Source organism: Sinorhizobium sp. B11 (assembly GCA_039725955.1).
GTDB lineage: Bacteria > Pseudomonadota > Alphaproteobacteria > Rhizobiales > Rhizobiaceae > Rhizobium.
This window is the reverse complement of the sequence record CP091033.1, coordinates 919,419-1,150,104: the sequence shown is the minus strand read 5'-3', so window position 1 is coordinate 1,150,104 and position 230,686 is coordinate 919,419. Positions and strand designations below refer to the sequence as shown.

Here is a 230,686-nt window from a genome sequence, read left to right as displayed (position 1 = left end):
GGGTATTGAAGAAGGCCTCTGCATCCAGCGGCAAGAGCTTCGCGTCGACGAGTCTTTCGCTCAGGACTCTACCAAGCCGCAACTCTATTCGCTCCGATTCAGAATGCCAGCCAAAGTCGGAAACACAACGGATTCAATACGGTGGGTGGTGGCGCAATGGAAAGCCGAGCCAGCAATCACCGAAAAAGGTGAGGACGCGAGTCCATTTCTTGCACAACGTTACGACGACGGCATTTTGAACGTGACCGTCCAGGACCGATCCTGCAGGTGCCTCATCGCCTCGGCATCACGTTCGAACCTCAACTACCCCTGGAACGATGGGAAGGCGCAATATTGTCAGCGGACCGACAGCGAACCGGGGAAAGCGGAGTCCTGTGCGGCGAGCCTGATGCTGGAGTACGGGAAAAAGCCGGTCCTTACGTCTCCCGCAGGCGAGTGGACCGAAATGTCATATCGAGTTCAGGCAGGTCCCGAAAACGATTCCGTCGTGGAAGTTTATCAAGACGGCCGCTTCATCGTCAGGGCCACCGGACACATCGGCTATGACGCCCCCGGAAAGTCGAAACAGAAAACCAAATTCAAGATTGGCCACTACAGGGACTACATCCCATCGACCGACGTTATGGACCTCGATTGGGTTCGGATCAAGCAAGTGAAATAGCTCCACCGTTCGCCCCACGCTGTCGGAGATTTTCTGATGACGACACACGAAGACAACGACTTCGATTTTGCATCCCTTTCGGTGAAAGACCTCATCGAGGCACGTGACCTTTTCCACTTTCATTTGATGAGCAAGGCCAACGTAGTTGGAACCGCGATCGGTCTCTATTTGATCCGCGACAAGGAAGATTGGCCGACGAAACGAGGAGAAGGCGCGAAACCCAAGAACAAGAAAACCTACCCGAGGACCTTCGACAATTCTGAAGTGAGAGACTATTCGTGGCCATGCATAATAGTGTTGGTGAGGGAGTGGCTTGAGCCCGCTGACTTTGGACAGCGGAACCGCCCCGCCGCGACGGATATCTTGCCCAAAAGGGTCTATCTTCCCGATGGAAGGATCGTTCCGATCTGCGTCGTCGTTGCACCTCCAGTTCCCCAGTCGCAGGCTCTGCCTACGAAAGCGGTCTCTTGGCCAAGTTCGGGCCTGGGCGGGGGCTTGCCGCTCCGTGTCACCACTCAAAACGAAGATCATTTCGGAACGATAGGCTGCCTGGTTTCCGACGGTAGCACGACGTATGCACTTACCGCACGGCATGCCTGTGGAGAGCCTGGTACTCCAGTGTATGCGAGGCTTAGAACGGGTGACGTGAAGATAGGTGAGAGCTCAAAACTGCAGATTACGCGTGAGCCGTTTTCCGAGATCTACCCCGCCCTGCCAATGAGACAGACCTGGCTCGGCGTTGATGTTGGGCTGGTGCGTCTCGATGACACGCGGTTGTGGACGTCGAACATTTACTTCCTGCCCAAAATCAAGCCGATCTTCGATGTCTACGAGCAGAACCTTTCGCTCAGGAAGCTTATCGACCAAGGAGTAGTGGCGGTCGGCGGGGCCTCGGGCGTGCTCAAGGGCAAAATCAAGGCGATGTTCTATCGATATAAATCGGTCGGCGGGTTTGACTTTGTCTCCGACTTTCTGATCGCTCCTCATGAGGGCAGCATGGCACACCACGGCGATTCCGGCGCGGTTTGGCATCTTCAGATTTCCGGCAAGAACGGAGACAAAAAACTGCCTCTCGTAGAGCAAGATCTGCGTCCTGTTGCCGTCGAATGGGGTGCGCAGGTCTTCGCCGGATCCGGAACGCGGTCCACCTTTTCGGTTGCGACGAGCCTAAGCAACGTCTGCAAACTGCTCGATGTGGAATTGCAGATTGACGCCAACGAAGGCGTGTCTGGCACTTGGGGTGACACAGGGCACTATACGATCGGGTCGCTTGCGATTGAGCTGGTCCAGGATCCGACGCTCAAAGCTTTCCTACTCGCCAATTCCGACCTTATCAGCGTCCCGCTGGATCGCCTCGCGAACGAGCAGACGCAGGCCGAGATGATCGCCAGCGGGTTTGTGCAGCTCGCCGACGTCCCGGATATCGTTTGGAAGAAATATGCTTCGCCTCACCTGACTGCGAAAGGCAAAGACATTGGCGTGAAAGGTGGCAGGGACGACCGGCCCGGTGCCGGTGGTCGCTCGACCGGCCGGAGCATCCCAATCATCATTTCGATGCAGACATGCCATGGAGGGGACATCAGACCTTTATCGAAGCATGGCGGTCAGATAGCGGCGTCCTAACCGCCGAAAACGTGAAGCAGTACTTCCTGGACAACGGCACTAAGTCGGTTCTCGAAATGGGACTTTTGCCATTTCGCGTCTGGCAGTTCTTTGAGCGGATGAAAGCCTTCGCAGCCGCGGATCCGGCGAGATTTTTGGCGGCCGCAGGCACGTTTGCCCACTTTGTCGGCGATGCTTCCCAACCGCTGCACGGTTCGCATCTGAGCGACGGCGACAAAGCAAAAGCGCCTGATATTCCTCGCCTCAGCGACCATAAAGACAAAAATGGAAACCGCCCTCCCGCCCATCGTGGAGAAGGAGTACATTCCGCGTTCGAAACCGGCATGATTTCTTGGGCAGCAAATCATGGGCTGCTCTTCGACCAAATTCGCGCGAAGCTTGACTCCACGGTTGATTGGCCAGCCATCACCACCGGAAAACAAGCCGCCGAGGCGACCATGGCACTGATCGAGAAAGTCAGATCGCACCTGTCGCCGACGGTGATCATTGACGCGTATGAAGATACCTTTCGTCCAGGATCTCCTCCTCATAGCAAGGCTCTCTGGCAGGCGATCGGGCCGGAAACCGGATTGGTTATGGCAGAGGGCGTAAAGTTGCTGGCAACGTTGTGGGAGCAAGCTTGGCTGGCAGGAGGGGGGAACGCCAACCCGGGCCGCCTCGATACCGGAATCTTGCGGTCGCTCTATGAAAATCAGAACTTCGTGAAGTCGGTGTTCATAGACGAGATCATGCACGAGATCGCCCATCCCTCTGACAACCACTAAAATCATGATCTAGTCCGAGTGAAAGTGCGCGGACGATGGCAAAGTGGAGGGCTACATGAACAGACCCATAGTCTCGGCAACGATGGCCTTTTCATTGCTGTTCGCTGCGCATTTAGCGAATGCTGCCGGCGACGCTTTAAGTCCAGTTGCAATCCTTAGGCCGCAACCGTCCGCATCTACTGAAGCTGACGAAGCGACCAAGGTGAGTGGAGCCGCGTGCACGACGGACCAGGAGACGTGCTTGCTCGTGGGGGACGAGTACCGGTACGCGCTGACGTTCGAGATTGCCGGCGACAACCTCGTGCTCAAGGACCGTGTGTTCCTTGTGACTAAGAAGGACAAGAACGGGAAAAAGATCAAAGAAGCGGATACCGAGGGCATCTCGTTTAGCGACGGCATCTTCTATCTGGTGGGCTCTCACGGCCGCAACAAAGAAGGTAACAAAGGGGATCCCCGATACTTCGCGTACCGTGTTCCCGCAACTGCACTGAAGGGCGGCGATTTGGGGTCGGAAGACGACATCTCCCACTCGGTGGAGGTCAGCAGTCGGCTAGAGGAAATCCTCAAACAAAAGAAGGCGCTGAAGGACGCGAATAAATTGGCTCCAGAAAAGGGCGGCACGAATATAGAAGGCATCGCCGTCTTGGGAGACAAATTCTTCGTCGGATTCCGGGGGCCACTTCTGGACGGCGAGGCGGTCATCGGAGAAGCCTCGGTAAAAGAAATTTTCGACGGTGCTCCCGGCGATTTTGAGTTACATCCAGTCGATCTCGGGAAGGGCCAGGCCGTTCGAGATCTGGCCGCGTACAAAAATGACGTGCTGATTTTGGCGGGTCCGCAAGACAGGGATGGCGGCAAAGCCGCTGTCTACAAATGGACTCCCGGTGGCGAAGCCGTGAAATTGGCAGAACTCGATCCTGCAGGTTCACCAGATCGCCAGCCAGAAACGTTGATGGTTCTCGAAACCTCCGAGGACGCCGTTCGATGCCTGGTGTTCGACGATGGAGACAAATCTGCCAATCCCCGGATTTACGAGATCCCTGTAACCCCCTGATAGCCCGCGGAAGCCACGGATCAAACCTTTCGCCTTGGAGGGATGCGCTTGGATTCCTAGTTTTGGTCGCGCTTTTGCGGATGGCGATTTGGTGTCATCGACAAAGCCTAGCGACGCGTGCGGTTCAATCGCTCCTACATTCCCACTGCGTGGATCGCCGGGAGCCGATTATACAAGAAACTCCTGATGGAAGATGGCAGTCTATTCCCGTCGACCAAAGGATTTCCCCTCTCCGTCCTGGTTGGCCAATAGGCGCTCGAGCCTTCTAAGCGCGAATGGTCCTCCCAAGGCATTCGCCATGCGGCCTCACGTTATCTCCTCCCGCCGAAACGTGGGGCCGCCATTTTTTATCGAGCTATCCCGCGTTCGGTAGAACGACCTAGAACTCTGGCGACCGCGACCCTGTGAGCGACAAGACCGGGTAGGTCACGGAAACTCTCTTAACCTTGGCATTCTAGTCGGCATCTCATTCTCGTGATTTAAGGCAACCAAGCGACCGAGCAAATGCAGATCTGAACTTTGGGCGGGGAAATCATACATACTAAGAGCCGCAAGGTTCAGTTCGCTTCCATACTGAGCTTCGGCTTCGTTCATACGCTCTCCCGGTGAAAGGTCGCGGTAGTCTAGGGTAAGGTCTATGAACCGAAGTGACGAGCAGACTTCTTGGAAGCGCGGCGTCGGATCGGTACAGATCATGGCGTTGCCATCGATTTGCTTGAATCCCGCTGGCCACGGAAAGGCATTCATTGCCCAATCAGTCTTCCTGGTGTTTGAGGGGCTAAAATCGCTGGTGTGTGCCTTCGTCCATGTCTCGAACATTCGCGAAGCGACCATCGCAGCAGCATATTGGTCGCCGTCGAACACGATCCATCCTTCTCCCACGGTAATTTCTTTCGGTAGCCTGCGCAGGCCGATCGGAAATCTGCCGGCTCGAAAGACCCAGCGAAACACTCCCGACGTGACGGGATCGTCCATGAACATCAGCCGGTTGATGCCCATATGTTCAGGGCGTGTTTCTCTGCGTTCTCGAAGGAGCTCAAAGGCCTCACCGCCTTCAAGCAGCGCAGTGTGAACGTCAATGGTTGACAGTGCTACTGCCGGTCGGATTTCCCGGTCTCCTTTTACCCCAGTCGGCATTATGGTTTTTGCTCTCGCGGCCAGCGGATGATCAGGAAATTTTTCGGCCCAGTCATTCCAAGCGCTACGATCAATCACGAGACCAGGAGATTGGACCGCTCTCAGAAAAACGGTACTTTGCTGCCAGCTAAAGCGTTGTGGGACACCTAGCGGCAACATGTCGCTCGGAATCGCCACTTCGGGACGACCGCGTACTGCAGCGAGTATACATCTCTTTATGGTGCCGATATCGGAGTATCGCACGGCTTGAACTCCGGCCTCGGCCATACGCAGTAGTGTTTTCAGGGAAGGTGATTCAGCGGTGACGAGAAGCCGAAGTCCAATTTCTAGGTCTACAAGCGTTTTCAGATGAGGGAATTCCATGGACTCTAGGGCAGCTGGGAAATCGCTATCACCAATAAACCACTGGACTTCCTTCATTTTCAGCTCGCTGAGCGCGCGCGAGACTACTCCCATTGCTAGGTCATCGATACCCTCCTCGCGGAGATGGCTTGCCCAGATTTCGTAGATCCCCGTCGGCGTGGGTTGACGTTTTGTGGAAGGGCTCACGGCCGATCTGATCGATCCGCGTACTGTTAGCTTTGGCTCGTCGGATGCCTCCACCGCTTCGGATGGAACCGTATGTCGATCAGCTCCATTCCCCAAATAAGTGACGGTTAGACAAGATCGTCCCTTTCTGTCTAATTCACGATAAAAACGTTGAAGTGAGTTGGGACCGGACAGCAATAGAAGACAAGCCTGCACGAGTTGAAGAGCAGTGCGTCTTGTGAGTGATGTCGATCGATCGGCTAGATAGAATGGTGAGCGCACGGCTGAAGTATCGAGACAAAGGGCTCTAATTCGTTTCCCGAATATCCCACGTTCATTGCTGAGGCTCAGAAGCGCAGAAGGGGCGTGCTTCGGCAGCGTGGGGGTAATGAGCATTGGTAGGCCAAGACGATCGATCAGGGCGCTTACCTGCTCAAATTCGAACTGATCCCTACCGGTCAAGTCGTCGTCTAGTATTACTACCGCGAGGCTGAAAGAATCTGGCTCGGAGGCTTCGAGGTCGGCTATCGTGGTTCTTACAAAAAGCCTACTCGGCCAATTGGTGTCCAGTATAAAATGTGGCCGACCGGCGTCTTCCATCAACGTTCGGCCAACCTGTTCACTTAGCCTGCCAATGGCGATCACGGCGATTGGCTTGGGCCGATATTGAGCGACCAGGGTTCCGTCCTCGATACGGCCTCTTAGTGCAAGGCGGCCCAGAATTTGTGAAAGTTCGGCTAGTAGGTTGATCGCTTCACGATCATCGCCCAAACGGAGTATAGGAGCAATGTCCTCTGGATTGAACTCTTGCGATCCTGGAAGCGAGACTTCGACAATCGTGTCGCTCTCGGATTTTGCGACCCGAATATAGCGGAGGGCCTCTAGGGCCATCACCGACGCATTGCGCTGTACTAATTTACGCCTGAGATGGGTTTGGATTTGGCCTCGAAAGTAGGTTCCCAGCGCCCAGGACTCAGCTTCGCTGTGAGTGAAGTTTTTGGAGATACGGTCATACGCAGCTTTGACAGCCCGCGGCCGATCTTTTCCGCCGAAGTCCCTCACGAGGTCAACTGCCGTGAAAGGATAGTCGCGCAACAACGCATCAAACGCCCATGCAGCTTCTGCTAGTAAGTGTTGCCGCGTGCCATACAGAATCTGGCCCTCGAGCAACAAGACATCCTTCCAAGGATCGCCGATCGACAGCAATGGCCAGTCTTCATCATCGTTATTGAACCAGAAGGCGTCTCTAGGCGTGACAGACACGAAATCCGCAACCGTTGACGTTCCCCCGCCTTCGACTAGGGAAATTGGTACGAATACTTCATTTGATTTGCCAACCGCAGTATACAGACCGGTACAAAAGCCAGTATTTTCTCCGGTTAGGGGCTCGTAGCCAATCAGTTTCATCGATCGGTAGCTTGAGGTCATGGTTTGCTCTTCTTGAAATGGGCCAGAACCAACGCATTGATCTCGGGTCGAAAATCAGCGGGGGTTCGAGTGCTCTGCCAATCGTATGGCAATACCGTCAGGTCCTGCGCTTTTAATCGATCGATGAGTTTGGTATTCTTGCTACCGTCTTTCCCCTCCAGAAATTGCTGCGGCAATATAACGAGTTGAACAGCTCCCTTGAGGTCGAGGTGGCCTTCCGTCGCAATTTCGATCGCCGATGCCCGATCATCGTATGTCCCGGGATTGTTGACGCCCCGATTTGCTTGGTTTGCTATCGCGACATAGCTGTGCGTCGCCTGATCGAAGGCGGGCACGTCGTCCGACAACCCGGGTTTAAGCCGTCCCTCGAAGTAATCATCCACTGTTTCGAAAGCAAATCCCAGCTGTTTGCGAGCGCTCTCATAGGTGCCTTCAAGCATGTAGTCCCGTATGCCGAGATGCGGATCTGCGCTGGCGTAGAAGCCCGCTTTGGCGGCACCCGTATCAAAGGGATAAACCTGCGTGGGCTTGACGCGGGTCGGATCCACAACGAAAACGCACGGATATCGGGAAACGTAACGTGATGTCTCTCCCTCGTCGTGTATGCGATACGCTGGGCGACCGAGGAAAAAATAGAGAAGATCGCGTCCAAAGACCTTGCACCACCTAGCTTGAAGCTGGCCAGAGACTATTATTGCTTCGCCGATGCCCATTTCGGTGACGTGGACCAGGGGTAGGGCGTCGCCCATCGGGCTGGTGGACACTCGCTCACGCAGATCCGTCTTCGGGTGGCTCGGCCCGTTCATCGCCATTGGCTTTCGTGCCATTGTTAAGAACCCTCCAAAATTTGCTGTGTCTAATGAGCGAGTTTGATTGCGAGAATCAGAGTATCTTTCGCACGCAGAGATAGCACTATTGCGTGCCCGGGCGCGAGCTTCTGGTGGAGGATGCGGCAACTTTTCAATGCTGTGATCACAGTGTGGAGAGAAAAATCGACTAAATACCCAGGGCCTTTTCCAGGGCCATTATGTTAGAGCGCACGCGTATGCGGTATCCGATATCCTTGCTCATCTCGCCCCCGTAAATGGCACTGGAACCTTGCGTCCTCAGTTGGCAACTTATTCGCCCGCTCCGCTAAAAAGCACGGAAAGGGGCTAATGGGATTCCCCGTCGCTGTTTGACGATCGACTGCCTCTTCGGGCGATGCGGTCTTGTACGAAGCTCCCTCCGCAGAGGCAGAAGAGTCCCGAGAATACTCGCGCGTTCGTGCCGCTGCCGGATCGTTCAAGAAACAAATCCAACACCGACGCAAGTTCTCGAATTGAAGTTCAACGATGTCGTCGTCCGAAATCTGAAATTCTGGGTCAGATGGCTGGCATCGGATCGGAGAAGAGAACGATGATCAATAATCTGCATTCGCGTCGAAATTTCTTGAAAGGCACTGTCTTGGCGACGGGAGGGTTGGTGCTCTCGGTCCAATTGCCACGGCTTGGAAGGACGGCCGCAGCCGGACAGGAAAACCAGAAATCGTTCTTTCCGAACGCATTCATCAAAATCGACGATGACGGCATCACTCTGATCATGGCTCATCATGAGGTCGGCCAAGGCATCTTCACGTCCAGCACCATGTTGATTGCCGAGGAACTCGAGGTTGGGTTGGATCAGGTCAAGCTCCAACCAGCGCCTCCGGACCTCTCGAAGTATCTTGATCCACTGCTCTACGATCAGTCGACAGGTGGCTCTACCTCGACGAGGGCTGACTGGGTGCGTTTGCGACAAGCGGGGGCGGCCGCACGAACTATGTTGGTGCAGGCCGCGGCCTCCGAATGGTCGGTCCCAGTATCAGAATGTCGTGTCGAATCCGGGGTAATCCATCATGAAGCGTCACGGCGCTCAATGAGTTACATCGAAGCCGCGCCAAAAGCAGCGCTACTCCCCGTTCCGGAAAATGTGGTGTTGAAGGAGCCCTCTGAATTCAAAGTCATCGGCACCCGCGCCAAACGTCTGGACACGCCGCATAAGGTGAACGGTTAGCGCGATCTACGGCATAGATATCATCGTTCCCGGCATGAAATTCGCGACCTTGGCAATCAGTCCGGTGGTTGGCGGGCATATCTCGAAGATGAACGAAGCGGCAGCGCTCGCCGTGAAGGGCGTCCACGATATCGTAAAGTTGCCATATGCCGTCGCTGTGATTGGAGACCATATGTGGGCCGCCAAGGCAGGTATCGACGCACTCGAGATCGAGTGGGAGGCAGGTCCCAATGGTGCGGTGAGCCTGGATTCGATCGTCGCGAAGCTGGAGCAGGCTTCACAACAGCAAGGCGTGATCATCCGCAACGAGAAGGATGCCGCCTCTGTGATCTCAAATTCGGCGGTGAAACTTTCGGCGGTGTATGAGTCGCCATTCCTCTCGCATTCCCCGCTAGAGCCCCTCAATTGCACTCTCCACATCCAGGACGACAGAGCGGCGATATGGGTCGGCACCCAGGTTCCGGTCAGGGCGCAGAAAGCCGTCGCCGACGCGACCGGGCTGCCGCAAGACAAGGTCTTCGTAAACAACCAGCTTATCGGTGGCGCATTCGGACGCCGTCTCGAAGTGGACTCCATCGAACTCGCAGCCAGACTTCTCAAAGACGTTCGGTATCCAGTGAAGCTCGTGTGGACCCGCGAACAGGACATGACACACGACTACTATCGTCCCTACTATTACGATCGTGTCGCCGCGGGACTGGATAAGGACGGTCGTCTGGTCGGCCGAACGCACCGTGTGACAGGGTCATCGATCTTTGCACGTTACGCGCCTGCAGCCTTCATAAACGGCGTCGATCCGGACGCCGTCGACTGTGCATCGGAGACGCCCTACGACGAAGATGCCGTTTTCGCTGACTACGTCCGCACCGAGCCTGATGGCGTGAACACGAGCTGGTGGCGCGGAGTCGGCCCGACACACAATCTTTTCGTTGTTGAAAGCTTCGTGGATGAAATGGCAACGGCCACGAAGCAGGATCCCGTCGAATTCCGACGCAGGATGCTAACCAGAAATCCGCGCGCGCTGGCGGTGTTGAATCTTGCTGCGGAAAAAGCTGGTTGGGGCGATAAGCTTCCGCCCGGACGCGGGAGGGGTGTTTCGCTTCAGTCGGCGTTCGGAAGTTACCTGGCACATGTATTGGATATCGAGATCACGAAGGATGAGGTGAAGCTTCTTCGATCGGTCATCGCCGTTGATTGTGGCATCGTCATCAACCCGGATACGGTCGAAGCTCAGATGCAAGGTGGCGTCATCTTCGGCCTGAGCAGCGCGATGTACAATCGGGTGACGTTCACCGACGGGGCAGTCGATCAGACCAATTTCGACATGTACCGAGCGCTTCGCATCAACGAAATCCCGAAGATAGAGATCTATCAAATCAAGAGCATGGAGAACCCGGGCGGTGTCGGTGAGGCGGGAACTGCGGCCGTAGCAGGAGCACTTGCCAACGCGATCTTCGCGGCGTCGGGAAAACGCATTCGCTCGCTGCCACTCGCCGACGCGGCGCTGAGCTAGCAGCAGAGATTGAGAGACGGAGAGGGCTTGGCCGGAGCCCGTCTCGTCTCTCAGACTTTGTAAAACCCAACCGGCTCAAGCCGTGCCCGATGCTGGCATTTCTCCTTCAACATCAATCGAGATATCCAAATGAAACTCTACACGCACCCTGGAGCGAGCTCGCTCTCGGTCCATATCTTGTTGCGCGAGACGCGCCTGCCGTTTGACCTAGAGGTCGTCAACGTCACGGCCAAGGTTCGCGCGGACGGTTCCGATTACTGGACGGTTGCCCGACGCGGAATGGTACCGCTTCTCGAGCTGGACAACGGTGACAAGCTTACCGAGAACCTCGTCATTGCCCAGTACCTCTGCGATCGCGCGGGGCGTCACGACCTGATGCCGGAAGCTGGGACCATGCAGCGCTATCACGTCATGGAATGGCAGAGCTATGTCGCTGCCGAACTGCACAAGAGCTTCGTGCCAATGTTTTGGCCGATAGACGACGAAACACGGGCGCTTGTCTTCGAGCGTATCCAGAGCCGTCTGGGGTTCCTGGACGAAGGCATGAAAGGTCCTTTCCTGACCGGCGAGACCTTCACAGCCGCAGACGCATATCTTTTCGTAATTGCCAGCTGGACACGATTTTTTGCGATTCCCACCGATGCGTACCCACGCGTGAACAATTTGCTCAAGCTCGTCTCGCAACGACAGTCGGTCCGGGACGCCCTCCAGGCCGAAGGGCGCGGGCTCGTGGTTATCGACGATCTTGAGCCCACCCCGTAATCGGGAAAAAGAATATCGGCGGCGATGTTGCCATCGCCGCCGAGCGCTCAAGGGTAATGTCCCTGCTTATACCCCTTGGCGTGTGAAGCGCTTGTCGAGAAGCAGTGCGATGATTTCGGCCGCACCGGCTGTCGCTCCGATTAACCAGATCTCGCCGCCACCGATGATGGCTGCTCCGATAGCGCTTCCGATCGAGAAGCCGAGATACATGGTCGATGTATTCAGCGAGAGAGATACCGACGCTTGTGATGGCGACGAGGCATGGATGAGGCGTGCCATCTGCGCAGGGAAAAAGGACCAGACGCTGAAGCCCCAGACGGCGATCGCTACGAGCGCGGGCACCAGTGCGGCTGTTGGTGTGAGATTTGTCACGCCCGCAAGAGCGATGAATGAGGCTGCCAACAGGGCAAGCGAAACCATCGCGACCTTACGGGAGCCAAATCGGTCGTTAAGCGTTCCGCCAGTGGTAACGCCGACCGCGGCCGCGATTCCCCACATCGAGACGGTTGCTGCAACGCCCGTCACCCCGAAGTCGAGCACCGAATTCAGATAGGGCGCGATGTAAGGGTAGGCGGTGTAGGCACCCAGCGACCAGAACAGCGTCACTGCAAGCAATTTCAGGATCGCTGGCTGACGAACGACGTTGACCCTTTCAGCCAGGCTTGCGACCGCCATGCCGTCTCCCACCTGCCGGCGTATGCCCGCCAGGATTCCGACGATAGCAACAACGCCCATGACCGCGACAGCGAGGAACGTGGCGCGCCAACCGAACGCATGACCCACAACAGCGCCAAGAGGGAGGCCAAGGGCAATCGCAATGGTCATCCCGCCACTCACGATCGCAAGCGCGCGACCGCGTCTATGAGGCCCTGCGATGGCACCCGCGAGGGCATTGGCGCTAGGGACGTAAAGGCCCGAAGCGACTGCCATCAGGATGCGTGCGACTAGCAAGGTGCTGAAGGTGGAAGAGAATGCGGCCGCGAGGTTGCCGATCGTGAACAGCGTCATCGCCACAATCAATGTGTCGCGACGGTTCAGGCGTCCAGTGGCAACCGTCGTAATCGGCGAACTGATGGCCAGGACCAGTGTGAATACGACGACCAACATCGCGGTGGTCGAAATGGTCATTCCCAGATCGTCGGCGATGGTCGGTAATAGCGGGGCGATCATGAACCCTTCGGTGCCGATCGCGAAAGTACCGAGGGCGAGGAAGTAGGCAGGAACCAGGGACGGTGCCGGCGCGTCCTCGTCGTGTGGGACGGCGTCACCGGACAACTTGTTGTCTTTGACTTTCAGTCGATTTGACATGACGAATTCCTCGCGAGATCTGCCTCCCGGTTTGTGGCCAGGAGGCAGTGCCGCGATTTTGAGGGCTTAGACTGGGATCGGGTTTGCGGCCAGGGATTCATTGAACCCATGGACGAAAGCATGTTCGTTGGCACCTGGGTTGTCACGAAGAGACGCGATTTCCTCGACGTAGACTTCGGGGGCGTCTGTCTCGAGGCCCTTCATCGTCTTCGCGATGTAGACATCCAGCGGCATGGCACGCGGATCGCCGCTCTTCTTGACCAGATCCGTATCGACCCACGGCGGAGCGATTTCCTGGACCTTTACGTTGGTGTCACGAAGCATGAAGCGCTGGGAAAGCGAGTAGGAATGAAGGGCCGCCTTCGTGGCAGAGTAGACCGCGTTCGACGCTAGCGGCACGAACGCGAGTACCGACGTGTTGTTGATGATGGTGGCATGCGGCTGCGCCTTCAGATGCTCGACGAGAGCCGAGGTCATGCGGATGGGACCGAGCAGATTCGTGTCGATGATGTTTCGCGATACCTTGTCGTCAACGAGGCCAGAGGCGTCGTCAAACGGCATGATGCCTGCGTTGTTAATCAGGACGTTCAGCTTAGGATACTCGGCGATGAGCTTCTTGGCGACGCGATCGATGTCGGCGAAATCGCTGATGTCGAGTTCGACGGTGTCGATGCCCGGGTTCGCGGCGGCTACTTCGTCGAGCAGCGACTTGCGACGGCCGGCGATAATGACCTTGTTCCCGAGTTTGTGGAATGCTTCCGCCAGGCCGCGCCCGATGCCGGAAGTGCCGCCTGTGATGAATATGGTGTTACCTGTCGTTTTCATGGATCGCTCCTTTTCGTTGAGACGCCGCTATCTCTAGGCGTATCGGCTCGGTTCCGATTGGAGGATCATGTCCCAAAATGCGATCGTCTCAAATGTCGAGGAAACGGCGTTTTAGGACATTAACTTGTCATGGAGGTTTGGGGTTAGCTGGGCGACTTTCGTCGGCTTCGCGGTCTCGATCGCAACGCCCCGACTGTCGGAGCGCTTGATCGCTACTTGTTGGGAATACGCCCATTGATGGGGTTCAACGGCACGTCAAAAGGCGAGCGAACGCCACTGCGGCCGTGGCGCAAAAGTTGTCCAACGAGGCGCTGTCGGGGTAGAATTTCGTTTTCAGCATTTTACCGCTACACATTTGAGCAAGCATAGCCACGCTGGAAAGTTGGGCGTCTTTTTTTGACCTCGGAGCAAAGTCGTAGCGCTTGTTATCGATAGTGACGAAGTTGTCCTTTCCGCCGGTTTCAGTAGTGAGGAACTGAATGCTCGGCAGGTTGCCCGGTGAAACGGAAAACCTAAACTCTGTGTCGATTGCACTGTTGCGGATCTTGCACTGCCTTCCATCGTCGGTGCTGCACTGGATTGGCCAGTCAGCGGTGGGGGGCACTCCGAAACCAAAGCCCTTAACGCAGGTCTCGGTGTCGGAATCCATCGGTGGTGAAAGCACAGTAGTGACACCAGAACGGAAGAGATACACCGGGGAGCCTTGTGTAAGGTCAACCCGAAACCCGTTATAGGGGTCGTTGTTTCCTCTGTATTCGCCAAGTTCTAACGATCCACACGTGGCTCGAACGCCAGCTCCGACGACCGGGTTGCTCGGGAATACCGCAAGAAGGCAGTCCGTGTTTGTGACTTCTTTTCCCTCGAGCAGAGCACCGGTACGGAAGCCGCTGATGGAGGAAAGCTTAGCGTCCTTGATGAGCTTAACGTCGTTGTGCTCCCAGTCGCCCGAGTACACATCAGAATACTCAACATCGACGGCCTCAAGATCGCCAACTTTGAAGCTGTAACCTACAGGCCCGAGCGATCTACTCAGGCTTCCCGGCAAATTGATTGTGCCTTCGTAGTGGCTCTGTGCTCCCCCGTAGAGCGTACCGTCGACCTCCACGAATCTGAAAAACAAGTCACACGTCCCCACACCGTTGGATAATTCACACCTGCTGCCGCATTGGTCGCCAACGCAATCGACAGGGTCGGCGTAAAGCGTGCCATTCCAGGTCGGCTGGCTAGCCTTTATTTCGCCGTTGTAGATCCACCGCGCGACCCCAGGGCCATGGTCCTTCCGGTAGTCCGGAGTCTCGTCATAATATTGCAGCGCTTCGTAGATTATGGACCCGTTGTCAGCGTGAATTGTACCATCACATTCCCGCTCTGCGCTGTAGTATGTAATATAGCCTGCCCAATGCGGTTGAGGGCTGTCGACGTAGTAGTCGAGTGGGGTTGCGAAGCAACCCGTGAACGGGAGTGATCGGCGTCCCTTGCGAATTGCGGTAATTTTGTAATCGTACAATTCATTGCTAAGGAGACCATCAATAGTCACTGTACCTAGTTGGCCCTCTGCACGTTTTGTGGTGTGAAAGTTTCCCCCTTCGCGACTGCTCACCTCAACTTCCATGGCAACGTCTTTGAAGACGTTCTTGTCCCAAAGTATTTGACGCTCATACGTCGCGATCGGTGCGATCATGCCCTTGGACCTTCGGTCCCGTATCAGCCCCAATCCGTTGTTTTTGTCTTCGTCCTGCCGAACGCTTGGTCCTTTGCTCTCAGTTAGAACTTCAAACGACCCATCGTCATGGCGGACTACGTTTACGGGGGAGTCTTTGGGTTTGGTGGCCGCCGCAGCGGCGGAGATTGACGCCGTTGTAACTGGGTCGGAATTTTGGGATCCGGCACCAGAGCTGCTGACTTTAACGCCCTTTGGAGCATCAACGGTTATTGGCGGTCCAAACCAAACGTCAAGCCAGACCGGATACCCGGTCCCAATGTAGATCAATATGGTGAGGAAAAGCGCGACGATACCTGCGAGAGCGCTGATTATTAGAACAGCACCCACCCACTGCCACAATTTCTCCTTCCGCTCTGCTATCCAGACCAGACCCAAAACTACTAGACAAAGGACGACAACGACCACGATCGAAATTATCGCCGGGCCCATGCCTCCTCTTGTGATCGTAAGAAAAGCAGAGGCCAGCGTTATAAGGATCAGGACGCCGTATGCGGTCCTCCTAATCGCGGGATGCGCTTTGATCCATGCATCCTCTTCTGGTCGGTTCGTATTCGAAGGAGGTAACTTTGGTTTACCTGATGTCATCTCGCGTTCCACCCCATTCCATAACAACGCCTAATGCGAGCGCGAAAAATCCCGCCAATCTATATGAGCAGAATTCCAAGAAGCCTGCAGTCTGTCGCTGGTCCGATAAGGTCGCGATACTGGGTCGGGTGTGTAGTCGACTTTTCACTTCACTCCGCTATCGCGTGTAAAAAGAAAATCGAGTCCTGCTTCAGTCCACTATCGCTTAAATATGCTGGGTTGTATCCGCATTTAATGCTCTTAAATCTGAAATGTGCAGTAGAAAATGGAGATATCGGAAATCAGGGTATCAAGTGTTTCTGCCAAGCGATCCGCCTGACAGGTGCCGCATGTCGTTATTATTGTATTCGTAAATAAAGCGAACTTGTTCTGTAATATTCCTGCGTACGAAATGTTTTCGGTTGAGTAGCGATACGATTGAGGCAATATGCCACATTTGAGCGTGAGATAAGCGCGGTGTTGCTGGAGGACTTTATTTTATTCCGTTTGTTTTCGAGGTGGCCAACTAAACATAGGCAACGCTTCCACCGAAATTTCGCGCAACGCGGCGGTCGACAATATTGTCGAGCGCACGCATTCCTGGCTCGAACGCAATGAAAGCAGACAACGGCTGTGTGATCCCAAGGACGACGAAGGTTACAGCCCGCGATCCCGACAACCGTGACGGCGCTGTCGGATCTCATCGACATGCCAGAGATGACAACCGTCTACGTCAGTCGTATTCGGCCTCGATTGTCACGTGCCCGCGTCCTCAAGCTCCGAGCCGCCGATCATCTTCAAAGTCCGGCGGATCATCTGCGGCGGCTGGCCGAAAGACCGAAGGAACGCGCGACGCATGCGATCACGATCCGCAAACCCGGTGTCGCGTGCCACGATTTCGACCGGATGGGTTCCATCTTCCAGCATGGCTCTCGCCGCCTCGAGCCGCAGGCGCTCGACGGCCTTCGCCGGGGAATGTCCCGTTTCCTCGCGGAATAGTCGGCTGAACTGACGCGGGCTCAGGTTCGCGCTGTCGGCAAGCTCTTCTACGCTCAACGGATTGCGGAGATGTTCCTTGGCGTACACAAGTGCCTTGCGGATGCGATCCGATCGCGGTTCGAGTTCGAGGAGCGCCGAAAACTGCGACTGTCCTCCGGGTCGTCTGTGATAGACGACGAGCTTGCGAGCGATCGACTTGGACAGCGCCGCCCCGTGGTCGTCCTCGATTAGGGCCAAGGTCAGGTCGATAGCGGCGCTCATTCCTGCCGACGTCCAGATATTCTCGTCGTGGACGAAGATGCGATCCTCGTCCACATGGATCCGCGGGAACTTACGCTGAAGGTCGCGCGCGTGCGCCCAGTGCGTCGTGGCGAGCCTACCGTCGAGTAGACCCGCTTCGGCCAAGAGGAATGCGCCCGTGCAGACCCCGGCAACGCGTCTGCATTCCGTGGCGGCGTTGACGATGTACTCCCGAAGTGCCGGAGAGGGGACATGCGGAACGAGTTCGCCCACGATCATCAATGTGTCGGGATATTCTTCGAGCTTCCCGGTTTGGATGCCGATGTTCAGGGAGGATCGCACGGTGCCCCCGTTCTCGGACATCACAGTAAGCTTGTATGCCTGTTCGCCCAGTTCCTGGTTTGCGAACTCGAACGCGGACAGTGCAGCCAGTCCCATGACCTGGAAACCGTCTTCGAGAATGAAACCGACGCTGCGCATAGCCTCGATGCTCCTGCTATTTCAAATTGACGCTAAATGCGGCACTGCCGGCGCTGCTTCCATTCGGAAGCGCCGGCAGTCTAATTCAATATGGTCCGGCGGAGCCGCTATTTCCATCGCGTGGCGTTCGCCGCGCGATGGCTTCGATTGCAGCAGATCACTCTGCGGCCTGTTTTGTCTCCAGCTCCCACTCATCCTCGTTGTGCGTCCGCGGGACGTAGCGCGATCGCAGAAGAACGTAAAACACAGGGGTCAGGAACAGCCCGAACAGCGTAACGCCGATCATGCCGCTGAACACAGCGGTACCGAGCGATCGCCGCATTTCGGCTCCCGGGCCCTCGGCGATGGCAAGGGGAAGTACGCCGAAGATGAATGCAAGTGCAGTCATCAGGATCGGGCGCAGGCGCAAATGGCAGGCCTCGATGGCGGCTTCGACCGCGGACTTTCCGGCGTCCTGCGCCTGACGTGCGAATTCCACGATCAGGATGGCATTCTTTGCCGCCAAGCCGATTAGAACGACGAAGCCGATCTGGGTCAGGATATTGTTGTCCATTCCCCGGAGGTAGACGCCAAACAGTGCGCCAAGGACGGCCAGTGGCACGATTAGGATGATGGCCGCGGGAAGAATCCAGCTCTCATATTGCGCCGAAAGTGCCAGGAACACGAAGACCACCGACAATGCGAAGATGTAGACGGCGCTGCCTCCGGCGTGGGTTTCCTGATAGGACAGTTCGGTCCATTCGTACGTTGTACCCGGAGGCAGCGTTTTCGCGGCGAGCTGTTGCATCTTTTCGATTGCCTCGCCCGTCGAGACGCCAGGAGCGGCGTTGCCCTGTAGGGGAACAGAGACGTACATATTGTAGCGCTGAACTAGAGTTGGGCCGCTGGTCTCTCTGATATCCGCCAGCGTGCCCAACGGAACGAGGGCACCCGTTGCGGATTTCACCTTGAGATCGAGCATGTCGTCGCGTTCGAGGCGGAACTGCTTATCTGCCTGGGCACGGACCTGATAGACTCTTCCGAAGGCATTGAAGTCGTTGACGTAGGCAACGCCCAAGTTACTCGACAGGGTGTCGAAAATGTTGGGGATTGGAACGTTCAGATACTGTGCCTTGTCTCTGTCGATATCGAGGAAGTACTCCGGGCTTGATTCCGAAAAGGTGGTGAACACCCCTGTGAGGCCCGGCGTGCGGTTCGCCTCGACCATCATCTGCTGCGCGAGTCCCAGAACGCGGGTCATGTTGGAATTGTCCTGGTCCATGATCTGCATCTTGAAGCCACCCGAATTGCCGATGCCCTGAACCGGAGGAGGGGGGATGGCAATAATGAATGCCTCGTCGACACTTTGAAGGTTTTTATAGAGCGTCTGAATGATCTTTTCCGAAGTATCCCCAGTGGCCAGCCGCTCCTCGAAAGGTTTGAACGGCGTGAAAATCACTCCGGCGTTGGAAGCATTGGTGAAGGTCGCTCCGCTGAAACCTGCAAACTGAACAGCATTGGCGACACCGGGAGTGTTCTTCGCGATGTCCCCTGCCTTCCTGATCACCGCGTCCGTCCGGTCGAGAGAAGCACCTTCGGGAAGCTGGACGACCACGATCGCGTAACCTTGGTCCATGATGGGAATGAACCCGCTCGGCACCTTGGTGTTTAGGAACCAGGTCGCTGCGAGGAGAGCGACGAAGACCACAAGCGCCGAGCCCAGCCCTGTTTTCGAACTGACAATGGTCCGGACGATCGAGGAGTAGCCGGAACTGAGCTTGTCGAAACAATGGTTGAAGATGTCGGCGCACCATTTCCCGAACTTCGCCGCAGGGTTGGTCTTCGCCTCCGAGTGATTGTGGGGGCGAAGAACGATCGCGGAGATGGCCGGAGACAGCGTCAGTGAGTTCAGCGCCGAGATCGCAGTCGCGATTGAGATCGTCACCGCGAATTGTCTGTAGAACTGACCGGAAATTCCGGGGATGAAGGCTGTAGGTACGAATACGGCGATGAGGACGAGCGAGATGGCAATGACCGCTGTGCCCACTTCGTCCATCGTCACGTGCGCTGCCCTGCGGGGTGACATGCCGCTTGCGAGATTGCGTTCCACGTTCTCGACAACGACAATCGCATCGTCCACGACGATCCCGATCGCAAGCACAAGCCCGAAGAGCGTCAGCATATTCAGTGACATGCCGAATGCAGCGAGGAAGGCGAACGTACCGACAAGTGAAACCGGGATTGCGATGATCGGGACGATCGCGGTTCTCCAGGACTGCAGGAATATGAGCACGACGACAGCAACGAGTACGATCGCTTCTCCGATAGTCCGGTAGACCTCGCTGATAGAATCCGAGACGAATGCCGTCGTGTCATAGATAATGCGGTACTCCAATCCGGGCGGGAACTGGCCGGAGAGGTCTTTCATGATGGACTTGATCTGCGCGGCTGTCTCCAACGCGTTCGTACCGGGCCGCGCGAAGATGCCCATGCCGACCGCTGGCTGGTTGTTGACGTAGGAGTTTGTCACGTAGTCGCGCGCGCCGAGCTCGATTCTGGCGACGTCTTCGAGTTTGACGAGTCTGCCGTCGGCGGTCGACTTGACGATGACATAGCGGAACTGCCGGGCATCCTGAAAGCGTCCGTCCGTTCGTACGGTATATTGGAACGGGTTCTCTCGGGCTGTGGGAGGAGCTCCGATCGAACCGCCGGAAACCTGGACGTTTTGATCACGCAGTGCACTCACGACGTCGGTGGCGGTCATTCCGTAGGACGACAGCTTCTCGGGATCGAGCCAGATGCGCATCGAATACTGCCGCTCGCCGAAAATCTGGATGTCTCCCACGCCCTGTAGGCGGACGAGCACGTCCCTGACGCGGTTTCGCGCGTAATTGGACGTGTAAAGCTGGTCGTAGCGGCCGTTCGGCGAGAGCAAATGCACGACCATGAGAAGGTCGGGTGAGCTCTTGGTCGTCGTGACGCCGAGGCGCTGCACTTCCTGGGGCAATCGGGGAAGGGCGACTGCCACTCGGTTTTGCACGAGAACCTGGGCTTTGTCGAGATCGGTGCCCAGAGCGAATGTAATCGTCAGCGTCATTGCGCCGTCCGCACTCGAATAGGACGACATGTAGAGCATGTCTTCGACGCCGTTCACCTCTTGCTCGATCGGCGTCGATACGGTGTCAGCGATCGTCTGAGAGTCGGCTCCCGGGTAGGAAGTTCTGACGACGATCGTCGGAGGCGCGATTTCGGGATACTGTGAGACTGGGAGCTCGAAGTAGGCGATCGTTCCCACAATCATCAGCACAAGCGAGATGACGCAGGCGAAAATTGGTCGGGAAATGAAGAAGTGTGCGAATCTCATTGACCTACCTCCGATACCGAGGCGCTCTCCGGTGCGGAGGCGACAGGGTCCTTGTTCTCAGCCGGTAGCGTCGTTTCCTTGGGATCGACCTTCATGCCGGGGCGCACCCGCACAACGCCTCGCACGACAATGGACTCGCTTCCGTCGAGGCCGCTGCGAACGACACGGTAGCCGAATATCCGGGGGCCGGGCCTGATGGCCTTTGTGCTGACCGTGTTGTCCTTTCCGACAACGAAAACGACACGTTCATCCTGGTCAGAACTGATAGCTTCGTCCGGGATGAGAACAGCCTGATAGGAATTCGACCCCTCTAGCTCGACCCTGCCGAACAGTCCTGGCTGAAGCGCGAAGTCAGGGTTTGCGAACCGAGCGCGGGCGCGAAGGGTACCCGTCTGGGGATCGACCCGGTTTTCGGCAAAGTCCAGAGTTCCTTCGAATCTGGTATGGTCTCGGTCACCCAGGGTGACGGAGACCTTCAGTCCACCACCACCACTCTGCAGGACTTCCCCGTTCTTGCGGGCTGTCTCGGCGTAGTTCAGCAGCCGACGCTCGTCGATGTCGAAATAGAAATCGATCGGATCCAGCATGACGATAGAAGTCAGAACCGTCTGGTCGGCCTGGACAAGATTGCCCACCGAAATCTGGTGACGGTCGATACGTCCACCGAGAGGAGCGGTAATACGGCTGTATGTGAGGTCGAGGTTCGCACGGTCGAGCGTCGCCTGCGAGCCTTGGACATTCGCTTGCGCCGAATCCAGCTCGCGGCGACGGTCATCGAGCGTGGATATCGTCTGACTTCCGGATTTCACCAACGAATTGACGCGATCGAACTGCGCTTGGGCGTAGGTGAGGCCCGCAGTGGCAACGGCGAGGTTAGCTCGTGCTTGGTTCAATGCTGTCAAGAACGGGCGCTGGTCGATCTCGAAGAGCTGGTCACCTTCCTTTACGAGCTGACCGTCTTTGAAGTTGATTGCCTGTAGGTATCCGCCGACACGCGCGCGGATTTGAACTTCCTCAGCAGCCTGGAAGCGGCCGATGAATTCGTCGCGGTCGACGACATCACGCATCACGGGTTTGGCCACGACAACCTGAGGCGCGGGACTTGTTTCCTGAGCAAGTCCGACCGAGGTCAACGAGGCGCTGCAAGCGAGAAGCCAGAGTGAAAATGGGATCGAGCGATACTTCATCAAAGCCCCCGTGGTGTTGCGGAAATGCGTGTGACTGGCCCAAGGCCGACAGTGACGCGCTTAAGAACAAATGCCGGAGACGTGCGGGAAACGATTGTAAGATCGGTGCCCCCTAGCGGAACCCGATCGTGCAATATCGGTGGCGGAGTGGTTGATAGAAAACCTCCGACGCAAAAGGAGTTGCGAACGATGAATAAGAAGTTTGAGCTCAGCGAAGAGCCTGTTCGGGACGGTGTCGAGACTCTGCCCGAGTTGTCGGATATCGCTCTCGAAGTGGAAGAAGCGCCTGCGTCCACAGCGGACGCACTTCTCGATGAAGCGCTCCAGGAAAGTTTCCCTGCGAGCGATCCTCCGGCGTCCGGAAAAATGGAATGACGAACGGCTAGGGCGCTGCCCGAGCTTCAGTTCCCGTCGAATGTCTTTGATGGCAAGCAAGCCATGCAAGGCCCGCTCACGCATTGAGAAGGGACGTACTATGGACAGCGGTTCCCGTGACTATCAGAGGTTTCCGACGCTGACGCCCTTGCAGGTCGAAACCGCCCGCAGGTTCGCCAGCGCGGGGCCGCTTGAGTTCGCGCCCGGCCAGGAAATATTTCCAGTCGGTGAGCGGAATGCGCCAGCCTACCTTGTTCTCGAAGGGCAGATCGATGCGTTCCGGCATGACGGTTTTCGCGGTGATCAGGATGTCGCCGCACACAAGGCGGGTCAGTTTTCAGGCGAAATAAACCAGTTGTCCGGCCGCCCGGCTTTGTCGGGGCTTAGGAGCGGACCCGACGGGTGTGTTGCAGTTGCTTTCGACGCTTCACACCTTCGCGCACTGATAATCGGGTCCGCGGAAGTCGGCGAGACTGTCATGCGCGCTTATATCCTTCGCCGAGTTGCTTACCTCGACGCCGGCGTAGGCGGCTCTATCCTCGTCGGGGCATCGGGCGATCCTTCGCTCATGCGCCTTCAAGGATTTCTATCCAGCAACGGATATCCCCACACGGTCCTTGACGCCAAGTCGGACGAGGAAGGGCTCGTCCTCGTCGAGCGCCTCGGAATATCGGCGGATGAATTGCCGCTAATGATCTGCCCAAGCGGCACCGTGCTTAGAAATCCTACGGATGGAGAGGCGGCCGCTTGTCTCGGGATCATGCCGGAACTCGATCCGGATACCCTATACGACGTTGCGATCGTGGGTGCAGGGCCGGCAGGCCTCGCGACCTCGGTGTATGCGGCTTCCGAGGGTCTACGGTCTATCGTTATCGACGAACGCGCGATCGGCGGACAGGCGGGAAGTTCGTCCCGTATCGAGAACTACCTCGGTTTCCCGACCGGGATTTCCGGGGCGGCACTTGCGGGTCGTGCCTTCAGCCAGGCACTCAAGTTCGGTGTAGAGGTTGCGCTTCCGCTGAAGGTCAGGGAACTTACGGCTCCCGAGACGTCTCGCGCGAGGTCGGCACCCATATCCCTTACGCTTGAGGACGGGCAGTCAATTCGCGCGAAGGCGCTTGTGATCGCATCCGGTGCCCGGTATCGCACGCCCGAGATCCAAGGCTTGCCGGAGATTCAGGATAGCACCGTTTCTTATTGGGCATCCGCGCTCGAGGCCAAGCTTTGCGAGGACTCTGATGTAGCGCTCATAGGAGGCGGTAATTCAGCTGGCCAGGCGGTGGTGTTCCTCGCTCCGCGCGTCAAGCGGCTGCACATGATCCTCCGCCGCGATCTATCCGAGACGATGTCGTCATATCTCATCGAACGAATAGCTGCGCTGCCCAATGTCGAAATACATCGGGGTTGTGAACTGGTATCGGTCAGCAGGGACGACGGGCCGAATGTTTCGGGTGTTCTGCAGCATAAGGCGACGATGGAGACGAGAGACTGCGATTTCAGTCACCTCTTTCTGTTCGCCGGGGCCGACCCCAACACGAATTGGACAGGCGGCAAAATCGACACCGACAACAGCGGTTTTGTGCTCACAGGACGGGTGTTTGACGAAGAAGTGGCTTCATCTGTCGGAAGACAATCGCTCGCTCTGGAAACAAGCATACCCAACATCTTCGCGATCGGCGACGTTCGTGCCGGCTCCACTAAGAGGGTGGCGGCGGCAGTGGGTGAGGGGGCCGCGGTAGTCAGTCAGATTCACCAGGCGCTGAAGTTACTGGACGCGATGGCTTAGGCCGCGAAGGCGGTCTCGGTATATTGCCTTCAGTCGAGGCTTGGATCCTCAAGAAGGGCATAACAGCTACGAGAGCTCTCGGTGCGCGACGCACCGCGAGCGATTTTGTGCAAATCAGGTTTCTCACTGCCGCGGCACTAGCGCAACAAAGTGTGGGTTATCTGATGCGTGAGCAACCCTCCCCATCCCCACGCGACATAGGTGACTAAGATCGCCAATAGCGCTCCGGATACCGCGTTCAGAGGTATCGATGGCGAACGGGAAAGTTCGGTCTCAAGGCTGTTTGGCTCGAAAATCGAGGGAAGAGGCGTTTCGGCGACTGGAATTAGCGCTCTTCTTAGTGCGTCAGCATGGCGTTCATATGTGCCGATGCGTTGCGCCGATGACAGATCGTTGAAGAGGTGTTTTCTGACAGCCAGTCTTCGCTCTTCGGAAAGCGAGTGGTCGATGTACAGCTGGATCTCGATCTCGGTGATGTCTGGCATCTTATTTGATCCTCTCAAGGTGCGCTCTCTTGTGGGCACCCGTGCGTAACGGAAGCTCGACGATCTCCCTCAAACGCTCTCTCGCGAGAGGCAGTTCGTTTATGACGAAGCTGTCGGGAACACCCAAGGCGTTCGCGACATCGTGAAAGGAAAGCTGTTCGACGGATGTGAGCAAGATCATACTCCTGTCGAGTGTCCGCAACCGGCGGAGGGCACGTACGATTACGGCGTCGTTCTCCAGCGTCGATTTGCTGTCGAACCCATCGCATATAGCGACACCGCTTTGCGCGAGACTATGGATCAATCCGAAGCCTTCGATCTTAACGTTATCGAGGCCGAGCATCCATCGCGCCCTCAGCTTCTTTAGTGCGCTCAAAACCAGAGCATCAGCCGATTCTATATCCGCTGCATGCCCGCTCGCGAACCTTCGAAAAGCCGGAACATGCTGCAACGCATTTCTCGTGAACTCTCTCATGGTCGCGAACAGTCAACAATTCAGGTCTAGTTGGGGGGCTAAAAACTTCGGGGCACTCAGTGACACCAGCGAGCCGTGCCGGCGGCAAAGGCGCGGGTTGTTGCCCGCGCCTGCTACTTTACGAAAGACGGATATCGGAGAGATCGATCGAGACGACCAGAGGCTCCGCCATCGATTTTCCGTCCGGCTGTCGGGGGAAGATGCGACGCTCCGTGGGGAACATAAGCCCCTGAAACTCCTTATAGCCGCCAATGTAATGTGCACCGGGCGTATTTCCGGCAATCTCGACGTCATAGTCGTGCCGCTTGAGGAGGCCGTTGTCGTCCACATAGAGTGTCTGCACGGTGCTGTGTGTGGCGATACTCGAGGGGAACGTGACCTTCAACCGCTGCCAAGTCTCGCCGTTCTCCACCCACTCGCCGATTTCTTCCGTTTCGACGCCGGGCGCAGCAAGGAGAAATGGCATGTTCAGATATGTCCACATGGCAATGCCCGCGAAATACGCAAGCTGCGGGTCGGACCAAGGAGTTTCCAACGTGTGGCCGGCGAAGGACGAGCGTGGATCCTTGAGCTCTTCGACAACCTTTCCCTGTGCATCTTTGATCTGGACCAGTTTCGGCTCAAACCGTGTCACCTTGCCATCGGCGCTGAAAGGGTCGTGAGAAGTCCACTCCTCACCGAGACCGACCGCCACGTTGGTTTCATCGAGCTGGCCGGGGTGTCCTTTAAGGGGCCACAAAACGCCACCTTGCTTCAGATGTGCCGTGAGGCGTGTGTACTTCTTCCAATTCTCCAAGCCGCCATGAGCGGCAATGATTTTCTCGACGAGGGAGGGCATTTTCGTCTCCGTGGTTGTGTTGTTTAGGTGTTCAGGAAGTGTTGGACGTGGGCGACGAACGTTTCGGGGTATTGGAACAGCGCGCCGTGACCGGAATCCGGGTATAAAACGAGCGTTGCGTTCGGCATGTTTTTGAACATCTCGTACGCGTCGATGGAGGGGAACATCGTGTCGTCGCTGCCGTGGATGATGAGCGTCGGCTGTTTGATCGCTTTCAACGACTTATGGCCGGGGTCTTTGTCCGCGCACCATCCGATGATGGAGGCGGCTTGCGGATTGCTCACGGATTCCTGGCTCTCCGGATCGCGCTGATCCGTACGGACAGTGGCGCGGTCGATGAATGCCTGGCCCGCAGTCTGGCTTTCCTTCGAAGGCGTGAAGAACAGCGGAAGGCGAACGTCATCGGCGTTTTGAGCGAAGGCTTCCTCGACGACCTGCATCAAGTGTTCCTCGCCACCCTTGGGCGCAGTGCCGGCAAGGATGATTTTGCGAACCTTGACGGCTGGTCGAGCGGCCATCAGCTGCGCCACGAAACCGCCAAGGGAAAAGCCGAGGAGATCGACCTTCTCGAAGCCAAGCGCTGCAATGAAGCTCTCGGCGTCGGTTGTCATCTGGTCGACGTTATCAGGCGTCTTGCCTCCGGATGTGCCGACACCCGCGTTGTTGAAAACGATAACAGGGCGATCCGCGGCTAGAGCATTCACAACGGCCGGATCCCACGAATCCATTGTTCCGGTAAAATGCTGCAGGAGAATTAGCGGGGTTCCGGTTGCGGTTCCCAGCCGGCGGTACGCGTAGCGAACCCCGTATGCCTCGACATATCTTGTTTCGGCTTCTTCGAGCTTGACGGACATCGTGCATCCTTTCCTTGAAATCGCGTCCCTGGTGGTGCGAAGGAAAGTGCCGATTAAGGTGCCGTTACGCGAGTTAATCAGTGTTAAGTTGAATTACGGATAGCCGCTCGACAACGGTCGGCACCGAGCTAGGAAGCGGAATCGCTCTCGAAGGTTAGACCGTTGCGGCAAGGGGCCAAACGTACCAGGTCCGTTGCTCGATCGAGATCGGCGGTCTTGCTTCCCGGTTCGAATTTGCCGATTGCGACCTCGATATCATCGACGATACGGGGTTGATCGGAGCGCGGCGATAGCTCGTATTTTGTCATCAGACAGCGTAGTTCCCAGAACGTTGCTGCCATTTTGCGCGCGAGTGTCACCGCATCCGTGGCGATTTTCCTCGCAAGCTCCGGATTTGTCGGAAACTCGGCGATTGCCAACAAGCGAAGTAGCTCAGGACGACACCAACCGGCGTCACCCTGGAGGGCACGCTCGATGTGGGTTTTCCGAGCGCGCTCACCGGCGATGACAATGTAGTATTCCAGCCTTAGCGCCGCTGCAACGGAGAGCTCCTTCTCCAGGCCGCTAAGATTGTCATCGCCAAATAGCCCGTTCCGATAGGAAGAAATCCACTGCTGCCAACGGATGAGCCTCTGCTGTTTTGCTAGGCCTTCTGCTTTGTCGATATATTCAGCCGCTTGGCGAGGTCGGCCCGCAAGTGTTGCCATCGGAAAAGCGCTCAGCATCAGGAGAAGGCACGAAGCGATCGAATACCCCAAATCCTCAGCTTCGCGTACCGACGCCTCAAGCCGATCCATCGCGGTGGCGATATTCCCCTCGAAAAAGTCCACGAACACCAGGACCGCTAGGCCGACTATCCGTTGGTCGAAACCAAGTCCGGCATTCGCGGTTCGCCGTAGGGATCCGCTGCCATCGTCAAGTGAGCCCGCTAGCTCGCTTCGTGCATGGACGAAATCACCGTGAAAGAAATAGTTGTGTTCAAGCATACCGCTGAACATATGAGATGGCAGCTGTGGATTTTTTTCGCGCAGCGCAAGTGCGGCGTCGATGGCGTCCCGGTATCTACCGTGCGAGCTGAGGAGGGCCGTTCTCGCGGCGTTTGCCTGGATGCACTTGCCCAGATTCCCGATGTCAGTCGCAATCTCTATCGCGCGGTCAATTTCGTGGAGTGCATCGTCGTCCTTAGAGAGCCCCTGCGCGTGATAGAGCGCGCTTCCTTTGGAATGACGGAGGTCAAGCTCGATTTCCGTACCCTCGTGCTTGGATCCCGGCATGTGTTTAAGGGCTTCGTCGAGAACCTGTATCTGCTCGTTCATCAATCCGAGCTGAATCCAGAGAATCTTGGAATTGGCGGCAAGACGCATTCCCAGTTCGGTAGTTTCTGGCGTCTCAAATGACCAGTGGATCGCGCTTCGAATCTCGTGGATGAGATCGGCATAGAGGCGCATCCAATCGGCGGTAACGAGTGTGGGCCAGTCACGAGCGGCGTTGGCGAGCGCTTTTTCGCAATAGTCCGCGTGGGCCGCATGCAGAACACTGCCTTGAGTGCCTCTTTTGACCTTGTCCAGAGCGTAGCTTCTCGTCGTCTGGAGAAGTCGATATTTGCCGTCGCCGCCGCTAACCGAGAAAAGCGACTTCAAGAACAGGCCGTCAAAAGCTTCGTAGAAATCCTCCTCCGGCATCACGCCCTTGCAGAGCGTCAACGCGGCATCGGTCGAAAACGCGCCGGCGAACATCGCGCAGTATTCAAACAGAAGACGTTCCTTGTCGGTGAGGCTATCAAAGCTCCAATCGAGCGTAGCTCGTAGAGTTTGTTGCCTTGGAGGGGCTGTTCGGCGTCCCCTTCTTAATACCGCTAGAGGGTCACTCAGCGATCCGATGAGATGTGTGAGGCCAAGGTTGGCGACACCGGATGCAGCAAGTTCGATAGCCAGCGGGATGCCGTCGAGACGGCGGACGATAGACGCCGCCGCCGCCAGTGTTTCGGGATTTTTGAAGTCCTCCAACTCGGAAGACAACATTACTCTGTCAACGAACAGCTCTACGGCGGGATACTTCAGCAACGACGATTGCGGACTGTCTTCCGGAGGCACTGGGAGGGACGGTAGCTGCCGTATTCTTTCACCGCCAATGCGCAGGGGTTCGCGGCTTGTGGCAAGCACGCTTACCTTCCTGGCGGTCGCGAGAATTTCTTCGACGATGACAGCCGCCTTAGCGATGACGTGTTCGCAGTTGTCCAACAATAGGAGGAGGTCGCGCCCCGACAAAGCTTCGAGGACCGCATGCTCCGCGTTGTCGACAACGACACTCAGCCCGAGACGGCTGGCCAACGTTGGCGCGATCTGCCTTTCCTCACTCAGAGCGGCAAGATCGATGAACAAAACCTCGCGGCTCGCACTTACGATTTCGGCAGCGGCAAGCGCCACAGAGGTCTTTCCGACGCCACCAGCGCCCGAAATTGTCACCAGACGGTTGGTCGAAAGCAAAGCCGCGGTTTCCGCCACGAATTCGTCTCGACCGATGAGCCTTTCAGTCAGTCGAGGAAAACTTTGTTGCAAAACATGGGGTTTGGCTGCCGGCTGACTGTTCGACTCGACACCGGGGCCCTCGACGGGCATGACGAAAACATAGCCTCTACCCGGCACGTTCTCGATGTATCTTCCGCTAGTCCGGTCGCCGAGCAGTTTTCGCAGGGTGACGAGGTGCACGCGGAGCGCGCCTTCTTCTACAGTCGTGTCCGGCCATACCGCAGCGAGCAAAGTCTCCTTGCTGACCACTTCCCCTGCCGATTTTGCAAGGACGGCCAGTATGTCGAACGCCTTTCCGCCGAGCTGAAGAGCGTTTCCGGATTCCGACAGCTTACGCTGGGCAGTATCCAACTCGAACCGTCCAAACCTTAGTACGGTCATTGGAGATACCCGGCCACATTGAGGCTGTAGCGACGCGCGCGCAGAGAACTAAGACCGCGAACGCAGCCGCATAGCGGCGCAGTCGCAAGTGAAGGCTCGGCACGAAAAGCACGGGCAGGAGTAGTTGGTAGGCAGTCTTTTCCCACGTCAGGCTCGCGTTTGGTCTTATCGCGGAGATAGACCAACCGGTCAGTTTATGCAACGAACCATTGAGCGTATGTGGGGTCAGGTTGTCCTTAGGCGTTGTATCCACCGTCAACGTTTAGAACGCTTCCGGTGATGAACGAGGAGTTGGGCCCGGCGAGGAAAAGGATCGCCTGCGCGACCTCTTCCGGCGTTCCCAAGCGTTTAAGGACGTTCGCTTGCTTCTCGGCTTCGAGCATTTCACTCGACGCCTCGGCGAGATCGACCTGGATCGATCCAATCTGGACCACGTTGACGTTGATCCCTCTGGGCCCGAGATCGTGCGCTGCACCACGACAGAAAGCCGTGATCGCCGCTCTCGTGGCCGCGTAGTCCGCTAAGCCCGGAGCTCCGACCCTGTCGGCGAGGCTGGCACTGAGGGCGATTATTCGTCCTCCGTTTTCCATAAAACGCACGGAAGCCCGAACGAGAGCCGACATAGCCAGCACGGTGCCTGAATACTGTGCTTCAAGCGCGTCCTCGTCCATATCTACGTCATCGACCTGCCAATGGGCGCGATGGTGAGCGTTGGCGATCAAAACATCGATACGCCCCATTGAAGAGACTACGCTTCGCGCCAGGCGGGTGCATTCGACGCTCGATCCGGCGTTTGGCCACTCGAAGGTCATGACCCGTCCACCGACCAGTTGTAGCTCGGTGATAAAGTCGGGAGACAACTCATCAGTATCAACTGTCAGCGCCAGGTCGGCCCCCGCCACGGCAAGCAGTTTGGCGGTTGCGCGTCCAACCCCTTTGTCAGCGTTGGTTATAAGCGCCACCCGGCCTGCAAGCGGGCGTAAGTTGTCGTCGGACAATTCTGGCACTGGCATTTCCTTCAGAACAACAGCAACGAAGCGTATTCCGAGCTTCGCCCATCAAGCCGCGATATGCGAACGGGCGACACCAGTATTGTAAGATTGGGCAGCGTGCGGCCACCACACAAACCGTAACAACGCTAATCAGACTTAACATCGCTTAACTCGCTTAGCGCCGAATGCCGAGACTAGGTTTCATGGCATCCGAAGCAACGAGTTACGCCAATGCAAAACCAAATCTCATCCGCTCAACTGCGTCCGATCAATAATCAGGCCGTAGTGTGGAGTTTGAATACGCATGGCCTCACGGCGCATTTCCCAACGCCGGCGCTAGTCCCCGCTAGGGCACCGACGCTTCCCCGAGGTAGGACGGTTGCCGGCCTGGCCGAATGGCAAAAAAACAAGATTGTGCGGTACATCGACGATAACGTCGAATGCTGCATAAGGGTGCAGGAGCTCGGGGCGCAGGTTCGGCTTAGCGCAAGCCGCTTTTCCAAGGGCTTCAAAGTTTCGTTCGGCAAGTCTCCCTACGACTACGTTCTTGCACGACGGATCGAAGCCGCCAAATTCCTCATCACGTCAACGGACGAACCCCTAAGCCAAATCGCACAGGCATGCGGTCTGAGCGATCAGGCTCATCTTTCAAAGGTGTTCAAACGCCTGGTCGGTGTGACGCCTTTGAATTGGCGGCGACGCCATACGATTGGAACCGGCGTCGCCGCTGTCCCCCATTCTTGGTCGAGGCTCGCACAGTCGTCTGAATCCGCGATGGCGGTATAGGCGCATGGGGCTCTGGCGAAACAGGGTGTCCGGCGCGCCAGTGCAAAGTGGCGAGTGGTTGGCCGTAGAGGCGCTACCCGACGGGTTGTCGGATTTCCAGGATCAGGCGTGCAGCACGAGGCCGCGCGTTAGCAACCACCCGGTGGAGCAATTTAGCACCACCGGGTCACTGCTTTTTCAACGGAGGATACGGTGAGGAAACAATTCTGTCTTTTGACGCTCGTCTGGGTGGCGATCGCGCTTCCTGCTTCGAGCGCGTGGGCTGATGGTGACCCCGAGAAAGGCCAAAAGCTCTTCGCACGCTGCAGCGCCTGTCACGCCACGACCGAGCAGAGCAAGGTTGGCCCGGGGCTCTTTGGGGTCGTCGATCGTCCAGCCGGAACAGCAGATGGCTACGGCTATTCGGCAGCGATGAAGTCATCGGGCCTGACGTGGGACGAGGCTACGCTGGACGCATTCCTCAAGTCGCCTTCGGGCGTCGTAAAGGGCACCCGAATGACCGTGTCGATCCAGAAGGATCAGGATCGCGCCGATGTCATTGCCTACCTGAAAACACTCACTGTCCACTAATCCGGCACCAGAGGAGCGGAAAGATGAAAAGCCTCGTTATTAATGGCGAAACGCATCAGGTCGATGCCCCGGATGAAATGCCGCTCCTTTGGGTGCTGCGCGACATCCTCGGCATGACAGGTACCAAATACGGATGCGGCATTGCCCAGTGTGGCGCTTGTACGGTCCATATAGATGGCGTGGCCGTGCGCGCATGTCAGACGACCATGGATATGATTGACAGCCAGACGATCACGACGATCGAAGGCGTGGGCAAGACGGAAATCGGTGCGAAGGTCCAGGCCGCCTGGCTCGAGAAAGAAGTCGTTCAGTGCGGGTACTGTCAGTCAGGACAGATAATGTCGGCAACGTCTCTGCTCGCCGCCAACCCGAAGCCGACCGACGCTGAGATCGACGAAGCCATGGCAGGCAACATCTGCAGATGCGGCACATACGTCCGGATTCGGGAAGCGATCCACTCAGCATCGGCCTGACCTTCAATGATCAAATTCTTGCGTGAGGAATAGTCAAATGGATCCATTGGAGACCGCCGAAATATGGCACCGTTCAGGGAGAGGAGTGGCTATCGCAACCGTCGTAAGCACATGGGGTTCGTCGCCCCGGCCGGCGGGGAGCAGATTGGTCATCGATGACCAAGGGAATTTCGAAGGATCGGTTTCAGGCGGATGCGTCGAGGGCGCGGTTGTCCTCGAGGCAATAGACGTAATTGGCAGCGGCGAAGCTAGGCTTATCGAGTTCGGCGTTGCGAACGAAACAGCGTGGCGCGTCGGGCTCTCGTGTGGCGGTACTATATCAGTATTCGTATCGAGGCTGAACTGATGGACCTAAGTCTCGTCACCGCACTCAACTCGGCGAAGGCACACAGGATTCCGGTGGTTGAGATCATCAATCTCGTCACAGGAAGCCAGGAATTGTTAAGAGCTGCCGATTGCGTCGACGGTGCGGTCGCCGAAGCTGCACGCCGCGCCCTGACGGACGGACTTTCCTCCAGAACCGAGATCGACGGTATTCCATATTTCCTGAATGTGCATCGTCCCGCGATCCGGCTCTTGATAATCGGCGCAGTCCATATCGCACAGTCATTGGCACCTATGGCGATCCGGGCGGGGATGGAGACCATCGTTATCGATCCGCGGGAGGCTTTCGCAACCGAGGACCGCTTCCCCGGTGTCGTCGTGCTTCCAGCATGGCCCGATGAAGCGTTCGAAGAATTATCAGTCGATGCCAACACCGCGATCGTTGCCCTGAGTCACGACCCGAAAATCGACGATCCGGCTGTCGAGAAAGCTCTGAGGGCCGGTAGCTTCTATATCGGTGCCCTCGGTAGTTCGAGAACCCACGTTGCGAGAATGGAGCGCCTCCGAGCGGAGGGTTTCGAACAGTCGCTTCTTGAGCGCATTCGGGGCCCGATCGGCCTCGACATCGGCGCGAGGGAGCCAGGCGAAATCGCCGTCGCCATCCTTGCAGAGATCATCGCTCATAGGCGATCCAAAATATGACGCGGGAGAGCGAATATGTTCGGCAGGTTTGAGACGAAACTGGCCACCGGGATGATGCTCGGACACCGACTTGCTGTCGGGGGAAAGGTATTTGCAAAGGGACATACCCTCTCATTGGAGGACGTAGCCTTCCTCCTTTCGCACGGGGTTTTCGACGTGCTTGCACATCGGTTCGAGGAACATGAGATCGACGAGGTCACAGCCGCCGACATCCTGGGTGTTCCTTTTGCCAAAGAGGGTGTGGTTTCGAAGTCGGCCGTCGGCGGAAGAGTAAATTTCTACGCCAAGGGTGATGGCCTGTTCATCGCTCAGCGCGACCTGATCAACTCATTCAACAGCATCAATCAAGCGGTCACGTTCGCGTGCATTGACGATCGCAGCCGGGTAACAGAGGGCGATCTCGTCGGCACGCTCAAGATCATACCGCTTGCGGTCGGATATCGGACTGTGGAGACCGCAAGGCTGGTAGCTTCCACCCGGCCGCCAATATCCGTACGGCCGTTTGAATCCCGAACTGCTACGCTGGTCTCAACCACACTGCCGTCACTTAGCGCGAAGATCGTAGAGAAGACCACGCGAATAACCGCGACTCGGTTGAAGGAGCGAGGCTCGACGCTGGTCTCGGCGCTATACTCGGAACACGATACGCATGCGTTGGCCGAGGTTCTGCGAGTGGAAGTCGATCAAAGAGCAGGTTCGAACCATATGCTCATCGTGTTCGGGGCGTCGGCCGTAGCGGATGCGAACGACGTCATTCCCGCGGCGATCCGCGAGGCGGGCGGAACGGTTGAGCGAGTAGGGATGCCTGTAGATCCCGGCAACTTGGTCGTAATCGGAATGATTGCCGACGTTCCAGTGATTGGAGCGCCAGGATGCGCGCGCAGTCCATCCCTGAATGGTCTTGATTGGGTGCTGGACAGGCTGCTTGCGGGCGATCGCATCGACAGCGGTACGATCGCCAAGATGGGCGTTGGGGGATTACTCAAGGAAATCTCGTCGCGGCCCCAGTTGAGGGAGGCGTCGACCAATAATGTTGAGACGCCGGACTTCAGGGAATCTGCGTGACCAAGAGTTGCGGCGCAGGCAAGCGAAACCACGCTAGCCCGCGCATTCTCTGATGTCGGCATCAAGCCGTTTTGTAGCCGCCGGAAATCCAGCTTGAAACCAACTCGGCATAGGTGTCTGCCGCATCTTCCCAAACGAAATGTCCGGCATCGACGACTTCGGCGCGGCAATGCGGCAGCCGGTCGGCAAGAAACTGCCCGTTTGCGGGCGGGACGATCGGGTCATCCTTGCCCGAGATCACCAGCGTCGGAGTCTGGATCGACGGCAAGAGCCCAGCAAGTATCGGAAGGTCCTGCTTATAGGCTCGAACAAAGTCCGCCGCTTCGTTCCAACGTTGCCCATTGGAAGAGCTCTTGTAGTCCTGCAGGATGAATTCGGGGACCGACACGCGTGCTGTTGTCTTGACCAGCTCATAGACACGGTTGCCACCATCGAAATTGGCGAAGTCGCCCTTCGATGAATTCATGATCTGACGTAGGGACTCGCCGAAAACCTCTTCGTTCGTTCCACCGCTGCCGCCGACAATGCTTTCGAAGCGCTCCTCATGGCGACTGGCTGCGTAAAGCACCGCGAGCGTGCCGACATCAGGAGCCACCACGTGAGCGCGTTCGATGTTTAGGGCGTCCATAATGCGGATGAGAAACTCCCCCATGGCATGGGGCGACATAAGGTCTGCCCGGCCCTCAGACATACCAAAGCCCGGTAGATCAACTGCGGTCAATGGTCCGAGTTCGCTGATACGCGCCCATACCAGATTGAACGCGAAGACGCTTTCCGGCCAAGGTGCGGTGAGCAGCACAGGGATGCCGGGAGCATCTTTAGCGCTAACAGTTCGTACCTTGATGCCGTCGATGGAAATGAATGCCGTGGTTTCGGGCATTCTCAAACCGTTGGTCATTGAAATAGCCTCCTGTTCGGTTGCGGCGTTGGGAAAATCAATCGTCAGGATAGGCTTGGGAAAGAGTTCGGATATTTGACAATCCGGCTCCGCCGCAGGTTTTCGAACGGCCGCATCTTACAATATCGGGATGCCAGCGCGTGGTTCCATGCTGCCAATTCGAAAAGCGAGGCAGCAATGAACGACATTGAAAAATTCGACTTCCTTATTTTTGGCGGCGGCAAGGCAGGCAAAACCCTCGCTATGGAGCAGGCAAAGGCAGGGAAAAAGGTCGCGGTTGTAGAAGCCGGAATGATCGGCGGCTCATGCATCAATGTCGCTTGCATCCCCAGCAAAACCCTTATTCGCAGCGCCGAAGTCGCACACGCGGTCAGGAACACGGCCGAATTCGGCATCGCTGTCGACAGCGTTCGCCACAGTATCGACGTGGTGAAAGATCGCACGGCGAGGGTTGTCGCCGAGATGGTCGCGACGAACCAAGCCGGCTTTAACGCGAGCGGATTTGACCTGGTTCTTGGCTGGGGACGTTTTGTCGCCCCTAAGACCATCGAGGTTGAAACGGAAAATGGCCTGCGAAGGCTCACGGGCGATCAGGTGTTCATCAATCTTGGAACCGTTGCGGACATCCCTGATGTCCCTGGGCTAGCCGCTGCGAACCCGATTACGCATGTGGATGCTCTGAAACTGGGAGAGTTGCCCACCCGTCTCATCGTCATCGGTGGCGGCTATATCGGAATGGAACTCGGGCAGGCGTTTCGGCGTCTTGGCGCGGAGGTCACCATCATTGAACGTGGACCGCGCCTTGCCCCGCGCGAAGACGTTGATGTCAGCGAAGCCATCCTTAAAACTCTCAATTCAGAAGGCGTCGATGTGGCCCTCAGCGCCTACGACCTGACCGTTTCGGGTCGTTCGGGCGACCGCGTTACGGTACGATGCGCCGACGGGCGGTCGTTTGAAGGTTCCCATATCTTGGTTGCTTCGGGCCGGCGGCCGCGGACCGCCGACGTTGGGTTGGAACTCGCCGGCGTCGATCTCGACGAACGCGGTTTCGTGAAGGTCGATGAGCGGCTGCGCACGAGCGCACCCGATGTCTGGGCTATGGGCGAGGTCGCTGGCACGCCGATGTTTACCCATGCGTCGCTCGACGATTACCGTATCGTCAAAAGCGCGATGAACGGCGGAAACCGCACGACCAAAGATCGTTTGATTCCGTACTGCGTGTTCATCGATCCTGAATTCGCAAGGATCGGCAAGAACGAGACCGACATGGCGAAGGACGGCGTTGAATACCGTGTGGCCAAGCTTCCCATGGATGTTATTCCACGTGCCAGAACCCTCTCGCTTCGAAAGGGATTCATGAAAGCCATTATCGCCCACGACACCGATACGATACTTGGGTTCAGCATGATCGGCGTGAACGCGGGTGACGTGATGAGTGTCGTCCAGGTGGCGATGCAAGGCGGGCTGCCTTTTACCGCCTTGCGGGACGGGATTTTTGCCCATCCGACCATCACCGAAGGTCTCAACATGCTCTTTGCAAACGTCAGCGCCCCGGCCAAGCGCAGCTAAGAAGAGTTTGGAGATCAACGACGATGTTAGCAAACGCTTCGACTATCGAAACTAGATATGCGGACTTGGAAGGTCGTAGGCTTGCCTATCGGCAGTTCGGAGATGGTCCGCCGTTCGTGCTCGCCGTCCGGTTCAGGGGAACCATGGATTCCTGGGATCCGCTATTTCTTGACGAGCTCGCCAAGACATTCACGGTGGTGATCTTCGACTATACGGGGCTCGGTGGATCAACCGGCACACCGACATACGACCGCGCGTCGCTTGCGAAGGATGCAAAGGACCTGATCGATTTCCTTGGCTTTGACAAAGTCGTGGTGGGTGGATGGTCGCTGGGCGGAGTTGTGGCACAGGTCTTTGCTGTGACTTATCCGGAGAAGGTTTCGCAGGTTGTCTTGATCGGAACGGCACCTCCGGGACACCCTAAGGTGAGCGCCGAGCCGCTTTTCATCAAGACCGCGATGAACTCTGTGAACACCTTGAATGACGAGTTCGTCCTGTTCTTCGAACCCGCATCGGAAGGTAGCAGGGCTGCCGCGAGGCGAGCTCATGATCGTATCGCCGAACGTAGGACCAACACATCCCCACCGATACCGGAAGCGACCTTCATGAAACTCCTCAGTGAGGCGAAAGACAGGTCCACCATCTACCCAGACCCCGAGGGCGCTCACGCGAAGAAACTCGCTGCTGGCGAGGTCCCCTTGTTGGTGATTGCTGGTGATCACGATATTGCTTGCCCGGTGGAAAACTGGCTGGAATTGGTGCGCGACTGGAAGTCGCATCATATCGTCACCTTGCCGCAGGCCGGCCATGGTCCGCATCACCAGGAACCGATCTATTCCGTCGACGTAATCACGTCGTTCGTCCGGAACCACCAAAGGCACTAAGATCCGTAATTCAACGTCTCAATCCAATCGTTTCCTTAACATCTGAGGACCTAGACCGATGCACGCTTCTCGCTTCTTTCATCGTGGATTCTGTTTGTGCTGCGTGGCGGCCGAGCCCTCTGCCGCCGCCGGCGGTCCAATGCTGACACCTGCACAGGCCTATGCGAAATCGCGCGGCATTGTGAATGCTATGAAGGACTACGCCGCCTCGTCTCCGATTTCGCTTCACGAGGTGCGTGGGAGGCTCACGGTTCTCGAGGGCTCAGGCGGTAACATGCTTGCCAGCTTCGGCGAAGATGGAATGTTCCTCGTGGATGCGGGCATCGCCGTATCGGAGACGAAGATCAAGGAGAGCCTAGCCTCCTTGGGAAGTTCCAAAGTTGCCGCCGTAGTAAATACGCATTGGCACTTCGATCATGCTGACGGCAACGATTGGCTCGGCCGGGAAGGAGCCAAGATCATTGCGCACGAAAAGACGCTTTCTCACCTGAGCGCGGCGCAGCGTGTCGAGGACTGGAATTTTGACTTTCCGCCTTCCGCGATCCAGGCTCTTCCGTCGATCGTGGTGGGTGACACACACGAGTTGGATATCAACGGGGATCCCGTACGCCTGAAGTTTTACGGGAACGCCCACACCGACGGTGACCTCTCGGTATTTTTCCAGAATTCGAACGTGCTGCACACCGGGGATACATTCTGGAACGGAATCTACCCGTTCATTGACCGGTCCACCGGTGGCACCATTGATGGCATGATCAGCGCCGCGCAGTGGAACGTCGATATCTGCGATGCTGACACTCTCGTCGTATCCGGACACGCAAACCCCATCGGGAACCGCGAAGAACTCAAGGCTTACCTGGAAATGCTTGTTGCCATCAGGGAGTCGATCTCCGCGAACAAGAGCAAAGGCATGAGTTTGGAAGAGGTACAGGCTCAACGTCCAACCTCGTCGTTCGACGCCGTCTGGGGCCAGTTCGTGATTACGCCGGACTTCTTCACCAAGCTTGTCTACGAAAGCCTGTAGTCGCGCTTACACTGATTGGCGACGTGCTACAGAGATGACCTTGCCCCCAAGTTTTATCCAGTTTTGAGTTCGCTCCAACGGTTTTGGGTTGCTGTATTCGGGGCGGTAGCGGCGGGTTGCGGTGCGGAGCCATTTCGGCTGCGCAGCACCGCATCACGTCGCGGGTTGATTGTCTGAGCGAACTCGGCAGGTGTCATCCAGCCGAGGCCGGAATGCGGTCGGTGATCGTTGTAATCGCTGCGCCAGTTTGAAAGCGCTGATCGAGCTTGGGTCAGTGACGAGAAGAGAGTTTCATTCAAGAACTCGTCTCGCAGCCGCCCATTGAAGCTTTCGATGAAGGCGTTCTGGATCGGCTTGCCCGGCGCGATGTAGTGCCATTCCACCTTGGTCCGATCCGTCCAATTCAGGATCGCATTGCTGGTGAACTCGCTGCCATTGTCGCTGACGATCATCTTTGGCTTGCCACGCCCCTCGATGATCCGGTCAAGCTCGCGTGCAACCCGCAGACCGGAAAGTGATGTATCGGCGACGAGTGCCAGGCATTCCCTGGTGCAATCGTCGACGACCGTCAGCACCCGGAACCTGCGACCGTCGGTGAGTTGATCCGATACGAAGTCCAGCGACCAACGATCATTGGCTGCCATCGGGACAAGCATCGGTGCTCGCGTGCCAATCGCTCGCTTGCGACCGCCGCGCTTGCGCACCGTCAGCTTCTCTTCCCGATAGAGCCGGAAGAGCCTCTTGTGGTTCACAATGTGGCCCTCGCGCCTGAGCAGCACGTGAATGCGTCGATATCCGAAGCGGCGACGTCCATGCGCCAACGCCTTCATTCGCTCGCGAAGGTCATGATCGTCGCTGCGGCTCGTTTCATAACGGATCGTCATCCGGCAAACGCCGATGGCTTTACACGCCCGCCGTTCACTCATCTGATGGTGGCTCATCAGATGCTTGACAGCGTTCCGCTTTGCTGCGGGCGTCACCACTTCTTTCCCAAAAGGTCTTTCAAAGCAGCATTGTCGAGCATGGCATCCGCCAGGAGCCGCTTCAGCTTCGTGTTCTCGTCCTCCAGGGTCTTCAACCGCTTGGCCTCGGACACGTCCATGCCGCCGAACTTGGCTTTCCACTTATAAATACTGGCATCGCTGACGCCGTGCTTGCGGCAAAGCTCCGCGACTGGCGTGCCCGCCTCGTGCTCCTTCAGAATGCCGATGATCTGTTCGTCTGTAAAACGCTTGCGCTTCATTCCCTGGTCCTCTCAATGGGCCAGAGCTTACTTCAAAATGGATTATTTCAACGGGGCAAGGTCAGAGACCCAGGTTTGAAGTCAGACTTGGGTTTCTGTGATGCCTAGTTGGAATGGGCTGGGGCAATCGGCGCAAGAAGTGTTTTGACGGCTGCATTCCCGCATGGACGCTTTAGATGAGTGTTCTTGCTTCCACCACATCTGCGGTGGCGAGCTCTTCATCGAACCCTGCCAGTGTCTGATCAAGCCGACTTCTCGCGGCGGCGTGACCATCTATCGGTGCACACTTGACCAAAGTCGCGGCGCAGCGCAGCTCCCAGAACCTGGCGCTTTGCTGAGACGAAAGTAGGTATCCTTCCATGATGAGTTTGCGAGCTGCGTCCGCGTCCTCATCGAGGAGCAGGAAACCCTTTAGGCGGTAGAGTTCTGCCCGGCACCATCCGGCATTTTTCGATAAAGCCCGATCAATGGTCGCACGGTCCGCAAGGTGGCCGCCTACGATCAGGCAATTTTCGAACCGAGCTCCCTTCGCGTTTGCCACGGCTTTATTGAAACGCTCTTTGTCATCAGTCGCGATCGCCGCCGATACTTGCTCGAACGTGTAAGCCCATTCCTGCCAACGCAGCAGGGAGTTATTGGCAGATTTTTCTAAGAGGAGGTGGAGCAGACGGTTACCGGATTCGACTTCCCTCATTCCAAAAGCAGTGGGGCAGGCTGACACAGCAAGATACAGGCAGGTCGAAATCGCGTGGTCCAGGCTAATTGCTTCAGCCAACACGGCATCAAGTCGCTCCATGGCCTCGGTCAGTCTTCCCTGAACCCACAAGGTTTTCACGACGGTTGAAAGGGCGCTGATCCTTTGATCGTAGCTTGCGCCATTGTTGAGTGTTCCGCGAACGCCGGCCTTCGCCATGTCGAGGGCTATATTGGCATGTCGCATAGCGCCGCCGAAGTCACCGATATAGTGAAGGTTATGGTTGAGCATGCGGCTCACTGCATTGGGCAATTTCGCACCGCAAAGATCGTCGAACTGCCGCGCTACTTTGATGGCATCAATGTAGTCCGCATTCATCGTATGGATCGCTGTTATGCCGCCACTGGCACGAAGAATACCCATATGATCGTCAAGGTCTTTGGCGATCGTCATGGCCTGGGAGTATTCGGCGAGGGCTTGTGGATCGCGTTCCGAGCTTTTGATGTGATACATCGTGCCAGCGTGCGAAAGCCGCAGGTACATCTCGTGGCGTGGATCCAAAGCTTTGGCGGCGGGGGCCCGAGCGAGCGCGGTCTCGATCACCGCCAACTGTTCGGTCATTAGTCCCAGCTGCGTCCAGATAATGTTGGAAGTGGCGGTGAGTTCTATTCCAAGGGCATCGTCTCCGTCGGAGGAGAAGGCCCAAGCCAAGGCGATACGCAAATCGTGAATGAGTGCACCATGCAGTCGCAGCCACTCGTCGGTCTCAAGCTTAGTCCAGTCCGCCTCGGCCTTCTTTAAACTGTCGGAGCAATAGCGTGCATGCGCGAGTTGGGCGTCCCGCTTGAAAGGAGCGGACGACAGTTTCGCGGAAGCATAATGATGTGTCGTTACCAGTAGTCGGTAGCAACCTCGTTCGGAGGCAACGTTCAGCAGGGACTTGAGAAACAAGCCGTCGAACGCTTCGTAGAATTCGTCGTCGGAATGTCGGTCACCGGCAATGGCACGCGCGTCTTCGGCCGTGAACAGACCAGCGAAGGTCGAAAGGCGAAGTAGGAGCTCCTTCTCCAACGGCGACAAAGTCTGGAAACTCCAGTCGAGTGCCGCTTGTAGGGTTTGCTGCCTAGCGGGAGCATTCCGCCTGCCGCGACGTAGAACCGACAGCGGCCTTGCTACGGAGCGGTGCAACTCCTTGATGTCCATATCAAGGGCCCGCGAAGCCGCCAGTTCTATGGCCAGAGGAATGCCCTCCAATTTCCTGACAATGTCCGCGGAAAGGGCAATGGCTTCGGGTTGCCGTAGATCGCGCTCGTCCTTGAACAAGCCCGCCATTTTGTAAAACAGGTCCAAAGCGGCGTAACTTACTGCTTCCTCGGCGATTGTCCCCTCGGGCGGGACGGCCAACGGAGGCAAGCGACGAATGCGTTCAAGCTGAATTCGAAGCGGCTCTCTGCTTGTGGCGAGAATCGTGGACGTCGGGACTTCGAGGAGGATCGATTCAGCTGCCTCGGCTGCTGCATCGATAATGTGCTCGCAGTTATCGAATACGAGAAGGGTCGGAGTCTTTCTCAGTTCTGTCGCCACCGCCTGCAGCAGTTCTGAACCGTAGACGCTTAGGCCGAGCTGACTGGCAAGCGATGGCATCAGGTTGATACTGTCGGATAGGGAGGCCAGATCGAGGAACATCACCCTCCTTTGGCCTACGAACCGTTCCGCAATGGCAACCGCGACGGAGGTCTTGCCGATGCCTCCGGTACCGGTGATCGTTATGATGCGCGACTGCTGTAGAAGATCGGCCGTGGTGTCGATGAATTCATCGCGGCCGATGACCTTGTTCGGGAGGCGTGGAAGGTCGTTCGAGGGCAGGTTAGGCGTCGTCGCGACGGACGCGGCACCGTCGACGCGAACCTGCGGTACGAAGATGTATCCCTTGCCGGGCACGTTGTCGATGAAGCCGCGAGCGCGTTCTCCGAGAGATTTGCGAAGTGAAACCAATGAGACTCGAAGAGTGCCTTCTTCGACCGTTGTGGTCGGCCACACTGCACTTAGCAGTTCATCCTTGCTGATCACCTGACCCGAGCGCTGGGCAAGGACCGCGAGAAGATCGAATGCTCGACCACCTAGTCTTAGTGGATGGCCGTCCTCCATCAGCCTACGGTTTTGAACGTCCAGTTCGAAACCTTCAAAATGCAGAACGCTCATCGTGTCCTCAACCCTTGAATGTCCTGCAGTGGTGCGACGCGGTGTTTCCTAACGAACACCGAGATACGGTTTATTCCCGCGCCTTCGGCTCGTCGAGCCCAGCGAGCTTCCCTTCCTGGGCCTTATAGAAGTACTGACTGCAGATCAGCCAGCCTTTCAGCGGCCTTAATGGTGGGATGCAGGTCAAAAGCATGAATGGCCCTGTGACAAACACTTGAGTCCATACCGAAGCTTCAAAGGAAACTTGAAGCCACACAGCGAGAAGGACACTCGGGACGCATGCAAAGCAAATGACGAAGAAGGCCGGCCCGTCCGCCGGGTCCGCAAACGAGTAGTCGAGGCCACACACTTCGCATGAGCTTCTCACAGTCAGGAAGCCCTTGAATAGGTGGCCTTGCCCGCACCGCGGGCATCTTCCGCGTAGACCCGTGCTTACGGGCGGCAAAGGTGGATATTCGTTCGTCATCGCGAATTCCCGTCGTAAGATGTCACAAAAGGTCACGATCGCCAGAGGCCAATTGGAACCCCTTTAGCCCCTCACTCCTTCGCTGCGGTACCGCGTAGCACGCGTATCACCGCGAAGATTGTCAATTTCGATCCTCCGATTTTGCCGCTCGCCTCATGGAAACCGGATCATCCAAGATTTGATGGTGCAAGCCACTATCCTTGTGCCCGGATAATTCGCGCTTCCAGATAATGACCCGCGCGAGCAGTTTCGAAAAAATAGGGGAACCACCTTTGGCGCGAGTTCTCGTCCTGTTTGCGCACCCGGCGCAACGGCCGGCCAGTATCAATACGTCGATGGCGAGGCGCGCCCAGCAGCTTGCGGGGGTTACCTTCGTCGATATCTACGCCGAATATCCTCGTTTCGACATCGACATCGAACGTGAGCAGAGGCGATTGCTGGACCACGACGTGATCGTATTCCAATTTCCTCTTTTCTGGTACTCGACGCCAGCGCTGCTGAAGCAATGGCAAGATCTCGTTCTCGAGTACGGCTTCGCTCACGGACCACACGGGAAAAAGCTTGCCGGAAAGCAGGCGATCGCTTGCATAACCACCGGCGGAAGCATTCGAGACTATTCGCATGACGGTGGAAACAAGCATCCGTTTTCATTGTTTGTCCTGCCCTTGCGACAGACCATTGAACTTTGCGGAATGACCTTTCTTCCGCCGTTCGTGTTGCACGCGGCTAACCACATCGATTCTACATCCGCGAAAATTCATGTCGAGACCTATCCCATACTCCTGGAGGGCCTCCGTGATGGATCGTTAGACATCGGCGCGCTCCGACATCGCGAACAGATTACGGCAGTAGATCTTGCCGAACTCGCTGACAGTCAGGAGACCAACTGATGTCCGGCTTTCTCCTTCCTGCTTTCGCGTATCTCGCTTCCTCGGTCTTCGCTGTCATCATCTCCCGTCGGCTCGGTCTCGGTTCCGTGGTCGGATATATTGTTGCGGGCGCATTGATGAGCCCGGTTCTGCAGCTATCGGAAGCAAATGCCGGCTATCTTGAACAGCTATCGGAATTGGGCATCGTGATGATGCTCTTCCTGATCGGCCTCGAGATTGATCCCAAGATGGTCTGGCGCTTGCGCGCAAAGCTCGTAGGGCTGGGCGGCTTGCAGGTAATCTTGACGGTCGGAGTCGTCACCGCTGTTGGCGTTTTCCTTCATATTGAATGGCAGCAGGCGGTTCTGTTTGGTTTCGTCGCCGCTCTCTCATCGACTGCCATCGTACTGCAGACCCTTGAAGAGAGGGGAGTGCTGGACTCGGATGGGGGACAGGCGAGTTTTGCCGTCCTTCTATTCCAGGACCTGGCAGTCATCCCGATGCTTGCCTGCCTTCCACTGATGGCCGCCGGCGATCAGACGTCTGGGGTCGATCACGGTAGTGGTTGGCTTTCGGGCCTCCCAGGGTGGGTAGCCGCTCTTCTAACGCTTGGTGCCGTGGCGGCGGTCGTTGTCGGCGGCAACTATCTATCACGTCCAATCATGCGCGCGATCGCACGAGACCGCCTTCGCGACATCTTCACTGCATTTGCACTGTTGGTAGTCGTGGCGATCGCCCTGCTGATGTCGTTGGTTGGATTGTCGCCGGCGCTCGGCGCTTTTCTCGGCGGGCTCGTGCTCGCGAACAGTGAATTCAAGCACGAACTTCAAAACGACATCGAGCCTTTCAAAGGGCTGCTGCTCGGCCTGTTTTTCATGACGATTGGCGCGAAGATCGACCCTTCCGTCTTGGTGGCAAACTGGGATTCCGTGATCGAAGCAACTGCCGTGATGGTGGCCATAAAAATCGTGGTCCTCTTTCCGCTCGGACGTCTCTTTCGATTGCGAGATGCTGCGGGATGGCTTTTCGCGCTCGGCTTGGCGCAGGCGGGCGAATTCGGATTCGTCCTCCTCTCGCTCGGTCAAAGCATGGGCCTGATAACTGGCACCTCGGCATCGATTGGAGTGCTGGTTATTGCGTTAGGAATGATAATCACGCCGGGGCTTTTCATACTCTTCGATCAGATTGTCGTAAGGATTGAGAGAGGGAAAACGCCGTCCGCGGAGCCAGAGAGGCCGGGCAGCGGCAAAGTCATCGTCGCAGGGCTTGGCCGGTTTGGCCAGATCGTCAATCGAATGTTGCTGGCCAACGGTTTTGTACCGGTTGTCCTCGATTATCGTGCTGATGTTGTCGATGACCTGCGCAAGTTCGGCGTGAAATCATACTTCGGCGATGCTGGTCGTCCGGATCTTCTTCACTCGGCGGGCGTCGATAAAGCGGATCTACTTGTTGTCGCGATCGACGATCCAGATCGTACGGTTCAGATCATCGAGGCGGCCCGTCGAGCAAACCCGCGGATCACAATCATCGCTCGCGCTTATGACCGGCTGCATCACTACCGCCTGGTCGATGCGGGAGCGGACCATATTGTCCGCGAGTTGTTTGGCAGCTCGGTGGAGGCCGGCGGGCTCGCGCTTAAAGCAATGGGAATGCATCCCTACGAAGTTGAAAAGCGAAAGAGCGTATTCGTCCAACAGGATCTCGCCGGCCTCGCACGAATGGCCACGCTGCTGGACGAAACGACGACACGCATTTCCGACAACGAGCGCTTTGTCGCGGGATTCAACGACATCGGACGAGTCATCCAGGAGGCCATGTTGGGTCGGCGCGAAAAGTACGACGACATGGTTCGGCGTGGATGGAGCCCTCCGGACCTTGACGGCGGTCACGCTCCCGAAAAGCCAACATCAGAGGAACCAGCTTTAGGAGCAGGACGATGAAATATTCCATGAAAATCTTGCTGGGTCTGGTGCTCTTGGCGGCAATTGGGGCGGTTGGAGCCGGCTTGTTCTTTTTCTATCCCCATTCGCTTCCCGAGGTAGCCGCAAGTCCAGCGCAGCCTTCCGGGCAGGAACTGATCGCCCGCGGTGAATATTTGACGATCGCTGGCGACTGTGCTGCCTGTCACAGCACGAAAGGCGGAAAACCATTCGCGGGAGGGCTGCCATTCAAGCTTCCGTTCGGGACAATCTACTCATCCAACATCACCCCCGACAACGACCATGGTATAGGCAACTGGAGCGATGCAGAGTTCGTGCGCGCGATGAGGTCGGGCGTTGGCCAACATGGCGAGAACCTGTATCCCGCATTTCCGTATGCATCGTACGCCTTGCTTTCGACTGACGATATCCTCGCCATTCGTGCCTACCTTAAAACAGTCACGGCCGTTGCGGACGCCGCACCAGAAAATTCGCTCGACTTTCCCTTCAATCAACGCTGGCTGATGCGCGGATGGAACCTCCTGTTCCTGCCCTCGCATCCCCTGGAGAACGATCCATCGAAGGACGATCTGTGGAACCGGGGTGCTTACCTCGTAGAGGGCTTGGCGCACTGCGGCGAGTGTCACACCCCCCGCGGCCTCATGTTCCAGCGGAAACAAGGCCAAGCCCTGTCAGGTGGCGAGGTAGACGGATGGAAGGCATGGAACATCACGAGCGATCCCGAGAGCGGTATCGGCAGCTGGAGCGACGAAGACCTGAGGGCTTTCCTCGCAAGCGGACATGCGAAGGGTCATGGTCCTGCCGGCGGCGCGATGCGTGAGGCGATCGACCTTTCGTTCAGCAAACTGCCGTCATCCGACATCGAAGCTATCGTGTCGTATCTCCGCACGGTTCCCGCCATCAAGACCGATCCCGAAACCAAGGTTGTCCCATCAGTGCCGCCCGCATCTGCCACGGCATCTGAGGATCTCGGTGGTCGCCTCTTCGCGGGCGCGTGCTCGAGCTGTCACGGGAAGGATGGCAGCGGGCTTGTGAACGACCGGGCGTCGATTCAGGGCTCGCATGCTGTCAACGATCCAGAAGGCAGCAATCTAGTTAGGGTGATCCTTCAAGGTTCTTCGAATGAGGCACATTTGCCGGGCCAAACGATGCCTGCCTTCCGCGCGATTTATTCTGACGACGAAGTCGCAGCGCTCGCGAACTACGTGATCGGGCGGCTAAGTGGAAAGAGCGGTAAGGTAACGGCGAAGGATGTGGGAGAGGCGAGGGAGTGAAACCTCTCGCCAACCTATCTCGACGATATCGCGCCCGATTTTTCGCCCGACGTTGATGCAGGTGCTCCTGGCTGCTGCCTACATGCGCTTGCTCGCTTTTCACCTCTAGTCTTGCCAACTCCGAAAGATTGCCTCGTTCCTCGGGCGGCTCCTTCTCGGTGCCGTCGAGTGGCTCGGGTCTTGGCGACCTCGAACTACCCACGGGAAAGGAGGATTAGCGGTCACTTCGGAAGTCGAGGCGTGCCTGGACCCCGTGGAGAGTTCTCACCAGGAACATCATTTGAAGATGCCCGCGGCGCTAGGCTTGTCATTGCGAAGGGCTCACGGCAAGCAAGAAGTAGGCGTCCCATAGTCTCACGAATACGAAGCACGCGCGCAGGAGCTCCGCTTCATCCATGTCGCGAGGGGTAGGCAGCGTGCGGCAAATTAGTTCTCAAAATGAGGTTCGTTGCCAGGCTGGAACCGAAATTTCAACAGTCTGTGAGGAATGCCTCTAGTGGGAGGTGAACGCTCGGAATGACCGTGGGCTCAACGGGCTCTTCGGTGCCGCGGTCATCAACGCTACCACAACTAATCCAGCGACCGCGAACCAAAATGCCGCGAAAAAGCTGTCGCTGTATGCCAGGACGTTGGCTTGGGCTCGAGCGGAAGCTGAAACCGTGGCGAGCGCCTTTGCGGATCCGTTGCCCATGCGATCGAACAGATGACTCAGTTCCGACAGTCTGTACCTTAGCAGTGGAGAGCCATTTGCTAGGCCTACCCCGAGTGCGTTGGAATGAAATTGCTCTCGGTACCGAATGAGTGTCGCGATGAAGCTCGACGTGAGTTCAGCGCTTCCCAATCGACAGACCTGAATGTACGCGGATGTAGCCGTTGAAGTTTTCGGGTCAGAGTTGCCCACGAGGAACACAAACGCGGCAAAATACGTCATGGCCTGTCCTGCGGTGCTAAGCAGGAGGATTGGCCTGAAGCTCTCCGGAAACCACTGCGAGGTGACCTCTGTACCCATTAATGCGGCAATTCCAGTGGTTGACATGCCGATGATCAGGACGATGCGGGCGTCGATGAAGTAGAGAGCAACTCCAGAGACGGCAACGAGGAAAAACGACGGGATCACAGCATACCAAACGAACAGGTCGCCGATCTGGTACGGTCGAAGCGCGGTGACCGTCTGCATCATGCCGGGGATTAGACTGCTACCCATTGCGCTTGCAAATGTGAAAATCGTTACCGCGGCAAGTCCCAGCGACACGTTGCGAATGCGGAGAACGCTGACGTGCGCCCAAGGTTGAGCGACAACAGCCTCGTTGCCCAGGAACAAGAGGAACAGAAATCCACCTGCCATCAGAGTGCTTACGACTGTTCCAGATTCCAGCCAATCCAGCCGGTTGCCTTGGTCCAATCCGACGTAGAGAAATGTCATGGAAGCACCGAGCAACAGCATGCCGCCCCAATCGGCTTTTCCGAGCTGGTTCTGATCGATCGGTTCTTTCGGCGCGCCCAACACGAGGAAAATGCCAATAAGCGGCGCTAGCACGACATCTTGCCAGTAGAGCCACTGCCACCCGAAATCCTCGCCGTAGTAACCTACAAGAGCGAAGCCGAGGCCCTGAGAGAGCGGTATACGCAGGGTATAGATGGCGAGGCCAATCAGCCAGTGCTTGGGTTGGAGGTTTCGAAACACGATCATCAACGTCGCCGGGATGAACACCCCAAGAAGAAGTGCCCGAAACACATGCGCGATGATCAAGAGCGTATGATCGTGTATCGCGGGGATGCTCAGCGACAGCACGGAGTACACGATACTAGACGGCACCATTATTCTACGCACGCCATATACCGTGATCAACCAAGCTACAGCTGGCGCGATCAATATCTGAGGCGCGTTCGCCGCCGTGTAAAACCAAGCCCCTTCATCGAAGCCCATGCCGAACGCCCCACGTAGGTCGGGAAGCCCGACCGTAAAGACGCGGGTATCGAAGCCCACCACGAAGGAAGCTAGCAGCAGGGCCGCAACTATGAAGACTGGTCGTTTCGCCCCAGCCGGCCGCGGAATGGACGAGTCCATAAGTGGCTCAGTCATTGGCGTTGTCTCCGCGTATCGACGGTCACAATCGCCGACAGGCCGGGGCTCGGAACGTCGCGTAACGGCTGGCCGTAGTCGATCGTGATCCTGACCGGGATACGCTGCACCACCTTGGTGTAGTTTCCGGTGGCGTTGTCAGGTGGGAGCAATGCAAATGTCGATCCGCTAGCTGGCGACATTCTCTCGACCTTGCCTCGCAAGATCTTGCCCGGAAATGAGTCGAGTTTCACCTCGGCAACCTGACCGACGTGCATATTTGCTAGCTGAGTCTCCTTGAAGTTCGCTGTCACGTACACTTCGTTCGGAACAATCGGCACAATGTTGCCTCCGATGCTTAGGTAGTCGCCGACATGCGCGGACTGCTTACCTACCGTCCCATCAAAAGGCGCATAGATACGCGTAAACTCGCGATGAAGCTCAGCTGCGGTAAGGGATGCGGATTGCGCTGCGATCTGCGCATCCAAGAGACTTTCCTGCCCCCGCAAGACGTCCAACTGAGCTTTCTGCTGATCGATAGCCGCCGCGGTCGACTCCGCTGTCGCCTGTGCTTGAAGATAGGCTGCGTGGGACTGTTGCAGCCGTTGCTCCGTGCTCGCCTGACCAAGGTTTTGTTGCCGCTCGTATTCGAGCCTTGATTGCTCAAGCGACGCGAGTGCGGAATCGTGTTGGGCTGTAGCGGCGACGATGGCCGCAAGTTGTAATGCCTCCTGGTTCGTGAGGTTTGCCCGCGATGATCTCGCGGCCGAAACATTCGCCGACGCGAGCGAAGCCGCCGCATCGTATTCCCTTGGATCAATCTCAGCGATGAGATCGCCTTTTCTGACATGTTGGTAATCGGCGACATGAGCCGAGACGAGGTTGCCGGATACCCTGGCGCTAATAAAACTGACGTCTGCACCGACCGCGGCGTCGTTTGTGGTTTGATAGGAGGCGTTTGAAGTCCATTCGTTCCAATTTCCGCCCGCGTAAAAAAACTCCGGCCAGCGCCACCCCTACGGCGATGACTGGCAGCAGCATTCTGCCTGACGCGCTCGGCCGTTCCGGCTTCTCGACCCCGATTTCGGGAGATACGCTCCGGGCATCGGGGATTGCTGGTGCTATTTGAGTAGTTATGGAGGTTGCGTTCATCGGAGTGCTTTGCGATGGCAGCCTATGCGCGGCAATGACGGCCATCGCAGCTGTTGCGAGAACAGCATGCTGCACTTCATGAGAGGTTCCGCGGGGACTGCGCGCACTCGGGTTTCGCGCAGTCCCACACTTTATGCGGCGGCGATGCCGTTCAGTGTCTCGTAGTCGAGATCCGAGAGCACGATCTCACGCGAGGCGACGTTCTCTTCAAGATGATCCACTTTAGACGTCCCGGGGATCGGAAGAATGACGGGGCTCCGCCTTAGCATCCAAGCCAGCGCAATTTGCGTTGGAGAGGCTTTGTAGGCATGCGCGATTTCATCCAGGACGGAGCCTCTGCGGGTGAGTTCACCCGACCCGAGCGGATACCAAGGAATGAAGCCGATGCCGTTCTGCTCGCAGTATTCGAGTACGTCTTCGCTTTCGCGATCAATAAGGTTGTAACGGTTCTGCACCGTGGCGACCTTGAAATATTTCGATGCTTGCTTGATCTGTTCAACCGAGACTTCGCTTAGGCCGGCGTTTTCGATGGTGCCTGCGTCAATGAGCTTCTTGATGGCGTCAAATTGTTCGGATGGAGGCACGCGCGCATCGATGCGATGCAATTGCCAGAGGCCGATGCGCTCCACACCGAGCCTTGTCAAACTCCCGTGCGCTTGCGCTACCAGATATTCCGGGCGTCCATTCTGGCCCCACTGGCCGGGGCCGCCGCGAGTCAGGCCCGCTTTGGTCGCGACGAGCATTCCAGGATATGGGTGCAACGCTTCTCTAACGAGCTCTTCGGAAATATTGGGGCCATAAGAGTCGGCGGTATCCACGAAATTGACGCCCAGTTCAGGAAGCCGGCGCAGTGTCTTCAAGACGCCTAAGCGGTCAGTGGGTGGTCCCCACACACCCGGGCCTGTGATGCGCATTGCACCGTAGCCCAGCCGGTTAATTTCATGGTTCCCGATCTTGAATTTCATTGAGACGGCGGTTGGGGTCGTGGACATATTGTCCTCCTTGATGTTCGGCAATCTACGGTCGCTGTGACGCGGCGAAAACGAAGTCTTTGATCAGTTTATTGTGCGCGCGGATTTGAGACTTGTATGATCGGGCTTGCACGTGGTCGGAGGCACAGGTCGCGCGTTTGAGGGCTGGATCGTCCAAGAAGCTCGAGTAAGAGCGTGATCCCTTGGGTTCGGGTCGACGAATCCGATCGATGTCGCCCCGAAGGACAACGCGATAGTCCTTCGCGCCACAGCGGTCGCATGGTTCCGCTGTTGGGATGCCCCTGCCCAAGATTGTGCCCTCAACAGGGCAGGGGCGTTTTGGGTTCAGTCGCGACAAACCGGTCCTACTGGAGATAACCGATGTGGTCGTGCGTGGGTGTCGCCGCGTAAGCGGAATAGGTTTCCGCCCTATCCTGGTAACCGGAGATCACCAGGGCTGTGTGCGTGACAGCTGGCGCGGTTTTTTCATTTCGCATGGGTCGACGAGGACAAAGAATTCGACGCTCTTTCGAGGTAAGCGAATTTGCACGGGGCGCATCCATGCGGTTCGACGCGCTGAGACGGACAGTCATGCCGCGACGCACATCCTTCGGCACACACCTAGACCGATATCGGCATTTGGGCGGCGGACGGTGTCGTCCGCCGCGGACCGATGCTTCAGATACGTCAGGCTTTGATGAAGGCCAGAAGGTCAGGGTTGATGACGTCCGCATGCGTCGTCAGCATTCCGTGCGGATAACCCGCGTAGACCTTGAGCGTGCCGTTCTTGAGGAGTTTGACCGAGAGCTTGGCCGAGTCATCGATAGGGACGATCTGGTCGTCGTCGCCATGCATGACAAGCGTCGGCACTGTGATCTTCTTCAGGTCTTCGGTTTGATCCGTCTCGGAGAAGGCCTTGATGCCGTCATAGTGAGCCTTGGCTCCGCCCATCATGCCCTGACGCCACCAGTTCATGATGGTTCCCTGGGACACGGTCGCGCCGTTGCGATTGAAGCCGTAGAACGGGCCGGTGGGCAGGTCGAGGAAGAACTGCGCACGGTTCGCTGCCAGCGCGTTTCGCAGACCGTCAAAGACGTCGATTGGGAGGCCACCCGGATTGGAAGCGGTCTTGAGCATCAACGGAGGAATGGCGCTGACGAGAACCGCTTTTGCGACACGACCCTGAGGCTCGCCGTAGTTCGCGACGTACCTCGCGACCTCGCCGCCGCCGGTCGAGTGACCGATATGGACAGCGTGCTTGAGATCCAGGTGCTTGTAAACAGCGTCCGCGTCCGCTGCATAGTGATCGAGATCATGTCCGTCAGCGACTTGGCTGGAGCGGCCGTGACCACGGCGGTCGTGGGCGACCACCCGATAACCATGTGCCAAGAAGAATAGCATCTGGGCATCCCAGTCGTCGGACGAGAGCGGCCAGCCGTGATGGAACACGATCGGCTGGGCATCCTTCGGACCCCAATCCTTGTAGTAGATATTCACGCCGTCTTTGGTTTTCACGAAACCGTCGGTCATCGAAAATTCTCCGCTGTGGGTGGTTTGAGATTGCTTCTGTGCTGCAAGGCTGGGTGCGGCCATAACAAGCGATGCGGCCGCGCCCGCCATAAGGGTCTGTCTACGGGAAAGGGGTAGGTTAAAATCGTTTGTCACCGGAGACTCCATCTCGGTCAGAGTTGATGGAGTGAAAGTAACGACGACATATCTACGGATATTGTCACATCCGGCCGCATTGCGTCTTTGGCGCACGTACACATCTCGGAGTAATTGTTGCGATCCACAGGTTCCGAGATATGAACGAAGAAACACGTTCTAACGCGTGAAACAAACGCTAGGCGGACCTAGCTTCTCGACAACAACGACATTGAAATCGAATAAAAATTCTCAAGCGGATGGTTGGCGTTGCTGAGTTTCATCCTCAACACGGCTCCCTCGTAGGCGTCGATCAAGAAGCGAGCAAACTTGGCGGGTTCAAGGCTACTCTTGATTTCTCCGCTAGACTGGCCTTCCCGAATGGTTTCAGAAAGCAAATCGATCCAGGTCACCAGCGATGCGTCCAAGGTTTCGCGGAGCAAGGGAATGCTATCGGACGTTTCCGCACTAAGATTGACGATCAGGCAACCACGATTGAGCTGCGTTTTTTCGGGGCCGTCCAACAGATGACGAAAGTGTTGCGCGATACGGTTCAGCGGAGTGGTGCCGCGATCCTTCAGAATGTCACGTCTGGTCGAGGCCACGTAGTTCGCAACAACCTCGACCGCAAAAGCTTCTTTTGTTTTGAAATGATTGTAAAAACTGCCTTTAGGGACACCAGCCTTATCAACGATGTCCTGCACGCTGCAGGCTGAGTAGCCCAGTTCGTGGAAACGATCTGCCCCGGCGTTGACGAGCCTCTCCTTCGTCGTTGGACGCATTGTTGTCTCCCTTTCCCCGGCTAATGGGGTTGATGTGTATAAACTACAGTATTCGGAGTATGAAATGTCGGCGCTGATGGTCCGTAAGCATCCGCTGCGTTCTCAAAAATCACAAATCCTACGACCTCTCCGACTGCATCCGGGCTAGTGGGCTCTCGTCAGAGTCGCCAGCAGATCACCGGTCGCCTGCTCATTTGAAGTAGTCCGCGCGTCGGCAGTACCAAACGCTATACAGGCGGCACTGGATACGCAAACACTGAAAACGCGCGCCAATCGGTTAAAAGTGCTCGATTATACAATACCACCGGGCGGCAGCCTGTTGGCTTGCGACCCGGTTCACGGCGAGGCCCATAAATGAAAATCGGTTCTGTTAAAATCACGCGCATAGAGGAATATCGTGGTCCGGCTTTCATGCCGCGAGACCTGCTGCCCGATTGGTCGGCCGACGCGGTCGCCCCGCATCTCGATTGGCTAGAGCCACACTATCTCGATCGCGGAACCGGAAGACTGGTGATGTCGTGCCACAGTTGGCTGGTCGAAACTGAACATCTCAAAATTCTTATCGATACATGTACGGGGAACCATAAGCAGCGGCCTGGCGGGGCTCCGTTGTTCGACATGTTGGACACCCCCTACCTGGATAGGCTCGCCGATACCGGGCTGCGCCCGGAGGATATTGACTATGTCCTGTGCACCCACCTTCACGCCGACCACGTAGGATGGAATACACGCCTGTCGAACGGGCGGTGGATTCCTACATTCCCCAATGCGAAATATGTGATGTCGAAGACGGACTACCAGGCGTTATCGCCGGAGGGTGGTGGTGGTTCGTTCGCGGCCTGGGGCGCTCTGATGTACGAGGACAGCATCCTTCCGGTCGTGGAAAATCGGCAGGAGATGCTCGTCGATGGTGGCTTTCAGATCGGGGACAACCTAATCGCGGAGGATTCCCCTGGGCACTCGCCCGGCCATCTTCTTTTCGCGCTTCGCGATAACGACCAGGAGGGGCTCTTTATCGGGGACATCATTCATCACCCGATCCAGGTCTACTATCCGGATTGGAACAGTGCGTTTTGCTTTGATGCAGACCAAGCGACGAGAACACGCAAGGGTGTCCTCGAGCGCGCGTTTGATAGAGGCAGTGTGCTGTTGCCGGCGCACTTCGCAGGACGTGGCGCGTGCTGCGTTTCGCATAATGCCACTGGGTTTGCATGCATTGGTCTCGAAGAGGGACCGTCCGCGATTTCCCATGCGATGCACAACTTGGCGGGCTAGGTTCTCGCCAGGGGGGCCAATCCTCAAACGGCGAGAAGAAGCTCTGCCTTCTGAAGCTCAATTCTCGGAGGTGTCTCGGGGAACGATCTAAGTGCCTCTTCGATGAGACGCTTGGATGTCGAGTGCGCGTCGTCCTCCAGCCATTCTGCGTTACTGTTGGCTGCCCTTAGTTGCCACAAGGGAGACCCTTGAGCGATCGCACCTGAGATCGCCTGCGAGTATAGATCACGGGCGGCTGCTGGGTCGGTGTGACGAGCGAGGTCACCTTTAATCCTAAGGAGTTCCGGACGACACCAGCCGGCGTCTCCCGCGAGCGCCCAATCCACGAGATAAGAACCTGAACGCTCCCCCGCTAGCGCGATAACAGTCTCCAGCCGCGCTCCGTTGGTGTCCCCAATGAACGCGGTCTCAAATTGCCTCGTCGTGGCGTTTGATTCTGGGAACACCAGCTCGAAGGCGTCGGCCCAAAGTTGCGATCGGAACATAGAGTGTTTCGTCGATAGTTCTCGAAGGAGGGCCAGATGATGCCTCGCAGCCTGATATTCGCCCAAACCGAAATACACCGGAAAAGCCGAGACATATATTGCGAGGCAAGTCGATATCGCATCGTCCAAGTTCAATACCTCGGCGATGGCTTCCTCCGCGAGAGAAATCGCGCGTTCGGAAAATCCCTGAATCCAGGCCGTTTTAGCCATCAACATCAGCGCGACTGTTTTTTGATCGTATCCCGCACCGCTCGTCAACGTACGCCCAATTGGCCCACGAGTGGCTTCGACGGCAATATTGCACAGATGGTTCGTTTTTTCGTGCTGTCCGAGGAAGTGGGTGTTCATGGCAAGAATTCTGCTGCTTGCACCATGAGCGACCTTGCCGAACTTCGACTCCAGTCGAATGGCGATTTCAGCAGCCTCCGAGTATTTCCCATGGGTGGTAATGATCGCGCACCGCCCGCTGTGAGCCCTCACGATCTCGACATGATCACCGATCGTCTCGGCGATCTCGGCGGCTTTTTCGAATTCGCGGATCGCTTGTTCGTCCGCGCGCAGCCCTCTCACGTGAAAGAGCACAAGGCCAAGAGTTGAACGAAGCTGGGTCTCGATCAGAGGATCAACGTCCGCGGTCGCTTCCAATAGCGCCACAGCGCGCTCAACGACCTTCAGCTGCTCGTTCATAAGGCCGAGTTGAGTCCAGAGGATGTGGGACGCAGCCGTTATTTCGAAGCATAACTTCCGTTGACCCGCATCAAAGCACCAGTCCAGCGCGGCACGGACGTCGTGGATCAAATCCCCGTGCGCGTGAAGCCACTCGAACTTATCGAGGTTTCGCCACCCGGCTTTCGCGTGTTCAAGTTCCGATCTGACCCAGCGCGCGTGTGAAAGGCCACAGGATTCCGCGAACTCGCCAGCGCTAAGCTGCCTACGAGCAAAGGCGCGCGTCATTTCCAGAAGTCGCAGGCGACCATCTCCACGGGAGGTCGACACCAGCGATTTGGCTCGTAATGCTGAAAGCGCGTCGGAAAAAGTCTCTCGATCGAGAAAATCCTCTGCAATCGACCAAGCCGCGTCGCTTGTGAACGGACCCGCGAACACAGACAGATGGTTGAGGAGTGTCCTCTCTTCCGTCGTGAGAAGATTGTAGCTCCACTCGATCGTTGCCCTCAGTGTCTGCTGTCTTGGCGGTGCGGTCCTCCGACCGCGCCACAGGGTGTTGATCGGATCACTGAGAGAAGCAGCGGTGTTTTGAAGACCAAGGCCCGCAACTCTTGACGCCGCAAGTTCGATTGCCAACGGGATTCCATCTAGCCTGCGTACGATGTCGGCAGCAATCGAGATATCTCTCGTGTCCGTAAGTCCGCTTTGCCCGGTGGCAAAAACCAAACGCTCGTTGAACAGCTCCAGAGCGGAAAAGTCCTCGCAGACCGAAGGCAGGTCATCCTTCTTCGGGACTTCCAGGCTGGGTACCAGCCGGACTTTTTCCGAGGCAATTCTCAAGGGTTCGCGGCTTGTCGCGATCACTGAGGTGGATGGGGTCAATTGTAGAAGCCTGTCAATGACGCCGGCGCAGCTATCGATCAGATGCTCGCAATTATCAAAGACCAGGATGGTGCGCGAATTTCCCAATGCTTGAACGATGCCGGGGATGGGGTCCGACGAAAACACGCTGAGACCAAGGGAAGAAGCCAGGTGCGATCCTATCAGTTCCCCATTGGAGAGGGCCGCGAGATCGAGAAACACTACGGCGTCATTTTCTGCCGCAAGCGAACGAGCGATTTCGATTGCTGCGGATGTTTTTCCGATGCCTCCCGGCCCGGTGATGGTCATCAACCGCATTGAGCGCATTAATTCGACACTCTGTGCGATGAACTCTTGACGCCCGATCAGCCGGACGACAGTGCCGGGCAAACCGTAACGCGTCGAAGGTGCTGAGGATGTAGATGAGGCATCAGTAACTGTGGAGACAGGCTTTGCGAATTTGTACCCAAGGCCCGGGACACTTTCGATACAAAGCGTGGCTTCGCCGTCGTAGATCGCCTTACGAAGGGCCACCATGTGCACGCGCAGAGAAGCTTCATCGACGTACGTACTCGGCCAGACTGTCCTGATAATTTCTTCTTTGGTGACGACCGTCCCCGCCTTCTCGACCAGGCAAGTCAGGACATCGAACGCTCGTGCGCCAATCCGTACGGCTGCTTCGCCCTTGCTCAACCGGCGCTGGCCAGGATCCAGTTCGAATTCGCCAAACCGATAGATTGTCACATTCACCTCAAAATGGAACGGAGGCGCAGGTGCCAACGTCCGCAGCATATTGATCAATAAAACACTACAGCAAGAATACTGGAACGGCAGCAATTCCAACAGCAACCAAAAATATGGTTGCGACATTCATCCACGCAACTATCCATGTTCATGGTTGAACGCAATTTATCTGATGGTTTCAGCACTTTGCGCGTCTAACGATCCATCGGATTTATTTTCTGGCTTTAAATGTAACCGTTCAGATCTTCGGGTGTGATTTCAAAGTTAGGCTTCGTGCACCGACCAATCGAAGCTGGTTCAAGTCGTCAGGATCACGTCCCTGCTGGGGCGTACCTTATGCGAGGTACATTGAGATCCCACAATTTCGCAAACCTGCTCTCCAGCCACATCGACCGTTCGCTTAGTATGTCGAGAGAAACTCAATTGGGTTGACAGGGCGATCAGGAAATTGGGCAGCCGCTGGACCTTGTTGAGGATCAGCTTAGTGGGCGCATCGACCGGGAATTCAATGAAAACGGCACTTCGATTCGGGTCGGAATTCCCGGTGCTAGGGTAGTGCGCATACGATTTGGCTTTGCCGTCGTTGAGACACACGATTGGCTGCGCTTCGAAAACCTCGGCTATCTTCAAGCCTTGCACGACGGTGCCAATGTATATTCGCTTGAGGTAGCGCTATTGTGGGATCTGAGCGCACCATCTCGGAAACACCCTCAAAATCTAGTGTCGAACTCTCGATCTGTAGATGTTACCTCGTCTCGGGTTTCTACAACGAAAGCGGGAATCGAGTGCGGTGGCCACTATCAACAATGAAATACAGCAGCTCGTCGAAAATCCCCACGAGACGCTCAATGTCGAAGTAAAGAGTTGGCTCGATCTCACCACAAAAGCCGCGATGGCAACGCTCGCGAAAGCAGCCATTGCCTTGGCCAATCATGGTGGCGGCACGATTCTTCTGGGACTTTCCGAGCGGACGGACGGCACTTTCGAAGTAGCAGAGCCGCGTCCTGCGACGCTCGAAGCCTATAGCCAAGACAGCATCGCAAGGATCGTTTCGAGCTATGCCGAACCACCGTTCCAGGTGCAGGTAATCCATGCTGAACGACGTGAAAGCAATTCGATTCATCCGGTCGTTATCGTGCCCGGTGGCCACCGCGTCCCAATCCAGGCGAAGAAGGGCAGCCCCGATCAAAAGACCTTGGTTGTGGGGCACGTCTACATCCGCCGCCCGACTCCCGAAAGCGCGGAACCAGCTACGGCAATGGAGTGGCGCGACCTGCTCGATCGGTGTGTGCGCGCAGGAAAGGACGATCTGCTCGACGCGATGCGAAGCATCCTGGACGGACGCAGCAGCGCTCTCGAGACTACGCCCGAAACCGCTCTTCAGTCGCTAATCCGATTCAGAGACGACGGCCTCGTCAGGTGGCGGAAATCGCAAACGGACACTGACCCGGCGGCTCCGCAGCCGCTGGGCTACTACTGCGCCTCGTACTCAATTCTCGGAGACTTTACTCCGCCAGGGTTCAACGAACTTCGAGGATTTATCGATAGGGCGACTGTACGGCATTCTGGCTGGTCCCCGTTTTGGGTGCCTACTCGGAACGAAATCAGCCCGTACGTCAGGGACGAAGCGATAGAATGTAACCTGGACGAAGGGGCCGCGAATATCTTACCGACCCGGCTCACCAGGATTTCTGGCGTGTCTCTCCAGAAGGAAAGGCGATGTTGGTGCGAGGTTTCGACGAAGACTCCCACCCCGGAAAACTGGTGCCCGGCAAGAAGTTTGACGTGACTCTGCCAGTCTGGCGCATAGGCGAAACGCTCCTGCAAGCTGAGGCGTTGGCGAAAATTCTGTGCGATGGTCCGGCAAGTCTCGTATTCAATGTCAGATGGGTCGGCTTGCAAGGCCGGGAACTCACGAACGTCGAAAATCGCAGATATATTCGGAGCGCTCAGATCGCGAAGGAAGACACCTTTGAGCGGTCAGTCACCCTTGATGTATCGACTATATCCGATCAGTTGCCAGAAATTCTCTACGAATTCCTCAGGCCGCTTTACTCGCTCTTTTCATTCAACGAGCTGTCCAAAGCGCTGGTCGACGAAGAGACGACTAGATTGCGTTCCTCCAGATTTTGAGGTTTGCGTAACGCATGCGCTTGAGCGCTTAAACAGTGCCGCCCGCAGCGATGACCGCCTCGGTCGTGTCGACATCATGCAGCGCTGCCGGTCCAATTTCGACATCGACAATCGGGAGTCCCGACAGTCGGATGATATTTCGCGCGCCAACGTCGCCCTCAAGAGACAACAGGTCGCTAAACAATTGCTTTGGAATGATCACCGGGTTCCCGCGAACTCCCTGGTGTGCTGCAATGATGATCGATTTGCCGTCGCGGGTAGCGAACGCGTCAACAAGAGCATTCAGATGCAACGTTGAAATGGTCGGCATGTCGGCTAGCATGACTAACACTCCATCTGCGGACTGAGCTTCTGGCGTCGATATCCCTGCAATAAGCGAACTCGATACCCCCCGCAAAAAATTGGGGTTCTCGACAATTTCTACTGGAAGGTCGATGAGAGCCGCCACGATGTCTGGGGCTCGAAATCCGACGACCACAACGACGGAGTCGGCCTTGCTGCCACACCCACGGGAAGCGATCCTTCTGACTAAGGGGACGCCATCGAACTCTGAGAGGAGTTTGCTGTCTACTTCAGTTCCATAGCGACTGGCCTTTCCGGCCGCGAGCAGGACGACAGTGACTTTAGGGGGCTCGCTCAGAATGTCGGTCAACTCCTTCAAATTGCGGACGTTTGTCGTGATTTTACTCCGAGGCTGATCAATGGATTGGACATTCCGGTCTCGTAAGAGCCCACAAAAGGCGATTAAAGAGTGCGATCCCGAAGATGGGGATTCTAAAATAAATAGAATTATCGACGGAACTATATTTGTAGTTGACCGAAGCGCCCCCACTATGTTTATAGTAATGCATATATCGCTCTAATCTATAGGTTCCGTTTCTTCTTTTATGGGGGTGCGGCATGCTTAGAATTGTTCGATTTACATTCTCTGATCCCGGTAGTACTTCGCCGCATCCTTGGTCGGACTCCGATCTCAGGAATTGGCTTGATGACACCATTCCCTTCAGCATGGCAAACTATTGGAAGGCGGTTTCATTTGGCGAGGCGTCGCTTGCATTCGACATTCTGTCGTCGGTCGCTGTTACGAGGCCGAATCCCCCCCTTGTCGATGGCCCCAGTCGCGAGGCATTTGTCGAGACGGTGGCTGACGCCGTGGAGGCAGCTCAAGCAAATGTAGCTTGGAACAACGGCGATATCCTTGTTGCAATCGGCGCGGAGAACCCGGGTCAGAATTTCGGCGGCCAAAGCTCATTGGTGCGAACAGGTCCGGATGACAGCACTAAGGTGACACTCGGTGTGGTGTTCATCAGCCTAGACACAGGTTTCGACATGATGGCTGAGGAGGTCGGACATGCATTCGGCTTTCACCACGGTGTTGACGCTGCGGGGAACGACTACTGCGATCGTTATTGCTTCATGTCATCAGACAATTATGGAGGAACGTCGCCGAAGTTCAGCCGCCCCAAAGACCCAAGGCTTCCCGTTGCAATCAGGCCGGACGGAACAGATGCCCAAAGGATCGTGGGACCGATGCTCAGCGCGTCCCAACTGTATTTCGGCCCGTGGGCGGCCAACGTGCAGGCCAAGGGGCTGTTCACGGAACTCACTCCTTCCGATGTGGCGAACGGAACGACGATAACACTGAATGCACTGGACGCAGCGGTCGATGGTTTCCCTGGCAGCATCCTTCCAATAGCCGTTTCGATCCCGTCACCGACAAATGACAACAGGTATACGGTCGAACTTCGACGACATGCGGGGTTGGATCTCGGAATATCTGAGATTGGAACCGACCTTAGCGGCGTGCCGACAGCTATCGTAATTTACCACTGGGCAAACATCGCCACGTTGACGCCCCGTGATCACGTGATGATGGCCGCGTTCCTTCCTCTGTATCCGGAGATGTTGGACCGCGACATTACGATCGCGGGACTCAACGGCAACAATTTTGGAGTTCGTGTCACAAGTCTGTCCGGCGACGCTTCGACTGTGAGGCTCTATATCGCCGAAGCACGAAGATTCTCGGCAGTCTCGTTGGACCTTGAGTTGATTGACGAAGTCCTCGCGTCGAAGAGAGAGTTTCCCGTTGCCCGACGGTTGGTCCGTCCCTGCATTTTTGTTCCTGCTCGGGATTACTCGTATTCCGTCCTCTACGAAACCCATCATTTTAGCGTCTTCGCCGATGCTTCCAATTTTCAGCTCCCGAGTATCCGCATCACCGTGGAAGGCAAGATATTGGTCGCCGACGGTAACTATCACGACATTGAATTCAACGTGCGAATGGCCACGCCTCAGCTAGGGGAACCGACCAAATCCGAAATGCAGCGGATCACCGCCCGCTACATAATGAAGGGCAATACCGCGCGCATCTTGTACGACACATTGGCTGCTCCATTGGAGCGACGTGGAAATTTTGCGCTCTCCGTGGTGTGCACAGTCGACGAGGCCGCGCCAGGCACGACGACTTTTGATAGCCGAACGGTCAACACAACACTCATATTCACGAACATGACGATTGACGCTGGAGCGGCTTATAGAAGTGCTGCGAAGGCGTGCGATGCGCTAATCGCGCACATCAACGTTCGCCCAAGAATTCCACTGAACCGCACCGGGTTTGCCGGAGGCTCCAACTTCTGAGAGAGTGGAGCCGATGAGCAAGACAACGAACAAGTTTTCACCCGAAGTCCGCCAACGCGCCATCCGTATGGTGCTGGATCACGAGGCTGAGCACCCGTCGCGGTGGGCAGCCGTTTCATCTATTGCGGGCAAGATCGGTTGCTCGCCAGCCACGCTGCATGAATGGGTGAAGAAGACCGAGGTCGACAGCGGCAAACGAGCAGGCTTGCCGACCGACGCGGCCGAGAAGATGAAGGCTCTTGAGCGGGAGAACCGCGAGCTTCGTCAGGCCAACGAGATTTTGCGCAAGGCGTCTGCTTATTTCGCGATGGCGGAGCTCGACCGCCCCTTCAAACGATGATCTCGTTCATTGACGACCACCGTGGCGTGTTCGGGGTCGAGCCGATCTGCAGGCTTTTGCCGATTGCCCCATCAACCTACTACGAGAATGTCGCCAAGCGCCTGGATGTGGATCGTCTGTCGGTTCGCGCCCGCAGCGATATCGGCCTGAAGATCGAGATACGCCGGGTGTTCAATGAGAACTTCCAGGTCTACGGGGTGCGTAAAGTCTGGCGGCAGTTGCAGCGAGAAGGCTACGCCATCGCCCGCTGCACGGTCGCTCGGCTTATGAGGTCGATGAGCCTGCAGGGGATCATTCGAGGAAAGCCGGTCCGCACGACATTCTCGGACAAGGCAGCCCCGAGCCCGCTTGACCGGGTAAACCGCCAGTTCAAAGCCCCAGCACCAAATAGGCTGTGGGTTTCGGACTTCACCTATGTCGCGACCTGGCAGGGTTTCGTCTACGTGGCCTTTGTGATCGACGTCTTTGCCCGGCGCATCGTTGGCTGGCGGGCGAGCCGGACGGCACATGCGAGCTTTGTCCTCGATGCCCTTGAACAGGCACTTCATGATCGGCGTCCCGTTCATGGCGGCGGGCTCGTGCACCATTCGGACAGGGGCGTTCAATATGTGTCCATCCGTTACTCCGAGCGGCTGGCAGAAGCTGGCATAGAGCCTTCTGTCGGAAGTGTCGGCGACAGTTACGACAATGCCCTCGCCGAAACGATCAACGGTCTCTACAAGGCCGAGGTCATTCATCGGCGCGGACCATGGAGGAATTTCGAAGCGGTGGAATTCGCCACTCTGGAATGGGTCGACTGGTTCAACCACCGACGACTTCTGGAGCCCATCGGAAACATACCGCCAGCCGAGGCTGAAGAACGCTACTACGCCATGCTGGACGAACCAGCCATGGCCGCATAACTCAAACCAAATGGCCTCCGGCAAACCCGGTGCGGTTCAAGCTTCGGTGATGTTAGCCCTGGAGGACTCGGCTGTCGGTAACTGCTTCACTGTTAAGTACTTAGGGGGCCTATGCTCCACAACTTACCGAAAAATGATCGCAAATTGGGTTGCATTGGGCAACATGCAGAACCGTTGTTGGCTCATCCATGCCGAACGGTTCGATGAACTGCTTGGAACGGAGGGTACGAAGATATGCTCCCACCGATAGACGCAAAGCCCAATTACAGATTTTCTATCGAAGACCAAGGCGAACGATTTGAAGCCACGTTCGTCAAATCGAAAGCCAATGGTCAACTCGTATTTGACCGACACGATCGAAAAGAACGATGGTACGTCGATCGGGCCAGATACATTTTCCTGCGTACTTACGGTAAGGCCATACACCTCGACCCCAAAGCAGAAGGCGTCGAAAAGTTCGTGGTGGAGCCGGGAGCATTTGAACCTATGCTCCCTAGCGACAGTCCCCAGGTCAGGACCCGCAAAAAGCGATATCTAAAGGCGACGATCAAACTCTTTATGTGGAGTGCATTGACGAGTACGACATTCCTCGCTCCAATGAACCGATCAAGGCCTTCATTGAGCAACATGTAGAAACGCACGTGAAACTCTTCGGAGAAGCAAAGCTTTTCAAGAAAAATCAAGAGTTCGCCCCTGGGGCAAGTAGCCTCATCCGCTATTGTCGCGAGTACGGCGAGAAGCACTTCAGACCGTTCCAGTTTTTCCTTAGCAACAGTGGTGGCGATCACAAGTCCGGGCGATGGTCCAACTGCATCAAGGTTCTGAAGTGGACGATGCAGGAGTGGTACTGGTCGCCATATGCGCCTTCCGATCGCGCCGTTAAAGGCTGGTTTGACGGCGAAGTCGCGAAAGAGAAAAAACGTCGACTTGCGTTAGAGCTCGGTGACGAGGCCGGCGATGAGATGCGAAGGCTGATGTCGGAGCTTCCTTCTGTCGAGCATCAGGGTACTGTGGCGATACCTGAGGCGCTAAAGATCGATCTGGCGTCTCTTTCGAAGGATGACGAAGAGGGAGCCAATTTCACTGAGCCATGCCCTGCGACGCTTCAAAATTGGATCGATGCCGGTGCTACTCTTGAAAATATTGCGAGGCGAGAGGGGCGTACCATCGCCAATCGCCAGATCGAGGGCGTATACCATAACGCTGTTGTAACACACCGGCCACTGGAATGCGTGGTCATGGACCATACGCAAGTTGACATGCACGTCGTTGTTTACGACGAAAAAGGGAACATCAAAGAAGAGACCTATCGGCCTTGGTTGATCGTCGTCATGGACGTTCATAGCCGAATGGTTTTGGCAGCTAACCTGTCGATAGGGTCGCCGTCACTGCAGACACTCTACGCGGGCCTCAAACAAACGCTGAAGCCCAAATATTTCTTAAACCACCTGAACTTGGGCGACGCTTACGCTTGGTCGCTTGATTGCTTCGGCTTGTTCAAGCGAATGCTAGTAGACAACGATCTAGCCAACACTGGTCGCTCTCTAAGGTCATCGGCAGCCGCAATCGGAATGAGGGTGTCGTTCGCACCCGTTAAGACACCACCTTATAAAGCTGTGGTGGAACGGTTCTTCAAAACGTTGAACACCAACATCTGGCACGAGGCAGATGGAGGGGTACGAGAAAAGCCGGGTGTCTCAAAGGTCGATCCAAGGATCACCGCACGCTTCACTATCAAGGAAGCTCAGGAGAGGCTCTGGAATTGGATCATCACAGTTTACCATCTCGATATCCACAGCGAATTGGGCATGCCGCCCGCTCTGAAATGGAAGGAGTCACTTGAGAAGTACACCCGTCCTCTTGTTAAGGATATGCGCGACATCGACGGTGCGTTTGGGAAGTCGGGGACGCGAGTCTTTACCAGAGCTGGCATCGAATATCGAAACGAGCACTTCTACGATCAAGACCTTACCACGCAGTTGCTCGACGATCTGGCTGGACTGGTGAAGGGGCCGCGTGGAACCAGAGAGTTGAACAGCACTCGCGGCTTCGAGATCGATTTCACAGAACAGGACACCGTAAGAGCGCTTTCGGTCTTCAATCCAGCGCGGGGTGAATACGTCGATTATCCCAATCGCGATCCAATGAAGACTGGCACATATGAAGATGAAGTCATCGAGCGCCAGAAGCGGAATCAAAAGGTCGATAATTTCTTCTCCCGCAATCAGCTCAAAATCAACGTTGCCGACCACCTTGCCGGACTCAAAATCAATCCGACCCCGGTCGTCGATGTCGCGGCAGAGAGCGCGGCACTTGCGGCCGCAGGCAAGGACGGGCGCAGTTCAGCGCACAACCTCGCGGCCAAACGGCGTACTGAACTTGTAGAGCAAAGGCCGGCGGCACGACGTGGCAGCCGCAGCGCCACCATCAAGGCAATGGAAACTCGTGCGGCGAATAAAAAGCGTACTGACGGTACAGCGACTGAAATTCATGATGACCTGCGTCCCACTGCTCCACCAAAGAAACCACCCGTAATCGAGCTTCGCTCTTCGTCTGCTGTAGCGCCAAATCCCGCAGATGCATCTGAAAACTTAAAGACTCTCCAGACCGCCAACCCATTTGCAGTGGGCGGAGGCGGCCATTTAGACGGCAGTGAGACCGACGTCGACGTCTCGCTAGAATAATGAAACGGAAACACGGAGAATATTGATGACAGGAAGAGTGTCCTCGGGCGTCATTATGGCTCGGTTCAAGGAATGGTATGTTCCTCATCCCATGGCTCTTGATGTGATGAAAACACTTAACGACCTTCGCGAGGCGAAGCGGAACTCGCGCTATGATACCGAGCAAACTGGAGCTCACATTCTCGCGCCATCTCATTGCGGCAAGTCTCACATCGTAAACAAAATATATTTTTCCAGGCATGTCATCCCTGAGATTCGAGCAACTGGCCGGTTCAGCCCTGACGTCAGTGACGGGGACATAAAGAAGCTTCAGAAGACAGTCGTCTACACGAAAGTGCCGGCAAAGCCGACCCAGCATGACTTTGCGTCGATGGTGTTGAGTGCATTCGATATCCCTCTCTGGGCATTCGCACGAGAGACGGCACTGCAGCGGATACAACGCGCCCGCAAACACGCCGAGGATGTTGGCAACGAGCTGCTTATTCTCGACAGGTTCGATCAGCTCACTAAACTGCATGATCGCGAAACGATGAAGCAAGCGACCGTTATCCAGGAGATCACCAAGAACTTAATGGAAGACGGATGGCCGATTGTCCTTGTGGGCCTGCCAAATGCAAAAAAAGCTATCAATAACATGCAGCTAAAAGTCCGAATTAAGAAGCTTAAAATGATGCCCCTAAAGTTTAAGCAAGAAGCGGCTGAGTTCATAAAGTTCCTAAGAGGGTTAGAAAAATTGATGCTCCAAAGTGGGATGTTCGATGAAGAAAGCGGGTTGTGTGAGAGCTCAGTTGCACTTCGACTGTACTACGCCTCTCAAGGGCGACTTGGCGTTCTTTGCAATATTATTCGAGACGCCGCGATACTTGCGTCAGACGGTCGTCAGGCTCGAATAGAATACCATAACCTCGTAACGGCCGTGGAAATGGGTCCACTGGAGGACGGGATTTGCAGATACAACCCGTTCGAAGAAGATGACGAGGAAGGAATTGCTGCGGATTGCAGCGCGCGCCATGCCAAGGATGAGGAGCACTACGACAAGGAATACCACCAGTACTTCAAACCCAAGAGACCCCGCACACGGAAAGCTGCGGCTGAGGAAGCGCTTCAAGCACTTGCCGCGTAGCGACGCAGCATTGAAGTACAGAGTGACAATGACCGCAAAAAATCCCTGTACCACAGGTTTTACGAAGGTGAAAATTGACAATGAATTTGCGGCTTTAGCAGATTTGGCTTCAACTGACTTCCGGTTCTTGGATAGCTCCGAAGGGAGTTGTAATGTACCCGCACTCAGGGATTGAAATCACCGCCGCCATTGCCCACCGTCTCATTGACCTCATTGGGGTGAGGCTTCCCATTCCGGTAGCACCCCTGTCCGGGGAGAGCATTGCGGACTTAATTTTACGCTCTGCGTCAATCAATAGACTGCCAACGACTAATCTCTTCTTCCCAAAGATCAAACGTCCGCTTTCTCACAATCTTTTGGCTAACTCTTCGTTCGATTTCGGCCCAGTGGCGGACATTCTCGGTTGCCCCAATGGATCGGTCGATCTCGTCCCAATGCAGTACACAAGACAACGCCCCGGCAACAAGGGAGGAAGAGGCTTGTTCAATTTCTTTGGCGCGATGTTGCCAACAAAACAGCTAATCAACCATCGTCGCGTCGCTCCTCGGTCGATGGCGATATCCAACCATTCAAAGGCAATATGGCATATAAGTGCGTTAACTTTTGATGCGCAGACCCGTGAGCGTCTCCTTGAAAATTGTCCCGTCTGTGAAAGGCTACTTGATTTTCGGCACCCAGTTGGAGTTTCTCGTTGTCCCCATTGCGGACCAGGAATTGATCTTCGTGATTTCCCGCAAAATTACATTGAGAGCAGTGATGAAGAGGCTCTCCGTTTTGTTTGCGGCCTGATCGATCCCGAGGCAAACCGCAGCGCCTTTACACTGCACGATGAACTTTGTCGGGTTAACAGAGGCGAGATATTTATGCTTTCTGTTATCATCGCGGCTGTGCTTGACGGGCATGCAAGAAAGACGGAACGGAAAAAATATTGGACTGGGGTTTCGGTGTCCCCATCCAGTCTAGCGTTATCCGGAAGGGCGTTGATGCGGTGGCCGCACGGCGTCGCAGCTCTAGGAGAACAATTTGTGGAAGGGCTTATTCCGGCAAGCAAGTCGTTGGATCGGCACCCTCTTGAAGCGATTTTGCGGCAGACTAAGATGTTCAACGTGAGCACGGTTGCCAGCATTAGGAGTGCACTTCTTCTCCCGCGTGTTCAGGTCGGGTTCCGCGACAGTGTGCCGGCTCGCGTTCCATCGCAGGTATCGCTATTAAACCTTCATAAGCACGCCAAGCGGTCTCCGTTAGTCGGCGAAATGAGCCGAGAGATTGGTGTTCCCCGTGGTGTCTTGTTCGAATGCTTTTTGTCGCACAGCCTTCCCTGTCCCGACCAGGAACTTAGTGCAGCCATTGGTGCCCCAAACGCAAAGCTGGCCATCTTCGAAGAGCGCCTCTATCCAAATAGGATACGAAGTTCGGCTTACCTATCAGTTAGGGGGACGGTCTCTGCGCTTTATCGCGGGCCCGCGAATCCGTGGCCACTTGTTTTCGACGCACTTCTAAAAAATCTGTTGCCCATTACACGCACGCCGTCGCGGACGTTGCTGGACGGGTTGTATGTTCAGGACTTTGCTCCTTGGATTAATTTTTGTAATGAGCTGCCGTCCGCTCCAAACGCCCCCGAATTCCGGATTGATTGGGAGGAAGTGGGATTCCATTTGGACCTGACCAAGAGTTCGGTAGTCGCTAAACTCGGATCGTTCTATCGGTCGGGCGACCTTGCCAGCCTGCGTCGACTTTACGGGTTTCGCAGTAAATTCGTCTCAATTCGTGAAGTTTATAACCGGCTACTTATTGTTGGTCGACCACGCGCTGAGGCAAAGCTGGCCAGAATGTTAGACAGCGCGGGAGTCCGGTGCAGCGCCCAGCAACCGAGTTATCGCCTCAGGGCGGACGTCGAGGACTTTCTCACGCGTTTCTGCTCCGAAACAGCGGTCTAATCGGAGCAAGAATCAAAATTCTAGGAAACGGTGAATCATTTTTTTCACACCCCCAATGAAATCAATGGACCGGTGAATCAATTTGATTTTTTCCTATACAGGCCGCCGCTTAAACCATCGTATATCTGACCTTTCGCCGCCCGCGGACTTAGCTTGCCCGGGTCTTAGCGAGCCCCAGAGGAGAAAGATACGATGTTCAAATCCATGACCATTGCCGCGCTGGCGCTGACCTTTGCTGCAGTCCCGGCTTTTGCGGCGCAGAAAGCCCATAACGCCAAGATCACCGTTGTGTTCGATCACGAATTGCCAAACGTCCCGGGCAAAAGCATGCGCGGCGTTCTCGTAGAATATGGGCCGGGCGGCTATAACCCTGCGCATACCCATGCAAAGAGCGCGTTCATCTACGCCACGGTCATCGAGGGGGAAATCAAGAGCAAGGTGAACGACGGCGCGGAAAAGGTCTTCAAGACTGGCGAGAACTGGATTGAAGTCCCTGGCGATCATCACCTGGTCAGCGCGAATGCCAGCAAGACGAAGCCTGCAAAAATCCTGGCAGTATTCGTCGTCGACACGAAGGAGACAGAGCTGACGACGCCTGACCCCTGATCGCGAAGCTGATTTCTGAGTGGGGAGGGGATGTCCCGGCATCACCTTTCCATAGTTTCGGACGTCTAGGGCCGATCGGGCCGCGTAGGGACGGAAGCCATCAACCGCGCAAATGCCGCCTGAGATCGAACACCCGTCTTGGACAGAAGCCTTGCTGTATGCGTTTTGACGGTGTTGGGAGACAGGGCAAGTATCCTGGCGGTCTCTGGAACCGAATAGCCACAACCGACGAGTACGGCCACCTTCGCCTCCGCGGCGGTTAGGCTGAAAATGCTCCGAAGCTGTTCAGCCTGCCCGGTGGCCCGGCTTTCCATATCGACGATCTGAAGAAGCACGCGGGCGCCGGAGTCCGTCGAATCCCAGGCCACGAAGGAACTTGGCGGTAAGGGAGTGACCTGCGCGAAGTAGGGCGGCAAACCCGATGGCCGGAGAATCTGGACCGCGCCCTGCAATTGCGCGGCCGTTCCGCCTGCGACTTCGAGGGCCTGCCGTATCGCGCGGATCAGAGCCTTGGAACTGCTTGAAATGCTTGGCAGCGTCGTGCGCTCATGTTTGTTGATCGAAAGTCCGTCGCCGTGTCTCAGAATGTCTTCAGCGGCGGAATTCAGCGCGACGATTTCGCCTTGGCTATCGAGCAGCACGGCTGCGTCTGGCAGGGCTTCGAGCAGCGGCTGCAGAAGATTGGCCTCTCGCCTGATGCTTCCGACGTTAAGGGAAAGCTCTATCGAGCGGGAGAGATGCGGCGTCAACTGCAGAAGCTTCCGGGCTGCCAGGCCACTTTCGGTGTCCTGGGCCTTGGAGAGAAAAAGCGCGACCCCACCGATGCCGCCGCGTTCATGCAGGCTGGCATGTGGGACGAAGAGCTGATTGTAGATATCCTGCGGGGTGCAGATGTCAGCATAATAAGCAGTGCGCCGGACGGCGGCATCGTCGATAAGCTCATTACCGATCGCCACCTGATCCGGATGGACTTTCTCGAAGGCCTTTGCATAGGGATTGCCGGCGTAATACTGCAGATAGAGATCGTTCAGATCTTCGCGCATCCGGCCTGGGATCAGAAAACTGCTTTTTCCGTCAGGAGCCTGATAGACAATATTTCCGGCTGTTGCTCCAACGTAATCGACAACCGCGCATAACGTGCTCGACCACAACTCTACGTCTACGGAGGCCCGATAGATCTTATCGACAATATCCGTATGCTCCATTTGACTGTCTTCCCATTCGTAAAGTCATATGAGCGGCCAACGCCGAATATTAGTCCAGGTTGATCTTTTAGAGAAGTGATAGATACTTGAACATCACCCTATTGGGTGACGATGAAAAACTCTTTGATTCATAGATAGATAGGCCGGATGGTATGTATTTGTTATCCGCTTCTTGTCGGGACATGTTGCGAATCTTCTCGACGCCGGCGCAGGATACCGCCATCTTATCGGCGGTCGTTTTGAGGCCGATTACACCGGATTACGATCGGCAGCTTTGGCGCGAATTTTGCACATCTTGCCCCACGTCGCAGCGATGCGGCCCCTAGGTTTCGCTGCATAATGTTGACCATTCAAAATTAAGTAAAAAACAAGTTTTCCCCACAAGAATTAGGCTCATCGATATTTGAGGGGACGTTATGGACGGGGAAAAGATCAAGCGGCCGATATGGATCCGCATCACGGCCTATGGGTTTGCGGCCGTTTTGTTTGCAAGCGCGGCTATCGGTGGTCTTGCCTGGTATCGTCAGAATACGATGAGCGATCAATCGCTTCAGAAGGAGCTTTCGTCCGATCTTCATGTGATTCAGGCGGACATGGACGCTCAGAAGCGAGCGGCCGCCGGGCTTGCCATCGCCCTGGCCGGTGAGCCTGAAACTGCTGATCTGATTGCCAGGAACGATCGGGCATCCATTCTTGCAAAATATACCGCCAGCCTGCCGGCGATCAAAGCGCAGGGCCTTCAGCTCATCACGTTCAGCAATTCCGATGGCTTGGCGGTCGCACGTATCCATACGCCGGATACTTTTGGCGACGACCTCAAGGGACGTCGCAAGATGATCGTCGCGGCCTTGACGCAGGGCAAGCTGAACGCCGGCATCGAACCCGGCCGGACCGCCGTCAGCATGTTTGCATCAGCACCTGTTATCAAGGATGGCAAGACCGTCGGCGTCGTCGATGTCGGCACCTCGCTCACGAACGACTATTTTGCGCCGCTGGCGCGGTCGGTTGATGCAGCCGTCGCAGTGCATATTCTTCAGGACGGCAAGTTCGTACCGCAGGCATCCACCTTTGGTGACAAGACAATTCTCACCCAGGAGCAGCTGCAGGCAGCCTTCAACGGTGACCGCATCCGTGTTCATGCCGTTCTCGGCGGCAAGGATTATGAAGTCACCGCTATTCCCTTTGAAGACTTCTCCGGTCGCAAGATTGGCGTCTTCGAAATCGGCTCCAATGTGACGGAGATCGTAGAAGCGTCGCAGCAGGCGCTCTGGACGGCGGCGATCGGCACGGTGATCGTCTCGCTGATTTCGCTTGTCGGCTTCCTCGTTTTCGCACGATCGATCGCTGCGGTCATCAAGAAGACAACCAACACCATGGCGCGTCTGGCGGCCGGAGATCTGAATGTCGAGGTTCAGGGTCAGGCCAGACCGGATGAAATCGGCGCCATGGCGCGCGCCGTTCAGGTCTTCAAGCAGAATGCGATCGAGCGGGTTCGCCTCGAACAAGAGGCAGAAGCCAATCGTGGCATGAGCGAGAGAGAGCAGATCGAACGCGAGAAGGAAAAGGCGAAAGACGCTGCCGATGTGCAGTTTGCCGTCGACAACCTCGCCGCGGGTCTTTCGAAACTCGCCGACGGCGATGTGTCCTACCGTATCGACCAGCCCTTCGTAACGAGGCTCGATGGCGTCCGCAGCGACTTCAACAATTCCGCTGACAAGCTGCAATCGGCGTTGAACCGGGTATCGCAGAATGCCCGCGGCATCGACTCTGGAGCAAACGAGATCAAATCGGCCGCTGACGATCTTGCCAAGCGCACAGAACAGCAGGCAGCGGCGCTGGAGGAAACGGCTGCAGCTCTCGAAGAAATCACCACGACCGTGAAGGATTCGAGCAAGCGAGCGAAGGAAGTCGGAGAGCTCGTCTCGCGTGCCAAGACCGGCGCGGAAAAATCCGGCGAAGTCGTCCGCAAGGCTGTTTCGGCCATGCAGCAGATTGAAAAATCCTCGGGCGAGATCTCCAACATCATCGGCGTCATTGACGACATTGCCTTCCAGACCAACCTTCTGGCTCTGAACGCCGGCGTCGAAGCGGCCCGCGCCGGCGAAGCCGGCAAGGGCTTTGCCGTCGTCGCCCAGGAAGTTCGCGAATTGGCCCAGCGTTCAGCAAACGCCGCCAAGGAAATCAAGGCGTTGATCAACACGTCAAGCGAACAGGTCAATTCCGGCGTCGGCCTCGTCGGCGAAACCGGCAAGGCGCTGGAAGCGATCGTCGCCGAGGTGCAGGAAATCAATCGTCATATCGCGGCGATCGTCGAAGCATCGCAGGAACAGTCCTCCGGTCTCGACCAGATCAACCTGGCGGTCAACCAGATGGACCAGGATACGCAGAAGAACGCGGCCATGGTCGAAGAGTCGACTGCCGCAAGCCATAATCTTGCGAAGGAAGTTGCGTCGCTCAACGAGCTTCTTGCCCAGTTCAAGCTGAGCGAAGCGGGTTATGCACTGCGTTCCGCTGCTCCCCGCGCCGCCGCACGAAACGATGCTCCGGCTCCGTCACCGGTTCGTGCCCTCGGCCGCAAGATCGCTTCTGCATTCTCGGGAAATGCCGCCCTCGATACAAAGGGCGACAACTGGGAAGAGTTCTGAAGCTCGAACCACCGCAAGATACGGTGCGGCGACCATCGCCGCACCACTTTTAGCGCCAGGCCTTCGTAGGCTCGATAGCCCAACCAGCCGCTAGCCGATCGACAGGCGCTTTTCAGTTTTGGCATCGAAGAGATGAAGTTTGCTGAGATCCGGCATCATCCTGACGGTCTCGCCGGCTTTCAGCGAAAGACGGTCACGTACGGTTGCGACCAGCGGATCCGATCCGAGCTTGGCGTTGATCTGGGTCTCGGCCCCCGTCGGTTCGATGACAGCCACCTCGGCGCTCACGCCATCCTGGCTGACGATCAGATGCTCGGGACGGATGCCATAGACAACCTCCGCACCTCGCGCGACCGCCGCAGCCTCTGGCAGCGGGAGGTGCGCTCCTCCGTCGGCGATGAATACAAGCGGCCCGGACGAGCTGATCTTGCCCTTGATAACATTCATGCCCGGAGAACCGATGAATCCGGCGACGAAGAGATTGGCCGGGCAGTCGTAGAGGTCGAGCGGTGAACCGATCTGCTCGACATAGCCATCGCGCATCACGACGATCCGGTCTGCCATGGTCATGGCTTCGATCTGATCGTGCGTTACATAGATGGTCGTCGTCTTCAGCCGCTGGTGCAGCTGCTTGATCTCCGAGCGCATCTGCACCCGGAGCTTGGCATCGAGATTGGAGAGAGGCTCGTCGAAAAGAAAGACCTGCGGCTGGCGCACGATCGCGCGGCCCATCGCGACACGCTGACGCTGGCCGCCGGAGAGATTTCTGGGGTAGCGATCGAGGAGATGTTCGAGGCCGAGGATCTGCGCCGCATCACGGACGCGCGCCTTGATCTGCTCTTTCGGTGCTTTCCCCAGTCGCAGCGAAAATCCCATATTCGCTTCGACCGTCATATGCGGATAAAGCGCGTAGGACTGAAAGACCATGGCAATGTCGCGCTCCTTCGGAGCGACATTGTTGACGACCTTGCTGCCGATCGAAACATTGCCGCCAGAAATCTCCTCAAGCCCTGCGATCATGCGCAGCAAGGTCGACTTGCCGCAGCCGGAGGGCCCGACGAGAATGACGAATTCTCCATCGCGGATGTCGATGTCGACCCCGTGCAACACCTCGAAGTGACCATAGTTCTTGCGGACATTCGCCACGTTTACGGACGCCATAATTGTCTCCGGCTGAAAATCTGATTTCGGATCTGCAATCGCCCGCTGAGCGCGACCTGTGACATGCCTGCTACCGAGGCGTTGTCGCGGTGGCATAGGGTGCGAGGGCCGCATCGATAGCGGCAAGGCAAAGATCGCGAGCCTTTGGCGCCAAACGCTTCTCGACCACATCGGGATAGAGACGGGCAAGATGCTGGCTGATCAGCGTTTCCGGGATCTCGTCGGGTAGCTGCGCGAGCAGTTTGTCGACGGCCGCGCTAGCGCGGCCGTCCGGCCAATAGTAACGGATGCGGTCGCTATAGCTGAAATGTCGCTGCAGCCGCTGCTCATCAGCCGTGCCGCCATAGTGACCGGCCCAATGTCCAGGCTCGGCGAGCATGATCTCTTCCATTGTCGTTACCAGCCCGCGGGCTTCCTTGCCGCCCGAGAGCGTGTTGGCGATCGCATCGAGGCCGTAGAGCGCCTCGCGCAATGAAAAGGTCAGGCCCGGGCCGACTTTAAGGATCGAAAACCCGCCGTCGACCAGAGAAGCCAGCAAGTCTGCCGGCTGGTAATCGGTGGAGTGGGCTTCGAAGAGCAGACCGTTCATTTCGTCGAGCGCTGAGATCAGCTCCTGTGCTCGCTCGGGCTTGTAGAGCGCGACATTGGCATTGCCGAATTCCACACCCGGCTGAACGACGATGGCGATCACCCGCTCCAGTGCGGAACCGACCCCAGCCTGGGTAAAAGCCTCGCGATGAACGCCAAGCGTCTTCACGGCAGCTTGCCGTCGCGTGACCTCGATCTCGTCCAGGGCATGTGTAGCGCCACCCGGCGGCGGCACTTCCGTGCCAATGATATAGACGGGCGGGCGACGGCCGCTGCGGCGGGCGGCATCTTCGGCGGCCCGCGCCAACCGTGCGGCTCTTGCTGCGGTCAATTCATCGGCAAGCGCCACAGGTTCGCCGGCGCAGCCCATTGATGTGTCGAGATGCAGCTTTTCGAAGCCGGCTTCCACATATGCTGTTACCATGGCTTCGGCGCGTGCCATGGCATCGTCAGCGCTGAGTTTCCGCCACGGGTTCGGGCCCAGATGGTCGCCGCCGAGAATGATCCGCGCGGCGGGAAAGCCGACGCTTGCCGCAATTCTTTCGATGAAGGCGCGGAAATCCGCCGGCGTCATACCGGTATAGCCGCCCTCCTGATTGACCTGATTACAGGTCGCCTCGATCAGGACGACGTCGCTCTGCCGGGCGGCACGTCGCAATGTTGCCTCGATGACCAGCGGATGGGCGGAGCAAACGGATGTGATGCCGCGGGGCAGGGGCAGCCCTCTGTCCCCGAAGAGTTTTGCCAGGGCAATCTGGCGATTTCGATCGACCGCGGCGCTCATGCGAGTGTGACAACTTTGGTGAGATGACGCGGTGAGACCGTATCGATGTGGCGTGCCTGAGCGGCACGTTCGCCGAGTATCTGCAGTGCCGGCAGAACGGCGAGGCCGGCAAGCGACAGGTCGACATCAACTGGAAGCTCCAGGTCGCCGGGGCCGCCGAAGCCGATAACGACGGCGCCTTTTTCGCGCAGCTCGCCAACCAGCTTGGCCTCGGCGTCTCTCTGGTCCGAACTGTAGAGCACGATAACTGCCGTCTTCTCATCGACGAGGCTGATTGGCCCATGGCGGTATTCGAGCGGATGGAAGGCCTGCGTCATGAGCTGACTCATCTCCATCAACTTCAATGCACCTTCAAGCGCGATGCCGAAAAGCGGTCCGCCGCCGAGAAACACGAAGTGTGAACGGTCCTCAATGATATCGGGTAGGGAGGTGTCGAGCGTGTTTGCAAGCTGCCGTGCCGATGCGACGATCGAAGCCGGCACGGTCTGACCGATCATCTGCAGGCTGAGCAAGACCATAAGGCTCGCCGACACTGTCATGACGATGCCTTCGTCCGGATGGGTTGGCGAGCAGATCAGCTGGTCACAATTCTTGGCAAGCGCGCTTTCGGGCTCGACCGTGACGGCAGTAACGAACGCGCCGGCAGCGCGGCTAACCTTGGCCGCAGCGACCGTTTCCGTCGTTTCGCCGGAGCGCGAGAGCGCAACCACATGCGTCTTCTGCCATTCCGGCCAGAAATAGGAGGGGCGGTTCAGCCACTCTGCACCAGGCACTGCAATCGCCCTGCGCTTGAGGCTGTTGGCATAGGCGGCCAGAGACAAAGCGAGATTGAAGGAGGTGCCGCAACCGACGAAGACGAGGAGATCGTCCGTCCTGCCGCTTGCCGTATTCGAGCCGATGGCTTTTTCCCAATAGGGGAACTGCTCGAAGATTACCTTTTCGGTCGTGTTCATGATGTCTCCGATTATTTGACCGAACCAGCCAGCAGGCCGCTGACGAGGTACCGGTTGAGGAAGATGACGACCAGGGCAGGGATGACGATGGCGATCGATCCGCTTGCCGTGATCAGCCCGTAGTCGATGAAATTCTTGGTGACGAATTCGGGAATGAGAACCGTCAGGGGTTTCGTCGACTGCGGCGAGAAGATGAGAGGAACGAGGTATTGGCCCCAGGCCCCCAGGAAAGTGAGGATAGCGGCGGCCGTCAGGCCGGGTCCGGCGAGCGGCAGCACTATGTTGAAGAAGATGAAGAGGCGGCCTGCGCCATCGAGCTGTGCAGCCTCTTCGAGTGCGATCGGAAGCTGCTCGAAGACGCTGCGCAGCAGCCAAAGGGAGAGCGGCAGATAGGCCGAGACGTAGATCAGCGAGACGCCGGTATAGGTGTCGACCAGATGCATCTTGATCATGATCTGATAGAGTGGGATCAGCACCGCATAGGCAGGGATGGCGAGCGTCGCAACGACGGCGCCGAATAGAAGGTGACGCCCCGGAAAACGCATCCTGGTGAAGGCATAGGCGCCGAGTGCAGAGATTGCGACGCAGAGAGCCGTGGCGGCAGCAGATGTGATTACGCTGTTGAGCAGCGCTGCACGGAATTGTTTCCACACCTCCACCCCGCCGATCCGGGAAATGTTGATGCCGAGCAGGCGCGAATAGTGGTCGAGCGTGAAATGCTGCGGGAAGAAATGGATCGGCCGCGTGGAGAAATCCTCCGTCGGCGTCACGGAACTTGCGAGCGTCCAATAGATTGGGCCGAGCGACCAGATCAGCAGCAAAGCAAGACCCGTCCATATCATCAGGCGATAGAGAATGGTTGGTTTCATCAGTCGAACCGTGTGTTGCGATAGACGCGGAGGACGTAGACCAGCGAAACCAGCAGCGACACCAGCGTGATGACGACAGACAGTGCCATTCCGTAGGAGAAGCGAAGGTTCTGGAAGGTCTCGAGATAGATCTGCACGAGGATCGGCCGTGTTTCGAGGCTCGATCCGGCAAGCACCCAGGCCTCGTCGAAGAGGTTGAAAGCGTTGACGGTCGCATTCGTCATGGCAACGGCGAGGGCGCTGCGCACGAGCGGAAGCGTGACCAGGCTGAACATCTGCACGCGGGTCGCGCCGTCGATACGGGCAGCCTCGTAGAGATGCGCCGGAATGCTCTGCATGGCGGCCAGCACAATGACGATCGTCAGCGGCATCATGCGCCAGACATGCACGACGGTCACGGCGATGATCGCGCTCGTCCGGTCATTGAACCAGACATGGTTTTCGAAGGGCAGGCCGAGTGCGACGAGAATGCCGTTCAACAGGCCGGCACCCGGCTGATAGATCCACAACCAGATAACGGAATTGACGACGCCGGGGAGCGCCCAGGGCAGGATGACGGCCGCCAGTACCCACTGACGCCCGACCTTCACCTGGTTGATGAGTGCTGCGGCAAGCACGCCGAAGACGGTTTCCGCAACGACGGCAAGGACGACGTAGATGAGCGTATTCGTCCACGTCGTTCCAAGCTGCCCGTCCGACAGCATGCGCGTGTAGTTTTCCAGCCCGACGAAAGGGGTTCCCGCCTGCATCGGATTGACCCGATGCAGCGAGTCCCAGACCGTCCGGCCCATCGGATAGAAGACCAGAGCTGCCATCGTCACAAGGATCGGCAGTACCAGCAGCAGGCCAAGCATCGTGTCGGCGTTGAAGCCGACACTCCGCTTGGCTGCGATACCTTCGACAGTAGCTGTCGTCATTGCGCCATGGCCTGCTTGGCGGCGTCCGCGATGGCCTGCATGGCCTGGTCAACCGTCATCTGATCCTTCGCCGCGCTGTTGATCGCCGTGTTGACCGCGCTTGAGAACTGCGGATACCACGGCGGCGTTCCCTGCTGGAAAAGCGGCTCGACGGTCTTCGATTGCGCAACGAGCGCGTCGCCGCTCGTCAGCTTGCCTTCCGTGTTGAGCTCGGAGAGGGCGGAAGTGCGCGTGGGCAGGAAACCGTTTGCCGCATTCTTCTTCTGGAACTCCCTGCTGGTGAACCATTTGACGAAGGCGACTGCCGCTTCCTTGTTCTGCGAGACGTTCGGAATGGCAAGCGCTTCCGGAAGGCCGAAACTACGGGTCTGGCCGCTTTCGGTCGGCACCAGGATGGCTTCCACCTGTCCGGCGACCTTGGACTGCTTCGGGTCGTTCATCTGACCCAGGCGACCGGGTTCGCCCGAGATCATGATGCTCGTCAGCCCCTGGGCGAACATGCTCTCGTTGATCTGGCTATCTTTGAGGCCTGTCGAGGCCGGATCGACCAGACCGTCCTTCAGCAGGCTCAGTTCGAAGGCGAGCGCCTTATGGCCGGCTGAATCGGGGGTGAGGAAAAGCGGCTTGAAGTCCTTGTCGAAGAGTTCGCCGCCAAAGGCCTTGGTCAGCAGGTACCAGCTGGTAGAGGCACCCTCCGTCGCCGAGAGCGGCAGGCCGATCGGATAGGCGGAGATGCCTTTTTCCTTGATCTTCTTTGCCGCAGCGACCAAAGCGTCGAGTGTTTTCGGCATTTCGGTAACGCCGGCGTCGGTGAAATGCTTCTTGTTGACGAGCATGACGCGGAAGTCGTTCGTGTAAGGCACGCCGAGCAACTGGCCGTCGACGGTGAAGATCTTGGCGACGCCGATGTCAGCGACCGTATCCTTGTCGATCACGTCGTTGAGCGGCATGTACCAGCCGGCGGCACTGAACTGTCCCGTCCACGACCAGTCGAATTCGGTAACATCGGCCGGCGCTGTACCCGCTACCAGCGCCGTTACCAGTTTCGGTCGGATGTCATCCCAGGAGAGTGTCTGGAGATCGACGTGAATGCCGGTCTCGGCTTCGAAATCGGCCGCAACCGTGGGGCCCTGCGGCGATGGCATGAGCACCGTGATCGATTGGCCGGCAAGCGGCTTGGCGTCGTCCGCCAAAGCAGGCAGGGCAATCGCAAGTGCGGCTGAGGCAAGCAAAGGCAATATGAATTTACGCATGTTCCCATCCTTCTTTATCTTTGACAGTCATTGTCTTGATCGCGCGATCACGGCTTCTGCCGCAATCGCGATTTGCCCGAACCAGCGCTCGTCAAGCTGCCAGTCGAGAAGTTGGGCAGCGGCCAGAAGCGCGCCGCCAATGGGGGGAAGCACGGGCGAGACCGCCCGCCGGCCGATCCGTCGTTCGACGGCCTCGAGCAGCAGGCGGCTGGAAAAGGTCCCGCCCGCATAAGTCCAGTCGGTGCCGGTTTCACAATGGCCCGATATTGCCCAATGGTGCTTGGCAAGCTCTTGGGCCGATCTGTCGATCAGATCGATTGCTGCTTCGTCGCCTTTGCTCGCTGCCCGGTCGACAAGGACGGAGAGCGCCGCAATCCCCGCGCGCGGCCTTGCGAGCCCGCTGATCCAGCCACCGAGAGCGTTGACCGGATCTGACATGTCGAGCTCGAGGTGCTCGTAAACAGCCTTTGCCAGCGCGGTAGGCTTGGCGCGTCCATCAAGGCTCTGGCTGATAAGGTGCAGTGCTTCGCGGCCGATCCAATAGCTGCTGCCTTCGTCGCCGATCACATCGCCCCAACCGCCGACGCGTGCGGAGGCTCCGGCGCCGTTGCGTGCCCAGGACATGGAACCGGTCCCCGATAGGACAAGTATACCCGGGCGCCCGGCAAAGGCGCCGAGGTGGGCGGCGTCGACATCGTTGAGGACCGTTCTGCGAATATCCGGGAAGGCTTCGTCGATACATCGCTTCTGGAGAGAGGAGAGGTGCGCAACTTCACCGTACGCAGGCAAGGCAGCGCCGACAGCGGCCAATCCCGGCTCATTGCGGAACGGTTCGATACGCTGCTCCAGTTCCTGTCGCCAGTTCGGATTGTCCATGGGATTGACGCCGCCGCCAAGCGCGGTGCGCAGAATCCTGCCGTCTTTGTCGGCCAGAGTAACGAGCACCTTGCTGCCGCCGCCGTCGATGCCAAGGATCAGCTCGTGGCTCATTCTTTTGCTCCGAGCTCGGCATAGGTTGCATCGACACCGAAATTGGCGAGTTCGGCGCGCCATTGGGGCGCCAGGCCCCTGTCGGTGATGAGTTTTGCCGCATTCAGCGGCGCGACCTTGTAAGTCGCCATCGTCCCGAATTTCGAGGAATCGGCGAGAACATAACCATTGGCAGAGCGGGCGAGCATGCGCCGGTTCAGACTGGCTTCCGCGCTGTCGACACTATAGATCGCCCCATCCGGGCTGATGGCGCTTGCACCCAGAAAGAGCTGATCGAACCAGATCGTTTCCAGCATTGCCTCGGCCTGCGGGCCGACGAGAGAGGCATTTTCACTGCGCAGATGGCCGCCGAGAAGCACGACTTCGAGATGCGGAATATTCAGGAATTCCTGAGCGACGATCAGGCCGTTGGTAAAGATGCGCAGCGGCATCGGATTGATACGGATCAGCCGGGCAAGCTGAAGAACCGTCGTTCCGGCATCGAGGAAGATCGCCGTGCGCGGCAGAAGCTTTTCATAGGCCGCGTTCGCGATCGCGCGCTTGGCCGAAAGATGGCGCTTTTCACGCTCCTGGAAGGCCAGTTCGACCGAGGACCCTTCGGCGATGCGGGCTCCGCCGTGCACCCTGTCGATCGCGCCGTCCTGCTCAAGAACCTGCAGGTCGCGCCGGACTGTTGCGAGCGAAGCGCCGACCGCATCGGCCAGATCCTGAATGGTCGAAAAGCCGTTCGCATAGAGATGGCTGCGGATGGCATCGAGCCGGTCAGTTTTCACGCCGCCAGTCTGATTCACGGATCGCCCCCTGCTGTTTATCCTTTATTTGCGTCAACGTTCCCACTCAATACGATCAATGTCAATCAAGATTCTGATCGTTTGTGATCTTTTTGCGGACCGCGGCGGGGATTTAAAAGACAAACAAAAGCACGCCCTCCCGAGGGATGGCGTGCTTCTTGACGACTAGCATTCTGGTGGTCGCGGCTCTGACGGCCTCAGTGGTATTTCGGCAGCAGATCGCCGTGTGCTTCGATCAGGTCGTCAACCAGGCCCCAGATTTCATCCGGCGACAGTTCTGCCGATGTATGCGGATCAAGCAGCGCGGCCTGATAGATGCGATCGCGCTTGCCTGTCAGCGCCGCTTCCACGGTCAGTTCCTGAACCGAGACACTGAGCTTCATGACCGCGGCAAGCTGCGAGGGAATTCTGCCGATGCGGGTCGGCTGGATACCGTTCCGGTCCACATGGCAGGGCACTTCCACGATACATTCGGCCGGCAGGTTCTCGATCAGGCCATTGTTGGGAACGTTGCCGTAGATCAGTGCGGGATTACCTGTGACGGCAGCGTTGATGATGCCTGCGGCATATTCATTGCTGCGGCAGACCTCGATCGGCTTGTCGCCTTCGAGATCGCGGCGCAGGGCATGCCATTCGGAAATCTGCCGCTCACAGCGGCTTATATATTCGTCGAGCGGGATGTTGAGCTTGTCGATGAGCTCGGGACGGCGATCCTTGATGTACCACGACGTATATTCGGAGAAATGCTCGCTGGATTCGGTCACGAAATGGCCGAGCCGCTTCAGCACATCGAAGCGTACCCGGTCGTCGTCCGGCACGCGTCCATCGCCGGCGAGAGCGTTCAGGCGGGGATAGAGATCTTCGCGCCGGCCATCGGCATGCAGCTTCTCGTATTTCAGGAAGAAGGCGACGTGGTTGATGCCAGCCGAGATGTAGTTGATGTCTGCAATGTCTTCGCGAAGGCAGGCGGCGAGATGAGCGGCGGTATGTTGCACGCTATGGCAAAGGCCGACCGTACGGATACTGGGTGCCAGTTGCTTGATCGCCCAGCAATTGATCGCCATCGGGTTCACATATTGCATCAGCAGCGCGTCGGGGCAAACCTCTTCCATGTCGCGGCAGATCGCCTCCAGCACCGGAATGGTGCGAAGTCCGCGGAAGATCCCGCCGATACCGAGCGTATCGGCAATGGTCTGCCGCAGCCCGTATCGCTTCGGTACGTCGAAATCCGTGACAGTCGCAGGCTTGTAGCCGCCGACCTGCATCATCAGGATGACGAAATCCGATCCGCGCAGTGCCTCTCGACGATCGAGGGTTGCCTCGATTTTGACTTTCGTCAGGTCGAGCGCCTCGCAGATGCGTCGCGCGACGATCTCCGATGTCTTCAGCCGCTCCGGGTCGATATCAAAGAGGCTGATCACATAATCACTGCCCGAGGGTGTGGAGAGCACATCCCCCAGAATGTTCTGCGCAAAAACGGTGCTGCCCGCACCCACGAGGCAAATCTTCGGCATTTCGGTCTCCCGTAAATTAAAACCGTCATACTGGTGCCTCTTCCAAATCAGAATTTCCTCCTGTTATTGGAGGGAGTATTCCCGGATCGAAGCGCAGGAAGGACATGACGGACGATCATTTCAGCAGGAGCGGCGAGTGGGCGGGATCGCCGCGGAGTTTCCTGATCGAGCGCCACACGGCCGATGCCATGAGTGCAGCGCATTGGCACGACCATGTCGAGATCAACCTGCTTCTCGATGGCGCCATGACTTATCTCTTCAACGGCCGGCAGGAGAGGGTGGAGGCCGGGCGTCTTGTCCTCTTCTGGGCGGCCATTCCCCATCAGACAATCCTGGTGACGCCGGAAGCGCCGCTCATCTGCGTCTACCTTCCGCTCGCCGATTTTCTCGCGCTCTCCATCGACAAGAAGGCGAGACAGGCAATCATGCAGGGTGCCTTCGTCGTCGAGCCCCGCCGCTGCGAGACGACGCCGGCCACCGTCTCTGCCTGGGTCGAGGAATGGGGCAGGGGCGATCCCGTCCGGCGTCAGCTGATCGCCGATGAGGCCAAGCTTAGGGTGCGCAGGCTCATTCTTGATCACGCCGATAATCGAGGCTTGTCCGTTGCAGCCGCTGCGACCCCGGTAAGCCCCGCCATCCGCCACTCAGAGGTGTTGACCGATCTGATCAATCGGCATTTTTCCGAACCGCTCAACCTGGTGGATCTTGGAAGGCGCGCCAACGTGCATCCAACTACTGCCAACCGGGCGTTTCGCGATGTGCTTGGCATCTCCGTAATGGAATACCTGACACGCTATCGCCTCGCGCGAGCGATGCAGCGACTGGCCGAGACGGAGGACTCGATCCTGGAGATCGCCCTCGACTGCGGCTTCGGCTCCAGCAGCCGCTTTTACGACATCTTCAAGCAGCGAACCGGTACGACACCGCGTCAGTTCCGCCTCTCGCTCGGCAAGTCGTGACGTTTGGCGGGGGCCGACCGATGTTTGGACCAAGTGCAGTCTCAGGCGCGATCCGACTATCGAATATTCTCGCCGGCGCGCTAGAGTCTGCAGACGATCCACATCGAACGGATTGACGTCTATGACGAGTAACAGCAAAAACCTCGCTGGTTCCCCGGCACCTCTGGACGCGATCGAGGATTTCTGCCGAAAGGTCTTCCTCGCCGCCGGCACGGACCAGGAGACGGCGGATGCAGCCACGCGGGGAATGCTGCATGGTACGCGCTATGGCATCGACAGCCATGGTGTGCGCCTGCTTCCTCATTACCTGAGGGGATTGATCGAAGGACGTCTCAATCCACGCCCGCATCTCGCGTTGGCAAACGCCTTCGGCGCCGTGGCGTCGCTCGATGCAGATAATGGCCATGGCGCGATTGCCACCTATACGGCTATGGAGCATGCCACGCGTCTTGCCGGGGAATTCGGAATCGGCGCCGTCGCCATCCGCAATTCTTCGCATTTTGGTCCGGCGGGTGCTTATGCGGTCGATGCTGCCGATCGCGGTTTTATCGGCTTTGCTTTCTGCAATTCCGACAGCTTCGTGCGCCTGCATGATGGCGCCATGCGCTTCCACGGCACCAATCCGATCGCCTGCGCCGTGCCGGTCAGGAACAGTAACCCGTGGCTCTTCGACATGGCGACCAGTGCCGTGCCCTATAACCGCGTACAGCTCTATCGCAGCCTCAGCCGCCAACTGCCCGAAGGGGTTGCCTCCGATAAACGGGGTTATGACACGACCGATCCCGATGTCGCCGACATGCTGGCGCCGCTCGGCGGCGAATTCGGCTTCAAAGGCGCAGGGCTCGCCGGCATTCCCGAGATCCTGAGCGCCGTGCTCACTGGCATGAAACTGAGCTTCGATATCGCGCCGATGCCCGGACCGGATTTTTCGAAGCCACGCGGTCTCGGTGCTTTCGTCATCGCACTGAACCCGGCCGCTTTCCTTGATATCGATATCTTCGATGCCGCCATGAAACGCTATGTCGACACCTTGAGGGCATCGCCTGCGCGCGAAGGCTTCACGGTACTGGCGCCCGGCGATCGGGAATGGGCAGTCGCTGCCGAGCGGGAAAAACATGGCGTTGCGCTGGATCCGGCTACAGTCGAGGCCTTCAGAACACTTGCCTCCACCTATCAATTGGTCAGCCCGGTGTGAGTGCATGCGTCGGATTGACGCACAACTTCCTCGATGATAGCTTGCGGTCAATTGGTCAGGCCAGTTGACCAGTTGTGCGCTTGAGGAGAAGCGCGCCGGGGAGGCCACAATGTTTTCGGCAGTTGAATCACGCCGCCTCTACAGGCAGGTGGCAGACCAGATTCGTCTGATGATCATCCGGGGCGAACTCGCAGTCGGCCAGAGGCTGCCGGCTGAGCGCGACCTTGCTGAGCAACTTTCCGTTTCGCGCCCCACGCTTCGCGAGGCGCTCATCGTGCTGGAAGTCGAGGGTTACATCAATATCCGCATGGGCTCCGGCATCTATGTCACCCGGAAACATGTGGCCAAAGCGTCTGGCCGCGACCGTGAATCGGTCGAGGGTCCCTTTGAATTGCTGCAGGCTCGCGCGATCATCGAGTGCGCGATCTCAGAGGAAGCGGCAAGGAACGCTGGTCCACAAGACATTGCCGTTCTCGACGAAGCGCTGAGAGCGATGAGCGGCGCGGTGGAGGATGCGCGCGCCGTGCTTGTCGCCGACCGCGCCTTTCATACCGGCATTGCGGCAATCGTCGGCAATGCAACCTTGCTCCGCGTCACCGGCGAATTGTTCGACATGCGCATGACGCCGTATTTCGAGAAGCTTGCCAGCCATTTCGAAGGGCCGGTGTCATGGCGCACCGCGCTGGAAGAGCATCGGGCTATCCGCGACGCGATCGCCGCCCGCGACGCTGCAGCAGCGAAGGCCGCCATGCGCACGCATCTCACGAATTCGCAGAAGAGGTTTTCCGAGAGCTTCGGGGAGGAGTTTTCGGGCGAGGAGGGGCGCGGCCATGGGGCCGGGCCAAACAAGGGCAACGCAGGCATTTGACGAGATCTCAGGAGGAGAGACCGATGAAGCTGAAACTGACGACGATACTCTGCACCGCCGCCGCAATCATGGCGACGACGGCAATCGCACATGCGCAGACCGTGCTGAAATGGGCGCATGTCTATGAGACCTCGGAACCGTTCCATACGGATTCCGTCTGGGCCGCGGAAGAGATCAACAAGCGCACCAATGGCCGTTACAAGATCGAGGTCTATCCGGCTTCGCAGCTCGGCAAGGAAGCCGATATCAACCAGGGCCTCAAGCTCGGCACGGTCGATATCATCATTTCCGGGTCAAGCTTTGCCGCCCGTGACTACAAGCCGATCGGCGTGACCTATTTCCCTTATATTTTCCGCAACCCGGAACACCTGATTGCCTATACCAAGAGTGACGTCTTCAAGCGGCTCGCCAAGGGGTACGAGGACAAGACCGGCAACCATATCGCCGCCGTCAGTTATTACGGCACGCGCCACACGACATCCAACAAACCGATTGCCAAATGCGCCGATATGCAGGGCCTGAAGATCCGTGTGCCTGACGTTCCCGCCTATCTCGCCATGCCGCGGGCCTGCGGCGCGAACACCACGCCAATCGCCTTTGCGGAAGTCTATCTGGCACTCCAGAACGGCACGGTCGAAGCCCAGGAAAATCCGCTGACGACGATCGAGGCCAAGAAGTTCTACGAAGTCCAGAAGAACATCGTCCTGACCGGTCACATCGTCGATCACCTGAATACGGTGATCTCGAAGACGCTGTGGTCGAGCCTTTCCGATGAGGACAAGAAAATCTTCGGCGACGTCATGCAGGAAGCTGCCGAGCGCACGACCAAGACCATCGAAGGCAAGGAAGACGGCCTGATCACTACCTTCAAGGAAAAGGGTCTGAGTGTCACCGAGGTCGACAAGGCCGACTTCGAGAAGACAGTTGCGGAAAAGGTCAAGTTTGAGGACTTCGGCTACGATAAAGCCGATTGGGAGGCGATCCGCGCGATCCAGTAAGAGCCCGAGGGCGCGCGGCAGCGCTGCGCGTCCTTCTTCTCCAAACCGGAATAAGGCCGATCATGTCTCAAGAAGTCCACACGCAAATTACCGCCGAGGAGATCGGCCAAGAGTTCGAAGGGCATGCGCCCACTGCCAACATCTCGGATTACGCCATCGAAGACTGGATCACGTTGATCGTCTTCTGGCTGATGGCCGGCTGCGTTTTCCTGCAGTTCTTCACTCGCTACGTGCTGAACAACAGCTATGCCTGGACCGAGGAAATTGCCGTCAACTGCCTGATCGGCGTCGTTTTCTTGGGCGCCGTCATGTGCGTGCGCACCTCGCGCCACATCCAGGTGGATGTCTTCTACCACTACATGCCGGCAGGCCTCGCGCGGGTGCTCGCAACGTTCGTCGATATCGTCCGCATCGGCTTCTTCGCCTATGGCTGCTATCTGATGTGGCGCTACGTCCAGATCGTCGCCGACGAGCAGATGGTCACTGTCGATCTGCCGCGCAATATCGTCTTCTACAGCGTGCTTGCAGCCTTCGTGCTGATGCTGATCCGGGCGGTGATCGTCTTCATCGCCAATATGCGCCGCGGCTATTCCGTTCTGGAACGCCCGGAAGAATTCCACGCCGTCGAAGGATGACCCGATGCTGCTCTTGCTTGGCTCGTTTCTGCTGCTGATGTTGATCGGCGTGCCCGTCGCAATCTCGATGGCCGTCGCGTCCGTTCTCTATATTGTCCTTTACGGTGTCGCGCCTGACATCATCGTCGCCCAGCGAATGATCGCGGGTGTAGAAAGTTTTCCGCTTCTCGCCGTTCCCTTCTTCATCCTTGCCGGCAACCTGATGAATTCGGCTGGTGTCACCGGCCGCATCTATTCCTTCGCCGTCGCGCTTGTCGGCTGGATGAAGGGCGGTCTCGCGCAGGTCAACATCATCGGTTCGGTCATCTTTTCCGGCATGTCCGGCACCGCGCTTGCCGATGCGGCCGGTATTGGCACGATCGAAATCAAGGCCATGAAGGATCATGGCTATCCGGTCGAGGCCGCGGTCGGCGTAACGGCGGCATCGGCCACGCTTGGCCCGATCTTTCCGCCGTCCTTGCCTTTCGTGATCTATGGAATGATGGCGAATGTCTCGATCGGCGCTCTTTTCATGGCCGGCATTCTGCCCGGCATCGTCATGACGCTGCTGATGATGATTACCGTTGCGGCCTTCGCGTATACGAAGCGCTGGGGTTCCGACGCGCCCTTCAACGTAAAACAGCTTGTTTCCGCAGGTTTGGAGATCGTCGTCGTCCTGCTGGTACCGCTCGCGATCTACGTGATGATGCGGTCAGGGGTATCGATGAATGTTGCCGCGGGCATTGCGCTTGTCGTGCTTCTGGCGCTCGACTGGTATTTCCGCTTTTCCGCGGTCATGGCGCTCATGACGCCTGTTATCCTGATCGGCGGCATGACCATGGGTTGGTTCACGCCGACGGAAGCAGCTGTTGCGGCTGTTCTCTGGTCGCTGTTCCTCGGCCTCGTGCGCTATCGCACGATGACGTTCTCGACACTTGCCAAGGCGAGCTTCGACACGATCGAGACGACGGCCTCCGTTCTCTTCATCGTCACTGCCGCTTCGGTCTTCGCATGGCTGCTGACGGTGAGCCAGGCGGCGCAGCTTCTGTCCGATGCAATCCTGTCAATCACCGACAATAAGTGGGTGTTCCTGATCCTCGTGAACCTGCTGATGCTCTTCGTCGGATGCTTCCTGGATACGATCGCCGCGATCACCATTCTCGTGCCGATCCTTCTGCCGATCGTTGCGAAGTTCGGCATCGATCCGGTGCAGTTCGGTCTCATCATGACCTTGAATCTGATGATCGGCCTGCTCCATCCGCCGCTCGGCATGGTACTGTTCGTGCTGTCTCGGGTGGCGAAACTATCCGTGGAGCGTACGACGATGGCGATCCTGCCCTGGCTTGCGCCGCTTTTCATCGCCTTGATCCTGATCACCTTCGTTCCCTCCATATCGCTCTGGCTGCCGCAGCAGCTTGGGCTTCTGAAGTAGGAGAGTATGATGCAGACACGTCTGGCACGGCTTTATGCAAAGGGCGATCTGCGGATCGAGACCGCTCCGGTTGCCGTCCCCGGTCCGGGCGAGGTGCTTTTGAAAATGGCAGCCGCAGGCATCTGCGGCTCCGACCTGCACTATTATCAGGATGGCGGTTTCGGTCCGGTCCGGGTCCGCGAGCCGATGATACCCGGGCACGAAGCATCAGGAACGGTTGAGCTGGCAGGTGAAGGCGTCACGCTGAAAACAGGTACGCTGGTTGCGGTTAATCCGAGCCAGCCCTGCGGCGCTTGCGAATATTGCAGCATCGGCATGCCGATACACTGCCTCGAGATGCGCTTCATGGGCAGTGCGATGCGCCTGCCGCATGAGCAGGGGATGTTCCGGGAATGGCTGGTGGTGCCGGAAAGGCAATGCGTTGAAGTCGGAGCTGCGACCACGCCTGCAGAAGCGGCTTGCAGTGAACCTCTGTCCGTCTGTCTGCACGCGGCATCGCGTGCGCCTGGCATTGCCGGCAAGAAGGTTCTGGTGACCGGCGCCGGACCGATCGGCTCGCTGATGGTCGCCGTCGCCGGCCATTTCGAGGCAAGCGAAATCGTTGTCACCGACCTCGCCGAAGCGGCGCTTGCGCGAGCGAAGGCAATGGGTGCCGGCCGCACGATCAATGTGGCCAGGGATGCAGCGTTACTTACCGAATTCCAGGCCGGAAAGGGTTATTTCGACCTCGTGTTTGAATGCTCCGCGGCTGCGCCCGCAATCCATAGCGCGATTGCCTCCATCCGGCCGCGTGGCACCATCATCCAGGTCGGCGTCTCCGGCGATGTGCCGATACCTCTCAACGCCATTGTCGGTAAGGAGTTGCACATCCATGGGACGCAGCGCTTCCACGAGGAATTCGCTGATGCTGTCGACCTGATCTCGCGGCGGAAGATCGATGTGCGGCCGATCATCAGCCACAACCTGCCGCTTGATGAGGCCGTAGCGGCCTTTGAAATTGCCGGCGATCGTTCGCTGGCCTGCAAAGTGCAACTGACGTTTCCGTCAGCCTAAACGACGGTCTCGCCGCCATCGACGACGAGGATTTGCCCCGTCATATAGGAAGAGCGATCCGAAACCAGAAACAGGATCGGTTCGGCGATCTCCGAAACGTCCGCCCAGCGGCCGAGCGGCACCTTATCGGCAATATAGGATTCAATGGCGCCCCGCCCGCCCATCTGGGCGATGAACGGTTCGTTGAACGGCGTGTCGACCCATCCGGGACAAAGCGCATTCACGCGAATGCAGAATTTTGCATAGTCGCCCGCCATCTGCCGGGTCATGGCGATGACCGCATGTTTGGTCGTCGTGTAGGCGATCATTTCGCGGTCATAGAGCACACCTGATGATGAGGACGTGTTCAGGATCACGCCTTTGCCGGCTTTCTTCATGATCGGCATGACGAAACGCGCCGCCATGAAATGCGCCCGCACATTCAGGCTCCAGGACTTGTCGAAGCCTTCGACGGCAACTTGCTCCAGGTCTCCGGCGACCTGCGCGCCGGCGTGATTGTGCAGAATGTCGATCCGGCCGTGACGTGCAGCAGTAGCGGTTATGCCGGCTTCAAGCGCCCTGTCGTCGGTCACATCGACCACCAGGCTTTCGGCGCTGCCGCCGGCTTCGGTAATCAGCTCGACCGTCTCTTCGGCATTCGCGAAGTTGATATCGGCAACGACGACATGGGCGCCTTCGCGCGCCATGATCTGTGCGCCGGCTCGACCGATGCCCGAGCCTGCGCCCGTAACGATTGCAACGCGATCTCTCAATATCATGGCATTTCCCCGGTCAGTTTGTCGTTGTCTTTTCGCGCATCAGGAAACGCGCGATGAAAATAAGGACGAGCGAGGCGACGAGCACCATCGTCGCGATCGCATTGATTTCAGGTGTCACGCCGCGACGAATGGAGGCGAAGACATAGATCGGCAGCGTCGTATTCGAGCCGGCCACGAAGAAGGCGATGATGAAATCGTCAAAGGAAAAGGTGAAGGCGAGCAGAAACCCCGCCAGGATCGACGGCATGATCTGAGGCAGTACGATCTGCCGGAATGTTGTGAATGGCGTCGCGTAGAGATCGCTGGAGGCCTCGACGATATCACGTCCGAGGCTGGCGATACGTGCTTTCACGATCATTGTCACCAGCGCCATGGTGAAGAGCCCGTGCGCGGCGATGATCGAGCCGTAACCGAGCGCGAGCTTCGGCGGCTGATCGCCCGGCCAGAGAGCGGCGATGACGGGGTTGATGAAGCCGAAGACCTCGACGAGGGCAACAAGCGTCGCGATGCCGATGACGACACCCGGCACGACGATCGCCGCCGCAAAGAGCCCGTCGAAGATGGCGCGCGTACGGGCGCCGAGCCGCTCCATCCCGATGGCAGCCATGGTGCCGAAGATCGCTGCCAGCGCGGCACTGGTGACCGCGATAATTAGACTGTTACGCAACGCTTCCATCAGGAACGTATTCGACAGCGCCCTGCCATACCATTGCGTCGAGAAGCCGGTGAACTCGCTGGCGTTGCGGCCCGCATTGAAGGAGAAGAGGACGACGAGCGCAATCGGCGTGTAGAGGAAGAGATAGACGGAAGTGACGAGCGCGCGCATCAGATGAGATCCACCTGTCGGGTACCGGCAACACGCCACGCAATCCGCATGGCGACAATCAGCACGATGACAACAACGGCAACCAGGGTTACGGCAATCGCCGATCCGAAAGGCCAGTTGCGCGACTGCAGGAAGAGATCGACAAGCGCATTGCCGATGAAGAAGACCTTGCCGCCGCCGAGAAGCTGCGGGATCAGATATTCACCGAGAAGCAGAATCGTGACCAGCGCAACGCCGGTCATCACGCCCGGAAGCGATAGCGGCAGGGTGATTCCGAAAAACGTCGAGATCGGCTTAGCACCGAGATCGGCCGAGGCTTCGAGCAACCGGCGATCCAGTTTTTCCAGGCTGACATAGATCGGCATGATCATCAGCGGCAGGTAGCCGTAGACGATGCCGAGCAGCACGGCGCCGGGCGTATTGATCAGCCTGACATTTTCAATGCCGACGAATTCGAGCAGGTGCGGAATGCCGCGCGCGCCGAGCAGGTACATCCAGGCATAGGTTCGCACCAGCAGGCTGGTCCAGAAGGGCACGACGACAAGCGAGACGAGCAGCAGCCGGCGCTGCGGGCTCGCCTTGACTGCCAGATAATAGGCGACCGGGTAGGCAACGATGAGGCAGGCTGCCGCGCCGACCGGCGCCAGGATCAGCGTGTTGACGAAGGCCGCCGAGCGCGCGCCGAGATTGGCGAACTGTTCGAAGGTGAAAGCCGCCTGATAGCCGCCTTCCGGCGCCCGTTCGCCGAAGGCAAAGACGATGATGGCGATGAAGGGCAGCACCAGGAAGACAAACAGCCAGACACTGGCCGGGCCGACGAGGGCCGCGGTGATCAGGCGCCGTTTGGTGGCGTGGGGAAGGGGCATGGTTTGGTCTTCATCCACCGGATCGCGAAGCTGAACCGACTTCCCCGCTGCGGGCTGGGGAAGCCGGGATGCAGGATGGACTTACGCCGACTTGAAGCGCGCCATCAGTTCGGCGCGGCCCGGATCGGTGAGTGTCACGGCGGCGCCGAATTCCAGCGGTGTCAGGGCTACTTCGTCCGGATAGACGATCTTGTTCGACGTGACCTCCTTGGGCAGCAGCGCGATGACGCGGCTGTCGGTGGTGGGTGCGCCGTTGGCGATGTGCTCCTTCACCGCATTCTGTGGGTCCATCAGGTAGTTGAGCAACGCGTAACCGGCGGCCTTGTTGGGCGCATCCTTCGGGATCGCATAATAATCGGTCCAGATTTCACCGCCGTCGGTCCCAAGGACATAGGCAAGTTCCGGCATGTCGCGGTTGAGCTGCGCCCCGTCATTGGTCCAGCACATGGTAAGCCATGCATCGGTCGAGCGCATGGATGGCTGATAGTCGGAATTGATGGCGAAGAGATGCGGCTTCACCTTGATCAGCAGCTCTTCTGCCTTGGCAAGTTCGTCAGCCTTGATCGAATTGAAGTCGTAGCCGAGCGAGACAAGCGCACTGCCGATCGTCGTCAGCTGATAGTCATGCACCATGGCGCGGCCATCGGCTTCGGTCTGGGCGATCTCGAAGAAGTCCTTCCAGCTGGAGAGCTTGGTCTTGATCTTGGACGTATTGACGGAGAAACCGGTCGTGCCCCAGTTCTTCGGCACGGCATAGGTCTTGCCGTCGATCTGGCCTTCCTTGGTGAAGCGCGGGCTTTCGGTTGCCTGGCTGAAATTCGGGATCTTCGACAGGTCGAGCTCGTCGATCAGGCCGAGTTTGTGATGGGTCGAAATCGTATAGTTGGTCGGCACGAAGAGCGACCAGCCGGAAGCGCCGGCCTGCAGCTTGGCGAGCATTTCCTCGTTCGAGCCGAAGACGTTGACTTCGACAGCGACGCCGGTCGCTGCCTTGAAGTTTTCGAATGTTGCCGGGTCGTGATAGTTCGGCCATGTGGCGATCGACATCTGCGTGCCCAGATCTTCGGCCGCATAGGCCGGCGTCGACAGCGCGCCCGGGAAGCGCGACAGCACGGCGGTCGCAAGACCGAGGCCGGTAATGCCGAGGAAGTGGCGGCGGCTGACGGAACCGCGCTTCAGGCGCATGAACTCGTCCATGAAGCCTTCGGCGGAGATGGGCAGATTGTCCTTATAATCCTTGCTCATGATGCTGTTCCCTTGTTTTGGTTTATGCATTCGATGCTTGAAAGACATGGATGGCGGCGGGGTCGAAACCGAGGAAAACCTCCTCGCCCGGCTCCACGAGATCGCTCTCGTTCATGCTGCGGCGGTCGGCTGTGATCAGGAAATCGCCGAGCCCCGGTACGCTGACGGCATATTCCGCAGACGAGCCGAGGAAAATCCGATGCGTCACGGTTCCCTTGAACGACGTGCCTGATGGCGCAGCCTTGCGCGTCAGATGGATTGCCTCGGGGCGCAAAGCAGCGATGACTTCGCCCGACGCGAGCTGCTTGCCGGAGGCGATCGCTGAGCCATCCGCCAGCCTGAGCGTCGTACCGTCGGCTTCCATTGCCGCGGCGATACGGTTCGTCTTGCCGACGAAATCGGCGACGAAAAGATCTGCCGGGCGGTCATAGACTTCCTGCGGGCTGCCGAGTTGACGGATACGGCCGGCACTCATGACACAGACGACATCGGCCATCGAAAGCGCCTCTTCCTGGTCGTGGGTGACGAGGACGAAGGTGATGCCGAGTTCACGCTGCAGGGTCTGCAGCTCGATCTGCATGGCTGAGCGCAGCTTCTTGTCGAGTGCCGCCAGAGGTTCGTCGAGCAGCAATACGGAAGGGCGGTTGACGATGGCTCGGGCAAGCGCCACACGCTGCTGTTGCCCACCCGACATTTCATGGATGCGCCGCTTGGCAAAGCCGCCGAGCCGGACCATTTCGAGCGCCTCGGCGACGCGCCGGTCGATCTCCTTCGCCACGATTTTTGGGCGTATCTGCTTGAGCCCATAGGCGACGTTCTGCTCGACGTTGAAGTGCGGGAACAGCGCGTAGTGCTGGAAGACCATGTTGACCGGGCGGCGATAGGCCGGAACTCCGTTCATCTCGCGCCCGTCGATCAGCACCGTGCCTTCGCTCGGCTGTTCGAAGCCGCCGATCATGCGCAGGCAGGTCGTCTTGCCGCAGCCGGACGGCCCGAGCAATGCCAGAAAGGCACCCTTCGGCACAGTAAGATTAATGTCCGTCACAGCGGTCACGGCGCCATAGTTCTTTGTGACCGAACGGAATTCGATATCGTTCGTCGAAGCGGATGCCACGTCTGTTCCCTGCGGTTGGTTTGGAATGGCAGTCTATTGCTGCCTTATTGCCACCGTCGTTAAGGAAAGAGTAAGCCTGAGCTTCCTCCACGGTATATACCCCGAGAGAGGTATTTAGGCGCACATTGTTTCGTGGAAGGTGTATATCCGCCTTCCGTGAATTTTGCGGAACAGCGGGGAGGAAGGGCTAGTGAGTATCGACCTGGAGACGCTGTTTACCGCTTTCAATGCGACGGTCGGCAAGCCAGCCATGACCGATGCCGCCTTTGGCGATACTTTCCGACAGATGATGGCAGCACTCGTGCGCTTCGACTATGTCGTCGTCTTCGCCTATCGGGCAAAAGAGCGGCCGATCGATCTCTACAGCACCTTCGATCGCGACGAGCACATCGTCTTCGTCACACTTTATCAGGCAGGTCCTTATCTGCTCGACCCCTTCTATCATACGGCTCGCGAACGGCGTGAAGGTGTCTTCAGGATGCGCGAACTCGCCCCGGACAGGTTCTTCTCCAGCGAATATTACCGCACGTATTACGTCCAGACCGGACTTGCCGAGGAAATCGGCTTCTTCGTGCCTGTCGATGGCGATATTACCGTTGTCCTTTCGCTGATGCGGCGGGAACAGACCGGTGCTTTTCCACCGGCCGAGTTCACAACGCTCAGAAGGGCTGAGCCGCTCGTGGCCAGCATGGTGAAACATTATTGGTCCGGGCTCGCGCCGCGCTTCGATGCCCAGCTCGCAGCAAGGGGCAAAAGCCGCCGCAAAAGCGAAATCCTCCCGCGCGTCGACACCGTCTGGCACGATCTCAACCTCACGAGCCGCGAAACGGCGATCGTTGAACTGGTGCTGCAGGGCCATTCGTCGGAATCGATCGGCCTGAAACTAAACATCTCGACGGGAACGGTGAAGGTCCACCGCCGCAATGTCTATCGCAAGCTTGGCATCTCCTCGCAGACGCAGCTGCTCTCGCTTTACCTGAAGAATCTGAGCTGACTGGTGGCTGCACGCCCCGGGCTGTCGTTAGGGGCGCGCCTCCGCCTCACGCAGCGAAATCAGCCGTCGTGCCGTCTCGTCCCAGAGGATGAGTTTCACGCAGCTGAGGCTGTCACGAATGTTGATGCGCCCAAGCTTCGCCAGCTCCGGATAGTCACGCAGCACTTCCGGCAACCGGTAAAACGGCACTCGGCTCGATAGGTGGTGAACATGGTGCATGCCGATATTGGCGGTGATCCATCGCAGCGGACGCGGCAGGTCATAATGCGAGGCGCCATGCATGGCGGAATAGGGGAACGTCCATTCCGGAGGCTTCGACCAGTGGGTATCTTCGAATTGGTGCTGAACATAGAACAGCCAGACACCCGCCGATCCGGCAAGCAGAACGATTGGCAGATGGACCAGCAGAAAGGGAACGATGCCGACGGCCCAGATCAGAAGAGCGACCAGTACAGCGACGCCGGCATTCGTCGCCATCGTCGAAATCCAGGGTAGGGCGCCGGAACGCATCATGCCGATCGGCAGTCGCTGCTTGAAAATAAAAAGATAGGCCGGGCCAATACCGAACATGACCAGCGGATGCCTGTATAGGCGATAGGCAAGTTTTCCTGGACCGGTCAGGGCGCGATATTCTTCGACCGTCAGCGTGGTGATATCACCGACACCCCTCTCATCCAGATTGCCGGCTGAGGCATGGTGTTCTGCGTGTGCACGGCGCCAATAATCGTAGGGTGTGAGTGTGAGGATGCCGATCACGCGCCCCGTCCAGTCATCCCACTGACGCCGTCCGAAGAACGAGCCGTGCCCGCAATCATGTTGCAGCATGAAGAGCCGCAACAGGAAGCCGGCGGCAGGGACGTTGAGGACTAAGCCGAGCCAATAGCCGAAGTGGATCGCAACCGATGCTGCCGCCCAAAGAAGGATAAACGGAATCAGCGTCACGGCCAGTTCGTACAGGCTTCGGCCTGTATTGGGTTTTCGGTAATTCGAGAGAATCTTGAGCCAGGCTTTTTCGGCACCGGCGTCTTGGCCAGCCGTCATCGTTGCGTTCATAGTCGGTCGGCGTCTTTCTGTTGGGCAGCGCTGCGGAAGAAGTGTTCGGCATGCTGGTAGTCATTTTCTGCGCCGATCCGGTCACCGGCCAAAGACTTCAGCTCGGCAAACTGAAGGTATTGCTTGTATCGATCCAGCAGGCGCTGCCTCGATGGTGTAGCACTTCTATTACGGTGGGCGAAATGGTGATTATTCATGATAGATCCGAACCGCGAGGATTCGCTCCTGTTGTCTGAAAATGATTGCTTGGGCGCTTTGCTCGGCGATGGTCCGCCGTCGCAGCTTGCAACTGATGCCTTGTCCTAGGAGACTGCGGCAGAGTGCGTTAGCGATCGGCGAGACGGTGTTTCCGTCGGCAGATGGGGGCGTTCTGATCTGGTCAGTGTGAGATCCACGCGCAGAAGCAATACTCCACTGCGGCTGCTACAAATCGCTGATGGGAAGGTCGCAAGCGCGTCGGCAATCGGGCAACGGAGCCTGCATCATCGAGGATCCAATATCCTCGGATGTTTGGGGTATTACTGCAGCATTGTGGCTGCATCACGTCGGGGATGTCTCCAAGCTATCCGGATCGAAAGAATTACATCGCTTCCCCGCCTGCTGTTGAGCTGGCGACCGACGCAGGCTATCAGAACGGGCAACAAAGTCCCGTTCCGAGAGACGCATCTGACAATGACCCATTCATACCTGGTTACCCATTCCGGCGGCTTCCACGCCGACGAGCTGCTTTCAAGCGTCATCCTGACCCGGCTGTTTCCTGAGGCCCGGATCATTCGCAGCCGAAATGTTGAATGGACCACACCGACCACCGATCGCATCATCTACGACGTCGGCGGGCAATATGACCCTGCCGCGGGCATTTTCGACCATCATCAGCGTGGCGCGCCGGTGCGAGAGGACGGACGGCCCTACAGCTCCTTCGGCCTCGTCTGGAAACATTACGGGTCGGATTATCTTGCGGCGCTTGGGGTGCCCGAGGCGCATGTCGCAGCGGTGCATGCGTCCTTCGACGCCAAATTCGTGCTGCCGGTCGATCTGACCGACAATGGCGCGCTTGATCTTTCGGTTGCAGGCGAGCTGGCAGGCTTGACGCTGCCAGCGCTTCTCGAAACCCTGAAGCCGGTTTTCGATGCGAAGGATCCAGATGCCGATGACAGGGCGTTCCACGCGGCTCTTTCGATCGCCCGCAGTTTCGTCGAAGCCGGGATCGCGGCGCAGGATGCCAAGCTTCGTGCCGAAGGCCTTGTTCTTAAAGCGATCGACGAGACAGGCGAGGGCAGGGTTCTCGAACTGCCGACGGGCATGCCCTTCCGCGCCGCGATCGTAAAGGCCAAGGCCGATCAGCTGCTCTTTGTCGTCCACCCCCGGGAAAACGACTGGTGCCTGACCGGCATTCGGCGTTCTGACGAGGGCTTCGAGCTGCGCGCGGATTTGCCGGCCTCCTGGGCGGGGTTGACCGGCCACGAACTGGAATTGGTTTGCGGCGTCGAAGGAGCAACGTTCTGCCACAAAGGCCTTTTCGTTGCTGCCGCTAAGACCCGAGAGGCTGCACTCGCGATGGCGCAGATCGCTGTAGAACAGGCGCTGGCATGACGATCGTCGGGCCTAAGATTACCGCAGGCCTGTTGCTTCTGAGCCTTTCAGGCGCATGTTGCTGGCCGACCCTGGCGGCCGATCGGCAATCCGATACGTTCAAACTCCCTGAAGATGTGCGCGCCTTTATGGAGCGTCGTGACGGATGCGATCACTTTCGGGGCGAGGATTCGCCCTATGCCGAGCGGCGCGCACAGATTGACGAGGAGCTGAAGCGGCTTTGCACCGGGACCGATGCCGAGCTCGCCAGACTGAAACGCCTTTACGCCGAAAACGAAACGGTGCAGCGTTTGCTTGCCGAATATGAAGTCAACATCGAGACGGGAAATTAGTCCGGCGGCGGAAATGCGCGATGAACGCTCCCGTCAGACTTCCATAACGTCCTCGAACGATTCCGGGAAACTCTGACGCGCCACCTTCTCGTTGATGACGAGCATCGCCTCATAGGACTTCGGATCGAAATCCTTGTCCACGGCCACCACTTCCCGCCCGAATAGCAGGTTGAGCCGCGCGGCGTCCAGATTGCCGCGCTCGAAGGGCTCAGCCCCGAAATAATGCCAAAGCGCATGCAGGAAGGCTGCATCGACCCGGTGTTCCGCCGTGCCAGGGCGTGCGCGACGAGGCAGTGCCTTGATCGGCGTCACGCCCTTGGGATTGGCGCGGCGGATGGTGAACTGAATGCCGCTGCCCGGCATTCCGGATGGAAAGCCGCGGTGCTTCGTCATGTCGGGAAGATTGGCCATCGCTGCCCTCCTTCGCATTGCGATCGTGTTATGTTGCCTTCTATGCCGGGCGCGCCGATGGCGACGCCCCGCAATCACACGAATAGCGATCTCGACGACACTTTGCGAGCACAGAATATGTGCGCCTGTTGGCCCGTCGGGCTGGCCTGCGCGAGCACCATTATGTGTGACGTCGGTCTCTGAAGTCTCGTGATGCTGATTGCTCGCGATACCCGGCGAGCGTCACTCGCCGGGTATCATTTTGAAGTCAGCTCACTTCGGCGTGACGTCGAAACCGAACCACTTTTCCGACAGCGTCTTGGCGCTGGAACAGTCTGGGCCGATGGTGCCCATGGGCACCATCCGGTTCGAAGCCGCTAAAATCGTTGCGTTCGACGACGTCCAGCGCTTTCCTCGTCCGACGCCGAAAATCTCTTCGGCAGACACTTCGTTGACCAACCGTTGACCCGAAGAGGAGTGCCGCTATGACCAGAACACGCGCCTTACACACCAAACGGATCGAGAAATTGCGCCTCGAAAAGGGCGAAACGCGCCACGAGTGGCGCGACGGAAAAACGCCAAACCTGATTGTGCGGGTCGGCCGACGGAAGAAGGTTTTCCTTTTGTTGGTCCGGTGTCCCGGAGAAAGAGACCCGACCCGCCTCAAGATCGGGACGTTTCCTAAAACGACGCTGGAGCGCGCCCGCGAGGTGGCGGCCGAATGGAGCGCGATGATCGACCGCGGACTGGACCCGCGGCAGGAGGCTCAGCGGCGTGCGCGGGAGGCGGTCGTCGACGAGCGGAGGACTTTCCGGTCGGCGATGGAGGACTACATCGCCTGGCTCCCAAACAAGAAGCGCAACCGCCACATGTTGCCGGACATCGCCGCGTTGCGCGCGGAATTTCTCGATCCGGCACGCAACGCTTGGATCGACAAAGCGATCGCGGATGTCACCAGGGCCGACATCGGCGTCCTGATCGAAAACATCCGCGGCAGAGGTGTTCCCGGTCGGGCGCTGCAGGCCCTCGAATTGATACGGTGGTTTTTCGTCTGGGCGAACGGTCCGGCCAGGTACGAAGGGTACGGCCTGGCGGGCAATCCTACCGCCGACATCACCGCGGCATCAATGGAACTGTCACGGGGAAAGCGATCCCGGAAGCTCGACTCCCAGGAACTCCGGGCATATTGGAGTGCGGCGGCCGCGATGCCGTATCCGGACGGTCCGTTCTACAGGCTGGTCGTGCTGGCGGGGGGGCGGCGGAGGCAGGAGGCCGAGCACATCCGCTGGTCGGAAATCGACATCGCGAAGAAGCTCTGGACAATCCCCGAAAAGCGCGTGAAGCACGGAGACGAACTCCTCGACCTGTATGTCGTGCTGACCGACGAGGCCGTTGCACTGCTTGAGGAGCTGCGGTCCGGGCAGCCGCAGGGATGGGGGGACTTCGTCTTCAGCGTGACGAACGGCCAGACCCCGTACACCGGGTACGACATGGACGACTTCCGCGCGCGGGTGGAAGAGGAATACCGCAAACTCTGTTCCGGAACGTCGATGATCGGATGGGTTCTGCACGACCTGCGGCGGGTGGTCCGCACGGCGCTGTCGCAATTGGGCGTTCCGCCAGAAATAGCGGACTACATCATCGGTCATCGGAGGCGACAGGACTACAACCAGGACCGCTTCATACCGCAGTGCCGCAAGGCGATGCGGCAATTCACCGACAGGCTCTTCCGGGTGATCGATGGATCGGCGGCCGGCTTCCACGCCGGCGATCCCGACAATGCCGACTAGCCAAGCAAGCGACAGGAGGCAGGCATGACGAAGCGTAGGGACGGCGAAGTAATCTCCAGAGGGGAATTGTACGATCTGGCCTGGTCGATGCCGGCTCAAAAGGCTGGGCCGACCTTGGGCATCTCGGACAGGTATTTCGGCAACATTTGCCGCGCCCTGGAAATACCGCTTCCAGGGCGTGGCTACTGGATAAAGAAGACCGCTGCCCCCCCCGCCGGCGTTGCCGTCGGCGTCACGTGGAGTGGCGGACGGCTGGAAGCGAGGAGACTCCACGGAGCACGGGCGCGCCTCGCGGTCGACGCCGCAGCCGCAGGGACCCCTGACCCTCATGGATTTCAGGGAGAGCAGACGGCTGCACCAGCTCGTCAAGCCCGCCGCCAAGGCGCTTCGCAGCTCCGATCCAGATCGCCACGGATATTATCTTAGGCCCCCGAGAAGCCTGCTGATCGACATTGCCTGCTCAAAGGACGGCCTCGAAAAATGCCTACGGTTCACCAGCGACTTGTTCAAACGACTCGAAGCCCCGGAGAACGAATACCGCGTCGCGATCGCGGCGGCGACCAAGGGCTTCATCCGGGCGTCCATCGATACCGCGACGGAAGCGGCAGGGCCCGAGGAAGGTGGTTATTCGCCGTCTTGGTGTCCGCTTCGCCCGACCGTCGTCTCCGTCCTCGGTGTGTCGATCGGTCTGGCCGTCGTCGAAACGAGCAGGCGTTCGCAAATGCGCTATATCGGCGGCGACGCTACGTTCCCGACACCGGCCGCGAGGGCGACTACGTACCACCGACCTTTGTGGTGACCCAGAACGTTCCGACGGGTCTCTTGAGGCTCATCGCCTACAGTCCGTTTTACGGCTTCCCATGGCAGCGGCAGTGGACGGAGGAGCCGGGAACCCTGTTTTCGTCGTCGCTGCAATCGATCGTGAGGGGACTGGAGGCGGGAGCGCACGAGCTTTTTCTCGCTCTGGAAAAGGCGGGCGTCCAACCTGGCTAGACGGTCCCGCCTGGCGTCAACCCCGGTTGGCCAGCCATTCCAGGACCTCGAAGACCCGGAAGCCCTTGCGGCCGCGCGGATTGCCCGTCAGCGGCACCTTTTCGGGAAACATCTTGTCGTCCACCAGCCGGTCGATGGTACTCCTGGAAAGGGATGTTATTTCGCAGGTCTCCTTCATGCTGAAGAAGCCGCGGGGGTCCCTCGCTATCAATTTCCGTTTGTCGGGCACCCGCCGGCGTGAACGTTTCGCGTTCCGCGTCGGACGTTCCCTTTCCCGTTCCGCGGCGTCGCCCGTCTCTTGACTAGCGCCCGTGGACCCTACGCGCCGCTGTGGACCGGTCGGCGCGGCGGCTTCATGCTCGTTTGGCGCTTCGATCGTCCCCGGCCGCGGCGGTCGCATCGGCTGGCCGTCCCCGCTGCCCAAAAGGGGTGCGCGGATTTCGGCAGAACGACTCGAGTGGCCGGGCTTTTTCGGGTTCCGGGGAACAACCGGTTCTCCCGCAGCCAGTCCGTGCTCCGCCGGGGGATGCGGCGCTGTCTCGCCGCCGTCCTGGTCGGAGGAGAGGCCGTGTGGATCGGAGAACGGCCGATAGCTTTCGGGTCTGGTGGGAGGCCGCTTGGCCATGGCTGTCACCTTCGGCGTCGGTTCAGGCTACCGTAAGAGGAAAACACAGCTCCGGCGCGGAATCAAAAAAGGCTGTCAGTGCGTCGAAAAGCCCCCACGAAATGCAGAAACCACGTCAGGATGAGCCCGATCCCAGGCCGATTCCCGATTCGCCCAATGGTGCGGCAGCAGCGGGACTTGCAGACACATACAACGGACCCCGAGGCCGACATACGAGATGCGTCCCGTTCTGTGGCTCAGAAACTCCACTCCCTCGTGTATGTAGAAATCGCGGAGCCTGTCGTGGCTCTTCCTGGACGAGGGCAGGCCACGTTCGTGATTTCTCACCTGTCTTGACGTCAGGAACAATTTTTTCGCCACGGATTGTTGCGTGAACCCCAGGAGCGCCCGGGCGGCAGAAAAATTCACATCGTCAGGTAAGGACGGCCAGAAGCTCGTGAACGCGTCGACCAATTTCCAGCATGCGCCTGAGCCGCGCATGGTGCCTGTGTTCTGGTCGAACGTCCCGACGAATTCGATGCCCGCCCTGTGGTAATAATTCCGGAGCTTGGTAGTCGACTTCAACGTCGCGCCGACCCCCCACTCGCACGCCGCGACCGATTTGCGGCACATTCCGACGGACGCCGCCAACTGGGGTTGGGTGAGCCCCAAGAGAGCCCGGGCCGCTCGCAGCGCGTCCGGAGCGACATAACCGACCGAAGCGGCGTGTCGGTTTTTTTCCTCGCGGCCGGTCATGACGGGGCCGACGCAGGCATTGATGCCGGTTCCGGCGCACCGGAAGACCAGCGGACGCCGATGCCGAAATACAAGTTGGCAACCGGATCGCCCCACCCGACAAACTCGACGCCGGCGTTTTCGTAGAACGCCAGAAGCGACCGGTGCGATTCCTCCCATGATTTTCCGAGTTCCAAGCTTTTGACGGTGGCGCGGCTCAACCCGGCCAATCCGGCGACCTCGTCCTGACCTTTGTTCAGCAGCGCTCGCGCCGCCCGGAACGACACTCGCTTGTCCTCGGCATGGAACTTCGCCTTTTCGGCCTTGCCTACATCCTGCGAACTCGGTCCGGACCATCTGGCCCCGGCTCGGGCGATCTCCTTTCCGATGGAGAATTCCCCGAGGAGTTCGATGCCCGCGGCGGAGTAAAAGTCGACCAGTTCGAGATTTGCGCCTATCCGCGCGTGGGACGTCTCGACAACCGTCAGGTATCTTTGAGGCACGCCAGCCGCCTCGGCAGCGGCGCGCTGCGACAGGTTCATCAGTGCGCGGGCCACGCGGAGGGCGTCGGGTGGGGCAGCTATCCTCATCCGTTCGACAAAACGGCCCGCCAAAAAAATGTCAAATGGTATCAAAGGAGGTCTTTTAATATCTCATATGGAGTCTATAAGGATCCAGATGAGTCAAAAAACGACTTCTGTCTTTGGAGAATTGATGATGCTGCACGGCGATTCGGCGTTTCGCTTCGTTTCAGTGGATCAGGAGCGGGCCTCAACGCTACAACGTCTCGCTGACTCCGGTCGACTGGCCGGAGCGGTAATGACCCTCAAAAAAGGCGTCTTACGCCGAGTTCGCCGATGGCGCGTCGAGGCGAGGCAGACACAAAAGTTTAATGGAACCGCTGCCTGCCTGGGAATTGCTCTAGGCGATGGATGGGCTTTCGCGAGATCGCGACATGGACGCAGTTGAGACTTTTCTCGAATTCGATCGCCTAACCAGATTGCCCGCCTCTGAGCTAAATAGTCTTAATTCCCGAGTTTGGCTGCGACGGTTTCCACCGTACGCCGGTCCCCTCAAGCTCGCTGGATTCGACATTCGCTGCAATGAACTGGATTTCTTTCTCGTCGAAGACCCGGCGGAGCTTCTCGTTAGCTCTCGCGGTAATCTGTCGTTTCCCCAGTTCGAACTCCCCCAACGCCTTCTGAGTGATGCCCGCCTTCTTGGCGAGATCCACTTGACTCATCCCAATGAGCGCTCTCGCAGCTCTGATTAGATCGCCAGTCAACAAAGTCGTCATCACCTCCAAAAACGGGTTGCCGCGACATAAGTCAAAAAAGACGTAAAATACGTATCAAAAGACTTGAAATGCGTTAATAAAGATGTAATCAAAGACGTCGGCGGAGCGGGATCGACTGCCGATTCTCGATAGGTTCACATGCTGGATTACGGAGATACATATGATGGCGACCCAGAGCGGTACCTTTCTCGGCGACGATCGCCGGGCATTGCTCCAATGCCGACGCCCACGGTCCAGAAGCCACCAATCGTCAGTCCGACCAGCACGCGGCCGAAAAGAACGACCGGGAAGGACCAGGCGAGTGCCGTTATAAGGCAGGAAACCGCCAGCACGGCTGACAGGAACATCAGCACCTTCTTGCGATCGATGGTTCCGGCCAGAACGCTGACGAGGGGCGCTCCGATTGCGGCCATGATGCCAGCGATCGTCCCGGTCAAGCCTGCCTGGCCATGAGTGACCCCCAGATCGGCCGACATGTCCGGCAACAGACCAACCGGCAGGAATTCGCAGGTGACCATAAGGAAGGCTGTAGCGCCGACGGATAGGGCAGCAGTTATGTGCCGCAACGTAACAGGCGTTTCGGCCGGCACCGACAGGTCTGCGTCGGCCGCGATTGCATCCGGTGTATTTTCTGACATTTTCTATTGTTCCTGGTTTGGGCCGGCGCTACTCCCAGCGCCGGCTTCTTCGTTGCCTCAGACCTGAGCCGCGCCGCCGTCGGCAAAGAGCTCGACGCCGGTGATGAAGCGGGAGTCGTCGCTGGCAAGGAAGACTGCAGAAGATGCAATTTCCGAAGGCTGACCAACCCGACCCATCGGGATACCGGCCAGGAACTGGTTGAACACCTCGGGGGGCGCGGCCTCAAGCGGACCCGTGAGGACCGGACCGGGGCTTAGGATATTCGTACGGATCTGCCTGTCCTTGAGCTCAAGTGTCCAGGTGCGCGCGAATGAGCGGACGGCGGCTTTCGCAGCCCCATAAACGGTCATCCCAGGGACGCCCTTGGATCCTGCCATCGATCCGATGATGACGATAGAAGAACCCTGCGACAACAACGGAAGCGCACCCTGCACGGTGAACAGGACGCCGCGAAGATTGAGGTCGATCTGACGATCGTAAAACTCCTCGGTGATCTGACCCAGCGGCGCAAAGTCTCCGGCCCCGGCGTTTGCGACGACGACGTCCAGACTTCCCTTCTCCGCCTTGATCACGTCGAAGAGGTTCGTGAGGTGCCCGGCCTCGGTGACGTCGCCCTGTATCGCTTTAACATTGCGGCCGATCTCGCTCACGGCCTTGTCGAGTTGCTCCTGGCGGCGCCCGGTAATGAAGACATATGCGCCCTCATCGACAAACGCCTGAGCTGTTGCCAGGCCGATGCCAGTGCTGCCACCGGTTACAAGCGCGATTTTATTCTCGAGTTTTCCGGACATTTTCATTCCTTTTCGCTGAGGTGTCCCATCCCATGGGATGCACGTTTGAATAGTCTCTGGTTTGATAACAGCGCGCGCCGTGGGCGCACCCTTGGGGTCTTCAGACCTGCGATAAACCGCCATCGATGAAGAGGTCGGCGCCTGTGGTGAAGCTGCTGTCGTCCGAAGCAAGATGCAGGATCGCCGCCGCGACTTCGTCTGCCTCACCGAGGCGGCCGAGGGGAATGGCAGATCGGAAGGCAGCCCTGAGACCGTCGGCCTCTTCCTTCGTCTGAAACTGCTTGTCGATGATCGGTGTCTCGATGGGACCTGGGCTGATCGTGTTCACACGGATCTTGCGGCCTGTGAGCTCGGCTGCCCAGCTGCGGGCGTACGAGCGCAACGCAGCTTTCGTCGCGAGATAGGTGCCATACATCGGCACTCCCTTGACGTGACCGGAGGTGGTTACGAGGACAATGCTTCCTCCTTCGCGCAACAATGGCAAGGCCTTGTGAACAGTAAAAAAGGTCCCACGTACATTCACATTGAAGGTCTTGTCGAAATGTTCCGGCGTAGACTCGGCCAACGTCACGAGTTCCACGAAGGCCGCGTTGGCGACGACGATGTCGAGGCCGCCCAAATCGCTTGTTATGCGTGCGTAGATTCGATCGAGGTCGTCCAGGTTCGCGATGTCACCTTGGAGAGCCGTGACATTGCGGCCAAGTTCGCGTTCGGCCTTCTCAAGGTCGGCCTGACCACGGCCGGTGATAAAGACGTGCGCGCCCTCCTCTACGAAGCGCGTTGCCGCCGCCAGGCCGATGCCACTGCTACCGCCCGTTATGAGAGCGACCTTGCCTTCCAATTTGCCCATGATTTTTCTTCCTCGCTGTTGCCGCGATGTATTCGCGTTGCAGAGATGAAGACGTGGTAGTCAGTCCGGAAGGTCGCGTACCGGAATACGACGTATTCCAGTACGGAATGGACGAGGGTGCCGTTATTGAAGAGTCACCAATCGGCGGCGCGGAGGCCCTTGGCCACATGGAAGAAGCAAGCCTCCGTCGCTGATCTGCCGATCGTTTCAAGCGAACTGAAGTCCACGGTCCTGTCCGGTGAAGACGAGGCGATTGTCATTGGTTTCCGCCGCCACACCCTGCTGCCTCTCGACCACTGTCTCTACAGCTTGCAAGCGAAGATGCCGCAGCTGATGCGATCGTCTTTGCATCGCCGTTTGCAGCGCCATGGCTTCTCTAAGCTGCCGGATACCGAGGGGGATAAACCTGACAGCAAGGTTCAAGGCCTATCCGATTGGCGTCTTCCGCATCGACAGTGCCGAGGTGCAGGAAGGACAAGGTAAGCTATATTTGTATCTTGGGACCAAACCTCTAGCTCGCCTTCGCCGAGCTCGTCGAAAAGGCCAACGCGGCAACGCCAGGGCTTTCCTCTCAGCTCTGTTGCAGGCAGCCGTTCTCGACAAGGTGAGAATCGTTCTAACCGACAATTGCATTGCCGATCTGCCGAAAACCCGTTCGAAGCCTACGGCCACGTGGCGCGGGCATTCGTTCGATCGTGTCTGCCAAGCCCACGTTATCGAACGCCGCCTGACAAAGCCAAGGCATCCACGAACCGACGATCCGGTTGAGCGCATGAACCCGACCAAAAAGCGGGCTACATTCAAGCGCTTCCACGGCGACCCGATCAGCCCCCAGCCCCCAGCCCATCGCCAAGCGTCATTGCCGCATACGAGTTCGGCTGCCGTATCAAATGCCTGAGGGAGCTCACGCCCCACAAATTCATCTGCAAACGAGGGACAATAGAACCAGAAAGATTTATCATCGATCCGCTCCATCAAATGCCGAGATCAAACCTAGATGGATCCAGCTCGCCTCCTGAGGGGAGACGGTAAGCTTTGTGCCTTGCCTGGCGACGTGTGTCTGCAGGGCGCGCGTTATTTGCCCTAGCGAATCCGAAGATCTGGGCTCTTGGCTAAAGTTTGAGCGAGGAATTCGACGAACAATTTTACCTTGGTCGGCTGAAGGCGACCGTTCGGGCTGACTGCATTAATTGAATGAAATGGCGGAGTGAAATCCGTAAGCAACTTTTTAACAGCGCCCGCTTCGATCTCATCAAGAAAGAGCCACGCCGGACCTTGCGCAAGGCCCACATCGGATAAAACGCCGACCCTCACATGCTCTGCATCGGAGGTGCGTACGGGTCCTTTCGGTTCAAACGTGATTATTCCCGACGGCCCTTTGAACTCCCATGTCCGCGCAGTGCCGGCCGAGATAAAGGTGACGCAAGCATGCTTTTGAAGATCTGCCGGAGTTTTCGGTTCGCCATGCTTGTCGAGGTAGCGGCGCGACGCTACCAGGACCGTTTCGCCGCTCCCAATTCTCCGCGACACAAGCGAGGAGTCGATCTGCTTTCCTATCCGGATCGCAACGTCAATGTGGTTTTCGACAAGATTGATGTGTTTATCGGTGATGTCTGTTTCAATCGTAATATCGGGGTAGCGTTCGAAAAATTTCGGAAGATGGGGAAGCACGTGCATTCGACCAAACCCCGCCGACATGGCGACGCGAATACGACCGGAAGGCGCGGCCTGTCGACCCAGCACATTTGATTCTGCTGCATCGAATTCTCCAAGCAGGCGCACGGCGGCATCGTAATAAGCCTCCCCGGCCTCAGTCACGCTCAGGCCCCGCGACGTGCGGCGAAGCAATTGTGCTCCCAGTCGCGCCTCAAGCCCGGCAATGTGTTTGCTGACCGTCGGCTGGCCGACGCCTTCTGCTCGCGCAGCTCTCGAGAAGCTCTCGCTTTCGACGACGCGGACAAAGAGCCTCATGATATCAATGCGATCCACTGCACACCCCTATTTATCGAAGGAGTCCCAGCACTCTCGCAGGCGCTTCGATCATCGGTCGGAGCCGGCTCACCACCAAGTCGGTATCAATTCCCAAGTCAAAAACATGTTTGGAGTGTTCTAGCTTCCACCACATCCGCGGTGGCGAGCTCTCCATCGAACCCTGCCGCCCCGTGGCAGGGACGTGGCGTGGATGTTCTGCCGGGGTGAAGTTTCGCCCTTCGATGGTGACGAGGAAGTGGATCTCCAACGCCAGCACGCCAGACGTTTGTATCGAGCGACCCCGACGTGGCTTCAGTCAGCATGGCTATCGGTGGGGCTCTGGGCCGACAATCAATTCGGGTCGAACGTTCATTACGCTTAATCCTCGTGACCAACGCGAAGGATCGGCGACCGAGATTATCCGACGACTGAGTCCGAAAATTGCGAACTTGAACGGAGGTCAGCTGTTCCTTCAGGCCGCCCATACATCAACGCAGGATGAACCTCCGCGACCCAGTTTCAATATACGATTCAAGATGGAAACGCCCCGGAGCTCGATGAATGGGGCCGCCAAGCTGCTGGAGAAGTTCAAGACACTGCTTGAATTGGTTTATGTAGCGACCGACCAACAAAAGCGGCGGTGCGACCGTCGCACTAGCGATCGACCGCGACCAAGCCGCCCGTTTCGGTACTCCGACCCAGACAATCGAAAACACCCTGTATGGTGCCTTTCTGGCCGGCTTTGAGGCTTGCATTGAGCGGTGCGAGCAGGCGCACACGGTCGGATGCCTCTCCAGCGTTATCGACACAGCCGACCGCTTTTAGCGCCTTCGGCAACCGGGTCGCATTCTTCGTCTGATAGGTCGTTTCTCGTGGGTCAGGCAGGGGATGTTTAAGGATTCGACGTGGCTGCCTAAGGTGGACCGAGTAACGGGATAGGGCTCTGCTCCGAAAACTACATTTCGTTGTGGGATTGATTATGCCCATGGCGGCGGAGCGATAGGTCAAACCGCCGCTGCCTCTGTGTCCTTATGTGTAGGCTCCGCTAGACCTCCGTGTGGTTTCATCCTTCGCCGTGACCCGTATTGTCCGTAAGACAGAAGTCGTAAGCTATTCCATACGCGGCATTGACCGCCGACGTCAGCCTGATGTGAGGTTATACACGTGAACAACATAACAGTCCTGCCTTCCAAGCCCGTTGTTGAACTCCGGTTGGCCGGATTGCAGCGATGCGTCGAAGGGCGATTGCTGGTCGACGATGTCACCGTAGATATCCCTCGCGCCGAGATCGTCGCAATAACGGGTCCAAGCGGTGCTGGGAAATCATCGCTGATTCGTCTCGTGAACCGCCTGGATGAGCCCACATCAGGAACCATTTACATCCAGGGGACCGACTATCGAAACCTAGCTCCGACGGCGCTGCGCCAGACCGTTGGGATGGTGATGCAGAGCGCCAACCTGTTTGCCGGATCGGTGGCCTACAATGTATCTTACGGACCGGCCCAGCGGCATCAGGCTTTGCCGGAAGAGAAAATCGAGGAACTTCTGACGAAAGTGGGACTGCGTGGTTACGGAAGTCACGATGTCAGCACTCTCTCAGGCGGAGAAGCGCAGCGTGTCTCTTTCGCCAGAACCCTGGCAAACGGTCCCCGAATCCTTTTGCTAGACGAGCCCACGTCCGCTCTCGACGAAGAATCCGGACGAGTGATTGAAGACCTTGTCCGTAAAGTGTCGGAAGAGGACAGCGTGACGTGCCTGATCGTCACACATAATCCGTCTCAGGCTTTGCGTCTGGCAAAGCGAACAATGTTCATGGCTAGTGGCAAACTGGTTTCATGCGGCCCAACGCAGGAGGTTCTCCATGCTCACGGATCTCTTTGATCACGCGGTTCTTGTCGGGCTTGCTCAAGCCATTGCTGCAGCCGTTCTTTGCCTCGGCGTTGTGCTCGTATGTCGTCGGTTTGGTGTAAGAGTCGAGAAGGAAACGTCGATCTCGCTTTTGCGAGGCTTGCTCCAAATGTCATTTGTCGGCGTTGTCCTTGGTCTTATACTTAAGGGTACACTTCTTATCGGTGCACTTATTCTCGTGGGGATGATCATCGCGGCTGCAGTCACCGCAAGCCGTCGTTTTTCCGACCTGCCATATGCATTCGAGATATCTCTTTACTCGATCGGCGCTGGTGGTGGCACAGCGATCATTTTTATGCTCCTTACGAGGTGTCTGACCGCCGATGTCACCGTTCTCGTGCCCGTAGGCAGTATGATTATTGCCAACAGCATGAATGCTTGCGCCCAGGCGATGGAACGGTTTCGTGCTGACATCCTGAGTCATGTCGGTCAGATTGAAGCCGCCCTTTGTCTCGGTGCACAGCCTTCGGCTAGCGTGTCACCATTTGTGCAGACTTCGGTCTACTCCAGTTTGCTCCCGCGCCTGGACATGTTGAAGTCGTTAGGCCTCGTTTGGATTCCTGGAGTTATGGCCGGCATGCTCGTTTCGGGTGCAAGTCCGCTGTATGCCGGCATCTACCAGTTCGTTATTGTTGCAATGATCCTAGTGGCATCCGGCATATCCGGAATGGGGGTTGCGGCCCTAATGCAAAAGCGAGCATTCACCTCGGCCGCCCAGCTGACGTTGCGCAGTGGCTCCATGGCATCGAAGAAGCGCGAGAATGTTTTCTCACGCCTGTTGGTCCGATAATGCGCCGAATTGATTTTGGCCTGTGATAGGTTGCAAGGCGCTAAGCTCGCTGCAAATATCGTTCGGCTTCGCCTGCCCGAACGGGACAGTCGCGATGGCGTTGAGATGATCCGGTGATCCTACTTCGCGTTCTGCTGTATTCTTAACGATCCGCAAGCGACAATCGTGGGGCTTCGAAGCCCTCCGGGCGCAATAGACCCTCAAGATATGCAGAAGCTTGTAGTACGAGGTTGTGGACGAGCGAGAAACCTGAAGAAGCGATTTGTCGGCTAAGCTTGCTAGCAGCCTCGCAGTTCGCACCCCTTCACTTTCGGGCTGCGCGTACAAGCTCCGTACAGCCTCGAGGGTAAAGGCACCCGCGAACTTGGACAACTTCAATAGAAACCGCTGTTCCTCGTCAGAAAGTAGGTCGAAGCTCCAGTCGAGAAGAGCTTCGAGGGTTTGATGCCGCGAACAGGCACTACGCCTCCCCCTAAGTGTCAAAAATTCATCCTGCTCGATTATTTCGGTTAAGCCAAGCATCCCAAGAGTGCTTACGTGACTAGCGACAAGTTCAATTGCGATGGGAAGACCATCAAGTCGGCGGCAGATCTCCATCGCGGATGCGGTCTCAGTTTCGTCAACCGATGAAATCCATCCACTCGCTGCAGCACGTTCCATGAATAGCTCAACCGCGGGAGATGGCCTCCGGTATTCCGTGGAGGAGGTTGCATGACTCAGCGGGGAAAGAAACTCGACGTGTTCACCTTCCGCTCGAAGTACTTCGCGACTAGTGACCAACAAGTGCACGGATGGCGCTTCCCTGAATATCCGAGCGACAAGCGGCGCGAGAGAATCGATGACATGCTCGCAGTTATCAAGAAACAGAAGAACTCGCTTGTCCGACAGACACCTTGTGATTGCACTCTGGGTGTTGGAAAGATCGAACGGGCACGGGGCAATGGATAACAAAGCAGCGAGAGCGAACGTCGGATCACTATGGAGTGATAGGTCGAGGAAGCAAACGCCGTCACTTCCGAACTGAGAACTCAGTGCGTCGGCCGCCGCCAACGAGACCGTGGTCTTTCCAACTCCGGCGGGACCAATCACGGAGACAAATCTTTTGGACAGGATCATCGCGGGTAGTTTCTCGAGCGTCTCGCTTCGACCATACAAAAGCTGGGGAACCGTCGGAAGCCTTTGTTGCGGCCGCGGATTCGCGCTAGTGACACTTTGGGATTCTCTACGAACGGGGCAGGCAAACATGTAGCCACGCCCCGGTACGTTAATAACAAATCGAACGCCGTCTACACCGTCGCCTAAAACCTTCCTAAGGGCAACGATATGGACTCGAAGGTTTGAAGCCTCCACCACGACGTCAGGCCAGACAATCTCGAAAAGCTCTCGCGCACCTACAATCGTGCCAGCTCTACTGACGAGCGCGATCAGGATGTCAAACGCCCGGCTGCTCAAGGCCAAATCGGCGTTTCCCCTGCGGAGCCACCGGCCTCCCACCGACATGCGGAACGGGCCGAACAACAAGACGTCATCGGAATCAACAAGGCTCTCATGCGGCCGAGCGGGTTGCACCGTCTCAGCACTAGTGGCAGGACCATCATTAAAACGCGCGGCCATGGTATTCAAAGTCCGAACCGTTGCCATTTGAGTACTCCTCATTGCATGGTCGCGGAGCTTGGCCACGGAACTCTGGGAATTCGTGGCGTGGGACCACAAAATATTCGATCGGAACCGCGCGGGAAGAGCTTACCAGTCAATGGTGATCCTAGGAGCCAATGGCTGGCTGCTGTCAGGCAAGCGCTCTGCATAAAACCTGGATACCAGCCTGGCGCAGAATGCGCGTCGAAGAACAAGGTGACGCGGTGGTGACCGCAATAACTGCGCCTCAGCTGACGACCGTATAACTTGGCAGCCAAACGGACAGGAAACATTGTGTTCACGCATGCGCGCAAAAAAGCAAAACCGATGTCAAATAAAGTGACAACCACAATCATTGGGCGTATAAGGGCAATCAGATACACGAGATAGGTCATTCTCTACTCCTATATCCTGGCTCGCGCGTTTTCGATTAGTCGACGCGCGTTTTGATTGTCCGCTTATAACAGCTAGGACGAAGGCTCATCTATAATAGATTATCGTTATGAAGCTCGGGCCATGGGTATGACCATTCCCGAATCCAACAGCATGTGCTATTGAAATCTAAGCCGGCAGCGCCAAAAGAGTGGTGCCTGGATGTTTGAGCGAAGGTGCAGTGGGGTTGTGGTTTAGCGTGACGGGGTCGAAAGCGGACTTCAGGTGTGATCTCCCGTTGGCGCGCGCTGGTGTCGAGAGATGATTTACGACAATTGCATTGTCTATATCGTTGACGACGATGATCGTATGCGTACGGCAATCTGCGACCTTCTAGAAGCCAAGGGCGTCAAAGCATATGCGTTCGGTTCGATTGTCGAATACTCGGCATTCGCCCGGCCTGACGCACCTTCTTGTCTGGTCTTGGATATCGAACTCCCACAGATCAGCGGCCTTGAGTTTCAGATGCAGGTCGACCGTGATGCGCAGCCCCCAATCGTATTCATCACGGGTCATGGCGATATACCGCGGACAGTTCAGGCCATCAAACGGGGTGCTGTCAATTTTCTGACGAAACCTTTTGACAAATCTGATCTGCTTACGTCTATCAACGCGGCTTTGGAGCAAGATCACGCGAGGCGAAAGGAGGCTGCTGCGCTCTCTGATCTGCGAGAGCGGCTTGCGGCGCTCACTCCACGTGAACGTGATGTATTGCCGCTGATAGTCGGGGGGTTGTTAAATAAGCAAGCCGCCGCCCAATTGGGCATCAGCGAAGTGACCTTTCAAATTCACCGCAGCCGTGTGATGCATAAAATGCGGAGCAGTTCAGTGGCGGAACTCGTTAAGATTACGGAACGGCTTAGATTGTTCGCTAAAGACACAGCGGGTTGATCAGGGTAATCACTTTGCGCCGTTCGAGCGGCAGACCAGATGGCGGTCTTAGTGGTGCCAGCCGAGGTCACACGCATGGTTAGGCCACACACGCTCGGACGCCCTTCCGCAGCCTGACGTTCACTCCAGTAAATCGTAGTCGATAATGGCATTCGGAGAAGCATCTTTTGAATTCACGCCTACTCGCGATCAGCGCCGTGGGCGGGCCTCGTGATCACCACGCATAGGATCGCAGTAAGGCTGCGATAGTAAAGCCGCACGTTAGAGGCCGGTGTTGAATATCCGCTGGATGGCTGGACGATGTTGAATGGTCTTGCACCAAAAAAGCCGTGGCCGCGTTAGGCTGGCGGACTCCGATATAGGTTGCCATCTCGATCGAACAGAGCGCACTCAGTGAGCCTGAAGACATAGCTGCGCCTTGAACGCATTGGAGCTGTGTCCAGCAATCGGGAACGGCGATGGCCTCAGACCAATGGTTGCAGGCGCGATAGACTAAGATGCTTAACTTTATACGGCGGTCCGCCGTCACCTATCGACAGGTCCTGCACCGCTAAGATGAGACTCGTCGGGTTTCGGCAGTCGACAATGAGCTCAACGCATATGGCATTATAGGACTTCGCATCGCCGAGTCCTCCATCATGCCGCGGATCACGACCGGCAATACAATGACGCCTTGTGTCGTCATCGGAGGCTGGGCAGCCGACTTGATCCGACACAGCCATGGTTTAATGGCCCGGAACGAAATGGTTGCGCGTGCGTGCGAACTCTGTTGAAAGCTTGGCGGCCTGCCGTGCTGGTCGCCGCGTCCAGCCCATGCGATTTACAAGTCGACGCGGTGTCGTCGGACTAGCAGGGGCTTGATGTATGCAAGGCTCCCGCAAATTGGTGGGGTGCTGTTGCCGATGCGGACGAGCCGTCCCGCGAACGTCGGTAGTCCCTAGCACTGCTGATCAGATCTGGGACTTTCTCGAATGGCAGGACGAGGCGCACCGGCAGATGGATGGAGATCTGATAGTTCGTTGCAGGGCGGCGAAGGGTGGACCCACACTTCCTGCCTCAAAAGAGACTGGTCCGACCTGGGGAGGATCAGGTCGGACCAGTCCGACACCTACTTGATGAAGAACGTCATGGAACCGTCGGCAGCCTGCTGAGCGTTCACCACGTTGTCGATGTCGATGCCCTTCGCCTGCAGCTTTTCAGTCAGGCCCTTGTTCGCGGAAATGGACGCACGAATGTTCTGGACGCCTTCCTTCGTGCGAGGAATTGCGGTGTCTTCCGCATCGGGCTGCGTCTTCTGGTTCTGATAGTCGTTCAGATACTTGACATCGAAGGCCTTGTCGAAGGTCCGAAGTGTCTTCTCGATCTGCGGGCCGTCGTTCATGGTGAGGCTGTCGGCGCGGCTCGTTGTGGTAAAGGCGACCGAAGCTACGACTGCGAGCGCGGCAAAGCTGATTGCGTGTTTCATGATTGTTCCTTCAACGGGTGAGAGAGGGCCGTGATTTGAGGCCTTCTCGTTGCTTCTTTGAGAAAACTTCAGTTGTCCGCCGTCCAAGGCGACATGAACAAAATACGTCTCGGTAACGTTCCGCGAAATCACACTGAGGATAGCGCTGTGCTATACGTTCGGTTGGTCGCTATAGCTTCTAGGGATGGTGGCGAAGACGGCTCTCGACAAGCGCAGCTAATGTGCGCGTGCGGCGATCGATGCTCGCGCGCCCACAAGGGATTTGAAAGTCGCTCAAAGCTACGGCTCTCAACGTCAGGAAACGCCTCTCTAGCCATACGGCTCAACGCATCGTCCGGCCTCAATTCAACGAAGCATCTCGCTCCCGACTCGACGCAGCTTTGCAGGCACGAGGCCCACCGTACCGTGGTGCAAATCCAGTCCGAGAGTTTTTTCACGCCAACATCCAGATTAACATCCATCGCTCTGTCGACTCCGCTCAAGAGACGGATGCCGGGGACGGGAGGAAATCGTATCGGACATAGTGGGCACGACTAAAATCATCGTGAACAGATGGGAGCTTTGGACGCCGACACCAGGAATCCATTTCGCGATGGCTGTCCCGGCGAAGAACATGTTTACCTCATCGAAGGGGGGAGCGGTGCAGTTCATGCACCGTGACGAAGAAGTGGCAGCACGATTATCGCTCACATCTTCTCGCCGATTGGCTACACCCGATGCAATCTCACTGGTAGCCATTGGGAGGTTCAACGGACATTCCCTATGAATACACCTAACCGGCAAATCGTCGAGGCATCGACCGTTCAGATTAGCGACGAAGATGGGACAGCTATGTTTTCAAATGTGGACTTGCCGTCCGGGAGCACTTGGCCAACCATGTTCGATTCCCGAAATGCCTACGGTTACATTCGAAAACTGTGACACCTCCACCGAGAATGGACGCGGTTTCCCTCTAAGCCGTTTCCCCTGACTCTTTTCCTGCCAATAGCAATCGCGCGCGCCAGAGTCCCAGTACGGTTTGGCGGCACCTTGGGATGGCGTCCACTGTCGGCGGCATTTTCAGACGAAGCCCACCCATGGCGGTTTACAAAGAGCTACTTGGAAAACCCCGCCGAAGGACAAGTTGATCCGCCGATCCTCGATGGCTTGAGTTGCAAATGAGCAATAAAGTCCGAGCGACCCGTTCGGCGCAACGACAGGCAGGCGCGGCAAGCCCGTCGCAAGCGCAAGGTCTGGCATGTGGTCAAGTCGGATTTGCGTCCTGCGCTCACTTGTTGCCATCGCATTGAAGCCATAGAGTAATCCGACGGCAGATGGGGCGGACATTTCAGGCATGAGTCAAAGTTTTGACAGTGACAGTTTTTGGGTGAGCGACGTTGATGGTTACGTCAGCCCGAGCGCAATACAAGCCGCCAATGAACGGGAGGAGGAAGAACGCCTCCTCAACGAGGAACTCGAAGCGATCGGAGACGTAAAGCTTCTTTCGCTTAAATCGATAGGCGCGCGTATCCTCAACGCTAGAGGCGTCTCGCCGGCAGAATGGCGCTGGGCGCTTCACGAGGCGGACACGGCGCTCTCTGGAGAACATCAGTGGCCGGACACCGAAAGGCCGTTTCTCAAGTCGCTCCTCTCTATGGGGAAAGCCTATGCCATCAGTCGCTACTCCAAGTGGGAAGACCTTCCCTACTCGTCTGCCATCACGGCCACGCTCACCCACGGGCTTCGGGCGTTGCTCGAACAGTACCTAAGTGGCGAAGGCGTCAAGGTGAATACCGCGCAAAGGGTATGGTTGGCCTCAGTGCTGAAAGAGGCGGGAAGCAAACCTTTCTTAGTCGCCTATGACAGGACTGGTATCCTGCGGACCGCCATCCATACGCTCGCAGACTCTCCTGGAAATCCGGGAGCCGCGGCCCTTAGCAGGGATAGCACGCGCGCGATCCTATCGCTCGCGCGCCTTCACTATTCGATCGTTGAGATAGGCGTGGGATCGCTGGAAGAACTCCGGTCTCTCGAAAAGCTTTATGAGACAGCCCGGTCGCACCTTCCCGAGCAGGATACAGGCCGCTCACAACCCGGCAAGGGGCATATCAAGAACTGGCCCCTGCGGCACCTTCACCCGCTAACATACCTCTTTCCATTTTCTGTCCGACACACGATCGATCGCGCATTGCGCCATGAATCAATTACGACGGACGTTCCAGATCGATCAATTCTCCTCAACGAACTAGCCCTCGCTCGCTGCGGCATCCTCCTGATGAGGCGCGAAGCCCGAAACAAAGGCTAATCTGATGAGCCGCAGTTTTCGCTTCCACGCGTCGCCCGAACTTCCGAGCGAAATCCGAACGTCACTCCTCCGCAAACAGAAGGGTCGCACGAGACGGGAGCCTTTCCTGCTGGCCTCCGACGGCGCATCGATAACAGATGTCGGAGGAACATATCCAATCGAGAACTATCGGGCCGATCCCAATACCCTCCCGGCCGTACTGACGAAGAGGGAGGCGGATCTTATTGCGCTGGCCAATCCGGGCCGTCGTCCGCCGATTGTGCTCGAGGCGATCTACCCGTGGCTTCCGCCCCATCCATTCATTAGCAATTCAAAGATCAGCTTTGACAGGGTAGGGGCGGTAGTCCGACGCTATCGGCGCCATTTCATCTCTGCCGCCGAATTCTGCGACGATAAGTGGAATACGATCTGCAATGCCGTCCGTCGGAAGAACAATCTCGATGTCTGTTTTTATTCGGCTTGGCACTTGCCTATCCAAGATGTTTTCGTCCTTGAGGAAAAGCGTGATGACCGGGCCGTATTGGCGATCGACTTCAACGCCATGTACTCCGCCTGCATGCAGCACTCGTTCCCTAAGCCGTCCTCACTGGAGATAATCGCGTGGAACCGGCCGCTGGCGCTTGGCGATACACTGAAGACGGGCCTCTACCGTTGCCTTCTCAGCCATCCCAACACCGACTTCATCCGGCGGCATAACCCGTTCCGCAGCTTTTGCTCCGGCCGATATCTCGGCGCATCGCTGGACGAAGCCGTCGAGGTCGATCTCAACGAGTTTGAGCTCGAATACTACCGCCGCCATTTCGACACCATCCACGTCACTCATGCGGTCGTGTCCGATCACGAAATCAGACATCCCTTGGCAAAGGAGGCCATTCGCTCCTTCGCCCGAAGGAAGAACTTTCGCGCCCAGGGCAACAAGACGCTGGCCGATCGCGAGAAATTCCTATCGACCTTGCTGTCGTCGTGCGCGAGCCGACCGTCGTCGTTACGATCCTCGTTCAGCAGCCGTAACCGAGCCTTTGAGTTTCTGAGATCGATATACGGCATTGTTCCAGCCTCGGACGAGCCGGAAGCTTCCATCGATAGCTGGCTGGAGCACCGCGGTCGAATATCCAGTTTCACCGACGCCGCCGGGACGGTCGTTACCAGCCCCAATCTGTTTGACCAATCTACGTGCTTCTTCTTCAACCAGCGCATCGTTGCAAGAGGACGGGTGATGGTGCTGGAGATGATGGAGGCGATCTGCTCACGGTTTCCAGATGCCTTGATCTGCTACAGCAACATCGACTCGATACACATTTCCCTTCCAAGGAAAGATATCGACAACGCGCTGAAATGGCTCGAATCAAATGCATCGGATGAAATGGGATCGTACAAGATCGAAGCAGTCACTGACCACGGCCTATGGCTGGAACCCGGACGCTATTGGTTGTACTCCCAACAAGTAGAGAAATTTCGGAACCGTGGGATCTTGACTGGCGGAAGACCATTCAAGGATTACAACATCAGTGTTGAGTGCAGAAAAATCGGCGATCTGCATATCCCGATTAAGATCGGCGTCCGCATGCAAAAGACGATGAGTGTCACCCGATCAATTGTAGCGGGCGACGCGGGCGTCACATATCAAAGACTCCTGGAGGTCGGCGACAGCACGGCCTTCGAAACCGTGCTGGCCGCCCTCGAAGATAATCGTGCTCAATCGGTTTTAGCGCGCGCGGAAGCGTTCGCTCAGTTACGGGAGGAGATTGAAAGTCATCGCCCTGCTGCCTCAGGGCAATGACAAGTGACAGCTTGATGTGGCCCGTAGGGCCCCCGTGAGGGGCGTGTTCTGGGAACACTTGACGCAGGAACGGTAAGCCCGGGCAGATCCTGCGCGACAACGTTGCTACAAATCCGCCTTGGCTGCAAGACTATACGGAACAGGTAAAGTTCATGTGCCCGAGGATCAGCCTACTTGAAGATGTGCTCTACGTTGACGAAGGAACATTCCACATCAGCGGGTAGTGCGGCCAGGCTGACCGGCGGTTATGAAAGAGGTGTTTCGACGGTTGCCGCTGCAAATTCTACCGCCTCCTCAGGCGCAGGCAGAACCAGCTCGCCCTGCCGCGCCATCGTTCGCCAAGTGGACAGATGGTTCGGCGTCAGGCCATGTCGCTCTGCGACTTCATTCACCAGCGCTCCTAGCCGAAACTCTCCGAAACGATTTGCGCTTTCACCTCTTCCGGCCAGTGCCGGTTAACCTCACGTCCAGACTTCCCGGTCGAGGCAGCCTGGTATGCGATGCCACCACCACAGGCAGGAGTGTCATTCTGATCGGTTGGAGCTGCTCGGCCCTGCTACCACCGCTTGAAGCGTCTGCCGCGTGCCGCGAGGATGAACAATCATCGGGGTTCACAATTGCCAAGGCAGCGATGACACTCGCACTGCCTATCGATCATTCCTCGTTGCAGTCCGCGGATAGACAGCAAACCGTCTCCAGGCGAAGTATGCACATCCATCATTGCGGCTCTATGAGCCGCCAGTTCCCATGCTACGATACGGTCAAGCACTTCTGAAGCGCCCTAGGTCGCTAGTTCCCCGACGCTGGAGCCAGCGAGGACTACTTGGGCAGGAAGCGACGTTCTTAGCGCCGCGGTTGCCGAAAGGGTCTAAATCGCGGCATTAGGTAGCAAAAACCGGGTTTTGCTACCTAATGCCGCTAAATCGCGCAAATGATCTGCCCAAACCGGTTGGAGTGGAGTGTCTCCACCAGACCTCGCGCACATTGAGGCGGGGATCCAGGCCGTCAAGCAAAATCCGCCCGTGCTCCCAGAGGGGTTCGGCTTCGGAGGCGTCGCCGGACAAGCCGAACATTTCGGAATGCTGTCGACCCTGACCAGAGCACACTATTGCCCGGGTCATAGCAGAAGCTCAGTGCGGATAGAGTAAAGCGATGGCTACCGCTAGAGTCACGACGCTCGAAATGGTGCTGGCGATCACCATCGACCCGGTGGTGGCCGAGTCCAGCCGGTAGTTGACCGCGAACAGGATGCCGAAGAAGCCCGAAGGGACGGCCGCGAGCAGGATCGCTACCTTGGCGGTCTCTGGCGCGACACCTAGAGCCAGCACAATCGCTGCAGTCAGCAGGGGACGAACCAGATCAGCGACAATAGTCGCGTTCACGACCTTCCAGTTCAAACGGAAGGCTTGGGCCGAAAGCACGACGCCGGTTAGGAATAGCGCGACGCCCGGAGCAGCATGCCCGATCAACAGGAGACTTGCGTCCAACACTTTTCCCGTTGGAAGTCCGCTCAGGGAGAACACGATACCCAAGGCTGGCGCCAGAACCACTGGCTTGGTCAGCGCGTGCCGAAGCGCGTTGAACACTTTCGATTTGCCTGCAGACGGATCAACGCGGTCTTTTTTTACATTCAGTTCCACTAGAACCAACGCCAGAGGGCTGATGACGATGGAGCCGGCCGCGAGCGCCACCGCAAGGGGTATGGTTCCATCAGGGCCGATTACGTCTGCCAATATTGGCAACCCGACACCAGCGAGATTAGGAAACGCGATCGTAAGCGCCTGGAGAGATGAATCCGGCTTTCCTATTTTTCGGAACCTGACTTGAAAGAAGTACCACCCCAAGAAAACGAAGAGCATCATGCCGCTTAAAATCACGAACAACGGAGCTTGGGCATACATCTCCGATCGGGAAGCCGAAGCGGTTGCGGCAAAAAGGGAAGCAGGCAGCGCGAAGTTCATGACCAGTACGTTGAGACCGTCGACGTGATGATTGTCAACGATGCTCCATCGTCCGGCTCCGTAACCCAGGGTCATGACAAAGAATATCGGCGTCAGTGCGAGTAGAATTGTCGCAATCATCAGATAAAAGGCCTTTCCTGAGCGTCTACAAAAAGGGTCATCGCCAAGAGATCCGCAGATCCTCCCGGGCTAAGCCAGTGGCCGATAAACTCTTGATGGACTAAGTGGGCGCTCTCCCGCCAACGCGGATTAGCGATCCCACCATCTTGAAGCCACGCATCAGCGGCAAGCCTTGCGTGGCGAAGACCTCGCTGGCCGCCTCTGTGCAGAAGGTTGGTGTCTTCGACCGCTGCGATGAGCGCGAAACACGTTTGAACCCGAACTGCTTCCATGTCGTCGGGAAAGTTGGCTCGATACTTCCGGAGCGTTGGGAGACCAACCTCGTAGACCGTCGGAAAGCCTCGAGCAGCCTCGATGCGAGCCCCACCCGCTCCATACTTTCTCCGCGCTCTGCCTCCGTGACTATTCAACGGCAGGGGTCCGTTAATTATGTCATCCCCCCAGAGTAGCGAAACAATGGATCCCAGCGTGAGATTGTCTGCTACTCTGCTGTTCGCGCGCGCGCCGGCCGCGGCGCAAAGCAGACCGACGCCGAAAATTGCTCCTCGATGAGTGTTGATGCCGTTGGTAGCGGATAGCATCGCTCGCTCAGCGTCGATACCAACGGCTCTCAGGCGCCCCATCTTGCTGCCTGCGGCGCCTTCTCGAACCAACGCCGCAAGATATGGTTCTATGGCGTCCGCACTTTCTCGAAACGTCTCAGAGTTCATGTCGTGATGGCTGCCACGATCTATGTGGCTCACCAAACCTGGTTTCGGCCACGTCTCTAGTTCGAGGATCAGGCTCTTCCGGGCGCAGACGGAGATGGCATCGATGTCCACCCAAGGGCGTGCCCTGGCAGCAGAGGGCTGTTGCCGTGGCGCGAGCAACGTTGAGAGGACGTTTTTCATATGGCGAAATCTCCAGCTAGGAACTTGTTGCGATGGACAAAAGCTGCCCCTTCGAGCGACTTGACCAGGATATCGGGAGCAGTGCTGCGAAACTCCCACAAGTTGGCGGCCGCTCCGTCACCCCGTACGAACTCCCCGTCCAACCGCATCGGTGAAACGAACTGTATCTGAGCAAGGTGTCCCAAGATGCGATCAAGGTTCGTGTCAGCGTTGGCGTACAGAAGGAGATTGAGATCCAAATTCCCAGTCAGGTAGTCCAGTCCCGTGAGCGCGCTCCAGGCTAGGCTTCCAAATACACGGATGCCGTAGCCATTCTCGCCAGCCAGCTTTTCGATGTGGTTGATCGTCGGCAGCCAAGATGATGGTGTCTTGTGGACGGCGTCGCCCAAAGGGAGCGGCGCGCGGATCGAGATGATCTGATCCGGTCGGACAACAAACGAGTGCCGTCGTTTCCCTTGAGAGGGGGGCAAGGGAAGGCCGACTGTGACTCCTTCAGTGTCGTGGAGGGTTGGCCTGCGGCTGATCAGTGGCCAACCATTCGCAGTCCACGCTGCTAGGATCGGGTCGGAATTGGAAGAGAATGGAGCGATACCGACAAGATCGTGCCGCCTCAGCGGCTGCGCGCTACCGCGCGACCGCGAGTTCATGGACGCGCTCCGCTACGGGGCCTGCTTTTAGTCGTCCTTTACGGGCGTACCCAAGATCGCCGCGTCTGTCTCCGGCATCCGGTAGGTTGCGCAGCAATTCATCTAGCTGGTCCGCAAGGGCTTTGTTCGCGTTCCATAGAAGATGGACGGCACCAGTTTGGGCGAGGTTTTCAAGTCCCGGTGCAAACACCGGCGTTGATTTGGCCTTCTCTTGAAGGACGTCGATGGAAAGCTTGGTGACTTTCGACATCGACGGCAAATCCATAACCGCTGGCTCCGCTCCTGGCAACCCGACCAGCACTCTTGTCGCCAGCGCGGTCGCCAGGAACGCGCCCGCGGCGGTATGACCGTAGAGGATACCGATGGTCGGACGACCGTTCATGTCCGCGTAAAGAAGGCATTTTGCCAAGTGTGAAAGAAACTCACTAAGTCCAAGCAGTTCGTCGCGCTTGCTCATTCGTTGACTATCGCTGTCGACGATAACGATGATCGGCCCGGTGTCAGAGCTGAGAGAAGAAAGCACGCGGCCGGAAAGGCGAATTGCCTCATCGACGCCGAGTGCTATTCCCCCGGAGACGCCAATGACAAGCGCCTTTCCGTTTCGACCAAGCGGCGCAGACCCAAGCAGCAATCCGCCCTCATTTGCGATTTCGTGGCCGTTCGGAAACAGTGATGCAAGAAGATCAGCGAGCGTCATGGAAGTTCCTTCCGATACTGTCTGCCAGGGATACGAATTCGTCTGCGGCCATAGCCGGCACGGACGCAGCATTTGGTATCTTCATCGCGGTCCAGATATCGATCGCGTCTGCGGCATCGCGAAATTCTCGAAGCCTCTGCTCAAGTCGATCTTGTTCGGATAATAGTGTTTCCAGACCAAGTGGCTTTGCAGTCGCGAGGAGCTTTGCGGCCGCATCTCGAAAAGCGCGCGCCCTGTCGTTGACGAAAAGCTCGGCTCCGCCAATAAGTTTGCGATGCTTTCCGCCCATGGTCCGCCAAACCAGCGCGCGGTCTCGCGAGTCGAACTCCTCGACGCCTCGGTTCGTCTCGATTACCTCAGGACCGGATACCGCGATGCGGCCTTGTTCCGAGACGATCAGTCCAGAGCAGCACCCGGCCGTTAGAGCTCCGCCTCCATAGCAGCCCGCGCGGCCGCCGATTAGCCCCAGCACCTTTACTCCTGCGGTCCGAGCTTCGACAACGGCTCGCATGATTTCGGCGATTGCAAGCTCGCCAGCGTTTGCTTCCTGAAGGCGGACACCCCCGGTGTCGAAGAGGATCAGGACGGGTATCTCTTTTAGATCACGGGCCGCCCGAAGGAGCCCGGTTAGCTTTGCTCCGTGGACTTCGCCGAAGGCGCCGCCCATGAACCGCCCTTCTTGAGCGGCGACAAAGACCGGGGATCCATCGAGTGTGCCCTTGCCGATTACGATCCCGTCGTCAAATGCCTCGGGAAGATTGAAGATCGGCAGGTGGGGGCTGACTTCGCGTACTTCTGGCCCGATGAACTCTTTGAAACTGTCGACATCGAGCAAAAGAGCGATGCGTTCACGCGCAGATGCTTCATACCAACTTGCCGATCCATCTGGGTGGTTTTCGATCTTGTCCGAGACGTTTTTCATTGAGTGTCCTCCATCAACCGGACAGCCTGAGCGAGGCGGAGCATGACGATGTCCGGGCGGGCACCTCCGTCGTTGATCGAGAATCTGAGACCACCAGGATTGTAGCGATCGACGAAGTCCTGCACGACCGCGGCCCAAACCTCGCCGAAGCCATCGACCGCCGTATTGATCTCGACGGTGCATTCGCTGTCATGCAAAACCCGTTCGCTCAGGACTTCAAGGTTCCCGGAGGCCACGACGCCATTGATTGCAAGTTCCTTGGCTCCGGCGGCCCGCTGCAACATCTTGTGATGGAAGATTAGTTTCTCCATTTTCCTGCGCCTCTCACCAGTTTCGAAATTTTGAAGGGGGCGAGTAAAGTCCGCCCGACCAATGAACGAGATCCTTTATCGACCGTGCGGCAAGAAGCTTACGATCGGCGTCGAGCGGGTTGATGCCCAAATCCTCAGGGCGTCGGATCACGCCCCGCTCTCTTAGCTGCTGGACAGCTCTTTTATCTCGGCCTCGGCCCACGTCTGTGTAACCGGCGACCCCGCGGATCGCTTGCTCGCGCTCTCGGGCGTCGCGGCAGAGCAAGAGATTGGCGATGCCTTCTTCCGTCACGATATGGGTGACGTCGTCGCCGTAGATCATGACGGGCGCCAGCTCCAGCTTGAGCTTTTCTGCGAGTGCGAGGGCATCCAGCTTCTCCACGAAGAGCGGCACGTTTTTCTCACCGAAGGTTTCGCCGATCTGAACTACCAGCTTTCTTCCTCGACGAAGCGGGGCCGGGCCGTTTGGATCCGCCTCTCGTCCCGCTTGGAGCCACGGCTCGCTTGGATGGCGGCGCCCTCGGGCGTCCGATCCCATGTTTGGCGCTCCGCCGAAACCTGCGATCCTGGACGTAGTCACGGTAGATGAATTTCCAGCGAGATCGATCTGGAGCGTAGAGCCGATGAACATGTCGCACGCATACAGTCCAGCTACCTGGCAGAACGCACGATTTGAACGAAGGGATCCATCCGGCCCAGTGAAATAAACATCCGAGCGAGCGCGGATGTAATCGTCCATACCTACTTCCGAGCCGAAGGAGTGGATCTGCTCGACCCAACCCGATTCGATAGCGGGTATGAGCGCTGGATGTGGATTCAGAGCAAAGCGGGTCGCAATCTTACCTTTCAATCCGAGCTTTTCACCAAATGTCGGAAGAAGTAGTTCAATTGCCGCCGTGCTGAAACCGATGCCGTGATTGAGTCTTCGAACTCCGTAAGGGGCGTAGATCCCCTTAATCGCGAGCATGGCAGTCAGGATTTGTGTCTCGGTAATCGCTGCGGGATCACGCGTGAAGAGCGGTTCGACAAAGAACGGCGTGTCGGCTTCGATGACGAAGTGGACCCGGTCGCCTGGAATGTCGACGCGTGGAACCTTATCCACGATCTCGTTAACCTGGGCGATGACGATGCCGTCCTTGAATGTGGTCGCCTCGACGACCGTAGGAGTGTCCTCGGTGTTGGGGCCGGTGTACAGATTGCCTTCCCGGTCCGCACTCACCGCGGCGATAAGTGCGACGTTCGGCGTGAGGTCGATGAAGTATCGAGCGAACAGCTCGAGATAAGTGTGAACCGCTCCAAGCTCAATCTTGCCGCCGAACAGCATCGTGGCGATACGGGCAGACTGAGGGCCGGAATATGCATAGTCGAGCCGTTTCGCGACGCCTCGATCGAACAAATCGAGGTGGCCAGGCAGGACGACGCCCGACTGCACCATATGCAAGTCATGAACTTTTGAAACATCAGCCGCTAGAAGGGCGTTTGTCAGAAGGTCGGCCTGCTTTTGATTATCCCCTTCCAGGCACACGCGATCGCCGGGGCGAATGACAGCTTCCAGCAAACGCGTGGCATCGTTTGCCAACACGATTTTGCCGGAAGCGACCGCACTGCCTGCTTGCACACGAACATCGCGGTTGTCTCGTTGGTGTTGCCAGTTCATCGTCATGTCTGCTCCTGCGGAAATCGGGTCTCAGAGGTGACCGCCGACGCGACATGGGAGATCGGCACCGACGGTCGACTTTCATCGAAATTTACTTCTTCGCAGACTTCGCTTCGGTCTCGGCCTTTCGAGCGGCTTCGATGATGACCTCTGCCACTTCTTTGGGATGCGATTCATAGACCGAGTGGCTTGCGCCCTTGATCTCGATCGTGTGGCTCTTCGCGCGCTCGTAATACCAGCGCTCCAGATCGGGGTTGATGATCTGGTCGTTGCCCGCGACGATCGCCCAGCTCGGTTTGGTCTTCCAGGCCGCCGCTGTCAGCGGCGTTGTGAACACTTCCGCGGCAGCAAGCACTTGAGAACGCGATTCGAACACAGCTTGCTCATGCGGCATGTCGGGGGCGAACAGCTTCGGAAATTCCACTGGGTTCAGATACGTGTAGCCGTCCGGAGTCTTTTTGATCGCGCCCTCCGTCTTCGCCAGTACGCTTGGCGTCTTCTTTCCAAGCGTACCTTCGTCTTCGCCAACATCAGGGGCGTGGGCCGCCACATATACAAGAGCGGACACGTTCGGATGAACGCCGGCCTCGGTGATGATTGAGCCGCCGTAGCTGTGCCCGACCAAAAGCGTGGGTCCTTCCTGCATATCGAGGACACGCTTCGCCGCAGCGACATCATCCGCGAACGAGGTCTCGGGCTCTTGAACCATCGTAACGTTGAAGCCTTCCCTGGTCAGGATTTCATAGACAGGTTTCCAACCCGATCCATCCACCCAGGCACCGTGAACGAGGACGATGTTCTTCAGGGTTTCGGCGTTTGCGGGAGCACCGAGGGCTACGAGCGGGAGGGCCAATGCGAGCGCCAGATACGTCTTGAGTTTTTTCATTTCCACAGCTTTCTCTCAGGTTGGGTTGGGTCGAAGGAGGCGGTACTTGTACGAATGCTCGGACACTCCGAGCGCAGTGGTCGGAGGCAATATGCCGCCGCCGCCACGGACGGCGTCCGTGGGCCTTATTCAGGTCCGGCGGTATCCTTTAAGGCTGTCGCTTCGTGTCGTGAGAATGTTGATCTTCTGAAGCGCTAATGACCAAAATCTAGCTGCCTATGATGGAGCGGAAAATCACACCTACGGATAGGATCGACACGACCATCGATAGTGTCGGTTGCCGGCGCACCGAATCAACGATTGACATCCCGCATCAGGATTTCCATGCGATAGATTTGAGCGTCGATTGGATCCAAAGGCGCGCTCTCAGGTTGAGAAGGTTGCTTGGCTTCGGTTTCGCGGTTGATGGGCGAGGGATCGAGAAAGTCGCTATTCGCCTGATCTGCGAGTTTTCTCAAGCGCTCTGCCGCGTCAGGGGTATCGGAGCGAGCCAGGTAGATCTGTCGACTTAGCATCTCTGCTTCCTCCGCGATAAGGCGCAGGGTGCTTTGCAAAGCCTCTGTCGGTCGAACTGAAGCGGGCTCAAGCGGAAGAAGGCTGAACAACTTTCGCATCGCTCCTATCGATCCGCCGATATCGGCAGTCAACGCTGCGGCATGTCCCCGCGCAGCTGTTGGAATCAGGGCAAGAGACGCGAGTCCCTTCAATGCCTTAGAAAGGTTCGTTCTCAATGCGTATTCAGTACCTATAGGCCAAATTCGAGTGGCCACGAGATACATGACGGTGTTGCCGAGGAGGATCCCGATCGTTCGATCCCGAGCCAGCTCGAGGTCGATCCCCGGTGCGAAGCCTTGGAGGACTGAAAGAAAAAAGGCCAGGCCAACTTGTATCCCTGCATACGAAGTCCGTTCGACACCGTTGGTAATCCACGCGGCGATGAAGGTTCCCGCGAAAACGAGAAGCATGAGGTGACCGATGGAGTGCATATGCGGGATCAAGAAGACGATCGAGAGCAACCCCATGGCGGCGCCGATCAAACAGCCGAGTATACGCATTCCCAGTTTCTGAATTGTCTCTCCCGTCGTACGTAAGGAGACCACGTAGCAGGTGATCATCGCCGTATGAATCCCGGCCCAGTTAATGCCAGCATAAAGAACGTAGCATGTCATAGCGGCTGCAGTTGTCTTCAGCGCATATCGAACGTGCTCCGGATTTCTGAAAGCATCGCTAGCGAAAAATGGCTCGCTGGTACCCAAACGATAAGGCGAATGCTTCTGGCCGGCCATGGCGGCAAGCGCACGATATGCGGCCGAAGCGGCCGGCGTCGCATCATCCGACAATGGCGGGGGAGGTGGCGGTGCCTGCCCGGTTTTGAGACCCTCGACGACGCGACCAACATGGGAGAAAAGCATCTGCCGGTCGGTGGAGCCCTCCTCCGACTTCATCGCTGACGTAGCAAGCAGCAATTGATAAGATGCCGTGATGTCATCCTCTATCCGCGTCGCCCTCTTGCTCGACACCAAACGGAACAAGCGGACGAATTTGAGTTTCGAAAGAGGCTCGGCGTTGCCTCGCTGCAGGAGTTCGCGCACAGATTGACTACTCGTCGTGCTTGGGAACGAGAGCTCGTCTCGCACTGCCACAAGCCGATGGAGAAGGTTGTCACGGAGAATGGCGACCGTGGAGCGGCCCAGTAATATGTTGAATGCGACGATCATCATCATGGGGAGTGCAACCAGTTCCCATGCAAACCTAAGTCCTTCGGTAATGATCTCGCCGCTGGATGCGGTGTAAATCAGCGACAGGATGTCGGCAACTATGAGAGCTACTACGCCTCCAGTCGGTCCCAATTTACTGGCTGATCCAAGGAACAGCATCGTAAACGAGACCGTCGCCATCAAGAGCAACCTCAAGCCCGGTGAACCTATAGTTAGCACGGTCAAGATCGTCGCCAGCGCAATGACGACGGTAATGACGAATGTCAGCGTCAGAGCGACCACCACGCTCGCGCTGCTGTCGGGTTTCATGACAAATGTCACTAGATAGCAACTCACCGCCACCTCGGGCGTCTGAAGCGACATCGCGACAGCGGCTACCAATGCGGTGAGAACTGAGACCCGCCAAGTAATCGCGAGTCGTCCAGGGAACGGCGCGAGGTCATCTACCAGATGCTTCACCAATCGAACCGGACGCCATTCAGCAGCTTTGGTCATGATGCACCACAACGACGGCAGAAGCTCCTATGCGAGTGAGCTGCTCCGGCGGGTCTATCAGCTTAATTCTGACTGGAAAGCGTTGCTCGAGCCTGACCCAGTTCAGGGTCTTCGGGACGGAGGGCAGCGCCTGTGGAGAATTGACGAGTTCGTCAGACGTCACTCCCCAGCCGATCCCATCGACCTTCCCCTTAATAGGGCGGGATCGGTCGGAGAGAACATAGACGGTCGCACAGCTTCCAACCTTGATGTTAGTGAGTTCGACCTCCGAAAACGACGCGGACGCGTACCAGTTTTCGGTGTTTATAAGCGTAAAGATTGGCTGTCCCGCGCCGACGACCTGACCGGTCGATGTGGTGACACCCACCACTCGGCCATCGTGAGACGCCCGGATCGTGGTGTACGCGAGGTTATGTCGAGCTATCGCGAGAGCAGCTTGACTGGATTGCACCGAGGCGTTGGCGGAGTCGAGCGTGTTGACGACGATCGTCGCTGCTTGGGACTGGTTCTTCGCCTGCTCAACCGCGATTTTAGCATTATCTCTCGCAGTCCGCGCGTTATCCACTTGCTGCTTGCTAACGCAGCATGGAAAAAAGGGCAGTGAGACGGGCCAATGACTGCTCTGCAAGGTCAAGGTCTTCCTGCGCCCGCGTAATCTGCTCGGTTGCGACTTGAGCGCTGGATTGCTGACCCCCGATATTCCTGGCCTGGGTATCTCTGGCAGCCTCCGCCACTCGTAAATCAGCTTGTGCCTGGTCCACCGCAAGTTGGTAGGGAAGCGGGTCTATGGTGATCAGAAGATCTCCTCGTTGGACTTTCTGATTTTCGGTGACGGAGAGCTGGTTGATCTGACCGGTGACTTGTGACGCGACATTGACCGTATCAGCCGTGAGTATGGCGTCGTCTGATAGAGGATTGGTCACGGAATGCTGGTAGTAGAGCCAACTTAAAGCGATCCCCGGAATGATTAGAGCGCACGTTGCGATGATTCCAAAGATGCTCCTCTTATCGGCATACGCTGAGGCCTCCATGGTCAGCGTCCATATACAAAAAGCGATACCCCGAAGGCGATCGTTGCTGCTACGCAGACATACACGATCGACCGCAATGGAAGCTGGTCATCCATGCCAGTGGAGACGAAGATGGCCCGAACGACAACCGAGCCGATCACCCCAATCACCGCGCAGAGAAGCCAGGAGGGGAAGAAGGCTCCAAACAGAGGCAGGGAGGGGCTTGCTTTGGGTGTGCATCCTGCAAGGAAAGCCACCGATACCGAGAAGAGGCCCACCAGTGCTCCTCCGCTCCGTCTGATGGGCGCCGACGCGGCGCCGAACTTCACCCGATGAGAGTTCGTCGAGCCGGCGGATGCAATCATGCTCATGAAAGGCTCCTGCTTTATTGTGCTGGTACCCAAGTGTTCGCCCGGGATGGCCCTCCAAACAACTATCCGCAAGGGTGGTATCGGTACATCGTTCGGTTGGCCTATTGCAACGGTGCCGGCCAGGGCGACGCGCGACAGCATGATCACTACGTCCAGGCGCTCTCCAAGATCGAGACGGTTGCATCAAGCGGCGGCGAATCAATGCAAGCGAGAGCGTTCGTTTCTGTTTTTGGCGGCCAGAGGATTGCTTCGATGTCGAAACCGCCGTCTTCCAGAGCCCGGTAGGTCGCCAGGCCATCGGTTAGACCACTCGCGGAGCCACCGCGTTGCCAATCTGCTGCGCCACTGAATCCTTGCTCCCCATGCACTCGAAATCCCAACGACCACCGCGCACGTCGCCCACTTTGGTCCGACGTCTCGGTAGTGCGCCGGGCGTTTTAAATTGCCTGCGGTGTTGTTGATCCATTCCGGCAAACATGACGCGTGGTCGGTTTGGGGGACACCATGCCTTGGGTGTTACCTTCTGCAATCAGCACTTGTAGCCGTCTCGCCCAGCTCCGTTAAAGAGCCGTGCCCTGGTCCGCATGCTTTCCGAAAAATGCTCCGCGAACGTTCTCGAAAGGAAGGCTGTTGGCCGTATCTCCCGCACATTGCGAGCGCCTACCAGAAGAAGGTGGTCTCGAGTATTGTCTCTTCCACGACCAGCGCCTCCTTCGGAGAATGCCCAACAGGGTAGGCCGCCGCAGAGGAGATCGATCTTGATCAGATTGTACTAAAGAACGTGCCAATGAGGCCGGTCCGGCCGTAGCATCGCTACCGCGTCGCCGTCCAACTCGATATGGCCCAGATGATCGTATCCCGCGAAGCTCCAGACCGACAAAGTTCAAGAGCTGACGGCCATTTCTGCGGGAGCTGGCGCACGATCTCCTGCATCGCTTGTTGAACGCTCGTCGAGCTAAACCGATAATCACCAGCTTCCTTTTGACAGCTGGCGTGGGGAAATACACGCCGCTCAGTTAGTGTCCGAGCAGGACGGTTTGCCCGACTGATTCCAGCCAGTGCAGTAAGGGTAGCATGCATGTCACCCGTGACCCTTTCGTAGGCATTAGCCTTTCGATTTGTCGGATCCGCTGTGCGCAAGCCAAACGCTCTCATGGGCCCACGTCCGTCGTTCTAGCGATGTCAGGCATGATCTTGCCCATCTCCATCGCATTATTCGCGCCCACTTCCAGCAATCCGATCACGATCTGATCATCAGGGGCGTTGGTAGCTGCCTGCAGAAGTTTCCAAATATGGGCTAGGAGTTCGCGCTTGTACTCGTTCGTTCGCCCACTGCGTATGTTCGCCGTCAGACTGACGGTGGGCGCGGGTAGGCCTGCGCTGAAGCCGCTACCTGGCTCGAAGTCTTGGAAGACGATGTGCACCCACTCGGTCGGCACGCCTGAAAACTCTGAGTGGAGATTAGTCAATTGTCCCGCGAGAGACGCCTTCCTGGCTTGGTCGAGGTAGTTTCTCTGCGTCATGATCGTATACAGCGGCATACAGCAGCTCCGGTTTCCGAGTACTGATGGGTAACGACTAGCGAAGCAGGTTCTTCTTCGCGAGATCGATTATTTCGCCCGCTCTACCGTCGAGCACCGCTTGCAACATGAACATTCCAAACTTGTGGGCGTCTTTCATGCTAGTCGCGGGTGGCATGACAAGTTCCTGTCGAGCGCTGACGACATCGAGAAGGGCAGGGCCGTGATGGGCCAAGACCTCCTACATTGCTTCTTTCAGGTCATGGGGAGATTCAACGCGGACGCCTTTCACGCCCATCGCTTCGGCCATGGACGCAAAGTTGGGGTTGATCAACTCGCATCCGGTGTCGAGAAAGCCGGATGCCTTCATTTCCATCTCAACGAACCCCAACGTTCCGTTGTTGAGAACGATTACCTTCACGGGTAGCTTCTGCTGGATGAGCGTAACGAACTCGCCCATCATCATCGAAAAGCCTCCGTCACCGGACATGGAGATGACCTGCCTGCCGGGGAACGCTGCTTGAGCGCCGATCGCGTGCAACATCCCATTCGCCATGGATCCATGATTGAATGAGCCAACGAGACGACGTCGCCCATTGAACTTGAGGTAGCGAGCAGCCCATGCAACTGGCGTGCCCACGTCGCAGGTAAATATTGCATCGTCGTCAGCAAGTTCGCTTGCGAGACGGTTCACATATTGCGGATGGATGTATCTGGTCGACGGTCCGTTCTCCGCGAGTGCGTCAAGGTCCGAACGAGCTTTTCGATAGTCTGAGAGCGCATCATCGAGATGTGCCGAATCAACCTTAGCTTTGATCCTCGGAAGCAACGACCGTAGGGTAGGTCCGGTTGATCCCAGCACGCCAATATCGAGATTGCAACGGTTCCCGAGTGCGGCCGCCCGAATGTCGACTTGTGCGATCTTCACGTCTGTGGGGAGGAATTGCCGATATGGAAAATCTGTCCCGACCATGAGGAGCGTGTCACAATTCTTCATTGCCCAGTAACCCGAGGCGAACCCAAGGAAACCCGTCATTCCGACGTCGAACGGATTGTCGTGCTCCACGAATTCCTTGCCGCGCAAGGCGTGGACGATGGGCGCCTGCAAGAGGCCGGCGAGTTCGACCACCTCGCTGTGGGCTCCCTTGCAACCGGCTCCACATAGCATCGTCACACGCTTGCTATCATTAAGGAGGTCCGCGAGGCGTCCGAGCTGATCGTCGGCCGGCATGATGACCGAATCTGCAGGCGCAAACCACTTCGGAATCGGAGCTGATAAAGATTGCAGAGCGACATCGCCGGGGATTACGACAACTGCGACCCCCTTTTGTCCGACAGCTACCCTAATAGCGCGTGCTAGGACTTGCGGCAATTGGTCGGCCTGGCTCACCAGTTCCACGTAGTGAGCGCATTCTTTGAAGAGTGTCTCTGGATGTGTCGCTTGGAAGTAGTCGATCCCGATCTCCGTGCTCGGTATATGCGCGGCTATGGCCAGGACCGGAACACCACTGCGTTGTGCATCGAACAGGCCGTTGATCAGATGGAGGTTTCCCGGCCCGCAACTCCCGGCGCAGACAGCCAGTTCACCGGTCACGTGTGCCTCGGCCGCCGCAGCGAATGCTGCTCCTTCCTCATGACGAACATGGATCCAGGCAATGGTTTCCAGGCGCCTCAAGGCGTCGCTGAAACCGTTAAGGGAGTCTCCGACCACGCCGTAGATCCGTTTGACGCCCATCTCGGCAAGGGTGAGGGCCATATAATCGGCCGCGGTTTTGCTCATGCCAGTCGTCCTCTTCGGGTTTCGATGGGCTGAACGGGCGAGCCGCCAGCAAGTCTTGCCAGTCAGGCAACGTAATTCTTAAGGATCGGAAGGTCGGTAACCGAGTAGGCCATACCGAAGCGGTAACCGCGGCCAACCTTCAGCGGCCTGAGCGCGTGCATGTCTTCCCCCTGAACTTCAGGGATGGTCAGTTCCGCCGAACCGGCCCAGAAGTCTGAGAAGTTGAGGTTGTCCATCTTCGACAGGGTCAGTTCGTTCACTGCAGGTTTGTCCTGTCGGCCGGCGGTCAAATTCGGGAAGTAGCGGCGGATCGTTGTGGGCCTGCTAAATACCGTGGCGGGATCCACCTTCTCCTCGAGCTGAATCCGCGCGGTTGCCATTCGCTCTCCATGAGCGGCCACGCTTGCTCCGAACCGGCTACCTGGGGCAAGAGGGCAGGCTGCAGGACTTTGAGCGGAGAAGCTTCGGGTCTGAAAGATGCTGCCAAGCTTCTTGGGATAGCCCTGGATCCAGCCGCGGGCGATCGCGGCGTCGTTGTCGACGAAAATGTAGGGGCAGAAATTAACAGGGCGATCGTCGAGACGAGCCTCGACGAGGACGAACGCTTCGCGATACTGGTAGCGCGCCGGATCCGTATGCTCATCGTTGGAGCCTGTGAACTGCCAGTCTAAGAACCAAAAGAATGCTCTGCCCGCAGATTGCACGTCAGGCGACATGCCCGGCGGCAACAAAGCGGCTATGGCCGCACGGTCGGCCCAGTATTCTATCGCGATGCACTCGCTCGAGTAGTGCCAGGGTGGCGGGGGCGTTGCCGAGGACTTGCCTTCGGGGGTAAGCGGTACGGTGTAGCCAATAAGCATCTCGGTATCTCCGTGTCATTTGGGATGCCGAATAAAGCCCGACATCGAGACTAATGCAGAGCACAGACGTGCTCGGAGTGATTGGTGGTGGCGGAACCGCCTAACCTTATCTGGGCATGATTCCGGGCCGGTTTCGCGATATCCGTTCGATGTCTTTGGGATCCATGTTCAGATGTTGTGCGACAAGCGACGGCGGCGTGTGCGACAGCCAGGATGACAATCCTACCTCCTGGTATTCGGCCACCTTGAAGACGGCCACAAATTTGAGATCGGTTGTGCCGGTGTTTTCTATGATATGGCCTTGGCTCTTTTTGACGTAACCAATGTCGCCCGCGTGGAAGTCGGCCGTCTGACTGCGTGGGCCTGCATCGAACACGGTCATGCGACCTCGTCCCTGCAGCCAGTACTGCCACTCGTCCGAGTTGGGATGCCAGTGCATTTCACGGACCGCGCCCGGTTTGATGGTTTCTATCGCCGCAGCGATTGTCTTCGAGACGGTGAAGGAGCTACTATCGGCAATATGTAGCGTTCCAGAGGAGTTCTGTCTGAACGGCGTCGACGCCTCTAGTCGATAGGTGAAAGCATGTTCCGGCAATCCGGCCGATGCGACAGCCTCCTTATCCAATGGCAGCGATCCCGGTTCTTTACCTTGGAAAATCCAAAGGTCTTTCAGAGGTATTGATTTGAAGGCTTCCTGTGGGATCCCAAAGTTTTTCGCAAGGAGCTCCGGCGAGGTATGGGCCATCCAGTCGGTGAGAAGAAGCGTTCCGTACTCTGATTGATCGCCCTCGTCGAATACGATCACGAACTCGCAGCCGTCCGGGCCTAGTCCTTGTAATGAATGGGGGAAGCCGGCCGGAAAGTACCAAAGGTCCCCAGGCCCGACGTCTTGGACGTATGCGCGGCCTTTGGCGTCAAGAACCGTTATTCGGCAACGCCCGTTGGTCATCATTGCCCACTCTGCAGCTCGATGCCAGTGCATCTCCCTTACGCCGCCCGGTCCAAGACGCATGTTTACACCGGATACCGCATCCGAAATGGCGAAATCAGCCTTGGTGACCTGTCGTGCCCAACCGCCGTTCTGAACCCTCTTGGGAGCGTTGTTGAAAGAAGACCAGAACAGTTGCGTGTCTCCGACGTCCGTTGAAGGAGGGCCTTGAAAAGCGGGAAGCTGATCTCCTAGTGCTGGATTCTCGGGGCCAGAATCATCTAAGCCGGTTGGATTGGCATTCACCGCGCACTCGGACGGGCGATCAGGATTGCCAACGGAGGCAGCTCTCGCGGTTATTGTTACGATGGCAGCGCCACCAAGCCCGCCAAGCGCGAGAGCTTTGCGTCTTGAAACACTGTCCATGGTGTCGACCCCTCCAGCCAAGGTTTATTGATTGCTCGATCGGAGCAGACGAGCCGTTCTGACGCATAGCGTTTCACTCGATGCACGGCTTGCCACTCACTGCTGAAGATAGCAGCCAGCCCGAGGTGCGCACCTATCCGGAGGTATGGCGCGTCTAACCTTTCCTCGTGATCGAGTGTCAGCCGTTCACACGGATTCACAACAATAAACTCGAATGCCCACCGATTTGGTGCCACGGATAGTCGCCGGTAGGGACGCTAATATTAGGTGTATGTTGCCTCAATTTGGGAGCACAGCAAATTGCTTTGAACCGGATTGGAGGGTCTCTTCATGAGCACGTTCGATCTTCTGAGATATCGCGCATTGCCAGTCTTGGCCGCATGGCGTGTCGAACGGCGTCGCTGGCTTATCCCACTCTGGATATCTGCTACTTCGCTGCTCGGTGTTGTGGCGCTACTTTGTGCCTGGTTCGGTCTCAATTTCACGACGGCAGCGTTTGTGCTTCTAATCATCGTCATGATCCTGTCTCTACTGGATAGCCTTGGCTCCTCTGTGATTTTTTCGATGGTGGCGGTGGGATATCTGAACTACCTTTTCGTCAATCCGCTTCACACTTTCTTAGTCGGCACAGAGCACGACGTAGTCACGCTAGCCGCATTCCTGGTGTCTTCGCTGTCTGTAAGTTGTCTAATTCGCTTGGTCCACGGTCTAGGGGCTGCTGAACGCGAACAAAGCCGGTTGTTGGGTTTAACCAATGACGCAGTCTTCGTCAGAGACGCGGATGATCTGATTATATTTTGGAACCGAGGTGCTGAGGAACTCTATGGCTGGTCGCACAGCGAGGCGATGGGCCGATTGGCACACGAGCTGCTTCACACCGTCTTTCCAATACCGTTAGGAGAGATCAACGAGGTTCTTCAACGGTCGGGGCCGTTGGGAGGGAGAACTACTACATAAGACGAAGCACGGCAGAGAGGTCACGGTGGCAAGTCGTTGGTCGCGGCGAAGCAGCGAAGACCCGCGCCTGCTAGGGACGTTGGAAAGCAATACGGACATCAGCGAGCGACGCCGTGCGGACGAAGATCTCAGGCGGAGCCAAGCCGCATATCTTGCAGAGGCTCAGAGACTGAGTCACACCGGTAGCTTCGGATGGGACGTTGAGAATGGGGACATCTTCTGGTCCGATGAGACCTTCAGAATATTCGACGTCGCTCCGGATACGGCTCCGTCGCTACCTCTGATCCTAGACCGCACTCATCCTGATGATAGAGCACGGATGAAGGAACTCCTCGATCAGGCGATAGCGACAAGAAGAAACTTCGACTGCGAACATCGGCTCTTACTTGACGGCGGTGCCGTCAAACACCTCCGTGTCGTCGCAACGTTCTCCGAACGGAAGGAAGGATCATCCCGCTTCGTAGGCGCTGTTATGGACATATCGGCCCAGAAGGAGGCTTACGATAGCCTTGAGAAGAGCGAGCAACGATATCGTCATTTGTTCGACCGCATGCCAATTGCGCTGTGGCAGCTCGACGCGAGCAAACTCGTTACATTGTTCAACGAACTATCGCAGGCAGGCGTAGCGGACTTGGACGCACAATTCGACTTGGATCCGAAATTGCTCCATTTATGTATGGAAGCACTGATTTTCGTAGAAGCCAATGAGCGCGCGGTAGCTCTGTTCGGTGGAGACGACCCCAAGGATTTCGTCGGACAATCGGTAGCCAAGGTTTGGGCAGCCAGTCCAAAGACCTTTCGCCGTGCAATGGTTTCACGATATCAGGGTAGGGTAAGCTTTGAGGAGGAGACAAAGATGGTAGCGTTAAACGGTCGCGTTATCGATGTACTCTTCACTGCAGCACGAGTGGGTCGAGCAGAAAACCCTGATACCAGTCTTATAGGCGTCATCGATATTTCCGAGCGACTACAAGCGCGGGAGCGGCTGCAACAGATTCAAGCTGAGTATGCCCATGCGGCGCGGTTGTCCGTGCTTGGCGAACTCACCGCGTCCATCGCCCATGAAGTCAACCAACCCTTGGCAGCAATCACCACGGCGGGTGGGGTAGGTCTACGCTGGATTAATCGTAGCCCTCCTGACTTGGACGAAGTTCGCGAGTCCTTGAACTCAATGGTCGTGGATGCTCGCCGCGCATCGGAAATCATCGCTCGAATTCGAGCCAGTGCGACACGAAAGGCACCGGAGAGAGTCTATATTTCGTTGTCCGAAGTAATTGAAGAAGCCCTGCTATTCCTCCGGGCCGAGATCGAGTCACGATCCGCAGTGGTTGTTCACACAAGCGCGACGGGAATACCGTCCATACTGGGCGACCGCACTCAGCTTCATCAAGTCTTCGTCAATCTCATCATGAATGCGCTTCAGGCAAATTCCGGCCACCCGACGATTCCGGAAATTACGATTCACACGCAGATTATCGAGCGCGAGAAAGTGCTCTGCACAATAGAGGATAACGGTCCCGGCATCGAAGCCTCGGATCTGCAGCAACTTTTCAACAATTTCTTTACGACTAAGGAAAGCGGCATGGGAATGGGACTGCCGATATGCAGAACGATTGTTGAGGTCGCACGGGGGATTCATAAATGCTGGCACGAGAAGCGGAGGCGACGGCGCGTGTTTCTCGCTCATGTTGCCGGTGACGCAGCCATATGCGGCATTGGGGTGACGTTCCTCAGAGTCGCAATGCGGCGCTCAGTTTAGCAACGAGTAAATCGGCATCGATTGGTTTTTTTAAGAAACAGGCTGCTCCGCTCTCAAACGCCTTCTCCTCGAGGCTAAATTCCGACCGCGCCGTTATGACGATGACAGGGAGCGACTCGTATTCAGAAGTGATGATCGCTGTGAGCTCGATACCGCTCATCCCCGCCATCTGGACATCGGTTATAACGCATGAGCAACGCTCTATAATTTGAGAGTTTAATAGCTCCTCCGCCGAGCCAAAACCATGCGCTTCGTGCCCCATTGAATGCACAAGCCGTACGAGGGAGTTTCGGAGGGAATGATCGTCGTCGACAATTCCGATGAGTATTCCCGCTCTCACTTTTCACCCTTGCGTTCCGGTTTGCCGGCGATTTGGGGTTCAAGAACCCCTGGCGATCGAAAATCTACTCTCCAGTGCCGACAGGGATCAACGGCCTTACCATGTCGGCCATGCGAACAAGGTCCGGAAGGTTGCGTGCTTCCATCTTCTGCATAGCGGCACGTCGGTGAAGTTTTACCGTCACCTCGCTTATTCCTAAATCTGCAGCAGTCTGCTTGTTCATCCTTCCGGTCGTCGCGATCATCATTACTTCCTGCTCGCGAGGCGTTAGCTTAGCGAAACGGCCGTAGATGACCACCGCCTGGTCCATCGTGCTACGTCGCTCTCGATCGCGGCCAATGGCAGATGCGACGGCGTCCAACATGTCTTGATCCCGAAAAGGCTTTGGAAGGAAGTCTACGGCTCCAGCCTTCATCGCCCTGACGGACATTGGGATGTCGCCATGGCCAGTCATTAGGATTACCGGAAGAAATATGCCTAAGCTGTTGAGCTGACTCTGAAATTCAATGCCGCTTGTGCCAGGCAACCGGACGTCGAGAACCAGACAGCCTGGTTTGTCGTGTGCACGCCCCTCCGTGAACTCTGCAACTGATCCGTAAGCTTTCGCAACCAAGCCTACCGACCTCATCAAGCGGCAAAGCGCGTACCTTAGAGATTCGTCATCTTCGACGATGTGAACCACGGCTTGCTTGGTCAGTTCCTGCGACATGTTTTCACTTCGGACATTGAGGGGAAACAAAACCTAATCGAGAGATGATAGCACTCGTCGATACATCCGGGTATCACCCTTAAGTTTAGCGTCGCTCCGCCCTCGAACACGGTGGTTTCTGAGGCGACAGCCATAGGTCCGGCCGAGATACTCGCTCCGCGTGGATGCCTATCAGATCCGTGACGCATGGGATCAGTGATAGCTGCCTGCATGGCTTTTCCCCTTGAACAGCCAATAGACGATGACCGTGTAGATCAACGTAATAGGCATGATAAACAGCCCGGCTCCCCAAAACATAAACGACAAGCTTGAAGGGGGCGCCGCGGCTTGGTTGATCGTGATCGTAAAAGGGATCATGTATGGAAGGAAGGATACGGCAAGAGTTCCGAACGCCGAGAGAAATAGCAGGACAGTGCCGAAAAACGGCCATCCGTCGCGGCGCGACCTAACCCCCTGCATGATCAACGCGCATCCGCAGACGCCTACTAAGGGAAACAGAGCTAATCCAGGGCGCTCGAGCCAGCGACGCATCACGGGAAGCTCTATCAAAAGCGACACGACGAACGAAACCGCGAGGAATGCAAGCACTCCCAGAAGCAATTTCGGTATAATTTGGTAGCCTCGCTCTCTCACGTGGCCCTCGCACTTCTTTACCAGCCAACCGGCCCCTAGCAAGCTGTAGCCCAAGCATAGGCCGACGCCACATAGCACTGAGAATGGCGTGAGCCAACCGAAGGCCGTACCCGTAAAGCGGCCATCCGTGTTCGGGATTCCTTCGATGATCGCGCCCACAGCAGCTCCTTGGACAAAGCCTGCAACGAGGGAGCCGACGGAAAAGCCGGCGTCCCACAGCCACTGCTTCTTCCTACTCTTCTCCCGGAATTCGAACGCGACACCGCGAAATATCAACGCGGCTAGAAGAATGATGATCGGGAGGTAAAAGGCGCTGAGCACGAGCGAGTAAACGACAGGAAAAGCACCGAACAAGATCGAGGCAGTGAGTACCAACCATGTTTCATTGCCATCCCAGATCGGTGAGATCGAGTTCAGCATGTGCCGCTTGACGTCTTGGCTTCGGCTCGTTGCGAAGAGCATGCCGACACCCAGATCAAACCCGTCGAGAATAACGTAAAGGGCAAGCGTCAAGGCGAGGGCTGCAGTCCAAAATTCGATCATGGTTGTTTACTCCGCAAAATCGGGGGGAGTGCCGGGACTTCCACCCGGCACCGCCAACGGACGTTTTGGATTTGCCCCTTCGCCAATTTCGTGATGCGTCTCTTCAGGGCCTGCACGAAGCATTCGATACAAGTATGCAATCCCCGCGGCCGAGATCGATGAGTAGATGACGGCAAATGCTGCGAAGCTGATCGTAACCTGTTGCACCGTGAGCGACGGCGTCACAGCCTCGGCGGTGCGAAGAACGCCGTAGACTGCCCATGGCTGTCTGCCGACTTCCGCCGTGAACCAACCCGTTAGCGTTGCGATGAAGCCAAGCGGAAAACTCAGGAAGATGCACCAGTTCAGCCAACGCTGGTCGGTCAACTTCTCCCTAAATCCGAGCCACGTTCCATACCACGCGAGGCCCAGCATCAGCAGCCCACAACCGACCATTATTCGAAATGCAAAGAATGGGATCAGTACCGGCGGTCGTTCGTTCTTCGGAAATGACTTCAGGCCAATCTCTTCTGAAGTGAGGCTCATCGAACCTATGAGGCTACCGAGATAGGGGATTGATACCTCGAACTTATTCGTCTCTGAAGCTTCATCGGGAAGCGCGATAAGAACCTCGGAAGCTGGCTTCTCATTTTTCCAGCGTCCTTCGATCGCGGCGAATTTGGCAGGTTGCTTATCGTGGACATAGTCACCTGTCAGGTGGCCGAAAAATAGCTGGAGCGGGACCAGGACCGCAGCAAGGCCGAGACCCATCCTGACCATGGCCACGCCCTCTATGTGAAGTCGTCGATCGAGAAGATACCAAGCGCCAGTAGCCGCAACACAAAACGAAGTTGTGATATAAGCAGCGAGGATCATGTGCGGGAACCGTACCCACACGACAGGACTGAATATAATAGCTGACCAGTCCGTCGGAATGAAAACACCGCTGGCGCTGATTTCGTACCCGACGGGCCACTGCATCCAAGAATTGTTCACCATGATCCAGAAAGAGGACAGGCTGGTTCCTGACGTTACCATTGCGCAAGCGATCCAATAGAACGACGGAGCCACACGCGGCCGGCCGAACATCATTACTCCGAAGAAGCTGGCTTCAAGTGCAAACGCTGTGAAACTCTCATACCCGAGGAGTGGACCTTGGATGGGGCCTGTCCGTAAGGAGAGTTCGCTCCAGTTCGTACCAAACTGGAATGCCATCACTATACCAGTGACCACTCCAAGGCCAAATGCTACGGCGAAAATCTTCAGCCAAAAGTCAAAGAGCCGTCGGTAGAGAGGGCGACCTGTCCAAAGACTGATTGCCTCTAGAAACGTCAACCAAGCCGCCAGGCCCACTGTGAAAGCGGGAAAGATGATGTGGAAGGAGACGGTGAAAGCAAACTGTATTCGTGAAAGAAGGAGCGCTGTTATCTCCATGCTGTCCTCTATCGCGCCGGTTGCTCGGTGTGCCGCATTTTTGTTTGATGGGGCCGGTGAAGCGTCGAGCATTCATCGACATTGCGAGTACGATGAGCGATTGCTCGTCCCGCCTGGCTACGCCTCGGACCACGGTCGAAGTATCGCAGGGATTGGTGGGAGCGACACTAACCATACGTACAGCGGACCTAACCTTACGTGTCTCGCACACCAACCCGGAGATCAGTACACAGCGAATTAGATCCCGCCACACTGATCGAAAGCGCCATCAGTTGCAGAGGAGTGTCTCGATTAAAATCGCGACAATGGCGCTAATCATAAGCTTTGGATGCGGGGGAGGGCGGTTGGTGCGCGTCGTGATGTTTCTGATACTAGCTTCGATGGTCGCAGGCATTGTCTCTACGCTTTTCGTGGCGCGCTCCGATGAACAAATACCACCGGGTTCTCCGCTCGAGCGACCTTTCAAATTGGAGAGGGACGCCTTCTAGGCAGCTGGGATCTTGAAGTTTTGGGCGGGGTTCAATGAAAAGATTATCAGGTGCGGCCCGGGCAGACATCGCTCAGATATGTGCTCAAAACGTAGACACTGCCCGGAAGCCAAAGATAGCCGCATTCTTTATCCGCGCGCCGGGTTTGTCGGGATCGGCTGCATTGCCGCCGGGACGGATGACATATTGGAAGAATGGCTGCGCCGTCATCCATGGCGTGACGGCCGCCTGATAGGTGGCTTCGATGACGGCTTCGGAACTCGGCACCGGCTGAGATGTCCCGTTGAAGGCATTTTTCGGCCTTTACCTGATCCGACATGCCCGAGCTCATGCTGGCATAGGCGAAGCTGATCCCTGCGGTATCGTCGTCGCGACCCGGCAGAAGCCCCTTATAGGCAAGGCCCATATCGAAATACCAGTTCATGCTGTTGCGCTCCTGCTGCGGCGCCACGGCAATCCGGAAAAATCCGTTGAGCCCGTTGTCCGAACTTCCCGGCTCCTGCCAGAGCGTCTGGTCGACGACGGCATAGACCGCGAAATTGCCCGAGAGCCGGCGCGGGCTGCCGCTCGAGAGCGGATCGGCGAGCGAGACGCCGTTCGATGCGGTGGTCAGGCTGTCGAATTCTTCGGAATTGTACCAGGCGCCGATCTTGTAGGTGCCGGGCAGGCCGGTCCCGCCCTTTGCGGGCATATAGGCATAACCTGCCTCGGCGATCGCCAGGACGCCGTCGCCCAGCGGAAATCCCAGTCCATTGGCATTACCGTCGGGGTCGGACCCGGTCGGGCTGCCATTGAAGACGGCGGCCTGCAGCGTCCAGGCATCGTCAGGCTTGACGATGATCTGGGCGCCGGGAACGGCGAAAGGATAGGCCGGCCCGCCTCCGGGAAGATCGGCGGCAAAGATGCCTGGCCATCCGAAGGTGGAGTTGACGAAAAGGCTCGCGGTATTGCTGATCGCGAAACTCTGGTCCGCCAGGATCTGACCGAGCTTGATCGTCACCTTATCGTCCATCAGGCTCTGCGAGAGATAGAATTCCCCGAGCCGGAAGCCGGGATCGGCTTCCACCGAGGTGACCGTCAGGAGATTGCCGATATCCTTGCCGGACAGGCCCTGGCCCTGGATCGCATAGCCGGAAACATGGATGGCGCCGCCGGTCCAGCCGATCAGCCGGTCCATGTCGAAATCGCCCTGCAGCTGGAAAACACCGTCATAGGCCGTCCCGCGTTTCAGGCCGCCCGGGACATTGCCGAGCACGTCACTGGTCTGGGACATCGTGAAGGTGACGCCCTGGTCGCGCAGCCAGTTGCGGTAGCCGTGCCAGTCGCCGGTCAGTGTCGTATCGGCGTAGGAGGGCGGTGCCGCATCGTCTGCCCGTGCCCCGGCGCCATGGGCGGCGATCGCAAGTGCAAGAACGGCGCCGGGTAGCATTTTCATTTTCATCTCTTTCTCATTGAAGACTCAGATCTTGAGAGGAAGAGCTCGTCATCGCAGAGTTCTCCAGCTCACGTCACGTATGGCGATCACGTAAAGTGCGAAGTGGCCCACCATTCGTGGCTTGGCGTCGTACGCACACGATGGTTGGAACGAATTGCGCAGAATAGCAATCCGCTGGTCTCTTGATCACTTCCGACTTGGACCAAGACATCTCGTCACCTTCATTTCGTCGTAATGCCAAAGCATCCACCCGCAGATGCTTTGGGCCCCGTCGGCGGCAAAAGGCTGTGGCAGATGAGGCACGGCCGACGATATGTGCGATTGACAAGACGCTATGCCACGTCTCGCCCCGAATCCGCGGGCGCACCACTGGTGGTCGCAGGTTTCCGACGAATGAAGTAACCACTAAGCTTCTCCAGATAGAGATACACCACGGGCGTTGTATAGAGCGTCATGATCTGACTGATGATCAAGCCACCGACGATCGAATAGCCGAGGGGCTGACGAAGCTCAGACCCTGTACCATGCCCTAACATCAGCGGGACACCAGCGAGCAGCGCGGCAGCCGTCGTCATAATAATTGGCCGAAATCGGAGCAGACAGGCCTCACGGATCGCTTCCAAAGGAGCTAGCCCAGATTGTCGGCGAGCCTTGATCGCGAAGTCTACGATCATGATGCCGTTCTTCTTTACGATACCCATTAGGAGGATCACGCCTATGAGAGCGATCACCGTAAAGTCGAAGCCGAAGGCCCATAGCATCACCAGCGCCCCAAGGCCGGCTGAGGGGAGCGTTGAAAGAATGGTCAATGGATGGAAGTAGCTCTCGTACAGCACGCCGAGTATAAGGTAGATCACACCGACCGCCGCGAGGACTAGCATAGGCTCGGTTGCCAGTGAGGACTGATAGGCCTGGGCGTTACCCTGGAACGTGCCTGTTAGTGTGGGCGGCTTGCCCATTTCGTTTTCGGCTTTGGTTATAGCGGCTACCGCCTCGCTTAGCGCAGTTCCCTTAGAAAGATTGAATGACAACGTCACCGATGGAAACTGGCTCTGGTGGTTGACCGCAAGAACTGCTGTCGGCTCAGTAGTTTTTCTTACCAACAGGTCCAGAGGGACCTGATCTCCGGTCAGCGGGGATCGAATGTAAAGGTCGTCGATCTGCATCGGCGAGGTCTGAAACTGCGGGGCGACCTCCAACACCACGTGGTAGCTATTCAAGTCCGTGAAGTACTGGGTGATCTGACGTTGTCCGAACGCGTCGTACAACGTGTTGTCAATCATCTGCGGCGCAATGCCGAACCGCGACGCCTGATCACGATCGATAGTCAACGTAACGGTCGTTCCGCCGTTCTGTTGATCCGTTGCAACGTCTGCAAGCTCCGGCAGGGTCTTGAACTTTCCTAAAAGACGGTTCGCCCACTCATCCAGTTCGTCGGCGTTTCCATCCTGCAAGGTATACTGGAATTGAGTGGCGGAACTCCGGCCGCCAACGTTGATATCCTGCGCAGCTTGCAGGAACAACTGTGCACCTTCCAGCTTCGCGAGCTTTGGTCTGAGGCGTTCGATTATCCCGGTCGCCGAGGCGTCACGCTGCTCGAGTGGTTTTAATGTAATAAACATTTTGCTCATGTTCACGGTCGACCCGGATCCGCCGCCGACTTGCATGCCAATGCTTGCGACGCCAGGGTCCGCTTGGACTATTCTGCCAGCCTCGACCTGAAGATCTGACATTTTCCGGAATGAGATATCCTGGGAGGCTTCTAAAACCCCTGTGATCAAGCCCGTGTCTTGAATGGGGAAAAAGCCTTTTGGAATATTTACGAAGACGAGACCCGTCACGCCGAGCGACAAGAGGAATATCGCTAGCGTGACGCGATGATGGCGCAACGCGACGTCCAACGTCCGCTCATATCCCGCCAAAAGAGCGTCGAAAACTCGTTCGGAGAACATGTAGAGTCTGCCGTGCCCAGCCTTCTCCTCCGACCTAAGAAAGCGCGAGCCCATCATGGGCGTGATCGTCAGGGATACGATCGCCGACACGACAATGGTCATGGTGACCGTGATTGCAAACTCTCTAAACAGCTCGCCTACTATGCCCCCCATCAGCAATAGCGGTATAAACACGGCTACAAGCGAGATGCTGATTGATATGATGGTGAAGCCGATTTCCGCGGCGCCGTCGATGGAAGCTTGGATTGGCGTTTTTCCCATCTCCATGTGGCGGTGGATGTTCTCGACCATGACGATTGCATCGTCTACCACGAAGCCAACAGCTATGCTGAGACCCATGAGGGAGAGATTATCGAGACTGAATCCGGCCAAATACATGAGCGACAGCGTTGCCATCAAGGTCAGCGGGACCGTGACACTGGGTATGACGGTTGCCCAGAAGTTTCGAAGGAACATGAATATCACCATCACAACCAGTGCGATCGTAATGAGCAACGTCTTTTCGACGTCAAGGACAGACGCTCTGATCGTCAATGTCCGATCGCTTAGGATGGAAAGGTGAACAGCAGCGGGCGCTATGGCCTGGAGCCGAGGAAGCACGGTCTTGATGTTGTCCACGGTATCGATGACATTGGCGCCTGGCAGTTTGAATATGGCTAGCAGGATTGCTCGTCTGCCGTTCGCCCAACCCGCAATCTGGGTGTTCTCGGCTCCGTCTACAGCTCTTCCAATATCGCGGATGCGCACTGGCGAACCGTTCTTGTACGTGACGATCGCATCATTCCATGGTGCCGCCTGTAAAAGCTGATCGTTGTCGTAGATGGTGTAGGTGCGTTCCGCTCCCTGGACGCTGCCTTTAGGAGCGTCGCTGGTCAGTGTGCTAACAGCACTGCGAACATCCTCTAGTGAGATTCCTAGCTCGGCTATCTTTAGAGGCTCGATCTGAAGCCGAACCGCCGGTTTCTGTTGCCCGAATACCAGGACCTGTGAGACGCCTGAAAGTTGGCTTATATGTTGGGCGAGCACGCTCTCCGAGAAATCGTCCACCTGAGTGAGGGGCATGGTGTCAGAGGTCAGTGCCAGGATCAACACCGGCGGATCGGCGGGATTTACCTTGCGGTAGGTGGGTGGGGAAGGCAGGCCGCTGGGCAGTTGACCTCCTGCGGCGTTGATCGCGGTCTGGACGTCTTGAGCCGCGTTGTCCACATTGCGTGACAAATCGAACTGAAGTGTGATCGAGCTGCTTCCAAGGGTGCTCGTTGACGTCATCTGGGTCACCCCCGCGATCTGCCCGAATTGGCGCTCCAACGGCTGGGTAACAGACGAGGAGATGGTCTTTGGATCCGCGCCGGGGAGCTGCGTCGAAACCTGAATCGTCGGAAAGTCGACTTGCGGCAACGGTGCGACCGGCAGAAGCGGGTATGCGACCACTCCAACAGCGACGAGTGCCACCATGAGCAGAGAGGTGGCGATCGGTCGGCGGATGAACCAATCAGATATCGACATGGTCGCTACTCCGTCTTCGCGGTCGCGTCGGTGGACGTGTCGGCGTCGTGTGTGGACACGACCGTTCCTTCGTCCAACCGGTACTGGCCCTGTGTCACAACGTCTTCGGAAACGGTCAATCCGGTCTCGATAACCGCGCGTCCATCAGCGATGGGACCAGGTTTGACTTTGCGGATCGATGCGGTGCCGTCCTTAGCTACGACGTAGACAAAGTAGCCGTCCGGTCCTCGTTTCAGGGCAGCCGAGGGCACCGTCAGCGCTTGAACTATTGTTTTTACGAGGATGCGAAGGTTCACAAATTGCCCCGGCCAAAGTGCGCCATCCGCATTTGGGAAAGTGGATTTGACGCGCACAGTGCCAGTGCTCTGATCGATTTCGTTGTCGATCAGCAAAAGTGTTCCGCTGGCGAGCTTCGCCGACAAGTCGCCAGTCATTGCGTCTACCGGCACAGCACCGGCTTTCATTGCAGCTAGAAGCATCCCCAAGTCGTTTTCACGTAAAGTCGACACCACCGATATTGGCTGCGTCTGCGTGATCGTCACGATCCCGGAAGTATCCGCTGCGTGAACCTGGTTTCCCTCGTCTATTAATCTGATGCCCGTTCTGCCGTCGATTGGCGACCGGATATTCGTATAGGAGAGCGAGACCTCGGCAGCTTCCTTGGCCGCCCGGTCCTGAGCCAGTTGAGCAGTTAGTTGATTGACTTGGCTTTGCTGCGCCTCCAAAGCCTCGTCCGTTGTGATGCCCTGTTTCGAAAGTTTTTGGTCCTTGGCTAAGAGATATTGGGCATTCGCGAGATCGGCTTCGTCTTGCTGGATCTTAGCTGACGCTTGATTGACAGCAGCTTGGTAGGGCCGAGGATCGATGACTGCAAGGAGATCGCCTTTCTTGACCTCTCGGCCCTCTGTGAATAGGACCTGCTGCAGCTCGCCATCCACTCGTGTTTTGATCGAGACTGTGTAAAGCGCCTGCACAGTGCCCAGACCGTCGAGATAGACCAGAAAGTCTTCTATGTGGGGTTTGACGGTGCTAACGGGCACACCGTCGGCCCCGGCGTCTTCGCTCCAGGACTTATCCGCAAAAAGCGATGCGAGAAGAACTACGCCGCAAACGACGGCGACCAAGCCAACGATGCCAATCTTTAGCGCCGGCGACGGACCTTTTCGTGCGGCTGAATCTCGATCTTGGTGCTTGGTCATTGCTTTTACTCCGCTGCTTTCATTGGACACGGGTAGGCCTTCGCGCGAAGACGCGGGAAAAGCTGAACTATTTGTCGGAAGAGTTTTGTTGGTATGACTGCTCTTATCGTCAGCACCCCGGCCACCGGTTGAGGTGCGACAGCCTCTCCTCGCTTAGAACACCATACCCCCGTCGAACAGCGCGCGCATCTATCCGCAAGGGTGGTATGCCGCGGCGATCCTTTGGCGCATTCGATCCTACGCCTTTGGTGTGATATCGGCTAACGAGTTCCAATCCGCATATTGACCTTCAAGAGAGGTGAAGGCTCGCAACGAACTGTCGAGCTTGTAAGCGCCGTTGTGGCGTCCGGGTCGAGCTTGGTCGACTAGCGCAGAGCGACTTTTTTGCAGTGACCGCGGCGTCCTTCTAGGCGCAATGGAAGTGGCCGATGCTCGCGCATAACAGCAGTGTAATCTACGAGACTAAGCAGGGGAGATTTGCGACAGTCCTTAGTGAATGGCCTGAGTTCGCTGAGGAGCTTGGTGCATTCCTCAAGGCGAGCGGAGGTCGGGCATACGATCCTTGGCGTCGCGGCAGAAGTGCCTCATTCTGTCGCGCACATCCTCGAATCCCAGAATTTCCCCTCCCCTGGTTCAGCGTCTATGTCCCAATGAACAAACGCGGGATAAGTACCGTTCGCGAGCTAGCGAGACCGAATTACGATCGGCTTCTGGTGGCGCTTTCAACGGACGCCAGCAGCGTCGCGGCATCAAATGGTTTATGTAGCAGACCGTGATGCTCAAACCGGTCAGCCCGATCTTGATCGTTAATGCCATTTCGGGCGGTCATGAAAATTACGGGAAGGGTGGGGTCCGTGAGTCTCAAACGTCGACAAAGCTCAAAGCCATCCATGTCGGGCATCCCAAGGTCTGTTATAAGGCAGTCGCAAGCTTGCCCGCCGCTGTCGAGGAGTGACTGCCCCGAGGAATGGAGAACCACAAGGTAACCCTTTGACTCTAGTAGTTCCCGAAGGGCTTCTAGGATACGCATGTCGTCATCGACAACCGTAATCACGTATCCCAACCAACCACTCATGAAAGCCTCCTTGCTTCGTCCTGCGAAGCCAGACGGTGTTGAAGAGTTTGATAGCTGAAGTGCGGTATCATCCGTCGAAGGATCGGAACCGAAAGTGCGCTCGCCGCGACGCGCAAGTTCTTCATCCAGAAGTGTCCATGGTGCGCGTCAAGCGGAAAGACCCATCCCATCCCAAGGCTGTTAGGGGCAAAGTATGTTGCAGAGACTTTTGTGAATTTGCCGAGGTAAACTGTAAGGTCGCGCATCAAGACCTCGGAGGATAACCTTGGCAGCGCGACCGGAGGTCTACAGTGTCCAGCACCACTTTCTCGGGACGGATTGACGACGATAGGGGTTGAAACCCGAGGTCTCGCCTTTCTCCGGTGGCCCATCTTGCTGCCTTTTTGCTACCGGCCGCCGGTCTCGAAGTTGAATGGAATCCGAATGTAAGTATAACATCGCAGTGAGGATGCTCGATATAATGGGTTTGTGTTATATTCCGTCGGTGCGCAGCCGGGATATGACATGAGTTATCCCTTAAAGTTTCTGCTTCGCTCGGGAACCAACCAGTTGGTGCCCGAGGATCCGACAATCGATCTGACATCGCAAGTTTGTGGGCGCGTGGGGCGCTGGAAGGCCGAACTTGGATGCAACGGCTGAAAACCTGGACTAGGCCGTTGACTCGTTTTGACGAAGTGTGATGCGAATGCAAGCTAGCTTGGTAATTACGAGAAACGTCATTCCCAGCTTGTCGTATCAACTTGAGACCCGTCTGTAGTATTTGAGCTTGTTCCCGACACCGGCACAGTACCGCGTCATCGTCACGCGCCGCCCCAAGTATGCGTGCCGTGCCTGCACAGACGCGTCGTTCAGGCATCGGCTCCGGCACGGCTGATCCTGGCGGGCTTGCCGACGGAAGCGACAGTGGCCCATGTTGGTCTCCAAATATGCCGATCATCTTCCGCTTTACCGTCAGGCCCAGATCATGAGCCGTCAGGGCATCGATCTTGACCTTGCCCCGTTGAAATAATCCATTTTGAAGTAAGCTCTGGCCCATTGAGAGGACCAGGGAATGAAGCGCAAGCGTTTTACAGACGAACAGATCATCGGCATTCTGAAGGAGCACGAGGCGGGCACGCCAGTCGCGGAGCTTTGCCGCAAGCACGGCGTCAGCGATGCCAGTATTTATAAGTGGAAAGCCAAGTTCGGCGGCATGGACGTGTCCGAGGCCAAGCGGTTGAAGACCCTGGAGGACGAGAACACGAAGCTGAAGCGGCTCCTGGCGGATGCCATGCTCGACAATGCTGCTTTGAAAGACCTTTTGGGAAAGAAGTGGTGACGCCCGCAGCAAAGCGGAACGCTGTCAAGCATCTGATGAGCCACCATCAGATGATGTGAACGGCGGGCGTGTAAAGCCATCGGCGTTTGCCGGATGACGATCCGTTATGAAACGAGCCGCAGCGACGATCATGACCTTCGCGAGCGAATGAAGGCGTTGGCGCATGGACGTCGCCGCTTCGGATATCGACGCATTCACGTGCTGCTCAGGCGCGAGGGCCACATTGTGAACCACAAGAGGCTCTTCCGGCTCTATCGGGAAGAGAAGCTGACGGTGCGCAAGCGCGGCGGTCGCAAGCGAGCGATTGGCACGCGAGCACCGATGCTTGTCCCGATGGCAGCCAATGATCGTTGGTCGCTGGACTTCGTATCGGATCAACTCACCGACGGTCGCAGGTTCCGGGTGCTGACGGTCGTCGACGATTGCACCAGGGAATGCCTGGCACTCGTCGCCGATACATCACTTTCCGGTCTGCGGGTTGCACGCGAGCTTGACCGGATCATCGAGGGGCGTGGCAAGCCAAAGATGATCGTCAGCGACAATGGCAGCGAGTTCACCAGCAATGCGATCCTGAATTGGACGGATCGGACCAAGGTGGAATGGCACTACATCGCGCCGGGCAAGCCGATCCAGAACGCCTTCATCGAAAGCTTCAATGGGCGGCTGCGAGACGAGTTCTTGAATGAAACTCTCTTCTCGTCACTGACCCAAGCTCGATCAGCGCTTTCAAACTGGCGCAGCGATTACAACGATCACCGACCGCATTCCGGCCTCGGCTGGATGACACCTGCCGAGTTCGCTCAGACAATCAACCCGCGACGTGATGCGGTGCTGCGCAGCCGAAATGGCTCCGCACCGCAACCCGCCGCTACCGCCCCGAATACAGCAACCCAAAACCGTTGGAGCGAACTCAAAACTGGATAAAACTTGGGGGCAAGGTCAATCTCGACCGCTCCACGCTTGCCTACTGGGTCGGCCGGTCAGCGTTCGAATTGCGTCCCGTCTTCTATGCGCCGATTGCCTACCTGAAGCGCTCGACCAAGCTCTTCATGGACGAGACCCGCGCTCCGGTTTGCATGTGCTTCGTTTGGTACTTACAGCTGACCGCGCATAATCGCCTTGCCCCCGTTTATGGGTTCACGACCTAACTATTCCACTGGGAGTTCAAAAGCGAAGATCGCCCCTCGATTGGGACGCGTTCTTGCCCACAGGCGGCCGTTGTGGGCGTCCACAATGGACCGACAAATAGATAGTCCCATGCCCATCCCATCGTTTTTGGTCGTAAAGAACGGCTCAAAGACCTGATGTGAGTCGCCGAGGCCGACTCCGTTGTCTGCGATTTCAACCACCACAGCGTTTCCGGCCTGACTGGAGGAGATATCCAGAGTCATCGGCTCTGAACCGTTTGCGAACATAGCCTCAACCCCGTTGCGAGCGATATTGAATACCACCTGCTGAACCTGAATTCGATCCGCGAATACTGAGGGAACTCCTACGTCAAGATTTGTGACGACCACAAGACCTCTACCGCCGTATTTTTTTCGCATCAGATCCACGACGTCTTCTATCACTTCATTGATATTGATATGTCCCTTGTGCGGCACCTTCTGCGCGAACAGTTCTCGTACCCGCCTTACGACGTCAGCCGCTTCTTTGGCGTCGCGAACTATCCTGTCAGCGCTGGTTATTGCTCGTTCCAGGTTGGGCGGCGCTGCCGTGAGCCATAGCTGACAGGCTTCACTGTTAGTCACCACCGCTGAGAGAGGTTGATTGACCTCATGGGCAATAGAGGCAGCAAGCTCAGCTAAACCCGCAAACGCCGAGGCCTGCGCTAGCTTTTCTTGAGCTTGTTGCAGATCCTCTAACATCTTGATTTCATCATCAATGTCGCTGTGAAGACCATACCACCTAACGACATTTCCTTCCGCGTCGAAAGCCGGGTTAATTCGGATCCGAAACCAACGATAAACTCCATCGTGCCGCAACAAACGGACCGGACGGTCGATGGGAACTCCGCTTTTTATATTTTCCCACCCCTCCGAAACATACCCCTCCAGATCGTCAGGATGAACGAACCTCGTGAACCCCATTCCATTCAGTTCGTGATAGGAATGTCCATAGAATGTCTCCGCAATTTGATTGCAGTAATCGTGAATTCCGTTGGCGTCGGCCGTGGAGATCTGTCCGGGGATGTGGTCAAGAATAGCTCTGAGGTTCTCTTCGCTGCTACGCAGTGCTTCCTCGGCGGCCTTCAGGTCACTGATGTCGATAAAGGTCCCCCACGTCCAATCATTTGCCCCATCGGTATCGCGAACTTTCTGCACCACCGACCGGAACCAGTGATGGCGGCCATCCCGGTCAATGAAGCGGTGGGTGCCGGGCTTTCCCAAGCCGCCATTCTGCGTCCAAAGATCGAAGGTCTTCTGTCGGTCTTCAGGGTGTATTGATGATGACGGGACCATGAGCGAGCCGTCCGGTATACATAAAAACTCTCGCATTTGAGAGTTCATACTGCTGATATGCCCGTCAGCTTCTGCCGTCCATGCAAGACCAGGAATAGTTTCTATGAAATCTTGCCTGCCCTTGGCCATATGCGTCCTTTGCCGGATTGGCCGGAAGTGCAAGCTCAGGACCACGACTGTGCCGACAAGTGCGGCGCCGAAATTAAGCATGCCGAAAGACCGTTGCGCTAAGAGCGGAGCCCAAAACGCGATCAACAATAAGGCCACGAAAATGACAGGTATCAGGCTCTTCCGGCCCATCACGCATCTTAGCAAGTCACCCAACCCGCATGGACTACCACACTAACGCCGCGCAAGGCTTGAGACGATATCATCGGAAACGTTGCGGAGATATAACAGATTGTCGCTATAGCCCAGCACCTGTAGGTAACACATTAAGTACCGCCAATACGGATCGACCAATTGCGTTCTTTCGGCGAGTCGACCAAAGGTCGTCGCAGGAGCCACCATAAGTTGCTTGTCGTGGCAGCCCTTAGATTTTATTTTTATCACTTTTGTGGCCCAGTTCTAGCGGAAGAAGCTATCGCAGGCTGGGAAGGGTAAAAGTCCGCGAGGGAGTTGCTATTGACGGTGCCACCTACAATCGGAATGGGCCTTTGTTCGCGAGTGGTCCTGGTTCTTTTTGCGCTTTCTCTTGGTGCTTCGGCTATCGGACAGGCGAATGCCACCGATTTGGTGATCGCCCGGCCATTTGACGCCGACAGTCTCGACCCTCAACGGGTTGGCGCAACATATTCACTCCAGATTACCAATCTGATTTTCGATACTCTGCTGACGATGGACAGGGATGGCTCTATTCATCCCGGACTGGCCAGTGGCTGGAGAAGTTCCGATGACGGCAAGTCCTACAGTTTCGAAATACGTGACGGGGTGAAATGTCACGACGGCACTATTTTTGATGCTCGTGCCGCGAAGGCAAGTCTTGACCGAGCACTTGACCCTTCAACACTTAATCCCAATCGGCCTCTCTGGGGACCCATCACCAGCAGCGCGGTTGATGGGAATGTATTGAAGATTTCGCTTTCAGAGCGCTATGTCCCATTCCTCGCTTTTCTTAGCGGTATGCAAGCGGTTTTTGTATGTCCGTCGTCATTCACCGACAAGGAGTTTAAACCCGTCGGCACCGGACCGTTTAAGTTCCACGAATGGACCAGGAATGACAGCATCGAACTCGAAGCAAATGGCGACTACAAGAACGCGAACCCCCTTGTTTCGAATTCGGGCAAACCGCACATCGATAAGCTGATCTTCAAGGTTATACCGGAAGCCGTTTCTCGAATGGCTGCCCTTCGCTCCGGCGAGGTGGACATGGCAGAACCTTCATTGCAGGAGGCTAAGGAGCTCGTCGAGGATAGCAGCTTCAAAGTTTACGTCTCTGAGCTTTCGGGGCAACAGACGTTCGCGTCCTTCACCTGGAAGATTAAACCCTTCGACGATGCTAACATTCGCAGGGCCATCGGGATGGCATTGAATCGGCAAGCCTATGCAGACGTCGCCTTTGAGGGGCTCGCAAAGCTTGGTACTTGCCCTGTCGCTCCCAATTTGTTCGCCACTGACCAAGTGCTTTGCGCCGCTTGGGGCGTGGCCTACAATCCCGAAGGTGCCAAGAAACTCTTGGCGGCAGCCGGGTATACTCCCGAGGAGCCCCTGAAAGTAAAGCTTGTGGTTTATAAAGGGGAGGGATGGGACCTGATGCATCAGATCATGCAGCAAGACCTGGCCGCTGTGGGGGTGCAAGCGGAGATTGAAGCGTGGGATGTCGCTTCGTTCTACAGTCACATCGCGGATGTAAATACAAGGACCGATGGGACGCCCAGTATTTTGAGCCTCGGAATGTCAGGGGTTGACCCAGACTATCTCTATTTTCTTTGGAGGCGCCCTGGAGCATCCAATCTCGGATTGAACGCGGATCTTGATCTCTTGCTTGAAGACCAGCGGAAGCTCTCCGGCGCAGAACGCGCGAGCAAGTTGCATGAAGTTCACAAGTACTTGCTGACGAACGCATATGCGGTTCCCCTTGTTACGCCTGGATGGGGCTGGCTAATGGCGTCTAGTCCAAGGGTTCATGACTTTAAAATGGGGTATATGGTTTCGTTTCTGTTCAATGATGTCACAATATCAGAATAGGCAAACGCTATCTACTTTTGATCGCAAAATTCAAGCAGAATGAGATCCCATGACGCGTCTTATTCTTCGTAAAACTTTTTTGGCGATTATCACAATCTTAGCCATCATCGTTCTTACAGGCTTTCTGTTACATCTTGTTCCTGGTGATCCCGTGACTGCCCTAGCAGCGTTGGGCGCGTCCTCAAACCCACAGGTCATGGCGGAAATGCGCTCTCGTTTGGGTTTGGACCTTCCCGTCTGGCAGCAGGTCGGGCTCTACGTCTGGAATGTCCTTCACGCAGATCTCGGCAAAACTATAAGGGGCGATGAACCTGTCTTAAATGTTTTGCTATCGCGTCTGCCAAGCACACTCATCCTCGCAGTATCAGGCCTGGGCATGGCGCTTTTGGTAGGAATTCCCGTGGGCGTCTTCTCGGCTGTGAAGCGCGGCAGCGTCGCTGATGCAGTGTTGACGATGATAATGGTATTTGGTGCGTCGTTGCCGGCCTTCTGGACCGGCCTTCTTCTGGTCCAAGTGTTTTCGCTCAAGCTTGGCTGGCTACCAGTGGCAGGGACCGGGTGGCGAAATCTTTTGCTGCCTGCGCTGACGCTGGGTCTGGCTTACTGTACACTCGTGTCTCGTGTGACCCGGTCCGCAATCGTTGAGGTTCTTGGGAAAGACTATGTTAGAACCGCACGTGCGCGAGGCCTTAGAGAACATCAAGTGCTATTGGTCCATGCGCTTCGGCCGGCATTGCTCAGTATCGCCACAGTGGGTGGCTTGATTTTTGCGCATCTTCTAGGCGGTCAGATAGTCGTAGAGAATGTATTTGCGTGGAACGGTATTGGACGCGTTGCTGTTCAAGCAATGCTAGCAAGAGATTATCCTCTCATTCAGGGTTTCATTATTGTTTTTTCAACATCTATCGTAATTTTATCAACAGTGTTGGACGTGCTTTACGCTGCCCTCGATCCCCGCATCAGAAGAATATGACAGAGTTTCGAACACTCGCTCAAGCAAGATCCGTCCGGCCCGTCGTGGCTTTCGGTTGTGGGCTTGCTATATTAATTAGTATCCTAGCGATCTGCGCGCCTGTCCTGGCACCTTTTGACGCTTTCAAAATGGCGGTTGGCCCACGGCTGTCTGCTCCATCCGCGGTTCACCTTTTTGGGACGGACGAATTCGGAAGAGATCTTTTCAGTCGCGTACTTTTGGGGAGCCGCTTCTCACTCGGCATCGGCCTCGTGGCCGTGGTTTTCGGTCTTTTTGTAGGGGGAATTCTAGGTTTTGCGGCAGCATTTTCAGGTCGATATGTCGAGACGCTGATCCTTCGGCTCATTGACGTGCTATATTCGTTTCCTGACATTCTCATAGCAATGATTATGCTGGCATTCCTCGGGCCTGGTATCGAAAACGCCACATTCGCGATTGGTGCCAGCTTTGTCCCGTTTTACGCCCGCCTAACCTACGCCCTATCGGTTGGAGAGAAGGCCAAACCCTATCTCGAAGCTGCCAGATTGGCGGGAATTGGTCCTTTCCGACTTATCCGCGTCCACGTCATGCCCAACATCAGTCAGAGCGTGGTCGCCGTGGCGACATTAGGTTTTTCGTCGGCTGTACTGTCCTCTGCTGGGTTGTCATTTCTCGGACTTGGGGTACAGCCGCCGTCGCCTGAGTGGGGCGCTATACTTGCGTCTGGTCGTAACTACATCACTAAAGCCCCCTGGCTCCTGCTATTTCCAGGTTTCGCAATTGGTCTAACGGTGTTTTCTTTCCAAATTGCGATTGACGGTATGCATGATTGGTTTGACCCACGTCGGAAGTTTCGTTGATGAGTTTGCCCTATCTTGAGGTTCGTGGTCTGTCGGTAAGTTTCTCGGATCGGAACCGTGTTCTCAGTGTTGTTGAAGACGTCAGCTTCGGCTTGGAGCGGGGTGAGATTCTCGCATTGCTGGGAGAATCGGGCAGCGGAAAAAAGCCTTACGGCCTTATCGATCATGAAGCTTCTGCCCGCGGCCGCGCGGGCCACGGGGCAGATTTCCGTGAATGGTGCTGGAATAATGAGCATGAGCAACCGCGCGATGGAAGATATCCGTGGCGCGGAGATTGGAATGGTATTTCAAGAGCCAATGTCATCGCTCAATCCTGTCCTGACGATAGCCCGGCAGATGACGGAAGGACTGAAGAGACACAGGTCTCTAGGCCAAAAGCAAGCCACTAACGCGGCGATGGCCGCATTGTCCGATGTGGGAGTGAATGATCCTGGACGCGTCATGGGGCTTTTCCCACATCAGCTCTCGGGCGGCTTGCGACAGCGCGTGTTGCTCGCAGCCGCAATCGTGTTGCAGCCAGCTATACTCTTAGCTGATGAACCAACGACAGCCCTCGACGTCACCGTTCAGGCGCAGGTTTTAGATTTGCTGATCGATCTCAAGATGCGTTCGAACATGGGTGTCCTGCTCATTTCACACGACCTTGGTGTTGTCGCGGAAACGGCCGACCGCGTGGCCGTTATGCAAGCTGGACGGGTTGTGGAGATTGGGCCTGTCGAAGATGTCCTGGATGACCCGCAACATGAGTACACAAAGATGTTGCTTGCCTCAAACCTCACGCCAGAGGAGGCCTTGGCATTGCGCGGCTGTTCAACATGACCCCATCCAATGTTACGTTACAACCTGTTTTCGGGGCGGTATCAATTACGAAGGTCTTTCCGCCGACAGACAGACCGTTCACAGCTCTTCATCAAGTGTCGCTAGAGGTGAACGAGGGGGAGGCGTTAGGGATTGTCGGGGAGAGTGGAGCGGGAAAGACGACGTTCGGCCGTATAGCTGTGGGTCTCGAAACACCAACATCCGGCGCGATCTACATTGGCGGCGAGCGAATAGACTTGCTGCGTGCGCGGGAACGGCGCCGGAGGTTTCTCCGGAGTCAAATGATCTTCCAAGACCCGTTTTCGTCCTTGAACCCAAGCTTGACGGTCGGCAGGCAGATCGGTGAAGGAATTTTCGCGCGTGGAGTTTTAGATTGGCGGGAGATCACCCACGAGGTGGGCGGCTTACTTGAGAGGGTTGGCCTAACACGGGCACATGCCGATTGCTACGCCAATGAATTTTCAGGCGGCGAGCGCCAAAGAATCGCAATTGCTCGAGCTCTTGCTCCTGGCCCCAAGCTGCTTGTTGCAGACGAGCCGGTGTCCGCACTCGACGCCCGGATTCAAGGCCAGATCCTAGATCTGATGGAGGGAATCATAAGAACCTCGTTACTGTCTTGCATTTTAATATCGCATGATATGTCGGTGATCGCGCGTCTTTGCGACCGAGTCGCGGTCATCCACCAAGGTAGAATTGTCGAGCTAGGGCCGGTTTCGTCCGTGATTGAGCAGCCACAACATCCCCAAACGATAAAGCTTCTTGACGCGGTGCTGCGTGTGGGTCGAAGACGCCCAGGACATCGAGCACTAACCGAGGCAGGGTCCGGCTGGCTTCAAGATAGGCTGGTCGAAACATCGACCGGTCACTGGGTCTCAGAGAGCGCTGTTAAGTAGCCCGCCCAATGCGCTTCAAACAATGAGCTACTGGCCGAACATCCGCTCTAGGAGGCTGCTATCTATTCCATCCGCTGCCGTACGGCCTTGAAAACATAGTCAGGCACGCGCGGACCATCCCCGACAGAAAAGTGCCCTGATGTCTTCTAAATCGACTACCGCCATCGGTGAGGGCGGCGATCCGGTCCAGAAGAGCCATCCGTTCGGCGTCTATTTCCTCCTCTGGTCTTGGCAACCTCGCCATGCTTGTCCAAGAAATTGCCAGCAGGAACATCGAGTGGATTGAAGTCGAGCTCTAGGAGTGGTGAGCAAACCTAGCGTTCACCATCCCAATATTCAGCAATCCAGCGAGCAATACATCGTCCCGGCTTCGAGATACATTGCAAAGCAACAGCGCGCTCGGGCGAAATTTTCTGTGCCCGCAACGCGGCGCAAGTCAACAGCGCGATGTGTCGACAGGCACCCACTAGATTTGTCGACGCTTCGTGACCTTGCCCCGTTGAAATAATCCATTTTGAAGTAAGCTCTGGCCCATTGAGAGGACCAGGGAATGAAGCGCAAGCGTTTTACAGACGAACAGATCATCGGCATTCTGAAGGAGCACGAGGCGGGCACGCCAGTCGCGGAGCTTTGCCGCAAGCACGGCGTCAGCGATGCCAGTATTTATAAGTGGAAAGCCAAGTTCGGCGGCATGGACGTGTCCGAGGCCAAGCGGTTGAAGACCCTGGAGGACGAGAACACGAAGCTGAAGCGGCTCCTGGCGGATGCCATGCTCGACAATGCTGCTTTGAAAGACCTTTTGGGAAAGAAGTGGTGACGCCCGCAGCAAAGCGGAACGCTGTCAAGCATCTGATGAGCCACCATCAGATGAGTGAACGGCGGGCGTGTAAAGCCATCGGCGTTTGCCGGATGACGATCCGTTATGAAACGAGCCGCAGCGACGATCATGACCTTCGCGAGCGAATGAAGGCGTTGGCGCATGGACGTCGCCGCTTCGGATATCGACGCATTCACGTGCTGCTCAGGCGCGAGGGCCACATTGTGAACCACAAGAGGCTCTTCCGGCTCTATCGGGAAGAGAAGCTGACGGTGCGCAAGCGCGGCGGTCGCAAGCGAGCGATTGGCACGCGAGCACCGATGCTTGTCCCGATGGCAGCCAATGATCGTTGGTCGCTGGACTTCGTATCGGATCAACTCACCGACGGTCGCAGGTTCCGGGTGCTGACGGTCGTCGACGATTGCACCAGGGAATGCCTGGCACTCGTCGCCGATACATCACTTTCCGGTCTGCGGGTTGCACGCGAGCTTGACCGGATCATCGAGGGGCGTGGCAAGCCAAAGATGATCGTCAGCGACAATGGCAGCGAGTTCACCAGCAATGCGATCCTGAATTGGACGGATCGGACCAAGGTGGAATGGCACTACATCGCGCCGGGCAAGCCGATCCAGAACGCCTTCATCGAAAGCTTCAATGGGCGGCTGCGAGACGAGTTCTTGAATGAAACTCTCTTCTCGTCACTGACCCAAGCTCGATCAGCGCTTTCAAACTGGCGCAGCGATTACAACGATCACCGACCGCATTCCGGCCTCGGCTGGATGACACCTGCCGAGTTCGCTCAGACAATCAACCCGCGACGTGATGCGGTGCTGCGCAGCCGAAATGGCTCCGCACCGCAACCCGCCGCTACCGCCCCGAATACAGCAACCCAAAACCGTTGGAGCGAACTCAAAACTGGATAAAACTTGGGGGCAAGGTCATTCGTACTGCCGTTACTGGACGGGAATCTCTCTCAACGACAGGGTAAAATATCCATTGAGCAGATCTCAGGTTCGACTGCGCTTTCCGCTCCACGGTGAGTTCCTGAGAGAAGCCGATGCCCAAGCCTCGTGAAGAAGGATGCAGTATTAGATACACCCCCCGAGCGACCCAAAGGCCGCGGCATGTAGTCCCCTCGAGGTCATCGGGCCTGGCTCTAGATAAAATTCCAGCTGTGCCTTCTGAGCGTCCATACCTTCTCCAGTTTTCAACTAGCTCAGAGGACGCTGGAGCAAGCGGGGATGCTCACTCATGCATCATTTTTCGGGACGAAGTGGGTCAGCTAGATGAATCGGACCTCGAACGACCGGTCCATTCGACGCTTTCGCTGCTGCCCGAACTGGGTAGGGTGAAGCGCACTACGGTGCCCCTTCCGCCTGCGCGCTCCGCCCACAGTCGGCCGCCATGCGCGTCTATGATCGAGCGACAGATCGCTAACCCCAATCCCTTCCCTTGTTGTTTTGTAGTGAAAAATGCTTCGAAGATCCGGTCCGGATCGGAGATGCCTTCGCCTTCGTCGCGCACCTCCACTAAGGCCCCGCCTTCGTCCAATGGGCGCGATGTAATCAACAATGGCTTCGGCTGGTCCATCAGTGGCTTCATCGCATCGATGGCGTTGCGGATCAAATTTACCATGACCTGTTGGATCTGAACACCGTCGGCTGTAATTGTTGGTAATACTCCGAGGCGCGTATCGAGTAAAACGCCTTCAGATATTACAAGGTCATTCATCAAGATGAGCACTTCTTCAATGACCTCGTTCAGATCTATTGAAGCTTGTGGAACCGGTTCTTGGGCAAACAGCGCGTGGATCCGTCCGACGACGTCTGCAGCGCTGCGTGCGTTGCGGACTACTCTTTCAAGGGTAGAACGCGCCCGCTCAATATTGGGTGGTTCAGCGAGCAGCCATCGCTGCGAGGCTTCGCTGCCAGCGACCGTGGCCGCGAGCGGTTGGTTGAGCTCGTGGGCGATCGAGGCCGAAAGTTCGGAAATAGTAGCAAGCTGTGTGGCCCGCGAGAGCCGATCTCTTGCTGCATTCAATGCATCCCGAGCTCGGGTTTCATCATCAATGTCGATCGTCGACCCGTACCACCGCAGGATACTCCCTGCGTCATCGCGCAACGGCTGGGCTCTCACATCTACCCATCGATACATGCCGCCAGCGGTGCGTCTGCGGTAGCGAATCGCGTAAGGCTCTCCTGTGCGAAGCGAATGAGACAGTGTTTCCGATACCGCCTGTTGCTCGTCCGGATGAACCTCGTTCCTGTCCATCGTGCTGAACTCAACATCTCGGATGATCGGCCCGAATTCAGCCTCAAATCGTTTATTGAGGTAGGAAGGGTAGCCGTCAGGTGTCAGGCTCCAAATAGGAGTAGGTACAGTATCGATCAGAAGCTGCAACTCCCGTTCCCGCGTCCCCAGTGCTTCTTCGGTTTTCTTGCGGTCATCAATGTCAATTGAGGTAAGATAGCGCCTGACAACATTGCCGTTGTCATCCTTCGTGACGGTCGTGCGGGTTAGGAACCACCTGTACGAGCCGTCCGGCCTGCGAACCCGATGCTCAAGGTAATAATTGGATCCTTCGGAGATGGAGGATTGTCGCCTCTCCAGCATCTTCACGTAATCTTCAGGGTGGTGGAATACCGAGGGATCTGTATTGAGTTGGGATATCAAACTTTCGCTGTCCTTATAACCATCCCTAATCCAGTACCCGTTCGTGAACAAGACGCGACCGACCGGATCCATCATGAGAACTAAGACAGGTATGTTGCTGAGCATTGCCTCCAAGTCACGGCCCACTTCCCGTCCCGCGTCCTCAGCCCTGGTACGCTGCGCAGTTTCATTTGCAAGATCCTTCTTAAGTTGGTCCAGCTCTTGCTCCCGCGCACGCAACGTTTGTTCAATTCTCTGGAGATTGTCGATTCCTGCGGATTTGATGTTCCGTATGTCCAGATTTCTCCCGCCACCACCGCGCCGCGGCGTTTCGTAGTAAGCGAAAGCCACAAGCATCAACGTAAGGAAGGCTACCTTCCACGTATTGGCCAAGAACGCCGATATGAAATCGCTTTCAGCGAAGCCGATATCAGTGATCGTGAAAAATGCGGCTGTAAACGCGCTAACTACGAGAAGTCCTCTGGATAAACCGAGATGACGGAAAACGTTATTCAGCATGCGCTGGAGGTCTCGTCGTGGGAAAAAAGAAGGCCAGGGCCGAAGTAGGCGATGAGGATACCGGTCCACCGATTACTTCGATGATATACAATTCTCCCCGTTGCGTTTTGCGCTTTCTTCGCTGCCTAATGATTGGCACCGCTCACGGGAGTCGAGACGAGATTTCCACCGCCAAACCCGAACTGGCGTTTTGGTGGCAAAAGCTGAGGTAAGACTTCCAAACGAAACTTCCTCATGCCGAACGTTGGACGGCCATGTTCAACCAGTAGAATGCTTCGTCTTCTATCCCCGCGACGATTTCGTCGTATTCACTAATTCTATCGTACTCCCGCTCTGACTTCCTGAGTAACCGCAGATGCAGCACGGCCAGACTGTAACACTCGCACAATTCGGCGATATTCCGGCGATGGGCTGCTAACCTTCGGAGCTGAGGCACTCGCATTGAAAGGAGCGCCCAGCCGTGGCATACATGGTCCAGCTTTGCTTCCATATTTAGATCCAACATTTTTGGGAGAAAGTAGCGAGCAACTACCAATGCGCCAACCTATCTTTTGGGTTGGTATCGGCTGAGTGCCCGAATCGGTCATCGACGGTGCCCCGCAGTGCAGTCGACATGATGATCTCTGGCGAACTGCACGCTGTCCCGTGTAGGGGCAAGCCGGGATCCAGTGATGTCACCACCCAGACTCGGTTTGGATCGACAACGATAACGGAAGCGTTTATTGATAGAGATTATCGTCTGCGCTTGCTCTGTCCGATAGAAAACGGTCTGTGGACATCAGGAGATGACGAGGACCAGTACGGAACTCAAAGAAGGATGACGGAGTTGGCTCCTGTCAATGCTCTTGTGGAGCCTGCCGACAATATATCTGACGAGCTATCGGTGGTTGCAGTCGTGGACGACGATCCAAGGGTTCTCGAAGCTCTTCAAGATCTCCTTGAGGCGGTGGGACTTCAAGTCAGGCTTTATTCCTCGGCAGAAGCTTTACTCGAGTCCGACGGATTGGTAGGCATCGATTGCCTGATCACAGATATCGGGTTGCCAATCATGGACGGCTCGGAGCTTAAGAACATTGCAAAGAGCAAACGTCCGGAGCTACCGGTACTGCTTATAACGGGGCGACATGAGTTGGAAAAAAGGCAACTAAGTCGCGGGCACCCTCCCGAGGAGCTTTTTCGGAAGCCGTTCGCAAGCGCGGAGCTGTTGGGGGCGGTTTTTCGTTCGATTCGGCGGACCTAAACAATTCGAAAAAGGTGATTGTGATTTGCGGCGCGACGCTTTCCGGCCGCCGAGCCTGCAAGCGCTACTAGGATCTTGCGGCTCGACCATAAATTTATGCCGTGGATGGGTTTCGGCGGCGATGCCCAGGAGACCGCCGGGCCTCGTGAAATTTGGCGGCCCTATATTTCGGCGGTGCTGAGATCGGGCCGGCACTTAGAAGAATGAGCTCCCCCCCGGATTACCATCGCAGCGATCGTTGCCGCCCCTTCCTTCGCCGATTTCAGAAGGTCCAGCGGGTTGCCGAGGCATGACATGACCTCGCTCGAGCCGCGGCCCGACCGATGCAAGGCCAATCGCACCAGCGGAAGAAGCGTCACGGAATGGTCGAGCGTATATGGCGTCTTCCGCGAAACCGGCGTGCATGGCAGGATGATGGTGTCATCCGCGGCACGCGCCAGTGCCGCCACTACGCCCCTACTCGATAGCCTGACCTTGGCCGGCCTCGAGCGGGTCAATACCAACGCGCCCGGGCTCAAGGTCATCGGGTTGCTGTGTTCGGGGCGATAGCGGCGGTTTGCGGTGCGGGGCTTACGGGACTCCTATCTTTAATTTGCTGCTGGTTTTATTACCAAGAGTTCTCGTACGTACTTAGCTAAGCGGTAGAGATGTCTGGGCGCTTCGGGGCCAATTCTTTGAACCTCTACTCTGGTGCATGCCACGCGCGCTTTTGAACAAACCAGCCACACACGTAGGTCTGGTCTCTCCCGGACATGTGTATGATTTCTCGACAGAGCCGCCCTCGTTAGTGTTCTCGCGTCACCGCCGGTCCGGCACGAATGAGAAATAAGACCGGCCACGGGCTTAAAGTTGTGGTTCGAGACAAACATCAAGAGGACATACAATGAAACCGGTTTTGAACATTGCAGCGATTGCTGTTGTTTCCTCGATTACTTTCGCGAGCGCGAGCTATGCCGACAGCGTCGATATGAATTATGGTCCCAAGATCGAAAAGGCGTTGCAAACCTTCAATAGTAGGTTTGACGTCAGAAACATCGTCGACTACCAGGACTACAAGGCTGCGAGCGGTAGCAATAGTGCCCAGCCTCGTACAGACGCCGGGGTAGAGCATATCCAGGCGTCTATCAAAGAAAACAAAGACCTATTGAAGCGTCTCGAGGAACGGGGCGTAAAGATCGACAACGTCGTCAACGCCGAGCAGGCAGCAGACGGCAGCATGACATTCTGGGTCCGCTGAGCAGCCGAAAGACCCGGGTTCCAGTTTCCGGGTCTTTTCTCCTGAATTCATCCGTCGACCCGGGACCGTGCCAGCCGCTCTTTTCTCGCAGTGTCTGCGGTACACGTAGCGTCCCGTTGTCACCACAAAATGCGAAGGAGACATCATGCGAAAGAAAGTTCTCATCACGGCACTGCTGTTTGCCGTCCCCACGTTTGCTTGTGGGGAAACGTTTGACGGCATGGATAGGACCGGACGCTTCGAAGGAACGCCGCCGGGGACGGATCGCTATCACGGGTCTGATGATGAAACCGGGTTCGTCATCTCTTTAGACCTACCCTCGAACTCGGTGATAATGCGCTCAAGTGCTTCGCCCCGCTGCACAGCCGTCATGCGTCAACCCTCTTGTCATGACGCCCCCCAAGCCGCGCCAACAGGAGGTAGCGAGTGACGGGGAAAACATCAGACCTTGCCAACGGCGGTTGAATTGCCCCGCGTGCAGCTTGGCTTGGCGTAGGGGCCAGCCCAAAGAACGCATTTGGGCTGTCTCTCAATTTGCCGCGCATGAACCGCGACGCGATGCGAACGGCTACCGGACTTTCGCCGACGACGAGAAGCATTTCAGTCGTAGCCCAATCCTTCGTACTACGAAGAAGCGAGGCTCGGCTGAAGCCAGTCAATTCCCGAGCAATTGGGAGGATGGCATCGTTCACGCTGGATGTATGTCACGACATGCTATCGGACGAATTCCGAGATCAACTGCACGCGATAACGAAAGACGTTGCCTCGCTGAGCGATTACGAAACCCATCTTTCCGACAAAACGCAGTTCCTCCTGGATGCCGTCCTGGGCTTCATCACGATCGAACAAAACGACATATTCAAAGTGCTAACGATCGCGTCTGTCGTTGGCGTGCCGCCGACCTTGATGGCTGGAATATGGGGAATGAATTTCAAGTTCATGCCAGAGCTGAATTGGGTTTGGGGCTACCCTTTCGCGTGGGCGATCATCATACTGAGCGCTGTAGCGCCATTGCTTTGGTTCTGGCGCAAGGGTTGGTTTTAAGCCGTTGGATATCAGAAAGCCTTCGGAGTTTGCTTCGCCTTCAGCGTTTTCCGACTAACGCCTCAATCTTCCAGGCCTTCCAACACCTTCTTAGATCGGGGAAGCTGCAACCATCCGTGTTTAACACCTACAGCGCGACAGAATGAATACCTACAACTTAATGTACGATCAGGGGCGTGCAAATAGATCTGCTGCCATTCTCGCGACGATGCTGCGATGACTCGACTTCGACGGACACAGGCAGCGCCAAGAACTTCGCGACCCAAGTCCTTAGGCAGCAGCGTAAGTGTCTAAAAAGGGACGGCAGTGCGCTGCCAAAGTTCGACGGCGCGCGGGTTCATCAGTTCGCCAGCTCAGGCCTGAGCATGTCCAGTCTTCTTGGGGACAACTCCACCCACACGGTCTCGAGTTCTCTGACAAACACGAATTTTAAAACGCTGGCCGTTACAAGCATTTTGCGTAGGCGTACCTAAATGGTTAGCGCTTTATTCTCGCGGAACTTTCCCACGGAGGAAACGCATGATTTCTCAAGCGCATGCAAGGGCGGTGTTAATGGGTCTACAAGAGTTGAAGGCGAACGGTGCTGTTGGAGATTGGATCGATCTGAGGATTGCTGAATACTCGAAACAACTCGCAGTAATTTTGCTGGAGCCCCAAGCCGAACCATTCGTTCCCTACCCGGATACTGATGGAGTAATGATAATAAATGCTGAAGGTGATCGTGAAGACGACGCGTAATAGATCAATTGCTGCAGCCGATGACTGCAATAGGATAACGAAGTGACAATTTAATTCGATCGCTCGTCACCCAATAAAGCCGCTGTGTAGGTTAGTACACAGCGGCTTTCCTGCAAGGATTATCAGCCACGCAAAACTATACGTAAAACCTCCAGGAACATCGGGGAAATCGGTAAGAACAACGCAGCTGTCAAAGCATACACGGTAACAACCAAAGTGGACGGGATATCAAGTTCGAAGTGTTTCTTAGGACGATAGAGAAGTTTCATAGACGGCCTCGTTTGTCATAGTCGCTAGTCTGTTACATTGTGGTGAGGCTGGCTGCAAACACCAGATATAGTGTTAATAGCAAGATTTCTCAAATCCACGATCCAACCTTCTCACCAGAGAGTTGTCGTGAAAAACGCATGTAATCGTCATCCTGACATTTGCCTTTGCAAAACTTCCTCGGTGAACGAACTGAACCGCACCGGGTTTGCCGGAGGCCATTTGGTTTGAGTTATGCGGCCATGGCTGGTTCGTCCAGCATGGCGTAGTAGCGTTCTTCAGCCTCGGCTGGCGGTATGTTTCCGATGGGCTCCAGAAGTCGTCGGTGGTTGAACCAGTCGACCCATTCCAGAGTGGCGAATTCCACCGCTTCGAAATTCCTCCATGGTCCGCGCCGATGAATGACCTCGGCCTTGTAGAGACCGTTGATCGTTTCGGCGAGGGCATTGTCGTAACTGTCGCCGACACTTCCGACAGAAGGCTCTATGCCAGCTTCTGCCAGCCGCTCGGAGTAACGGATGGACACATATTGAACGCCCCTGTCCGAATGGTGCACGAGCCCGCCGCCATGAACGGGACGCCGATCATGAAGTGCCTGTTCAAGGGCATCGAGGACAAAGCTCGCATGTGCCGTCCGGCTCGCCCGCCAGCCAACGATGCGCCGGGCAAAGACGTCGATCACAAAGGCCACGTAGACGAAACCCTGCCAGGTCGCGACATAGGTGAAGTCCGAAACCCACAGCCTATTTGGTGCTGGGGCTTTGAACTGGCGGTTTACCCGGTCAAGCGGGCTCGGGGCTGCCTTGTCCGAGAATGTCGTGCGGACCGGCTTTCCTCGAATGATCCCCTGCAGGCTCATCGACCTCATAAGCCGAGCGACCGTGCAGCGGGCGATGGCGTAGCCTTCTCGCTGCAACTGCCGCCAGACTTTACGCACCCCGTAGACCTGGAAGTTCTCATTGAACACCCGGCGTATCTCGATCTTCAGGCCGATATCGCTGCGGGCGCGAACCGACAGACGATCCACATCCAGGCGCTTGGCGACATTCTCGTAGTAGGTTGATGGGGCAATCGGCAAAAGCCTGCAGATCGGCTCGACCCCGAACACGCCACGGTGGTCGTCAATGAACGAGATCATCGTTTGAAGGGGCGGTCGAGCTCCGCCATCGCGAAATAAGCAGACGCCTTGCGCAAAATCTCGTTGGCCTGACGAAGCTCGCGGTTCTCCCGCTCAAGAGCCTTCATCTTCTCGGCCGCGTCGGTCGGCAAGCCTGCTCGTTTGCCGCTGTCGACCTCGGTCTTCTTCACCCATTCATGCAGCGTGGCTGGCGAGCAACCGATCTTGCCCGCAATAGATGAAACGGCTGCCCACCGCGACGGGTGCTCAGCCTCGTGATCCAGCACCATACGGATGGCGCGTTGGCGGACTTCGGGTGAAAACTTGTTCGTTGTCTTGCTCATCGGCTCCACTCTCTCAGAAGTTGGAGCCTCCGGCAAACCCGGTGCGGTTCAATGTGAGGGTATCCATTCCGGCTTAGGAACCCCTGCAGGCGCACCAACTCGCTGTCAGCCGAGGTGCCAACGAGAACGGACCCACCGCTACCGCTGTCGATCAATTCGACGCGCCGCAGGATATACGCGCGCATGACGATTTCACCCACCTCGGCGGACCCGATTATCAGTGCCTTGAGGTGGGTGGCGTCGAAGGCCAGGGCGACACAACCTTCCGGTCCGGCTCGCGCGCCAGCCAGGGATGGTCGGCCCGACAGCTGGCTTACTTCCCCGAATACGTGGCCTTTGCCGTGGTTGACAACCGCTGCTTCCGACGTAAGACCGTCGTGCCGGAATACATCCAGCTGACCCTCAAGGATCAACCAGGCTGGTACATTGCGGTCGCCAATCGCCGAAACCGTTTCGCCGGGGCCGAAGGAATGGGGGCCACTGCTCGCGAAACGCCGAGCCATGTCGATCTGTTGGTTCGTCAGAACCGGAAATATCTGATGGTAACGGGACGGGTCGATCGTCATGGGGTGCTCAGTAGTAGCGGGGGATCGGACCAAGGTGCGGCGTTTGATCTGGCAGCTGAACGACGGTTTCGTCGACATAGCACCAGCCCCAGCCTTCGGGAGGATCATACCCTTCTATGATCGGGTGCCCCGTCTCGTGAAAGTGCGCGGTAGCGTGCCTACCGACGGACTGGTCACAGCAGCCGACATGGCCGCACTCCCTGCAGACGCGCAGATGAAACCACATCTGACCCTCGTTGAGACATTCCTCACAGCCCAAGGTTCTCGGCCTGACTGATTTGATGGTCGATGTATGCTCACAACTCTTCATGGATGGCTCCGCAGATGACGATGCCCCACCATAGCCGACCAAGATTTTAACGGGAGCTATACGCGAGGATAACCACCATCTCTTCGACTAGTTCAACCAGGATTGCCGCTTGCGCGACCTTACGCGCGTATGATCGCTCGCAACCTGGTGACAGTGTAAGCATTTCTCGCACTGTTTGATCGATCGGCACAGCCCGTCTCCACTACGTCCGGGAGTGAGACAGGAGCTGTTGGCTGTTGAGAACATCGAAGAATCTGAGCCGTACCGAAGCGAGGCTTTTCGTGAACGACAATCTCGCCGGCTACAAACAGTCGACCGCGCCGAGGCGATCTACCATGCCATCGCGGCAAGGACGCGCCATTGTGCGATGAGGTTCGGGAAGAACACTGGCGGGACGTCGAATGTTGCCTGAGGATACTGCCCCCGCGGATATCTATTCGCGGGATATTAGTGAGGCCGTAATAAGGCCGACGCCGATTCGATCATTGCTTTCCGACGACGCGGCAGAGATATTCCGCTTTGCTATAAGTGAGCTTGAAAGGGGCAGGGTGGCGCTAGCTACGCTGGTCGAAATTCGAGGAGGAGCCGCTCGTGCGCTTGGCTCCCATGTCGCCGTTACAGCCGATGGGCGGTTTTGCGGCTATGTATCGGGGGGCTGCATTGAGGCGGCGGTAGCCTCCGAGGCGCTCGACGCCTTAAGCCAGGATAGAGACCGCGAGGTCAGGTACGGAGAAGGCTCGCCCTTTTTCGATATCGTCCTACCTTGCGGTGGCGGTATCACGGTGGCCATACACGTGCTGAAGGACGCGCATGCCCTGCAGCAGTCCTTGCGGAGCTTCACCACCGTCGAGCGGCGGGTCTGTGCTACACGAAATCAAAAGAACGGCTCGAGTTTGTCGAACCGCAACGAAGGTCCGGCTATTTCGATGGTCGATTCTTGACGGTTTATCTGCCTCGCACTCGAGTCCTCATCTCAGGTCAGGGTGTCGAGGCCGAGCGTGTTGCTGCTGTCGCCAACTCATCCGGGCACGAGGTCGTGACATGCGGTTCTTTGGAGAGAGACCCGCCCGATATGGATCAGTATACCGCTGTGATACTGCTCCATCACGACCTCGATGCAGAGCAGTTCATGCTGCAGGCAGCGTTGCGAACGGACGCGTTCTACATTGGCGCGCTAGGGAGCACGCGCACGCATCGCCGACGGATGGATCTTTTAGGAAGATCGGAGATATCCAGGACGCAATTCGATCGAATAAAGGCACCGATTGGCATTTTTGGCCCCACGCGCGACGCGAACTCACTGGCACTTTCGATCCTGGCTGACATTGCGGCTCGCCGCTTGTCAATGTTTGCGTGAGGCACCATGGTACCGGGCGCGCCAGCACGGGTTACAGTAGTCGTTCTACCCGCGGGTAGATCGAGCAGGTTGGAAGGATCCGGGCACAAACTCCTGGCGCGGGTTCGTGGCGTTTCCCTGGTCCGTCTGGCCGTTTTGGCTGCGATAGCAGTTCGGTCATCGTTGTGACGGGATATCGCGGCCATGACATCGAGGCCGAGATTGCGGGGTTGGAGATATGCGTCGCGAGAAACATTCGTTTCGTTGATGGCATGGCAAGTTCGATTGCGCTTGGTGTCCAGCGCGCGGCCGAACTCGATCCGGACGGCATCATGATCATGCTTGCCGATATGCCAATGCTTGACGCCGTTGATCTTGACACGCTTATCGATGCTTTTCGGAAGGGCGGCGCAAAGACTATTGTCCGCGCGGCGTGCGAGGGAGTTCCGGGCAATCCAGTTATTTTTCCTCGCTCGGCGTTCGGAGGCCTTCAAGGTCTAAATGACGACCGCGGTGCTCGTCAGCTAATTTCGCAATTGCCTCTCGACGTCATCAACGTCGAGATTGGCATAGCTGCGAAGATCGATATCGACACCGCAGAGCAACTTGCGAGTTTTGGTGGGCAGCTAGAAGCCTACTGATTGACGAGATTTCTTCTTGTCTCACAAATTCGGCCTAGTTACCGACGGTTCCAGATGGCCTCCAGTTGCATGTGATTCTCGCGATTCCAATGAGTAGTGTAAGCTGGTTGGTCAGCTTCGGCCCTGCGAGGGTCAAAATAAGCATGAAATTGGCTAGTGACCTGCCACGGAACTTTCATCCAGCGGCGACTAGAGCCACGGCGGTTTTTGATACGCCAATTGGCGCGGTGGGAGCAACCCGCGGAAACGCGAAGCTTTCATCTTGCGTAGCGTTGGAGCCGGTTGCGGCGATGGACCTGGCATAACCTGCCGGGGTCTGATATCCGAGGGATGAGTGTGGCCGGAAACAATTATAATCGTCCGCCCAATCCGCGATGGCGCTTCGGGCGTGTTCGAGGCCGAAAAAACAGGCTTTGTTGAGCAGTTCGTCGCGCATGCGCCCGTTGAAGCTCTCGACATAGCCGTTTTGAATGGGCTTTACCGGCGCGACGTAATGCCACTCGACCTTGTGATCCTTCGACCAGGCGAGGATGGCATTCGAGGCCAGTTCGGTGCCATTGTCTGAGACAATCATTCCGGGCTTGCCGCGTCGTTCGATCAGCGTCGTCAACGCCCGTGCGACACGGCGGCCGGAAATTGAGGTGTCTGGAATTGCTGCCAGGCTCATCGACGATGTTGAGCACGCGAAACCTCCGTCCGCATGCGAACTGGTCGTGGACGAAATCCATCGACCAGCGGGCATCGGCCTTCGCTTCGACCAGGATCGGAGCACGCGTGCCGACAGCACGGCGTCGGCCTTCCGCTTGGGTAATGAAAGCCCTTCCTCGCGATACAGCCTATAGATGCGATTGACGCCAGACGGCTCTCCCTCCCGCCGAAGCAGGACGAACGGCCGACGGTAGCCGAAACGGCGTCGCTCGTTAGCCAACTCGCGCAGCTTCGTTCGCAACTAGGTCTCCGGCGGTCGGTTCGACTGGTAACGGATTGTCTTGCGATGGGCAGATATGATCTGGCAGGCCCGCCGTTTCGAAAGCCCCATGACGGTCATCGGGTGCGTGACGGCTTCCTATGTTGAGGAATTTGTCCCGGCACGTAGGGCTGGCTGATGATCATTACGGTTCGGGCGAGGGAAGCCCCATGAAGATACCGCTCCCAAGTTGCGCTCCGCTTGACGAGCAAGAGCGATACGAGCTCACCGGTGGGCGGCGCAGTATGAGAGCGATCGCCTCCACTGCGCACGTCTTTCTCAATACGAACAGGGCCTCTCGGTATTAAAGCCAAGTGCGCAGGCCGTCTTAGGCGGCAAATCAGACGGTCGTTGATTTCCCGTCCACGTGCACGCTGTGATGGCGAGTGCGGAGACGGCGGTGAATGCTGCAAGTGCCAGAATCCGAAGTGTATACATGGCCACCTCCCCTTCGAAGGCGGCCTTGGCGGCAGGCCATCTGGAACCGGCTGATGGGACCATGCGGTTCCTTCTGGTTTTTCCCCGGCCTGTATCGTGAAGCCGCCTGCAGCTCGCTGGGACCCTGGAACAATTCCAATGCCTCAGATGGAGAGTTAGAGTATAATCCGACTGAGGCGTGATCGATACCCGACTGGCAATGCCGGCGTTGACGGCATGAACCAGTAGCCAATAGCTCCAATGATTTCCTCGCAATTTTTCCAGGGTTCGCTTTTTCGTTGACCATTCCGTTGACCAAACCACCGAAGCTTGGTGAACGGATTCTCGGGTGGCCGCGGCAGGAAGACACGACTCGAACCGGCGCTCGAACTGTTCCGAGGCGCTCCAACGCCGAAAGAGCTCGGCAGGTCGCGGGCGTGACCAATCCAGCGGTTCATAAGCGCTTGAATAACCCGTCTTTTCCTTATAAAATAAAGAAGACAGGAGACTGTATGCCTGTTGACCAGGAGAAGCCGGCGATACGGGCCGCGCGGCTTAAACCCTGGAAAAAGTGGTTGGCCCGGAGGGACTCGAACCGCCGACCAAGCGGCGTCTTGATCGTGCCATCCGCCTTTGCAGCGGCAATCGCGTCGTTGAACATGGCCTTCAGTTCCGTGTCGCTCTTACGCAGGCCAACGGAACTGCCACGGCCGAGGAACCCGCCCTGGAAGCGTGGACCTGTCGTCGTCATGTCTTCGTTGCCCGGCTTCTCGGAAGCCGTCGTCAGATAGGCCATGGACGCCATAACGATATCAACACGACCGGCCTTGAGATCGAGATCATGCTCTTCCGTCGTCTTGTATTCTCTGACGTCGACGACACCCTTCAGATATTTGTCGACGAAGGCGGCCGCTGTGGAGGCAGTCTGCACACCGATCGTCTTGCCCTGGAGTGCCGGCTTGATCTTTTCGATCTCTGCAGCAGCGCCCGCTTCATCACTGGCAAGCGAGAAGACCTGGCCCTTTTCCGACAGCTTTGCGAGATCGCCCGTCTTCGAGGTCGCGAAGGCCTGGCCGGTGGAGCCGTAGGAATCGCTGAAGGCGATCACCTCTTCGCGCTTTGCCGTCGCAGACATGCCGGAGATGATGGCATCGAATTTGCCGGCGTTCAGTGCCGGGATCATGCCATCGAAGTTCTGGACCACGATCTTGCATTCCACCTTCATGTGATCGCAGAGATATTTGGTCAGTTCGATCTCATAGCCATCGAGCGAGCCATCCGGCTTGGTGAAGTTATAAGGCTTGAATGCGCCTTCGGTGGCGATCGTCACCGTCGTCCACTTCTTGTCTTCGGCATGCGCAACACCGGCCGTCGCGATGACGGCAGCGGCTGATGTCGCCATCAGAACCCGTGAAAAGAACCTCATGTTTTTGCTCCCTTTTTCTTTGTTTGGGCCGAGAAACTACTTGTTGATGAACTGGCGGAAACGGTCCGACCGGGAATTGACGAACACATCCTGCGGTTTGCCGTCTTCTTCGATTACGCCCTGATGCAGGAAAACGACCCGGCTGGAGACATCGCGGGCGAAACCCATTTCATGGGTGACGACCAGCATCGTGCGCCCTTCTTCGGCGAGTGCGCGCATGACGCGCAGCACTTCGCCAACGAGTTCGGGATCGAGTGCGGAGGTCGGCTCATCGAAGAGCATTACCTTCGGGCGCATGGCGAGCGCACGTGCGATGGCCGCGCGTTGCTGCTGACCACCGGAAAGATGAGACGGATAGAAATTGCGTTTTTCTGCAATGCCGACCTTGGCAAGCAAGGCCTCGGCTTCCTCGATGCACTCCGTCCTCGAACGGCCGTGCACATGAACCGGGGCTTCGATGACGTTCTCGAGCACCGTCTTATGGGACCAGAGGTTGAAGCTCTGGAAGACCATGCCGAGCTGCGAACGAATTCGATCGACCTGCTTGCGCTCGGCCGGGCGGCTGCCGCCTTTGCCGTCGGCGATCATGCGGATCGTTTCTCCCGCGACCGTCACTTCGCCGGAATCGGGTGTCTCCAGAAGGTTGATGCAGCGCAGGAAGGTGGATTTGCCCGAGCCGGAGGAACCAAGAATCGAAACGACATCGCCTTCATGAGCGTCGAGCGAGATACCTTTCAGGACTTCCACCGGACCGAAACTCTTGTGCATATCCCTCACGCTGAACGCGATGGTGGAAAGAGGGGCATTCGCCGCGGTCATCGGGCGTCTCCTTCGAGTACGGATGTGGCTGTCGCCGGAAAGTGGGGAAGTGGCTGGCGCAGATGCGGGCTCAGCCAATATTCGACATGGTAGACGAGACGCGTCAGCAGGAAGTTGATTGCCAGATAGATGGCGCCTGCGACGATGAAGACTTCGATTGCCCGATAGGTCTCGGAAATGATCCTGGCGGCGACGCCGGTCACTTCCATCAGGGTAATGATCGAGGCGAGCGATGTCGCCTTCACCATGGAGATCATCTCATTGGAGTAGGCCGGCAGCGCCTGGCGGATGGCGAGAGGCATGATGATGCGACGGAACTGCATGAAGCGAGGCATGCCGCAGGCGCGCGCCGCCTCGACCTGGCCGAACGGTACAGACAGAAGTCCGCCGCGAATGATCTCGCTGGCATAGGCAGCGGTATTCATGGTCAGCGCAAGCACCGCGCACCAATAGGGCTCGCGCAGGAACGGCCACAGTATGCTGTGCCTGACCTCGGGAAACTGGCCGAGCCCGTAGTAGATCAGGAAGATCTGCACGAGCAGTGGTGTGCCGCGGAAAACGAAGACATAGGCGCGCGCGCACCATTCCAGCACCGTGATCCCTGAAAGCCGGCACAGTGCGATTGCCAGCGCCAGCGCGGCGCCGAGTGCGATCGACGTCGCGGCAAGCTGAAGGGTGAGCGGGACAGCGGAAACGAGATTGACGAAGGTTTCGCCGAGAAATTGCCAATCCATCAGCCTCTCCTCACACCGCGAGAGAAGTGCTTCTCAGCCCGTCTCAGGAAAAGGCCGGAACCGGTTGAAATGATGAGATAGATCGCACCTGCAACGATATAAAAATCGAAGGGAAGACCAGTCGATCCTGCCGCCACTTGCGTCTGGCGAAGCAGTTCGGCGACGCCGGTAATGGAGACGAGTGCGGATTCCTTCAGAACGACTTGCCAGACATTGCCGAGGCCCGGCAGCGCGTGACGTAGCGTCAGCGGTGCGACGATACGGCGAAACCGCAATGCACGGCCCATGCCGCAGGCGATTGCAGCTTCGATCTCACCTCGATGCACGGCCTTGAAGGCGCCCCGGAAAACCTCCGTAAATTGCGCGCCGGAGGTGACGCCGACGGCGAGTGAGCCCGCAAGGAACCCCGGAAAGCCAAGGAAACCTTCGGCGCCGAAAAGCCGGCCGAGTGCGGTCACTGCGGCACTGCCTCCGAAATAGAAGAGGTAGATGACCAGAAGATCAGGTATGCCGCGAAGGACCGTCGTGTAGGTGTCGGCGGCGATCTTCAGGCCACGTCCGCCCGATATCTTCGCCCAGGCGCCGAACGTGCCGATCACCGAGCCGATGGCATATCCCGAAAGCGCGACCAGGATCGTCATCCACGCGCCGGCCATGAGCGCCTTGCCCCAGCCGTCGGGGCCGAAGCTGATGAGCTCGAGGATGCCGGGCTGGTTCATGATGCCTTTTTCTCCGGCAGCGGCGGTTGAACGTCGTTGGGGATCGGATTGACGAACTGTGTCCCATCGAGGCGGCCCTTCAGGTCCGCCTTGGCCGCCTCGATGAGAGCAGGATTGCGGATCAGGTCGATGGCGGTGCTCGCCATGACCTTTGCCGCATGCTCCGTGCCTTTATGGGCTGCGGGAAGCTTGCCCTGAGCGACCAACTGCCAGGAATGACCAGGCGTGCCGATGGCATAAGTCGCGCCGCGCATCTGCACTGTTGGCACGACCCAACTGACGCTGCCGACATCGGTTGAACCGACGATCGTGCTGTCGCCGGCATAGAGCGCGAAGATTTCCTCGCAAAGCGGCTGGTCCTTCTTCGGTTTCAGGCCGAAGCGCGCGTAGGAAGAGGCTATGTCCTCGGCGCTCATGGTCGCCTGGAATGTCCGGGCGGTGGCGCGGTCGTTGTCATCGAAAACGGGCGGGCCGAGGCGTTCGAGATTGGCAAACATCAGGTCCTCGAGCGGAACATTGCCGACGAGATTGGCGTCACCGCTGATCACCTCGCTGCGGACCGACGTCTCGGTCATGAGGGCAGCGCCCTCCGCCACCTTCTTGACGCGGGCGACGAGCGACAGGAGTTCGGGGAGGTTTCGGGCGCGGACGAGGTAACGCACGGTCGCGCGGGCCTGCACCACATTTGGCGCCGAACCACCTGTATCGGTCACGGCATAGTGGATGCGCGCCGTAGAGGGCATGTGCTCGCGCATGTAGTTGACGCCGACGTTCATCAACTCAACGGCATCGAGCGCGCTGCGGCCGAGATGCGGTGTTGCTGAAGCATGCGACGAGCGGCCGGTGAAGTGGAAATTGATCTCGTTGCAGGCAAGCGAGACGGGGTTGTTGACGCCGGCAAAGGCCGCCGGGTGCCAGCAAATGGCAATGTCGACGTCATCGAAGACGCCTGCGCGCACCATGAAGCCCTTGGAGGAGCCGCCTTCTTCTGCCGGGCAGCCATAATAGCGCACGCGGCCCTTGAGGCCGTTTGCTGCAAGGAAATCCTTCACCGCTGCCGCCGCCAGCATAGAACCGGCGCCGAGCAAGTTGTGGCCGCATCCGTGGCCATTGCCATTTGCCGTCACCTCGCGCTTCTCGGCAACACCTGCTTCCTGGCTGAGACCGGGCAACGCATCGAATTCCCCGAGGATTGCGATGACCGGCCCACCTTCACCAGCTTCGCCCATCACCGCTGTCGGAAGCCCCGCGATACCGCGTTCGACACGGAACCCTTCGGCTTGCAGCTGCCGCGCGTGCTCTTCAGCGGAGCGGTATTCCTCGTAATTTGTCTCCGGCATATCCCAGATCCGGTCGCTGAGCGCAAAGAATGCTTCGCGCTTGGCTTCGACAATGTCCCACACCGTGTCCGAGTTTTTCATGGCTTCCACAACAGCATTATTTTGCATAGTATCCAAAATTGGCGCCAATTTAGGTTACAAAGAATTTATGCGCAATCCACATGCACGAATAAATTTTCATCACGGCAATGCGTTGGGGCTGCCTTACGGACATACCTCAGCCCGTGATATCGACGGAGAAGAGCAGGGGAAATTCGAATGGCAGATATCATAATGAATTCGGGGCAGGCCGCGTCCGCTGGACGCGACGTGACGGACCTCGTGCTTCAGGATATTCTGGCCGGGGTGCTCCTGCCCGGTACTTGGCTGAAGCAGATCGATCTCGAGCGACGCTACAACTGCACGCGGCCTGAAGTGCGACGTGCTCTCGATCGCCTCGCTCAAAAGCGGCTCGTCGAACATGTGCCAAACCGCGGTTACCATGTCTATGAACCGGATGGCCGGCGCGCACGGGAAGTCAGTGAAATCCGCATTATCCTGGAAACCGCCATCGCCGGCACGATCATTCAGAATGCATTGCCGGCAGATATCGCCAGTCTCCGCAGACTTGCCGAGCATTTTGACTTCATGGTGCTGAATGGCACGATGCTGGAACTTTACGAGGCGAATCTCGCCTTCCATCGGCAATTGCTGGTTCTCGGCGGTAATCAGGAACTGGTCGACCTCATTACGGAAATCCGTCAGCGAACCTCATCGGCGCCGGTCTCACAATGGCGCACGCGCGCCCGTGTGGAGCAGTCGGGCCGGGAGCACCATCTGATGATCAACGCGATCGAAACCGGTGATGCCGAGCATTTGAAGGAATTGGTGCGGCAGCATATTCTTCAAAGCTAAACATGCCTGACCTGTCCCGGTCTTCTCAGGTCGCCGTTGTTGTAGTGTGCAGCGGCTACTGCCCGTGAGACGAGAACATACGATATGCTTGGGGCTTCGAATTGTAGTCGATAAATTTCCGAACCCGTAACATAGTACCTGCTAGTTTTGATCGTAACCGGTCGAACAGGTTGCGAGGCCATTCGAGCGAAACGCAGTATAACGGGACCGGCATGCGAGGACAGCTTCAGCAGGAAATCTTGGATATGCTGGCACGGGGGTCTTCTCTCGAAGACGCCTGCGATCGTATTTGCGAGCATGCTGAGCGGCTTGCAGCCGGGGTCATTTGCTCAATCGTGACCGTTGACCGCGAAGGGCTCCTGCATCCGCTGGCTGGGCCAACGATCTCCAAAACCTATTCGGATGCGCTTGACGGAATTCCAATCGGGCCCGATGTCGGCTCGTGCGGCACGGCTGCCCATTTCCGCAGGCCAATCGCCGTCACCGATATCTTTGCAGACCCGCTTTGGATACCCTATCGGCCGCTTGCCGACATTCTTGCGAAAGAACATGGCGTCAAGGCGTGTTGGTCGAGCCCGATCCTGCGCAGCGACGGACGCGTGCTCGGAGCATTCGGATTTTATTACAAGGATAATCGCGGCCCCACGCCCGAAGAACGCATGATCGTTGCTGAGTGTCTCGACCTCTGCTCGCTTGTACTCGAGCGTGAAGAGGTGAAGGCGGATAATCAAAGGCTTGCCTTTTTCGACAGCCTCACGGGCTTCGGCAATCGTGCCAACTTTCTCAAGACGCTCGAGGCTGCCATCGAGGGCGCCAGTGCCCCTCTTTCGGTTCTGCTCGTCGATATCGATCATCTCGGCCGGGTCAATGACGCTTTCGGCCATGCGACCGGCGACAGATTGATCCTGGAGGTCGGACAAACGGTTGCACGGATCGCAGCACCAGCGGCTATCTTCAGGGTGGACGCCGATGAATTTGCGGTCCTGATCGAAGATCGTTCCGCTGAGGAGTTATCGGCGGTTTCGACAGAAATTCTGCGCGCCATGGAGAACCGGGCTCCACAGCGCGACGAACATCTTCTGCCGGTCTCGGTTACCTGTGGGGGCGCGATCTTCGAACCGTCCCGGCCGCCCGACGTGCCAACATTTCTGCAGCATGCAAATCTCGCACTCCACCATGCCAAGCAGATCGCCAGAGGCGGTTTCGTGCTTTACAGCGATGATCTTGCCGGGGCGATTGCAAACCGGTTTCGGGCGCTGCAGACCGTGACCAGCGCCTTGGCCGAAGATCGGATAGAGGCGCATTACCAACCGATCGTCAGCCTTCCAACGCAGGAAATCGTCGGTCTCGAGGCTCTATGCCGCATTCGTATGGATGGTGGCCAGATCCTTTCCCCCGGTGCGTTTGCCGAGGCACTCCAGGATCCATCGATTGGGCATCTCCTGACCGACCGGATGCTGGAGCAGGTCGCGCGCGATATCCGATACTGGCTCGATCTCGGGCTCTCGTTTCAATATGTGAGCGTCAATGTATCGATGGCGGATTTCAACCAGGGCAATCTCGGCGAACGGATCAAAAGCGTTTTTGCCCACCACCGCACACCGCTCAAACATGTCGTGCTCGAAGTGACCGAAACGGTCTATATGGACGAAAAGGACGGGAAGGTCGCAAAAGCGATCGAGGAGCTTCGCAGGGAAGGGCTGCTCGTGGCGCTCGATGATTTCGGCACCGGCTACGCCTCGCTCACGCACCTGCTGGATTTCCCGGTCGACATCATCAAGATTGACAAGACCTTCATCGACCGGATGTCCGATGGACCGGGCGCTGTCATCGTCAAGGCCCTTCTCGACATGTCGGTCGGTCTCGGTACCCGCATCGTGGCCGAGGGTGTGGAGACGGAAGATCAGGCAGAACGCCTGCTGCGCCTCGGATGCCCCTATGTGCAAGGATATCTGTTCGGTCGCCCGGTCGATCGCGACAAGGCAACAGAAGCGCTGCGGTCCGAGGTTCGCCCTCCGGCAGACAAGGTGAAACGAAAGTCCGGCGGCCCGTGATAACGCGACTATCGCGACAATAGCGCGACTGCCGTCATTCTGCAGCCTCGTTATGGCGTTCGAGATAGTGCCCCTCCAGGAAGGAGCGATAGGCGTCGGCTATGCCCGCCTTCAGGCCTATCCTCGGTGACCAGCCGAGCGCGCGCAGCTTGTCGGCGCTCATCAGCTTGCGCGGCGTACCATCCGGTTTGCTGAGATCGCGCGTGATCTCACCTTCGAACCCGACGACCTCGGCAACGAGCCTTGCCAATTCGAGGATGCTGATGTCTTCGCCTGAGCCGACATTCACGTGACTTTCGGCGGAATAGGCCTTCATGAGATGGATGCAGGCATCGGCGCAATCATCGACATGCAGGAATTCACGCAGCGGCGCTCCTGTGCCCCAGATGCGGATTTCCTTTTCGCCGTTGATCTTGGCCTCATGCGCTTTGCGGATCAGGGCCGGCATGACATGGCTTGAATGGAGGTCGAAATTATCGCCCGGTCCATAGAGATTGGTGGGCATGGCCGAAATGAAGTCCTTGCCATGCTGCTTCCGATAGGCAGCGCAAAGCTTCAGTCCGGCAATTTTGGCGATCGCATACCATTCGTTCGTCGGTTCGAGCGATCCGCTGAGAAGCGCGTCTTCGACGATCGGTTGTTCGGCGAACTTCGGGTAGATGCAGGACGAACCCAGAAACATCAGTTTTTCGACGCGAGCCTTATAAGCGGCGTGGATGACGTTCGCCTCGAGGATCAGGTTGTCGTAGAGGAAGTCGGCCGGATAGGTATCATTGGCGAGGATGCCGCCGACCTTTGCAGCCGCCAGGAAGACGGCATCGGGGCGGTTGTTTGCCATCCATGCCTCCACCTGATCCTGCCGCCTCAGATCGACTGCGGCGTGCGCAACCGTGAGGATCTCGCAGCCCTCGGACGCAAGACGCCGCACGAGCGCGGAGCCCACCATCCCGCGGTGACCCGCGACATAGACTCTTTTCCCAGCGAGGCTGTAGATGATCTCAGGCATGGACCAGCCCCTTGTTCGCGCCGATCGTCGGAACATTGCGGGCCATGACTTTCAAATCCTCGCGGACCATCTCCGAAACCAGCTGGTCAAGACTCACCTCGTGTTTCCAGCCAAGCTTCGTATGCGCCTTCGTCGGATCACCAAGCAGAAGGTCGACTTCGGTGGGTCGGAAATAGGCCGGATCGACCTCCACCACGCAGCGGCCGGATAACTTGTCGTATCCCTTTTCCTCGACACCTTCCCCACGCCAATCGATCGGCATGCCCACCCTGGCAAAAGCCTTCTCGACAAAAGAGCGAACGGTGTGCGTTTCGCCGGTTGCTAGGACATAATCTTCCGGCTCGTCCTGCTGCACCATCAGCCACATGCCGCGGACATATTCCCGCGCATGTCCCCAGTCGCGCTTGGCATCGAGATTGCCAAGATAAAGCCGCTCCTGCAGGCCGAGATGGATGGCCGCGGCCGCGCGAGTAATCTTGCGCGTTACGAAGGTTTCACCACGGATCGGGCTTTCATGGTTGAACAGGATGCCGTTCGAGGCATGCATGCCATAGGCTTCGCGATAGTTGACGACGATCCAGTAGGCATAAAGCTTGGCGGCCGCATAGGGGGATCGAGGGTAGAACGGCGTCGTTTCGTTCTGCGGGACCGCCTGAACCTTGCCGTAGAGCTCCGAAGTGGATGCCTGATAGAAGCGCGTCTTCTTGGTCAGGCCCAGGAGGCGAATGGCCTCAAGCAGCCTTAGGGTGCCGGTTCCGTCCGCGTTGGCGGTATATTCCGGAGTTTCGAAAGACACCTGGACGTGGCTTTGTGCGGCGAGATTGTAGATCTCGTGGGGCTGCGTTTCCTGGACGATCCGGATGAGATTTGTTGCGTCGGTCATATCCCCGTAGTGAAGGATGAAGCGCGGATTATCGACATGAGGATCTTCGTACAGATGTTCGATACGATTGGTATTGAAGGACGACGAACGCCGCTTGATGCCGTGAACAATATAGCCCTTATCCAGGAGCAATTCGGCGAGGTAAGCACCATCCTGGCCGGTTACGCCGGTAATCAGTGCGACTTTCCCGTTGTGTCTCATTCCGGTATCCATGATCGTTCTCCAACTCGAGTACTAACGCTGTTTCTGAGAAGCTGCCGAATGCCATCGACAGGTGGTGTTTCGCGGTTTGAGCGGGCGGTTCCGCCGTTGCCTGCAATGTGGATATCGCAACGTTCGGCTCTCATTTTTGCATCCCCAGATACGGGTGCAGCCAACGCAAGGTGAACCATGCTGCGATGGGTGACGTCTCGAAATTCTGATAGGTCATCAAGGACCTTGCGTATAATTCGGAGTCACGGAAGTTGTATTTTGCGTGACGTTTGGGTTTGACGTTGTTGATGGCGACGACGATGTCGGCATTGCGAGCGCTCCTGAGCTGCTGCAGGCAGAATTCGGCGGCTCTGCGGCTGGTTTTTGCCCATTGCACGATCATCAGCGTTCGCTCCGTCAGCGCTGTCAGATGCATCGTATCGGCCGAGGCCAGTACGGGGGCGCTGTCGAAGATGACGATCTGGCCTCTGTTGCGGGCCATCTCGATGATCTCGGCGACGTCGGTCATGCGCATGCGCCGCTGCAGGCGGGGATTGCCGGCCGGGATGAAGTCGATACCGCTCGGATGGTGATGGACGACGTCCTCCAGGCCAGCCTGTCCACTCAGGAAGTCATTCAGCCCCTGCTTCAGGCCGGACCGGAACAGCGTGTCGAGATGTCCGCGCCGGATATCGCTGTCGACAAGCAGCACCGGTGTTCCGTTGGCGGCAAGCTCGATTGCCAGCGATCCGGCCACCAGCGACTTGCCTTCGCCGCTATGGGCCGAGGTCACGGCGATGCTGTTCGGCAGCTTTCCGCCATTGGCCTGCTTGAGCGAGATCATCACGGTGCGGATCGCTTCGTCGAACATGCCGATCTGCGTTTGCCCGAACAGCCGCGAGGGATCTCTGCGGTCCTTGCGTCGCAAGTGCGGGACGAAGCCGGCCGGCACGATGCGCGCCATTCCACTGATCTGGTCGAAGCTGCGCACCGTCCTGTCCATCATCTCGACCACGAAGGCGGCCGTCACCGCAACCGAGATCGAAGCGAAGAAGGCGCCGATCAGGTAGAACAGCCGGCTGCGCCCCTGCGGAGCAAGCGGCACCGCAGCCGGTGACAGGACCTCCAGTTCGGTGCCCGGCAGCATAGCCTGCCCGGCAAGGCCGCGGCGCTGCTCCTCAAGCTTGTCAAGCGCCGTCTGCTCTCTATCGGCAATGCGCTGCAGCCGTCCGAGTTCGGTCTGCGCCAGCGACGAGCGGGAGCGTTGCTCATAGGCGGCCGCCAGTGCCGATCGCACTGTACGATCCTCGTCATCAAGGGTGCTCAGCTTGGCGCGCATGGACTGCAGGTACCGGTCGACCGCCGCGCCGAGATCGGTGCGGGACCTGTCGATCCTTGCGCGCAGGTCGACCACGGCGGCAGCATCGTTGCCATAGATGTCGAGAAGGCGTGCGAGATCCTGCTGCTGGGCACGAAGGTCGCTTTGCATCGCACCGATGCTGTCGGGGACGGCTTTGTTCTGGGCGGCAAGCGAAGGGTCGCGGGCCGCTTCCAGTGCGGCGATCGTATCCTGGATGTCGGCGCGGCTTTGCCCGATCTTCGTCTGCCGGTCGCTCAATTCGACGATCGCCTTGACCTGTTCGCTCTGCTCATCGCCGCTTTGAACGACGCCCATCGTTTGCTGATAGGTGTCGGCGGCATCGCGGGCGGCCCTGGCGCGATCCTGCTGTTCGGCGATGCGCTGGCCGATCCATGCCTGCGCCGTGTCGAGGCTGCCGCGGATACTGTCCTTGCGCTCTTCGAGATAGATGCTGATGAGACGGTTCGGGACGGCGGCTGCCAGTTCGGGATCGCCGGCCGTAAAGCCGATCTGGACGACATCGCTCTGGCCGTCGCGCCACACACTCAGCGCCTTGTAATAAGCCTGGATGATCGGCTCGATACTGTCTCCCGATGGCTGTGACGGCTTGTCGCTGCTCACCAGCAGGCCACGCAAGGTTGCCCTGATCTCGTCGAGGACGGAGGCCTGGCGCAGGGCCGGGTTGAACTCCGGCCGCTCGTCGAGCCGCAAGTCGCGGATGATGCGCTCCGTCACGCTTCTGGACAGCAGCCGCTCGGTCTCGGATGTGACGTTCACCGGCGCATTGTTGCCGGCATCGCCGGTGCTGAGCGCAGTTGCCAGCGGCTTGTGGATCATCAGCCGGGACGCGGCGTGATAGCTCGGATTCAAACCCGAGATCAGCACGATCGAGGCCGCCATCAGCATCATCATCACCGCAACGATCATAACAAGCCGCCGACGGATCAAGCGTAACCCGGAGGTAATATCTCTCGCTTCGGTTGGAAACCGGATCGCGAACATAATCACGGCAGTCGCAAACAGGACGAAGAGGATGCTATTCTGAGTGAGGATGATCGTTTCCGTGAGGTTCATCACCAGGAACATGATGACCAGCACATTCAGCCACAGCCAACCCTCTTCGGGAGCATCACACAGCAGCGTCGCCCCCTGCCGAAGCGCGCGTACAATCGTCCAGGCCAGGGGTATGAAACCCAGGAGGCCGAGGCCCAGCAATACGTCGCGAAAGCCGTTATGGGCATGCGGCGCAGGCCACCCGGCTGCAGCGCGGACGTACCAGCCGTCGGCATTGGAGTCGGCCCAGAAGGCTTGATAGCCATAACCGAGCAACAGCCGTCTTCCGATTGCGAGATCCACTTCCCGCCAAAGCGGAACGCGTCCAGTCAGCGTCGCATCCTTGCCCATCGCTTCGAGCAGGGGAACGAGCAATTCGCTAAGTCCTACAAGGACCAGCGCAACCAATTGCAGGCAGACCAGCACGAGCGTCGCCCGTCCAAGGTCGCGGGTCTTTGAAAGGGCTAGGAAGAAAGCTGTTGCCGGGACCGCGCTGACGAGTGAGTTCATGGCCGTCATCGACTGCGACGCGACCAGGCAAAAGAGACTGGCGCACAGCAGCGGTATGCTGACAATTCTAGGCCCAGCCCGTCGATCCACGGCCATCATGCTGCACGCGAAAGTCGCGATCGCTGCGTTCCACCCGAGGGTGTTTTTATTGTCAAAAAACTCCTCTCAGGGAGCTCTCGCCAAAGGTGAACGCACGACTGGGCCATGCCACAGCCATCAAAAGACTGCACACCATGCCGGTGCCAAGCACCACGACTGTCAGCAACAGCAGTTGCCGCGGCGTGAACAGGATGGCGAGAAGGTATGCTAGTGAAATGGAGAGAATGAGCGCAACGCCCCGCTGTAGGGTGAGAGCGGGGCTCGACGACCACAGCACTGAAGCAAGCGGTAACAAAAGAAGGATGACGAACGGCAGACTACGGCGAATGGCAGTCAGCAGCTCTGCCTGATTTCGAGCCAGGAGTCCGAGAGAAATCAGATAGATGGGCATGCCAAGCAGGCGAAGTTTGGCCATCTCGCTGGCATCGAGGTTGCCGTCACGGTCGATGAGAGGAAAGATGCAGCCACTCAGAAGGAACAGCGCGATGAGGACGCCGATGCACTCCATTGACCGCCACGGCATGATGACTTTGGGGCTGTAGACTGCCGGATAGCAAGCCTTCTCCATCATGTCATTCTGCCGGATACTGGCTGCTCAACTGGCCTTCCGTCGTTCTGACGCCTGTCAACGCTGGACTTGCGGCGATGCCGACCCGGCGCAGAGCGCTGGCACCGGCGGGTGCGTCGCGTCGCGTCTGATCTGCAGCGGCACCATTAACCGACCCCGCAGCGGCCCGGCCTGTCAGATGCTCTACAAGATAAAGAGGCCGTTGTCGGACCTCGACTGCGATGCGGCCGACATATTCGCCAAGAAGCCCGACGGAAATCATGTTGAACGCGCCGAATACCAGAATGACCACCATGATGGAGGCGTAACCGGGCATATCGACGCCAAATATCAGCGTTCGTCCAATGATGATGGCCGCATAGAGTTGCGCTAGAAAGACGACAACGAGGCCGACATAAGTCCAGATGCGTAAAGGCATCGTCGTCGACCCGGTGATCCCGTCGAGCGCGAAGTTCCACAAGCGCCAGTATACCCACTTCGAGGTGCCAGCCGTACGTTTCGGCCGGTCGTATTCGACCGTCGCCTGAGTGAAGCCAACCCAGGAGAATAGCCCTTTCATGAAGCGGATACGCTCCGGCATGCCGTTGAGGACATCGACCACGCTGCGATCCAGCAGCCGGAAATCGCCGACATTGTCCTGGATGGGGTAGTCGGCCATCCTGTTATAGAGGCCGTAGAAGGCCGCGGCGCTGCACCGCTTGAGCCAGGTGTCGCTGACACGTCTCTTGCGTCGTGCGTTGACCACCTTTGCGCCGCGCATCCAGGCGCTCACCATATCCGGGACGATATCCGGCGGATCCTGCAGATCGACGTCCATCGGGATGATTGCATCTCCGCGGGCGTGGGCGAGACCGGCTGCCAGAGCTGCGTCCTTGCCGAAGTTCCGCGACAGGCAGATCAGTCCGATATCCGGTCGCTGCGCCACGAGACCTTCGATGATGTCTACGGTGCGATCGCGGCTGCCATCGTCGACGAAGAGGATCTCTACCTGTCCGCCTGGTCCGAGAGCGGCGCGGATCGCGTTGGTCTGTGCGTCCATGGCCTGGAGAAAGAGCACGATCGTCTCCTCCTCGTTGAACACCGGCACCACAATACTCAGTACCAAGCCGTCCGTATCTGACATGCCGTGAGACGAAAGATCAGTCTTGGTGATGGGCCATGTGAGGGGGGATTCCGTGCTGCGCGGCAACATGTTAAGCCCCCGATGTGATGAAATGTGTTGGACCACATGCGCCTGCTGCCGCACGACGGTCGGCGCAACGAGGCCGCCGCTCGTAGATCCTTCGAAGAAACCGCTCGATCCGATCACTCTTTACAATAGTCTTACTCTTGACCATCCTCGGCTCCATTCAGCTTGCCGAACTCGCAAGCTTCAAGGCTCATCGAATTTTACCCCGACGTCCCTGTCGGTGATGACACGCAAGCCTCTGTAGAAGTGAACTTTATTCTTTATGTTGGCTGGTCGAAAGCGAGCCATAAGACGTATGCGTACCACTTTGTGCTGATTGTTGCTCAAACGAAGAACGAGTTAGTCTTGGAAATGATCTAGGCCGGCAAAGATCTATTACCGGCCGGGCGCTGGACACGGTTGTGGGACGAGTACGTGTATGGGCATATCTGATCTCAATCCGGCGCTGAGCGCGGAGATCGCGGGACCATCGAACCCGGTCAATAACAGAATATCTCATTTGCAAAGGTCGCACCCTTTATCGCAGCACATCGTCCTGTGGCTCGCCATGGTCGCCGCTTTGGTTGCGCTTTGCACTGCGATCAGCGGGCAGAGTTACTGGATAGACGAGGCCAACACTGCATGGCGTGCCGCGGAGCCGCACTTTGAGACGCTTTTGGCCCGCATGGTCGCGGAGACAGGCTCCGATGCGCAGATGCCATTTTTCCTCGTGGTGATCTGGGCCTGGGAGAAGGTCGCAGGCGACGGCGAGGTTGCGCTGAGGGTGATGAACCTCCTTTGGCTTATTCCGGGCCTCTACGTCTTGGCCAATGGCCGGGTTGATCGGCTTCTGGTCGCCGCCAGCAGTGCGTTTCTCTGGTATTATGTCGATGAGGCGCGGCCCTATGGCATGCAGATCGGGGCGAGCCTGATGGTCTTCGGCCTGCTTGAACGCGCGGTGGTCGCGGCGAGCGATCGCAGTGCGGAAGGTCCGCTCCTTCGCCGCTATCAGGTCTGGCTGCTTGCGTTCGGACTTATTGCTCTTGCTGGAAGCAGCTTGCTCGGTGCGATCTGGGCCGCCGCCGCGGTCGGCGCCGCCGCTTGTGCCGTACACTGGCGCGTTCGCCGGCTTGCGAACAGCCATATCATCGGACCGTCGGTTCTGCTCGTGGTCGTGCTCACGCCACTCGGGCTTTACTATCTCTGGACCGTGCTTGGGGGGGCGGGCGGCACCAAAGTGGCGACGACCGACGCGCGGACATTGTTGTTCTCGGCCTACGAATTGCTGGGTTTCGCAGGCCTCGGCCCTGGGCGCACGGATCTGCGCGCCGGCGAGGGGACGATAGTCACGTCTTATCTCGTTGCGCTCGCGAGCTACGCCATCCTGGTCGCTGCGGTAACGCTGGCCGGGCTGATCCACGCTGTTCGCAATATTCCGCCCCGCACATTGGCGGTATGCGCGATCGCGTTCACGGCTGCCGCAGCATTGATCCTGATCGCTGGATATATCCTGCATTGGCGTGTCGTCGGTCGCCACCTTGCTCCTGCGATCGCCGTCGTCCTGGCGCTGCAGGCGGCCGGTGCGACGCTGCTCTGGCGCCGGCCTGTCGGCAAGTTCGTGGTGGTTGGCTTTCTTGCAATGGCATTGGCTTCTGGCGCGAGCATCAGATTCGCGCAGCGGCATGCCAAGGACGATTATCGCGCTGCGGCCTCGGTCGTACGCACGGCCCTAACCGGGGGCCATCGCGTCTGGTGGAGCGCTGACGCACTTGGCGCTCTCGTGTACCATGTGCCGCTAGGCAAGGGATGTGGCAGCGCGCTCTATGTCTTTGAGCCACGGCCCGGTTTTGCAGCCGCTCTGGAGGCTCCGACGCTCGTCGTCACCAGCAAGCCTGATATTTACGATCCGGAAGGAGTGCTGGCCGCGTTCCTATCCGACCAGCATTTTCAGCTTACCGAAACCTTCCAGGCTTTCCAGGTCTGGCGACGCGCGTCACCAACTGTTTCGTTACCTTGCGGTTAGGCGCCAATCCGCGCGCTGAATTCACGATAATTGGGCTGTGATTGACGAAATGTATTCGCGGGGCTGCGTTTATCGCCGCACCGAGCCAGAGACGTTCTCGGCATTCGGTGGCGTCTCCGTACTGGGACCGGCCTCGTCCGCTCCTATGTCGATCTTGCCGTTTGCGCGGGCCTGCCCGTCCAGGTCGGCAGATCCGAGCCCGAAAGCTGTCGTTCCTGCATCGATGGCCGGCGAACCAGGCTTGAGGTGGAAATCTCCAGTGGCAGGATTTGAAAGCAGGGGATCACGCCCAAGCAGGTTCCCGTTCGCTGCATCCGGCACATGGCCGTCCGAAAGCACCGATGCCTCGCGTGGAGTACCGTTGAAGGTGATATTGTTGTACCACTTCACATCCTCGTTCACGTAGCCATTGGTACTGACGTCGTTGATGGCCCGGTTTCTGGAATCCGTTCGCGGATCCGCTACCGCGATATTGTTCACCCAGGTATTGTGGCTGCCCATGGCGTTGCTCAGTTCGCCTCGCCAGCTTCCTTTGTTGGCATTGTCATGGTTGTTGTGCCAGACGGTGTTGTTGCGCACCGTGACGAAGTCGCTCAGGAAGACGTGGATGCCTTTGCCGCCATTGCCGTAGGAGACATTGCCCTCGATCAGAGTGCCGTAGCGGTATTTGGTATCGTGAAAACCGTCGATGATGATACCGTTTCCATCGGTATGTTCCCAGTTGATGGCGGGTCCCTGCACGTTGTCGTAGGTAATGTTGTTCCTGACGACGTTGCGGAACTCGGCGTTGCCTGGGGCGAGGTCCATGTTCTGCCAGAGCGAAATGCCGCTGCACTGATAACCGTTCGTCGCAGTGTTGCCATAGACCCGGTTGTCCTCAATCGTCAGCCAATCCGATTTGGCGCTGGAAATGCCCGAGCCGCCGCTGTCATGGGCAATATTGTCCTTGATTGTGACATGGTGTGATCCTTCGATATCAATCGCATGTCCCCCGCCGCCAACGACGTCGAAGCCTTCGATCCTGATGTAGTTCGCTCGTACGTTCAGGGTGCTGTAGGTGTCCGAAGCAGGCGGTCTGAGCAAAGCGCCGCCAGGCAATTCAGAGCGGATGGTGACGTAATTGTCCGCCGTACCATTCTTCGTTATCATGATCTGCTCGTGATAGGTTCCCGCCTTCACCACGATCTGATCGCCGGGCTTGAGCTGCGCCTGCATGGCGCGGCCGATCGTCTTCCATGGCGCTGACAGGTTGCCCTTGGCTATGTCGCTTCCGTCAGTGGCAACGTAGTAGTCCGTCATCACGCTTCTCCTGTCCCTGTAGTCTGGGGATCCCCTTGGGGTGCCGGTTGTGATGATCAATGGCCTTCGCCTGCTAGAGCAGAAGCGATCGACTGAGCCTATTAGATCCTTCGTAATGTCGAGGCTTACATTTTAAAATCGTGGTATTTCATCAAGGACCTTGCGTATAATTCGGAGTCACGGAAGTTATATTTTGCATGACGTTTGGGTTTGACATTGTTGATGGCGACGACGATGTCGGCATTGCGAGCGCTCCTGAGCTGCTGCAGGCAGAATTCGGCGGCTCTGCGGCTGGTTTTTGCCCATTGCACGATCATCAGCGTTCGCTCCGTCAGCGCTGTCAGATGCATCGTATCGGCCGAGGCCAGTACGGGGGCGCTGTCGAAGATGACGATCTGGCCTCTGTTGCGGGCCATCTCGATGATCTCGGCGACGTCGGTCATGCGCATGCGCCGCTGCAGGCGGGGATTGCCGGCCGGGATGAAGTCGATACCGCTCGGATGGTGATGGACGACGTCCTCCAGGCCAGCCTGTCCACTCAGGAAGTCATTCAGCCCCTGCTTCAGGCCGGACCGGAACAGCGTGTCGAGATGTCCGCGCCGGATATCGCTGTCGACAAGCAGCACCGGTGTTCCGTTGGCGGCAAGCTCGATTGCCAGCGATCCGGCCACCAGCGACTTGCCTTCGCCGCTATGGGCCGAGGTCACGGCGATGCTGTTCGGCAGCTTTCCGCCATTGGCCTGCTTGAGCGAGATCATCACGGTGCGGATCGCTTCGTCGAACATGCCGATCTGCGTTTGCCCGAACAGCCGCGAGGGATCTCTGCGGTCCTTGCGTCGCAAGTGCGGGACGAAGCCGGCCGGCACGATGCGCGCCATTCCACTGATCTGGTCGAAGCTGCGCACCGTCCTGTCCATCATCTCGACCACGAAGGCGGCCGTCACCGCAACCGAGATCGAAGCGAAGAAGGCGCCGATCAGGTAGAACAGCCGGCTGCGCCCCTGCGGAGCAAGCGGCACCGCAGCCGGTGACAGGACCTCCAGTTCGGTGCCCGGCAGCATAGCCTGCCCGGCAAGGCCGCGGCGCTGCTCCTCAAGCTTGTCAAGCGCCGTCTGCTCTCTATCGGCAATGCGCTGCAGCCGTCCGAGTTCGGTCTGCGCCAGCGACGAGCGGGAGCGTTGCTCATAGGCGGCCGCCAGTGCCGATCGCACTGTACGATCCTCGTCATCAAGGGTGCTCAGCTTGGCGCGCATGGACTGCAGGTACCGGTCGACCGCCGCGCCGAGATCGGTGCGGGACCTGTCGATCCTTGCGCGCAGGTCGACCACGGCGGCAGCATCGTTGCCATAGATGTCGAGAAGGCGTGCGAGATCCTGCTGCTGGGCACGAAGGTCGCTTTGCATCGCACCGATGCTGTCGGGGACGGCTTTGTTCTGGGCGGCAAGCGAAGGGTCGCGGGCCGCTTCCAGTGCGGCGATCGTATCCTGGATGTCGGCGCGGCTTTGCCCGATCTTCGTCTGCCGGTCGCTCAATTCGACGATCGCCTTGACCTGTTCGCTCTGCTCATCGCCGCTTTGAACGACGCCCATCGTTTGCTGATAGGTGTCGGCGGCATCGCGGGCGGCCCTGGCGCGATCCTGCTGTTCGGCGATGCGCTGGCCGATCCATGCCTGCGCCGTGTCGAGGCTGCCGCGGATACTGTCCTTGCGCTCTTCGAGATAGATGCTGATGAGACGGTTCGGGACGGCGGCTGCCAGTTCGGGATCGCCGGCCGTAAAGCCGATCTGGACGACATCGCTCTGGCCGTCGCGCCACACACTCAGCGCCTTGTAATAAGCCTGGATGATCGGCTCGATACTGTCTCCCGATGGCTGTGACGGCTTGTCGCTGCTCACCAGCAGGCCACGCAAGGTTGCCCTGATCTCGTCGAGGACGGAGGCCTGGCGCAGGGCCGGGTTGAACTCCGGCCGCTCGTCGAGCCGCAAGTCGCGGATGATGCGCTCCGTCACGCTTCTGGACAGCAGCCGCTCGGTCTCGGATGTGACGTTCACCGGCGCATTGTTGCCGGCATCGCCGGTGCTGAGCGCAGTTGCCAGCGGCTTGTGGATCATCAGCCGGGACGCGGCGTGATAGCTCGGATTCAAACCCGAGATCAGCACGATCGACGCCGCCATCAGCACCATCATCACCGCAACGATCATAACAAGCCGCCGACGGATCAGGCGTAACCCAGACGTCAGGTCGAACTCTTCCGATTTCATTTCCGCCTGAAACCGGGGCTCATAATGGACGGCCGGGAGCGGAACGTTGCGGTCTGGCGGAAAAGTTGAAATTGTCATTGTGCGCTAACCTTTGCTTGAGGTTGCGCGGAGATGGTTTCGTAGAGGTTTTCCATCGACCGCATATACGCCTTCATACTGAAATGGTTGAGATAATGAGCGCGCGCGCCGGCTGAGAGGCGGCTGCGGATGTCTGGATCGGTAATCAGTTTGGCCAGCGCTGCGGCCAAGGCGTCCTTGTCTCCGACAGGGACGAAGACACCGGTTTCGCCGTCGGAAATGACCTCCTCATGCGCTCCGACACGGGTTGTGACAACAGCAAGTCCGTGGGAAAGCCCTTCGAGCACGGCCATTGCGAGGCCTTCGGCATGTGAGGGCAGGACCAGGATATCAGCGCGTGCGCAGAGTGCTCGTGTCTCGTCGGCGCTAAGCCATCCCGGCATGTCCACCAGGCCCGAAAGGCCCATGTCTGCAGCCTGACGGCGATAATCCTCGACAGGCCCGTCGCCTGCCAGTACGGCCCGCCACCGAAGCTCTTTCATGACAGGATGGCTGAGGGCGAGCAGAAGTTCCGGAACGCCTTTGCGTTCGCTGAGCCGACCGAGGAATACGATCAACGGTGGCTCGCCCGCACGAACATTGTGTGCGCCGGGATCGGGGACACAATTGTGAGCGGTCACAAGGTGATCTTCGTCCACGCCCAGAAGTGTGGCGAGCGTCATGCGATCCCGCTGGCCCAGTGCCACGACACAATCAGCACGTTGAAACATGCGGCGTATGAGCGATTGCTGACGCGGCGAGCGTGCAGCAAAGTCGGTGGCATAGTCGTAGTCGTGCAGGTGCAATATGTGAAAGCACCCCAGCAAATGGGCAGCCTCGGTCAGGATCAGCTTTCTCGAGGTGCTGCCGCGGCCCGCGACATGGATATGGTGAATGCGTGTCGGATCGAGGATCCGATCCTTCGCCATTGTCAGGATGGCGCCCAGCAGGCGCAGAGACGACGTCGCAGCGGACCATCGGAGGCCCCTGGTGTCAGTGACGGCATGTTCGCTCCCGCCTTCTTTAGCGGTGCTGGTTATATAACCGACCAGCCTGCCGATGCCGCCGCCGTTCTCGCAGCCACCTGGAACATAGTGGCGGACGCTTGCCCTCTTCCGCATCGCCATCTGGGGATCATCCGCGAGTACCTTCATCAGCATGATCCGACCACCTCGCGATAAAGGGCTGCAGCGTGGGCGCCGACCTGTTCCGGCGAATTCGGTCCTGTTGCCCATGCGAGCGCGTTGGCGCCGAGATTGTTTCTAAGCTCGCTATTGTCAGCCAATGTCCGGATGGCTTTTGCGAGCTCTGCCGCGTCCCCTGGTGGAACCACCATTCCCAGTCCGTTGGGCTGAACGGTCGTTCGCAATTCGCCCACGTCGGTCACGATCACGGGCTTGCCGAACGCTGCAGCAAGGTTGAGCACGCCGCTTTGGGACGCTTCGGTATAGGGGAGGACGACAATATCGGTATCCAGGAAAAGCTGGGCGACTTCTGCGTCCTCGATAAAACGATTGCGAATATCGTAGCGGCCGGCCTCTCCCATCAGCGACCGGAAGATCCATGGGTCATCGCCCCGACCTGCGACCGTAACATGCAGATTGGGGAGCGCATTTTTGAGCATGGCCTCGGCGCGGATCAGATGCTCCAGGCCCTTGTAAGCGAAAATCCGTCCAAAGAGCAGGACGCGGATAGTTCCGTCGGCGGGACCCCTCGTCATCTTCTGCCGCCGAGCGAGGTCGGCATAGCGATGGATGGCAGGATGTGACAGGACATGCACGTGGTCCGGGGCTTTCGAATATCGATCGAGGACCATCCGCTTCAGCCCTTCGCCGTGCACGACGACATGCCCCGACTGCTTTACCATCAATTCGGGAGCCCAGCCGGGCAGTGTGCGGGTATCGGAATCGCCGGGATGCACCTCCACATCATGGACGGTGGTCACGAGCGGGATCGGGCGCCAGAACGGCGCGGCAAAGTTCAGCCACAGCGTGGAATTGCTCAGGAGATGAATGAGGTTTGGTTTCTCCTGCCGGATGAGACGTGTGAGGTGATGCAGGAACCACGGATTGGCAAGCGAGCGATGCCGTGGCCAGTCCAGAAGGTGAAGATCGACGGCAGGATCAAACCACGAAGCAAGATGCGCGTAGCGCCGGCGCGGGACGCCAAGGACGACCGGCATGTGCCGTGCGACGCCGCTCGCGAATGATATGGTGTAGTCTTCCAACTCGGAAACCAGCAGCAGCGCCTTCATTCCGCTGCCTCCGATAAGCTCAAGTCCCGGCCGGAACGAGGAAGATGATAGGCGCCACGCAACGCGTCGCGCGTCCGCCGCAACAGGTTCGGCTCTCCGGCGAAAAATAGCCCTTCGACAGCAAGCCTGATCCGGGTGCGCGCATTGACGCCATCCAGAACCGCTGCCGCCATCTGATAGGGATAGTGATCCGCCAGACTGAGCCTCGCCGGCAGATCATGGAACGAGAGAAATCGATTTGTCGCTTCGACACTCCGTTGCCAATGCGCCATTCGCCGCTTCAGCATGGAGGCATCATCGATCGGCCGGTACCAGTTGTTGTTGTGAATTCTGTAGAACCCAAGTGAATCCGGCAAGGCAGCCACGTCGCCCAGAAATGGATAGATACCCGTAAGCCATGCATCGGCGGATATGCTGAACTGTTCGGGAATAGGCCCTGCGGCATCCCATGTGCTGCGTCGTACGGAGATGGCCGATGTCATCGGGAAGGGCCACCAGCCGGCCGATTTGGTCAGCTGTGGCGACAAGTCTCCCGAACACAGGGTTCGTGGGATCGGTTTGAGGGTTGGTGAGCCATCAATCGAAGTCGGCTGAAGCCGGTGATAGACAAGCGACACCTCGGGATGCGAGCGAAAAGCCACTACCGTCGCGGCCAGCTTGCCCGGCGCCCACCAGTCATCAGCGTCCAGAAAACAGAGAATGCCGCCGCTGCTGAGTTTCACGGCAGTGTTGATCGCTGCAGCCTGTCCCGAGTTCTCCTGAAAGATCACCTTCACCCGGCTGTCATAGTCTTCCAGAACGGAACGCGACTCGTCACTGGATCCATCGTCGACGACGATTATCTCGACGTCGGCAATTTCCTGGCTCAGGACGCTGTCGATCGCCTGTCCGACGAAGCGGCCGTAATTGTAATTGTTGATAAGAACGCTGATGCCCGGCCGCTCCATGACACCCTCTCAAGCCGCTTGCGATACTGCACCGCGATGCAGCAACGTGACTACGATCGAGTCCGATAAGATCTCCCGTGGAGCCAAAGGGGTCACCGCCAACGATGTCGGGGCGAGTAACGCTTCCATCTCATAATGTGCAGAACCAGGACCAGAACGCGAAACCATAGGAATCCCAACCCTCTAAGCGTCAACTACGAACAATCAGCCTGCGCCGGAATCATTGCCTTATGTCACCAGATGCTACCGCCCAGCCATGGCCTTTGCGCTATGCATTCCTTTCCAAGCTACCGGTGATTGGACACGCGTAACATCTGCTCTTATTGGCAATCCCCTATCCCTTGGCCGTCAACCTTTGAGGGAGGGGGCCGCCGAAGACGTAGGCGTGCCGGGGTCCCTGGGTAGTGGGTGCATGCTTTAGGTGTAGATGCCGCCGCCATCGGGGTTAGTTCGTCGCGGATGGTCGGGATATGGTGAGGCTGTTTCGATATCGCCGGCCCATGTTGCCGTCGGCGGCAACGGTATCAAGATTGCGGTGACGCTAATCGAGAACGCCACGCCGTTCGCCGCCGACAGCGGTTCACCACGCGACGGGTGTGATCTTGCGCACCGTTTTGATGGTGCGCAGTCATAGGTCTGCAGACATTGAGGTCAGTGCCTGGCGGCCCGGCGCGGTTAGACTGGCGCCCCGATAATCGGCGGAACAATGTTGTTGGCGGCGAGCCGTGCCTGTACGTCCACACTGAGCGTTCCGCGAACACCGGGATGGCGATGGCGGCCTTCCTCGGCATAGGAGTAGGTTTCCGCATCCGACGGACCGAACGTCATGAAAACCGCGACGCGATCAGGCGTTCTGCCGAGCCGTCGAATGAATGCTCGCGTCACGGTGAATGCCTTCTGAACATCCAGCCGAAGCAGTGGACTGATCCGCTCGAAGAACCTGCGCAGGCTCTTGTCGATCAATGTCGGCATCTGTCCAGCATGTTCGATGCGCACGTCGAAGATGATCGCATCGCCCGCTCGCACGCCGAGCCCCTTTGCTGGCAGGCTCTGGACCAAACCCTTGAGGTGGGATCTTGGCCGTACCTTCAGCGTGGCGTTCGAGTTCTCGTCCTGGTCCTGCAGATAGAATGCGATCTTGTAGACCCTGAAGCTCTCGTCCGAGAAAATACTTCCGTCAACGCAGCGAGGATGGTGAGGGACGTCGTTGTGCCACGACGATGTAGTGTTGATCATGAGATCGCATTCGCCTGTAAGAACGACATCGAGCGGTCGCGTAATTTCCTTGAGGCGATTGAGGATTGCATCGGAAGTCATAAACCTGGCGATATCATCGACGACATACATGGCGTGAAGTTGGAATTTGCCGCCATACAGATATTTGCCGCCGGATCTTAGATACTGTTTGGCAACCTGCCGTAATCTTCCCACCTGCTCAGACGTCAGGACATTTCTGATGACGATATAGCCATCGGACGCCAAATCGTTCTGCAGCTGGCTGGTCGTGTTGGGGACCTTTGTAGGCCCTCCGGCGGGCATCGGTAATTCGTTTATTGAATTCACCCCTATTGAATTCATCATTGTCGCTCTCCCGACTTTGTCGCGCTCAAACCTCCCCAGCTTTGGCCGCGCTAAAGCGACTGTCTTCCGCGGTTCCGCGAAGGTCAAACCGCTCTTTTCGGGGTAACGCTTATCAAAAAGAGCAATCAAGCGTACCCCAGGGATACTGCCTTACTTCGAATATTGTAATTTATTTCTATGCGGAGCCAGAAATGTGAAGTCTTTCTACGTCCAATAGCTGGATCTGAAAGTATGGAGGCCGCGAGCTTGCCAGCATATTCTGACTACAGTTTCAGTTGGCAAAAGCGTAGGTCATGAGAAATTCACCGGCAGACAGAAACCAACCTTCGGTTCGTGATGTAAAGAGTTCCCTGAAGTGGACGAATGTCCTTGGTGTTCGAGTTTCCGCGGTCAATCTCAAGAGCGCGACCGGACTTATCCAAAAGGCAATTGAAGACGGCAGGAAGGAATATGTATGCGTTCGCGACGCACACGGTGTCGTGCGTTGTCAAAAGGATCCCGAGCTTCGGTCCATTCATAACCGGGCATTCCTCGTAACGCCTGACGGCATGCCGTTGGTATGGGCACTGAAACACGCTGGTCATGTTGAAAGTGACAGGGTTTACGGACCGGATCTCATGCTGTCCGTTTTCGATGCCGGCAGCTCCAAAGGTTTGCGCCACTTCCTTTACGGTGCGACAGCCGAAACGCTTGAGCAGCTGCAGGCGCGACTTCTCGCAAAATTTCCGCAAGCACGGATCGTTGGCTCCTACGCACCGCCTTTCCGCCAGCTGTCGATGCAAGAGGAGGCGGATATTGCCGACCGGCTCAATCGATCGGACGCCGATATCATCTGGGTCGGGCTGAGCAGCCCCAAGCAGGAGCTCTGGATGGCCCGCATGCGCGACCGTCTGGAGGCGCCGATGCTGATCGGTGTCGGCGCTGCCTTCGACTTCCACGCCGGCCTCAAGCGGCAGGCTCCAAGGGTCATTCAAAGAAGCGGCTTCGAATGGGCGTTTCGCCTCCTATGCGAGCCGCGACGGCTGTGGCGGCGTTACGCGCTCGTCGTGCCGACCTTCATCTCACTGACTGCCTTCCAGAGACTGGGCCTTCGGAAGTTCCCGATCGAAGACGCGGTTTCTGGATCGGGTGCGTCGGGACAAAGGCCGTAGAGGAGTAAAACATCATGTCCTCATTTGCGCCGTCAGCGATGACATCGGGTCCATCGAAGGCATCCGCCACAAATGACATGGCGTCGCGGGTAATTCCGACGGGTTCCGTGCCGCCGGTAGCAGCCAGGACCGCCGATCCTTCGGGACAGTCATGGCTAAATTCGCCCATTGCACGCCGGCTTCCTCGGCTTGCAACCTTGTCATTCCTCGTTGCGGGCGACATTGCAAGCTATCTGGTCGCTTACCTGGCTCTCCTGTCCTTTCTTCCTGGCGGCTCGGCGGGCACGGTGATGGAGCGTGCCTTCTGCCTCGCAGCGCTGGCGTCGATCGTTCTCTATGCGTCGGCCGGCCTCTATCCCGGATATCGGCTGCACGACCACGAACATCTGCGGCGGCGCACGATAGCGGCCCTCAAGGTGGCTGCCCTGACAGCATTCGGCGCAATCATCCTGCCTGAAGGGGACGGGATGCTGTTGGCCATCATTGGCTTTCTCGCCCTTGCACTAATTGTTCAGCCATTCATGCATTGGTTCGCACGAAGCCTGTGCTGGAGACTCGGAATTTGGGGGGAGCGCGCGGTGATCATAGGGGGGCGCAACCTCATCCCCGCGCTCATGGCGCATTTCCAGGACCATTGGCAGTATGGCATCAAGCCGGAGTACCTGTCCTCCGAGGCGTCGGAAACATCGCCTGATCGGGGTCCGTCCATTGCGCTGATTGCAGGGGACACTGGCTCGCTTGCGCTCGATCTGACCGCCTTGCGCCGGAAGTTCGCCGAAGTCATCCTCCTGTCTGACACGCCGAGCCTCAAGGTTAGCGGTTTGCGACCTGCGGATGTCGGCGGAGAGATCGGCATTCGCCTGACGGCAGCTGGGAGTTCGGTCAACTCGGACCTGGTTCGGCGGATACTCGATCTCGCCATCGCCATCCCGGCAACGATCGTGGTTTCGCCTTTCATCGCAATTGCGGCAGCCGCAATCTACGCCATCGATCCCGGGCCGGTCTTCTTCCGGCATACCAGGGAGGGGTTGTCCGGTAAGCCTGTGCACGTTCTGAAACTGAGGACGATGTATCAGGATGCTGAGCAGCGTCTCGAAGCATTGTTCCGTGAGAACCCTGCCATGCGGGCCGAGTGGTTGAGCCATTTCAAGCTCAAGGATGATCCACGCGTCCTGCCGGTTGTCGGACATCTCCTGCGCTCTTCGAGCTTCGACGAGCTCCCGCAGTTGGCGAACATCATTGCAGGTGAGATGGCCATCGTCGGACCGCGTCCTTTCCCGGAATATCATCTCCTGGCCATGGACGGTGAATTTAGAGACAAGCGCCGTTCCGTAACGCCGGGGCTCACGGGCCTCTGGCAGATATCCGAACGAAGCAATGCGGATATCGAGCTGCAGCAGCAACTCGACGAGTTCTACATCGACAACCGGTCCCTGTGGTTCGATTGCCAAATTCTTCTCAGCACAATTCCTGCGGTCTTCAAGCGCAGGGGAGCCTACTGACGATCCTCGCTTCTGCGGGGCAACCATCAACAACGGAGCACACCAATGCACGGACAAAAGCGAATTATGGTAACCGGCGGCACCGGCTTTCTGGGATCATTCCTGTGCGAAAGACTGTTGCGGGAAGGCAATGATGTTCTCGCGGTGGACAACTACTACACCGGATCGCGCGATAACGTGCTGCACCTTCTCGACGACCCACGGTTCGAGATCCTTCGCCACGATATTACCTTCCCGCTGTATGTAGAGGTCGACGAGATCTACAACCTCGCTTGTCCGGCATCTCCGGTCCACTATCAGGTCGATCCCGTTCAGACAGTCAAAACCAATGTGCACGGGGCCATCAATATGCTCGGCCTCGCCAAACGCACCAAGGCGAAGATCTTCCAGGCTTCCACAAGCGAAGTCTACGGCGATCCGGCAGTTCACCCTCAGCCCGAGGAGTATCGAGGCAGCGTCAATCCCATAGGGCCGCGGGCATGCTATGACGAGGGCAAGCGGTGTGCCGAAACATTGTTCTTCGACTACCATCGACAATACGGCGTGGAAATCCGGGTGGCGCGAATCTTCAATACCTACGGGCCGCGCATGCAGACCAATGACGGCCGCGTCGTCTCCAACTTTATCGTTCAGGCGCTTCAAAACGAGCCGATCACCATCTTTGGCAACGGCACGCAAACGCGCTCATTCTGCTACGTGGACGATCTGATTGAAGGCTTCATCCGTCTGATGGGCGCTCCGAATGGCGTTACCGGACCTATCAACCTCGGCAATCCCGGGGAATTCACGGTTCGGGAACTGGCGGAAATGGTGATCGAGATGACGGGTTCGAAATCAAGCATCGTTTACAAGCCGCTGCCAGTCGACGATCCGACGCAACGCAAGCCGGACATCAGTCGTGCAAAGCAGGACTTGGGCTGGCAGCCCACGGTGAACCTGCATGAAGGTCTTGAGAAGACGATCGCCTATTTCGAGTGGAAGCTCTCTGGCGGAACCAGGAGCATGCCTGGCGTCCGGACACCGCAACCGGCTTACACCCATCTGCCCACCCCGGCCGTCGGCATTCCCGTTCAGGAAGCCGCATCGATCGGGACGTGAACAGCAACGTCGATCATAAGGCGAAGCGCGTTTTTCGATGGGATGGTGCCGGAAACATGAATGTGCATAGCATACCAACAGGAGCCCCTGTGGGCGCAATACAGCGGTTAGGGCCAATCGTCTTTGCAGTCGACGCAGCCTATGCCGTTCCCTTGGCGACCGCTCTCAGATCGGTCGCCGAGAATAACAGAAGCGCATGGCCCCTGGATATCCATGTCATTCATGAGGGAATAGGCGAGGAAACCAAGCGGAGGATACTCGATTCTCTGCCGGCAAATTCGACAGTCATCCAGTGGCATCCCATCGGCACCCTGTCTTTCGCAAGCGGATTTTCGACGCGACCGGGCGTCTCGAAGATGACCTTTGCGAGGATCCTTCTGCCGCAGTTCCTTCCCGAGACCTGCAATCGGGCTTTGTATCTGGATGGCGACATCCTTGTGCTGGATGCGCTCGAACAGCTCTGGAATATCGATCTGGGTGAGGCCGTGATTGGCGCCGTGCCGGATTACTGGCTGGATAATGTGGTGAGCATCGGATCGGGTGGCACAGGCGGGCCTCGGGTCGAACGCTATTTCAACGCCGGCATCCTCCTTATCGACCTCGCAAAATGGCGGGCGGAGGGAATATCGGAGCGATCACTGGATTATCTCGATCGTTTTCCGACCACGGAATATTCGGATCAGGACGCCCTCAACGTCGCCTGTGCGGGAAAGTGGAAAGTCCTGGATCGCGCCTGGAATTTTCAGTTCGAGCCCACCCAGGTCATCGCCCGTATCGCGCTCGAACAGAAACTCGCGATCGTTCATTTCGTGACCAACGTGAAGCCCTGGAAATCAGGAAGCCTAAGTCCGAACGTTGCATTTTACGATACGTTTCGATCCCGGACCCGTTTCGCGCTCACGCATCGGGAACGCGTTCAGAGCAGCTTGAAGCGTGCAGGCTCCCGGCTGCTTGCCCGATCCGCGTTGTTGAGAGCTGTGTGGGCCTACACGAAATCGGCGATGCCAGCTCGCAATTCTACCTTGGCGCGAGTCAATCGAGGAGCAAAGCATACGTAAGCGTGAGACGACGCCGAATTCGGGTTCCATGAAATGCCCCGAACGAAACAATTGCCTGCGGAGGAACAAGTTTGCAACGTGTTGATGTCGTAATTCCCTGTTACAACTACGCTCATTTCCTGCAGGAATGTGTTGAAAGCGTTCTTTCACAGGCCGGCGTCGATGTGCGCGTGCTCATCCTCGACGATTGCTCGCCAGACAATACTCCGGAAGTCGGAATGGCCCTGGCATCCCGGGACAAACGGGTGACCTATCGGCGGCATGCAGTAAACAAACGCCACATCGCAACCTATAACGAAGGCATCGACTGGGCGGGCGGCGACTTGTTCCTGCTTCTCTCGGCAGATGATTATCTCTTGCCGGGCGCTCTGGCACGCGCGTCGGAGCTTATGAGCAATCAGCCTCATGTAGGATTCACGTTCGGGAACGCGCTGATAGCCGAGCCAGATGGCATCATAACCAAGCGCGTCGATCCTCTCGGCGGCAACAATATGCCCACCGTGCAGGTCATGTCCGGTCCGCAATTCATGCGGTTGAGTGGAGCAAACAACCTGGTTCCAACGCCGACGGCTGTCGTGAGAACGGCGTTGCAAAAGCAGGTTGGCGGTTATCATAAGGAACTGCCGCACACTGGCGATATGGAGATGTGGCTGCGGCTCGCATCACATGCCGAGGTCGGTTATATTAACGATGATCAAGCAGTATATCGCAGACATGCTTCGAATATGTCGCTGCAATACTATGGGCAAAGTATTCTTCCCGACCTCCGCCAAAGAAAACAGGCCTTCGATATTCTGTTCCGCCAAGGCGCGGACAGTCTCAGGAAAGATGAGAAACTAAGGCGCTTTCTCGCCAGAGATCTCGGAAAAGAGGCGCTTCGACTGGCCGGCATGGCATTCAATAATTTCGATGTCGCCACAGCCGTGGCCATTCAGCGCTTTGCTTTGGAGGTCTCTCCCGAAGTGCGAAATTCATTGCCCTGGATCAAGTTGGTCTGCAAACAGACCATCGGGCCTAAATACTGGTATGCATTGAATTCCATCGGGCGACGCGTCGCAGGATAACGGGGCAGATCTGACCGGTTCAGAGCCAGTCCACCTCTGCACGATAGATGACGGCAGCCACTGGCGGATCACCTCATTGCTGATATGCCATGGCGCGCAGGAATGTGCTGCAGTTCGCCGACATTTGACAACTGCGAACGCACTACGATGGCTCCAGGTATTCGGGGGGAGCGCCGTAGTTCCGAGGTGCTACAGCATCAAACAATTTCCCCGGAGGCGCATTTGGTCACGCCTCCGGGGACAATTTTGAACGACAATGTGCCGTCACATGTCAAAGCTTTACGCAGATCACAGCGTCAGCAGAGCGTCTTGTTCGCACTCGCGCCGGAAATACCATTCTGAAACAGGTCGTTGAGCTTGAACACAACTTCCGTTCTGTTCGTTGCTTTGACCTTTTTCATGATATTGCGAACATGGACTTTCACGGTGCTTTCTCGAAGATTGAGCTCGTAGGCGATGATTTTGTTCGCCTTTCCGCGCCGGAGCGCCTCCACAACTTCGGCCTGACGATCCGTGAAAATACCGGCCAACGGACGAGCTGTAGCGTTTCCGGATTCCAGCAAGTGACGCATGGCGAACAGTGTGCTGGCAGGAACAAAGACGCCACCCGCTACAGACAGCGCGATCAGTTCCATGCAGACGCTGATGCTGACCGAGGCGGGGATGTAACCCTTGGCCCCGTATTCGATCGCCCTTACGATTTGGCCGAAATCGTCGCTATCAGCCAGTATGATCACTGGTATCGCTCCGAACTCCGAAGCAAGGCTCCTGATTTGGCCCGAAACGGCGGGATCATCGATCTTCTTGCCGCCAATGTTCAGGAGAATTGCCGAAAGCGGCGGATATTCGTCGCATTTCTGCTTCCACTCCTCAACACTTCCGAAAGCCAGGATAAGCAGGTCCGTCTTGTAGGCAGCCATGCATTGCGCGAGGCACTGCCGATCAAGTTCGCGGTTGTCGAGGATCACCAAAGAATGCTTTGGTCTCGACTGTAAGCTCATTCCGGTTGAATTATTCTCTATCTTAAGTGGAAGAGCTACGTTTTCCTGCCTAAGGTCTAAATTTGGCACAAGCGCTGAATTCACTTCTTCATCCTCCCCAGCCGAGTTTCCCTACGCCCCAACAAAACCGAACACTCAAGCCCTTCAGATGTAAGGGTTTGGCAGCACTAAAGTAGGAACTAAATACCACAGTTTCTGTTATCTTAAACTAGCTAATATAGGCTAAGGGAGCAGATTAGTTCCATCGTAAGGTGTAAAGAAGACGTAATTCTTGGTATAAACTTATACGATACTCCGCGGTTCGCGGATTGGTTGATTGCGTTGCTCCCTGGTTACGAACCGAACCGCTAAACGTATGAAAATAATGCCCGCCTCCGGCGTATGACCGGAGCGCCTCCAGGCTTGCTCCATCACCAATGTTGATCGTTGACTATGAACTTGGGCGTACATCGTCCTAGGTAGATACGTCTTTAGGTGAATAAGCTTAGACGTTTTGTTTCTTTACTCCGATGATGAAAACAATTCTCTTTGAATAGAAGGAAATATTTGCTTCTTCGAAATGAAACCTTGGGCGCAATCACCTGATTGACGGTTTCATCTAGAAATCAGGGTTTGTGTGAAGAGTAAGGGGTGCATGCGTATGATTGCATCAGACGTAAGGCTGGATGATAGCAGTATCATCCATCATCGAGATCTCGTGAATCTCTATGGCTGCACGATCGGCGCGAGAACGCGCATCGGCACGTTCGTCGAAATCCAAAAAAACGTCCTTGTCGGAAAAGACTGCAAGATCTCCAGCCATTCCTTCATCTGCGAAGGCGTGACGCTGGAAGACGGTGTTTTCATCGGCCATGGGGTCATGTTCACCAATGACACGTACCCGCGCGCCGTTAATGCGGATGGCAGTCTGCAGACCGATACGGACTGGGTCGTCATCCCCACACTGGTCAAGCGTCATGCGTCGATCGGCAGCAATGCCACCATCCTGCCTGGCGTAACCATCGGAGAGGCGGCGCAGGTCGGTGCCGGGGCGGTTGTAACGAAGGATGTGCCTGACGGCGCCATTGTCGCGGGCGTTCCGGCCAGGATCACCGGTCACGTTCATGACCGGTCAGTTAACATGCAAGCGTTGGGAGGAATGCGATGATCGGCATTGCTGTTGTTGGATATGGGTATTGGGGCCCGAACCTGGTTCGTAACATCTCAGAAGCGGCAGGCGCCCAGCTTATTTCAGTCTGTGATCTCAATGTCGAACGGTTGGCGGCAGTTAAAAGCCGGTACCCGGCAGTGACGATCACTGACAATTTCGAAGAAGTCCTGCGCGACCCAAGAGTGGATGCAATCGCGATTGCGACGCCGGTCTTCACCCATTTCAAGCTCGCAATGAAGGCTATGATGGCCGGAAAGCATGTCTTCGTCGAGAAGCCGATGGCATCGACGGCGGAGGAAGCCTCCCGGATGGTCGAGGAAGCCGCGCGCCGGCGGCTGGTGCTGGCCGTGGATCACACCTTCGTTCACACTGGCGCCGTCCGCAAGATGCGCGAGCTGGTCGAGAATGGTCTGGGCGACATGTATTATTATGACTCCGTCCGGGTCAACCTGGGGCTCTTCCAGCACGATGTGAGCGTCATCTGGGATCTTGCGGTGCACGATCTCTCCATCCTGGACCATGTGGTGCAGGAAAGGCCGGTGGCCGTTTCTGCGACCGGCATGAGCCATGTGCTCGGAGAGCCGGAGAACATTGCGTACCTGACGCTGTTCTTCGAGAGCAAGCTCATCGCCCATATCCACGTCAACTGGCTGGCGCCCGTCAAGGTACGGCGCACGCTGATCGGTGGCAGCAATCAGATGGTCGTCTACGACGATCTGGAGCCCAGTGAAAAGATCAAGGTTTACGACAAGGGCATCACGCTGAATCCCAATTCTCAGGCCTATGGCGAGAAGGTGCATCAGATGATGGTCGGCTACCGCAGCGGCGACATGTGGGCACCGAAGCTCGATATGACCGAAGCATTGAAGCGCGAACTGGATCAGTTCGTCGAGTGCATCGAGCAAAACTCGCGACCGATCACGGACGGCCAGGCCGGGCTGCGTGTGGTTCGCATCCTTGAAGCCGCAAGCCGGTCGCTCGCCCAGCGCGGTCGTATCATAGAGCTCGAAGAGGCGAGGCGAATTGCATGATCCCCTTTCTGGACCTCAAAGCGCAATACCAGTCGATTAAAAGCGAAATCGACGCCGCCGTGCTCGGTGTACTGGCGTCAGGGCAATACATACTGGGAGAGGAAGTCGTTCGTCTCGAGCAGGAGTTCGCCGATTTTTGCAACGTCAAGCATGCGATCGCTGTCAATACCGGGACGAGTGCGCTGCATCTGTCCCTCCTTGCGGCGGGCGTCGGACCGGGTGATGAAGTCATCACCGTGCCATTCACCTTCGTCGCGACGGTATCGGCGATCTGCTATGCAGGTGCGCGTCCAGTCTTCGTCGATGTGGAGCCTACGACGCTCACGATGGATGCGGCCCAGCTCGAGGCAAAGATTACGTCCCGGACCAAGGCCATTATTCCCGTCCACCTTTACGGCCAGATGGCCGATATGGACGCGATCAAGGCGATAGCCGACCATTACCGGATACCGATCATCGAAGACGCCTGCCAGGCGCATGGTGCTCGCTACAAGGGCGCGCGAGCCGGCAGCATCGGCACATCCGGCTGCTTCAGCTTCTATCCGGGCAAGAACCTCGGTGCTTGCGGCGAGGGAGGTATCGTTGTCACGAACAGCGACGATCAGGCCAAGACGATGCGCATGCTGCGCGACTGGGGTCAGGAGCAGCGCTATCATCATCTGCTGAAGGGTTTCAACTACCGCATGGACGCCATCCAGGGCGCCATCCTGCGAATCAAACTGCGGCATCTCGAAACCTGGACCGAAGCACGCCGCACACATGGTCGCCGCTACTCCTCGCTGCTTGCGCGAGCCAAACATTTGAATACGCCGATCGAGGCAGCGGAGCGGCGCCACGTCTACCATGTCTATGCCATCCGAAGCAGCGATCGCGATGTGCTTCAGCGCACGCTCACTGCGGAAGGCATTCAGTCCGGGCTGCATTATCCGATCCCTGTTCATCTGCAAAAGGCCCACGCCGATCTCGGCCACCAGGCCGGCGATTTCCCGGTCTCGGAGGCCGCGGCACGGGAGGTCCTCTCGCTGCCGATCTATCCCGAGATGCCCGCTTGGCATGTCGACCAGGTGGCCGCCGCGCTGGAGTATGCTTATGTCAGCTAGTCGTGCGGGCGAGGCCAGGGTCGTGCAGGCGGTCCATGGCCGGCATGAAAGGCCGGCGGATCCTGCCCATCACGCCGGGTTGGCCGAAGAGCTCAGGCAATCATACGGGCGCGCCGGTCTGATCGAGCTCTATGGTCGCTTCGCGAGCGGCGATGGTGTCGTCGATACCCTGATGCGGAAGGCCATCTGGCAAGCCATTGCGCGCAGCTGCGGCACAGGGTTGCAGGTTGCGGGCGGGGCCGGTTTCAAACATCCAGAAACGTTCGAAATCGGCAATGGCGTCTTCATCGGCGCCCAGGCCTATATCCAGGGGCGCTTCGACGGCACGTGCGTGATCGGCGACAATGTGTGGATCGGTCCGATGGCCTATTTCGACGCGCGCGACCTGGTGATCGAAGATTGTGTCGGCTGGGGCCCGGGTGCCAAGGTGCTTGGCTCGGCCCACACGGCACTCCCGGTTGATGTGCCGATCATCCGTACGGATCTCGAAATCAAACCGGTCCGCATCGGCGCATGGGCCGATATCGGAACGAACGCGACCATTCTTCCCGGCGTGACAATCGGGAAGGGGGCGATCGTCGGAGCAGGTGCAGTCGTCGTCTCCGATGTCGAGCCATTCTCAGTCGTCGCCGGGGTGCCGGCGAAGTTCATACGCTGGCGCACGGAAGCCGATCCTGTGCTGGATATATCGCGTGGAGGAAAATCGTGAGAAATCAACGGGTGCTCATTACCGGTGGAGCGGGCCTGATCGGGTCGCATATTGCCGATCTCGTCGCATTGGAAAAACCGCGTGAGATCATCATTCTCGACAACTTCGTGCGCGGACGTCGGGACAATCTCAGCACGGCGATAGCCGGCGGGGCCATTAACATCATCGAGGGAGATATCCGCGACAGAGCGCTGCTCGCAAAAACCTTCGAGGGCGTCGACATCGTTTTTCATCAGGCGGCCATCCGCATCACGCAATGCGCGGAAGATCCCCGGCTCGCCTTCGATGTTCTGGCCGAAGGCACGTTCAATGTCCTAGAGGCCGCCGTCAAGGCAGGCGTGTCGAAGGTCGTCGCTGCCTCCTCGGCCTCGGTGCTTGGTTTGGCCGAGAGCTTTCCGACCACTGAAGCGCACCATCCCTATAACAACCGGACGATCTACGGTGCGGCCAAGACGTTCAACGAGGGGCTGCTTCGCAGCTTCGCGGAGATGTATGGCCTGCGCTACGTGGCGCTGCGTTATTTTAACGTCTACGGGCCACGAATGGACGTTTATGGTGCCTATACAGAGGTGCTGATCCGCTGGATGGAGCGCCTGGCGGCCGGAATGCCGCCTCTCGTCTATGGAGACGGTAGCCAGACCATGGACTTCGTCGATGCACGCGACATCGCCCGGGCAAACCTGCTGGCTGCGAAGAGCGACGTTACGGATGAAGTATTCAATGTCGCTAGCGGCCGGGAAATAAGCCTTCTGGAACTCGCACAGATGCTGAGCAGCATCATGGGAGTTTCGCTCGAACCGCAGCATAAAGAGGCACGTGCGGTCAACGGTGTAACTCGCCGTCTTGCAGACATCAGCAAGGCCGAGAAGCTTCTGGGCTTCAAAGCTGAAATATCAATGGAGCAAGGGCTTCGCGACCTTGTCGCCTGGTGGCAGCTGAAGACTGCTGGAGCAGGAGGTCAAGCTGCATGAGCCCGTCGCCATCTACAATTCCGGTCGCCAAGCCCGTTCTTGGGGAGGAGGAGGCCGAGGCTGCGCGCCGCGTGATACTGTCAGGATGGGTGACGCAGGGGCCGGAAGTTGCGGCTTTCGAGAGTGAATTTGCCGCCTTTGTCGGCGCCGCGCATGCCTGCGCTGTTTCCAACTGCACGACTGCGCTGCATCTCGCCCTGAAGGCGGTGGGGGTCAATGCCGGCGATGAAGTCATCACGGTCAGCCATTCGTTCATCGCCACCGCGAATGCCGTTCGATACTGTGATGGAGTGCCTGTTTTCGTCGACATCGAAGCGGATGGCTACAATATCGATGCCAGCCTGATCGAAGGGGCGATCACACCCCGCACCAAAGCAATTCTCTGCGTGCATCAGCTCGGCATGCCTTGCGATCTGCGCTCGATCGTGGAGATCGGCAAGCGTCATCAGATACCGGTTATCGAGGATGCGGCTTGCGCGACAGGAAGCGAGATCCTCTGGGACGGGCGATGGGAAAAGATCGGCAAAGCGCATGGCGACATTGCCTGCTTTTCCTTCCATCCCCGGAAGGTCGTCACGACGGGTGATGGCGGCATGTTGACGACAGCCAATCCCGAGTATGACCGAAAATTCCGGCTATGGCGTCAGCACGGCATGAGTGTCACTGATGCCGTTCGTCACGGCTCGAAACAGGTCATCTTCGAAGACTATGACGAAATGGGCTACAACTACCGTATGACCGACCTTCAGGCTGCCGTCGGGCGCGAGCAGTTGCGGCGGCTGCCGGGCCTGATTGCACAGCGGAGGCTGCTTGCGGAGCAATATCGTGAGCGCCTGTCCGCTATTCCCGGGTTGTCGCCTGTCGAGCCGCGCTGGGCTCGCAGCAACTGGCAGAGCTTCTGTGTGAGATTGCCTGAAACGGTGGATCAACGGGCGATTATGCAAGCCCTCCTCGATCAGGGGATTTCAACGCGGCGCGGCGTCATGAACATCCATCTTGAGGGGGCCTATTCCGATCGGAACTCGCATCGTGCCGCCACAAGCCTGATGAGAAGCGCATCAGCGCAGCAGCAAACAATCATCCTGCCGCTTTATGCTCAGATGACGGAACTCGACATCGCACGTGTTGTCGAGGCACTTCGCGGGGCACTTGCTGAAGCTGTGACCGCCGAGGTGCATGTACAACGCGATTTGGACGTCGCTCTGGCCTGACAGGCTATTGCTGTCTGCATAAAGAACAATGCGCGCATCGCCTGATGCGCGCATTGTTCTTTATGCAGACTTCGCGATCCATCCCCGAATGATTGCTGGCACGGATTCTGGCGGAAGCAGCTCGACCAGCATGCGCAGAGAATAGAGCCCGGTGAGAGCCACAGCGACGGAGCCCATCACGGTCGCCGGCCAAAGCGGCAGGACAGAGAATGCCAGGAAAACCAGCCCCGAGACAGGCAGGAAAAGCAAAGCGTGCCTGCGATTGGCGGGAGACCAGCGGAAGCCGGTAAGCTTCCGCACGATCACGTAGATCAGGATGCTGTGCCACACATAGAGCCCGAAAAAGGCCATGCCGGCTCCGGGGGTGCCGAGCAGTGATACGAAGAGCCAGGCGAGCCCTACATGCACGACTGCGGCCGCTACCTCAGTCCAGAAGAAAATCGCCTGGGTACGCTTCGCGACGACAATGAAACCCATTGGCCACGAGATGATCCGCAGCATCATGCCGAGGCAGATCCAGCGCAAGAGATCCACGGCCCCGTGAAATTCCGCGGAATAGAACAAGCTCATCATGAGCGGCGCCAGGGTCAGTGTGGCGAGCAGACCGGGACCGGCCAGCAGCATGCTGATTTCCGCCTGCTCGTTGACCAGGCGATTGCATTCGGCATTGTTGTCCGCCGCCGCTGTCAGGCGCGGATAGAAGTCCGTTCCCATCGCCTGCAGGATGAAGCCGGCGTAAAGACCACCAAGGCCCCAGGCCGCCTGATACAATCCCGCCGCCATGACGCCGCCTTCCTTCAGCACGATGAGGCGGATGGCATAGGCTGCGCCAAAGGTCAGAAGCCCGCTTGCCATGAAGACGAAGCCGAGCCTGAGCAGCGCCGACACTTCGCCGCCGAACTGGCGTACAGGCATGGGCGTGGGGTGTGAATAAATCCGCCGGCTGTACCACCAGGTCGGCAGGATTGAGGCGGCCGCGATTACCACAAGAGACGGTGCGATCGCCTGTAAGCCGAACAGATAGATCAGCGGAATGCTGATCGCCGTGCCTAGAAGCCCGGCATACACGTTGATGCGTGCTAGATCGGCAATGCCTCGTAGGCCTTGGATCAAGGCAGTCTGCCCTGCGGAGACCAGTCGAAAGAAGATTGCCAGAGACAGCAACGCAATGCCGCCTGCATGCTGGTAGTCGCCGAAGGTGAAATTCGAGACCGGGAATGCCAGCGCGGCGAGAAGGAGCGCGCCAAGCAATCCGAGCACAAGCGATATGCGTCTAAGTACTGTCGCGGATCGTGCGATCCTTTCAGCGTCATCAGTGCCCGCAGCTTCGGCAATCTGGCGCACGCCGCTGCTGCCGACGCCGAGCCCGGCGACCGCCTGCGCGATATCGAGGATCGACCCGTAAAGGCCCATGAGCCCCACGCCTTCCGGGCCGAGAAGAACAGCCATGGCTTTGTTTCTGATAATGCTGAGGGCGACGTTGACGAGCGAGGAACCGCCCATCAGCATGGTCGACTTCAGAATCTGGGTGTAGGTTTGGCTGCTGCTCGGGGTCATGCGCAAAGTCATCGGACGCCCCTGGCCTGTATCTCGTGATGGCGCTCAACCTTCCGCAGAAGACAGCTTGGCTGCGGCACATGCTTCTCGCGCATCACCGGCTTACCTGGCTGATATGCGCCTCTGTCTGGACAGGCAGGCCAGCGGCGTCTTCGGATGCCGCTTCTGCCATACGTGCCTGGGTTACCTTGACCACGTCACCCGGTGCCAGTTCGGTCGTTTCGGATGCCTGGAATTCTTCGACCTGTCCGTTGTCGCGACGGCTCACGGTGAAGGTCAGCGGAAGTTCTTCGCCGCGCTCATTCATGTTGCCGCTGCTGGCGAGTTCTTCGAGGAGCAGTTGCTGCGTCGTGTCGCGCTTGAGTTTCAGCTGATCGAGATTGGCCTTCTCCAACTGTACTTCGGAAGCGACTTCACTCCGGCGCGTGTCGGAAAGACCCTCGAGATTGCGCGTCGTCTCGTTGATCGCCTGACGCCCCCGCATAATCGCTGTGACAAGATCCAGCTTGTCTGACCGGTAGGTGGTGAGCAACCGTTCCAGGTCCATCTGGCGGGCGGTGATGGTGAGGCCTTTCTCGACCAGCGTCTTGACGCTGGTCAGCTGTTCCTCGACTGACTGGATATTGTCATCCGAACCCTTCAGCTTTTCCTCCAGCGTATCGATTTCCGCCTTCAGGAGATCGCGCAATTCGACGAGTGCCGTCGACTGCCTTTCCAGTGCACTTGCGCGAGCCTGAAATATGACCCGCTCTTCGTCATGGATACTGGCGGCATATTGCTGGTCGGTGACCGGCGGCTGATCGAAGGTTATCTCCTTTGCTCCAGCCATCTCCGCTTGCAGCCGCGCGAGCTTTGCGGAGCTGCGCAGCAGTGAATGATCGATTTCCCGCAGGTCGCCGGCAAGCGTGATCGTCTGCGATCTTTGCCGTGCCGCCGGCCGCAGCGGGCCGCCGCTCATGGCCAGGGATTGCAGGACGCTGAGACCAGACCGGAACTTGTATTCCCCCGGGGTCGTTACGTCTCCCACGACGTAAACGGACGGATAGTCGAGAACGTCGATCGTGACTGCAGGTGTCTGGGCCAAACCCATTTTATCCTGCAGGCGCTTGGCGATTTCCCTTGTCAGTCCGGCGTTGTCGAGATTTCCGACGGACAGCGAACCCAGAAAAGGCAGGGAGACTGCGCCCTCATTCGAAATTGTATATTCGCCGCCGATCGCATCCCATCGCTCAAACGCGCCTTTGGATGGCATCCATTGGACGACCGTCAGGCGGATTTTTGTTTGCGGAGCAAAGGGCGCGCTGTCGGCGAGAGCGGACGACGCCACGCCGGTGAGGAGGACGAGTGCGCTAACGGCAAACGTCGCACGAAAGAACATGCGAGGAACGCGGTACGAGAGCTTCATATACATGTCCAGCCTGCAAAGCATCCTTAAGCGGATACAGGTTCAATGCCTTAGACGCTGCGCGCACGCCGGACACCAGGTCCGAGGCCGCAGCACCAGTTTGCAGCCTGGGGAAGGCTTGAGGAAGATGAAGGCCGGATGTTTAGCTTCATCACTATTGATGAGATAGGGTAGGTTGCTTCAACCCAAATCGAGCCGGGACATAAGTTGCCGGCTCGCGAAAATTGGTTGGAGGCGTGACTTCCTCGCGGGTGTCCTGAACGAATTGCAATCAGGTCGCGTCGCGCTCGGTACGCAGGTTGGCGACGACGCGCCGGTTCTGCACCTTGCAGGAACGTTCCGTGCAGTCGCGGACCTCGCGATCTGCGCCGTAACCCTTGGCCCACATGCGTCCGGCGTCGACGCCCTTGGAAACGAGATAGGTCATGACGGCATCGGCGCGCTGCTGCGACAAGGTCTTCATTTTCGCCTCCGAACCGGAATCGTCGGCAAATCCCTGCAGCTTGATCTGCCAGCTGGGATTCCGGCTCAGCCAGGCAGCCTGGTTGTCGAGCGTAGTCATGGCGACGGTATCGAGCTTGGCGGAATCTTGCGTGAAGTAGACCCGCCGCCCGACATTGAGGATGAAATCCTCTTCGCTGCCGGCTTTGACGTTCTCAAAACCGGGCGCAGGATCGTTAGTCTGACCGGTCAACGGCGCCGCCGGAGGTTCTTCCACGGAGGCGATATCTGTGGTGCTGCAGGCTGCGAGTGCCAAAAGCAAGGCCGCGGCGGCGAGACGCTTCGTATATCCAGACATCAAGGTAATTTCCTCATTCGGCCGGAGTTGCCTGGCTGACTTCGGCGGGTGGCGCCTGGTCGGCAATATGCGGGAGGACCTGCACGGCGGTGCCGATCGGACAACGCTGGTAAAGATCGATGGCGTCTTCGTTGAACATGCGGATGCAGCCGCTAGAGGCATCCTTGCCGATGCTCCAGGGCTCAAGCGTGCCGTGGAAGCGATAGCCGGTATCGACACCGTCACGATGCAGGTACATGGCCCGGGGGCCGAGCGGGTTCTTCGGCGAGCCCCCGGCTACGAATTCGGGCAATTCAGGATGGCGCTTGCGCATCTCAGGTGGCGGTGTCCAGCGTGGCCAGAGCGATTTGCTGTCGATAGTAGCGCGGCCAAACCATTTGAAGCCCTCTCGGCCGACGCCGACGCCGTAGCGGATGGCTGTCTTGTTCTCCATGATCAAGTAGAGAAAATGGTGGCGCGTATCGACAACGACCGTGCCGATCGGCTCGCTACTGAAATATCTGACAACCTGGCGATGCCATTGCTTGTCGATCTTGGCGAAGTTGGTCGCTCGGAACGTCACGCCATTATCGACGGCAGTTCCAGCAAAATAGGAAGCCGCCTGGGCAAAGGCCGGCTTCTGTACGGCGGCGGTGCCAAGTAATGTCAATCCGCCAAGCAAGATATCCCTGCGTGTCCACACCATCGGCCGTATCCCCCTCAAAGCCAAGAAGCGCGGTGCCAGTAAAACAGATTTTTCATTTGCGACAACACAAAACTCTTCTCATCCCCTGTTGCTTGAGGCTGAGTTGCTTGTGTTCAGGCTATAAATCGTTCCAATCGTTACTCGATAGAGGTGTCCCTATAGCCATCTGCATAACAGGACCAAGGGCGGGTAACGGTCGGAAAGACACGGATCGCTTCCGCACATACAGCGTGCAGAACATCGACATCTCGGTGGTCGACGCCCAAAGGCTGATCGACGCCTGAATTTAACGGAAGTCCGGTTGTCGATAATTACCAAGCCGTTCGGGCGGTGCTGAGTGCGAACGTATGGGAGGAAGTAACCAGGGCGACGTGAGTCTTGACCGAAACGGCACAATTTCCCGGATAGGAGAGGTTGTGCTGGATCAGGTGTTTGAGCAGCTCATCGGCGTTGCGCTTTTCAGTCAGCGGAAATGTCACAGTCATATGCGTTCCTCCTGGGAGCAAATTGACCTTCGGAAGAGAAGTTAGGCCTGATTTCTTTTGCGCTGCAACAAGAAAATTTTAACTGTAAAATTAAAATCGATTAGCTTTTGAAGTCGCTATTTTAAAATCGTTTTAAATCCCGCAGCGTCTTTTGGTGCGGGGCAGCGCAGCGCTGCGACAAAATGCACGCAGCCGGATAAGGCCTTGTTAACCATCCAGGCTTCAGATGGAGGGAAGTTTAAACGTTCTACCAGAGCCGTGTGAATCTGTTCCGCCGCGTAGGGCTTTAAATCCGCACATACACTCGAGAGTCGATGCCGACGGGCGGGTTATGCGCTGGTGCGTTCTGTTCTTGGTGTGTGTCAATGTCGATCATTCATAATATCAGCGTGAGAAGTGGTCGGTTGGTAAAGCTCACATTCGAATCTGCTCCCTTTACTCGGGCCGCCCGAAAGACGGCCGGAACGGCACGTCAGGCGCGAAGCCGTATCGTCACTCTCGCGACCGTTCTCGGCATCGTCTACGTCGGAATGTTTGGCAAGCTGATCTATTATGGCGTTGCCGTCGACACGACCACATCGAGCATTCCGCCAAATCCGATCATGGCCTCCAGACCTGATATTCTCGACCGCAACGGCGAGCTTCTGGCGACGGATATCCGCACCGTGTCGATGTTTGCCGAGCCGAGCCATATGGTCGATGTCGACGAAGCGGTTGAGAAGCTCACGCAACTCTTCCCGGAGCTCGACCGAAAGACACTCTATCAAAAGCTGTCGGACAAACGTTCACAATTCACCTGGCTGCGTCGCCAGCTGACGCCGAAGCAGCAAAACGAGGTTCTGGCTCTCGGCCTTCCCGCGATCGGTTTCCGCCCGGAAGTGAAGCGCTTCTATCCTGGCGGGCGAACGGCGGCTCACATTCTCGGCTATGTCGATATTGACAACAAAGGCATGGCCGGCATGGAGAAATATCTCGACATGCAGGGTCTTTCCGATCTGGAATCGACGGGGCTTGCAGTGCGCGAAAACCTGGAGCCGGTGAAGCTGTCGATTGATATTCGCGCGCAGAATGTCGTTCATGATGTCGTCACCGACGCAATCACCACCTACAAGGGCAAGGCGGCCGGCGCCGTCATCCTCGATGTCCATACCGGTGAGGTGCTCGCCATGGCGTCCGCCCCCGATTTCGATCCGAATGACCCGCAGGCGACTGGCAGCGAAGGCTGGCTGAACCGCATGTCGAACGGCACTTTCGAAATGGGCTCGACTTTCAAGACCTTCTCGATGGCATTGGCGCTCGACAGCGGCACGGTGAAACTCTCCGACAGCTTCGACGCCACGGGGCCGCTGCACTACGGCGGCTTCACCATTCACGATGACCATGACGTGCCGCGCCGCTGGCTCACCATTCCGGAAATCTTCCGCTATTCCTCCAATATCGGCACGGCGAGGATGATGGATCTGGTCGGCATGGATCGGCAGAAGGATTATCTGACCCGCTTCGGCCTCCTGAGCAAGATGCAGACGGAGTTGCCGGAAGTGAAGACGCCGACGCAGCCGAAGGTCTGGAAGAAGATCAACTCGATCACGATCTCCTTCGGCCATGGTGTCGCGACCACGCCGCTGCAGACAGCTGTTGCCGGTGCCGCGCTCGTGGATGGCGGCGAGCTCATAGAGCCGACTTTCCTGCCGCGCTCCGCCGAGGAAGCCGCGAAAACCGAGCAGCAGATCGTCAAGAAAAGTACCAGCGACACGATCCGCTATCTCTTCAAGCTCAACGGCGAACAGGGCTCGGGGCGCACCGCCGACGTGCCCGGCTTCCATGTCGGCGGCAAGACAGGCACGGCAAACAAGGTCGTGAACGGCCATTATTCGCATACGCTGAGTTTCAACGCCTATCTGGCGGCCTTCCCGATCGATGCCCCGAAATATGTCGTGCTGTCCTTCATCGACGAACCATTGACCGGCCAGCACGGGCTTACCTTCGCGACGAATACGGCAGCCCCGATGGTGCATGACATCATCAGTCGCGTCGCACCGATCCTCGGCGTCGAACCGGATTTCGGGCAGAACCTGCTGGCCTCATATTGAGGCCGTACCAGACGCTATCCGGTAACGCAGGCTATTCGACTTTCATCATTTTGCGTCATCCGGGCTACATACTTGCAGTCTAGGTCATTGGCTGGAGGTGCGCGCCTCATGTCCAATCGAACGAACGTCACTGCAAAACGCCTGATGGATGCCTGCGAGCTGCTGCTTTGCGAGGCACATGCCCTCGAAGAGCTGACGGCGCGCCGGATCGCGATCCGGGCGCAGGCGACGCCTTCGGCGATCGCCTATCATTTCGGATCCCAGGAAGAATTGATCACCGCGGTTGCGGAACGTGTCTATCGCCGACTGAACGCCGAGCGCCTGAGCCTGCTGCAGAAAGCTATCGACCGGCGGGCGCCAAATCCGCCTGATATCGACGAGGTGATAGCAGCCCTTGTCGGCCCTTCGATCCGCTGGGCAACCGATCCGACTTCGAGCTATCCCGTGCTGTCTCACTTCACCTCGATGGCGCACAGCCACCGTGAAGGCGCGCCTTTCTACCGTCGCATCATCGAGGATGTCGAACATCACCGGGCCTTCATTCCGCAATTGAAGCGGATCGCGCCCTGGCTCGACGAAGTGGATATCGGCTGGCGGATGAACTGCGCACTGGGCATCCGTTCGCAGGTCACCCGCAGCCGACAGCGCACCGAGGTTCTGACCAATCATCAGATGGACCTCGACAATCCGGACGTCGTCATCGCGCGAATGGTAGAGGTGATTGCGCCGATGTTCCGAAGGGTCTCCTGACGTCGGCGGATCAGGTCCGGGCGGCTTTCGAACAGCATTCGAAATCCGTCACGCCTGCGAAACACGCTCCTTCTATCGGTTCTTGCGAGAACTGTCAGGGAGCCATCCGATGCGCCGCGAAACTACTTTCATTCATCTGACCGACCTGCACATCGGCACCGCCGATGACGATCATCTTTATAGCGATACGACTGAGACGCTCAGTCAAGTGCTCGATCTGGTCGCAACGGTGACGCCCAGGCCGCAATTCGTGGTCGCCAGCGGCGACCTCACCAACCGCGGCGATGCGGACAGTTTCCGCCGGTTGAAGGAGATCATGGATGCGCGGGTCGACGTGCCGGTTATCTATGCGCTCGGCAATCACGATACGCGCGCCGGCTTCTACGAGGGCATGGGCATTGCAACTGAAGATCCGGACGCCCCTTACGATCACGATGTCGTCGTCGACGGCATTCACATCGTCACGATCGATTCCTCCACGCCGGGGCTGATCGGCGGCACGATCGATCCGGAGCAGTTCGACTGGCTGGCCTCGACGCTGGACACGCATCCCGACCTGCCGAAGCTGATCGTCGTTCATCATCCGCCGGCTCTGGGTGAAGAACCTGACGCAACTCACTGGCGTACCATTCATTTTCCGCAGTCTGAGCGCTTCCGCACGCTGCTCATGGGCCGCAACATCATCGGTATCCTCAGCGGTCACATCCATCACGACCGTGTTTCGGTCTGGCACGGCATCCCCGTGGTCGTCGGCACCGGCCAGCATGCGGCGACCGACATTCTGCGCACGGATATTTTGCGCATGGTGCGGGGCGCCTCCTTCGGCATTGGCACGATCCGTCCGTCCGGGCTCACAATGGCCTTCGTGCCACTGCCGTCCGACCGCGCCGAACTCAACACCTATCCGCTCGAAATGCTGATGGCGCGGGCCGTTCCCGTCGCCGCCGAATAAACGTCAGGAGGCATCCATGTTGCGCAGGACCACGTTGAAATTCACCGCAGCGATCGCCGCCGTTTCGCTCTTGCCATCGGGCGCATTTGCTCAAATGCCCGCATCTGTCGACAAGCCGGTGACGATCAGCTTCTACAACTACAATCTCGCCTCGGCGAGCGCCGGTGCCGAAGCGACCAAGGAACTGATTGCCGGTTTCGAAAAGAAATTTCCGAACATCAAGATCGAGACCGTCGCCGTACCATCCAACGAGATCATGTCGCGCGTGCAGGCCGACATCGTCGCCGGTAAGCAGCCGGACGTGGCGCAATTGGTATTCCGCGACCTGATCTATATTGCCAGCGATCTCGGCGCCAATGCCCTAGAAGACATGGTCGATGCGACCGAGCTGAAGGATCAGTTCGCCGGCATGATCCCGCAGGGACTAGAGCTGGGCAAGGTCGATGGTAAGACCTATGGCCTTGCCTATACGTTTTCGACGCCAATCCTTTTCTACAATGCCGACCTCTTCAAGCAGGCTGGCCTCGATCCGGACAAGCCGCCCAGGACCTGGGACGAAGTCAATGCTGACGGCAAGGCCATCAAGGAAAAGACCGGCAAGAACGGCTTCTTTCCGGGTGCCTATGGTCCGACCGACGGCACCTTCGTCTATCAGTCGATCGTCATGTCGAACGGCGGCAAGGTGCGCGATGGCAACAAGCTGACCTTTGCCGACAAGGACGCGGCGGATGCCGTGAAGATGTTGCGCAACATGGTCGACAGCGGCGCGCATGCCAAGATCGATCCGGCCAGTGCATCCGACACGTTTGCTGCCGGCAATATGGGCATGTTCCTCTATACGAGCGCATTGCTTTCCAGCGTCAAGAAGTCGGCTGCGGGCAAGTTCGACCTGCGTCTGGCACCGATGCCCTCCTTTGGCGACAAGCCGACGGCGCCGACCAATTCCGGCAGCGCGCTCTTCGTCTTCAGCAGGGATCCCGAAAAGCAGCGCGCCTCCTACGAGCTCCTCAAGTACCTGACGAGCAAGGAAGCCTACACGATCATCACCAGCAAGATCGGCTACCTGCCGCTGCGCCTCGATATCGTCGACGATCCGAACTACCTCGGCCCCTGGGTCAAGGAAAACCCGATGTTCCGGGCCAATCTCAAGCAGCTCGACCACTTGACCGCAAACATTGCCTTTCCCGGCCCAAATTACCGCCAGGTCGAAAAGATGATGATGGACAGCGTTCGCGAGGCCGTCTTCGGCAGCGGTGATCCGGTGGAAGCCTTGAAGGCCGCGCAGGAACAGGGCCAGGATCTGATGCCGTAAGCCGCCCTGGTTTTCACGAGGAAGGTGAGGGGCGGCCGCGAGGGCTACCCCTCATCGAAATCGATCGGAGCTTTCGCAATGACAGATATCCAGGCAGAGGTTGCCGGCCCCGCCGCAGCGAAGACGGCTTCCACGCGATCGGATATCAGCCGCGAGCGCTTCAGCATTTCGCCTTTGCTTTATCTGGCACCTGCGGTCGTCCTGCTGATGGTCTGGACATACATACCGCTTGCCGAGGCGTTCCGCCTGTCTTTCTACCAGTGGAATATACTGCCGACTTCACCGCAGCGCTTTGTCGGGCTGACCAATTACCAGCGGTTGCTGGCGCTGCCGGAAATGCGCAACGCTCTCTGGAACACGCTCTACTATACGATCGGCCTGTTTCCGATGTCGGTGATCATTCCACTTTTCGTGGCGATCTGGACGCAGGATCTCGGCGGCCGCGCCCGGACGATCTACCGGGCGATGATTTTCGTGCCAATGATCATCGCTCCTGTCGTCGCCGCCATCCTGTGGCGCTGGCTGTTGAACGAAGATCAGGGGCTTATAACCTTGACTCTCGAGGGTTTGGGGCTCGGCCGCATCGGCTTCCTGACCGATCCCGCCTACGCGCTGCCGACGCTCACCTGGATCACCGGCTGGAAGCTGATCGGTTTTTCAACCCTGCTCTTTTCCGCAGCCAATGCCGGTATCAATCCATCCTATATCGAGGCCGCGCGCATCGATGGGGCCAGCCGCTGGCGCATCATCTGCGACATAAGGCTACCGCTGCTCTCGCCGACCATCCTGCTGTTGTCGATGATGACGGTGCTGTTCGGTGCGCAATGGAGCTTTGCCTATATCAACGTGCTGACGAATGGCGGGCCGCTGAAATCCACGACCAATATTTTCTACCTTCTCTGGGAATACGGTTTCCAGACGCTTTCGGCAGGCTGGAGTTCGGCTGCCGGCATGATCGCCTTTGCCGGATTTGCAGTGCTCGCAGCGCTCTGCATGTGGCTGACGAAGAGGTTCGCCTTCTATGACAACTGATGCCCTCGACGATCACCGGCCTAGCCGACCCGTGACATCACGCGGGTTCGCACGCAAGTTCGTCGTGCACGCAGTCATGGTGCTGCTTTCCCTCGTTTCGATCTTTCCGGTCTACTGGATGATCGTGACCTCGCTGCGGCCCGATAACGAGATTTTCTCGACCGTGCTCTGGCCATCGCATCCGACCTTGGAGAACTACATCTTCGTTCTGACACGCGTGCCGATGCTGCAGATGCTGTTCAACACGACGGTCGTTTCTGTCGCGACCGCGTTTCTGCAGGTTGTGACCGGCATGTTTGCTGCTTATGCATTGGTGCGCTGGCGCATGCGGTTTTCGTCAGTCGTTCATGGCCTGATTGCACTTTCATGGCTGGTGCCGTTCCAGGTCACGATGATTCCGAACTATGTGCTCGCTTCAAGGCTTGGACTACTCGACACATTGACGGGTCTTGTCGTGCCCAATGCGTCCCACGCCTTTGCGATCCTGCTTCTCTATCACGCCATGCGGGCTTTCCCGATCGAGGTGCTGGAGGCGGCTCGCATGGATGGGGCGCGGAGCTTCCGCATCCTCTGGCAGATCGTCACGCCGAATATGGGCGCGCCCATCGCCTCGCTGTCGATCATCGCCTTCATTTCCGCTTGGAACGAATATTTCTGGCCGCTGCTGCTATCGCGTAAGCCCGAGAACTCGGTCGTGCAGATCGGTTTGCAGATGTTCATGACCCAGGAGGGCAATCTCTGGGGACCATTGATGGCTGCAGCAGCACTCGCCAGCCTGCCGATCCTGATCCTATATCTTATTCTCCAGCGCCACGTTATTGAATCCTTTATGAAATCCGGAATCCGCTGACAATGGAAAATTATGAGAGACTGATTGTGCTCGATGGCGCTCGTAACGTGCGCGACCTTGGCGGCTATCCGGTCGGCGATGGGAGACAGACGCGCTGGCGCTCGCTCCTGCGCGGCGACGCTCTGCATATGCTGAGCGACGCCGACATCGAGGCGCTGATCGCCCACGGAGTTACGACGGTCATCGACTTGCGCAATCCTCAGGAACTCGAAAGAGAGGCCAATCCGTTCATGAACGATGCGCGCGTTCGCTACGAAAATGTTTCGCTGTTCTCGGCGCTGGCGCCGGTCGAAATGATGGCGGCGCAATCGATCGATTTCGACATGGGCGACCGCTACTGTCACGCGCTCGACAATTGCCAGTTGGCGATCGCCAAGGTGCTGATGACGATCGCACGGGCACCTGATGGGATCGTCCTCTTTCATTGTACGGCCGGCAAGGACCGCACCGGCATCATTGCCGCTTTGATGTTGGCCCATGCCGGTGTCGATGAAGCGACGATCATCGAAGATTATGCGCTTACGGGCTCGATATTTGCTCCCGTGCTCGCGGAGTTCCGGGCCCGGGCCATCGCACGCGGCGTGCCGTCAGATCTAGCGGACCTGATCCTCGCCTCGGCGCCGCAGAGCATGGCCCGGACACTCGGATACCTTGCCGGGCATTACGGCGGTGCCGGCACCTATTTCGCGCGGATCGGCCTTGGCGAGGCGGAGATCGCCAGCCTCGAACAGCGGCTGTGCGGCTGATTCTTGCTCTGACGTTTCGAGCGGGCGCGCCTTCAGCCCGGTTTATGAAGCCGAGGTCTGCCGTTGTCGAAGCTCTTGCGTCCACTCTTCCAACCGGCAACGACGCGGGCGATCTCGCGCACTGCGGTATGTGGGCCGGGGCTGTCGAGCAGTACGATCGTGGCTTCGGCGCCTGCCTCTAATCGTCTGACGCTGCCGAATTGACGTGCCGCCGCCTCTGTCACCATGTTGAAGACCAGCGCCATATCCTCGTCTCGCGAGAGCTGGGCGACGTTGGCATAGAGATTGGCCATGCGGATCAACGAAGCGTCACCATAAGGAGTGAAGGGATTGAGCACGTTGTTGGTCGCAATGGAGGTCACGACGCCGCGGCTTGCCAGCAGGTGAGCGGGCGCGACTCCGCGCGGAACCAGCCGGTCGTGACCGCGCCCGTTCAGAAACAGATCGGTGGACGGCAGGACGGAAAGCGCAATGCCGGCCTCAGCCAGCCTATCTGCAATGGAGACGATCTCCGCCTGTGACATGGCCGAGAGGTTGGTGACGTGGCCGATCGCAACGCGACCTTGCCAGCCGTGACGGAGTGTGGCGTCGATCACCGCCGGCAAATCGGTCCGCTCGGGATCGAGGCTGAAATCGAGATGGAAGTCGATTGGCACGTGATGCTTGAGCGCCAGTGCAAAGACCATCTCGATATGCCTGTTGGGATCCGGATCCGTATAGGGACAACCGCCGACCAGATCTGCGCCGTTGGTGAGCGCGTGGTCGAGCATGTCTGATGTCTCGGGCTCGTTCGTCAGCCCGTCCTGGGCAAAAGCGCAGATCTCGATATCGAGCGCGAAGGCGTAGTCTTCACGGATACGTTTGATTGCGTCGAAGGAACGGAGGCCGGCGCGAGTGTCGATCTCGACGAAGGTGCGCATGCGCGTGGTGCCGTGCGAAATTGCCTTCTCGACGACGCCGGCCGCGCGGGCATAGACATCGTCTTGCTTGAAGCTCGCCTTGGCCCTGGCCGTCTCCCGCACGGCCTCGGCAAGGGTACCTTCGCAAATCGTGCAGCGGTCGAGAATACAGGCCTTGTCCAGATGGATATGCGTATCGACAAATCCGCCGAAGGCGAAGGCGCCCTCGCCATCGACGCTTTCGATCGCCTCGCAACGCATGCCGGATCCGATGTCAGCGATCCGGCCCTTGCGCACGGCGATGTCGACGAGAGCACCATTTTCCTCGATGCGGACATTGCGGATAATGAGATCAAACAATGAGACAGACGTCACAGCGAAATTGCTCCCCCGTCGCTGCGTGGGTCGTGAGCACCGTCGATTGTCCCGTCTTGCGTGATGCGGATTATGCCGGCTTGGCCGCCCAGCGGGCTGAAACTGTTGATCGTCGAAATCTCATGGCCCATGGCGGCAAGTGCGGCGACCGTTTCGGGGCCGGCATTCTCCTCGATCTTCAGGCTGTCCCGACTGTCGGAGAAGGTGCGGCCGAGCAGGAAGCGTGGGCGGGAGAGCGCCTCGGATGGATCGAGGCCGTGGTCGATCAGCAGGCTGAGGAGCAGCGACAAGGTCTGCGGCTGTCCATCTGCCCCCTGCGTCCCATAGACGAGGTGAGGACGGCCGTCCCTGAGCGCCAGGCCGGGGTTGAGCGTGTAGAAGGGACGCTTGCCGGGACGGATGACATTGGGGCTGGCACGGTCAACGCTGAAGGCTGCACCTCTGTTTTGCCAAAGGATACCGGTATCGCCGACGACAACGCCACTTCCCCAATCGAAATAGAGGCTCTGTAACAGCGAAGCACAGCGTCCCCTGTCGTCGACAGCGGCGAGCAGGGCCGTGTCACCGTGTCGATAGGGCTCTGGCCAGGGCAGCGCGCGGCCGGGATCGATTACCGCTGCCTTGGTCGCGAGGCGCGTCGGCTCAAGCAACTTTGACGAAACATCGTCCGAATATCGGGGATCGGCGATGCTAAGCCGGTCGAGAAAGGCCTGCTTCACCGCCTCGACAAGCCTATGATAGAAGCTGGCGCTACCCGGCGGAAAATCCGCCATCGGCAGATGGTCGAGTACGCCCATGATCCCGAGCGTGGTTATGCCCTGGGTTGGCGGAGGCGGAGCAAGCAGGATGATATCGCGATAGTTCTGCTTGATCGGAGCCGCCATCTCCGTTCGTGTTGCGGCGAGATCGGCTGCTGAAAGCGGTGAGCCGGCTTCGGCGAGCCCCGTTGCAATCCGCCGAGCGAGCGCACCCTCATAGAATTCGCGGCTGCCGTGGCGGGCGATCGCCTGAAGGGTCTTGCCAAGCGACGGCTGACGCTGAATGCCTGACTCTTGGAAAAGACCCGCGAATCCCGGCCAGTTGTCCAACTCGCCACGGCGGAAATCATACCAGAACGCCTGTGATCGGCTGACCTCGAATCCGTCTTCCGCAAGGGCGATCGCATCGTCCAAAAGGCCCGACAAGCTCTCCGAGCCCAACCATTCGACAGCGGAATAGGCAAGCACCGTCTGCCAGCTGTCGACGAGGCAGGCCGTCGTCAACGTGGAGCCGGCGCCCCGCAGCGGGATATCTCCATCCGGAATAATGCTTGCTGCCTGACCTATGCCGAGGAATGTCTGCGCCTTGCCCGCCTCATCGGCCACCAACCAGACCGCATCACCGCCAAGCCCGCAGAAATGCGGGTAGGTGACCGCAAGCGCAGCGCCGGCGGCGACCAGCGCCTCGATGGCATTGCCGCCGCGCCGCAGGACTTTGGCCCCGGCTTCGCTTGCAAGCCAGTGCGGCGTCACGATCATGGCGCCGGGCGATGTGCCGGGCTCCGCACCTTGCTTGCCGGGAGACGACATCAGCGGATCACCGCGCCGTTTTCGGCCACCAGGCGGCCTTCCTTGAAGACGCGACGCGGCTTCGGAATGGCGACAACGGCCTCCGGCACGTGTTCCGCCGCGAGCGTGACGAAATCGGCCTTTGCGCCGGCAGCAACGCCGTAGCCTTCCAGTCGCAACGCTTTGGCACCGCCTGCCGTCACGACATCGAAAGCAGCGCTGAGTTCCGTATCGGTATAAAAACCGGACCGGTAGGCGATGATCTCTGCCCGGCGCAGCATGTCGCCGTCCCCGAAGGGCCACCAGGAA

At 57.6% G+C, this 230,686-nt stretch carries 186 protein-coding genes, 11 pseudogenes and 2 other annotated features (2 of these 199 only partly in view); of the genes and pseudogenes, 87 read left to right on the top strand and 110 right to left on the bottom strand.

Annotated elements, in window-relative coordinates:
* The 4 genes in view from LVY75_05175 to LVY75_05160 are tightly spaced (at most 55 nt apart) and all read left to right on the top strand, a layout consistent with a single transcriptional unit that may run on beyond the window.
* A protein-coding gene (locus LVY75_05175; protein XAZ19551.1) for a heparin lyase I family protein crosses the window boundary here: on the top strand, positions 1-661 show its 3' portion. The gene continues 389 nt to the left of window position 1, outside the view; 661 of the gene's 1,050 nt are visible here — the last part of the coding sequence; the start codon falls outside the window, past its left edge; its stop codon occupies positions 659-661.
* A 36-nt stretch (positions 662-697) separates the two neighbouring features.
* On the top strand, positions 698-2,284 hold the full coding sequence (locus LVY75_05170; protein XAZ19550.1) for a hypothetical protein: 1,587 nt from the start codon (positions 698-700) through the stop codon (positions 2,282-2,284).
* A gap of 11 nt (positions 2,285-2,295) precedes the next feature.
* Positions 2,296-3,048 carry a hypothetical protein gene (locus LVY75_05165; GenBank protein ID XAZ19549.1) on the top strand — a complete coding sequence of 251 codons (753 nt, stop codon included), beginning with the start codon at positions 2,296-2,298 and terminating at the stop codon, positions 3,046-3,048.
* Between the two features lie 55 nt (positions 3,049-3,103).
* Positions 3,104-4,102, top strand: a complete 999-nt coding sequence (locus tag LVY75_05160; GenBank protein ID XAZ19548.1) for a DUF3616 domain-containing protein — start codon at positions 3,104-3,106, stop codon at positions 4,100-4,102.
* 426 nt (positions 4,103-4,528) lie between these two features.
* Here the strand turns inward: LVY75_05160 and LVY75_05155 are convergent, their stop codons facing one another.
* Both LVY75_05155 and LVY75_05150 read right to left on the bottom strand, forming a co-directional pair.
* Positions 4,529-7,195, bottom strand: a complete 2,667-nt coding sequence (locus tag LVY75_05155; GenBank protein ID XAZ19547.1) for a hypothetical protein — start codon at positions 7,193-7,195, stop codon at positions 4,529-4,531.
* A complete protein-coding gene (locus tag LVY75_05150; protein XAZ19546.1) occupies positions 7,192-8,022 on the bottom strand; it encodes a hypothetical protein in 831 nt (276 codons plus the stop codon). The genes LVY75_05155 and LVY75_05150 overlap by 4 nt, the downstream gene beginning before the upstream one ends.
* A gap of 571 nt (positions 8,023-8,593) precedes the next feature.
* Between LVY75_05150 and LVY75_05145 the strand changes: the two are divergent.
* Together LVY75_05145 and LVY75_05140 are read left to right on the top strand one after the other, a co-directional pair.
* Positions 8,594-10,742 (top strand): annotated as a pseudogene (locus LVY75_05145) (molybdopterin-dependent oxidoreductase).
* Positions 10,743-10,871: 129 nt separating this feature from the next.
* Entirely contained in the window at positions 10,872-11,504 is a 633-nt protein-coding gene (locus tag LVY75_05140; protein ID XAZ19545.1) for a glutathione S-transferase N-terminal domain-containing protein, read from the top strand.
* Between the two features lie 66 nt (positions 11,505-11,570).
* Here the strand turns inward: LVY75_05140 and LVY75_05135 are convergent, their stop codons facing one another.
* The 6 genes from LVY75_05135 to LVY75_05110 all read right to left on the bottom strand — a co-directional run bounded on the left by LVY75_05135 (position 11,571) and on the right by LVY75_05110 (position 22,173).
* Entirely contained in the window at positions 11,571-12,812 is a 1,242-nt protein-coding gene (locus LVY75_05135) for an MFS transporter (GenBank protein XAZ19544.1), read from the bottom strand.
* A 66-nt stretch (positions 12,813-12,878) separates the two neighbouring features.
* Positions 12,879-13,637, bottom strand: a complete 759-nt coding sequence (locus tag LVY75_05130) for an SDR family NAD(P)-dependent oxidoreductase (GenBank protein ID XAZ19543.1) — start codon at positions 13,635-13,637, stop codon at positions 12,879-12,881.
* 244 nt (positions 13,638-13,881) lie between these two features.
* The gene (locus tag LVY75_05125; protein ID XAZ19542.1) at positions 13,882-15,945 is read right to left on the bottom strand and encodes a hypothetical protein; all 2,064 of its coding nucleotides are present in this window, start codon (positions 15,943-15,945) and stop codon (positions 13,882-13,884) included.
* Positions 15,946-16,680: 735 nt separating this feature from the next.
* Positions 16,681-17,643, bottom strand: a complete 963-nt coding sequence (locus LVY75_05120; protein ID XAZ19541.1) for a GlxA family transcriptional regulator — start codon at positions 17,641-17,643, stop codon at positions 16,681-16,683.
* A 157-nt stretch (positions 17,644-17,800) separates the two neighbouring features.
* Positions 17,801-20,986: a multidrug efflux RND transporter permease subunit gene (locus LVY75_05115; protein XAZ19540.1), complete on the bottom strand. Its 3,186-nt coding sequence runs from the start codon at positions 20,984-20,986 to the stop codon at positions 17,801-17,803.
* A complete protein-coding gene (locus tag LVY75_05110; protein XAZ19539.1) occupies positions 20,983-22,173 on the bottom strand; it encodes an efflux RND transporter periplasmic adaptor subunit in 1,191 nt (396 codons plus the stop codon). The genes LVY75_05115 and LVY75_05110 overlap by 4 nt, the downstream gene beginning before the upstream one ends.
* Positions 22,174-22,362: 189 nt before the next feature.
* Here LVY75_05110 and LVY75_05105 point away from each other — a divergent pair, with 189 nt between their 5' ends.
* Both LVY75_05105 and LVY75_05100 read left to right on the top strand, forming a co-directional pair.
* On the top strand, positions 22,363-22,548 hold the full coding sequence (locus LVY75_05105) for a hypothetical protein (GenBank protein ID XAZ19538.1): 186 nt from the start codon (positions 22,363-22,365) through the stop codon (positions 22,546-22,548).
* A gap of 100 nt (positions 22,549-22,648) precedes the next feature.
* Positions 22,649-24,334 (top strand): FAD-dependent oxidoreductase, encoded by a 1,686-nt coding sequence (locus LVY75_05100; protein ID XAZ19537.1) that lies wholly within the window; start codon positions 22,649-22,651, stop codon positions 24,332-24,334.
* A gap of 137 nt (positions 24,335-24,471) precedes the next feature.
* On the opposite strand, the gene LVY75_05095 is transcribed toward LVY75_05100, so the two are convergent.
* The 6 genes from LVY75_05095 to LVY75_05070 all read right to left on the bottom strand — a co-directional run bounded on the left by LVY75_05095 (position 24,472) and on the right by LVY75_05070 (position 30,908).
* Entirely contained in the window at positions 24,472-24,819 is a 348-nt protein-coding gene (locus LVY75_05095; GenBank protein ID XAZ19536.1) for a hypothetical protein, read from the bottom strand.
* Position 24,820: 1 nt separating this feature from the next.
* A complete protein-coding gene (locus LVY75_05090) occupies positions 24,821-25,270 on the bottom strand; it encodes a hypothetical protein (GenBank protein XAZ19535.1) in 450 nt (149 codons plus the stop codon).
* 142 nt (positions 25,271-25,412) lie between these two features.
* The gene (locus LVY75_05085) at positions 25,413-26,132 is read right to left on the bottom strand and encodes a hypothetical protein (protein ID XAZ19534.1); all 720 of its coding nucleotides are present in this window, start codon (positions 26,130-26,132) and stop codon (positions 25,413-25,415) included.
* Positions 26,133-26,155: 23 nt separating this feature from the next.
* Positions 26,156-26,986, bottom strand: a complete 831-nt coding sequence (locus tag LVY75_05080) for an alpha/beta hydrolase (protein ID XAZ19533.1) — start codon at positions 26,984-26,986, stop codon at positions 26,156-26,158.
* A 128-nt stretch (positions 26,987-27,114) separates the two neighbouring features.
* Entirely contained in the window at positions 27,115-29,895 is a 2,781-nt protein-coding gene (locus LVY75_05075; GenBank protein XAZ19532.1) for a helix-turn-helix transcriptional regulator, read from the bottom strand.
* Positions 29,896-30,131: 236 nt separating this feature from the next.
* Positions 30,132-30,908 (bottom strand): SDR family oxidoreductase, encoded by a 777-nt coding sequence (locus tag LVY75_05070; GenBank protein ID XAZ19531.1) that lies wholly within the window; start codon positions 30,906-30,908, stop codon positions 30,132-30,134.
* 210 nt (positions 30,909-31,118) lie between these two features.
* Between LVY75_05070 and LVY75_05065 the strand changes: the two genes are divergently transcribed.
* The 6 genes from LVY75_05065 to LVY75_05040 all read left to right on the top strand — a co-directional run bounded on the left by LVY75_05065 (position 31,119) and on the right by LVY75_05040 (position 34,807).
* Complete coding sequence (locus LVY75_05065) at positions 31,119-31,673, top strand: AraC family transcriptional regulator (GenBank protein XAZ19530.1); 555 nt, start codon at positions 31,119-31,121, stop codon at positions 31,671-31,673.
* Between the two features lie 192 nt (positions 31,674-31,865).
* Entirely contained in the window at positions 31,866-32,243 is a 378-nt protein-coding gene (locus LVY75_05060) for a cytochrome c family protein (protein XAZ19529.1), read from the top strand.
* Between the two features lie 23 nt (positions 32,244-32,266).
* Positions 32,267-32,716, top strand: a complete 450-nt coding sequence (locus LVY75_05055) for a (2Fe-2S)-binding protein (protein XAZ19528.1) — start codon at positions 32,267-32,269, stop codon at positions 32,714-32,716.
* Between the two features lie 37 nt (positions 32,717-32,753).
* The gene (locus LVY75_05050; GenBank protein ID XAZ19527.1) at positions 32,754-33,062 is read left to right on the top strand and encodes an XdhC family protein; all 309 of its coding nucleotides are present in this window, start codon (positions 32,754-32,756) and stop codon (positions 33,060-33,062) included.
* Positions 33,002-33,742, top strand: coding sequence for an XdhC family protein (locus LVY75_05045; protein XAZ19526.1), 741 nt, complete (start codon positions 33,002-33,004; stop codon positions 33,740-33,742). Before LVY75_05050 ends, LVY75_05045 begins: the two co-directional genes overlap by 61 nt.
* A 15-nt stretch (positions 33,743-33,757) precedes the next feature.
* Complete coding sequence (locus LVY75_05040; protein XAZ19525.1) at positions 33,758-34,807, top strand: molybdopterin-binding protein; 1,050 nt, start codon at positions 33,758-33,760, stop codon at positions 34,805-34,807.
* Between the two features lie 61 nt (positions 34,808-34,868).
* Here the strand turns inward: LVY75_05040 and LVY75_05035 are convergent, their stop codons facing one another.
* Positions 34,869-35,705, bottom strand: a complete 837-nt coding sequence (locus LVY75_05035; GenBank protein ID XAZ19524.1) for an alpha/beta hydrolase — start codon at positions 35,703-35,705, stop codon at positions 34,869-34,871.
* Positions 35,706-35,882: 177 nt separating this feature from the next.
* Here LVY75_05035 and LVY75_05030 point away from each other — a divergent pair, with 177 nt between their 5' ends.
* The 3 genes from LVY75_05030 to LVY75_05020 all read left to right on the top strand — a co-directional run bounded on the left by LVY75_05030 (position 35,883) and on the right by LVY75_05020 (position 39,182).
* On the top strand, positions 35,883-37,274 hold the full coding sequence (locus tag LVY75_05030; GenBank protein ID XAZ19523.1) for an FAD-dependent oxidoreductase: 1,392 nt from the start codon (positions 35,883-35,885) through the stop codon (positions 37,272-37,274).
* A 143-nt stretch (positions 37,275-37,417) separates the two neighbouring features.
* Complete coding sequence (locus tag LVY75_05025) at positions 37,418-38,158, top strand: alpha/beta hydrolase (GenBank protein ID XAZ19522.1); 741 nt, start codon at positions 37,418-37,420, stop codon at positions 38,156-38,158.
* A 139-nt stretch (positions 38,159-38,297) separates the two neighbouring features.
* The gene (locus tag LVY75_05020) at positions 38,298-39,182 is read left to right on the top strand and encodes an MBL fold metallo-hydrolase (GenBank protein ID XAZ19521.1); all 885 of its coding nucleotides are present in this window, start codon (positions 38,298-38,300) and stop codon (positions 39,180-39,182) included.
* A 53-nt stretch (positions 39,183-39,235) separates the two neighbouring features.
* Here LVY75_05020 and LVY75_05015 read toward each other — a convergent pair.
* From LVY75_05015 to LVY75_05005, 3 genes are all read right to left on the bottom strand, one after another.
* Positions 39,236-40,425 (bottom strand): IS3 family transposase gene (locus LVY75_05015; protein XAZ19520.1). Its coding sequence is split into 2 segments (ribosomal slippage): positions 39,236-40,176 and positions 40,176-40,425, totalling 1,191 coding nucleotides; the frame shifts between segments, so codons are not numbered across the junction.
* Positions 40,426-40,597: 172 nt separating this feature from the next.
* Entirely contained in the window at positions 40,598-43,321 is a 2,724-nt protein-coding gene (locus tag LVY75_05010; protein XAZ19519.1) for a winged helix-turn-helix domain-containing protein, read from the bottom strand.
* A 70-nt stretch (positions 43,322-43,391) separates the two neighbouring features.
* Positions 43,392-43,787: a DUF983 domain-containing protein gene (locus LVY75_05005; protein XAZ19518.1), complete on the bottom strand. Its 396-nt coding sequence runs from the start codon at positions 43,785-43,787 to the stop codon at positions 43,392-43,394.
* 272 nt (positions 43,788-44,059) lie between these two features.
* On the opposite strand from LVY75_05005, the gene LVY75_05000 reads away from it, so the two are divergent.
* The 3 genes from LVY75_05000 to LVY75_04990 are packed head-to-tail and all read left to right on the top strand — an operon-like array spanning position 44,060 to position 47,870.
* Positions 44,060-44,677 carry an NAD(P)H-dependent oxidoreductase gene (locus LVY75_05000; GenBank protein ID XAZ19517.1) on the top strand — a complete coding sequence of 206 codons (618 nt, stop codon included), beginning with the start codon at positions 44,060-44,062 and terminating at the stop codon, positions 44,675-44,677.
* Complete coding sequence (locus LVY75_04995; protein ID XAZ19516.1) at positions 44,677-46,596, top strand: cation:proton antiporter; 1,920 nt, start codon at positions 44,677-44,679, stop codon at positions 46,594-46,596. The genes LVY75_05000 and LVY75_04995 overlap by 1 nt, the downstream gene beginning before the upstream one ends.
* The gene (locus LVY75_04990) at positions 46,593-47,870 is read left to right on the top strand and encodes a c-type cytochrome (GenBank protein XAZ19515.1); all 1,278 of its coding nucleotides are present in this window, start codon (positions 46,593-46,595) and stop codon (positions 47,868-47,870) included. Before LVY75_04995 ends, LVY75_04990 begins: the two co-directional genes overlap by 4 nt.
* 493 nt (positions 47,871-48,363) lie before the next feature.
* Here LVY75_04990 and LVY75_04985 read toward each other — a convergent pair whose 3' ends face one another.
* The 5 genes from LVY75_04985 to LVY75_04965 form a co-directional block, all read right to left on the bottom strand.
* A complete protein-coding gene (locus tag LVY75_04985; GenBank protein ID XAZ19514.1) occupies positions 48,364-49,953 on the bottom strand; it encodes an MFS transporter in 1,590 nt (529 codons plus the stop codon).
* The gene (locus LVY75_04980) at positions 49,950-50,837 is read right to left on the bottom strand and encodes an HlyD family secretion protein (GenBank protein XAZ21329.1); all 888 of its coding nucleotides are present in this window, start codon (positions 50,835-50,837) and stop codon (positions 49,950-49,952) included. Before LVY75_04980 ends, LVY75_04985 begins: the two co-directional genes overlap by 4 nt.
* Positions 50,838-51,215: 378 nt before the next feature.
* Complete coding sequence (locus LVY75_04975; GenBank protein ID XAZ19513.1) at positions 51,216-52,076, bottom strand: aldo/keto reductase; 861 nt, start codon at positions 52,074-52,076, stop codon at positions 51,216-51,218.
* 666 nt (positions 52,077-52,742) lie between these two features.
* Positions 52,743-53,675 (bottom strand): alpha/beta hydrolase, encoded by a 933-nt coding sequence (locus LVY75_04970; protein ID XAZ19512.1) that lies wholly within the window; start codon positions 53,673-53,675, stop codon positions 52,743-52,745.
* Positions 53,676-53,908: 233 nt separating this feature from the next.
* Positions 53,909-54,481: a TetR/AcrR family transcriptional regulator gene (locus LVY75_04965; GenBank protein XAZ19511.1), complete on the bottom strand. Its 573-nt coding sequence runs from the start codon at positions 54,479-54,481 to the stop codon at positions 53,909-53,911.
* A gap of 354 nt (positions 54,482-54,835) precedes the next feature.
* On the opposite strand from LVY75_04965, the gene LVY75_04960 reads away from it, so the two are divergent.
* Positions 54,836-55,756 carry an MBL fold metallo-hydrolase gene (locus tag LVY75_04960; GenBank protein ID XAZ19510.1) on the top strand — a complete coding sequence of 307 codons (921 nt, stop codon included), beginning with the start codon at positions 54,836-54,838 and terminating at the stop codon, positions 55,754-55,756.
* A 23-nt stretch (positions 55,757-55,779) separates the two neighbouring features.
* On the opposite strand, the gene LVY75_04955 is transcribed toward LVY75_04960, so the two are convergent.
* Positions 55,780-58,638 (bottom strand): helix-turn-helix transcriptional regulator, encoded by a 2,859-nt coding sequence (locus tag LVY75_04955; protein XAZ19509.1) that lies wholly within the window; start codon positions 58,636-58,638, stop codon positions 55,780-55,782.
* Between the two features lie 664 nt (positions 58,639-59,302).
* On the opposite strand from LVY75_04955, the gene LVY75_04950 reads away from it, so the two are divergent.
* A complete protein-coding gene (locus LVY75_04950; GenBank protein XAZ19508.1) occupies positions 59,303-60,301 on the top strand; it encodes a putative DNA binding domain-containing protein in 999 nt (332 codons plus the stop codon).
* Positions 60,277-60,645: a hypothetical protein gene (locus tag LVY75_04945; GenBank protein XAZ19507.1), complete on the top strand. Its 369-nt coding sequence runs from the start codon at positions 60,277-60,279 to the stop codon at positions 60,643-60,645. Before LVY75_04950 ends, LVY75_04945 begins: the two co-directional genes overlap by 25 nt.
* 28 nt (positions 60,646-60,673) lie before the next feature.
* Here the strand turns inward: LVY75_04945 and LVY75_04940 are convergent, their stop codons facing one another.
* The gene (locus LVY75_04940; GenBank protein ID XAZ19506.1) at positions 60,674-61,297 is read right to left on the bottom strand and encodes a nucleotidyltransferase family protein; all 624 of its coding nucleotides are present in this window, start codon (positions 61,295-61,297) and stop codon (positions 60,674-60,676) included.
* 248 nt (positions 61,298-61,545) lie between these two features.
* Here LVY75_04940 and LVY75_04935 point away from each other — a divergent pair, with 248 nt between their 5' ends.
* The 6 genes from LVY75_04935 to LVY75_04910 all read left to right on the top strand — a co-directional run bounded on the left by LVY75_04935 (position 61,546) and on the right by LVY75_04910 (position 70,874).
* Positions 61,546-63,282: a hypothetical protein gene (locus LVY75_04935; GenBank protein XAZ19505.1), complete on the top strand. Its 1,737-nt coding sequence runs from the start codon at positions 61,546-61,548 to the stop codon at positions 63,280-63,282.
* A gap of 13 nt (positions 63,283-63,295) precedes the next feature.
* Positions 63,296-64,524 (top strand): IS3 family transposase gene (locus LVY75_04930; GenBank protein ID XAZ19504.1). Its coding sequence is split into 2 segments (ribosomal slippage): positions 63,296-63,590 and positions 63,590-64,524, totalling 1,230 coding nucleotides; the frame shifts between segments, so codons are not numbered across the junction.
* Positions 63,577-63,693: a sequence feature (AL1L pseudoknot), on the top strand. Its footprint overlaps the gene before it by 117 nt.
* Positions 64,525-65,165: 641 nt before the next feature.
* Entirely contained in the window at positions 65,166-67,208 is a 2,043-nt protein-coding gene (locus tag LVY75_04925) for a transposase family protein (GenBank protein ID XAZ19503.1), read from the top strand.
* 25 nt (positions 67,209-67,233) lie between these two features.
* On the top strand, positions 67,234-68,331 hold the full coding sequence (locus LVY75_04920; protein ID XAZ19502.1) for a TniB family NTP-binding protein: 1,098 nt from the start codon (positions 67,234-67,236) through the stop codon (positions 68,329-68,331).
* Positions 68,332-68,483: 152 nt separating this feature from the next.
* Positions 68,484-70,268 carry a hypothetical protein gene (locus LVY75_04915; protein XAZ19501.1) on the top strand — a complete coding sequence of 595 codons (1,785 nt, stop codon included), beginning with the start codon at positions 68,484-68,486 and terminating at the stop codon, positions 70,266-70,268.
* A gap of 204 nt (positions 70,269-70,472) precedes the next feature.
* Entirely contained in the window at positions 70,473-70,874 is a 402-nt protein-coding gene (locus LVY75_04910) for a cupin domain-containing protein (GenBank protein ID XAZ21287.1), read from the top strand.
* 65 nt (positions 70,875-70,939) lie between these two features.
* Here the strand turns inward: LVY75_04910 and LVY75_04905 are convergent, their stop codons facing one another.
* Positions 70,940-71,917 (bottom strand): helix-turn-helix transcriptional regulator, encoded by a 978-nt coding sequence (locus LVY75_04905; protein XAZ21286.1) that lies wholly within the window; start codon positions 71,915-71,917, stop codon positions 70,940-70,942.
* Between the two features lie 578 nt (positions 71,918-72,495).
* Here LVY75_04905 and LVY75_04900 point away from each other — a divergent pair.
* A complete protein-coding gene (locus LVY75_04900) occupies positions 72,496-74,724 on the top strand; it encodes a methyl-accepting chemotaxis protein (GenBank protein ID XAZ21285.1) in 2,229 nt (742 codons plus the stop codon).
* Positions 74,725-74,814: 90 nt separating this feature from the next.
* Here LVY75_04900 and ugpC read toward each other — a convergent pair whose 3' ends face one another.
* The 9 genes from ugpC to LVY75_04855 form a co-directional block, all read right to left on the bottom strand.
* The gene (gene ugpC, locus LVY75_04895) at positions 74,815-75,885 is read right to left on the bottom strand and encodes a sn-glycerol-3-phosphate ABC transporter ATP-binding protein UgpC (protein ID XAZ21284.1); all 1,071 of its coding nucleotides are present in this window, start codon (positions 75,883-75,885) and stop codon (positions 74,815-74,817) included.
* A gap of 70 nt (positions 75,886-75,955) precedes the next feature.
* Positions 75,956-77,257, bottom strand: a complete 1,302-nt coding sequence (locus LVY75_04890; GenBank protein ID XAZ21283.1) for a D-tagatose-bisphosphate aldolase, class II, non-catalytic subunit — start codon at positions 77,255-77,257, stop codon at positions 75,956-75,958.
* The gene (locus tag LVY75_04885) at positions 77,254-78,210 is read right to left on the bottom strand and encodes an SIS domain-containing protein (GenBank protein XAZ21282.1); all 957 of its coding nucleotides are present in this window, start codon (positions 78,208-78,210) and stop codon (positions 77,254-77,256) included. The genes LVY75_04890 and LVY75_04885 overlap by 4 nt, the downstream gene beginning before the upstream one ends.
* Before the next feature lie 11 nt (positions 78,211-78,221).
* Positions 78,222-79,079 carry a carbohydrate ABC transporter permease gene (locus LVY75_04880; GenBank protein XAZ21281.1) on the bottom strand — a complete coding sequence of 286 codons (858 nt, stop codon included), beginning with the start codon at positions 79,077-79,079 and terminating at the stop codon, positions 78,222-78,224.
* Positions 79,079-79,996 carry a sugar ABC transporter permease gene (locus tag LVY75_04875; protein ID XAZ21280.1) on the bottom strand — a complete coding sequence of 306 codons (918 nt, stop codon included), beginning with the start codon at positions 79,994-79,996 and terminating at the stop codon, positions 79,079-79,081. Before LVY75_04875 ends, LVY75_04880 begins: the two co-directional genes overlap by 1 nt.
* Positions 79,993-81,249 (bottom strand): sugar ABC transporter substrate-binding protein, encoded by a 1,257-nt coding sequence (locus tag LVY75_04870; protein XAZ21279.1) that lies wholly within the window; start codon positions 81,247-81,249, stop codon positions 79,993-79,995. Before LVY75_04870 ends, LVY75_04875 begins: the two co-directional genes overlap by 4 nt.
* Positions 81,250-81,276: 27 nt before the next feature.
* Positions 81,277-82,239: an N-acetylglucosamine kinase gene (locus tag LVY75_04865; GenBank protein ID XAZ21278.1), complete on the bottom strand. Its 963-nt coding sequence runs from the start codon at positions 82,237-82,239 to the stop codon at positions 81,277-81,279.
* Complete coding sequence (locus tag LVY75_04860) at positions 82,236-83,030, bottom strand: DeoR/GlpR family DNA-binding transcription regulator (GenBank protein XAZ21277.1); 795 nt, start codon at positions 83,028-83,030, stop codon at positions 82,236-82,238. Before LVY75_04860 ends, LVY75_04865 begins: the two co-directional genes overlap by 4 nt.
* Before the next feature lie 197 nt (positions 83,031-83,227).
* Positions 83,228-84,544, bottom strand: coding sequence for an alpha-glucosidase/alpha-galactosidase (locus LVY75_04855; GenBank protein ID XAZ21276.1), 1,317 nt, complete (start codon positions 84,542-84,544; stop codon positions 83,228-83,230).
* A 104-nt stretch (positions 84,545-84,648) separates the two neighbouring features.
* Between LVY75_04855 and LVY75_04850 the strand changes: the two genes are divergently transcribed.
* From LVY75_04850 to LVY75_04820, 7 genes are all read left to right on the top strand, one after another.
* The gene (locus tag LVY75_04850) at positions 84,649-85,503 is read left to right on the top strand and encodes a helix-turn-helix domain-containing protein (GenBank protein XAZ21275.1); all 855 of its coding nucleotides are present in this window, start codon (positions 84,649-84,651) and stop codon (positions 85,501-85,503) included.
* Positions 85,504-85,624: 121 nt separating this feature from the next.
* Positions 85,625-86,698 carry an Ldh family oxidoreductase gene (locus LVY75_04845; protein XAZ21274.1) on the top strand — a complete coding sequence of 358 codons (1,074 nt, stop codon included), beginning with the start codon at positions 85,625-85,627 and terminating at the stop codon, positions 86,696-86,698.
* Between the two features lie 109 nt (positions 86,699-86,807).
* A complete protein-coding gene (locus LVY75_04840) occupies positions 86,808-87,566 on the top strand; it encodes a FadR family transcriptional regulator (protein ID XAZ21273.1) in 759 nt (252 codons plus the stop codon).
* A gap of 23 nt (positions 87,567-87,589) precedes the next feature.
* Positions 87,590-88,564, top strand: coding sequence for a sialic acid TRAP transporter substrate-binding protein SiaP (locus LVY75_04835; GenBank protein XAZ21272.1), 975 nt, complete (start codon positions 87,590-87,592; stop codon positions 88,562-88,564).
* Positions 88,565-88,626: 62 nt separating this feature from the next.
* Positions 88,627-89,199 carry a TRAP transporter small permease gene (locus LVY75_04830; protein ID XAZ21271.1) on the top strand — a complete coding sequence of 191 codons (573 nt, stop codon included), beginning with the start codon at positions 88,627-88,629 and terminating at the stop codon, positions 89,197-89,199.
* A 4-nt stretch (positions 89,200-89,203) separates the two neighbouring features.
* Positions 89,204-90,610, top strand: coding sequence for a TRAP transporter large permease (locus LVY75_04825; protein ID XAZ21270.1), 1,407 nt, complete (start codon positions 89,204-89,206; stop codon positions 90,608-90,610).
* Positions 90,611-90,619: 9 nt separating this feature from the next.
* Positions 90,620-91,663: an L-idonate 5-dehydrogenase gene (locus tag LVY75_04820; GenBank protein ID XAZ21328.1), complete on the top strand. Its 1,044-nt coding sequence runs from the start codon at positions 90,620-90,622 to the stop codon at positions 91,661-91,663.
* On the opposite strand, the gene LVY75_04815 is transcribed toward LVY75_04820, so the two are convergent.
* The 5 genes from LVY75_04815 to LVY75_04795 all read right to left on the bottom strand — a co-directional run bounded on the left by LVY75_04815 (position 91,660) and on the right by LVY75_04795 (position 96,472).
* Positions 91,660-92,421, bottom strand: a complete 762-nt coding sequence (locus LVY75_04815; GenBank protein XAZ21269.1) for an SDR family oxidoreductase — start codon at positions 92,419-92,421, stop codon at positions 91,660-91,662. The genes LVY75_04820 and LVY75_04815 overlap by 4 nt on opposite strands.
* 13 nt (positions 92,422-92,434) lie before the next feature.
* Entirely contained in the window at positions 92,435-93,247 is an 813-nt protein-coding gene (locus LVY75_04810; protein ID XAZ21268.1) for an ABC transporter permease, read from the bottom strand.
* Entirely contained in the window at positions 93,247-94,113 is an 867-nt protein-coding gene (locus LVY75_04805; protein ID XAZ21267.1) for an ABC transporter permease, read from the bottom strand. The genes LVY75_04810 and LVY75_04805 overlap by 1 nt, the downstream gene beginning before the upstream one ends.
* 81 nt (positions 94,114-94,194) lie before the next feature.
* Positions 94,195-95,358 carry a spermidine/putrescine ABC transporter substrate-binding protein gene (locus tag LVY75_04800; GenBank protein XAZ21266.1) on the bottom strand — a complete coding sequence of 388 codons (1,164 nt, stop codon included), beginning with the start codon at positions 95,356-95,358 and terminating at the stop codon, positions 94,195-94,197.
* Between the two features lie 22 nt (positions 95,359-95,380).
* A complete protein-coding gene (locus tag LVY75_04795; protein XAZ21265.1) occupies positions 95,381-96,472 on the bottom strand; it encodes an ABC transporter ATP-binding protein in 1,092 nt (363 codons plus the stop codon).
* 190 nt (positions 96,473-96,662) lie between these two features.
* Between LVY75_04795 and LVY75_04790 the strand changes: the two genes are divergently transcribed.
* Entirely contained in the window at positions 96,663-97,466 is an 804-nt protein-coding gene (locus LVY75_04790; protein ID XAZ21264.1) for a LuxR C-terminal-related transcriptional regulator, read from the top strand.
* Between the two features lie 27 nt (positions 97,467-97,493).
* On the opposite strand, the gene LVY75_04785 is transcribed toward LVY75_04790, so the two are convergent.
* Positions 97,494-98,519, bottom strand: coding sequence for a fatty acid desaturase (locus tag LVY75_04785; GenBank protein XAZ21263.1), 1,026 nt, complete (start codon positions 98,517-98,519; stop codon positions 97,494-97,496).
* Positions 98,516-98,716 carry a DUF4167 domain-containing protein gene (locus LVY75_04780; GenBank protein XAZ21262.1) on the bottom strand — a complete coding sequence of 67 codons (201 nt, stop codon included), beginning with the start codon at positions 98,714-98,716 and terminating at the stop codon, positions 98,516-98,518. The genes LVY75_04785 and LVY75_04780 overlap by 4 nt, the downstream gene beginning before the upstream one ends.
* A 475-nt stretch (positions 98,717-99,191) precedes the next feature.
* On the opposite strand from LVY75_04780, the gene LVY75_04775 reads away from it, so the two are divergent.
* Together LVY75_04775 and LVY75_04770 are read left to right on the top strand one after the other, a co-directional pair.
* Complete coding sequence (locus LVY75_04775; protein ID XAZ21261.1) at positions 99,192-100,112, top strand: MYG1 family protein; 921 nt, start codon at positions 99,192-99,194, stop codon at positions 100,110-100,112.
* The gene (locus LVY75_04770; GenBank protein XAZ21260.1) at positions 100,109-100,444 is read left to right on the top strand and encodes a hypothetical protein; all 336 of its coding nucleotides are present in this window, start codon (positions 100,109-100,111) and stop codon (positions 100,442-100,444) included. The genes LVY75_04775 and LVY75_04770 overlap by 4 nt, the downstream gene beginning before the upstream one ends.
* Before the next feature lie 33 nt (positions 100,445-100,477).
* On the opposite strand, the gene LVY75_04765 is transcribed toward LVY75_04770, so the two are convergent.
* Positions 100,478-100,855, bottom strand: coding sequence for a hypothetical protein (locus LVY75_04765; GenBank protein ID XAZ21259.1), 378 nt, complete (start codon positions 100,853-100,855; stop codon positions 100,478-100,480).
* A 252-nt stretch (positions 100,856-101,107) separates the two neighbouring features.
* Positions 101,108-101,293 carry a hypothetical protein gene (locus LVY75_04760; protein XAZ21258.1) on the bottom strand — a complete coding sequence of 62 codons (186 nt, stop codon included), beginning with the start codon at positions 101,291-101,293 and terminating at the stop codon, positions 101,108-101,110.
* Between the two features lie 26 nt (positions 101,294-101,319).
* Between LVY75_04760 and LVY75_04755 the strand changes: the two genes are divergently transcribed.
* Together LVY75_04755 and LVY75_04750 are read left to right on the top strand one after the other, a co-directional pair.
* Positions 101,320-102,624 (top strand): integrase arm-type DNA-binding domain-containing protein, encoded by a 1,305-nt coding sequence (locus LVY75_04755; GenBank protein ID XAZ21257.1) that lies wholly within the window; start codon positions 101,320-101,322, stop codon positions 102,622-102,624.
* A 328-nt stretch (positions 102,625-102,952) separates the two neighbouring features.
* Positions 102,953-103,423, top strand: a complete 471-nt coding sequence (locus LVY75_04750) for a hypothetical protein (GenBank protein ID XAZ21256.1) — start codon at positions 102,953-102,955, stop codon at positions 103,421-103,423.
* A gap of 210 nt (positions 103,424-103,633) precedes the next feature.
* Here LVY75_04750 and LVY75_04745 read toward each other — a convergent pair whose 3' ends face one another.
* The 6 genes from LVY75_04745 to LVY75_04720 all read right to left on the bottom strand — a co-directional run bounded on the left by LVY75_04745 (position 103,634) and on the right by LVY75_04720 (position 108,533).
* Positions 103,634-103,795, bottom strand: coding sequence for an AlpA family phage regulatory protein (locus tag LVY75_04745; GenBank protein ID XAZ21255.1), 162 nt, complete (start codon positions 103,793-103,795; stop codon positions 103,634-103,636).
* Between the two features lie 1,178 nt (positions 103,796-104,973).
* Positions 104,974-105,513, bottom strand: coding sequence for a helix-turn-helix domain-containing protein (locus LVY75_04740; GenBank protein XAZ21254.1), 540 nt, complete (start codon positions 105,511-105,513; stop codon positions 104,974-104,976).
* 458 nt (positions 105,514-105,971) lie between these two features.
* Complete coding sequence (locus tag LVY75_04735) at positions 105,972-106,190, bottom strand: hypothetical protein (protein ID XAZ21253.1); 219 nt, start codon at positions 106,188-106,190, stop codon at positions 105,972-105,974.
* A 209-nt stretch (positions 106,191-106,399) separates the two neighbouring features.
* Positions 106,400-106,891, bottom strand: a complete 492-nt coding sequence (locus LVY75_04730) for an MFS transporter (GenBank protein XAZ21252.1) — start codon at positions 106,889-106,891, stop codon at positions 106,400-106,402.
* Positions 106,892-106,948: 57 nt separating this feature from the next.
* Positions 106,949-107,683 carry an SDR family oxidoreductase gene (locus LVY75_04725; protein ID XAZ21251.1) on the bottom strand — a complete coding sequence of 245 codons (735 nt, stop codon included), beginning with the start codon at positions 107,681-107,683 and terminating at the stop codon, positions 106,949-106,951.
* Positions 107,684-107,783: 100 nt separating this feature from the next.
* On the bottom strand, positions 107,784-108,533 hold the full coding sequence (locus tag LVY75_04720; protein ID XAZ21250.1) for an SDR family oxidoreductase: 750 nt from the start codon (positions 108,531-108,533) through the stop codon (positions 107,784-107,786).
* 159 nt (positions 108,534-108,692) lie between these two features.
* Between LVY75_04720 and LVY75_04715 the strand changes: the two genes are divergently transcribed.
* On the top strand, positions 108,693-109,016 hold the full coding sequence (locus LVY75_04715; protein XAZ21249.1) for a hypothetical protein: 324 nt from the start codon (positions 108,693-108,695) through the stop codon (positions 109,014-109,016).
* A 600-nt stretch (positions 109,017-109,616) separates the two neighbouring features.
* Here the strand turns inward: LVY75_04715 and LVY75_04710 are convergent.
* Positions 109,617-110,522 (bottom strand): LysR substrate-binding domain-containing protein, encoded by a 906-nt coding sequence (locus LVY75_04710; protein ID XAZ21248.1) that lies wholly within the window; start codon positions 110,520-110,522, stop codon positions 109,617-109,619.
* A 1,146-nt stretch (positions 110,523-111,668) separates the two neighbouring features.
* Here LVY75_04710 and LVY75_04705 point away from each other — a divergent pair.
* Positions 111,669-112,385, top strand: coding sequence for a phosphate ABC transporter ATP-binding protein (locus tag LVY75_04705; protein XAZ21247.1), 717 nt, complete (start codon positions 111,669-111,671; stop codon positions 112,383-112,385).
* The gene (locus LVY75_04700) at positions 112,366-113,202 is read left to right on the top strand and encodes an ABC transporter permease (protein ID XAZ21246.1); all 837 of its coding nucleotides are present in this window, start codon (positions 112,366-112,368) and stop codon (positions 113,200-113,202) included. The genes LVY75_04705 and LVY75_04700 overlap by 20 nt, the downstream gene beginning before the upstream one ends.
* Here the strand turns inward: LVY75_04700 and LVY75_04695 are convergent.
* Positions 113,182-114,843 carry a winged helix-turn-helix domain-containing protein gene (locus LVY75_04695; GenBank protein XAZ21245.1) on the bottom strand — a complete coding sequence of 554 codons (1,662 nt, stop codon included), beginning with the start codon at positions 114,841-114,843 and terminating at the stop codon, positions 113,182-113,184. The two genes, LVY75_04700 and LVY75_04695, sit on opposite strands and share 21 nt — an antisense overlap.
* A gap of 687 nt (positions 114,844-115,530) precedes the next feature.
* Between LVY75_04695 and LVY75_04690 the strand changes: the two genes are divergently transcribed.
* Positions 115,531-116,160, top strand: a complete 630-nt coding sequence (locus tag LVY75_04690; protein XAZ21244.1) for a response regulator — start codon at positions 115,531-115,533, stop codon at positions 116,158-116,160.
* Positions 116,161-117,268: 1,108 nt separating this feature from the next.
* Here LVY75_04690 and LVY75_04685 read toward each other — a convergent pair.
* The gene (locus LVY75_04685; protein ID XAZ21243.1) at positions 117,269-117,625 is read right to left on the bottom strand and encodes a hypothetical protein; all 357 of its coding nucleotides are present in this window, start codon (positions 117,623-117,625) and stop codon (positions 117,269-117,271) included.
* Between the two features lie 1,333 nt (positions 117,626-118,958).
* Between LVY75_04685 and LVY75_04680 the strand changes: the two genes are divergently transcribed.
* Both LVY75_04680 and LVY75_04675 read left to right on the top strand, forming a co-directional pair.
* Positions 118,959-119,909: a hypothetical protein gene (locus LVY75_04680; GenBank protein ID XAZ21242.1), complete on the top strand. Its 951-nt coding sequence runs from the start codon at positions 118,959-118,961 to the stop codon at positions 119,907-119,909.
* Positions 119,910-119,913: 4 nt separating this feature from the next.
* Positions 119,914-121,689: a hypothetical protein gene (locus LVY75_04675; protein XAZ21241.1), complete on the top strand. Its 1,776-nt coding sequence runs from the start codon at positions 119,914-119,916 to the stop codon at positions 121,687-121,689.
* Positions 121,690-121,934: 245 nt separating this feature from the next.
* Here LVY75_04675 and LVY75_04670 read toward each other — a convergent pair whose 3' ends face one another.
* The 17 genes and pseudogenes from LVY75_04670 to LVY75_04590 all read right to left on the bottom strand — a co-directional run bounded on the left by LVY75_04670 (position 121,935) and on the right by LVY75_04590 (position 138,888).
* Entirely contained in the window at positions 121,935-122,081 is a 147-nt protein-coding gene (locus LVY75_04670) for a transposase (protein ID XAZ21240.1), read from the bottom strand.
* 738 nt (positions 122,082-122,819) lie between these two features.
* The gene (locus LVY75_04665; GenBank protein ID XAZ21239.1) at positions 122,820-123,770 is read right to left on the bottom strand and encodes an AEC family transporter; all 951 of its coding nucleotides are present in this window, start codon (positions 123,768-123,770) and stop codon (positions 122,820-122,822) included.
* Positions 123,770-124,660 (bottom strand): triphosphoribosyl-dephospho-CoA synthase MdcB, encoded by an 891-nt coding sequence (gene mdcB / locus LVY75_04660; protein XAZ21238.1) that lies wholly within the window; start codon positions 124,658-124,660, stop codon positions 123,770-123,772. Before mdcB ends, LVY75_04665 begins: the two co-directional genes overlap by 1 nt.
* The gene (mdcG, locus tag LVY75_04655) at positions 124,657-125,307 is read right to left on the bottom strand and encodes a malonate decarboxylase holo-[acyl-carrier-protein] synthase (protein XAZ21237.1); all 651 of its coding nucleotides are present in this window, start codon (positions 125,305-125,307) and stop codon (positions 124,657-124,659) included. The genes mdcB and mdcG overlap by 4 nt, the downstream gene beginning before the upstream one ends.
* A complete protein-coding gene (locus LVY75_04650; GenBank protein ID XAZ21236.1) occupies positions 125,285-126,004 on the bottom strand; it encodes a biotin-independent malonate decarboxylase subunit gamma in 720 nt (239 codons plus the stop codon). Before LVY75_04650 ends, mdcG begins: the two co-directional genes overlap by 23 nt.
* Positions 125,991-126,926, bottom strand: a complete 936-nt coding sequence (locus tag LVY75_04645; protein ID XAZ21235.1) for a biotin-independent malonate decarboxylase subunit beta — start codon at positions 126,924-126,926, stop codon at positions 125,991-125,993. The genes LVY75_04650 and LVY75_04645 overlap by 14 nt, the downstream gene beginning before the upstream one ends.
* On the bottom strand, positions 126,923-127,237 hold the full coding sequence (locus tag LVY75_04640) for a malonate decarboxylase acyl carrier protein (GenBank protein XAZ21234.1): 315 nt from the start codon (positions 127,235-127,237) through the stop codon (positions 126,923-126,925). The genes LVY75_04645 and LVY75_04640 overlap by 4 nt, the downstream gene beginning before the upstream one ends.
* A 13-nt stretch (positions 127,238-127,250) precedes the next feature.
* Positions 127,251-128,900 carry a malonate decarboxylase subunit alpha gene (mdcA, locus tag LVY75_04635; protein XAZ21233.1) on the bottom strand — a complete coding sequence of 550 codons (1,650 nt, stop codon included), beginning with the start codon at positions 128,898-128,900 and terminating at the stop codon, positions 127,251-127,253.
* 85 nt (positions 128,901-128,985) lie between these two features.
* A complete protein-coding gene (locus LVY75_04630) occupies positions 128,986-129,780 on the bottom strand; it encodes an alpha/beta hydrolase (protein ID XAZ21232.1) in 795 nt (264 codons plus the stop codon).
* A 293-nt stretch (positions 129,781-130,073) separates the two neighbouring features.
* On the bottom strand, positions 130,074-131,993 hold the full coding sequence (locus LVY75_04625) for an FUSC family protein (GenBank protein XAZ21231.1): 1,920 nt from the start codon (positions 131,991-131,993) through the stop codon (positions 130,074-130,076).
* Positions 131,977-132,558: an HlyD family efflux transporter periplasmic adaptor subunit gene (locus LVY75_04620; GenBank protein ID XAZ21230.1), complete on the bottom strand. Its 582-nt coding sequence runs from the start codon at positions 132,556-132,558 to the stop codon at positions 131,977-131,979. Before LVY75_04620 ends, LVY75_04625 begins: the two co-directional genes overlap by 17 nt.
* 10 nt (positions 132,559-132,568) lie before the next feature.
* Positions 132,569-133,024, bottom strand: a complete 456-nt coding sequence (locus LVY75_04615; protein ID XAZ21229.1) for a biotin/lipoyl-binding protein — start codon at positions 133,022-133,024, stop codon at positions 132,569-132,571.
* A 2-nt stretch (positions 133,025-133,026) separates the two neighbouring features.
* Positions 133,027-133,374: a YtcA family lipoprotein gene (locus LVY75_04610; GenBank protein XAZ21228.1), complete on the bottom strand. Its 348-nt coding sequence runs from the start codon at positions 133,372-133,374 to the stop codon at positions 133,027-133,029.
* Positions 133,375-134,525: 1,151 nt separating this feature from the next.
* On the bottom strand, positions 134,526-134,915 hold the full coding sequence (locus tag LVY75_04605; GenBank protein ID XAZ21227.1) for a tautomerase family protein: 390 nt from the start codon (positions 134,913-134,915) through the stop codon (positions 134,526-134,528).
* A gap of 37 nt (positions 134,916-134,952) precedes the next feature.
* Positions 134,953-136,674, bottom strand: a pseudogene (poxB, locus tag LVY75_04600) (ubiquinone-dependent pyruvate dehydrogenase).
* A 62-nt stretch (positions 136,675-136,736) separates the two neighbouring features.
* Positions 136,737-137,534 carry an acetoacetate decarboxylase family protein gene (locus LVY75_04595; GenBank protein ID XAZ21226.1) on the bottom strand — a complete coding sequence of 266 codons (798 nt, stop codon included), beginning with the start codon at positions 137,532-137,534 and terminating at the stop codon, positions 136,737-136,739.
* A gap of 106 nt (positions 137,535-137,640) precedes the next feature.
* Positions 137,641-138,888, bottom strand: coding sequence for a cupin domain-containing protein (locus LVY75_04590; protein XAZ21225.1), 1,248 nt, complete (start codon positions 138,886-138,888; stop codon positions 137,641-137,643).
* A gap of 330 nt (positions 138,889-139,218) precedes the next feature.
* On the opposite strand from LVY75_04590, the gene LVY75_04585 reads away from it, so the two are divergent.
* Together LVY75_04585 and LVY75_04580 are read left to right on the top strand one after the other, a co-directional pair.
* On the top strand, positions 139,219-139,845 hold the full coding sequence (locus tag LVY75_04585) for a DUF4118 domain-containing protein (GenBank protein ID XAZ21224.1): 627 nt from the start codon (positions 139,219-139,221) through the stop codon (positions 139,843-139,845).
* Positions 139,846-139,870: 25 nt separating this feature from the next.
* Positions 139,871-141,604: an ATP-binding protein gene (locus LVY75_04580; protein XAZ21223.1), complete on the top strand. Its 1,734-nt coding sequence runs from the start codon at positions 139,871-139,873 to the stop codon at positions 141,602-141,604.
* Here the strand turns inward: LVY75_04580 and LVY75_04575 are convergent.
* From LVY75_04575 to LVY75_04535, 9 genes and pseudogenes are all read right to left on the bottom strand, one after another.
* Positions 141,576-141,866 (bottom strand): response regulator, encoded by a 291-nt coding sequence (locus LVY75_04575; protein ID XAZ21222.1) that lies wholly within the window; start codon positions 141,864-141,866, stop codon positions 141,576-141,578. The genes LVY75_04580 and LVY75_04575 overlap by 29 nt on opposite strands.
* Positions 141,867-142,008: 142 nt before the next feature.
* Positions 142,009-142,653 (bottom strand): response regulator, encoded by a 645-nt coding sequence (locus LVY75_04570; protein XAZ21221.1) that lies wholly within the window; start codon positions 142,651-142,653, stop codon positions 142,009-142,011.
* 192 nt (positions 142,654-142,845) lie between these two features.
* Entirely contained in the window at positions 142,846-143,829 is a 984-nt protein-coding gene (gene cydB, locus LVY75_04565) for a cytochrome d ubiquinol oxidase subunit II (protein XAZ21220.1), read from the bottom strand.
* A 6-nt stretch (positions 143,830-143,835) separates the two neighbouring features.
* On the bottom strand, positions 143,836-145,242 hold the full coding sequence (locus LVY75_04560) for a cytochrome ubiquinol oxidase subunit I (GenBank protein ID XAZ21219.1): 1,407 nt from the start codon (positions 145,240-145,242) through the stop codon (positions 143,836-143,838).
* 572 nt (positions 145,243-145,814) lie between these two features.
* Positions 145,815-146,907 (bottom strand): annotated as a pseudogene (locus LVY75_04555) (carbohydrate porin).
* A 590-nt stretch (positions 146,908-147,497) separates the two neighbouring features.
* The gene (locus LVY75_04550; GenBank protein XAZ21218.1) at positions 147,498-150,623 is read right to left on the bottom strand and encodes an efflux RND transporter permease subunit; all 3,126 of its coding nucleotides are present in this window, start codon (positions 150,621-150,623) and stop codon (positions 147,498-147,500) included.
* A 5-nt stretch (positions 150,624-150,628) separates the two neighbouring features.
* Positions 150,629-151,822, bottom strand: coding sequence for an efflux RND transporter periplasmic adaptor subunit (locus LVY75_04545; protein ID XAZ21217.1), 1,194 nt, complete (start codon positions 151,820-151,822; stop codon positions 150,629-150,631).
* Positions 151,823-152,519: 697 nt separating this feature from the next.
* Positions 152,520-152,897, bottom strand: a complete 378-nt coding sequence (locus LVY75_04540) for a response regulator (GenBank protein XAZ21216.1) — start codon at positions 152,895-152,897, stop codon at positions 152,520-152,522.
* A 648-nt stretch (positions 152,898-153,545) separates the two neighbouring features.
* A pseudogene (locus LVY75_04535) lies at positions 153,546-153,668 on the bottom strand (IS5/IS1182 family transposase).
* 7 nt (positions 153,669-153,675) lie between these two features.
* Here LVY75_04535 and LVY75_04530 point away from each other — a divergent pair.
* The 3 pseudogenes from LVY75_04530 (at position 153,676) to LVY75_04520 (ending at position 155,288) form a co-directional block, all read left to right on the top strand.
* Positions 153,676-153,888, top strand: a pseudogene (locus tag LVY75_04530) (transposase).
* A 60-nt stretch (positions 153,889-153,948) separates the two neighbouring features.
* Positions 153,949-155,139: pseudogene (locus LVY75_04525) on the top strand (IS3 family transposase).
* A gap of 8 nt (positions 155,140-155,147) precedes the next feature.
* A pseudogene (locus LVY75_04520) lies at positions 155,148-155,288 on the top strand (transposase).
* 75 nt (positions 155,289-155,363) lie between these two features.
* Here LVY75_04520 and LVY75_04515 read toward each other — a convergent pair.
* Complete coding sequence (locus LVY75_04515) at positions 155,364-156,977, bottom strand: PAS domain S-box protein (protein XAZ21215.1); 1,614 nt, start codon at positions 156,975-156,977, stop codon at positions 155,364-155,366.
* A 330-nt stretch (positions 156,978-157,307) separates the two neighbouring features.
* Here LVY75_04515 and LVY75_04510 point away from each other — a divergent pair, with 330 nt between their 5' ends.
* The 5 genes from LVY75_04510 (at position 157,308) to LVY75_04490 (ending at position 164,128) form a co-directional block, all read left to right on the top strand.
* On the top strand, positions 157,308-158,864 hold the full coding sequence (locus LVY75_04510) for an ABC transporter substrate-binding protein (GenBank protein XAZ21327.1): 1,557 nt from the start codon (positions 157,308-157,310) through the stop codon (positions 158,862-158,864).
* Between the two features lie 49 nt (positions 158,865-158,913).
* Positions 158,914-159,837, top strand: coding sequence for an ABC transporter permease (locus LVY75_04505; GenBank protein ID XAZ21214.1), 924 nt, complete (start codon positions 158,914-158,916; stop codon positions 159,835-159,837).
* A gap of 251 nt (positions 159,838-160,088) precedes the next feature.
* A complete protein-coding gene (locus LVY75_04500; GenBank protein ID XAZ21213.1) occupies positions 160,089-160,676 on the top strand; it encodes an ABC transporter permease in 588 nt (195 codons plus the stop codon).
* Between the two features lie 234 nt (positions 160,677-160,910).
* A complete protein-coding gene (locus LVY75_04495; protein ID XAZ21212.1) occupies positions 160,911-161,495 on the top strand; it encodes an ABC transporter ATP-binding protein in 585 nt (194 codons plus the stop codon).
* 1,443 nt (positions 161,496-162,938) lie between these two features.
* Positions 162,939-164,128 (top strand): IS3 family transposase gene (locus LVY75_04490; protein XAZ21211.1). Its coding sequence is split into 2 segments (ribosomal slippage): positions 162,939-163,188 and positions 163,188-164,128, totalling 1,191 coding nucleotides; the frame shifts between segments, so codons are not numbered across the junction.
* 355 nt (positions 164,129-164,483) lie between these two features.
* Here LVY75_04490 and LVY75_04485 read toward each other — a convergent pair.
* Positions 164,484-166,376, bottom strand: a complete 1,893-nt coding sequence (locus tag LVY75_04485; protein XAZ21210.1) for a PAS domain-containing sensor histidine kinase — start codon at positions 166,374-166,376, stop codon at positions 164,484-164,486.
* Between the two features lie 817 nt (positions 166,377-167,193).
* On the opposite strand from LVY75_04485, the gene LVY75_04480 reads away from it, so the two are divergent.
* The 5 genes and pseudogenes from LVY75_04480 (at position 167,194) to LVY75_04460 (ending at position 170,635) form a co-directional block, all read left to right on the top strand.
* The gene (locus LVY75_04480) at positions 167,194-167,616 is read left to right on the top strand and encodes a response regulator (GenBank protein ID XAZ21326.1); all 423 of its coding nucleotides are present in this window, start codon (positions 167,194-167,196) and stop codon (positions 167,614-167,616) included.
* A 294-nt stretch (positions 167,617-167,910) separates the two neighbouring features.
* Positions 167,911-168,165 (top strand): hypothetical protein, encoded by a 255-nt coding sequence (locus LVY75_04475; protein ID XAZ21209.1) that lies wholly within the window; start codon positions 167,911-167,913, stop codon positions 168,163-168,165.
* 334 nt (positions 168,166-168,499) lie between these two features.
* The gene (locus LVY75_04470) at positions 168,500-168,853 is read left to right on the top strand and encodes a hypothetical protein (protein ID XAZ21208.1); all 354 of its coding nucleotides are present in this window, start codon (positions 168,500-168,502) and stop codon (positions 168,851-168,853) included.
* Between the two features lie 669 nt (positions 168,854-169,522).
* Positions 169,523-169,897 (top strand): annotated as a pseudogene (locus LVY75_04465) (magnesium transporter).
* A 519-nt stretch (positions 169,898-170,416) separates the two neighbouring features.
* A complete protein-coding gene (locus LVY75_04460; GenBank protein XAZ21207.1) occupies positions 170,417-170,635 on the top strand; it encodes a hypothetical protein in 219 nt (72 codons plus the stop codon).
* Between the two features lie 499 nt (positions 170,636-171,134).
* Here LVY75_04460 and LVY75_04455 read toward each other — a convergent pair.
* The 3 genes and pseudogenes from LVY75_04455 to LVY75_04445 form a co-directional block, all read right to left on the bottom strand.
* A protein-coding gene (locus tag LVY75_04455) for an IS3 family transposase (GenBank protein ID XAZ21206.1) occupies positions 171,135-172,363 on the bottom strand; the annotation gives its coding sequence in 2 pieces (ribosomal slippage) (positions 171,135-172,069 and positions 172,069-172,363; 1,230 coding nt in all).
* Positions 171,966-172,082 (bottom strand) — a sequence feature (AL1L pseudoknot). Its footprint overlaps the gene before it by 117 nt.
* 50 nt (positions 172,364-172,413) lie before the next feature.
* Positions 172,414-172,929, bottom strand: a pseudogene (locus LVY75_04450) (cyclic nucleotide-binding domain-containing protein).
* Positions 172,930-172,936: 7 nt separating this feature from the next.
* Entirely contained in the window at positions 172,937-173,239 is a 303-nt protein-coding gene (locus LVY75_04445; protein XAZ21205.1) for a UBP-type zinc finger domain-containing protein, read from the bottom strand.
* Positions 173,240-173,640: 401 nt separating this feature from the next.
* Here LVY75_04445 and LVY75_04440 point away from each other — a divergent pair.
* Together LVY75_04440 and LVY75_04435 are read left to right on the top strand one after the other, a co-directional pair.
* Positions 173,641-174,596 (top strand): annotated as a pseudogene (locus LVY75_04440) (XdhC family protein).
* Between the two features lie 164 nt (positions 174,597-174,760).
* Positions 174,761-175,216: a nucleotidyltransferase family protein gene (locus tag LVY75_04435; GenBank protein XAZ21204.1), complete on the top strand. Its 456-nt coding sequence runs from the start codon at positions 174,761-174,763 to the stop codon at positions 175,214-175,216.
* A gap of 175 nt (positions 175,217-175,391) precedes the next feature.
* Here the strand turns inward: LVY75_04435 and LVY75_04430 are convergent.
* The 6 genes and pseudogenes from LVY75_04430 to LVY75_04405 all read right to left on the bottom strand — a co-directional run bounded on the left by LVY75_04430 (position 175,392) and on the right by LVY75_04405 (position 181,719).
* Positions 175,392-176,282: pseudogene (locus tag LVY75_04430) on the bottom strand (IS3 family transposase).
* Between the two features lie 802 nt (positions 176,283-177,084).
* Entirely contained in the window at positions 177,085-178,002 is a 918-nt protein-coding gene (locus LVY75_04425) for a transporter substrate-binding domain-containing protein (GenBank protein ID XAZ21325.1), read from the bottom strand.
* A 60-nt stretch (positions 178,003-178,062) separates the two neighbouring features.
* On the bottom strand, positions 178,063-178,845 hold the full coding sequence (locus LVY75_04420) for an ATP-binding cassette domain-containing protein (protein XAZ21203.1): 783 nt from the start codon (positions 178,843-178,845) through the stop codon (positions 178,063-178,065).
* Positions 178,842-179,579, bottom strand: a complete 738-nt coding sequence (locus LVY75_04415) for an ABC transporter permease (GenBank protein ID XAZ21202.1) — start codon at positions 179,577-179,579, stop codon at positions 178,842-178,844. Before LVY75_04415 ends, LVY75_04420 begins: the two co-directional genes overlap by 4 nt.
* Positions 179,579-180,298: an ABC transporter permease subunit gene (locus LVY75_04410; GenBank protein ID XAZ21201.1), complete on the bottom strand. Its 720-nt coding sequence runs from the start codon at positions 180,296-180,298 to the stop codon at positions 179,579-179,581. Before LVY75_04410 ends, LVY75_04415 begins: the two co-directional genes overlap by 1 nt.
* Complete coding sequence (locus LVY75_04405) at positions 180,295-181,719, bottom strand: M20 family metallopeptidase (GenBank protein ID XAZ21200.1); 1,425 nt, start codon at positions 181,717-181,719, stop codon at positions 180,295-180,297. Before LVY75_04405 ends, LVY75_04410 begins: the two co-directional genes overlap by 4 nt.
* Between LVY75_04405 and LVY75_04400 the strand changes: the two genes are divergently transcribed.
* The 3 genes from LVY75_04400 to LVY75_04390 all read left to right on the top strand — a co-directional run bounded on the left by LVY75_04400 (position 181,718) and on the right by LVY75_04390 (position 184,586).
* Complete coding sequence (locus tag LVY75_04400; GenBank protein XAZ21199.1) at positions 181,718-181,912, top strand: hypothetical protein; 195 nt, start codon at positions 181,718-181,720, stop codon at positions 181,910-181,912. The genes LVY75_04405 and LVY75_04400 overlap by 2 nt on opposite strands.
* A complete protein-coding gene (locus LVY75_04395; protein ID XAZ21198.1) occupies positions 181,897-182,532 on the top strand; it encodes a GntR family transcriptional regulator in 636 nt (211 codons plus the stop codon). The genes LVY75_04400 and LVY75_04395 overlap by 16 nt, the downstream gene beginning before the upstream one ends.
* A 245-nt stretch (positions 182,533-182,777) precedes the next feature.
* Positions 182,778-184,586 carry an EAL domain-containing protein gene (locus LVY75_04390; protein XAZ21197.1) on the top strand — a complete coding sequence of 603 codons (1,809 nt, stop codon included), beginning with the start codon at positions 182,778-182,780 and terminating at the stop codon, positions 184,584-184,586.
* A gap of 34 nt (positions 184,587-184,620) precedes the next feature.
* Here the strand turns inward: LVY75_04390 and LVY75_04385 are convergent, their stop codons facing one another.
* From LVY75_04385 to LVY75_04365, 5 genes are all read right to left on the bottom strand, one after another.
* Positions 184,621-185,592: a GDP-L-fucose synthase gene (locus tag LVY75_04385; protein ID XAZ21196.1), complete on the bottom strand. Its 972-nt coding sequence runs from the start codon at positions 185,590-185,592 to the stop codon at positions 184,621-184,623.
* Positions 185,585-186,688, bottom strand: coding sequence for a GDP-mannose 4,6-dehydratase (gmd, locus tag LVY75_04380; GenBank protein ID XAZ21195.1), 1,104 nt, complete (start codon positions 186,686-186,688; stop codon positions 185,585-185,587). Before gmd ends, LVY75_04385 begins: the two co-directional genes overlap by 8 nt.
* Before the next feature lie 130 nt (positions 186,689-186,818).
* Positions 186,819-189,590, bottom strand: coding sequence for an O-antigen ligase family protein (locus tag LVY75_04375; protein XAZ21194.1), 2,772 nt, complete (start codon positions 189,588-189,590; stop codon positions 186,819-186,821).
* 151 nt (positions 189,591-189,741) lie between these two features.
* Complete coding sequence (locus tag LVY75_04370; GenBank protein ID XAZ21193.1) at positions 189,742-190,260, bottom strand: hypothetical protein; 519 nt, start codon at positions 190,258-190,260, stop codon at positions 189,742-189,744.
* A 1-nt stretch (position 190,261) separates the two neighbouring features.
* Positions 190,262-191,449 (bottom strand): glycosyltransferase family 2 protein, encoded by a 1,188-nt coding sequence (locus LVY75_04365; GenBank protein ID XAZ21192.1) that lies wholly within the window; start codon positions 191,447-191,449, stop codon positions 190,262-190,264.
* 544 nt (positions 191,450-191,993) lie between these two features.
* On the opposite strand from LVY75_04365, the gene LVY75_04360 reads away from it, so the two are divergent.
* Positions 191,994-193,448, top strand: a complete 1,455-nt coding sequence (locus LVY75_04360) for a hypothetical protein (protein ID XAZ21191.1) — start codon at positions 191,994-191,996, stop codon at positions 193,446-193,448.
* A 69-nt stretch (positions 193,449-193,517) separates the two neighbouring features.
* Here LVY75_04360 and LVY75_04355 read toward each other — a convergent pair whose 3' ends face one another.
* From LVY75_04355 to LVY75_04330, 6 genes are all read right to left on the bottom strand, one after another.
* Positions 193,518-194,747: a right-handed parallel beta-helix repeat-containing protein gene (locus tag LVY75_04355; GenBank protein ID XAZ21190.1), complete on the bottom strand. Its 1,230-nt coding sequence runs from the start codon at positions 194,745-194,747 to the stop codon at positions 193,518-193,520.
* 125 nt (positions 194,748-194,872) lie between these two features.
* Complete coding sequence (locus tag LVY75_04350) at positions 194,873-197,086, bottom strand: exopolysaccharide biosynthesis protein (GenBank protein ID XAZ21189.1); 2,214 nt, start codon at positions 197,084-197,086, stop codon at positions 194,873-194,875.
* Entirely contained in the window at positions 197,083-198,225 is a 1,143-nt protein-coding gene (locus tag LVY75_04345) for a glycosyltransferase family 4 protein (GenBank protein ID XAZ21188.1), read from the bottom strand. Before LVY75_04345 ends, LVY75_04350 begins: the two co-directional genes overlap by 4 nt.
* Positions 198,219-199,319 (bottom strand): glycosyltransferase family 4 protein, encoded by a 1,101-nt coding sequence (locus tag LVY75_04340; protein XAZ21187.1) that lies wholly within the window; start codon positions 199,317-199,319, stop codon positions 198,219-198,221. The genes LVY75_04345 and LVY75_04340 overlap by 7 nt, the downstream gene beginning before the upstream one ends.
* Complete coding sequence (locus LVY75_04335; GenBank protein XAZ21186.1) at positions 199,316-200,266, bottom strand: glycosyltransferase; 951 nt, start codon at positions 200,264-200,266, stop codon at positions 199,316-199,318. The genes LVY75_04340 and LVY75_04335 overlap by 4 nt, the downstream gene beginning before the upstream one ends.
* A gap of 675 nt (positions 200,267-200,941) precedes the next feature.
* Complete coding sequence (locus tag LVY75_04330) at positions 200,942-201,976, bottom strand: phytanoyl-CoA dioxygenase family protein (protein ID XAZ21185.1); 1,035 nt, start codon at positions 201,974-201,976, stop codon at positions 200,942-200,944.
* A 164-nt stretch (positions 201,977-202,140) separates the two neighbouring features.
* On the opposite strand from LVY75_04330, the gene LVY75_04325 reads away from it, so the two are divergent.
* The 5 genes from LVY75_04325 (at position 202,141) to LVY75_04305 (ending at position 207,720) form a co-directional block, all read left to right on the top strand.
* Entirely contained in the window at positions 202,141-202,998 is an 858-nt protein-coding gene (locus LVY75_04325; protein ID XAZ21184.1) for a WecB/TagA/CpsF family glycosyltransferase, read from the top strand.
* Between the two features lie 14 nt (positions 202,999-203,012).
* On the top strand, positions 203,013-204,500 hold the full coding sequence (locus LVY75_04320) for a sugar transferase (GenBank protein ID XAZ21183.1): 1,488 nt from the start codon (positions 203,013-203,015) through the stop codon (positions 204,498-204,500).
* 45 nt (positions 204,501-204,545) lie between these two features.
* A complete protein-coding gene (locus LVY75_04315; protein XAZ21182.1) occupies positions 204,546-205,598 on the top strand; it encodes an SDR family oxidoreductase in 1,053 nt (350 codons plus the stop codon).
* Positions 205,599-205,654: 56 nt separating this feature from the next.
* Positions 205,655-206,656 (top strand): glycosyltransferase family 8 protein, encoded by a 1,002-nt coding sequence (locus tag LVY75_04310; GenBank protein XAZ21181.1) that lies wholly within the window; start codon positions 205,655-205,657, stop codon positions 206,654-206,656.
* Positions 206,657-206,727: 71 nt separating this feature from the next.
* Complete coding sequence (locus tag LVY75_04305; GenBank protein ID XAZ21180.1) at positions 206,728-207,720, top strand: glycosyltransferase; 993 nt, start codon at positions 206,728-206,730, stop codon at positions 207,718-207,720.
* Positions 207,721-208,016: 296 nt separating this feature from the next.
* Here LVY75_04305 and LVY75_04300 read toward each other — a convergent pair whose 3' ends face one another.
* Positions 208,017-208,805, bottom strand: a complete 789-nt coding sequence (locus LVY75_04300; protein ID XAZ21179.1) for a response regulator transcription factor — start codon at positions 208,803-208,805, stop codon at positions 208,017-208,019.
* A gap of 556 nt (positions 208,806-209,361) precedes the next feature.
* Between LVY75_04300 and LVY75_04295 the strand changes: the two genes are divergently transcribed.
* The 6 genes from LVY75_04295 to LVY75_04270 are packed head-to-tail and all read left to right on the top strand — an operon-like array spanning position 209,362 to position 214,893.
* A complete protein-coding gene (locus LVY75_04295; GenBank protein XAZ21324.1) occupies positions 209,362-209,868 on the top strand; it encodes an N-acetyltransferase in 507 nt (168 codons plus the stop codon).
* On the top strand, positions 209,865-210,902 hold the full coding sequence (locus LVY75_04290) for a Gfo/Idh/MocA family oxidoreductase (protein ID XAZ21178.1): 1,038 nt from the start codon (positions 209,865-209,867) through the stop codon (positions 210,900-210,902). The genes LVY75_04295 and LVY75_04290 overlap by 4 nt, the downstream gene beginning before the upstream one ends.
* Complete coding sequence (locus LVY75_04285) at positions 210,899-212,002, top strand: DegT/DnrJ/EryC1/StrS family aminotransferase (GenBank protein ID XAZ21177.1); 1,104 nt, start codon at positions 210,899-210,901, stop codon at positions 212,000-212,002. Before LVY75_04290 ends, LVY75_04285 begins: the two co-directional genes overlap by 4 nt.
* Positions 211,992-212,711, top strand: coding sequence for an acyltransferase (locus LVY75_04280; GenBank protein XAZ21176.1), 720 nt, complete (start codon positions 211,992-211,994; stop codon positions 212,709-212,711). The genes LVY75_04285 and LVY75_04280 overlap by 11 nt, the downstream gene beginning before the upstream one ends.
* Positions 212,708-213,682 carry an NAD-dependent epimerase/dehydratase family protein gene (locus LVY75_04275; protein ID XAZ21175.1) on the top strand — a complete coding sequence of 325 codons (975 nt, stop codon included), beginning with the start codon at positions 212,708-212,710 and terminating at the stop codon, positions 213,680-213,682. The genes LVY75_04280 and LVY75_04275 overlap by 4 nt, the downstream gene beginning before the upstream one ends.
* Entirely contained in the window at positions 213,679-214,893 is a 1,215-nt protein-coding gene (locus LVY75_04270) for a DegT/DnrJ/EryC1/StrS family aminotransferase (protein ID XAZ21174.1), read from the top strand. The genes LVY75_04275 and LVY75_04270 overlap by 4 nt, the downstream gene beginning before the upstream one ends.
* 60 nt (positions 214,894-214,953) lie before the next feature.
* Here LVY75_04270 and LVY75_04265 read toward each other — a convergent pair whose 3' ends face one another.
* The 5 genes from LVY75_04265 to LVY75_04245 form a co-directional block, all read right to left on the bottom strand.
* Complete coding sequence (locus tag LVY75_04265) at positions 214,954-216,462, bottom strand: O-antigen translocase (protein ID XAZ21173.1); 1,509 nt, start codon at positions 216,460-216,462, stop codon at positions 214,954-214,956.
* A gap of 82 nt (positions 216,463-216,544) precedes the next feature.
* Positions 216,545-217,855, bottom strand: coding sequence for a polysaccharide biosynthesis/export family protein (locus LVY75_04260; GenBank protein ID XAZ21323.1), 1,311 nt, complete (start codon positions 217,853-217,855; stop codon positions 216,545-216,547).
* A gap of 271 nt (positions 217,856-218,126) precedes the next feature.
* The gene (locus tag LVY75_04255) at positions 218,127-218,663 is read right to left on the bottom strand and encodes an OmpA family protein (GenBank protein XAZ21322.1); all 537 of its coding nucleotides are present in this window, start codon (positions 218,661-218,663) and stop codon (positions 218,127-218,129) included.
* Positions 218,664-218,667: 4 nt separating this feature from the next.
* A complete protein-coding gene (locus LVY75_04250) occupies positions 218,668-219,339 on the bottom strand; it encodes a L,D-transpeptidase (GenBank protein ID XAZ21172.1) in 672 nt (223 codons plus the stop codon).
* Between the two features lie 311 nt (positions 219,340-219,650).
* Positions 219,651-219,824, bottom strand: coding sequence for a hypothetical protein (locus LVY75_04245; GenBank protein XAZ21171.1), 174 nt, complete (start codon positions 219,822-219,824; stop codon positions 219,651-219,653).
* A gap of 365 nt (positions 219,825-220,189) precedes the next feature.
* Between LVY75_04245 and LVY75_04240 the strand changes: the two genes are divergently transcribed.
* The 7 genes from LVY75_04240 to LVY75_04210 all read left to right on the top strand — a co-directional run bounded on the left by LVY75_04240 (position 220,190) and on the right by LVY75_04210 (position 227,556).
* Positions 220,190-221,914 carry a penicillin-binding protein 2 gene (locus LVY75_04240; GenBank protein ID XAZ21170.1) on the top strand — a complete coding sequence of 575 codons (1,725 nt, stop codon included), beginning with the start codon at positions 220,190-220,192 and terminating at the stop codon, positions 221,912-221,914.
* Between the two features lie 108 nt (positions 221,915-222,022).
* Positions 222,023-222,664 carry a TetR family transcriptional regulator gene (locus tag LVY75_04235; protein ID XAZ21169.1) on the top strand — a complete coding sequence of 214 codons (642 nt, stop codon included), beginning with the start codon at positions 222,023-222,025 and terminating at the stop codon, positions 222,662-222,664.
* Positions 222,665-222,773: 109 nt separating this feature from the next.
* Complete coding sequence (locus tag LVY75_04230; protein ID XAZ21168.1) at positions 222,774-223,616, top strand: metallophosphoesterase; 843 nt, start codon at positions 222,774-222,776, stop codon at positions 223,614-223,616.
* A 16-nt stretch (positions 223,617-223,632) separates the two neighbouring features.
* Positions 223,633-224,928 (top strand): ABC transporter substrate-binding protein, encoded by a 1,296-nt coding sequence (locus tag LVY75_04225; protein XAZ21167.1) that lies wholly within the window; start codon positions 223,633-223,635, stop codon positions 224,926-224,928.
* Positions 224,929-225,006: 78 nt separating this feature from the next.
* Positions 225,007-225,960, top strand: a complete 954-nt coding sequence (locus LVY75_04220; GenBank protein ID XAZ21166.1) for a sugar ABC transporter permease — start codon at positions 225,007-225,009, stop codon at positions 225,958-225,960.
* Positions 225,950-226,810: a carbohydrate ABC transporter permease gene (locus LVY75_04215; GenBank protein XAZ21165.1), complete on the top strand. Its 861-nt coding sequence runs from the start codon at positions 225,950-225,952 to the stop codon at positions 226,808-226,810. Before LVY75_04220 ends, LVY75_04215 begins: the two co-directional genes overlap by 11 nt.
* Positions 226,811-226,812: 2 nt before the next feature.
* A complete protein-coding gene (locus LVY75_04210) occupies positions 226,813-227,556 on the top strand; it encodes a tyrosine-protein phosphatase (GenBank protein ID XAZ21164.1) in 744 nt (247 codons plus the stop codon).
* Between the two features lie 32 nt (positions 227,557-227,588).
* Here the strand turns inward: LVY75_04210 and LVY75_04205 are convergent, their stop codons facing one another.
* The 3 genes in view from LVY75_04205 to LVY75_04195 are tightly spaced (each overlapping or abutting the next) and all read right to left on the bottom strand, a layout consistent with a single transcriptional unit that may run on beyond the window.
* On the bottom strand, positions 227,589-228,830 hold the full coding sequence (locus tag LVY75_04205) for an amidohydrolase family protein (protein ID XAZ21163.1): 1,242 nt from the start codon (positions 228,828-228,830) through the stop codon (positions 227,589-227,591).
* The gene (locus tag LVY75_04200) at positions 228,827-230,398 is read right to left on the bottom strand and encodes a gamma-glutamyltransferase (protein XAZ21162.1); all 1,572 of its coding nucleotides are present in this window, start codon (positions 230,396-230,398) and stop codon (positions 228,827-228,829) included. The genes LVY75_04205 and LVY75_04200 overlap by 4 nt, the downstream gene beginning before the upstream one ends.
* Positions 230,398-230,686, bottom strand: the final stretch of a protein-coding gene (locus LVY75_04195; GenBank protein XAZ21161.1) for an amidohydrolase family protein. The gene runs 911 nt beyond the window's last position; only the last 289 of its 1,200 coding nucleotides appear in the window; its start codon lies off the right edge, out of view; it ends in the stop codon at positions 230,398-230,400. The genes LVY75_04200 and LVY75_04195 overlap by 1 nt, the downstream gene beginning before the upstream one ends.

What these genes read in the sequence shown, in the direction of transcription:
- LVY75_05170 (XAZ19550.1), top strand. Translation starts at nt 698, where the DNA reads ATGACGACACACGAAGACAACGACTTCGATTTTGCATCCCTTTCGGTG.
- LVY75_05160 (XAZ19548.1), top strand. Translation starts at nt 3,104, where the DNA reads ATGAACAGACCCATAGTCTCGGCAACGATGGCCTTTTCATTGCTGTTC.
- LVY75_05155 (XAZ19547.1), bottom strand. Translation starts at nt 7,195, where the DNA reads ATGACCTCAAGCTACCGATCGATGAAACTGATTGGCTACGAGCCCCTA.
- LVY75_05150 (XAZ19546.1), bottom strand. Translation starts at nt 8,022, where the DNA reads ATGGCACGAAAGCCAATGGCGATGAACGGGCCGAGCCACCCGAAGACG.
- LVY75_05140 (XAZ19545.1), top strand. Translation starts at nt 10,872, where the DNA reads ATGAAACTCTACACGCACCCTGGAGCGAGCTCGCTCTCGGTCCATATC.
- LVY75_05135 (XAZ19544.1), bottom strand. Translation starts at nt 12,812, where the DNA reads ATGTCAAATCGACTGAAAGTCAAAGACAACAAGTTGTCCGGTGACGCC.
- LVY75_05130 (XAZ19543.1), bottom strand. Translation starts at nt 13,637, where the DNA reads ATGAAAACGACAGGTAACACCATATTCATCACAGGCGGCACTTCCGGC.
- LVY75_05125 (XAZ19542.1), bottom strand. Translation starts at nt 15,945, where the DNA reads ATGACATCAGGTAAACCAAAGTTACCTCCTTCGAATACGAACCGACCA.
- LVY75_05120 (XAZ19541.1), bottom strand. Translation starts at nt 17,643, where the DNA reads ATGCGCAGCGTCGGTTTCATTCTCGAAGACGGTTTCCAGGTCATGGGA.
- LVY75_05115 (XAZ19540.1), bottom strand. Translation starts at nt 20,986, where the DNA reads ATGAGATTCGCACACTTCTTCATTTCCCGACCAATTTTCGCCTGCGTC.
- LVY75_05110 (XAZ19539.1), bottom strand. Translation starts at nt 22,173, where the DNA reads ATGAAGTATCGCTCGATCCCATTTTCACTCTGGCTTCTCGCTTGCAGC.
- LVY75_05105 (XAZ19538.1), top strand. Translation starts at nt 22,363, where the DNA reads ATGAATAAGAAGTTTGAGCTCAGCGAAGAGCCTGTTCGGGACGGTGTC.
- LVY75_05100 (XAZ19537.1), top strand. Translation starts at nt 22,649, where the DNA reads ATGGACAGCGGTTCCCGTGACTATCAGAGGTTTCCGACGCTGACGCCC.
- LVY75_05095 (XAZ19536.1), bottom strand. Translation starts at nt 24,819, where the DNA reads ATGCCAGACATCACCGAGATCGAGATCCAGCTGTACATCGACCACTCG.
- LVY75_05085 (XAZ19534.1), bottom strand. Translation starts at nt 26,132, where the DNA reads ATGCCCTCCCTCGTCGAGAAAATCATTGCCGCTCATGGCGGCTTGGAG.
- LVY75_05080 (XAZ19533.1), bottom strand. Translation starts at nt 26,986, where the DNA reads ATGTCCGTCAAGCTCGAAGAAGCCGAAACAAGATATGTCGAGGCATAC.
- LVY75_05075 (XAZ19532.1), bottom strand. Translation starts at nt 29,895, where the DNA reads ATGACCGTACTAAGGTTTGGACGGTTCGAGTTGGATACTGCCCAGCGT.
- LVY75_05070 (XAZ19531.1), bottom strand. Translation starts at nt 30,908, where the DNA reads ATGCCAGTGCCAGAATTGTCCGACGACAACTTACGCCCGCTTGCAGGC.
- LVY75_05065 (XAZ19530.1), top strand. Translation starts at nt 31,119, where the DNA reads ATGCAAAACCAAATCTCATCCGCTCAACTGCGTCCGATCAATAATCAG.
- LVY75_05055 (XAZ19528.1), top strand. Translation starts at nt 32,267, where the DNA reads ATGAAAAGCCTCGTTATTAATGGCGAAACGCATCAGGTCGATGCCCCG.
- LVY75_05050 (XAZ19527.1), top strand. Translation starts at nt 32,754, where the DNA reads ATGGATCCATTGGAGACCGCCGAAATATGGCACCGTTCAGGGAGAGGA.
- LVY75_05040 (XAZ19525.1), top strand. Translation starts at nt 33,758, where the DNA reads ATGTTCGGCAGGTTTGAGACGAAACTGGCCACCGGGATGATGCTCGGA.
- LVY75_05035 (XAZ19524.1), bottom strand. Translation starts at nt 35,705, where the DNA reads ATGACCAACGGTTTGAGAATGCCCGAAACCACGGCATTCATTTCCATC.
- LVY75_05030 (XAZ19523.1), top strand. Translation starts at nt 35,883, where the DNA reads ATGAACGACATTGAAAAATTCGACTTCCTTATTTTTGGCGGCGGCAAG.
- LVY75_05025 (XAZ19522.1), top strand. Translation starts at nt 37,418, where the DNA reads ATGGATTCCTGGGATCCGCTATTTCTTGACGAGCTCGCCAAGACATTC.
- LVY75_05020 (XAZ19521.1), top strand. Translation starts at nt 38,298, where the DNA reads ATGCTGACACCTGCACAGGCCTATGCGAAATCGCGCGGCATTGTGAAT.
- LVY75_05010 (XAZ19519.1), bottom strand. Translation starts at nt 43,321, where the DNA reads ATGAGCGTTCTGCATTTTGAAGGTTTCGAACTGGACGTTCAAAACCGT.
- LVY75_05005 (XAZ19518.1), bottom strand. Translation starts at nt 43,787, where the DNA reads ATGACGAACGAATATCCACCTTTGCCGCCCGTAAGCACGGGTCTACGC.
- LVY75_04995 (XAZ19516.1), top strand. Translation starts at nt 44,677, where the DNA reads ATGTCCGGCTTTCTCCTTCCTGCTTTCGCGTATCTCGCTTCCTCGGTC.
- LVY75_04990 (XAZ19515.1), top strand. Translation starts at nt 46,593, where the DNA reads ATGAAATATTCCATGAAAATCTTGCTGGGTCTGGTGCTCTTGGCGGCA.
- LVY75_04985 (XAZ19514.1), bottom strand. Translation starts at nt 49,953, where the DNA reads ATGACTGAGCCACTTATGGACTCGTCCATTCCGCGGCCGGCTGGGGCG.
- LVY75_04975 (XAZ19513.1), bottom strand. Translation starts at nt 52,076, where the DNA reads ATGTCCACGACCCCAACCGCCGTCTCAATGAAATTCAAGATCGGGAAC.
- LVY75_04970 (XAZ19512.1), bottom strand. Translation starts at nt 53,675, where the DNA reads ATGGCGGGCGCGGCCGCATCGCTTGTTATGGCCGCACCCAGCCTTGCA.
- LVY75_04965 (XAZ19511.1), bottom strand. Translation starts at nt 54,481, where the DNA reads ATGCGTCCAACGACGAAGGAGAGGCTCGTCAACGCCGGGGCAGATCGT.
- LVY75_04960 (XAZ19510.1), top strand. Translation starts at nt 54,836, where the DNA reads ATGAAAATCGGTTCTGTTAAAATCACGCGCATAGAGGAATATCGTGGT.
- LVY75_04955 (XAZ19509.1), bottom strand. Translation starts at nt 58,638, where the DNA reads ATGTCGCAACCATATTTTTGGTTGCTGTTGGAATTGCTGCCGTTCCAG.
- LVY75_04935 (XAZ19505.1), top strand. Translation starts at nt 61,546, where the DNA reads ATGCTTAGAATTGTTCGATTTACATTCTCTGATCCCGGTAGTACTTCG.
- LVY75_04920 (XAZ19502.1), top strand. Translation starts at nt 67,234, where the DNA reads ATGACAGGAAGAGTGTCCTCGGGCGTCATTATGGCTCGGTTCAAGGAA.
- LVY75_04915 (XAZ19501.1), top strand. Translation starts at nt 68,484, where the DNA reads ATGTACCCGCACTCAGGGATTGAAATCACCGCCGCCATTGCCCACCGT.
- LVY75_04910 (XAZ21287.1), top strand. Translation starts at nt 70,473, where the DNA reads ATGACCATTGCCGCGCTGGCGCTGACCTTTGCTGCAGTCCCGGCTTTT.
- LVY75_04905 (XAZ21286.1), bottom strand. Translation starts at nt 71,917, where the DNA reads ATGCGCGAAGATCTGAACGATCTCTATCTGCAGTATTACGCCGGCAAT.
- LVY75_04900 (XAZ21285.1), top strand. Translation starts at nt 72,496, where the DNA reads ATGGACGGGGAAAAGATCAAGCGGCCGATATGGATCCGCATCACGGCC.
- ugpC (XAZ21284.1), bottom strand. Translation starts at nt 75,885, where the DNA reads ATGGCGTCCGTAAACGTGGCGAATGTCCGCAAGAACTATGGTCACTTC.
- LVY75_04890 (XAZ21283.1), bottom strand. Translation starts at nt 77,257, where the DNA reads ATGAGCGCCGCGGTCGATCGAAATCGCCAGATTGCCCTGGCAAAACTC.
- LVY75_04885 (XAZ21282.1), bottom strand. Translation starts at nt 78,210, where the DNA reads ATGAACACGACCGAAAAGGTAATCTTCGAGCAGTTCCCCTATTGGGAA.
- LVY75_04880 (XAZ21281.1), bottom strand. Translation starts at nt 79,079, where the DNA reads ATGAAACCAACCATTCTCTATCGCCTGATGATATGGACGGGTCTTGCT.
- LVY75_04875 (XAZ21280.1), bottom strand. Translation starts at nt 79,996, where the DNA reads ATGACGACAGCTACTGTCGAAGGTATCGCAGCCAAGCGGAGTGTCGGC.
- LVY75_04870 (XAZ21279.1), bottom strand. Translation starts at nt 81,249, where the DNA reads ATGCGTAAATTCATATTGCCTTTGCTTGCCTCAGCCGCACTTGCGATT.
- LVY75_04865 (XAZ21278.1), bottom strand. Translation starts at nt 82,239, where the DNA reads ATGAGCCACGAGCTGATCCTTGGCATCGACGGCGGCGGCAGCAAGGTG.
- LVY75_04855 (XAZ21276.1), bottom strand. Translation starts at nt 84,544, where the DNA reads ATGCCGAAGATTTGCCTCGTGGGTGCGGGCAGCACCGTTTTTGCGCAG.
- LVY75_04850 (XAZ21275.1), top strand. Translation starts at nt 84,649, where the DNA reads ATGACGGACGATCATTTCAGCAGGAGCGGCGAGTGGGCGGGATCGCCG.
- LVY75_04845 (XAZ21274.1), top strand. Translation starts at nt 85,625, where the DNA reads ATGACGAGTAACAGCAAAAACCTCGCTGGTTCCCCGGCACCTCTGGAC.
- LVY75_04840 (XAZ21273.1), top strand. Translation starts at nt 86,808, where the DNA reads ATGTTTTCGGCAGTTGAATCACGCCGCCTCTACAGGCAGGTGGCAGAC.
- LVY75_04835 (XAZ21272.1), top strand. Translation starts at nt 87,590, where the DNA reads ATGAAGCTGAAACTGACGACGATACTCTGCACCGCCGCCGCAATCATG.
- LVY75_04830 (XAZ21271.1), top strand. Translation starts at nt 88,627, where the DNA reads ATGTCTCAAGAAGTCCACACGCAAATTACCGCCGAGGAGATCGGCCAA.
- LVY75_04825 (XAZ21270.1), top strand. Translation starts at nt 89,204, where the DNA reads ATGCTGCTCTTGCTTGGCTCGTTTCTGCTGCTGATGTTGATCGGCGTG.
- LVY75_04820 (XAZ21328.1), top strand. Translation starts at nt 90,620, where the DNA reads ATGCAGACACGTCTGGCACGGCTTTATGCAAAGGGCGATCTGCGGATC.
- LVY75_04815 (XAZ21269.1), bottom strand. Translation starts at nt 92,421, where the DNA reads ATGATATTGAGAGATCGCGTTGCAATCGTTACGGGCGCAGGCTCGGGC.
- LVY75_04810 (XAZ21268.1), bottom strand. Translation starts at nt 93,247, where the DNA reads ATGCGCGCGCTCGTCACTTCCGTCTATCTCTTCCTCTACACGCCGATT.
- LVY75_04805 (XAZ21267.1), bottom strand. Translation starts at nt 94,113, where the DNA reads ATGCCCCTTCCCCACGCCACCAAACGGCGCCTGATCACCGCGGCCCTC.
- LVY75_04800 (XAZ21266.1), bottom strand. Translation starts at nt 95,358, where the DNA reads ATGAGCAAGGATTATAAGGACAATCTGCCCATCTCCGCCGAAGGCTTC.
- LVY75_04785 (XAZ21263.1), bottom strand. Translation starts at nt 98,519, where the DNA reads ATGAACGCAACGATGACGGCTGGCCAAGACGCCGGTGCCGAAAAAGCC.
- LVY75_04780 (XAZ21262.1), bottom strand. Translation starts at nt 98,716, where the DNA reads ATGAATAATCACCATTTCGCCCACCGTAATAGAAGTGCTACACCATCG.
- LVY75_04775 (XAZ21261.1), top strand. Translation starts at nt 99,192, where the DNA reads ATGACCCATTCATACCTGGTTACCCATTCCGGCGGCTTCCACGCCGAC.
- LVY75_04770 (XAZ21260.1), top strand. Translation starts at nt 100,109, where the DNA reads ATGACGATCGTCGGGCCTAAGATTACCGCAGGCCTGTTGCTTCTGAGC.
- LVY75_04765 (XAZ21259.1), bottom strand. Translation starts at nt 100,855, where the DNA reads ATGGCCAATCTTCCCGACATGACGAAGCACCGCGGCTTTCCATCCGGA.
- LVY75_04755 (XAZ21257.1), top strand. Translation starts at nt 101,320, where the DNA reads ATGACCAGAACACGCGCCTTACACACCAAACGGATCGAGAAATTGCGC.
- LVY75_04750 (XAZ21256.1), top strand. Translation starts at nt 102,953, where the DNA reads ATGGATTTCAGGGAGAGCAGACGGCTGCACCAGCTCGTCAAGCCCGCC.
- LVY75_04745 (XAZ21255.1), bottom strand. Translation starts at nt 103,795, where the DNA reads ATGAAGGAGACCTGCGAAATAACATCCCTTTCCAGGAGTACCATCGAC.
- LVY75_04730 (XAZ21252.1), bottom strand. Translation starts at nt 106,891, where the DNA reads ATGTCAGAAAATACACCGGATGCAATCGCGGCCGACGCAGACCTGTCG.
- LVY75_04725 (XAZ21251.1), bottom strand. Translation starts at nt 107,683, where the DNA reads ATGTCCGGAAAACTCGAGAATAAAATCGCGCTTGTAACCGGTGGCAGC.
- LVY75_04720 (XAZ21250.1), bottom strand. Translation starts at nt 108,533, where the DNA reads ATGGGCAAATTGGAAGGCAAGGTCGCTCTCATAACGGGCGGTAGCAGT.
- LVY75_04700 (XAZ21246.1), top strand. Translation starts at nt 112,366, where the DNA reads ATGCTCACGGATCTCTTTGATCACGCGGTTCTTGTCGGGCTTGCTCAA.
- LVY75_04695 (XAZ21245.1), bottom strand. Translation starts at nt 114,843, where the DNA reads ATGGCAACGGTTCGGACTTTGAATACCATGGCCGCGCGTTTTAATGAT.
- LVY75_04690 (XAZ21244.1), top strand. Translation starts at nt 115,531, where the DNA reads ATGATTTACGACAATTGCATTGTCTATATCGTTGACGACGATGATCGT.
- LVY75_04685 (XAZ21243.1), bottom strand. Translation starts at nt 117,625, where the DNA reads ATGAAACACGCAATCAGCTTTGCCGCGCTCGCAGTCGTAGCTTCGGTC.
- LVY75_04680 (XAZ21242.1), top strand. Translation starts at nt 118,959, where the DNA reads ATGAGTCAAAGTTTTGACAGTGACAGTTTTTGGGTGAGCGACGTTGAT.
- LVY75_04675 (XAZ21241.1), top strand. Translation starts at nt 119,914, where the DNA reads ATGAGCCGCAGTTTTCGCTTCCACGCGTCGCCCGAACTTCCGAGCGAA.
- LVY75_04665 (XAZ21239.1), bottom strand. Translation starts at nt 123,770, where the DNA reads ATGATTGCGACAATTCTACTCGCACTGACGCCGATATTCTTTGTCATG.
- mdcB (XAZ21238.1), bottom strand. Translation starts at nt 124,660, where the DNA reads ATGAAAAACGTCCTCTCAACGTTGCTCGCGCCACGGCAACAGCCCTCT.
- mdcG (XAZ21237.1), bottom strand. Translation starts at nt 125,307, where the DNA reads ATGAACTCGCGGTCGCGCGGTAGCGCGCAGCCGCTGAGGCGGCACGAT.
- LVY75_04650 (XAZ21236.1), bottom strand. Translation starts at nt 126,004, where the DNA reads ATGACGCTCGCTGATCTTCTTGCATCACTGTTTCCGAACGGCCACGAA.
- LVY75_04645 (XAZ21235.1), bottom strand. Translation starts at nt 126,926, where the DNA reads ATGAAAAACGTCTCGGACAAGATCGAAAACCACCCAGATGGATCGGCA.
- LVY75_04640 (XAZ21234.1), bottom strand. Translation starts at nt 127,237, where the DNA reads ATGGAGAAACTAATCTTCCATCACAAGATGTTGCAGCGGGCCGCCGGA.
- mdcA (XAZ21233.1), bottom strand. Translation starts at nt 128,900, where the DNA reads ATGACGATGAACTGGCAACACCAACGAGACAACCGCGATGTTCGTGTG.
- LVY75_04630 (XAZ21232.1), bottom strand. Translation starts at nt 129,780, where the DNA reads ATGAAAAAACTCAAGACGTATCTGGCGCTCGCATTGGCCCTCCCGCTC.
- LVY75_04625 (XAZ21231.1), bottom strand. Translation starts at nt 131,993, where the DNA reads ATGACCAAAGCTGCTGAATGGCGTCCGGTTCGATTGGTGAAGCATCTG.
- LVY75_04615 (XAZ21229.1), bottom strand. Translation starts at nt 133,024, where the DNA reads ATGGAGGCCTCAGCGTATGCCGATAAGAGGAGCATCTTTGGAATCATC.
- LVY75_04610 (XAZ21228.1), bottom strand. Translation starts at nt 133,374, where the DNA reads ATGAGCATGATTGCATCCGCCGGCTCGACGAACTCTCATCGGGTGAAG.
- LVY75_04605 (XAZ21227.1), bottom strand. Translation starts at nt 134,915, where the DNA reads ATGCCGCTGTATACGATCATGACGCAGAGAAACTACCTCGACCAAGCC.
- LVY75_04595 (XAZ21226.1), bottom strand. Translation starts at nt 137,534, where the DNA reads ATGCTTATTGGCTACACCGTACCGCTTACCCCCGAAGGCAAGTCCTCG.
- LVY75_04590 (XAZ21225.1), bottom strand. Translation starts at nt 138,888, where the DNA reads ATGGACAGTGTTTCAAGACGCAAAGCTCTCGCGCTTGGCGGGCTTGGT.
- LVY75_04585 (XAZ21224.1), top strand. Translation starts at nt 139,219, where the DNA reads ATGAGCACGTTCGATCTTCTGAGATATCGCGCATTGCCAGTCTTGGCC.
- LVY75_04575 (XAZ21222.1), bottom strand. Translation starts at nt 141,866, where the DNA reads ATGGGGCACGAAGCGCATGGTTTTGGCTCGGCGGAGGAGCTATTAAAC.
- LVY75_04570 (XAZ21221.1), bottom strand. Translation starts at nt 142,653, where the DNA reads ATGTCGCAGGAACTGACCAAGCAAGCCGTGGTTCACATCGTCGAAGAT.
- cydB (XAZ21220.1), bottom strand. Translation starts at nt 143,829, where the DNA reads ATGATCGAATTTTGGACTGCAGCCCTCGCCTTGACGCTTGCCCTTTAC.
- LVY75_04560 (XAZ21219.1), bottom strand. Translation starts at nt 145,242, where the DNA reads ATGGAGATAACAGCGCTCCTTCTTTCACGAATACAGTTTGCTTTCACC.
- LVY75_04550 (XAZ21218.1), bottom strand. Translation starts at nt 150,623, where the DNA reads ATGTCGATATCTGATTGGTTCATCCGCCGACCGATCGCCACCTCTCTG.
- LVY75_04545 (XAZ21217.1), bottom strand. Translation starts at nt 151,822, where the DNA reads ATGACCAAGCACCAAGATCGAGATTCAGCCGCACGAAAAGGTCCGTCG.
- LVY75_04540 (XAZ21216.1), bottom strand. Translation starts at nt 152,897, where the DNA reads ATGAGTGGTTGGTTGGGATACGTGATTACGGTTGTCGATGACGACATG.
- LVY75_04515 (XAZ21215.1), bottom strand. Translation starts at nt 156,977, where the DNA reads ATGGGCCGGAAGAGCCTGATACCTGTCATTTTCGTGGCCTTATTGTTG.
- LVY75_04505 (XAZ21214.1), top strand. Translation starts at nt 158,914, where the DNA reads ATGACGCGTCTTATTCTTCGTAAAACTTTTTTGGCGATTATCACAATC.
- LVY75_04495 (XAZ21212.1), top strand. Translation starts at nt 160,911, where the DNA reads ATGAGCAACCGCGCGATGGAAGATATCCGTGGCGCGGAGATTGGAATG.
- LVY75_04485 (XAZ21210.1), bottom strand. Translation starts at nt 166,376, where the DNA reads ATGCTGAATAACGTTTTCCGTCATCTCGGTTTATCCAGAGGACTTCTC.
- LVY75_04480 (XAZ21326.1), top strand. Translation starts at nt 167,194, where the DNA reads ATGACGGAGTTGGCTCCTGTCAATGCTCTTGTGGAGCCTGCCGACAAT.
- LVY75_04475 (XAZ21209.1), top strand. Translation starts at nt 167,911, where the DNA reads ATGACCTCGCTCGAGCCGCGGCCCGACCGATGCAAGGCCAATCGCACC.
- LVY75_04470 (XAZ21208.1), top strand. Translation starts at nt 168,500, where the DNA reads ATGAAACCGGTTTTGAACATTGCAGCGATTGCTGTTGTTTCCTCGATT.
- LVY75_04460 (XAZ21207.1), top strand. Translation starts at nt 170,417, where the DNA reads ATGATTTCTCAAGCGCATGCAAGGGCGGTGTTAATGGGTCTACAAGAG.
- LVY75_04445 (XAZ21205.1), bottom strand. Translation starts at nt 173,239, where the DNA reads ATGAAGAGTTGTGAGCATACATCGACCATCAAATCAGTCAGGCCGAGA.
- LVY75_04425 (XAZ21325.1), bottom strand. Translation starts at nt 178,002, where the DNA reads ATGGCGACATCAGCCGCTGCCGTCATCGCGACGGCCGGTGTTGCGCAT.
- LVY75_04420 (XAZ21203.1), bottom strand. Translation starts at nt 178,845, where the DNA reads ATGACCGCGGCGAATGCCCCTCTTTCCACCATCGCGTTCAGCGTGAGG.
- LVY75_04415 (XAZ21202.1), bottom strand. Translation starts at nt 179,579, where the DNA reads ATGGATTGGCAATTTCTCGGCGAAACCTTCGTCAATCTCGTTTCCGCT.
- LVY75_04410 (XAZ21201.1), bottom strand. Translation starts at nt 180,298, where the DNA reads ATGAACCAGCCCGGCATCCTCGAGCTCATCAGCTTCGGCCCCGACGGC.
- LVY75_04400 (XAZ21199.1), top strand. Translation starts at nt 181,718, where the DNA reads ATGGCTTCCACAACAGCATTATTTTGCATAGTATCCAAAATTGGCGCC.
- LVY75_04405 (XAZ21200.1), bottom strand. Translation starts at nt 181,719, where the DNA reads ATGAAAAACTCGGACACGGTGTGGGACATTGTCGAAGCCAAGCGCGAA.
- LVY75_04395 (XAZ21198.1), top strand. Translation starts at nt 181,897, where the DNA reads ATGGCAGATATCATAATGAATTCGGGGCAGGCCGCGTCCGCTGGACGC.
- LVY75_04390 (XAZ21197.1), top strand. Translation starts at nt 182,778, where the DNA reads ATGCTGGCACGGGGGTCTTCTCTCGAAGACGCCTGCGATCGTATTTGC.
- LVY75_04385 (XAZ21196.1), bottom strand. Translation starts at nt 185,592, where the DNA reads ATGCCTGAGATCATCTACAGCCTCGCTGGGAAAAGAGTCTATGTCGCG.
- gmd (XAZ21195.1), bottom strand. Translation starts at nt 186,688, where the DNA reads ATGGATACCGGAATGAGACACAACGGGAAAGTCGCACTGATTACCGGC.
- LVY75_04375 (XAZ21194.1), bottom strand. Translation starts at nt 189,590, where the DNA reads ATGAACTCACTCGTCAGCGCGGTCCCGGCAACAGCTTTCTTCCTAGCC.
- LVY75_04370 (XAZ21193.1), bottom strand. Translation starts at nt 190,260, where the DNA reads ATGATGGAGAAGGCTTGCTATCCGGCAGTCTACAGCCCCAAAGTCATC.
- LVY75_04365 (XAZ21192.1), bottom strand. Translation starts at nt 191,449, where the DNA reads ATGTTGCCGCGCAGCACGGAATCCCCCCTCACATGGCCCATCACCAAG.
- LVY75_04360 (XAZ21191.1), top strand. Translation starts at nt 191,994, where the DNA reads ATGGTCGCCGCTTTGGTTGCGCTTTGCACTGCGATCAGCGGGCAGAGT.
- LVY75_04355 (XAZ21190.1), bottom strand. Translation starts at nt 194,747, where the DNA reads ATGACGGACTACTACGTTGCCACTGACGGAAGCGACATAGCCAAGGGC.
- LVY75_04350 (XAZ21189.1), bottom strand. Translation starts at nt 197,086, where the DNA reads ATGACAATTTCAACTTTTCCGCCAGACCGCAACGTTCCGCTCCCGGCC.
- LVY75_04345 (XAZ21188.1), bottom strand. Translation starts at nt 198,225, where the DNA reads ATGCTGATGAAGGTACTCGCGGATGATCCCCAGATGGCGATGCGGAAG.
- LVY75_04340 (XAZ21187.1), bottom strand. Translation starts at nt 199,319, where the DNA reads ATGAAGGCGCTGCTGCTGGTTTCCGAGTTGGAAGACTACACCATATCA.
- LVY75_04335 (XAZ21186.1), bottom strand. Translation starts at nt 200,266, where the DNA reads ATGGAGCGGCCGGGCATCAGCGTTCTTATCAACAATTACAATTACGGC.
- LVY75_04325 (XAZ21184.1), top strand. Translation starts at nt 202,141, where the DNA reads ATGAGAAATTCACCGGCAGACAGAAACCAACCTTCGGTTCGTGATGTA.
- LVY75_04320 (XAZ21183.1), top strand. Translation starts at nt 203,013, where the DNA reads ATGTCCTCATTTGCGCCGTCAGCGATGACATCGGGTCCATCGAAGGCA.
- LVY75_04315 (XAZ21182.1), top strand. Translation starts at nt 204,546, where the DNA reads ATGCACGGACAAAAGCGAATTATGGTAACCGGCGGCACCGGCTTTCTG.
- LVY75_04310 (XAZ21181.1), top strand. Translation starts at nt 205,655, where the DNA reads ATGAATGTGCATAGCATACCAACAGGAGCCCCTGTGGGCGCAATACAG.
- LVY75_04295 (XAZ21324.1), top strand. Translation starts at nt 209,362, where the DNA reads ATGATTGCATCAGACGTAAGGCTGGATGATAGCAGTATCATCCATCAT.
- LVY75_04290 (XAZ21178.1), top strand. Translation starts at nt 209,865, where the DNA reads ATGATCGGCATTGCTGTTGTTGGATATGGGTATTGGGGCCCGAACCTG.
- LVY75_04285 (XAZ21177.1), top strand. Translation starts at nt 210,899, where the DNA reads ATGATCCCCTTTCTGGACCTCAAAGCGCAATACCAGTCGATTAAAAGC.
- LVY75_04280 (XAZ21176.1), top strand. Translation starts at nt 211,992, where the DNA reads ATGTCAGCTAGTCGTGCGGGCGAGGCCAGGGTCGTGCAGGCGGTCCAT.
- LVY75_04270 (XAZ21174.1), top strand. Translation starts at nt 213,679, where the DNA reads ATGAGCCCGTCGCCATCTACAATTCCGGTCGCCAAGCCCGTTCTTGGG.
- LVY75_04265 (XAZ21173.1), bottom strand. Translation starts at nt 216,462, where the DNA reads ATGACTTTGCGCATGACCCCGAGCAGCAGCCAAACCTACACCCAGATT.
- LVY75_04260 (XAZ21323.1), bottom strand. Translation starts at nt 217,855, where the DNA reads ATGAAGCTCTCGTACCGCGTTCCTCGCATGTTCTTTCGTGCGACGTTT.
- LVY75_04250 (XAZ21172.1), bottom strand. Translation starts at nt 219,339, where the DNA reads ATGGTGTGGACACGCAGGGATATCTTGCTTGGCGGATTGACATTACTT.
- LVY75_04245 (XAZ21171.1), bottom strand. Translation starts at nt 219,824, where the DNA reads ATGACTGTGACATTTCCGCTGACTGAAAAGCGCAACGCCGATGAGCTG.
- LVY75_04240 (XAZ21170.1), top strand. Translation starts at nt 220,190, where the DNA reads ATGTCGATCATTCATAATATCAGCGTGAGAAGTGGTCGGTTGGTAAAG.
- LVY75_04235 (XAZ21169.1), top strand. Translation starts at nt 222,023, where the DNA reads ATGTCCAATCGAACGAACGTCACTGCAAAACGCCTGATGGATGCCTGC.
- LVY75_04230 (XAZ21168.1), top strand. Translation starts at nt 222,774, where the DNA reads ATGCGCCGCGAAACTACTTTCATTCATCTGACCGACCTGCACATCGGC.
- LVY75_04225 (XAZ21167.1), top strand. Translation starts at nt 223,633, where the DNA reads ATGTTGCGCAGGACCACGTTGAAATTCACCGCAGCGATCGCCGCCGTT.
- LVY75_04220 (XAZ21166.1), top strand. Translation starts at nt 225,007, where the DNA reads ATGACAGATATCCAGGCAGAGGTTGCCGGCCCCGCCGCAGCGAAGACG.
- LVY75_04215 (XAZ21165.1), top strand. Translation starts at nt 225,950, where the DNA reads ATGACAACTGATGCCCTCGACGATCACCGGCCTAGCCGACCCGTGACA.
- LVY75_04210 (XAZ21164.1), top strand. Translation starts at nt 226,813, where the DNA reads ATGGAAAATTATGAGAGACTGATTGTGCTCGATGGCGCTCGTAACGTG.
- LVY75_04200 (XAZ21162.1), bottom strand. Translation starts at nt 230,398, where the DNA reads ATGTCGTCTCCCGGCAAGCAAGGTGCGGAGCCCGGCACATCGCCCGGC.